The organism is Enterobacter adelaidei, assembly GCF_041937165.1.
Taxonomy (GTDB): Bacteria; Pseudomonadota; Gammaproteobacteria; order Enterobacterales; family Enterobacteriaceae; genus Enterobacter; species Enterobacter adelaidei.
The window spans coordinates 2,978,894-3,209,579 of record NZ_CP154353.1 but is presented as its reverse complement, the minus strand read 5'-3'; the positions used below and the strand labels follow the sequence as shown (position 1 = coordinate 3,209,579).

General features: G+C 53.7%; 202 protein-coding genes, 1 tRNA gene, 1 pseudogene and 1 riboswitch (2 of these 205 cut by a window edge). Of the genes and pseudogenes, 122 read left to right on the top strand and 82 right to left on the bottom strand.

What is annotated here, in order from left to right; all coding sequences use genetic code 11:
- The 10 genes from folC to hisP all read left to right on the top strand — a co-directional run.
- Positions 1 to 354: the final stretch of a bifunctional tetrahydrofolate synthase/dihydrofolate synthase gene (gene folC, locus AAHF05_RS15510; protein ID WP_028016214.1), read on the top strand. 915 nt of this gene lie to the left of the window's left edge; only the last 354 of its 1,269 coding nucleotides appear in the window; the start codon falls outside the window, past its left edge; it ends in the stop codon at positions 352 to 354.
- On the top strand, positions 344 to 1,042 hold the full coding sequence (dedD, locus tag AAHF05_RS15505; protein ID WP_374936355.1) for a cell division protein DedD: 699 nt from the start codon (positions 344 to 346) through the stop codon (positions 1,040 to 1,042). The genes folC and dedD overlap by 11 nt, the downstream gene beginning before the upstream one ends.
- A gap of 165 nt (positions 1,043 to 1,207) precedes the next feature.
- A complete protein-coding gene (cvpA, locus tag AAHF05_RS15500; RefSeq protein ID WP_000262116.1) occupies positions 1,208 to 1,696 on the top strand; it encodes a colicin V production protein in 489 nt (162 codons plus the stop codon).
- 33 nt (positions 1,697 to 1,729) lie between these two features.
- Positions 1,730 to 3,247: an amidophosphoribosyltransferase gene (purF, locus tag AAHF05_RS15495; protein ID WP_114977629.1), complete on the top strand. Its 1,518-nt coding sequence runs from the start codon at positions 1,730 to 1,732 to the stop codon at positions 3,245 to 3,247.
- An 89-nt stretch (positions 3,248 to 3,336) separates the two neighbouring features.
- Positions 3,337 to 3,906 (top strand): UbiX family flavin prenyltransferase, encoded by a 570-nt coding sequence (locus tag AAHF05_RS15490; RefSeq protein WP_115875906.1) that lies wholly within the window; start codon positions 3,337 to 3,339, stop codon positions 3,904 to 3,906.
- Positions 3,907 to 4,197: 291 nt separating this feature from the next.
- A complete protein-coding gene (argT, locus tag AAHF05_RS15485) occupies positions 4,198 to 4,980 on the top strand; it encodes a lysine/arginine/ornithine ABC transporter substrate-binding protein ArgT (protein WP_008502593.1) in 783 nt (260 codons plus the stop codon).
- Between the two features lie 226 nt (positions 4,981 to 5,206).
- A complete protein-coding gene (gene hisJ / locus AAHF05_RS15480) occupies positions 5,207 to 5,989 on the top strand; it encodes a histidine ABC transporter substrate-binding protein HisJ (protein ID WP_008502592.1) in 783 nt (260 codons plus the stop codon).
- An 88-nt stretch (positions 5,990 to 6,077) separates the two neighbouring features.
- Positions 6,078 to 6,764, top strand: a complete 687-nt coding sequence (locus tag AAHF05_RS15475; protein ID WP_129324696.1) for a histidine ABC transporter permease HisQ — start codon at positions 6,078 to 6,080, stop codon at positions 6,762 to 6,764.
- Positions 6,761 to 7,477 carry an ABC transporter permease gene (locus AAHF05_RS15470; RefSeq protein ID WP_008502590.1) on the top strand — a complete coding sequence of 239 codons (717 nt, stop codon included), beginning with the start codon at positions 6,761 to 6,763 and terminating at the stop codon, positions 7,475 to 7,477. The genes AAHF05_RS15475 and AAHF05_RS15470 overlap by 4 nt, the downstream gene beginning before the upstream one ends.
- Positions 7,478 to 7,485: 8 nt before the next feature.
- Positions 7,486 to 8,259: a histidine ABC transporter ATP-binding protein HisP gene (gene hisP / locus AAHF05_RS15465; protein ID WP_129324772.1), complete on the top strand. Its 774-nt coding sequence runs from the start codon at positions 7,486 to 7,488 to the stop codon at positions 8,257 to 8,259.
- Between the two features lie 36 nt (positions 8,260 to 8,295).
- Here the strand turns inward: hisP and AAHF05_RS15460 are convergent, their stop codons facing one another.
- Complete coding sequence (locus AAHF05_RS15460; RefSeq protein WP_129324695.1) at positions 8,296 to 8,805, bottom strand: GNAT family N-acetyltransferase; 510 nt, start codon at positions 8,803 to 8,805, stop codon at positions 8,296 to 8,298.
- 83 nt (positions 8,806 to 8,888) lie between these two features.
- Complete coding sequence (locus AAHF05_RS15455; protein WP_129324694.1) at positions 8,889 to 9,149, bottom strand: helix-turn-helix transcriptional regulator; 261 nt, start codon at positions 9,147 to 9,149, stop codon at positions 8,889 to 8,891.
- A gap of 122 nt (positions 9,150 to 9,271) precedes the next feature.
- On the opposite strand from AAHF05_RS15455, the gene AAHF05_RS15450 reads away from it, so the two are divergent.
- Together AAHF05_RS15450 and AAHF05_RS15445 are read left to right on the top strand one after the other, a co-directional pair.
- Positions 9,272 to 9,520 (top strand): helix-turn-helix transcriptional regulator, encoded by a 249-nt coding sequence (locus tag AAHF05_RS15450; protein WP_063943396.1) that lies wholly within the window; start codon positions 9,272 to 9,274, stop codon positions 9,518 to 9,520.
- 9 nt (positions 9,521 to 9,529) lie between these two features.
- A complete protein-coding gene (locus tag AAHF05_RS15445) occupies positions 9,530 to 11,059 on the top strand; it encodes a hypothetical protein (RefSeq protein WP_129324693.1) in 1,530 nt (509 codons plus the stop codon).
- A gap of 38 nt (positions 11,060 to 11,097) precedes the next feature.
- On the opposite strand, the gene AAHF05_RS15440 is transcribed toward AAHF05_RS15445, so the two are convergent.
- From AAHF05_RS15440 to yfcG, 3 genes are all read right to left on the bottom strand, one after another.
- On the bottom strand, positions 11,098 to 11,991 hold the full coding sequence (locus AAHF05_RS15440; RefSeq protein WP_129324692.1) for a TIGR01777 family oxidoreductase: 894 nt from the start codon (positions 11,989 to 11,991) through the stop codon (positions 11,098 to 11,100).
- Positions 11,992 to 12,004: 13 nt separating this feature from the next.
- Positions 12,005 to 12,373 (bottom strand): dihydroneopterin triphosphate 2'-epimerase, encoded by a 369-nt coding sequence (gene folX, locus AAHF05_RS15435; RefSeq protein ID WP_028016226.1) that lies wholly within the window; start codon positions 12,371 to 12,373, stop codon positions 12,005 to 12,007.
- Between the two features lie 67 nt (positions 12,374 to 12,440).
- A complete protein-coding gene (gene yfcG / locus AAHF05_RS15430; RefSeq protein ID WP_049005864.1) occupies positions 12,441 to 13,070 on the bottom strand; it encodes a GSH-dependent disulfide bond oxidoreductase in 630 nt (209 codons plus the stop codon).
- Between the two features lie 139 nt (positions 13,071 to 13,209).
- On the opposite strand from yfcG, the gene yfcF reads away from it, so the two are divergent.
- Genes yfcF through yfcD form a run of 3 tightly spaced genes read left to right on the top strand, consistent with a single transcriptional unit; the run spans position 13,210 to position 15,072 of the window.
- The gene (gene yfcF / locus AAHF05_RS15425) at positions 13,210 to 13,854 is read left to right on the top strand and encodes a glutathione transferase (protein WP_129324691.1); all 645 of its coding nucleotides are present in this window, start codon (positions 13,210 to 13,212) and stop codon (positions 13,852 to 13,854) included.
- Between the two features lie 56 nt (positions 13,855 to 13,910).
- Positions 13,911 to 14,462, top strand: coding sequence for a phosphodiesterase (gene yfcE, locus AAHF05_RS15420; RefSeq protein ID WP_129324690.1), 552 nt, complete (start codon positions 13,911 to 13,913; stop codon positions 14,460 to 14,462).
- A 55-nt stretch (positions 14,463 to 14,517) separates the two neighbouring features.
- Complete coding sequence (yfcD, locus tag AAHF05_RS15415; protein WP_028016230.1) at positions 14,518 to 15,072, top strand: NUDIX hydrolase YfcD; 555 nt, start codon at positions 14,518 to 14,520, stop codon at positions 15,070 to 15,072.
- Between the two features lie 3 nt (positions 15,073 to 15,075).
- On the opposite strand, the gene AAHF05_RS15410 is transcribed toward yfcD, so the two are convergent.
- Positions 15,076 to 16,095 (bottom strand): LacI family DNA-binding transcriptional regulator, encoded by a 1,020-nt coding sequence (locus AAHF05_RS15410; protein ID WP_028016231.1) that lies wholly within the window; start codon positions 16,093 to 16,095, stop codon positions 15,076 to 15,078.
- Positions 16,096 to 16,330: 235 nt separating this feature from the next.
- Here AAHF05_RS15410 and AAHF05_RS15405 point away from each other — a divergent pair, with 235 nt between their 5' ends.
- The 5 genes from AAHF05_RS15405 (at position 16,331) to AAHF05_RS15385 (ending at position 20,313) form a co-directional block, all read left to right on the top strand.
- Complete coding sequence (locus AAHF05_RS15405; protein ID WP_049005862.1) at positions 16,331 to 16,774, top strand: PTS sugar transporter subunit IIA; 444 nt, start codon at positions 16,331 to 16,333, stop codon at positions 16,772 to 16,774.
- Between the two features lie 80 nt (positions 16,775 to 16,854).
- Complete coding sequence (locus tag AAHF05_RS15400) at positions 16,855 to 17,133, top strand: PTS sugar transporter subunit IIB (protein ID WP_129324689.1); 279 nt, start codon at positions 16,855 to 16,857, stop codon at positions 17,131 to 17,133.
- A 15-nt stretch (positions 17,134 to 17,148) separates the two neighbouring features.
- Positions 17,149 to 18,540 (top strand): PTS ascorbate transporter subunit IIC, encoded by a 1,392-nt coding sequence (locus AAHF05_RS15395; RefSeq protein ID WP_028016233.1) that lies wholly within the window; start codon positions 17,149 to 17,151, stop codon positions 18,538 to 18,540.
- Positions 18,537 to 19,367 carry a transketolase gene (locus tag AAHF05_RS15390; protein ID WP_129324688.1) on the top strand — a complete coding sequence of 277 codons (831 nt, stop codon included), beginning with the start codon at positions 18,537 to 18,539 and terminating at the stop codon, positions 19,365 to 19,367. The genes AAHF05_RS15395 and AAHF05_RS15390 overlap by 4 nt, the downstream gene beginning before the upstream one ends.
- On the top strand, positions 19,360 to 20,313 hold the full coding sequence (locus AAHF05_RS15385) for a transketolase family protein (protein WP_049005858.1): 954 nt from the start codon (positions 19,360 to 19,362) through the stop codon (positions 20,311 to 20,313). The genes AAHF05_RS15390 and AAHF05_RS15385 overlap by 8 nt, the downstream gene beginning before the upstream one ends.
- A 44-nt stretch (positions 20,314 to 20,357) precedes the next feature.
- On the opposite strand, the gene pta is transcribed toward AAHF05_RS15385, so the two are convergent.
- Positions 20,358 to 22,499 carry a phosphate acetyltransferase gene (gene pta, locus AAHF05_RS15380; RefSeq protein ID WP_129324687.1) on the bottom strand — a complete coding sequence of 714 codons (2,142 nt, stop codon included), beginning with the start codon at positions 22,497 to 22,499 and terminating at the stop codon, positions 20,358 to 20,360.
- A 76-nt stretch (positions 22,500 to 22,575) separates the two neighbouring features.
- Complete coding sequence (ackA, locus tag AAHF05_RS15375; RefSeq protein WP_028016237.1) at positions 22,576 to 23,778, bottom strand: acetate kinase; 1,203 nt, start codon at positions 23,776 to 23,778, stop codon at positions 22,576 to 22,578.
- 337 nt (positions 23,779 to 24,115) lie between these two features.
- Between ackA and yfbV the strand changes: the two genes are divergently transcribed.
- The 4 genes from yfbV (at position 24,116) to AAHF05_RS15355 (ending at position 27,737) form a co-directional block, all read left to right on the top strand.
- On the top strand, positions 24,116 to 24,571 hold the full coding sequence (gene yfbV / locus AAHF05_RS15370; protein ID WP_028016238.1) for a terminus macrodomain insulation protein YfbV: 456 nt from the start codon (positions 24,116 to 24,118) through the stop codon (positions 24,569 to 24,571).
- Positions 24,572 to 24,662: 91 nt separating this feature from the next.
- Entirely contained in the window at positions 24,663 to 25,157 is a 495-nt protein-coding gene (locus tag AAHF05_RS15365) for a YfbU family protein (RefSeq protein ID WP_028016239.1), read from the top strand.
- An 11-nt stretch (positions 25,158 to 25,168) separates the two neighbouring features.
- Complete coding sequence (locus AAHF05_RS15360) at positions 25,169 to 25,828, top strand: sugar phosphatase (RefSeq protein WP_028016240.1); 660 nt, start codon at positions 25,169 to 25,171, stop codon at positions 25,826 to 25,828.
- A gap of 76 nt (positions 25,829 to 25,904) precedes the next feature.
- Positions 25,905 to 27,737, top strand: coding sequence for an SLC13 family permease (locus AAHF05_RS15355; protein WP_129324686.1), 1,833 nt, complete (start codon positions 25,905 to 25,907; stop codon positions 27,735 to 27,737).
- Between the two features lie 40 nt (positions 27,738 to 27,777).
- Here AAHF05_RS15355 and yfbR read toward each other — a convergent pair whose 3' ends face one another.
- Positions 27,778 to 28,377 (bottom strand): 5'-deoxynucleotidase, encoded by a 600-nt coding sequence (gene yfbR / locus AAHF05_RS15350; RefSeq protein WP_028016242.1) that lies wholly within the window; start codon positions 28,375 to 28,377, stop codon positions 27,778 to 27,780.
- Positions 28,378 to 28,471: 94 nt separating this feature from the next.
- Entirely contained in the window at positions 28,472 to 29,686 is a 1,215-nt protein-coding gene (gene alaA, locus AAHF05_RS15345; RefSeq protein ID WP_003861471.1) for an alanine transaminase AlaA, read from the bottom strand.
- Between the two features lie 936 nt (positions 29,687 to 30,622).
- On the opposite strand from alaA, the gene lrhA reads away from it, so the two are divergent.
- From lrhA to nuoN, 14 genes are all read left to right on the top strand, one after another.
- The gene (gene lrhA, locus AAHF05_RS15340; protein ID WP_028016244.1) at positions 30,623 to 31,561 is read left to right on the top strand and encodes a transcriptional regulator LrhA; all 939 of its coding nucleotides are present in this window, start codon (positions 30,623 to 30,625) and stop codon (positions 31,559 to 31,561) included.
- Between the two features lie 630 nt (positions 31,562 to 32,191).
- Positions 32,192 to 32,632 (top strand): NADH-quinone oxidoreductase subunit NuoA, encoded by a 441-nt coding sequence (nuoA, locus tag AAHF05_RS15335; protein ID WP_014171000.1) that lies wholly within the window; start codon positions 32,192 to 32,194, stop codon positions 32,630 to 32,632.
- 15 nt (positions 32,633 to 32,647) lie between these two features.
- A complete protein-coding gene (nuoB, locus tag AAHF05_RS15330) occupies positions 32,648 to 33,322 on the top strand; it encodes an NADH-quinone oxidoreductase subunit NuoB (protein WP_003861482.1) in 675 nt (224 codons plus the stop codon).
- Between the two features lie 89 nt (positions 33,323 to 33,411).
- Positions 33,412 to 35,214, top strand: a complete 1,803-nt coding sequence (gene nuoC, locus AAHF05_RS15325) for an NADH-quinone oxidoreductase subunit C/D (RefSeq protein ID WP_028016245.1) — start codon at positions 33,412 to 33,414, stop codon at positions 35,212 to 35,214.
- Between the two features lie 2 nt (positions 35,215 to 35,216).
- Positions 35,217 to 35,717 (top strand): NADH-quinone oxidoreductase subunit NuoE, encoded by a 501-nt coding sequence (gene nuoE, locus AAHF05_RS15320; protein WP_006176513.1) that lies wholly within the window; start codon positions 35,217 to 35,219, stop codon positions 35,715 to 35,717.
- Entirely contained in the window at positions 35,714 to 37,051 is a 1,338-nt protein-coding gene (gene nuoF, locus AAHF05_RS15315) for an NADH-quinone oxidoreductase subunit NuoF (RefSeq protein WP_023312536.1), read from the top strand. Before nuoE ends, nuoF begins: the two co-directional genes overlap by 4 nt.
- Before the next feature lie 54 nt (positions 37,052 to 37,105).
- Positions 37,106 to 39,829, top strand: coding sequence for an NADH-quinone oxidoreductase subunit NuoG (gene nuoG, locus AAHF05_RS15310; RefSeq protein WP_129324217.1), 2,724 nt, complete (start codon positions 37,106 to 37,108; stop codon positions 39,827 to 39,829).
- Positions 39,826 to 40,803 (top strand): NADH-quinone oxidoreductase subunit NuoH, encoded by a 978-nt coding sequence (gene nuoH / locus AAHF05_RS15305; protein ID WP_008500211.1) that lies wholly within the window; start codon positions 39,826 to 39,828, stop codon positions 40,801 to 40,803. Before nuoG ends, nuoH begins: the two co-directional genes overlap by 4 nt.
- 13 nt (positions 40,804 to 40,816) lie before the next feature.
- Entirely contained in the window at positions 40,817 to 41,359 is a 543-nt protein-coding gene (gene nuoI / locus AAHF05_RS15300; RefSeq protein ID WP_003861491.1) for an NADH-quinone oxidoreductase subunit NuoI, read from the top strand.
- Between the two features lie 10 nt (positions 41,360 to 41,369).
- Positions 41,370 to 41,924, top strand: coding sequence for an NADH-quinone oxidoreductase subunit J (nuoJ, locus tag AAHF05_RS15295; RefSeq protein ID WP_008500212.1), 555 nt, complete (start codon positions 41,370 to 41,372; stop codon positions 41,922 to 41,924).
- A complete protein-coding gene (nuoK, locus tag AAHF05_RS15290) occupies positions 41,921 to 42,223 on the top strand; it encodes an NADH-quinone oxidoreductase subunit NuoK (protein WP_003861496.1) in 303 nt (100 codons plus the stop codon). Before nuoJ ends, nuoK begins: the two co-directional genes overlap by 4 nt.
- Complete coding sequence (nuoL, locus tag AAHF05_RS15285) at positions 42,220 to 44,061, top strand: NADH-quinone oxidoreductase subunit L (RefSeq protein ID WP_028016247.1); 1,842 nt, start codon at positions 42,220 to 42,222, stop codon at positions 44,059 to 44,061. The genes nuoK and nuoL overlap by 4 nt, the downstream gene beginning before the upstream one ends.
- 76 nt (positions 44,062 to 44,137) lie before the next feature.
- Positions 44,138 to 45,667, top strand: coding sequence for an NADH-quinone oxidoreductase subunit M (nuoM, locus tag AAHF05_RS15280; RefSeq protein WP_028016248.1), 1,530 nt, complete (start codon positions 44,138 to 44,140; stop codon positions 45,665 to 45,667).
- 6 nt (positions 45,668 to 45,673) lie between these two features.
- Positions 45,674 to 47,131, top strand: coding sequence for an NADH-quinone oxidoreductase subunit NuoN (nuoN, locus tag AAHF05_RS15275; protein WP_108090828.1), 1,458 nt, complete (start codon positions 45,674 to 45,676; stop codon positions 47,129 to 47,131).
- 36 nt (positions 47,132 to 47,167) lie between these two features.
- On the opposite strand, the gene AAHF05_RS15270 is transcribed toward nuoN, so the two are convergent.
- Positions 47,168 to 48,172, bottom strand: a complete 1,005-nt coding sequence (locus tag AAHF05_RS15270) for a chemotaxis protein (RefSeq protein ID WP_129324218.1) — start codon at positions 48,170 to 48,172, stop codon at positions 47,168 to 47,170.
- Positions 48,173 to 48,236: 64 nt separating this feature from the next.
- Positions 48,237 to 49,154, bottom strand: a complete 918-nt coding sequence (gene rbn / locus AAHF05_RS15265) for a ribonuclease BN (RefSeq protein WP_129324219.1) — start codon at positions 49,152 to 49,154, stop codon at positions 48,237 to 48,239.
- Positions 49,155 to 49,225: 71 nt separating this feature from the next.
- Between rbn and AAHF05_RS15260 the strand changes: the two genes are divergently transcribed.
- The 10 genes from AAHF05_RS15260 (at position 49,226) to AAHF05_RS15215 (ending at position 59,103) form a co-directional block, all read left to right on the top strand.
- The gene (locus tag AAHF05_RS15260) at positions 49,226 to 49,687 is read left to right on the top strand and encodes a GNAT family N-acetyltransferase (RefSeq protein WP_028016252.1); all 462 of its coding nucleotides are present in this window, start codon (positions 49,226 to 49,228) and stop codon (positions 49,685 to 49,687) included.
- A 53-nt stretch (positions 49,688 to 49,740) separates the two neighbouring features.
- Positions 49,741 to 50,046, top strand: coding sequence for a stress response protein ElaB (gene elaB, locus AAHF05_RS15255; RefSeq protein ID WP_028016253.1), 306 nt, complete (start codon positions 49,741 to 49,743; stop codon positions 50,044 to 50,046).
- Between the two features lie 96 nt (positions 50,047 to 50,142).
- The gene (menF, locus tag AAHF05_RS15250) at positions 50,143 to 51,438 is read left to right on the top strand and encodes an isochorismate synthase MenF (RefSeq protein WP_129324220.1); all 1,296 of its coding nucleotides are present in this window, start codon (positions 50,143 to 50,145) and stop codon (positions 51,436 to 51,438) included.
- A gap of 88 nt (positions 51,439 to 51,526) precedes the next feature.
- The gene (menD, locus tag AAHF05_RS15245) at positions 51,527 to 53,197 is read left to right on the top strand and encodes a 2-succinyl-5-enolpyruvyl-6-hydroxy-3-cyclohexene-1-carboxylic-acid synthase (protein ID WP_374936354.1); all 1,671 of its coding nucleotides are present in this window, start codon (positions 51,527 to 51,529) and stop codon (positions 53,195 to 53,197) included.
- Complete coding sequence (gene menH, locus AAHF05_RS15240; protein ID WP_129324222.1) at positions 53,194 to 53,955, top strand: 2-succinyl-6-hydroxy-2,4-cyclohexadiene-1-carboxylate synthase; 762 nt, start codon at positions 53,194 to 53,196, stop codon at positions 53,953 to 53,955. The genes menD and menH overlap by 4 nt, the downstream gene beginning before the upstream one ends.
- Before the next feature lie 10 nt (positions 53,956 to 53,965).
- Entirely contained in the window at positions 53,966 to 54,823 is an 858-nt protein-coding gene (gene menB, locus AAHF05_RS15235; RefSeq protein WP_129324223.1) for a 1,4-dihydroxy-2-naphthoyl-CoA synthase, read from the top strand.
- Complete coding sequence (gene menC, locus AAHF05_RS15230; protein ID WP_332616225.1) at positions 54,823 to 55,788, top strand: o-succinylbenzoate synthase; 966 nt, start codon at positions 54,823 to 54,825, stop codon at positions 55,786 to 55,788. Before menB ends, menC begins: the two co-directional genes overlap by 1 nt.
- Positions 55,785 to 57,146: an o-succinylbenzoate--CoA ligase gene (menE, locus tag AAHF05_RS15225; protein ID WP_332616223.1), complete on the top strand. Its 1,362-nt coding sequence runs from the start codon at positions 55,785 to 55,787 to the stop codon at positions 57,144 to 57,146. The genes menC and menE overlap by 4 nt, the downstream gene beginning before the upstream one ends.
- A gap of 124 nt (positions 57,147 to 57,270) precedes the next feature.
- Positions 57,271 to 57,810: a YfaZ family outer membrane protein gene (locus AAHF05_RS15220; RefSeq protein ID WP_028016260.1), complete on the top strand. Its 540-nt coding sequence runs from the start codon at positions 57,271 to 57,273 to the stop codon at positions 57,808 to 57,810.
- A gap of 93 nt (positions 57,811 to 57,903) precedes the next feature.
- Positions 57,904 to 59,103, top strand: a complete 1,200-nt coding sequence (locus AAHF05_RS15215) for a nicotinamide mononucleotide deamidase-related protein YfaY (RefSeq protein ID WP_129324226.1) — start codon at positions 57,904 to 57,906, stop codon at positions 59,101 to 59,103.
- 33 nt (positions 59,104 to 59,136) lie between these two features.
- Here the strand turns inward: AAHF05_RS15215 and glpC are convergent, their stop codons facing one another.
- Genes glpC through glpA form a run of 3 tightly spaced genes read right to left on the bottom strand, consistent with a single transcriptional unit; the run spans position 59,137 to position 63,159 of the window.
- On the bottom strand, positions 59,137 to 60,327 hold the full coding sequence (gene glpC, locus AAHF05_RS15210) for an anaerobic glycerol-3-phosphate dehydrogenase subunit GlpC (RefSeq protein ID WP_129324227.1): 1,191 nt from the start codon (positions 60,325 to 60,327) through the stop codon (positions 59,137 to 59,139).
- Entirely contained in the window at positions 60,324 to 61,541 is a 1,218-nt protein-coding gene (glpB, locus tag AAHF05_RS15205; protein WP_129324228.1) for a glycerol-3-phosphate dehydrogenase subunit GlpB, read from the bottom strand. The genes glpC and glpB overlap by 4 nt, the downstream gene beginning before the upstream one ends.
- Positions 61,531 to 63,159, bottom strand: a complete 1,629-nt coding sequence (gene glpA, locus AAHF05_RS15200; protein ID WP_129324229.1) for an anaerobic glycerol-3-phosphate dehydrogenase subunit A — start codon at positions 63,157 to 63,159, stop codon at positions 61,531 to 61,533. The genes glpB and glpA overlap by 11 nt, the downstream gene beginning before the upstream one ends.
- 256 nt (positions 63,160 to 63,415) lie before the next feature.
- On the opposite strand from glpA, the gene glpT reads away from it, so the two are divergent.
- Positions 63,416 to 64,768 (top strand): glycerol-3-phosphate transporter, encoded by a 1,353-nt coding sequence (gene glpT, locus AAHF05_RS15195; protein ID WP_108090815.1) that lies wholly within the window; start codon positions 63,416 to 63,418, stop codon positions 64,766 to 64,768.
- Between the two features lie 11 nt (positions 64,769 to 64,779).
- On the top strand, positions 64,780 to 65,832 hold the full coding sequence (glpQ, locus tag AAHF05_RS15190) for a glycerophosphodiester phosphodiesterase (protein WP_129324230.1): 1,053 nt from the start codon (positions 64,780 to 64,782) through the stop codon (positions 65,830 to 65,832).
- A gap of 23 nt (positions 65,833 to 65,855) precedes the next feature.
- On the opposite strand, the gene yfaE is transcribed toward glpQ, so the two are convergent.
- The 4 genes from yfaE to ubiG all read right to left on the bottom strand — a co-directional run bounded on the left by yfaE (position 65,856) and on the right by ubiG (position 70,653).
- Entirely contained in the window at positions 65,856 to 66,110 is a 255-nt protein-coding gene (gene yfaE / locus AAHF05_RS15185) for a class I ribonucleotide reductase maintenance protein YfaE (protein WP_028016267.1), read from the bottom strand.
- A complete protein-coding gene (gene nrdB, locus AAHF05_RS15180) occupies positions 66,110 to 67,240 on the bottom strand; it encodes a class Ia ribonucleoside-diphosphate reductase subunit beta (RefSeq protein ID WP_028016268.1) in 1,131 nt (376 codons plus the stop codon). The genes yfaE and nrdB overlap by 1 nt, the downstream gene beginning before the upstream one ends.
- 51 nt (positions 67,241 to 67,291) lie before the next feature.
- Positions 67,292 to 69,577, bottom strand: a complete 2,286-nt coding sequence (gene nrdA / locus AAHF05_RS15175) for a class 1a ribonucleoside-diphosphate reductase subunit alpha (RefSeq protein WP_049006418.1) — start codon at positions 69,575 to 69,577, stop codon at positions 67,292 to 67,294.
- 347 nt (positions 69,578 to 69,924) lie between these two features.
- Positions 69,925 to 70,653, bottom strand: a complete 729-nt coding sequence (ubiG, locus tag AAHF05_RS15170) for a bifunctional 2-polyprenyl-6-hydroxyphenol methylase/3-demethylubiquinol 3-O-methyltransferase UbiG (RefSeq protein ID WP_028016270.1) — start codon at positions 70,651 to 70,653, stop codon at positions 69,925 to 69,927.
- Positions 70,654 to 70,799: 146 nt separating this feature from the next.
- Here ubiG and gyrA point away from each other — a divergent pair, with 146 nt between their 5' ends.
- Both gyrA and rcsC read left to right on the top strand, forming a co-directional pair.
- Positions 70,800 to 73,436, top strand: a complete 2,637-nt coding sequence (gyrA, locus tag AAHF05_RS15165) for a DNA topoisomerase (ATP-hydrolyzing) subunit A (RefSeq protein ID WP_049006420.1) — start codon at positions 70,800 to 70,802, stop codon at positions 73,434 to 73,436.
- 135 nt (positions 73,437 to 73,571) lie between these two features.
- Positions 73,572 to 76,418 (top strand): two-component system sensor histidine kinase RcsC, encoded by a 2,847-nt coding sequence (gene rcsC / locus AAHF05_RS15160; protein WP_129324232.1) that lies wholly within the window; start codon positions 73,572 to 73,574, stop codon positions 76,416 to 76,418.
- Between the two features lie 65 nt (positions 76,419 to 76,483).
- On the opposite strand, the gene rcsB is transcribed toward rcsC, so the two are convergent.
- Both rcsB and rcsD read right to left on the bottom strand, forming a co-directional pair.
- A complete protein-coding gene (gene rcsB / locus AAHF05_RS15155) occupies positions 76,484 to 77,134 on the bottom strand; it encodes a response regulator transcription factor RcsB (protein ID WP_003859405.1) in 651 nt (216 codons plus the stop codon).
- Between the two features lie 16 nt (positions 77,135 to 77,150).
- Entirely contained in the window at positions 77,151 to 79,823 is a 2,673-nt protein-coding gene (gene rcsD, locus AAHF05_RS15150; protein ID WP_028016273.1) for a phosphotransferase RcsD, read from the bottom strand.
- Between the two features lie 743 nt (positions 79,824 to 80,566).
- Between rcsD and AAHF05_RS15145 the strand changes: the two genes are divergently transcribed.
- The 7 genes from AAHF05_RS15145 to mqo all read left to right on the top strand — a co-directional run bounded on the left by AAHF05_RS15145 (position 80,567) and on the right by mqo (position 89,840).
- Positions 80,567 to 81,679 (top strand): porin OmpC, encoded by a 1,113-nt coding sequence (locus AAHF05_RS15145; RefSeq protein ID WP_028016274.1) that lies wholly within the window; start codon positions 80,567 to 80,569, stop codon positions 81,677 to 81,679.
- Between the two features lie 116 nt (positions 81,680 to 81,795).
- Positions 81,796 to 82,854: an FAD:protein FMN transferase ApbE gene (apbE, locus tag AAHF05_RS15140; RefSeq protein WP_028016275.1), complete on the top strand. Its 1,059-nt coding sequence runs from the start codon at positions 81,796 to 81,798 to the stop codon at positions 82,852 to 82,854.
- 72 nt (positions 82,855 to 82,926) lie between these two features.
- Positions 82,927 to 83,985 (top strand): bifunctional DNA-binding transcriptional regulator/O6-methylguanine-DNA methyltransferase Ada, encoded by a 1,059-nt coding sequence (ada, locus tag AAHF05_RS15135; protein ID WP_049006423.1) that lies wholly within the window; start codon positions 82,927 to 82,929, stop codon positions 83,983 to 83,985.
- Positions 83,985 to 84,635, top strand: a complete 651-nt coding sequence (gene alkB, locus AAHF05_RS15130; protein WP_028016277.1) for a DNA oxidative demethylase AlkB — start codon at positions 83,985 to 83,987, stop codon at positions 84,633 to 84,635. Before ada ends, alkB begins: the two co-directional genes overlap by 1 nt.
- Positions 84,636 to 84,710: 75 nt before the next feature.
- Positions 84,711 to 86,354: a multidrug ABC transporter permease/ATP-binding protein gene (locus tag AAHF05_RS15125; RefSeq protein WP_129324233.1), complete on the top strand. Its 1,644-nt coding sequence runs from the start codon at positions 84,711 to 84,713 to the stop codon at positions 86,352 to 86,354.
- A 144-nt stretch (positions 86,355 to 86,498) separates the two neighbouring features.
- Entirely contained in the window at positions 86,499 to 87,935 is a 1,437-nt protein-coding gene (gene mgtE, locus AAHF05_RS15120) for a magnesium transporter (RefSeq protein WP_028021368.1), read from the top strand.
- Between the two features lie 255 nt (positions 87,936 to 88,190).
- Positions 88,191 to 89,840, top strand: coding sequence for a malate dehydrogenase (quinone) (gene mqo, locus AAHF05_RS15115; RefSeq protein WP_028016280.1), 1,650 nt, complete (start codon positions 88,191 to 88,193; stop codon positions 89,838 to 89,840).
- A 35-nt stretch (positions 89,841 to 89,875) separates the two neighbouring features.
- On the opposite strand, the gene eco is transcribed toward mqo, so the two are convergent.
- Positions 89,876 to 90,379, bottom strand: coding sequence for a serine protease inhibitor ecotin (gene eco / locus AAHF05_RS15110; protein WP_129324234.1), 504 nt, complete (start codon positions 90,377 to 90,379; stop codon positions 89,876 to 89,878).
- Positions 90,380 to 90,587: 208 nt separating this feature from the next.
- On the opposite strand from eco, the gene AAHF05_RS15105 reads away from it, so the two are divergent.
- Together AAHF05_RS15105 and AAHF05_RS15100 are read left to right on the top strand one after the other, a co-directional pair.
- Positions 90,588 to 90,848: a DUF2534 family protein gene (locus AAHF05_RS15105; RefSeq protein ID WP_008500962.1), complete on the top strand. Its 261-nt coding sequence runs from the start codon at positions 90,588 to 90,590 to the stop codon at positions 90,846 to 90,848.
- Between the two features lie 123 nt (positions 90,849 to 90,971).
- A complete protein-coding gene (locus tag AAHF05_RS15100; RefSeq protein ID WP_129324235.1) occupies positions 90,972 to 92,159 on the top strand; it encodes an MFS transporter in 1,188 nt (395 codons plus the stop codon).
- Positions 92,160 to 92,195: 36 nt separating this feature from the next.
- On the opposite strand, the gene AAHF05_RS15095 is transcribed toward AAHF05_RS15100, so the two are convergent.
- The 3 genes from AAHF05_RS15095 to AAHF05_RS15085 all read right to left on the bottom strand — a co-directional run bounded on the left by AAHF05_RS15095 (position 92,196) and on the right by AAHF05_RS15085 (position 94,352).
- A tRNA-Pro gene (locus AAHF05_RS15095) sits at positions 92,196 to 92,272 on the bottom strand.
- Positions 92,273 to 92,344: 72 nt separating this feature from the next.
- Positions 92,345 to 94,105, bottom strand: coding sequence for an LPS biosynthesis-modulating metalloenzyme YejM (gene yejM / locus AAHF05_RS15090; RefSeq protein WP_028016283.1), 1,761 nt, complete (start codon positions 94,103 to 94,105; stop codon positions 92,345 to 92,347).
- Positions 94,106 to 94,124: 19 nt separating this feature from the next.
- On the bottom strand, positions 94,125 to 94,352 hold the full coding sequence (locus AAHF05_RS15085) for a YejL family protein (RefSeq protein WP_129324289.1): 228 nt from the start codon (positions 94,350 to 94,352) through the stop codon (positions 94,125 to 94,127).
- 134 nt (positions 94,353 to 94,486) lie between these two features.
- Here AAHF05_RS15085 and yejK point away from each other — a divergent pair, with 134 nt between their 5' ends.
- The gene (yejK, locus tag AAHF05_RS15080; protein WP_028016284.1) at positions 94,487 to 95,494 is read left to right on the top strand and encodes a nucleoid-associated protein YejK; all 1,008 of its coding nucleotides are present in this window, start codon (positions 94,487 to 94,489) and stop codon (positions 95,492 to 95,494) included.
- Positions 95,495 to 95,544: 50 nt separating this feature from the next.
- Here the strand turns inward: yejK and rplY are convergent, their stop codons facing one another.
- Together rplY and AAHF05_RS15070 are read right to left on the bottom strand one after the other, a co-directional pair.
- Complete coding sequence (gene rplY / locus AAHF05_RS15075) at positions 95,545 to 95,829, bottom strand: 50S ribosomal protein L25 (RefSeq protein ID WP_023312497.1); 285 nt, start codon at positions 95,827 to 95,829, stop codon at positions 95,545 to 95,547.
- Positions 95,830 to 95,954: 125 nt separating this feature from the next.
- The gene (locus AAHF05_RS15070; RefSeq protein WP_129324290.1) at positions 95,955 to 97,715 is read right to left on the bottom strand and encodes a DEAD/DEAH box helicase; all 1,761 of its coding nucleotides are present in this window, start codon (positions 97,713 to 97,715) and stop codon (positions 95,955 to 95,957) included.
- Positions 97,716 to 97,866: 151 nt separating this feature from the next.
- Here AAHF05_RS15070 and rsuA point away from each other — a divergent pair, with 151 nt between their 5' ends.
- From rsuA to AAHF05_RS15055, 3 genes are all read left to right on the top strand, one after another.
- Positions 97,867 to 98,574 carry a 16S rRNA pseudouridine(516) synthase RsuA gene (gene rsuA / locus AAHF05_RS15065; RefSeq protein ID WP_049008173.1) on the top strand — a complete coding sequence of 236 codons (708 nt, stop codon included), beginning with the start codon at positions 97,867 to 97,869 and terminating at the stop codon, positions 98,572 to 98,574.
- Positions 98,575 to 98,589: 15 nt separating this feature from the next.
- Positions 98,590 to 99,786, top strand: coding sequence for a Bcr/CflA family multidrug efflux MFS transporter (locus tag AAHF05_RS15060; RefSeq protein WP_129324291.1), 1,197 nt, complete (start codon positions 98,590 to 98,592; stop codon positions 99,784 to 99,786).
- A gap of 279 nt (positions 99,787 to 100,065) precedes the next feature.
- On the top strand, positions 100,066 to 100,410 hold the full coding sequence (locus AAHF05_RS15055) for a YejG family protein (RefSeq protein WP_114977689.1): 345 nt from the start codon (positions 100,066 to 100,068) through the stop codon (positions 100,408 to 100,410).
- Positions 100,411 to 100,413: 3 nt separating this feature from the next.
- On the opposite strand, the gene yejF is transcribed toward AAHF05_RS15055, so the two are convergent.
- From yejF to AAHF05_RS15010, 9 genes are all read right to left on the bottom strand, one after another.
- Complete coding sequence (gene yejF / locus AAHF05_RS15050) at positions 100,414 to 102,003, bottom strand: microcin C ABC transporter ATP-binding protein YejF (RefSeq protein ID WP_129324292.1); 1,590 nt, start codon at positions 102,001 to 102,003, stop codon at positions 100,414 to 100,416.
- A 1-nt stretch (position 102,004) separates the two neighbouring features.
- Entirely contained in the window at positions 102,005 to 103,030 is a 1,026-nt protein-coding gene (locus tag AAHF05_RS15045; protein ID WP_129324293.1) for an ABC transporter permease, read from the bottom strand.
- Positions 103,030 to 104,124 carry a microcin C ABC transporter permease YejB gene (locus tag AAHF05_RS15040; RefSeq protein ID WP_028016291.1) on the bottom strand — a complete coding sequence of 365 codons (1,095 nt, stop codon included), beginning with the start codon at positions 104,122 to 104,124 and terminating at the stop codon, positions 103,030 to 103,032. Before AAHF05_RS15040 ends, AAHF05_RS15045 begins: the two co-directional genes overlap by 1 nt.
- A gap of 9 nt (positions 104,125 to 104,133) precedes the next feature.
- Positions 104,134 to 105,939, bottom strand: coding sequence for an extracellular solute-binding protein (locus tag AAHF05_RS15035; protein WP_129324294.1), 1,806 nt, complete (start codon positions 105,937 to 105,939; stop codon positions 104,134 to 104,136).
- A 74-nt stretch (positions 105,940 to 106,013) separates the two neighbouring features.
- Positions 106,014 to 107,570, bottom strand: coding sequence for a cyclic di-GMP phosphodiesterase (locus AAHF05_RS15030; protein WP_108090807.1), 1,557 nt, complete (start codon positions 107,568 to 107,570; stop codon positions 106,014 to 106,016).
- Positions 107,571 to 107,697: 127 nt separating this feature from the next.
- A complete protein-coding gene (gene mepS, locus AAHF05_RS15025) occupies positions 107,698 to 108,267 on the bottom strand; it encodes a bifunctional murein DD-endopeptidase/murein LD-carboxypeptidase (protein ID WP_008500946.1) in 570 nt (189 codons plus the stop codon).
- A 415-nt stretch (positions 108,268 to 108,682) separates the two neighbouring features.
- Entirely contained in the window at positions 108,683 to 109,396 is a 714-nt protein-coding gene (locus AAHF05_RS15020) for a phosphatase PAP2 family protein (protein ID WP_129324295.1), read from the bottom strand.
- 33 nt (positions 109,397 to 109,429) lie between these two features.
- Positions 109,430 to 110,416 (bottom strand): GTP-binding protein, encoded by a 987-nt coding sequence (locus AAHF05_RS15015; protein ID WP_129324296.1) that lies wholly within the window; start codon positions 110,414 to 110,416, stop codon positions 109,430 to 109,432.
- Positions 110,417 to 110,539: 123 nt separating this feature from the next.
- Entirely contained in the window at positions 110,540 to 112,006 is a 1,467-nt protein-coding gene (locus AAHF05_RS15010) for a mannitol dehydrogenase family protein (RefSeq protein ID WP_206737109.1), read from the bottom strand.
- 205 nt (positions 112,007 to 112,211) lie between these two features.
- Here AAHF05_RS15010 and uxuA point away from each other — a divergent pair, with 205 nt between their 5' ends.
- Complete coding sequence (gene uxuA, locus AAHF05_RS15005; protein WP_129324298.1) at positions 112,212 to 113,402, top strand: mannonate dehydratase; 1,191 nt, start codon at positions 112,212 to 112,214, stop codon at positions 113,400 to 113,402.
- A gap of 34 nt (positions 113,403 to 113,436) precedes the next feature.
- Here uxuA and yeiP read toward each other — a convergent pair whose 3' ends face one another.
- Entirely contained in the window at positions 113,437 to 114,009 is a 573-nt protein-coding gene (gene yeiP / locus AAHF05_RS15000; RefSeq protein WP_008500940.1) for an elongation factor P-like protein YeiP, read from the bottom strand.
- A 164-nt stretch (positions 114,010 to 114,173) separates the two neighbouring features.
- Here yeiP and AAHF05_RS14995 point away from each other — a divergent pair, with 164 nt between their 5' ends.
- Positions 114,174 to 114,428 (top strand): YkgJ family cysteine cluster protein, encoded by a 255-nt coding sequence (locus AAHF05_RS14995; protein ID WP_032666680.1) that lies wholly within the window; start codon positions 114,174 to 114,176, stop codon positions 114,426 to 114,428.
- On the opposite strand, the gene setB is transcribed toward AAHF05_RS14995, so the two are convergent.
- Positions 114,425 to 115,606 carry a sugar efflux transporter SetB gene (gene setB, locus AAHF05_RS14990; RefSeq protein ID WP_129324299.1) on the bottom strand — a complete coding sequence of 394 codons (1,182 nt, stop codon included), beginning with the start codon at positions 115,604 to 115,606 and terminating at the stop codon, positions 114,425 to 114,427. The genes AAHF05_RS14995 and setB overlap by 4 nt on opposite strands.
- 361 nt (positions 115,607 to 115,967) lie before the next feature.
- On the opposite strand from setB, the gene fruB reads away from it, so the two are divergent.
- Genes fruB through fruA form a run of 3 tightly spaced genes read left to right on the top strand, consistent with a single transcriptional unit; the run spans position 115,968 to position 119,738 of the window.
- Positions 115,968 to 117,098: a fused PTS fructose transporter subunit IIA/HPr protein gene (fruB, locus tag AAHF05_RS14985; protein ID WP_374936353.1), complete on the top strand. Its 1,131-nt coding sequence runs from the start codon at positions 115,968 to 115,970 to the stop codon at positions 117,096 to 117,098.
- Positions 117,098 to 118,036 (top strand): 1-phosphofructokinase, encoded by a 939-nt coding sequence (fruK, locus tag AAHF05_RS14980; protein WP_014170919.1) that lies wholly within the window; start codon positions 117,098 to 117,100, stop codon positions 118,034 to 118,036. Before fruB ends, fruK begins: the two co-directional genes overlap by 1 nt.
- Before the next feature lie 16 nt (positions 118,037 to 118,052).
- The gene (gene fruA, locus AAHF05_RS14975) at positions 118,053 to 119,738 is read left to right on the top strand and encodes a PTS fructose transporter subunit IIBC (RefSeq protein WP_129324300.1); all 1,686 of its coding nucleotides are present in this window, start codon (positions 118,053 to 118,055) and stop codon (positions 119,736 to 119,738) included.
- 46 nt (positions 119,739 to 119,784) lie between these two features.
- Here the strand turns inward: fruA and nfo are convergent, their stop codons facing one another.
- Positions 119,785 to 120,642: a deoxyribonuclease IV gene (gene nfo / locus AAHF05_RS14970; RefSeq protein WP_028016301.1), complete on the bottom strand. Its 858-nt coding sequence runs from the start codon at positions 120,640 to 120,642 to the stop codon at positions 119,785 to 119,787.
- 64 nt (positions 120,643 to 120,706) lie between these two features.
- The gene (locus AAHF05_RS14965) at positions 120,707 to 121,753 is read right to left on the bottom strand and encodes a YeiH family protein (protein WP_108090801.1); all 1,047 of its coding nucleotides are present in this window, start codon (positions 121,751 to 121,753) and stop codon (positions 120,707 to 120,709) included.
- A 97-nt stretch (positions 121,754 to 121,850) separates the two neighbouring features.
- On the opposite strand from AAHF05_RS14965, the gene yieE reads away from it, so the two are divergent.
- The 3 genes from yieE (at position 121,851) to cirA (ending at position 126,558) form a co-directional block, all read left to right on the top strand.
- Positions 121,851 to 122,717, top strand: coding sequence for a DNA-binding transcriptional regulator YeiE (gene yieE, locus AAHF05_RS14960; RefSeq protein WP_129324301.1), 867 nt, complete (start codon positions 121,851 to 121,853; stop codon positions 122,715 to 122,717).
- Positions 122,718 to 122,893: 176 nt separating this feature from the next.
- Positions 122,894 to 124,363 (top strand): amino acid permease, encoded by a 1,470-nt coding sequence (locus AAHF05_RS14955; protein WP_028016304.1) that lies wholly within the window; start codon positions 122,894 to 122,896, stop codon positions 124,361 to 124,363.
- 224 nt (positions 124,364 to 124,587) lie between these two features.
- Positions 124,588 to 126,558 (top strand): catecholate siderophore receptor CirA, encoded by a 1,971-nt coding sequence (gene cirA / locus AAHF05_RS14950; protein WP_374936352.1) that lies wholly within the window; start codon positions 124,588 to 124,590, stop codon positions 126,556 to 126,558.
- A 111-nt stretch (positions 126,559 to 126,669) separates the two neighbouring features.
- Here the strand turns inward: cirA and fghA are convergent, their stop codons facing one another.
- The gene (fghA, locus tag AAHF05_RS14945) at positions 126,670 to 127,497 is read right to left on the bottom strand and encodes an S-formylglutathione hydrolase (protein ID WP_129324303.1); all 828 of its coding nucleotides are present in this window, start codon (positions 127,495 to 127,497) and stop codon (positions 126,670 to 126,672) included.
- Positions 127,498 to 127,635: 138 nt separating this feature from the next.
- Here fghA and AAHF05_RS14940 point away from each other — a divergent pair, with 138 nt between their 5' ends.
- The 7 genes from AAHF05_RS14940 to mglC all read left to right on the top strand — a co-directional run bounded on the left by AAHF05_RS14940 (position 127,636) and on the right by mglC (position 135,830).
- A complete protein-coding gene (locus tag AAHF05_RS14940) occupies positions 127,636 to 128,784 on the top strand; it encodes a YbfB/YjiJ family MFS transporter (protein ID WP_129324304.1) in 1,149 nt (382 codons plus the stop codon).
- 102 nt (positions 128,785 to 128,886) lie between these two features.
- The gene (folE, locus tag AAHF05_RS14935) at positions 128,887 to 129,555 is read left to right on the top strand and encodes a GTP cyclohydrolase I FolE (RefSeq protein ID WP_374936351.1); all 669 of its coding nucleotides are present in this window, start codon (positions 128,887 to 128,889) and stop codon (positions 129,553 to 129,555) included.
- A gap of 19 nt (positions 129,556 to 129,574) precedes the next feature.
- The gene (gene yeiB / locus AAHF05_RS14930) at positions 129,575 to 130,732 is read left to right on the top strand and encodes a DUF418 domain-containing protein YeiB (protein WP_129324305.1); all 1,158 of its coding nucleotides are present in this window, start codon (positions 129,575 to 129,577) and stop codon (positions 130,730 to 130,732) included.
- A 155-nt stretch (positions 130,733 to 130,887) separates the two neighbouring features.
- Positions 130,888 to 131,910: an HTH-type transcriptional regulator GalS gene (gene galS / locus AAHF05_RS14925; RefSeq protein WP_028016310.1), complete on the top strand. Its 1,023-nt coding sequence runs from the start codon at positions 130,888 to 130,890 to the stop codon at positions 131,908 to 131,910.
- A 295-nt stretch (positions 131,911 to 132,205) separates the two neighbouring features.
- Positions 132,206 to 133,204: a galactose/glucose ABC transporter substrate-binding protein MglB gene (gene mglB / locus AAHF05_RS14920; protein WP_024908164.1), complete on the top strand. Its 999-nt coding sequence runs from the start codon at positions 132,206 to 132,208 to the stop codon at positions 133,202 to 133,204.
- Positions 133,205 to 133,283: 79 nt separating this feature from the next.
- Positions 133,284 to 134,804: a galactose/methyl galactoside ABC transporter ATP-binding protein MglA gene (gene mglA / locus AAHF05_RS14915; protein ID WP_028016311.1), complete on the top strand. Its 1,521-nt coding sequence runs from the start codon at positions 133,284 to 133,286 to the stop codon at positions 134,802 to 134,804.
- A 15-nt stretch (positions 134,805 to 134,819) separates the two neighbouring features.
- The gene (mglC, locus tag AAHF05_RS14910) at positions 134,820 to 135,830 is read left to right on the top strand and encodes a galactose/methyl galactoside ABC transporter permease MglC (RefSeq protein WP_008500921.1); all 1,011 of its coding nucleotides are present in this window, start codon (positions 134,820 to 134,822) and stop codon (positions 135,828 to 135,830) included.
- Between the two features lie 49 nt (positions 135,831 to 135,879).
- Here mglC and AAHF05_RS14905 read toward each other — a convergent pair whose 3' ends face one another.
- From AAHF05_RS14905 to AAHF05_RS14885, 5 genes are all read right to left on the bottom strand, one after another.
- On the bottom strand, positions 135,880 to 137,268 hold the full coding sequence (locus AAHF05_RS14905) for a glutamine synthetase family protein (RefSeq protein ID WP_129324324.1): 1,389 nt from the start codon (positions 137,266 to 137,268) through the stop codon (positions 135,880 to 135,882).
- 121 nt (positions 137,269 to 137,389) lie between these two features.
- Positions 137,390 to 138,109 (bottom strand): outer membrane permeability protein SanA, encoded by a 720-nt coding sequence (gene sanA / locus AAHF05_RS14900; protein WP_014884561.1) that lies wholly within the window; start codon positions 138,107 to 138,109, stop codon positions 137,390 to 137,392.
- 127 nt (positions 138,110 to 138,236) lie between these two features.
- Positions 138,237 to 139,121 carry a cytidine deaminase gene (gene cdd / locus AAHF05_RS14895; RefSeq protein WP_108090794.1) on the bottom strand — a complete coding sequence of 295 codons (885 nt, stop codon included), beginning with the start codon at positions 139,119 to 139,121 and terminating at the stop codon, positions 138,237 to 138,239.
- 129 nt (positions 139,122 to 139,250) lie between these two features.
- Positions 139,251 to 139,946, bottom strand: a complete 696-nt coding sequence (locus tag AAHF05_RS14890) for a CidB/LrgB family autolysis modulator (RefSeq protein ID WP_028016314.1) — start codon at positions 139,944 to 139,946, stop codon at positions 139,251 to 139,253.
- Positions 139,943 to 140,338, bottom strand: coding sequence for a CidA/LrgA family protein (locus AAHF05_RS14885; RefSeq protein ID WP_049008205.1), 396 nt, complete (start codon positions 140,336 to 140,338; stop codon positions 139,943 to 139,945). The genes AAHF05_RS14890 and AAHF05_RS14885 overlap by 4 nt, the downstream gene beginning before the upstream one ends.
- A 167-nt stretch (positions 140,339 to 140,505) precedes the next feature.
- Between AAHF05_RS14885 and dusC the strand changes: the two genes are divergently transcribed.
- Both dusC and mdtQ read left to right on the top strand, forming a co-directional pair.
- Entirely contained in the window at positions 140,506 to 141,438 is a 933-nt protein-coding gene (gene dusC, locus AAHF05_RS14880; protein ID WP_129324306.1) for a tRNA dihydrouridine(16) synthase DusC, read from the top strand.
- A gap of 145 nt (positions 141,439 to 141,583) precedes the next feature.
- On the top strand, positions 141,584 to 143,002 hold the full coding sequence (gene mdtQ, locus AAHF05_RS14875) for a multidrug resistance outer membrane protein MdtQ (protein ID WP_129324307.1): 1,419 nt from the start codon (positions 141,584 to 141,586) through the stop codon (positions 143,000 to 143,002).
- Positions 143,003 to 143,011: 9 nt separating this feature from the next.
- Here mdtQ and AAHF05_RS14870 read toward each other — a convergent pair whose 3' ends face one another.
- The gene (locus AAHF05_RS14870; protein WP_028016318.1) at positions 143,012 to 143,584 is read right to left on the bottom strand and encodes a DedA family protein; all 573 of its coding nucleotides are present in this window, start codon (positions 143,582 to 143,584) and stop codon (positions 143,012 to 143,014) included.
- A gap of 157 nt (positions 143,585 to 143,741) precedes the next feature.
- Here AAHF05_RS14870 and AAHF05_RS14865 point away from each other — a divergent pair, with 157 nt between their 5' ends.
- Both AAHF05_RS14865 and pbpG read left to right on the top strand, forming a co-directional pair.
- Entirely contained in the window at positions 143,742 to 144,329 is a 588-nt protein-coding gene (locus AAHF05_RS14865) for a Yip1 family protein (RefSeq protein WP_008500904.1), read from the top strand.
- 166 nt (positions 144,330 to 144,495) lie between these two features.
- A complete protein-coding gene (pbpG, locus tag AAHF05_RS14860) occupies positions 144,496 to 145,416 on the top strand; it encodes a D-alanyl-D-alanine endopeptidase (protein ID WP_129324308.1) in 921 nt (306 codons plus the stop codon).
- Positions 145,417 to 145,457: 41 nt separating this feature from the next.
- On the opposite strand, the gene AAHF05_RS14855 is transcribed toward pbpG, so the two are convergent.
- Positions 145,458 to 146,012, bottom strand: a complete 555-nt coding sequence (locus AAHF05_RS14855; RefSeq protein ID WP_028016320.1) for a GNAT family N-acetyltransferase — start codon at positions 146,010 to 146,012, stop codon at positions 145,458 to 145,460.
- Positions 146,013 to 146,148: 136 nt separating this feature from the next.
- Entirely contained in the window at positions 146,149 to 147,873 is a 1,725-nt protein-coding gene (dld, locus tag AAHF05_RS14850) for a D-lactate dehydrogenase (RefSeq protein WP_049008210.1), read from the bottom strand.
- Positions 147,874 to 148,062: 189 nt separating this feature from the next.
- On the opposite strand from dld, the gene bglX reads away from it, so the two are divergent.
- The 5 genes from bglX (at position 148,063) to AAHF05_RS14825 (ending at position 154,258) form a co-directional block, all read left to right on the top strand.
- Positions 148,063 to 150,360 carry a beta-glucosidase BglX gene (gene bglX, locus AAHF05_RS14845; protein WP_049008322.1) on the top strand — a complete coding sequence of 766 codons (2,298 nt, stop codon included), beginning with the start codon at positions 148,063 to 148,065 and terminating at the stop codon, positions 150,358 to 150,360.
- 146 nt (positions 150,361 to 150,506) lie between these two features.
- On the top strand, positions 150,507 to 151,424 hold the full coding sequence (locus AAHF05_RS14840) for an ABC transporter substrate-binding protein (RefSeq protein WP_129324309.1): 918 nt from the start codon (positions 150,507 to 150,509) through the stop codon (positions 151,422 to 151,424).
- 12 nt (positions 151,425 to 151,436) lie between these two features.
- Positions 151,437 to 152,594 carry an ABC transporter permease gene (locus tag AAHF05_RS14835; RefSeq protein ID WP_129324310.1) on the top strand — a complete coding sequence of 386 codons (1,158 nt, stop codon included), beginning with the start codon at positions 151,437 to 151,439 and terminating at the stop codon, positions 152,592 to 152,594.
- The gene (locus AAHF05_RS14830; protein ID WP_129324311.1) at positions 152,587 to 153,537 is read left to right on the top strand and encodes an ABC transporter ATP-binding protein; all 951 of its coding nucleotides are present in this window, start codon (positions 152,587 to 152,589) and stop codon (positions 153,535 to 153,537) included. Before AAHF05_RS14835 ends, AAHF05_RS14830 begins: the two co-directional genes overlap by 8 nt.
- The gene (locus AAHF05_RS14825) at positions 153,521 to 154,258 is read left to right on the top strand and encodes an ABC transporter permease (protein ID WP_129324312.1); all 738 of its coding nucleotides are present in this window, start codon (positions 153,521 to 153,523) and stop codon (positions 154,256 to 154,258) included. Before AAHF05_RS14830 ends, AAHF05_RS14825 begins: the two co-directional genes overlap by 17 nt.
- On the opposite strand, the gene AAHF05_RS14820 is transcribed toward AAHF05_RS14825, so the two are convergent.
- Entirely contained in the window at positions 154,233 to 154,346 is a 114-nt protein-coding gene (locus AAHF05_RS14820) for a protein YohO (RefSeq protein ID WP_008500895.1), read from the bottom strand. The two genes, AAHF05_RS14825 and AAHF05_RS14820, sit on opposite strands and share 26 nt — an antisense overlap.
- Positions 154,347 to 154,415: 69 nt before the next feature.
- Complete coding sequence (gene mlrA, locus AAHF05_RS14815; RefSeq protein WP_108090788.1) at positions 154,416 to 155,156, bottom strand: HTH-type transcriptional regulator MlrA; 741 nt, start codon at positions 155,154 to 155,156, stop codon at positions 154,416 to 154,418.
- 217 nt (positions 155,157 to 155,373) lie between these two features.
- Between mlrA and AAHF05_RS14810 the strand changes: the two genes are divergently transcribed.
- The 3 genes from AAHF05_RS14810 to AAHF05_RS14800 are packed head-to-tail and all read left to right on the top strand — an operon-like array spanning position 155,374 to position 158,289.
- Positions 155,374 to 157,059: a sensor histidine kinase gene (locus AAHF05_RS14810; RefSeq protein WP_108090787.1), complete on the top strand. Its 1,686-nt coding sequence runs from the start codon at positions 155,374 to 155,376 to the stop codon at positions 157,057 to 157,059.
- Positions 157,053 to 157,772 (top strand): two-component system response regulator BtsR, encoded by a 720-nt coding sequence (btsR, locus tag AAHF05_RS14805; RefSeq protein ID WP_024908144.1) that lies wholly within the window; start codon positions 157,053 to 157,055, stop codon positions 157,770 to 157,772. Before AAHF05_RS14810 ends, btsR begins: the two co-directional genes overlap by 7 nt.
- A gap of 46 nt (positions 157,773 to 157,818) precedes the next feature.
- Positions 157,819 to 158,289, top strand: a complete 471-nt coding sequence (locus AAHF05_RS14800) for a DUF1456 family protein (RefSeq protein WP_028016328.1) — start codon at positions 157,819 to 157,821, stop codon at positions 158,287 to 158,289.
- A 31-nt stretch (positions 158,290 to 158,320) separates the two neighbouring features.
- Here the strand turns inward: AAHF05_RS14800 and metG are convergent, their stop codons facing one another.
- Positions 158,321 to 160,354 (bottom strand): methionine--tRNA ligase, encoded by a 2,034-nt coding sequence (metG, locus tag AAHF05_RS14795; RefSeq protein WP_129324313.1) that lies wholly within the window; start codon positions 160,352 to 160,354, stop codon positions 158,321 to 158,323.
- Positions 160,355 to 160,491: 137 nt separating this feature from the next.
- Here metG and apbC point away from each other — a divergent pair, with 137 nt between their 5' ends.
- On the top strand, positions 160,492 to 161,601 hold the full coding sequence (apbC, locus tag AAHF05_RS14790; RefSeq protein WP_129324314.1) for an iron-sulfur cluster carrier protein ApbC: 1,110 nt from the start codon (positions 160,492 to 160,494) through the stop codon (positions 161,599 to 161,601).
- Positions 161,602 to 161,694: 93 nt separating this feature from the next.
- On the opposite strand, the gene AAHF05_RS14785 is transcribed toward apbC, so the two are convergent.
- Both AAHF05_RS14785 and AAHF05_RS14780 read right to left on the bottom strand, forming a co-directional pair.
- Positions 161,695 to 162,174 carry a GNAT family N-acetyltransferase gene (locus AAHF05_RS14785; protein ID WP_129324315.1) on the bottom strand — a complete coding sequence of 160 codons (480 nt, stop codon included), beginning with the start codon at positions 162,172 to 162,174 and terminating at the stop codon, positions 161,695 to 161,697.
- Positions 162,125 to 162,457, bottom strand: coding sequence for an RcnB family protein (locus tag AAHF05_RS14780; RefSeq protein WP_128347454.1), 333 nt, complete (start codon positions 162,455 to 162,457; stop codon positions 162,125 to 162,127). The genes AAHF05_RS14785 and AAHF05_RS14780 overlap by 50 nt, the downstream gene beginning before the upstream one ends.
- Positions 162,458 to 162,929: 472 nt before the next feature.
- Between AAHF05_RS14780 and AAHF05_RS14775 the strand changes: the two genes are divergently transcribed.
- The 4 genes and pseudogenes from AAHF05_RS14775 (at position 162,930) to AAHF05_RS14760 (ending at position 167,331) form a co-directional block, all read left to right on the top strand.
- Positions 162,930 to 164,069, top strand: coding sequence for a polysaccharide export protein (locus tag AAHF05_RS14775; protein ID WP_129324316.1), 1,140 nt, complete (start codon positions 162,930 to 162,932; stop codon positions 164,067 to 164,069).
- On the top strand, positions 164,069 to 164,518 hold the full coding sequence (locus AAHF05_RS14770) for a protein tyrosine phosphatase (RefSeq protein WP_108090785.1): 450 nt from the start codon (positions 164,069 to 164,071) through the stop codon (positions 164,516 to 164,518). Before AAHF05_RS14775 ends, AAHF05_RS14770 begins: the two co-directional genes overlap by 1 nt.
- Positions 164,518 to 166,715 (top strand): annotated as a pseudogene (gene etk / locus AAHF05_RS14765) (tyrosine-protein kinase). The gene AAHF05_RS14770 and the pseudogene etk overlap by 1 nt, the downstream one beginning before the upstream one ends.
- 100 nt (positions 166,716 to 166,815) lie before the next feature.
- Positions 166,816 to 167,331, top strand: coding sequence for a protein disulfide oxidoreductase (locus AAHF05_RS14760; protein WP_129324317.1), 516 nt, complete (start codon positions 166,816 to 166,818; stop codon positions 167,329 to 167,331).
- 36 nt (positions 167,332 to 167,367) lie between these two features.
- On the opposite strand, the gene AAHF05_RS14755 is transcribed toward AAHF05_RS14760, so the two are convergent.
- From AAHF05_RS14755 to AAHF05_RS14745, 3 genes are all read right to left on the bottom strand, one after another.
- Positions 167,368 to 168,834 carry an aspartate aminotransferase family protein gene (locus tag AAHF05_RS14755; RefSeq protein ID WP_028016337.1) on the bottom strand — a complete coding sequence of 489 codons (1,467 nt, stop codon included), beginning with the start codon at positions 168,832 to 168,834 and terminating at the stop codon, positions 167,368 to 167,370.
- An 18-nt stretch (positions 168,835 to 168,852) separates the two neighbouring features.
- Entirely contained in the window at positions 168,853 to 170,229 is a 1,377-nt protein-coding gene (locus AAHF05_RS14750; RefSeq protein WP_028016338.1) for a diaminobutyrate--2-oxoglutarate transaminase, read from the bottom strand.
- Between the two features lie 336 nt (positions 170,230 to 170,565).
- Positions 170,566 to 171,570, bottom strand: a complete 1,005-nt coding sequence (locus AAHF05_RS14745) for a LacI family DNA-binding transcriptional regulator (RefSeq protein WP_129324318.1) — start codon at positions 171,568 to 171,570, stop codon at positions 170,566 to 170,568.
- Positions 171,571 to 171,808: 238 nt separating this feature from the next.
- Between AAHF05_RS14745 and AAHF05_RS14740 the strand changes: the two genes are divergently transcribed.
- Both AAHF05_RS14740 and AAHF05_RS14735 read left to right on the top strand, forming a co-directional pair.
- Complete coding sequence (locus AAHF05_RS14740) at positions 171,809 to 173,050, top strand: MFS transporter (protein WP_028016340.1); 1,242 nt, start codon at positions 171,809 to 171,811, stop codon at positions 173,048 to 173,050.
- A 16-nt stretch (positions 173,051 to 173,066) separates the two neighbouring features.
- Entirely contained in the window at positions 173,067 to 174,500 is a 1,434-nt protein-coding gene (locus AAHF05_RS14735) for a glycoside hydrolase family 32 protein (protein WP_129324319.1), read from the top strand.
- A 157-nt stretch (positions 174,501 to 174,657) separates the two neighbouring features.
- Here the strand turns inward: AAHF05_RS14735 and AAHF05_RS14730 are convergent, their stop codons facing one another.
- From AAHF05_RS14730 to AAHF05_RS14685, 10 genes are all read right to left on the bottom strand, one after another.
- Positions 174,658 to 175,155, bottom strand: a complete 498-nt coding sequence (locus AAHF05_RS14730; RefSeq protein ID WP_129324320.1) for a type VI secretion system tube protein TssD — start codon at positions 175,153 to 175,155, stop codon at positions 174,658 to 174,660.
- 2 nt (positions 175,156 to 175,157) lie between these two features.
- A complete protein-coding gene (locus AAHF05_RS14725; RefSeq protein ID WP_129324321.1) occupies positions 175,158 to 175,490 on the bottom strand; it encodes a putative T6SS immunity periplasmic lipoprotein in 333 nt (110 codons plus the stop codon).
- 226 nt (positions 175,491 to 175,716) lie between these two features.
- Positions 175,717 to 176,685: an IS5-like element IS903B family transposase gene (locus AAHF05_RS14720; RefSeq protein WP_165356696.1), complete on the bottom strand. Its 969-nt coding sequence runs from the start codon at positions 176,683 to 176,685 to the stop codon at positions 175,717 to 175,719.
- 17 nt (positions 176,686 to 176,702) lie between these two features.
- Positions 176,703 to 177,116 (bottom strand): type IV secretion protein Rhs, encoded by a 414-nt coding sequence (locus tag AAHF05_RS14715; protein ID WP_241697911.1) that lies wholly within the window; start codon positions 177,114 to 177,116, stop codon positions 176,703 to 176,705.
- Positions 177,117 to 177,669: 553 nt separating this feature from the next.
- Entirely contained in the window at positions 177,670 to 178,887 is a 1,218-nt protein-coding gene (locus AAHF05_RS14710) for an HNH endonuclease signature motif containing protein (RefSeq protein WP_129325486.1), read from the bottom strand.
- 68 nt (positions 178,888 to 178,955) lie between these two features.
- Positions 178,956 to 179,159 carry a hypothetical protein gene (locus AAHF05_RS14705; RefSeq protein ID WP_129325487.1) on the bottom strand — a complete coding sequence of 68 codons (204 nt, stop codon included), beginning with the start codon at positions 179,157 to 179,159 and terminating at the stop codon, positions 178,956 to 178,958.
- A gap of 141 nt (positions 179,160 to 179,300) precedes the next feature.
- The gene (locus AAHF05_RS14700) at positions 179,301 to 179,633 is read right to left on the bottom strand and encodes a hypothetical protein (protein ID WP_129325488.1); all 333 of its coding nucleotides are present in this window, start codon (positions 179,631 to 179,633) and stop codon (positions 179,301 to 179,303) included.
- 18 nt (positions 179,634 to 179,651) lie between these two features.
- Entirely contained in the window at positions 179,652 to 179,906 is a 255-nt protein-coding gene (locus tag AAHF05_RS14695) for a hypothetical protein (RefSeq protein ID WP_374936350.1), read from the bottom strand.
- A 10-nt stretch (positions 179,907 to 179,916) separates the two neighbouring features.
- Complete coding sequence (locus AAHF05_RS14690; protein ID WP_129325490.1) at positions 179,917 to 180,207, bottom strand: hypothetical protein; 291 nt, start codon at positions 180,205 to 180,207, stop codon at positions 179,917 to 179,919.
- 403 nt (positions 180,208 to 180,610) lie between these two features.
- On the bottom strand, positions 180,611 to 181,612 hold the full coding sequence (locus AAHF05_RS14685; RefSeq protein WP_129325491.1) for a YadA C-terminal domain-containing protein: 1,002 nt from the start codon (positions 181,610 to 181,612) through the stop codon (positions 180,611 to 180,613).
- A 792-nt stretch (positions 181,613 to 182,404) separates the two neighbouring features.
- A riboswitch (TPP riboswitch) is annotated at positions 182,405 to 182,501 on the top strand.
- A gap of 35 nt (positions 182,502 to 182,536) precedes the next feature.
- Here AAHF05_RS14685 and thiM point away from each other — a divergent pair.
- From thiM to AAHF05_RS14670, 3 genes are read left to right on the top strand one after another with little or no spacing between them, the layout of a single operon-like run.
- Positions 182,537 to 183,307, top strand: a complete 771-nt coding sequence (gene thiM, locus AAHF05_RS14680; protein ID WP_129325226.1) for a hydroxyethylthiazole kinase — start codon at positions 182,537 to 182,539, stop codon at positions 183,305 to 183,307.
- Positions 183,304 to 184,104: a bifunctional hydroxymethylpyrimidine kinase/phosphomethylpyrimidine kinase gene (gene thiD, locus AAHF05_RS14675; RefSeq protein ID WP_129325225.1), complete on the top strand. Its 801-nt coding sequence runs from the start codon at positions 183,304 to 183,306 to the stop codon at positions 184,102 to 184,104. The genes thiM and thiD overlap by 4 nt, the downstream gene beginning before the upstream one ends.
- 42 nt (positions 184,105 to 184,146) lie before the next feature.
- Positions 184,147 to 184,893: a GntR family transcriptional regulator gene (locus AAHF05_RS14670; RefSeq protein ID WP_028016344.1), complete on the top strand. Its 747-nt coding sequence runs from the start codon at positions 184,147 to 184,149 to the stop codon at positions 184,891 to 184,893.
- Here AAHF05_RS14670 and AAHF05_RS14665 read toward each other — a convergent pair.
- From AAHF05_RS14665 to AAHF05_RS14655, 3 genes are read right to left on the bottom strand one after another with little or no spacing between them, the layout of a single operon-like run.
- Positions 184,867 to 185,820, bottom strand: a complete 954-nt coding sequence (locus AAHF05_RS14665) for a PfkB family carbohydrate kinase (protein ID WP_129325224.1) — start codon at positions 185,818 to 185,820, stop codon at positions 184,867 to 184,869. The two genes, AAHF05_RS14670 and AAHF05_RS14665, sit on opposite strands and share 27 nt — an antisense overlap.
- Positions 185,817 to 186,821, bottom strand: coding sequence for an ADP-ribosylglycohydrolase family protein (locus tag AAHF05_RS14660; RefSeq protein WP_129325223.1), 1,005 nt, complete (start codon positions 186,819 to 186,821; stop codon positions 185,817 to 185,819). The genes AAHF05_RS14665 and AAHF05_RS14660 overlap by 4 nt, the downstream gene beginning before the upstream one ends.
- A complete protein-coding gene (locus tag AAHF05_RS14655; protein WP_129325222.1) occupies positions 186,818 to 188,095 on the bottom strand; it encodes a nucleoside permease in 1,278 nt (425 codons plus the stop codon). The genes AAHF05_RS14660 and AAHF05_RS14655 overlap by 4 nt, the downstream gene beginning before the upstream one ends.
- Before the next feature lie 249 nt (positions 188,096 to 188,344).
- On the opposite strand from AAHF05_RS14655, the gene fbaB reads away from it, so the two are divergent.
- Positions 188,345 to 189,397 (top strand): class I fructose-bisphosphate aldolase, encoded by a 1,053-nt coding sequence (gene fbaB, locus AAHF05_RS14650; protein WP_129325221.1) that lies wholly within the window; start codon positions 188,345 to 188,347, stop codon positions 189,395 to 189,397.
- Between the two features lie 68 nt (positions 189,398 to 189,465).
- On the opposite strand, the gene yegS is transcribed toward fbaB, so the two are convergent.
- From yegS to yegD, 10 genes are all read right to left on the bottom strand, one after another.
- Positions 189,466 to 190,365, bottom strand: coding sequence for a lipid kinase YegS (gene yegS, locus AAHF05_RS14645; RefSeq protein WP_129325220.1), 900 nt, complete (start codon positions 190,363 to 190,365; stop codon positions 189,466 to 189,468).
- A gap of 249 nt (positions 190,366 to 190,614) precedes the next feature.
- Entirely contained in the window at positions 190,615 to 191,976 is a 1,362-nt protein-coding gene (gene yegQ / locus AAHF05_RS14640; RefSeq protein ID WP_129325219.1) for a tRNA 5-hydroxyuridine modification protein YegQ, read from the bottom strand.
- Positions 191,977 to 192,131: 155 nt separating this feature from the next.
- Positions 192,132 to 192,464, bottom strand: coding sequence for a YegP family protein (locus AAHF05_RS14635; RefSeq protein WP_028016353.1), 333 nt, complete (start codon positions 192,462 to 192,464; stop codon positions 192,132 to 192,134).
- A 134-nt stretch (positions 192,465 to 192,598) separates the two neighbouring features.
- The gene (gene baeR / locus AAHF05_RS14630; RefSeq protein ID WP_129325218.1) at positions 192,599 to 193,321 is read right to left on the bottom strand and encodes a two-component system response regulator BaeR; all 723 of its coding nucleotides are present in this window, start codon (positions 193,319 to 193,321) and stop codon (positions 192,599 to 192,601) included.
- On the bottom strand, positions 193,318 to 194,721 hold the full coding sequence (gene baeS, locus AAHF05_RS14625; RefSeq protein WP_028016355.1) for a two-component system sensor histidine kinase BaeS: 1,404 nt from the start codon (positions 194,719 to 194,721) through the stop codon (positions 193,318 to 193,320). Before baeS ends, baeR begins: the two co-directional genes overlap by 4 nt.
- On the bottom strand, positions 194,718 to 196,133 hold the full coding sequence (locus AAHF05_RS14620; RefSeq protein ID WP_129325217.1) for an MFS transporter: 1,416 nt from the start codon (positions 196,131 to 196,133) through the stop codon (positions 194,718 to 194,720). The genes baeS and AAHF05_RS14620 overlap by 4 nt, the downstream gene beginning before the upstream one ends.
- On the bottom strand, positions 196,134 to 199,211 hold the full coding sequence (mdtC, locus tag AAHF05_RS14615; protein ID WP_108090774.1) for a multidrug efflux RND transporter permease subunit MdtC: 3,078 nt from the start codon (positions 199,209 to 199,211) through the stop codon (positions 196,134 to 196,136). It lies immediately after the preceding gene.
- A complete protein-coding gene (locus AAHF05_RS14610) occupies positions 199,212 to 202,334 on the bottom strand; it encodes an MdtB/MuxB family multidrug efflux RND transporter permease subunit (RefSeq protein WP_129325216.1) in 3,123 nt (1,040 codons plus the stop codon).
- Positions 202,334 to 203,536 carry an MdtA/MuxA family multidrug efflux RND transporter periplasmic adaptor subunit gene (locus AAHF05_RS14605; RefSeq protein ID WP_128347479.1) on the bottom strand — a complete coding sequence of 401 codons (1,203 nt, stop codon included), beginning with the start codon at positions 203,534 to 203,536 and terminating at the stop codon, positions 202,334 to 202,336. Before AAHF05_RS14605 ends, AAHF05_RS14610 begins: the two co-directional genes overlap by 1 nt.
- A 159-nt stretch (positions 203,537 to 203,695) precedes the next feature.
- A complete protein-coding gene (gene yegD, locus AAHF05_RS14600) occupies positions 203,696 to 205,048 on the bottom strand; it encodes a molecular chaperone (protein WP_129325215.1) in 1,353 nt (450 codons plus the stop codon).
- Positions 205,049 to 205,178: 130 nt separating this feature from the next.
- On the opposite strand from yegD, the gene alkA reads away from it, so the two are divergent.
- Complete coding sequence (gene alkA / locus AAHF05_RS14595) at positions 205,179 to 206,051, top strand: DNA-3-methyladenine glycosylase 2 (protein ID WP_257247413.1); 873 nt, start codon at positions 205,179 to 205,181, stop codon at positions 206,049 to 206,051.
- On the opposite strand, the gene AAHF05_RS14590 is transcribed toward alkA, so the two are convergent.
- The gene (locus AAHF05_RS14590) at positions 206,016 to 209,345 is read right to left on the bottom strand and encodes a diguanylate cyclase (protein ID WP_129325213.1); all 3,330 of its coding nucleotides are present in this window, start codon (positions 209,343 to 209,345) and stop codon (positions 206,016 to 206,018) included. The two genes, alkA and AAHF05_RS14590, sit on opposite strands and share 36 nt — an antisense overlap.
- A 343-nt stretch (positions 209,346 to 209,688) precedes the next feature.
- Between AAHF05_RS14590 and udk the strand changes: the two genes are divergently transcribed.
- The 3 genes from udk to asmA all read left to right on the top strand — a co-directional run bounded on the left by udk (position 209,689) and on the right by asmA (position 212,876).
- The gene (udk, locus tag AAHF05_RS14585) at positions 209,689 to 210,330 is read left to right on the top strand and encodes a uridine kinase (RefSeq protein ID WP_008500855.1); all 642 of its coding nucleotides are present in this window, start codon (positions 209,689 to 209,691) and stop codon (positions 210,328 to 210,330) included.
- Between the two features lie 91 nt (positions 210,331 to 210,421).
- A complete protein-coding gene (dcd, locus tag AAHF05_RS14580; RefSeq protein ID WP_028016363.1) occupies positions 210,422 to 211,003 on the top strand; it encodes a dCTP deaminase in 582 nt (193 codons plus the stop codon).
- Positions 211,004 to 211,025: 22 nt separating this feature from the next.
- Entirely contained in the window at positions 211,026 to 212,876 is a 1,851-nt protein-coding gene (gene asmA, locus AAHF05_RS14575) for an outer membrane assembly protein AsmA (protein ID WP_129325212.1), read from the top strand.
- Between the two features lie 42 nt (positions 212,877 to 212,918).
- On the opposite strand, the gene AAHF05_RS14570 is transcribed toward asmA, so the two are convergent.
- Positions 212,919 to 214,502, bottom strand: coding sequence for a TerC family protein (locus AAHF05_RS14570; protein ID WP_129325211.1), 1,584 nt, complete (start codon positions 214,500 to 214,502; stop codon positions 212,919 to 212,921).
- Positions 214,503 to 215,194: 692 nt separating this feature from the next.
- Between AAHF05_RS14570 and AAHF05_RS14565 the strand changes: the two genes are divergently transcribed.
- The 15 genes from AAHF05_RS14565 to cpsG all read left to right on the top strand — a co-directional run.
- Positions 215,195 to 216,334, top strand: coding sequence for a polysaccharide export protein (locus AAHF05_RS14565; RefSeq protein ID WP_028016366.1), 1,140 nt, complete (start codon positions 215,195 to 215,197; stop codon positions 216,332 to 216,334).
- Positions 216,335 to 216,340: 6 nt separating this feature from the next.
- Entirely contained in the window at positions 216,341 to 216,784 is a 444-nt protein-coding gene (gene wzb / locus AAHF05_RS14560) for a low molecular weight protein-tyrosine-phosphatase Wzb (protein WP_129325227.1), read from the top strand.
- A 2-nt stretch (positions 216,785 to 216,786) separates the two neighbouring features.
- Complete coding sequence (gene wzc, locus AAHF05_RS14555; RefSeq protein WP_374936348.1) at positions 216,787 to 218,949, top strand: tyrosine-protein kinase Wzc; 2,163 nt, start codon at positions 216,787 to 216,789, stop codon at positions 218,947 to 218,949.
- A 96-nt stretch (positions 218,950 to 219,045) separates the two neighbouring features.
- A complete protein-coding gene (gene wcaA, locus AAHF05_RS14550; protein ID WP_129325209.1) occupies positions 219,046 to 219,888 on the top strand; it encodes a colanic acid biosynthesis glycosyltransferase WcaA in 843 nt (280 codons plus the stop codon).
- Positions 219,888 to 220,379, top strand: coding sequence for a colanic acid biosynthesis acetyltransferase WcaB (gene wcaB, locus AAHF05_RS14545; RefSeq protein ID WP_023312402.1), 492 nt, complete (start codon positions 219,888 to 219,890; stop codon positions 220,377 to 220,379). The genes wcaA and wcaB overlap by 1 nt, the downstream gene beginning before the upstream one ends.
- Positions 220,376 to 221,593 carry a colanic acid biosynthesis glycosyltransferase WcaC gene (gene wcaC, locus AAHF05_RS14540; RefSeq protein ID WP_049008259.1) on the top strand — a complete coding sequence of 406 codons (1,218 nt, stop codon included), beginning with the start codon at positions 220,376 to 220,378 and terminating at the stop codon, positions 221,591 to 221,593. The genes wcaB and wcaC overlap by 4 nt, the downstream gene beginning before the upstream one ends.
- Positions 221,568 to 222,788, top strand: coding sequence for a colanic acid polymerase WcaD (wcaD, locus tag AAHF05_RS14535; protein ID WP_049008260.1), 1,221 nt, complete (start codon positions 221,568 to 221,570; stop codon positions 222,786 to 222,788). Before wcaC ends, wcaD begins: the two co-directional genes overlap by 26 nt.
- A 12-nt stretch (positions 222,789 to 222,800) precedes the next feature.
- Positions 222,801 to 223,547, top strand: a complete 747-nt coding sequence (gene wcaE, locus AAHF05_RS14530; RefSeq protein WP_049008261.1) for a colanic acid biosynthesis glycosyltransferase WcaE — start codon at positions 222,801 to 222,803, stop codon at positions 223,545 to 223,547.
- 16 nt (positions 223,548 to 223,563) lie between these two features.
- Positions 223,564 to 224,112 (top strand): colanic acid biosynthesis acetyltransferase WcaF, encoded by a 549-nt coding sequence (gene wcaF, locus AAHF05_RS14525; RefSeq protein WP_129325208.1) that lies wholly within the window; start codon positions 223,564 to 223,566, stop codon positions 224,110 to 224,112.
- Positions 224,113 to 224,135: 23 nt separating this feature from the next.
- Positions 224,136 to 225,257, top strand: a complete 1,122-nt coding sequence (gmd, locus tag AAHF05_RS14520; protein WP_028016374.1) for a GDP-mannose 4,6-dehydratase — start codon at positions 224,136 to 224,138, stop codon at positions 225,255 to 225,257.
- 2 nt (positions 225,258 to 225,259) lie between these two features.
- Positions 225,260 to 226,225 carry a GDP-L-fucose synthase gene (locus AAHF05_RS14515; RefSeq protein WP_049008269.1) on the top strand — a complete coding sequence of 322 codons (966 nt, stop codon included), beginning with the start codon at positions 225,260 to 225,262 and terminating at the stop codon, positions 226,223 to 226,225.
- Positions 226,226 to 226,227: 2 nt separating this feature from the next.
- The gene (locus AAHF05_RS14510; protein ID WP_075204611.1) at positions 226,228 to 226,707 is read left to right on the top strand and encodes a GDP-mannose mannosyl hydrolase; all 480 of its coding nucleotides are present in this window, start codon (positions 226,228 to 226,230) and stop codon (positions 226,705 to 226,707) included.
- Entirely contained in the window at positions 226,704 to 227,927 is a 1,224-nt protein-coding gene (wcaI, locus tag AAHF05_RS14505; protein ID WP_129325207.1) for a colanic acid biosynthesis fucosyltransferase WcaI, read from the top strand. Before AAHF05_RS14510 ends, wcaI begins: the two co-directional genes overlap by 4 nt.
- Before the next feature lie 3 nt (positions 227,928 to 227,930).
- Positions 227,931 to 229,367: a mannose-1-phosphate guanyltransferase gene (cpsB, locus tag AAHF05_RS14500; protein WP_049008272.1), complete on the top strand. Its 1,437-nt coding sequence runs from the start codon at positions 227,931 to 227,933 to the stop codon at positions 229,365 to 229,367.
- A 109-nt stretch (positions 229,368 to 229,476) separates the two neighbouring features.
- A protein-coding gene (gene cpsG, locus AAHF05_RS14495) for a colanic acid biosynthesis phosphomannomutase CpsG (RefSeq protein ID WP_129325206.1) crosses the window boundary here: on the top strand, positions 229,477 to 230,686 show its 5' portion. It continues 161 nt past the right edge of the window; the window shows 1,210 of its 1,371 coding nt (coding positions 1-1,210); it begins with the start codon at positions 229,477 to 229,479; its stop codon lies off the right edge, out of view.

The following is a 230,686-nucleotide window of genomic DNA, read 5'->3' as shown; positions in this document are numbered from 1 at the left end:
AACCCACATGCGGCGGCTTATCTTGCCGGACGTCTTAAATCGTTACCAAAAACCGGGCGCGTACTGGCAGTTATCGGTATGCTTCATGATAAAGATATCGGCGGGACGCTGGCCTGCATGGAGAGTGTGGTCGATAGCTGGTATTGTGCTCCTCTGGAGGGGCCGCGTGGTGCAACAGCCGAGCAACTGATGGAACATCTTGGCAAAGGCGCAATCTACAATAGCGTGGCCCAGGCCTGGCATGCCGCGATGGCGGATGCTAAACCAGAAGATACCGTGCTGGTGTGTGGCTCATTCCACACCGTAGCACATGTCATGGAAGTGATGGACGCGGGGAGAACCGGTGGCGAGTAAGTTTCAGAACCGTTTAACAGGAACCATTGTGCTGGTCGCGCTCGGGGTGATTATCCTCCCGGGTCTGCTCGACGGGCAGAAAAAGCATTATCAGGATGAGTTTGCCGCTATTCCGCTGGTCCCTAAACCAGGTGACCGCGATGAGCCGGATATGCTGCCTGCGGCGACGCAAGCACTTCCTGCTCAACCACCGGAAGGTGCGGCAGAAGAGGTTCGTGCGGGCGATGCTGCAGCACCGTCGCTCGACCCGTCCCGTCTGGCGGCAACAAGCAACAATGAGATCGACCCAGTGTCGGTAGAGCAGCCTAAACCTGTTGAAAAACCGAAGCCGGTCGACAAACCACAGCCGAAACCGCAGCGCGATAAGACAGCAGAACAGCTGGCCGCTGCTTCAGAGACAGCTCCGCCAGCGAAACCGGCTCAGCAAGAGGCCGCAGCCCCAACGGGCAAAGCTTACGTTGTGCAGCTTGGTGCGCTGAAAAATGCGGATAAAGTCAATGAGGTGGTGGGGAAACTGCGCAGTGCGGGGTATCGTGTTTACACTTCACCTTCCACGCCGGTGCAGGGTAAAATTACCCGTATCCTCGTGGGGCCAGAGGCGTCTAAAGACAAACTGAAAGGTTCGCTCGGCGAGCTGAAGCAGATCTCCGGTCTGAGTGGTGTAGTGATGAGCTACAGCGCTAACTAAGTACGACCTGCTCCTGAAAGAGAGAGGCGATAGGCCACGGCGTTGAACATTTTTTCAGCGCCTTTTTTATTTACGCGCGGGAAGGAAATCCCTACGCAAACGTTTTCTTTTTCTGTTAGAATTCGCCCCGAACTGGATGACAGGGCGTTAAATCGTGGGACACATATGGTCTGGATTGATTACGCCATCATTGCGGTGATTGGTTTTTCCTGTCTGGTTAGCCTGATCCGTGGCTTTGTTCGTGAAGCGTTATCGCTGGTGACATGGGGTTGTGCTTTCTTTGTTGCCAGTCATTACTACACTTACCTGTCTGTCTGGTTCACGGGCTTTGAAGATGAACTGGTCCGAAATGGAATCGCTATCGCGGTGCTGTTTATCGCGACGCTGATTGTCGGCGCTATCGTGAATTACGTGATAGGTCAGCTGGTCGAGAAAACCGGTCTGTCAGGAACGGACAGGGTGCTCGGGATCTGTTTCGGTGCATTACGAGGCGTACTGATTGTAGCCGCGATCTTGTTCTTCCTGGATACCTTCACCGGGTTCTCCAAAAGTGAAGACTGGCAGAAATCGCAGCTCATTCCAGAGTTCAGCTTCATCATCAGATGGTTCTTTGACTATCTGCAAAGCTCGTCGAGTTTTTTGCCCAGGGCATAAACCCTGAGATGTGGCTTAACGAGGAAAAGACGAATGTGCGGTATTGTCGGTATCGCCGGTTTCATGCCGGTAAACCAGTCGATTTATGACGCGTTAACGGTGCTTCAGCACCGTGGGCAGGATGCTGCGGGTATCATCACCATTGATGCAAACAACTGCTTCCGTTTACGTAAGGCGAATGGCCTGGTAAACGATGTGTTTGAAGCCCGCCATATGCAGCGTCTGCAAGGTAATATGGGGATCGGTCACGTTCGTTATCCTACTGCTGGCAGTTCCAGCGCCTCTGAGGCACAGCCTTTCTACGTCAACTCACCGTATGGCATTACCCTTGCCCATAACGGCAACCTGACCAACGCGCACGAGCTGCGTAAAAAGCTGTTCGAAGAGAAACGTCGCCACATTAACACTACCTCTGATTCTGAAATCCTGCTCAATGTGTTCGCCAGCGAGCTGGATAATTTCCGTCACTACCCGCTGGAAGCAGACAACATTTTTGCTGCTATTGCTGCCACAAACCGCCAGATCCGCGGCGCGTATGCCTGCGTGGCGATGATCATCGGTCATGGCATGGTGGCCTTCCGCGATCCAAACGGCATTCGTCCCCTGGTGCTCGGCAAGCGCGACCTTGGCGATGGTCGTACCGAATATATGGTTGCCTCTGAGAGCGTGGCGCTGGATACCCTGGGCTTCGAATTCCTGCGTGACGTAGCCCCGGGTGAAGCGGTCTACATTACTGAGAAGGGTCAGCTGTTTACCCGCCAGTGTGCAGATAACCCGGTCAGTAATCCGTGCCTGTTCGAATACGTGTACTTCGCGCGTCCGGACTCGTTCATCGACAAGATTTCTGTCTACAGCGCACGCGTAAACATGGGCACGAAGCTGGGTGAGAAAATTGCCCGCGAGTGGGATGACCTCGACATCGACGTCGTTATTCCTATCCCGGAAACCTCCTGCGATATCGCCCTGGAAATCGCCCGCATTCTGGATAAGCCGTACCGTCAGGGCTTTGTGAAGAACCGCTACGTTGGCCGCACCTTCATCATGCCGGGCCAGCAGTTGCGCCGTAAGTCCGTGCGTCGCAAGCTGAACGCCAACCGCGCGGAATTCCGCGACAAGAACGTTCTGCTGGTGGATGATTCCATCGTTCGCGGCACCACCTCTGAGCAGATTATCGAGATGGCGCGCGAAGCGGGTGCGAAGAAAGTCTACCTGGCCTCTGCTGCGCCGGAGATTCGCTTCCCGAACGTGTACGGCATCGATATGCCAACCGCCAACGAGCTGATCGCTCACGGCCGCGAAGTGGATGAAATTCGCCAGATCATCGGTGCCGACGGCCTGATTTTCCAGGATCTGAACGATCTCATCGACGCAGTGCGTGCTGAGAACCCAGAGATTCAGCAGTTCGAATGCTCCGTGTTCAACGGCGTCTACGTGACCAAAGATGTTGACCAGCAGTACCTCGACTATCTGGATTCGCTGCGCAACGACGATGCGAAAGCCGTCCAGTTGCAAAACGATCTCGAAAGTTTAGAGATGCACAACGAAGGTTGAGGTCTCTGCAAGTGAGGGCGTTTGCCCTCACTTGCAACTCCCCGCAAAATCCTGCACAGTCTGCCCTGAAATCAGTAAGGGCGAAAATCATGAAACGACTCATAGTTGGGCTCAGCGGTGCCAGTGGCGCGATTTACGGCGTACGTCTGTTACAGGTTCTGCGTAACGTGGCGGAAGTGGAAACCCATCTGGTGATGAGTCAGGCGGCGCGACAAACCCTCTCTCTGGAAACCGATCTCTCCCTGCGTGACGTTCAGGCGCTGGCAGATGTCGTTCACGATGCCCGCGATATCGCCGCCAGCATCTCCTCTGGCTCTTTTAAAACCGCCGGTATGGTTATCCTGCCCTGTTCGATTAAAACGCTCTCCGGCATTGTGAACAGCTATACCGACACGCTGGTGACGCGCGCGGCGGATGTGGTGTTGAAAGAACGCCGTCCTCTGGTGCTCTGCGTGCGGGAAACGCCGCTGCATCTGGGCCACCTGCGCTTAATGACGCAGGCTGCAGAGCTGGGTGCGGTGATCATGCCGCCGGTGCCGGCGTTTTATCATCGCCCAACGTCACTGGATGACGTGATTAATCAGACCGTGAACCGCGTGCTGGATCAGTTTGACATCGATCTGCCCGACGATCTCTTCACCCGCTGGCAGGGTGCCTGATTCTGTGCACAAACAAGGTGCATGAAAAGAGACATTGCCCTGTTTCAGGGCAATTATGCAACGGCGATCATATCCTCGACATTTAATTCGTTTTTTCCCTTTTTCTCTTTCCGGTTCGTTCGGCAGACCTGCTATCTTTCACCATTAAGGCAGTATCGCAACGTTTTATTAACATATTTAACGTCGAAGTTTTGACCAGACGGCAATGTGGCATAAGACCTGCAAGATGAAGCCTGCAATACAACACACAACACAATACATAATAAAATCACGGTACTTGAGGGTAAATGTATGAAGAAGACGGTTCTGGCTCTGTCTTTGCTCGTGGGGTTAAGTGCAGCAGCAGGTAGCTATGCAGCGCTTCCACAGACAGTTCGTATCGGTACAGACGCAACCTACGCGCCATTCTCTTCCAAAGATGCGAAAGGCGATTTCGTGGGGTTTGATATCGATCTGGGAAATGAGATGTGCAAACGCATAGCGGTGAAATGCACGTGGGTGGGCAGCGACTTTGACGCGTTAATCCCGTCGCTGAAAGCCAAGAAAATCGACGCCATTATCTCTTCTCTCTCCATCACCGAAAAACGTCAGCAGGAGATTGCCTTCTCTGACAAGCTTTACGCTGCGGATTCTCGTCTGATTGCGCCAAAAGGTTCCCCTATCAAGCCAACGATTGACTCGCTGAAAGGCAAGCATGTTGGTGTGCTTCAGGGGTCAACTCAGGAAGGTTATGCCAATGCAAACTGGCGTGAGAAGGGTGTAGACGTCGTCGCGTACCAGAACCAGGATTTGATTTACTCTGACCTGGCAGCAGGTCGTCTGGATGCCGCATTCCAGGATGAAGTCGCCGCGAGCGAAGGCTTCCTGAAGCAGCCTGCGGGCAAAGACTACGCGTTTGCTGGCCCGTCAGTGAAAGACAAAAAGTACTTTGGTGACGGCACCGGGATCGGCCTGCGTAAGGATGATACCGAGCTAAAAGCCGCCTTTGACAAAGCCTTTGCAGAGCTGCGTAAAGACGGTACTTACGACAAACTGGCGAAGAAATACTTCGACTTCAACGTATACGGTGAATAACACCTGACGGTAACGCACCAGAAAGGTGCGTTACGGGAGCGGTTGACCCAATGCAGTGCATTTGTTGCACTGTATTGGATCGCTTTGTGCATACTTACGCATTTATAATGCAAAAAATCCCAGCTGAAGGGCATTAATCTTTGCCTGTCAGAGGGGATTGATGGCACATTAACACCACCCCGTCGTCGTAAAAATCCCGTATGAAGACAGTTTGTTGAGGACAGATATGAAAAAACTCGTGTTATCACTATCTCTGGTACTGGCTTTTTCCAGCGCCACCGCGGCATTCGCAGCCATTCCGCAGAAAATTCGTATTGGTACCGATCCTACCTATGCGCCATTCGAGTCAAAGAATTCTAAGGGTGAACTGGTTGGTTTTGACATCGATCTGGCCAATGAGCTGTGCAAACGCATCAAAGCACAATGTACCTACGTTGAAAACCCACTGGACGCGTTGATCCCTTCTCTGAAAGCCAAAAAAATCGACGTGATTATGTCCTCACTCTCTATCACCGAAAAACGCCAGCAGGAGATTGCCTTTACTGACAAACTCTACGCGGCCGATTCCCGTCTGGTGGTGGCGAAATCGTCTGACATTCAACCAACGCTGGAGTCGCTGAAAGGCAAACGTGTGGGTGTGCTGCAGGGCACCACGCAGGAAACCTACGGTAACGAACACTGGGCACCGAAAGGGATTGAAATTGTCTCCTATCAGGGCCAGGAAAATATCTACGCTGACCTGACGGCAGGCCGTATTGATGCGGCATTCCAGGATGAAGTCGCGGCGAGCGAAGGCTTCCTGAAGACGCCGGTGGGTAAAGATTACAAGTTTGGCGGCCCGTCCATTAAGGACGTGAAGCTGTTTGGCGTGGGCACCGGTATGGGGCTGCGTAAAGAAGACAACGAATTACGTGAAGCGCTGAACAAAGCGTTTGCCGAAATGCGCGCTGACGGCACGTACGACAAGCTGGCGAAAAAGTACTTTGATTTTAATGTTTACGGCGGCTAATCGCCCCGTCAAATAACGTGCGGCCCCTCCCGCAGTGGGAGGGGAAAAGACACGGTTCCACCACTCACGATACGACAGGGCTCGCGGTATGCTGTACGGATTTTCTGGCGTTATTTTACATGGCGCGCTTGTCACCCTTGAGCTGGCTATCAGCTCCGTGGTGCTGGCGGTGCTGATAGGTCTGGCGGGTGCCGGTGCGAAGCTTTCAGCTAACAAACCGCTGGCGCTGATTTTTGAAGGCTATACCACGCTCATTCGCGGTGTTCCCGATCTGGTGCTGATGCTGCTTATCTTTTATGGTCTGCAGATTGCGCTGAACAGCGTGACTGACGCGATGGGTATGGAACAAATTGATATCGACCCGATGGTGGCCGGTATTATTACCCTCGGTTTTATCTACGGAGCCTACTTCACTGAAACTTTCCGCGGTGCTTACATGGCCGTGCCGAAAGGTCACATTGAGGCGGCAACCGCATTTGGTTTTACCTCCTCACAAACGTTTCGCCGAATCATGTTCCCGGCCATGATGCGCTACGCGCTTCCAGGTATCGGTAACAACTGGCAGGTTATCCTCAAAGCGACGGCGCTGGTCTCGTTGCTCGGTCTGGAAGACGTCGTGAAAGCGACTCAGCTGGCGGGCAAGAGCACCTGGGAGCCATTCTACTTTGCGGTGGTCTGCGGCGTAATCTATCTGATCTTTACCACTGTCTCCAATGGTGTGCTGCTTCTGCTCGAGCGTCGCTACTCCGTGGGTGTGAAGAGGGCTGACCTGTGATTGAGATTATTCAGGAATACTGGAAATCGCTGCTGTGGACAGATGGCTATCGCTTTACCGGCGTGGCGATTACGCTCTGGCTGCTGATCTCCTCCGTGGTGATGGGCGGCATTCTGGCGGTGTTTCTTGCCATTGGCCGCGTGTCGAACAATAAATTTATCCAGTTCCCGATCTGGCTGTTTACCTACGTATTTCGCGGTACGCCGCTGTACGTGCAGCTGCTGGTGTTCTATTCGGGGATGTATACGCTTGAGATCGTAAAAGGCACCGAGATGCTGAATGCGTTCTTCCGCAGCGGTCTGAACTGTACGGTGCTGGCGTTGACGCTCAATACCTGCGCCTATACCACCGAGATTTTCGCGGGGGCCATTCGTTCCGTGCCTTACGGGGAAATCGAGGCGGCGCGCGCGTACGGTTTCTCGTCAGTGAAACTTTACCGCTGCATTATTTTGCCGTCAGCGCTGCGTATCGCGCTCCCGGCATACAGTAACGAAGTGATTTTGATGCTGCACTCCACCGCGCTCGCCTTTACCGCGACGGTGCCGGATCTGCTTAAAATCGCGCGCGATATTAACTCCGCGACCTATCAGCCGTTTACCGCGTTTGGCATTGCGGCGGTGCTCTATTTAATTATCTCTTATGTTCTGATTAGCCTGTTCCGTAAGGCTGAAAAACGCTGGTTGCAGCATATAAAACCTTCTTCGACGCACTGAGAAAGATGATGGCTGAGAACAAATTAAACGTTATTGATTTGCACAAACGCTACGGCGAACATGAAGTGCTGAAAGGGGTGTCGCTGCAGGCGAATGCGGGCGACGTGATCAGTATTATCGGCTCATCCGGCTCGGGAAAAAGTACCTTCCTGCGCTGCATTAACTTCCTCGAAAAACCGAGTGAAGGCTCGATTGTGGTGAGCGGGCAGAATATTCATCTGGTCCGTGATAAAGACGGCCAGCTGAAGGTCGCGGATAAACACCAGCTGCGCCTCCTGCGTACGCGCCTGACGATGGTGTTCCAGCACTTTAACCTCTGGAGCCATATGACGGTGCTGGAGAACGTGATGGAAGCGCCGATTCAGGTGCTGGGCCTGAGCAAGCAGGAAGCCCGCGAGCGCGCGGTGAAATACCTGGCAAAAGTGGGTATCGACGAGCGCCAGCAGATGAAATACCCGGTGCATCTCTCCGGTGGTCAGCAGCAGCGTGTCTCCATCGCGCGCGCGCTGGCGATGGAACCCGAGGTATTGCTGTTCGACGAACCGACCTCCGCGCTGGACCCTGAACTCGTTGGCGAAGTGCTGCGCATCATGCAGAAACTGGCCGAAGAGGGGAAAACGATGGTGGTGGTAACGCACGAGATGGGCTTCGCCCGTAACGTCTCGAACCACGTGATTTTCCTGCATCAGGGGAAAATTGAAGAGCAGGGGCATCCGGACGAGGTACTGGCGAACCCGCAAAGCCCGCGTTTGCAGCAGTTCCTGAAGGGCTCACTGAAGTAGCTTTTACCTTTCGCTCTCTCCCACAGGGAGAGGGCATCAAACCGCACTGCACTCAAGTCGATACACCCAGTCGTCATAGCGCACGCCGTCAATTTCATACGCTTTTTCCAGCACCTGAGTACGCACAAATCCGGCTTTCTCTAATACCCGCACCGAGCCGCCGTTATCCGCCAGCACATACGCGTTAATCGCTCTCACGCCAGTCTGATTAAACGCGTAATTACACACCGCGCGCAGTGCCTCGCTGGCGATGCCTTGTCCCTGAGCAGCAGGCACGACGGTATAGCCGATATCGGCCTCTTCACGATTCTCAGGGCTGATTTGCAGGCCAATATCACCAAGCGGCGTATCATCATCCTGGAAGCGAATGACAAATACATGAGCAGCAGTGAGTCGTGCGGCAAACACGCGTCGGGTCTCTTTTTCCGGCGCGATGGCGGCCATATAGCGCATGATGCTGCGATCTTCTCGCAGTGAGCGGAAGAAGGCCCAGTCAGAGGGTTCGAAAGGGGTGAGGTGAAGCCGGGGTGTGGTGATGGTTGCCATTATTACGCCATTCCGATGAATCTGGCTTATTACCTTAACACCGGAATGGAACTGGCGAACAGATGGATTTTGGTAATTAGGGGTTAGCGCTTGGTTCTCATCAACTTCGAGCGATCAATATAGTTGCCATATTGATCGTAGTAGCGACTGGGCCAGATCGATGCTGCATCTCTTTCAAGTGCCTCTGCAATGATCATTTCGCCCTTAGGCCACGGGCGGGAGAGTGCGTTTGCTAGCGTAGAAGAACTCAACCCCGCCTGGCGTGAAAGAGCGGCCAATGAGAGCTTACGCTTGTGGAGCATGGCGATGATATCCGCTGGGTGTATGTCCTGATCTCTGTTCATACATTTTCCTTTATATATGATTTTGTTCAAATTGCAGACATGAATACTAAGTAATACTTAGTACAATTTCAATAACGGGATACCAGAATCATGACTCTACTTCCAGATTTTGAAGAGTCACCATGCTTCCCCATCGACTTAAAGCGGCTCGACTGAAAGCCGGACTATCACAGCAAAAACTTGGGATCCTCGCGGGGATTGATGAAGCGACGGCTAGCGCACGTATGAATCAGTATGAGAAGGGGATCCACACGCCTGACTTTGCGCTGGCATGCAAGTTGGCGGAAGTATTGAATATCCCGGCTTGTTATTTTTATACGGTTGAGGATGATTTGGCTGAATATATATTTAATTATTATAAATATAATTAGGTGCTTCTAATGGAAAAAAGAAGAGATGACTTTCTGAAACCTGTAATCAGGCTTTTAAAAGAGCGCTCCGGTTATAAATGCTCAAATCCGCAATGTCGTGTTGTGACTAATGGGGCTGGATTAAATATAGGAGTTGCTGCTCATATTCGTGCTGCTGCTCTTCTAGGACCAAGATATGATGCAACCATGACTCCTGAAGAAAGAAGATCGTATCATAATGGGATATGGTTATGTCAAACGTGTTCAAAAATGATTGATAATGACGTGAGCTTTTACACGATCGACCTTCTGAATGAATGGAAACGTTTGTCTGAAGAAGATGCAAGGAACGCTGTTGGTAAAAAAGTGCTTAGTGAGCAATGTGCAAGTGATATGCTGGCTATGGCGTTGAATGGCTATCCTAAAAGTTATATCTCACAGACAATTAAAAATGCTCATAACGCTTCTGAAAAATCTTTAGAAGGACTCGATCCAAGATTTAATGTAACGTCAAGTTTTGAGGATGGGTTAACAAAATTTTCCATACGCGCCAAAGAAAATGTGTCTTTAAAAGTAACTGTTAAAAACTTCAAAAATTATAAAAGGAAATATCAAGAGCTTTTAAGTAAGGGCGTTTCGTTTTCAATCGATATGAGCGATGTCAGTACCTCAGGTTCATCTTTGATTGAAACGATAACAAAAGATAGTAATGGGATGTTAACTCTATCGAGTCAAGATATTGATGTTGTGATGAGAATATCCTTGACTGATAGCATCAGCTTGGTTAGTGAAGCTTTAGTCGAAGTGCATGGAAAACTATTCCATGGATTGAAGGCATTCACTTTTTCTGGTGAATGTTTCTCGAATTTGTTAAATGTTAAAGCAATATTTCCTTGCAAGGGCAACAAAACAAAGTTTAATATGCATGTCGACTTTGAAAAATGGTCCGGGTTAAATGTTCTTAATCTTCCTTTCTTTAATAAAATTAAATCCATATATGACAGGGTTTGTGAAGGCTGGAATATTGAATTTAGTCTGGAGTTCAATGGTGACGAATTTATCTCTGGTTTATGCAATAACAAAGTTAATAATGAATATTATAAAAAGGTAGCCACTCTTTTGAGTTATACTGACAGAGCTAGGACTCTATCTCATTTGTTAAATATCTCTCTTGAGTTTTCTCCTCAAATAACATTTACTTCTGATGAGCATAGGCAACTACGGAAAGCTATCTCTCGGCTCAGGGAGGAAATCACACTTGATACCACAGGGTTTAATTCTCTTCCAAAGTTTACATTAATTGCATGTGAAGAAAATGTAAGTATGTTTAAGGATAAGGGGAGTGAAGTAAGTCATTTTGCGATGGAATCTGTTGAATCTGAGAAAATTTCCGTATTTAGTCGTGAAATAGAATTATATCCTGTCAGACAGGAGTTTTTAAACGTAAGTTATATCTTTAATAAAGATATAAATAATATAAAGCATGGGGACGAAGTAGAAGTCCAGCTAGTGGCCTGTGAAAACTTCTCATATATAGAAAAATATATATTACCAGAATGATACCCATGCGTTTGTGTTAGTAAACAAACGCATGATTTTTAACGCACCACATCCTCCAGCGCTTCTTCTAAGTCATACCAGCGGAACGCAAATCCTGCCGCTTCCAGCCGTTTTGGCAGCGCCCGTTGCCCACCTAATGCCAGCACCGATGCTTCACCCATTATCAGGCGAATTACCGTTGCAGGGACACGTAAAATCGCCGGGCGATGCAGGGCGTGCCCCAGCGCATGAGCAAACTGCTCATTACGCACCGGATACGGCGCAACCATGTTAAACGGCCCGCGCAGATCGTTATCCAGCAGCCAGAGAATGCCGTTCACCATATCGTCAATGTGGATCCACGCCATATACTGGCGGCCATTACCTATGGGGCCGCCGAGCCCGAGCCTGAAAGGGGGAAGCATCTTCGCCAGAATGCCGCCTTTCGGCGCAAGCACTACGCCTGTACGCAACAGGCAGACGCGGGTGCGATCGCTCTGCGCGGCACAGGCAATGCGTTCCCACTGGGCGCAGAGTTTGTGGGTAAACTCGTTATGGGGGGGCTCTTCCTCGGTCACTACCACTTCGCCGAGATCGCCGTAATAGCCCACTGCTGAGCCTGAAATCAACACCGAAGGCGGCGTGTGGCTATTGCGAATAAGCTCGACAAGCTTTTCGGTAATGTTCCACCGACTGCTGCAGAGCAACTGTTTTTGCTCTTCCGTCCAGCGTTTATCGGCGATGGGTTCGCCTGCCAGGTTGATGACGGCGTCAAATCCGTCCAGATTTTGCTGCTCGGCCAGGTTTTTCCAGATATCGATACCTGTCCCCAGCACCTGGCGCGCTTTCTCCGGGCTGCGCGTCACAACGGTAATGTCGTGATGCAGCGCCTGCAGGCGCACAACGAGATGATGACCAATCAATCCTGTACCGCCGGTCAGCAAAATCTTCATACAACCTCCAGGTTTACGCCTGGTGTTGCCAGCTTAACGTCATGGAGACGGAATCGGCATAACGCAGGGCGTGAAGTTTATCGATCTCTACTTCAGCATAAGTGACCCAGTGATGTTCGCGTGCGATGTCGAGCACATCCTGAGTTAATTTTTCCAGCAGAGAGAAGCGGTTATTTTCCACGTACTGGATGATGTTTTTGGTGATGGTGCGGTAGTTCAGCGCATCATTGATGTCTTCACTTGCCCGCGCTTTATCTGCCGGGTAGTGAATCACCACGTTAATGACAATATCCTGACGGTTGGCGATCTCTTCCTCTTTGATACCGATGAAGGTACGCAGGCGTAAATTTTTTATACGAATAATAGCGTCTGGCTGTGACATTGCAGGTCTTCTCCGTGTCAGTATTTCCGGCTCATAATACATGAGAGGCACCCAGCCTCATACAGGGTTAAATTTGCTGGATTTTTTGCATCGCGCGTTCGGTGGCCGGGCGGGTCCGAATACGCTCAAACCAGTTGTTCACCGCCGGGTAAGAGGCCAGGTCAATTCGGTGCTTTTCGAAGGTATTCACCCATGGCCAGCAGGCGATATCAGCAATACTGTAATGATCGCCCCCGAGCCACGGCGTTTTCTCGAGGCGACGATTCAGGACGCCATAGAGCCGTTGAGTTTCTACCTGGTAACGTTCTATCGCATAGGGAATGGGCTGCGGGGCATAAGCGGTAAAATGGTGATTTTGCCCCAGCATGGGACCCAGCCCACTCACCTGCCAGAACAGCCATTGCAAAGTATGGTGCCGTTCACGCAATTCACCGCTCAACAGTTTGCCGGTTTTCTCCGCCAGATAGAGTAAAATTTCGCCGGATTCAAACAGGCTCAATGGTCTGCCCCCATCCGCTGGCTGGTTATCTATGATGGCTGGGATTTTATTGTTTGGTGAGATAGCCAGAAAGAGAGGGCTAAATTGATCGCCTTTGCTGATATCCACGCGAATGATCCGGTAATCCAGTTCGGCCTCTTCAAGAAAGAGGGTGATCTTTTGGCCGTTTGGGGTAGGGGCATAATAAAGGTCGATCATTTTCAACTCTTCTCCATGTGAAGAATGGCGTCATGAAAATGAGTATAGGTGGTTGTTGTAAATCGTGAGTTTTCATCAAGTGACAGCAAGGCAAAGAGATTATATGTTGAGTAAAAACCGATCAGCCGATGAGGATGTTATGAACCAGCCTGTAATCACATTGTGGTCCGATGCGAATTTCTTTTCTCCCTATGTAATGAGCGTATACGTTGCGCTGGCTGAAAAGGGGCTCACTTTTACGCTGAAGACCGTTGATCTTGATGGTGGTGAACATCTCAAGCCGCAGTGGCAGGGCTACGATCTGACCCGACGTGTACCGGTGCTGGAAATAGAGGGATTTGCGCTGAGCGAATCGTCAGCGATTGATGAATATCTGGAAGATCGCTTCGCGCCACCAGAATGGGAACGTATCTACCCTCACGATCTGCAAAAGCGTGCCCGGGCGCGGCAGATTCAGGCGTGGCTGCGTAGCGATCTGGTACCGATTCGCGTGGAACGCTCGACGGACGTTGTGTTTGCCGGGGTGAAAAAACCAGCCCTGAGCGCAGAAGGCACAGAAAGCGCGCAAAAATTGATTGAAACCGCCACCTCACTGCTTGCGCATGGCAACCCGAACCTGTTCGGCGAGTGGTGCATTGCCGACGCCGATCTGGCGTTGATGTTAAACCGCTTAATCCTCAACGGTGATGAAGTGCCGCAACTGCTGGTGGATTATGCTGCGTTTCAATGGCAGCGAGCCTCTGTGCAGCGCTATGTGGCACTCTCCGCTAAGCGTGCGGGCTGATAACCCCTGGCGCTTCAGGTATGATAAGGGCAGTTTGTTTTCCTGAGGAGTGACTGATGAAACTAATGTTTGCGTCGGATATCCATGGATCGCTGCCCGCTACCGAGCGAGTTCTTTCCCTGTTTGCGCAAAGCGGTGCGCAGTGGCTGATCATTCTGGGCGATGTGCTCAATCACGGACCGCGTAATGCGCTACCGGAAGGCTATGCCCCGGCGCAAGTGGCGGAAAAGCTCAACCAGTATGCCTCGCGCATCATCGCCGTTCGCGGCAACTGCGACAGCGAAGTGGACCAGATGCTGCTGCATTTTCCTCTTACCGCGCCGTGGCAACAGGTACTGCTGGAAAAAAGTCGCCTTTTTCTGACGCATGGGCATCTTTTTAGCCCTGATAATCTCCCGGCACTGGCGGCTGGCGATGTCCTGGTTTACGGTCATACTCATATTCCGGTTGCTGAAAAGCGCGGTGAGATTTATCACTTTAACCCGGGGTCGGTCAGCATACCCAAAGGCGGATACCCTGCGAGCTATGGCATGCTCGATGGAAATACGTTAAGCGTTATCGCACTTAATGATCAGCAAGTTATTGCGCAGGTAGCGATTAATCCGTAAGTTACACCTCAACTGCAAACGCGCCGAAAGAGCGCTTAGACGAGAAGGTTTCCCGATGGTGGAGCAGAATCATTTGGCAAGTACAGAGTGGGTTGACATTGTCAGCGAAGAGAATGAAGTGATCGCGCAGGCCAGCCGCGAACAAATGCGTGCGGAGCGTCTGCGTCATCGTGCGACATATATCGTTGTTCACGACGGTATGGGTAAAATTCTGGTTCAGCGCCGCACGGACACCAAAGATTTTCTCCCGGGTATGCTGGATGCCACTGCAGGCGGTGTGGTCCAGGCTGATGAAGTGCTGCTGGATTCCGCGCGTCGTGAAGCGGAAGAAGAGTTAGGTATTGCGGGCGTACCGTTTGCCGAACATGGGCAGTTCTATTTTGAGGATGAAAACTGCCGCGTCTGGGGTGGGTTGTTTAGCTGCGTCTCTCACGGGCCGTTTGCCCTGCAGGAAGAAGAAGTCAGCGAAGTGAACTGGATGACGCCGGAAGAAATTACCGCGCGTTGCGACGAGTTCACTCCAGATTCATTAAAAGCGCTGGCACTGTGGATGAGCCGTAACGCGAATAACGAGTCGACCAAATCAGAGAAAGAGGAAGAGGCTGAGTAAGCCTTAGCAACTCTCTCGCAGACACAGACTGGACGCGATGGGCTTTTGATCGCGCCAGTCTCCGTCATTCAGACGTTCCAGAAGTGCTTTCCCGGCTTCAATCCCAATCTTACGATGCGGCACTGCCATCGTCGTTAGCGGCGGCTGACAGACGCGGCTCACATCGCTGTCGCCAAAGCCTACCACCGCCAGATCGTCTGGGACCTTGATTCGCCTGCGCTGACATTCATACAGCGCGCCACAGGCCAGTTCGTCTGAGACGCACACCAGCGCATCCAGTTCAGGCCATGCCAGCAGGAATTCCGGCAGTTGCGCGGCGCCGGTCGAGAAAACTGGCGGCATGGCAGCGTTAATGACCCGGTTCGGTGACATATGGTGGCGAAGCATCGCTTTGTACCAGCCCTGTAAATGCTGCTGGAAAATCCACTGTTCCTGGTTGGCGCACAGCAGACCGATATTTTGATAGCCGCGCTTAATGACCATTTCCGTCAGTTCGTACATGGCCGCTACGTTATCAATCCCGATATTCATATCAATCGGATCGGCACGCATGGCCCCCATTTCCATTACCGGAATGGAGGCATTTTTCAGCCAGTGGCGAACAGTGTCAGTGTGTTCAACACTGAGCAAAATGGCGGCGGCAATATTCGACGCCAGCAGTGTCTCCAGCAGCTTCTCTTCCTGTTCAAGACGATGCTGGGATTCTGCCAGCATGATCTGATAGCCGGCAGGCTGCAGCACCTGCTGTAGCCCGGCGAACATCTCTGAACAGCCGGCCTCGGAGAGATTAGGAACGACCATCGCAATCGTCCATGACGAGGCTGAGGCCAGCGCACTGGCCGCAAGATTGGGCATATAACCTAACTCTTGCACCGCGGCTTCAATTTTTTCTCGCAGTTTATCGGAAACCTGTTCGGGCGTGCGGAGTGCACGGGACACGGTCATCGTGCCCACACCGGCAAGCTGTGCGACATCGGCGAGTGTCACTTTACCGGTACTGCGCCGTTTTCGGGTTAGAGACATACACCTTCCTGCTGACCAGACGCGTTCTTATTTTCCTTCGTTTCACGTGACAGGCAGTATACGCCCTAAATCCCTTTTTTTGCTGTGATTTCACTCCATGATTACAATTTGATAGCGCTATCACATTTCTGAATGTTAGCGATTGGTAGCGCTATCTTTGTGATCTTGATCGCAGCCAAGTATTGATGTGTTGAATAAAGTTTGCTCATCTTTTGCAGTGTGACGGGAGTGAAAAGTGCTGAATAAATGGATATATGATACAACCATCACGCTTCAGGAAAGCGTTGAAAGCTGGCCACAGGCGCTGGAGATATGTGCAAAACCGTTGCTGGATCTGCAGGTGATCGCGCCGGAATACGTCACGGCGATCGTTGAACAACATCGTACATTAGGACCTTACTATGTGCTGGCACCAGGGCTGGCGATGCCGCATGCGCGGCCGGAGGAAGGAGCCAAAGGACTGGGGTTGTCTTTATTAAAACTAAAACAGGGCGTCTCTTTTGGTGCCGGTGAGTTTGACCCTGTCGATGTCATTATTATGCTCGCGGCGCCGGACAAACATAGCCATATCGAGATGATTTCTTCACTGGCTGAGCTATTTTCCAGCGATGAAGATATGGCTGAATTGCATCAGGCGAATACCCTGGAGGAAATTAAAACGATTATTGACCGCTTCTGATTTAATTCTTTAATCCGATTTTTCACAACATTACGCGCCGGCGTGATGGGGCGTGCTCTACTCAAAAAAAGGGGACAACAATGAAAATCATGGCTATTTGCGGTTCTGGCCTGGGCAGTAGTTTTATGGTCGAAATGAATATCAAAAAGGTGCTCAAAAAGCTGGAGATTGAGGCCGAGGTTGAACACTCCGATCTCTCCTCGGCCACACCGGGCGCGGCCGACCTGTTCGTGATGGCAAAAGACATTGCGGCCAGCGCCAGCGTGCCGGAAAGCCAGCTGGTGGTGATCAACAACATCATCGACATCAACGAACTTGAAGCGCAACTGCGTGCCTGGTTCGAAAGACAATTACCCTGATTAGGCGAGGTGGATATGTTTATCCTTGAAACGCTGAATTTCGTTGTTGATATATTAAAAGTCCCTTCTGTGCTGGTGGGGTTAATTGCGTTAATCGGTTTGGTTGCACAGAAAAAAGCGTTTTCGGACGTGGTGAAAGGGACAATTAAAACTATCCTGGGATTTATTGTGCTGGGTGGTGGTGCCACAGTACTGGTAGGGTCATTGAATCCTTTAGGCGGCATGTTTGAGCACGCTTTTACTATCCAGGGGATTATTCCAAACAATGAAGCGATTGTGTCGATTGCGCTTGAGAAATACGGTGCCGCGACCGCACTGATTATGGCCTTCGGGATGGTGGCGAATATTATCGTCGCTCGCTTTACCCGCCTGAAGTATATCTTCCTGACCGGGCATCACACCTTTTACATGGCGTGCATGATTGGTGTGATCCTGACGGTAGCGGGCTTTGAAGGCGTAGGGCTGGTCTTTACCGGCTCGCTGATCCTCGGTCTGGTAATGGCCTTCTTCCCGGCGATTGCGCAGCGTTATATGAAGCGTATCACCGGTAACGACGATATCGCCTTCGGTCACTTCGGCACGCTGGGCTATGTGCTGTCCGGCTGGATTGGCAGCAAGGTTGGCAAAGGCTCCCGCTCAACCGAAGAGATGAACCTGCCGAAGAACCTGAGCTTCCTTCGCGACAGTTCTATCTCCATCTCGCTGACCATGATGATTATTTATCTGATCATGGCGGTGAGTGCCGGGCGTGAATACGTTGAGGCCACCTTCAGCGGCGGTCAGAACTACCTGGTCTACGCCATCATCATGGCGATTACCTTCGCGGCGGGCGTGTTCATCATCCTGCAGGGTGTGCGCCTGATCCTGGCGGAAATCGTTCCGGCCTTTACCGGCTTCTCGGAAAAACTGGTGCCCAATGCGCGCCCGGCGTTGGACTGCCCGGTGGTCTATCCGTATGCACCAAACGCGGTGCTGATTGGCTTCCTGTTCAGCTTTCTGGGTGGGATTGTGGGGCTGATCATCTGCGGCCAGTTTAACTGGGTACTGATACTCCCGGGCGTGGTGCCGCACTTCTTCACCGGCGCAACGGCGGGCGTGTTCGGTAACGCCACCGGTGGACGTCGCGGGGCAATGATTGGCGCCTTTGCCAACGGGCTGCTGATCACCTTCCTGCCGGTACTGCTGTTACCGGTGCTGGGCGCAATTGGCTTTGCTAACACAACGTTCTCGGACGCAGATTTCGGCGCGGTTGGGATTGTGCTCGGCAACCTGGCGCGCTTCCTGTCGCCGCTTGCCATTACCGGGCTGGTTGTGGCGCTATTCGCGCTGCTGGTGGCGTACAACGTCTTCGCGAAAAACAAACCTGCAGGCGGTAACGCGCAGGAAAACACCGGAGCCAAATCATGAATGAGAAAGAGATAACCGAACTCGCGCGTCAGATCCGTCTTGAGACGCTGAAATCCCTGACGCAGCTGGGCTTTGGACACTACGGTGGCAGTATGTCGGTGGTTGAAACGCTGGCCGTGCTGTACGGCGCGGTGATGAAAATCGACCCGGCCGATCCGGACTGGCCAGAGCGTGACTACTTTGTCCTGTCGAAAGGTCATGCGGGCCCGGCGCTCTACAGCACGCTGGCGATCAAGGGTTACTTCCCGGTGGAAGAACTGAGCACGCTGAACCAGAACGGTACCCGACTGCCAAGCCATCCGGATCGCCTGAAAACTCGCGGCGTGGATGCCACCACGGGATCCTTGGGGCAAGGGATCTCCATTGCCGGGGGAATAGCGCTCTCGCACAAGCTGGCAGGGCGGCCAAACAGAGTCTTTTGCATCGTGGGTGACGGCGAGCTGAACGAAGGGCAGTGCTGGGAAGCTTTCCAGTTTATTGCGCACCATCGTCTGAATAACCTGACGATATTCGTGGACTGGAACAAGCAGCAGCTGGATGGCGAGCTGGACGATATTATCTGTGCGTTCGACCTGGAAGGAAAATTCCGCGCTTTTGGCTATGACGTGGTGACGGTCAAAGGAGACGATATTCCGGCGCTGCTGGAAGTGACCTCTCTGGTTCCGGCGAAAGATGCTCGCCCAAGAGTGGTGATCCTGGACAGCATTAAAGGGCAGGGGGTGCCGTATCTGGAGCAGCTCAGTAATTCGCACCATCTGCGATTGACCGCAGAGAGCAAAGCGGCCCTCGATGAGACTATCCGCCAACTGGAGGCTACACATGATTAAGGTTGCACCAGCAGGACAGAAAGATGCCATTGAGATGCGTAAAGTCTACGCGAGTTTTGTGGCTAAGCAGATTGAGGCGGGAAGTGAGATTATCGCCCTTGAAGCGGATCTGATGAGCTCTATGGCGATGGATAGCGTGGCGCGTGATTATCCGCAGCATGTGATTAACTGCGGCATCATGGAAGCGAACGTGATTGGTACGGCTGCAGGGTTGTCTCTCACCGGGCGTAAACCGTTTGTTCATACCTTTACCGCCTTCGCCAGCCGTCGCTGTTTTGATCAGCTGTTTATGTCCCTTGACTACCAGCGCAACAACGTGAAGGTGATAGCTTCAGATGCAGGCGTGACGGCCTGCCACAACGGCGGAACGCATATGTCGTTTGAAGACATGGGTATCGTTCGCGGTCTGGCGCACTCGGTGGTGCTGGAAGTCACCGACGCGGTAATGTTTGAAGACGTGTTGCGCCAGCTTATCGACCTCGAAGGCTTCTACTGGGTACGTACCATCCGTAAGCAAGCACCGAGCGTGTACGCGCCTGGCTCGACGTTTACCATCGGCAAAGGCAATGTGCTGCGCGAAGGCACCGATATTACCCTGATTGCCAATGGCATTATGGTGGCGGAAGCACTGGAAGCGGCGCGTCAGCTGGAGAAGGAGGGCGTCAGCGCGGCGGTCATCGACATGTTTACCCTGAAGCCTATCGACCGGATGCTGGTGAAAAACTACGCCGAGAAAACCGGGCGTATCGTCACCTGCGAAAACCACAGTATTCATAACGGGCTGGGTTCAGCCGTTGCGGAAGTGCTGGTAGAAACCTGCCCGGTACCGATGCGTCGGGTTGGCGTGAAGGAGCGTTATGGCCAGGTGGGGACACAGGATTTCCTGCAGAAGGAGTATGGCCTGACGGCACATGACATTGTGTCGGCGGCGCGCGAGCTGCTGTAAATAAAAAAGGCGACCAGAGGGTCGCCTTTTTGTTGCAGTAAAACTTACTGCTGCTGTGAAGACTGGATCGCGGTCAGCGCGATGGTGTAGACGATATCGTCTACCAGCGCACCACGGGACAGGTCGTTCACAGGTTTGCGCATACCCTGCAGCATTGGCCCGATGGAGATCAGGTCTGCAGAACGCTGTACCGCTTTGTAGGTGGTGTTACCGGTGTTCAGATCAGGGAAGATGAACACGGTCGCGCGACCTGCAACCGGTGAGTTCGGCGCTTTGGATTTCGCAACGTCAGCCATAACCGCAGCATCGTACTGCAGAGGGCCATCGATCATCAGGTCAGGACGTTTTTCCTGTGCCAGACGTGTTGCTTCACGGACTTTCTCTACATCGCTACCTGCACCAGAGGTACCGGTGGAGTAGGAAAGCATTGCTACACGTGGTTCGATGCCGAAGGCAATCGCGGAGTCAGCAGACTGGATAGCGATTTCAGCCAGTTGTTCTGCGGTTGGATCCGGGTTGATCGCGCAGTCACCGTAAACATAAACCTGTTCAGGCAGCAGCATGAAGAACACGGACGAAACCAGAGAGCTGCCTGGCGCTGTTTTGATCAGCTGCAATGGCGGGCGAATGGTATTCGCAGTGGTGTGAACTGCACCAGAAACCAGACCGTCAACTTCGTCCTGCTCCAGCATCAGCGTACCCAGCACCACGTTGTCTTCCAGCTGTTCACGCGCAACGGCTTCGGTCATGCCTTTGCTCTTACGCAGCTCAACCAGACGTGCAACATAGCTTTCGCGAACCACTTCCGGGTCAACGATTTCGATACCGGCACCCAGTTCAACGCCCTGAGAGGCCGCTACGCGGTTGATCTCGTCCGGGTTGCCCAGCAGCACACAGGTCGCGATGCCGCGTTCTGCACAGATAGCCGCCGCTTTAACGGTACGAGGTTCGTCGCCTTCTGGCAGAACAACGCGTTTGCCCGCTTTACGCGCCAGCTCGGTCAGCTGATAACGGAACGCAGGAGGAGACAGACGACGGCTGCGCTCGGAGGTCGCCGTCAGGGATTCGATCCAGTCTGCGTTGATGTAACCCGCAACGTATTCCTGAACTTTCTCGATACGCTCGTGGTCATCAACCGGTACTTCCAGGTTGAAGCTCTGCAGGCTCAGAGAGGTCTGCCAGGTGTTGGTGTTCACCATGAAGACTGGCAGGCCAGTGGCGAACGCGCGTTCGCACAGTTTGCTGACGCGCGGGTCCATCTCGTAGGCACCGGTCAGCAAGATAGCGCCGATTTCCACGCCGTTCATCGCGGCCAGGCACGCTGCAACCAGGACGTCAGGACGGTCTGCGGACGTTACCAGCAGGGAACCTGCGCGGAAGTGTTCCAGCATGTGCGGAATGCTACGCGCACAGAAGGTCACGGATTTCACGCGGCGGGTATTGATGTCGCCTTCGTTAACGATGGTGGCGTTCAGGTGACGCGCCATGTCGATTGCACGGGTGGCAATCAGATCGAAACTCCATGGTACCGCGCCAAGTACTGGCAGCGGGCTGGATTCCTGCAGTTTAGCCGGATCAACTTTGATGACTTTCGCTTTGGAGGAGTCGTCGAAGATCTCGGACAGATCAGGGCGAGTACGGCCCTGCTCATCAACTGGCGCATTCAGTTTGTTAACGATTACGCCAGTGATGTTGGTGTTTTTAGCGCCGCCGAAGCTGCTGCGAGTCAGTTCGATACGCTCGTTCAGCTGCTCAGGGGTATCAGTGCCCTGAGACATCACGAAAACGATCTCTGCGTTCAGGGTTTTCGCGATTTCGAAGTTCAGAGACTGGGCAAACTGGTGTTTGCGGGTCGGGACCAGACCTTCAACCAGCACCACTTCCGCGTCTTGCGTGTTAGCGTGGTAGTTGGCGATGATCTCTTCCATCAGCACGTCTTTCTGGTTGCTGGACAGCAGAGACTCAACGTGGTTCATCTTCAGCGGTTCAGCCGCTGGCAGATTGGAGTTCTTGCGAACGATGGTGGTGGTCTGGTCTGGCGCATCGCCACCGGCACGAGGCTGGGCGATTGGCTTAAAGACGCTCAGACGAACGCCTTTGCGTTCCATAGCACGGATAACGCCAAGGCTGACGCTGGTCAGGCCGACGCTGGTTCCGGTAGGGATCAGCATAATAGTACGGGACACGGTTTATCCTCTTTCGTTACCGCCGAAATTGGGCGGGTTACAAAACAGCACCGCCAGCTTAGCTGGCGGTGTGGAATCAGGCGGTAAGACGGTTTGCGTCTTGCGCGATGACCAGCTCTTCGTTAGTTGGGATAACGATAGCCGGGCGGGTGCCTTCTTTGTTGATGAAGCCAGACTTGCCGAAACGGGCAGCCAGGTTACGCTCGTGATCAACGTCGAAGCCCAGAACGCCCAGTTTGCCCAGGGACAGTTCACGCACCATTGCCGCGTTCTCACCGATACCACCGGTGAAGATAACCGCGTCCAGACGGCCTTCCATCAGCGCAGTGTAAGAGCCGATGTACTTCGCCAGACGGTGGCAGTAAACGTCCATTGCACGTTTAGCGTCTTCTTTTTCTGCGTAGTTGTCTTCAACATAACGGCAGTCGCTGGTCACTTCGGTCAGACCCAGCAGGCCAGACTCTTTGGTCAGCATCTTGTTGATCTGATCAACGCTCATGCCCAGAGTGTCGTGCAGGTGGAAGATAATCGCCGGGTCGATATCACCGGAACGTGTACCCATCACCAGACCTTCCAGTGGGGTCAGACCCATGGAGGTATCAACGCATTTACCGTTGCGGATAGCAGAAACAGAACCACCGTTGCCCAGGTGGCAAGTGATGATGTTCAGCTCTTCAACTGGCTTGTTCAGTACTTTTGCCGCTTCCTGAGTCACATAGAAGTGGCTGGTGCCGTGCGCGCCGTAGCGACGAACACCGTGCTCTTTGTACAGGCTGTATGGCAGGGCATAGAGGTAAGACTCTTCCGGCATGGTCTGATGGAACGCGGTGTCAAACACGGCCACGTTTTTATCTTTCAGATTCGGGAAGGATTTCAGCGCTTCAGCGATACCGATCAGATGCGCCGGGTTGTGCAGCGGTGCAAACGAGGCAGCATCTTTGATGCCCTGAATAACAGAGTCGTCGATCACGACGGAGCTGGTGTATTTTTCGCCGCCGTGGACGATACGGTGACCAATCGCAGTCAGCTGAGCAGACAGTTCTGGTTTTTGTGCCAGAATAGTGTTAACGATAAAGTTCAGCGCTTCACTGTGAGCGGCGCCTGCACCTAAAGCCGCTTCTTGTTTGCTGCCGTCCATCTTCCACTTGATACGTGCTTCAGGCAGATGGAAACATTCGGCCAAACCAGAGAGGTATTCGTCACCGTTGAGCGCATCGATGATGGCGAATTTCAGTGAGGAGCTACCGCAGTTCAGAACCAGTACTAACTTACTCGACATGGAAGTACCTATTATTGATACGTGGCTAAAAAAACGTCAGTGAGTCTAACAGCGTAACGCATGATGACTCAGACATTTATGATTAACATCATGCCAAACGAACATTCTGGCATGATGAAAGAAATACCTATGATTTTATGCCATTTTGAACATTTTTCAGACAATGGCATAATATGCGATAATTTGACGAGTTAATGATTCTCGTCTATGGCCCTATCAGGCTGGCACAGGATACCCGATACGGGGTAGGGATGACAAAATATTTTGAACGTTGTCATCGCCTGTTGTGGTTTTGCACGAAAATTTTAAATTTTATATGTGAAGTTGAGGTACAGCCATGTCGACACCAGAGAACCCGACCGTAAATTTCTTTAGTCTGTTTCGTCGGGGACAGCATTACGCAAAGACGTGGCCGATGGAAAAGCGTCTTGCACCCATGTTTATAGAGAATCGTACCATCCGCGCAACGCGCTATGCGATTCGATTTATGCCTCCCGTCGCTATCTTTACCCTGTGCTGGCAAATCGCGTTGGGCGGTCAGCTTGGTCCGGCGGTCGCGACGGCGCTTTTCGCGTTAAGTCTGCCAATGCAGGGGCTCTGGTGGTTAGGTAAACGCTCCATCACACCGCTTCCGCCTTCTATTTTACACTGGTTTTATGAAGTTCGCGGAAAACTGGAAGAGGCAGGCCAGGCGCTTGCCCCGGTCGAAGGCAAGCCGGATTACCAGGCGCTGGCCGACACGCTTAAGCGAGCTTTTAAGCAACTTGATAAAACATTCCTCGATGATTTGTGATTGATCATCGAAACGACTATTAAAAGAAGGCACAGTAACAATCAGTTACCGTGTCTTTTTTTTAAGTGCAATGCGCTACAGGAGTCGAAAGATGGAAATGACCCATGCTCAACGTCTGATTTTGTCTAACCAGTACAAGATGATGACTATGCTTGATCCCGATAACGCTGCGCGCTACAGCCGCCTGCAGACCATCGTCGAACGCGGTTTTGGTTTGCAAATGCGCGAACTGGATCGCGAGTTTGGTGAGCTGAAAGAAGAAACCTGCCGCATCGTGATCGACATTATGGAGATGTATCACGCCCTGCATGTGTCCTGGACGAATCTTAAAGATCAGCAGTCCATTGACGAGCGCCGTGTCACCTTCTTAGGCTTTGATGCTGCTACAGAAGCGCGTTATCTGAGCTATGTTCGCTTTATGGTGAATACCGAGGGGCGTTATACCCACTTTGATGCGGGCACTCACGGCTTCAACGCGCAGACCCCAATGTGGGATAAATACCAGCGCATGTTGAGCGCGTGGCACGGCTGTCCGCGCCAGTACCATTTAAGCAGCAACGAAATTCAACAAATCATTAATGCCTGACGGAGGTGCGTGTGCAGTGTAGAGGTTTTCTGTTTGATCTGGACGGTACGCTGGTGGATTCGCTGCCGGTTGTGGAGCGCTCCTGGTGCCATTGGGCTGACAGACATGGTATCGACCATCAGGAGGTGCTGAATTTTATCCATGGCAAACAGGCCATAACCTCGCTAAGGCACTTCCTGGCCGGACGCTCTGAGGACGACATTCAGGCGGAGTTCAAATACCTGGAACACATTGAAGCCACCGATACGGACGGCATCACTGCGTTACCAGGGGCACGCGAACTGCTTGAGCATCTGAACGAGGCACAGATCCCATGGGCGATTGTCACCTCCGGTTCCGTGCCGGTTGCTCACGCCCGACACAAGGCGGCAGGCCTGCCAACACCCGAAGTGTTTATCACGGCGGAGCGCGTTAAGCGCGGAAAACCTGAACCCGATGCTTTTTTACTGGGTGCTGAATTGCTGGGGCTCGCTCCGGCAGAGTGTGTAGTGGTCGAAGATGCAGCGGCAGGCGTCCTTGCCGGGTTAAACGCCGGTAGCCACGTTATCGCCGTCAACGTTCCGACGGGCTCCCCCCGGCTGAGTGAAGCGGACTTTGTACTTGATTCTTTGACGGCACTGGCTGTTTCAAAAGCACCCGACGGCGTTGTAACCGTCTCGCTGAAAATGTAATCCCATGATATAGCCCCACCTTGTTGGGGCTTTTTTATGGTAAAAAATTCTCATCTCCCACTGACAAGGACATGTTGTGAACGGTGAACTGATTTGGGTCCTTAGCCTGCTTTTAATCGCCATCATTCTTTTCGCCACGGGCAAGGTGCGTATGGATGCGGTCGCCTTGTTTATCATCGTTGCTTTTGTGCTGAGCGGTACGCTCACGCTGCCGGAAGCCTTCTCCGGGTTTAGCGATCCCAACGTCATTCTGATTGCCGCCCTGTTTATTATTGGCGATGGACTGGTGCGTACCGGCGTAGCGACCATCATGGGAGCATGGCTGGTGAAGGTGGCCGGTAGCAGTGAAACAAAGATGTTGATCTATCTGATGCTGACCGTCGCCGGGCTGGGGGCGTTTATGAGCTCAACGGGCGTGGTGGCGATTTTTATCCCGGTGGTGCTGAGTGTTTCCATGCGGATGCAGACCTCGCCGTCGCGCCTGATGATGCCTCTGAGTTTTGCGGGTTTGATCAGCGGTATGATGACGCTGGTGGCAACGCCGCCAAACCTGGTTGTTAACAGCGAGCTGATCCGGGAAGGATTCCAGGGGTTCAGTTTTTTCAGCGTCACCCCGCTTGGGCTGGTCATTCTTCTGTTGGGCGTGGTCTACATGCTGCTGACCCGTTTTGCTCTGAAAGGGGAAAAGCAGGATAAAACCAAAGAGGGCTGGAAGCGACGTACCTTCCGCGATCTGATCAAAGAGTACCGCCTCACAGGGCGTGCGCGCCGTCTGGCCATCCGCCCCGGTTCGCCGATGGTTGGGCAGCGGCTTGACGACCTGAGGCTGCGTGAACGTTATGGCGCGAATGTGATCGGTGTAGAGCGCTGGCGTCGTTTTCGTCGGGTTATCGTCAACGTTAACGGGGTTTCGGAATTTCGTGCGCGGGATGTCCTGCTGATTGATATGTCCACCGCAGATGTGGATCTACGTGAATTCTGCAGCGAGCAAATGCTGGAGCCGATGGTGCTGCGCGGAGAGTATTTCTCAGACCAGGCGCTCGATGTCGGCATGGCCGAAGTGTCGCTGATCCCGGAATCGGAACTACTGGGCAAAACCGTGCGCGAAATCGGCTTCCGAACCCGCTATGGTTTAAACGTGGTGGGATTGAAGCGTGATGGCGTCGCGATGGATGGGGCCGTCGTGGATGAGCCTATCCAGTTGGGGGATATTTTTCTGGTCGTCGGTAACTGGAAGCTCATCAGCCAGCTCGGGCAAAAAGGGCGTGATTTTGTGGTGCTCAACATGCCAGTTGAGGAGAGCGATGCCTCTCCGGCCCACAGTCAGGCTCCCCACGCCATTTTTTGTCTGGTACTCATGGTTGCGCTGATGCTGACCGATGAAATACCTAACCCTGTGGCGGCGATTATCGCCTGTTTACTGATGGGAAAATTCCGCTGTATTGACGCCGAAAGTGCGTATAAAGCGATTCACTGGCCGAGCATTATTCTCATCGTCGGGATGATGCCCTTCGCCCTGGCGCTGCAAAAAACCGGCGGGGTAGATCTGATCGTTAAAGGTTTGATGGACGTTGGCGGCGGGTATGGGCCGTACATGATGATGATCTGCCTGTTTATTATGTGCGCCACCATCGGTCTGTTTATCTCAAACACCGCGACGGCGGTATTGATGGCGCCGATTGCGCTGGCGATGGCGAAATCCATGGGCGTGTCGCCGTATCCCTTTGCGATGATGGTGGCGATGGCGGCATCAGCAGCGTTTATGACGCCAGTCTCTTCACCGGTCAATACCCTGGTACTGGGGCCGGGGAACTACCGATTCAGCGATTTTGTGAAACTGGGCGTGCCGTTCACCGTGCTGGTGATGCTGGTTTGCGTGGTATTGATACCGGTCCTGTTCCCGTTCTGAGAATTTTGCCGGGTAAGGCGAAGCCGCCACCCGGCAAAAGTTACAACGGCGAATCCTGGCTAATCTCGTCCAGCGATAAATGGAAGCTCGGTACAAACACCTGCATAAAATAATCCATCTCTTCACTGCGGCGGGATTCCAGCGTTTTCTCCAGACGCGTTTTCGCCAGTAAAAATTCGTTGTTTCCTGCAGAGAGTTCTTCCAGACACTTCAGGTAGGCGCATAGCGCGTCGGCCTGTTTGACCAGCGACTTTTCATCTTCCGTGTACTGATGCTCATCGATCAGTGGCTCAAAGATATCGCGTAACTCCTCAGGCACCATATCGATCAGCTTCTGCTGGGCAATTTTCTCGATGGCCTTATATTCCTGGGCAATCTGCGAGTTGAAATATTTCACTGGCGTAGGCAGATCGCCGGTCAGCACTTCTGACGCGTCATGGTACATCGCCAGCAGGGCAATGCGTTCCGCGTTGACCTGGCCGTTAAATTTGCGGTTCTTAATGGCGGCCAGCGCGTGAGCAACCATGGCAACCTGCAAACTGTGCTCCGATACATTCTCAGTGCGCACGTTGCGCATCAGCGGCCAGCGGTTGATGAGTTTCAGGCGGGAGAGGTGGGCAAAGAAATGACTCTGACTCATAAGGTACCTTTTGTCTTCACTGCGACAGACTTCATTGTGCGGGGAGGGGAGGGAAGATGCAAATCAGGCTACCGAGGTAGCCTGATTTTTAAGATTACTGATGATAGCCGGAAAGGAATCGCCCGAATCTGCTGATGGCCATTTCGAGATCGTCTTCGCGCGGCAGCGTCACGATACGCACGTGATCCGGCCACGGCCAGTTAAACGCCGTCCCCTGAACCAGCAGCACTTTTTCCTGCAGCAGGAAATCGAGCACCATTTTCTGGTCGTCATGAATATTGAAGCGCTTCGCGTCAATTTTCGGGAACATATAGAGCGCGCCATTCGGCTTCACGCAGGAGACGCCAGGGATGTCGTTGATCAGTTCCCATGCGCGGTTACGCTGTTCGTACAGACGACCGCCAGGGACAATAAACTCACTGATGCTCTGATAGCCACCGAGCGCCGTCTGGATCGCGTGCTGCGCCGGAACGTTGGCACATAAACGCATGGAGGCCAGCATCTCCAGCCCTTCAATATAGCCTTTGGCGTGTTTTTTCGGGCCGTTCAATACCATCCAGCCCTGACGGAAACCGGCCACTCGGTAGGTTTTAGACAGACCGTTAAAGGTCACGGTCAGCAAGTCTGGTGCCAGCGCGGCGATAGAGTGATGCTGCGCCGCGTCGTACAGGATCTTGTCGTAAATTTCGTCGGCAAAGATGATCAGGTTGTGCTGACGGGCGATCTCGACGATCTCCATCAGGAGTTCTTTGGAATAGACCGCACCCGTAGGGTTGTTCGGGTTAATAATCACGATGCCACGCGTACGAGGGGTGATTTTCGCGCGAATATCATCGAGATCCGGGAACCAGTCAGAAGACTCGTCGCACAGGTAGTGCACCGCTTTCCCACTGGACAAGGATACGGCTGCCGTCCAAAGCGGGTAGTCCGGCGCAGGTACCAGCATCTCGTCGCCGCTGTTCAGCAGCGCCTGCATCGCCTGCACGATCAGTTCAGAGACGCCGTTACCAATATAGATATCTTCAACGGTAACATCACGCATACCGCGAGCCTGATAGTGCTGCATGATAGCTTTACGCGCGGAGTAAAGTCCTTTTGAATCGCAATAGCCTTGTGCGGTGGGTAGGTTGCGGATCACATCAACCAGAATTTCATCCGGCGCTTCAAAACCAAATGGCGCAGGGTTACCAATGTTGAGTTTAAGAACCTTATTGCCTTCTTCTTCCAGGCGTTTTGCCTCTTTCAGAACCGGGCCACGGATGTCATAACAGACGTTATCTAGCTTGCTGGATTTTTCGATAGGGGACATGAACCTTAACCTTTTTGCTATTATTGCCACTCCCTGCCGTGGAAGTTAGCACGGAATAATGTACTCCCCCCTCGCTTCGTTTTGAAGGGTGTGCAGTAGAAGATTTTGTGAAGAGAGCAAAAGTCTGGTGAATCTATTTCGCTATAGATGTGCCTCTTTACTGTCTTAAAGTTATGCACACAGCACATGCTTAGGTTAATTGTACTGTTCATTTGGAAAAATGCTGTATATTGTGCTGGCGAAAATAACTGGCGAGCGGCACCGAGTGGGAAGTCACGCTGCGTGACTTTTCGTAAAACCTGAATGCTTGCTACATTTGACCGTAATAGCATGATGTGGCTAAAAGTTACTCATGTGAAATTAATGTTAAGCATTATTAATGAAAGACCTTAATCTAAATTAAAATTTATTTATTATTAACGAACAAAATGCAACTTTAGTTAATATTAATAAAATCAGTTTAGAAGGTTAACAACCCCTTTTAATCCGCAATATTGCAATAAGACTTATAAATAAAGTGGATTTGGGTTAAGATGTCTTTCAGGAAAGCAGGCAACAGATGCATATGTTTTGTTTATCTGGAACTGCTTATCTGAATTAATTGATTGTTATTGTTGGAGTTATCTCTGGCTGGAATGTGTCGAACATTTCCCGCTACGTTGACAGCGCTGCGATATAGATGGCAGAAAAGGTGTTGTACCTTTAATGTAATTTACATAACCCTGCGAACATCTAAATATCCTGAACGTTTAAGAGAATAAAAATAACGTCATGAAACGTGCTTTCTGACTGTTGATATAAAGCAGCACAATAACTATCTGTCAGGCAGTCTGCCGGGCCGGGATGCGAGGGAAAACCTTCAGAGGGAATTGCTTAACTGTTACACACAGCTTCAACCCGGGCAGCTCCGCACGAGCAACCTGAAAGTGAATAGATATGATAAATGCAAATCGTCCGATAATGAATCTCGACCTCGATCTGCTGAGAACGTTTGTTGCGGTCGCCGATCTCAACACTTTTGCAGCTGCTGCTGCCGCCGTTTGCCGAACCCAGTCCGCCGTTAGCCAGCAAATGCAGCGGCTGGAGCAGCTGGTTGGTAAAGAGCTTTTTGCCCGTCATGGGCGTAATAAGCTCTTAACGGAACACGGTATTCAGCTTCTGGGTTATGCCAGGAAAATTCTTCGCTTTAATGATGAAGCATGTATGTCATTAATGTTTAGCAACCTCCAGGGGGTGTTAACCTTAGGGGCATCTGATGAGTCAGCAGATACGATATTGCCGTTCCTTCTCAATCGAATTAGTTCGGTTTATCCGAAGCTTGCGCTGGATGTGAGCGTAAAACGCAATGCCTTTATGGTTGAGATGTTAGATGAGAAAAAGGTCGACCTGGTGGTCACCACGCATCGCCCCGGGCAGTTTGATTGCCTGACGTTGCGTACATCACCAACGCACTGGTATTGCGCAGCAGAATATGTGCTGCAAAAAGGGGAGCCTGTTCCACTGGTTTTACTGGATGACCCAAGTCCTTTCCGCGATATGGTGCTGACTGCGTTAAATGAAGCCAATATTCCGTGGCGTTTAGCGTATGTGGCTTCCACGTTGCCAGCGGTTCGCGCTGCTGTGAAAGCAGGGCTTGGCGTAACGGCACGCCCGGTAGAGATGATGAGCCCTGATCTGCGTGTGTTGGGTAAGTCTGATGGTCTTCCGGTGTTGCCCGATACGGAATATCTGCTTTGCCACAACTCGTCCACCCATAACGAGCTGGCGAAAGTGGTGTTCGAGGCAATGGAAAACTACCATAACCCGTGGCAGTTCGAACACGTTACCTCCGAAGGGGGGGATGATTCCCTGATCGTTGAAGGTGATTTTGAGTGATCAATAGCTCAAAATTCTGGTAACAAAATGTAAGTGTAAAAAAAAGCCGCTCATGCCATTTTCGCATGCAGTGGCTTTTTTTTGGCAATAATACCCGCTTATGGCGCATGGATTTTCAGGATACTCTCTATTTATCAATAGGCTAAATGCTTTTGCTTAAAACTTGTCCGTTTCCCGTTCTAACTTCATCCACATCTCTCTCATGTTAAAAAAACAGGAAATATGTTGCCGTTTTTCCGGTTGAATTAACAAAAGCGTGTCGCAGATCAAGAAAATACTCCTATTTGGGGGGAGGAATCGCTGGCAAATCCTGTCAAAATAGGAGGGTTATTTTTTTTACTTCCGAAACGGACACGATTCAACAACATACATTTGACGGAAAGTCATGCACCCACCAGGGTTAAAGGGCACCAAATGTTAATGAGAATCGCTCGATGTAATTTAATGTGAAGAAACCTTTGTTAAAGTTGACAATAGGTTATAGAAAGGAGTAAAAAACCCCATCATTTTGCTGTCTCCGTCTCATTTCTGACAGTTAGTGTAAGGTTATTTGTTCCTCCCCATGAATCGATGTGATGCCCATCTGCCAGCAAGAGCAGTGTCGTAGGTATCACTTTTGATGAGTAAGCAATGAGTATGTCAACATCCACAGAAGTCATCGCTCATCACTGGGCATTCGCAATCTTTCTTATTGTAGCCATTGGCCTGTGCTGCCTGATGTTAGTCGGCGGCTGGTTCCTGGGCGGTCGCGCCCGTGCAAGGCACAAAAACACACCTTTCGAATCAGGTATTGATTCAGTAGGTTCCGCTCGCTTACGCCTGTCTGCCAAGTTCTATCTGGTAGCCATGTTCTTCGTCATCTTTGACGTGGAAGCGCTTTACCTTTTCGCATGGTCAACGTCCATCCGCGAAAGTGGTTGGGTGGGCTTTGTCGAGGCCGCAATTTTCATTTTAGTGCTACTGGCCGGTCTGGTTTATCTGGTGCGCATTGGCGCGCTTGACTGGACGCCTGCGCGTTCACGTCGTGAACACATCAACCCGGAAAACAGTATCTCTAATCGTCAGCAGTAACAGCGAGGCAATAAGATGGATTATACGCTCACCCGCATAGATCCTAACGGTGAGAATGACCGTTACCCCCTGCAAAAACAGGAGATCGTAACCGACCCCCTGGAGCAAGAAGTCAATAAAAGCGTGTACATGGGCAAACTCGAGCATGCCATGCACGATATGGTCAACTGGGGTCGTAAGAACTCCATCTGGCCTTACAACTTTGGCCTTTCTTGCTGCTACGTTGAAATGGTGACGTCATTCACTGCGGTGCATGACGTTGCGCGTTTTGGGGCAGAGGTACTGCGTGCTTCCCCACGTCAGGCTGACCTGATGGTGGTAGCCGGTACGTGCTTTACCAAGATGGCACCTGTTATTCAGCGTCTTTATGACCAGATGCTGGAGCCAAAATGGGTTATCTCCATGGGCGCATGTGCAAACTCTGGCGGTATGTACGACATCTATTCCGTCGTGCAGGGCGTAGATAAATTTATCCCAGTGGATGTGTACATCCCGGGTTGTCCGCCACGCCCGGAAGCCTACATGCAGGCGCTGATGCTGCTGCAGGAGTCTATCGGTAAAGAACGTCGCCCACTGTCGTGGGTTGTTGGCGATCAGGGTGTGTATCGCGCGAACATGCAGTCTGAGCGCGAGCGTAAACGTGGTGAACGTATTGCCGTCACCAATCTGCGTACGCCTGACGAAATTTAATTTGCGCCTGTAGGCCTGGAGAACACCTTCGCATATCACTACTCAAATAGCGCGAAGCCAGGCTCAACAGTCACCACGGACCATTTGCAATGGTGAACAATATGACCGACTTAACCGCGCAAGAAGCCGCCTGGCAGACCCGGGATCATCTGGATGACCCAGTCATTGGCGAACTGCGCAACCGTTTTGGGCCGGATGCCTTTACTGTTCAGGCTACCCGCACCGGGGTACCCGTTGTTTGGGTGAAGCGTGAGCAATTACTGGAAGTTGTCGATTTCCTCAAGAAATTGCCAAAACCGTACGTCATGCTGTTTGACTTACACGGCATGGATGAACGTCTGCGTACCCACCGCCAGGGCCTCCCTGCTGCGGATTTTTCCGTTTTCTACCACCTGATCTCAATAGACCGTAATACGGATATCATGCTCAAGGTGGCATTGTCTGAAAACGACATGCATCTGCCGACGATCACCAAACTTTTCCCGAACGCCAACTGGTATGAACGTGAAACCTGGGAAATGTTCGGCATGACCTTCGACGGCCACCCGCACCTGACGCGCATCATGATGCCGCATACCTGGACCGGCCACCCGCTGCGTAAAGACTACCCGGCACGTGCCACCGAATTCGATCCGTTTGAGCTGACCAAAGCCAAGCAGGATCTGGAGATGGAAGCGCTGACCTTCAAGCCGGAAGACTGGGGCATGAAGCGCGGTACCGACAACGAGGACTTCATGTTCCTTAACCTCGGTCCGAACCACCCGTCTGCGCACGGTGCATTCCGTATTATTCTTCAGCTCGACGGCGAAGAGATTGTCGACTGCGTGCCTGACATCGGCTACCACCACCGTGGTGCTGAGAAGATGGGTGAGCGTCAGTCCTGGCACAGCTACATTCCGTATACCGACCGTATCGAATATCTCGGCGGCTGCGTAAACGAAATGCCATACGTGCTGGCCGTTGAGAAACTGGCGGGTATCGTTACGCCGGATCGCGTTAACGTGATCCGCGTTATGCTGTCCGAGCTGTTCCGTATCAACAGCCACCTGCTGTACATCTCTACGTTCATTCAGGACGTGGGTGCGATGACTCCGGTCTTCTTCGCCTTTACCGACCGTCAGAAAATCTACGATCTGGTTGAGGCAATTACCGGTTTCCGTATGCACCCTGCCTGGTTCCGTATTGGCGGTGTGGCACACGATCTGCCGCGCGGCTGGGACCGTCTGCTGCGCGAATTCCTCGACTGGATGCCAAAACGTCTGGCCTCTTACGAGAAAGCCGCACTGCGTAACACCATTCTGAAAGGCCGTTCCCAGGGCGTTGCTGCCTACGGTGCGAAAGAGGCGCTGGAGTGGGGTACGACAGGTGCAGGTCTGCGTGCGACCGGTATTGATTTCGACGTGCGTAAAGCCCGTCCTTACTCTGGCTATGAGAACTTCGACTTTGAAGTCCCGGTTGGCGGCGGCGTTTCCGACTGCTACACACGCGTGATGCTGAAAGTGGAAGAGTTGCGCCAGAGTCTGCGCATTCTTGAGCAGTGCCTCAACAACATGCCGGAAGGCCCGTTCAAAGCGGATCACCCGCTGACGACGCCGCCGCCGAAAGAGCGCACGCTGCAACATATCGAAACCCTGATCACCCACTTCCTGCAGGTTTCCTGGGGCCCGGTCATGCCGGCACAAGAATCCTTCCAGATGATTGAAGCGACCAAGGGTATTAACAGTTACTACCTGACCAGTGACGGCAGCACCATGAGCTACCGTACCCGCGTGCGTACGCCGAGTTTTGCGCATCTGCAGCAGATCCCGTCCGCCATCCGCGGCAGTCTGGTCTCCGACCTGATTGTGTATCTGGGTAGTATCGATTTTGTTATGTCAGATGTGGACCGCTAATTATGCACGAAAATCAACAACCACAGACCGAGGCTTTTGAGCTGAGTGAAGCAGAGCGTGCCGCCATTGAGCACGAGATGCACCACTACGAAGACCCGCGTGCGGCGTCCATTGAAGCGCTGAAAATCGTACAGAAACAGCGTGGTTGGGTGCCGGATGGGGCGATCTATGAGATCGCAAAAGTGCTGGGTATTCCGGCCAGTGACGTAGAGGGCGTAGCCACGTTCTACAGCCAGATCTTCCGTCAGCCGGTAGGCCGCCATGTGATCCGCTACTGTGACAGCGTCGTTTGTCACATTACCGGTTATCAGGGCATTCAGGCAGCAATTGAGAAGAAGCTCAATATCAAGCCGGGCCAGACCACGTTCGATGGTCGCTTTACTCTGCTGCCAACCTGCTGCCTGGGTAACTGCGACAAGGGGCCGACCATGATGATTGATGAGGACACTCACAGCCATCTGACGCCGGAAGCCATTCCTGACCTGCTGGAGCAGTACAAATGAAAACGGTAATTCGTACTGCTGAGACCCATCCGCTGACCTGGCGTCTGCGCGATGACAAACAGCCGGTATGGCTCGACGAATATCAGAGCAAAAACGGCTATGCCGGTGCGCGTAAAGCCCTGGGTGGCATGGCGCCGGACGATATCGTTAACGCGGTAAAAGATTCCGGCCTGAAGGGGCGCGGTGGTGCAGGTTTCTCCACGGGTCTGAAGTGGAGCCTGATGCCAAAAGACGAATCCATGAACATCCGTTACCTGCTGTGTAACGCCGATGAAATGGAGCCGGGCACCTATAAAGACCGCCTGCTGATGGAGCAACTGCCACACCTGCTGGTGGAAGGTATGTTGATCTCCGCGTTCGCGCTGAAAGCGTACCGTGGCTACATATTCCTGCGTGGTGAGTACATCGAAGCGGCAGAAAACCTGCGTCGCGCGATTGCCGAAGCCACCGAAGCGGGTCTGCTCGGTAAAAATATTCTGGGCACAGGTTTTGACTTCGAACTGTTCGTGCACACCGGTGCCGGGCGTTACATCTGCGGTGAAGAAACCGCGCTGATTAACTCCCTGGAAGGTCGTCGTGCGAACCCGCGTTCCAAGCCACCGTTCCCGGCAAGCTCCGGTGTATGGGGTAAACCGACCTGCGTAAACAACGTCGAAACCCTGTGTAACGTTCCGGCTATCCTCGCTAACGGCGTGGAGTGGTATCAGGGCATCTCCTCAAGCAAAGATGCGGGTACCAAGCTGATGGGCTTCTCCGGTCGCGTGAAAAACCCTGGCGTCTGGGAGCTGCCGTTCGGTACCACCGCGCGCGAAATTCTTGAAGACTACGCCGGCGGCATGCGCGATGGCCTGAAATTCAAAGCCTGGCAGCCGGGTGGGGCAGGGACAGACTTCCTGACCGAAGCCCACCTTGATCTGCCAATGGAATTCGAAAGCATTGGTAAAGCAGGCAGCCGCCTGGGTACGGCGCTGGCGATGGCCGTCGACCACGAGATCGGCATGGTGTCGCTGGTGCGTAACCTGGAAGAGTTCTTTGCCCGCGAGTCCTGCGGCTGGTGTACGCCATGCCGTGATGGTCTGCCGTGGAGCGTGAAGATCCTGCGTGCAATCGAACGTGGCGAAGGCCAGCCGGGTGATATTGAGACACTTGAGCAACTGTGTCGATTCTTAGGCCCAGGCAAAACCTTCTGTGCCCACGCACCGGGTGCCGTCGAGCCACTGCAAAGCGCGATTAAATATTTCCGCGACGAATTCGAAGCAGGCATCAAGCAGCCGTTCAGCAATACCCATGCCATTAATGGGATTCAGCCGAACCTGCTGAAAGCGCGCTGGTAAAGACAGAATTTTGATTAACGCTCGGTTTCGACCGAGCCAACTGGAAGCATGCTAATGGCTACGATTCATGTAGACGGCAAAGAATATGAGGTCAACGGGGCGGACAACCTGCTGGAAGCTTGTCTGTCGCTCGGCCTTGATATTCCGTACTTTTGCTGGCATCCGGCGCTGGGCAGCGTCGGTGCTTGCCGCCAGTGTGCGGTGAAGCAATATCAAAACGCGGAAGACACGCGTGGTCGCCTGGTGATGTCCTGTATGACGCCAGCCACCGAAGGCACCTTTATTTCGATTGATGACGAAGAAGCTAAACAGTTCCGCGAAAGCGTTGTGGAATGGTTGATGACCAACCACCCGCACGACTGTCCGGTCTGTGAAGAAGGCGGTAACTGCCACCTTCAGGATATGACCGTCATGACCGGTCACAGCTTCCGTCGCTATCGCTTTACCAAGCGTACCCACCGTAACCAGGACCTGGGGCCGTTCATCTCTCACGAAATGAACCGCTGCATCGCCTGCTACCGCTGCGTTCGTTACTACAAAGACTACGCAGACGGCCAGGATCTGGGCGTATATGGTGCGCATGACAACGTTTACTTCGGTCGTCCGGAAGACGGTACGCTTGAAAGCGAATTCTCCGGTAACCTAGTAGAAATCTGCCCGACCGGCGTATTCACCGATAAAACGCACTCCGAGCGCTACAACCGTAAATGGGACATGCAGTTTGCACCAAGCATCTGCCAGCAGTGTTCTCTCGGCTGTAACACCAGCCCGGGTGAACGCTACGGCGAACTGCGTCGTATCGAAAACCGTTATAACGGTACCGTTAACCACTACTTCCTGTGTGACCGCGGTCGTTTCGGCTATGGTTATGTGAACCTGAAAGACCGTCCGCGTCAGCCGGTTCAGCGCCGTGGCGACGACTTCATCACCCTGAATGCTGAACAGGCGATGCAGGGCGCGGCAGATATTCTGCGCCAGTCGAAGAAAGTGATCGGTATCGGCTCCCCGCGCGCTAGCATCGAAAGCAACTTCGCGCTGCGTGAACTGGTTGGGGCGGAAAACTTCTACACCGGTATCGCCCAGGGCGAGCAGGAACGTCTGCAACTGGTCCTGAAAGTGCTGCGCGAAGGCGGTATTCATACCCCTGCGCTGCGCGAAATCGAATCTTATGATGCAGTTCTGGTGCTGGGTGAAGATTTGACGCAGACCGGCGCTCGCGCGGCTCTGGCGGTTCGCCAGGCGGTTAAGGGGAAAGCACGTGAAATGGCAGCAGCACAGAAAGTGGCTGACTGGCAGATTGCTGCAATCCTGAACATCGGTCAGCGCGCGAAACATCCTCTGTTTGTGACCAACGTCGACAACACCCGTCTGGACGATATCGCGGCGTGGACCTACTGCGCCCCGGTTGAAGATCAGGCGCGTCTTGGCTTCGCGATTGCGCACGCGCTGGACAACAACTCTCCAGCCGTTGAACTGGATCGCGACCTGCAAAACAAGGTCGACGTGATTGTTCAGGCGCTGGCGGGTGCGAAGAAACCGCTGATTATTTCCGGTACTAACGCCGGAAGCGCGGAGATCATTCAGGCGGCAGCGAACGTTGCCAAAGCCCTGAAAGGCCGCGGTGCTGACGTTGGCGTGACCATGGTTGCCCGTGCGGTTAACAGCATTGGTCTGGGTATGATTGGCGGCGGCTCGCTGGAAGCTGCGTTGAGCGAACTGGAATCCGGTGCCGCTGACGCCGTTGTGGTGCTGGAAAACGACCTTCATCGCCATGCTTCTGCCGCTCGCGTTGACGCCGCGCTCTCCAAAGCGCCGCTGGTGATGGTGGTTGACCATCAGCGTACGGCGATTATGGATAAAGCGCACCTGGTGCTCTCTGCGGCAAGCTTCGCAGAAAGCGACGGTACCGTTATCAACAATGAAGGCCGCGCACAGCGTTTCTTCCAGGTTTACGACCCGGCGTACTACGACAGCAACACCGTTATGCTGGAAAGCTGGCGCTGGCTGCACTCCCTGCACAGCACCGTGCAGAGCCGTGAAGTGGACTGGACGCAGCTCGACCACGTTATCGACGCGGTTGTCGAAAAACTGCCTCAGCTGGCAGGCATTAAAGATGCTGCCCCTGAAGCGAGCTTCCGCATTCGTGGCCAGAAACTGGCGCGTGAACCGCATCGTTACAGTGGCCGTACCGCAATGCGCGCCAACATCAGCGTGCACGAACCGCGTCAGCCGCAGGATAAAGACACGATGTTCGCCTTCTCTATGGAAGGGAACAACCAGCCGTCTGCCCCGCGTTCACAGATCCCATTCGCATGGGCACCGGGCTGGAACTCCCCGCAGGCATGGAACAAGTTCCAGGCGGAAGTGGGCGGTTCTCTGCGTCACGGCGATCCGGGCGTGCGTCTGATCGAAGCCTCCGAAACCGGTCTGGATTTCTTCACGACCGTTCCGGCGAGCTTCCAGGCTCAGGAAGGGAACTGGCGTATCGCCCCGTACTACCATCTGTTTGGTAGCGACGAGCTGTCCCAGCGCTCTCCGGTATTCCAGCAACGTATGCCTCAGCCATACATCAAGCTCAACCCGGCGGATGCCGCGAAGCTTGGCGTTAATGCGGGCGCGAACATCGCCTTTAGCTACGACGGTCAGACAATCAGCCTGCCGCTGATTATCTCTGAAGGCCTGACAGCAGGGCAGGTGGGTCTGCCAATGGGTATGCCTGGCATCGCGCCGGTACTGGCGGGTGCGCGTCTTGATAATCTGCAGGAGGCAAAAGCATGAGTTGGTTAACGCCGGATCTTATCGACATCCTGCTGAGCATTCTGAAAGCGATTGTCATCCTGCTGGTGGTTGTCACCTGCGGCGCGTTCATGAGCTTTGGTGAACGTCGTCTGCTCGGTCTGTTCCAGAACCGTTACGGACCGAACCGCGTGGGCTGGGGTGGTTCACTCCAGCTGGTTGCGGACATGATCAAGATGTTCTTTAAAGAGGACTGGATCCCGCGCTTCTCCGACCGCGTGATCTTTACTCTGGCACCGATGATCGCCTTCACCTCGCTGCTGCTGGCGTTTGCCATCGTTCCTGTCAGCCCGACCTGGGTTGTGGCTGACCTGAACATCGGCATTCTGTTCTTCCTGATGATGGCAGGACTCGCGGTTTACGCGGTGCTGTTCGCAGGCTGGTCCAGTAACAACAAATACTCCCTGCTGGGTGCGATGCGTGCTTCCGCGCAGACGCTGAGCTACGAGGTGTTCCTGGGGCTCTCCCTGATGGGCGTGGTGGCGCAGGCCGGTTCATTTAACATGACCGACATCGTCAACAACCAGGCTGACATCTGGAACGTTATCCCGCAGTTCTTTGGTTTTATTACCTTTGCTATCGCGGGCGTGGCGGTGTGTCACCGTCACCCGTTTGACCAGCCAGAAGCCGAACAGGAACTGGCCGACGGTTACCACATTGAATATTCCGGTATGAAATTCGGTCTGTTCTTCGTGGGCGAGTACATCGGTATTGTCACCATTTCCGCGTTGATGGTAACGCTGTTCTTTGGTGGCTGGCATGGCCCGTTCTTACCGCCGTTCATCTGGTTCGCGCTGAAAACCGCGTTCTTCATGATGATGTTCATTTTGATTCGCGCAGCGTTACCTCGTCCGCGTTATGACCAGGTAATGTCCTTCGGCTGGAAAGTGTGCCTGCCGCTGACGCTCGTCAACTTGTTGGTAACGGCCGCTGTCATTCTCTGGCAGCAGCCATAAGGGGCTATAGACCATGACCTTAAAAGAATTACTGGTAGGCTTCGGTACCCAGGTACGCAGTATCTGGATGATCGGCCTGCACGCGTTTGCGAAACGCGAAACCCGGATGTACCCGGAAGAACCGGTATATCTGCCGCCGCGCTACCGTGGCCGTATCGTGCTGACGCGCGATCCGGACGGTTCCGAGCGCTGCGTTGCCTGTAACCTGTGTGCGGTAGCGTGTCCGGTCGGCTGTATCTCTCTGCAAAAAGCAGAGACGGTAGACGGCCGCTGGTATCCTGAGTTCTTCCGCATCAACTTCTCACGCTGCATCTTCTGCGGCCTGTGTGAAGAAGCGTGCCCAACCACGGCGATTCAGCTGACTCCAGACTTCGAGCTGGGTGAGTACAAGCGTCAGGACCTGGTGTACGAGAAAGAGGATCTGCTGATTTCCGGTCCGGGCAAATACCCGGAATATAACTTCTACCGGATGGCGGGTATGGCAATCGACGGCAAAGATAAGGGCGAAGCAGAGAACGAAGCTAAGCCTATCGACGTCAAGAGCCTGTTACCGTAAGGAGAGGGCAATGGAATTCGCTTTTTATATCTGTGGCCTTATCGCCATCCTGGCTACGCTGCGAGTGATCACGCACACCAACCCGGTGCATGCGCTGCTGTACTTAATCATTTCGCTGCTGGCCATTTCCGGGGTGTTCTTTGCATTGGGCGCGCACTTCGCCGGTGCGCTGGAAATCATCGTCTACGCTGGGGCCATCATGGTGCTGTTCGTGTTCGTGGTGATGATGCTGAACCTGGGCGGCTCTGAAATTGAGCAGGAACGTCAGTGGTTAAAACCGCAGGTGTGGATTGGCCCGGCAATTTTGTCGGCCATCATGCTGGTGGTGATTGTTTACGCCATTCTGGGCGTGAACGATCAGGGCATCGACGGCACGCCGATCGGCGCGAAAGAGGTCGGCATTACACTCTTTGGCCCATACGTTCTGGCGGTGGAACTGGCGTCGATGCTGCTGCTGGCTGGTCTGGTTGTTGCCTTCCACGTTGGCCGCGAAGAGCGTGCTGGTGAGGTGCTGAGCAACCGCACTGACGACCGCGCGAAAAGAAAAACGGAGGAGCGCGCATGATCCCCTTAACACATGGACTGATCCTCGCTGCGATTTTATTCGTTCTGGGTTTGACCGGTCTGGTTATCCGCCGCAATCTGCTGTTTATGCTGATCGGCCTGGAAATCATGATTAACGCCTCCGCGCTGGCCTTCGTGGTCGCCGGAAGCTACTGGGGCCAGACCGATGGTCAGGTGATGTACATTCTCGCCATCAGCCTCGCAGCTGCCGAAGCGAGTATTGGCCTGGCGCTGTTGCTGCAGCTCCATCGTCGCCGCCAGAACCTGAACATCGATTCAGTAAGTGAGTTGCGTGGATGAACATGCTTGCCTTAACCATTATTTTTCCGCTGATTGGCTTCGTGCTGCTGGCGTTTTCTCGCGGCCGCTGGTCTGAGAATCTGTCTGCGACCGTAGGCATTGGCTCTATCGGCCTGGCTGCGCTGGTGACGGCGTATGCGGGCATCGACTTCTTCAACAACGGACGTCAGCCTTTCAGCGTGCCGCTGTGGACCTGGATGTCGGTCGGTGATTTCAACATCGGTTTCAACCTGGTGTTGGATGGTCTCTCGCTGACCATGCTCTCCGTGGTGACCGGCGTGGGCTTCCTGATCCACATGTTCGCCTCCTGGTATATGCGCGGTGAAGAGGGTTACTCCCGCTTCTTCGCCTACACCAACCTGTTTATCGCCAGCATGGTGGTTTTGGTGCTGGCCGATAACCTGCTGCTGATGTATCTGGGCTGGGAAGGCGTGGGTCTGTGTTCTTACCTGCTGATCGGTTTCTACTATACCGATCCGAAGAATGGCGCAGCGGCGATGAAAGCGTTCATCGTGACCCGTGTGGGTGACGTGTTCCTCGCTTTCGCGCTGTTCATTCTTTACAACGAACTGGGCACGCTGAACTTCCGCGAAATGGTGGAACTGGCGCCGGCGCACTTCGCAGCAGGCAACAACATGCTGTGGTGGGCAACGCTGATGCTGCTGGGTGGTGCTGTGGGTAAATCCGCACAGCTGCCGTTGCAAACATGGCTGGCCGACGCGATGGCGGGTCCAACTCCTGTCTCCGCGCTGATCCACGCTGCGACCATGGTTACCGCCGGTGTTTACCTGATTGCGCGTACCCACGGCCTGTTCCTGATGACCCCGGAAATTCTGCATCTGGTGGGTATCGTTGGTGCGGTAACACTGGTGCTGGCAGGCTTTGCCGCGCTGGTGCAGACCGACATCAAACGCGTTCTCGCGTACTCCACCATGAGCCAGATTGGTTACATGTTCCTGGCGCTGGGCGTTCAGGCGTGGGACGCAGCCATTTTCCACCTGATGACACACGCGTTCTTTAAAGCGCTGCTGTTCCTGTCATCCGGCTCTGTGATTCTGGCCTGCCATCACGAGCAGAACATCTTCAAGATGGGCGGACTGCGTAAGTCCATCCCGCTGGTCTATGTCTGCTTCCTGGTGGGCGGCGCGGCGCTGGCGGCACTGCCGCTGATCACTGCGGGCTTCTTCAGTAAGGACGAAATCCTTGCGGGTGCCATGGCGAATGGTCATATCAATCTGATGGTTGCGGGTCTGGTCGGTGCATTCATGACCTCCCTGTATACCTTCCGTATGATTTTCATCGTATTCCACGGTAAAGAACAAATTCACGCTCACGCAGGGAAGGGGATTACCCACCATCTGCCGCTGATTGTGCTGCTGGTACTCTCCACCTTCGTTGGCGCGATGATTGTGCCACCGTTGCAGGGCGTACTGCCGGACACCACCGAGCTTGAGCACGGTCGTGTTCTGACGCTTGAAATCACCTCCGGTGTGGTCGCTATCGCGGGCATCCTGATTGCAGCATGGCTGTGGCTGGGTAAACGTACGCTGGTAACCTCTGTTGCCAACAGTGCGCCAGGCCGCCTGCTGGGCACCTGGTGGTACAACGCGTGGGGCTTCGACTGGCTGTACGACATGATTTTCGTCAAACCGTTCCTGGGTGTTGCGTGGCTGGTGAAACGCGATCCACTGAACAGCATGATGAATATCCCGGCGATCCTTTCCCGCTTTGCAGGTAAAGGCCTGCTGTTCAGCGAGAACGGTTACCTGCGCTGGTATGTGGCGTCCATGAGCATCGGTGCGGTTGTCGTACTGGCGCTGCTGATGGTGTTGCGTTGATCGTTAAGTGAATTTTATTCGAATTCGTTGAAAATCAGGCCCCTGCTGGGGGCCTTTAAAAGGAATGTAAATCGCCATGTTACTACCCTGGCTAATATTAATTCCCTTCATCGGCGGCTTCCTGTGCTGGCAGACTGAACGCTTTGGCGTGAAGATGCCGCGCTGGATCGCGCTGATCACCATGGGATTGACGCTCGCGCTTGGTCTGCAACTGTGGTTGCAGGGTGGCTACTCTCTGACCCAGTCTGCGGGTATTCCGCAGTGGCAGTCTGAGTTTATCCTGCCGTGGATCCCACGTTTCGGTATTACGATCCACCTGGCCATCGACGGTTTGTCGCTGCTGATGGTGGTGCTGACCGGTCTGCTCGGCGTTCTGGCGGTACTTTGCTCCTGGCGAGAAATCGAAAAATACCAGGGCTTTTTCCACCTGAACCTGATGTGGATCCTGGGCGGTGTTATCGGCGTGTTCCTTGCCATCGACATGTTCCTGTTCTTCTTCTTCTGGGAGATGATGCTGGTGCCGATGTACTTCCTGATCGCGCTGTGGGGCCACAAGGCGTCCGACGGTAAAACGCGTATCACGGCGGCAACCAAGTTCTTCATCTATACCCAGGCGAGTGGTCTGGTGATGTTGATTGCCATTCTGGCGCTGGTGTTTGTTCACCACGATGCGACCGGAGTCTGGACATTCAACTATGAAGACCTGCTGAAGACGCCTATGTCTCACGGCGTTGAATATCTGCTGATGCTGGGCTTCTTCATCGCATTCGCGGTGAAAATGCCGGTGGTTCCGCTGCACGGCTGGCTGCCAGACGCGCACTCCCAGGCACCAACGGCGGGTTCCGTTGACCTGGCGGGCATCTTGCTGAAAACCGCAGCCTACGGTCTGCTGCGTTTCGCGCTGCCGCTGTTCCCGAACGCGTCCGCTGAGTTCGCGCCAATTGCCATGTGGCTGGGTGTGATCGGTATCTTCTACGGTGCCTGGATGGCCTTCACGCAATACGACATTAAGCGTCTGATTGCTTACACCTCCGTTTCCCACATGGGCTTCGTACTGATTGCTATCTACACCGGCAGCCAGCTCGCGTACCAGGGTGCGGTGATCCAGATGATTGCGCACGGTCTGTCCGCAGCCGGCCTCTTCATCCTGTGTGGTCAGCTGTACGAACGTCTGCATACTCGCGATATGCGTATGATGGGCGGTCTGTGGAGCAAAATTAAATGGCTGCCAGCGCTGTCCATGTTCTTCGCGGTGGCTACTCTGGGTATGCCTGGCACCGGTAACTTCGTCGGCGAATTTATGATTCTGTTCGGCAGCTTCAAAGTGGTTCCGGTCATTACCGTGGTTTCGACTTTCGGTCTGGTGTTCGCTTCCGTTTACTCGCTGGCGATGCTGCACCGTGCCTACTTCGGTAAAGCGAAGAGCGAAATTGCTGCACAAGAACTGCCGGGGATGTCGCTGCGTGAGCTGTTCATCATCCTGCTGCTGGTCGTACTGCTGGTGCTGTTGGGCTTCTATCCGCAGCCGATTCTGGATACCTCGCACTCCGCGATGGGCAATATCCAGCAGTGGTTTGTTAATTCTGCTTCTACTACAAGGCCGTAATTCGCCATGACAATAACTCCACAACAACTGATCGCGCTGCTACCGCTGCTGATCGTCGGATTGACGGTGGTGGTTGTGATGCTCTCCATTGCGTGGCGACGCAATCACTTCCTGAATGCGACCCTGTCCGTTCTGGGTCTGAACGCTGCGTTGGTTTCCCTCTGGTTTGTTGGCCAGGCGGGCGCGATGGATGTCACCCCGCTGATGCGCGTTGACGGCTATGCCATGCTGTACACGGGTCTGGTTCTGCTGGCGAGCCTGGCAACCTGTACCTTTGCGTATCCGTGGCTTGAAGGCTACAACGACAACAAAGAAGAGTTTTACCTGCTGGTACTGATTGCCGCACTGGGTGGCATTCTGCTGGCGAATGCTAACCACCTGGCCGCGCTGTTCCTCGGTATTGAGCTGATCTCTCTGCCGCTGTTCGGTCTGATTGGTTATGCCTTCCGCCAGAAGCGCTCACTGGAAGCGAGTATCAAGTACACCATTCTGTCTGCTGCCGCGTCGTCCTTCCTGCTGTTCGGTATCGCGCTGGTGTATGCTCAGTCTGGTAACCTCTCCTTCGTGGCGCTCGGCAAGAGCCTCGGCGACGGCATGCTGCATGAGCCGCTGCTGCTGGCGGGTCTGGGCATGATGATTGTTGGCCTCGGCTTCAAACTCTCTCTGGTTCCGTTCCACCTGTGGACGCCAGACGTATACCAGGGTGCTCCGGCGCCGGTTTCTACCTTCCTGGCGACGGCGAGCAAAATCGCTATCTTCGGTGTGGTTATGCGTCTGTTCCTGTATGCCCCGGTGGGTGATAGCGAAGCAGTTCGCGTGGTGCTCGGCATTATCGCGTTCGTTTCCATCATCTTCGGTAACCTGATGGCGCTGAGCCAGACCAATATCAAACGTCTGCTGGGCTACTCGTCTATCTCCCATCTGGGCTACCTGCTGGTGGCGCTGATTGCGCTGCAAAGCGGTGAGATGTCGATGGAAACCGTGGGCGTGTATCTGGCCGGTTATCTGTTCAGCAGCCTCGGCGCGTTCGGCGTGGTGAGCCTGATGTCCAGCCCGTACCGTGGCCCGGATGCAGATTCCCTGTTCTCTTACCGTGGTCTGTTCTGGCACCGTCCGATTCTGTCCGCGGTGATGACCGTGATGATGCTCTCTCTGGCGGGTATCCCGATGACGCTGGGCTTTATCGGTAAGTTCTACGTGCTGGCCGTCGGTGTCCAGGCGCACCTGTGGTGGCTGACTGCGGGCGTGGTTATCGGCTCTGCAATCGGTCTGTATTACTACCTGCGTGTGGCGGTGAGTCTGTATCTGAGTGCACCTCAGCAGCTCAACCGTGATGCCCCAACCAACTGGCAGTACAGTGCCGGTGGTATTGTGGTGCTGATCTCCGCGCTGCTGGTGCTGATCTTTGGTATCTATCCGCAGCCGCTGATTGATATCGTGCAGCATGCGATGCCGCTGATGTAAAAACAAAAAACCCGCCTCGGCGGGTTTTTTTATGCTTTAAGCCAATTGCTTGCGACTAATTAACGGCCCATCAATCTTCTTCATCGAACGATCCAGAACTTCCTCAATCACCGAAGACAGCTCGTTCAGCTCAAATTTCGCCACATACCCGTCAGCTTTCACTTTACGAATATGATCTTCGTTGGCGTTACCAGAAAGCGACGAGTGGATCACCACCGGAATATCTTTCAGTACCGGGTCGGTTTTGATTTTGCGCGTCAGCGTAAAACCGTCCATCTCTGGCATTTCGAGGTCGGTCAGCACCAGGGCAATTTTATCAGTGATCGGGACCCCTTCCGCCTGCGCCTGAGCAGCGAGAACGCCAATTTTTTCCCACGCATCTTTACCGGTGATATTTAGCTGCGCCGGGATCTCCATCGCCTGCAAACCTTTTTCCAGCATGGAGCGCGCGACTTTGGAATCTTCCGCGACAATCGCGACAGCACCCGGCTTGATATGAAATTTTGTGGTTTGCAGATTAGTGGCGTGCAGATCGTGGTTAGCTGGGGTGATGTCATACAGAATCTGCTCAACATCAAGTACCATCGCCAGTTCGTTGGTATCAGTCTTCTCGTCCAGACAGGCGATACTGGTGATGTAACGTCCGCTGACGGCGGTTTCCGCCGCGTGTACCTGTTTCCAGTCGAGGCGCATGATGTTCTCAACGGATTCCACGGCAAACGCCTGCACGCTGCGGGCATATTCTGTGATCAGCAGGATGTTGAGCCCCGTTGTCGGTTTACAACCCGCTACGGCGGCCAGGTCGATCACCGGAATCACCTGATCGCGAATATTCACCATCCCCATCAGCGGTGATTTCATCCCGGCGGGTTTCGTGAACTCTGGCATCGGCACAATTTCACGCAGCTTGAAAACGTTAATGCCAAAAAGCTCTGATTTGTTTTCGTCCAGAGACGTGCCCAGCCGGAATAACAACAGTTCAAAACGGTTCGACAGGGTTAGATTCGCCCTGTCATCAATATCTTTCTGGAAATTATCCATTCTACCCTCGAGAGAAATGCTGACCTTTTAATCGTTATCGGCATCCTGAGGGAAAAATGAAGGACTAAACGCTGACTTGAGTGAAATCTTCTGCCAGCTCACATTTCGGGAACACTGCGCGGCACTCAGCCAGCAGACCTTCACATCCCCGAGCATCGTAGCGCGAGCTAACATGAGTAACGATCAGTTTCCCGACGCCTGCGTCACGGGCAAGCTGTGCCGCCTGACGGGTTGAGCTATGCCCACGGCTGTTGGCTTTCTCTTCCATGGCCGTTTCAAGCGTTGCTTCATGTACCATGACATCCACGCCCTGAGCCAGTTTCAATGCTGTCGGGCAGGGGGCGGTGTCGCCAAAAATCGCCAGTTTTTTGCCGGGCAGGGGTGCCGCGAGATAATCCTGACCATTGATAACGCTCCCATCCTCCAGCGTGACCGTCTCTCCCTGCTTCAGACGCTGGAACAGCGGCCCGGCCTTTACCCCCGCGGCGATTAACGCGGCGGCATCCAGTGCGCCGGGTTTGTCATGCGCTTCAATGCGGTAACCATAACACTCTACCGGATGGTTAAGAGGGTGAGCGGTGACGACATAATCCTCATCATCGAAAACCAGCCCCCCGGCGATCTCAACGATCTCCAGCGGATAATCAGTCCAGGACCCACTGAGGCGTAGCGTGGTTTCAACAAATTCCCGGATACCTGCAGGCCCGTAAATCGTCAGCGGATTAGCGTTCCCGGCCATTGAACGGCTGCACAGCAGGCCAGGCAGGCCAAACAGATGGTCACCATGCAGATGCGTGATAAAAATTTTATCCAGCTTGCCTGGGTGATAAGCGGTATGTAACAGCTGATGCTGTGTCCCTTCACCACAGTCAAACAGCCATAGCCCACCACGGGTTGGGTGTTTAAGATCCAGCAGAATCGCGGTCACATTTCGTGAGCGGGTTGGCACGCCAGCGGACGTACCCAGAAAAATCAGTTCCATAACGCAATCAGCCCTTTGCTGAACGGGGAGGGGTTTAGTATAACGTGATGAACCCCAGGAAGGAGACTGACATGATCCAGTGGCAAGATTTACACCATAGCGAGCTCACCGTTAATTCACTGTATGCGCTGCTCAAACTGCGCTGCGAAGTGTTTGTGGTAGAACAGACCTGCCCGTATCAGGACATCGACGGCGACGATCTCGTCGGCGAGAACCGGCATATCCTCGGCTGGCGGGATAACGAGCTGGTGGCGTATGCGAGGATTCTGAAAAGCGAAGACGATTTCGAGCCTGTGGTGATTGGCCGCGTCATCATTAGCGGTAAGGCGCGCGGTGAAAAACTGGGCTATCAGCTGATGGAAAAAACGCTGGAGGCATGCCAGAAACAGTGGCCGGACAAGGCGTTATACCTGGGCGCGCAGGCACACCTGCAATCTTTCTACGGTTATTTTGGCTTCACGCCGGTCACTGACGTATATGACGAAGACGGTATACCGCACATTGGCATGGCGCGGGAGGCTAAGCAGGCGTAATGGGTCGTCGTTGGCTATAGTTAGCGGACTGGTGTACTAACATGGAGAAAAATATGTCATTTCAATCCTGGGATACCCGTATCGATGACGACCTGACGTTATTGAGAGAAACGCTGGAAGAAGTATTACGTTCGTCGGGCGACCCTGCCGATCAGAAATATATTGAGCTGAAAGAACGTGCAGAACAGGCGCTAAATGACGTTAAAAACCGCGTCAGCCATGCGTCCGACACGTACTACTACCGTGCCAAAAAGGCGGTTTATCGTGCCGATGATTACGTTCACGAAAAACCGTGGAGAGGCATTGGTGTAGGCGCAGCTGTCGGGTTAGTGTTTGGGCTGCTTCTGGCTCGTCGTTAAGTTTATGTTTAACGCTTAACCACTCCCTATACGTGGGTACTGCTATTTCTAACCAGTACCCCGTATAATATGAGGTTTCAACAGGGAGAGGTTCGCGTGAATTCGATTTTCCTCGCGCTGGAGTACCTGCGTAGTCAACTTACGCAAGCGTTACCCGCAACACCCGGTCTACGTCATTTCGACGTCACTTTCCCGTTAAACGACGCTTTCGATCCGCTTGCCTGGCTTGGCGCGCAGCAGTGCTATCCCCAGTTTTACTGGCAACAGCGTAATGGTGATGAGGAACTGGCTGCTCTGGGGGCTGTCACCCAATTCTCCTCGCTGTCGTTAGCCTCGCAGTTTTTGCGTGAGCAGAATGCGGCAAATGATACCCGTATCTGCGGCCTGAATGCGTTTAACCCGGAGCTGGGCAGTCTCTTTTTACCTCGCCTGCTCTGGCGACGTTCCGCCGGAAATGCCTCGTTGCGCCTGCAACTGTGGAGCGATGATTCTCTTCAGAACGATGCCCGGACCGCGTTGGATTTCCTGCAGAAACTCCATGCCGCCAGGCCCATCCGCCCGCTGTCTGTTCAGATTGAGTGCGAAACCCATCATCCGCAAAAGCAGGAATGGCTGGCGCTAATCCGCAAGGCAACAGAGACTATCGCGCGCGGTGAATTTGAAAAGGTGGTCCTCGCCAGGGCAACCGATCTGCAGTTTAAACAGCGCGTTAACCCTGTCGCACTGATGGCCGCCAGCCGTGCCCTGAATTTAAATTGCTATCATTTCTGCATGGTTTTCGACGCCAGCAATGCGTTTCTTGGCTCAACGCCCGAGCGTCTCTGGCGGCGGCGGGGAAAATTGCTTCGTACCGAAGCGCTGGCGGGCACGGTCGCCAGTCATGCTGATGATATACAGGCCCGGCGTCTGGGTGAATGGTTGCTGAATGATGATAAAAACCAACGCGAAAATATGTTGGTCGTGGAGGACATCTGTCAGCGCCTTCAGCACTTTACCCGGACGCTTGACGTGTTGCCTGCTCAGGTTGTGCGCCTGCGCAAAGTGCAACATTTGCGCCGCTGTATCTGGACCGAACTGAAACAGGCCAGTGATGAGCAGTGTTTGCATATTCTGCAGCCTACGGCGGCCGTTGCCGGGCTGCCGCGTCAACCTGCGCGGGCGTTTATCGAGAATGTAGAACCCTTTAACCGCGAGTGGTACGCCGGGTCGACCGGGTATTTATCACCCGAACAAAGCGAGTTCTGCGTGGCGTTGCGCTCTGCACGTGTCCAGGATGAGTCCCTGCGTTTGTACGCGGGAGCTGGAATCGTCAGCGGGTCTGACCCGGAGCAGGAGTGGCAGGAGATAGAAAACAAAGCGGCAGGGTTGCGTTCTCTGCTCCTTAGGGATTAATACTGATTCGCGCATTCCCGATTCATATCAAAATTCCAAATTTTTCTATTATTTATACTGTGTCGTAATCTTGATTCCGGACAATCTCATGTCAGTAAGTTCTTTTAACCGACGCTGGGCGGCGGTGATCCTTGAAGCCCTGACGCGCCATGGCGTCAGGCACGTGTGTATTGCGCCGGGTTCACGCTCAACGCCGCTGACGCTGGCGGCCGCTGAAAACCGGGCTTTCATTCACCATACCCATTTCGATGAACGCGGTCTTGGCCATCTGGCACTGGGGCTGGCGAAGGTCAGCAAAGAGCCTGTAGCGGTGATTGTCACTTCCGGTACCGCCGTGGCGAACCTCTATCCGGCGCTGATTGAAGCCGGTTTAACCGGTGAAAAACTGATCCTGTTGACGGCTGACCGCCCGCCTGAGCTTATTGACTGCGGTGCCAATCAGGCTATTCGCCAGCAGGGACTCTTTTCCTCGCACCCTTCGCAGACAATCTCGTTGCCGCGTCCCACGCAGGATATCCCGGCAAGCTGGCTGGTTTCCACCGTCGATCACGCCATGGAGACATTGCGCAGTGGGGCGTTGCATATCAACTGCCCGTTTGCCGAACCGTTGTATGGCGAACTGGACAACACCGGCCTTGAGTGGCAGCACACCCTCGGTGACTGGTGGGAAAGTGAAAAACCGTGGCTGCGTGAGCAGACGCATCTTGAGAGCTCTAAACAGCGAGACTGGTTCTTCTGGCGGCAAAAACGCGGCGTAGTAATCGCCGGGCGCATGAGTGCCGCCGAAGGCAAGCTGGTCGCCGAGTGGGCGCAAACCCTGGGCTGGCCGCTGATAGGTGACGTGCTCTCTCAGACCGGTCAGCCGATGCCGTGCGCCGATCTCTGGCTGGGAAATGCGAAAGCCGTCACTGAGCTTTCGCAGGCGCAGATTGTTGTCCAGCTTGGTTCAAGCTTAACCGGTAAGCGATTACTGCAATGGCAGGCAACGTGCACCCCGGAAGAATACTGGCTGGTGGATCCGCTGGAAGGACGGCTCGACCCGGCGCACCATCGCGGGCGTCGTCTGGTCAGCAGTATCGACACCTGGCTTACGCTCCATCCGGCGGAAAAACGCAAACCCTGGGCTGTTGAAATACCGGAACTTTCGCGTCAGGCGTGGGAGCTCACCAAAGCGCATTGTGAAGCGTTTAGCGAGGCCGGACTGGCGCACCGTATTCGCCAGTACCTGCCTGAGCAGGGGCAACTGTTTGTCGGGAATAGCCTCGTTGTGCGCCTGATTGACGCGTTTTCGAAGCTGCCTGCGGGTTACCCGGTTTACAGCAACCGAGGCGCGAGCGGCATTGATGGTCTGATCTCAACGGCAGCAGGCGTGCAGCGCGCCAGCGCGAAATCGACGCTGGCAATCGTGGGCGATCTCTCTGCACTCTACGATCTCAACGCGCTGGCGCTGCTACGACAGGCGTCCGCCCCGTTTGTGCTGATTGTGGTCAACAACAACGGTGGGCAGATCTTCTCTCTCTTGCCAACGCCGCAGAGCGAGCGTGAGCGCTTTTACCTGATGCCGCAGAACGTCCAGTTTGAACACGCTGCGGCGATGTTCAGCCTGAAATACCATCGCCCGGAAAGCTGGGAACAGCTTGATATGGCGCTGAGCACCGCCTGGAAACAGCCGGGAGCAACGCTGATTGAGCTGGTGGTGAATGATGCTGACGGCGCGCAGATGCTGCAAAGCCTGCTGGCACAGGTGAGCCAGCTGTGATCCTCTCGGGTGTGCAACAGGCTGGAAAACCAGGTTATCCCTGGCTGGTCTTTTTGCACGGTTTCTCCGGGGATTGCCGTGAGTGGCAGGTGGTTGGCGAGAAACTCAGCAATTATCCCCGGCTGTACCTGGATCTACCGGGGCACGGTGGCTCCGGGAATATTGGCGTGTCCGGGTTCAACGAGATGAGCAATATGCTCACCCGAACCTTGCTTAGTTACAACATACTTAACTTCTGGCTTATCGGGTACTCCCTCGGCGGCCGCGTTGCGATGTTCCATGCCTGCCAGCAGCCACAGGGGCTGCAGGGGGTGATTGTGGAAGGTGGGCATCCGGGTCTGCAGGATGACGAAGAGCGCAACAGGCGGCGGGTATCTGATCGCCGCTGGGAACAGCGTTTTCGTACTGAACCGCTGGATAAAGTCTTTGCTGACTGGTATCAACAGCCCGTGTTCGCCTCCCTGACGGACACCCAGCGCGAAGCGCTGGTTACTTTGCGCAGTCAGAACAACGGCATGACGCTGGCGATGATGCTGGAGGCGACATCGCTGGCCGTGCAGCCTGATTTGCGTGCCGCGCTCAGCGCCCGCAATTTCCCATTTGAATATTTATATGGTGAACATGATGACAAGTTTACGGCCCTTGCCGCGGAACTGAACGCCGTTCGCCATGCAATTCCCAACGCCGGACACAACGCCCACCGGGAAAACCCGGGTGCAGTTGCTGCGTGTCTGGCTCAGATACTGCGTCTTCGATAAAGGACTCTCTATGATCTATCCTGATGAACACATGCTCTATGCTCCGGTTGAATGGCAAGACTGCTCCGAAGGTTATACCGACATCCGTTACCACAAATCCGCAGACGGCATTGCTAAAATCACCATCAATCGTCCACAGGTACGTAACGCCTTTCGTCCGCTGACCGTGAAAGAGATGATCCAGGCGCTGGCAGATGCGCGCTATGACGACAGCATCGGCGTGATTGTTCTGACCGGCGAAGGTGACAAAGCGTTTTGCTCCGGTGGCGATCAGAAAGTGCGCGGTGACTACGGCGGATACCAGGATGATGCGGGTACACACCACCTGAACGTGCTCGATTTCCAGCGTCAGATCCGTACCTGTCCAAAACCGGTCGTGGCGATGGTGGCAGGCTATTCCATCGGTGGCGGTCATGTGCTGCACATGATGTGCGATCTGACGATTGCCGCAGAGAACGCTATTTTCGGCCAGACTGGCCCGAAAGTGGGCTCTTTCGACGGCGGCTGGGGTGCCTCTTACATGGCGCGCATTGTCGGGCAGAAAAAAGCCCGCGAAATCTGGTTCCTGTGCCGTCAGTACAATGCTCAGGAAGCGCTGGATATGGGGCTGGTCAATACTGTTGTACCGATTGCCGATCTCGAAAAAGAGACCGTGCGCTGGTGTCGTGAAATGCTGCAAAACAGCCCGATGGCGCTGCGCTGCCTGAAAGCCGCGCTGAACGCCGACTGTGACGGTCAGGCGGGTCTGCAGGAACTGGCGGGCAACGCCACGATGCTGTTCTACATGACCGAAGAAGGTCAGGAAGGGCGCAACGCGTTTAACGAAAAACGCCAGCCAGACTTCAGCAAATACAAACGGAACCCGTAATGCGTCGCGCGCAGGTTTACCGCTGGCAGATACCGATGGACGCGGGTGTGGTACTGCGTGAACGGCGGTTAAAAACCCGTGACGGCTTCTTCGTTCATCTGCAGCAGGGTGAGCGGGAAGGCTGGGGGGAGGTTTCACCTCTGCCGGGCTTTAGCCTTGAGTCGCTGGATGACGCGCAGTCTGCATTACTGGCGTGGGCCGGAGAGTGGCGTGAGGGAGCGGATCCGGCGTTGCCGGACGTTCCTTCCGCGGCTTTTGGCATTAGCTGTGCGCTGGCGGAACTCGACGGTAGTTTGCCTGAAGAGGCTAATTACCGTGCGGCACCGCTCTGCACCGGCGATCCGGACGAACTGTTCGCCCTGCTTTCCGCCATGCCCGGTGAGAAAGTGGCGAAAATCAAAGTTGGCCTGTACGAAGCGGTGAGAGACGGAATGGTCGCTAACCTCCTGCTGGAGGCGATCCCGGATCTGCATCTGCGTCTGGATGCTAACCGCGCGTGGACGCCACTTAAGGCACAGCAATTCGCGAAGTACGTCAATCCGGCATACCGCAGTCGCATTGCCTTCCTGGAAGAACCGTGTAAAACCCGCGATGATTCGCGTGCGTTTGCCCGCGAAACGGGGATTGCCATTGCCTGGGATGAAAGCCTGCGCGAAGCGGATTTTGAATTTGTCGCCGAACCCGGCGTCAGCGCGGTAGTGATTAAACCAACGCTGACCGGCAGTCTGGCGAAAGTGCGCGAGCAGGTCGCAGCGGCACATGCGTTGGGGTTGACGGCGGTGATCAGCTCCTCCATCGAATCCAGCCTTGGGCTGACCCAACTGGCACGTATCGCTGCCTGGTTAACGCCAGACACGATCCCGGGTCTTGACACGCTAAACCTGATGCAGGCTCAGCTTATTCGCCAGTGGCCGGACAGTCCGCTGCCGTGCCTCGACGTTGAGGCGCTGGAGCCATTGCTATGAGTTTTACCGACTGGCCGTGGCGGCACTGGTGTGCGCAGGCTGCCGATAAGCCGGCGCTGAGGCTGAACGATGAGGTGCTTACCTGGGAACAGCTGTGTGCGCATGTCGACCACCTTGCGGCAGGATTTCAGCAGCAGGGCGTCGGAGAGGGCGACGGTGTGCTGCTGCTGGCCCATAATCATCCGCAAACCTTGACGGCATGGCTGGCACTGCTCCAGAGCGGGGCGCGCATTCTTCCCGTTAACCCGCAGTTGCCGCGTCATCTGCTGGATGTTCTGCTTCCGCAGATGACCCTGCGCTTTGCGCTGGTGCTGGACGGCATCTACGACGATCTTCCCGTCCTGAACATGTACGAGCATGCTGGCGAACACCGCGTTACGTGGCAACCGGCGCGGTTGGCCTCCATGACGCTGACCTCCGGCTCCAGCGGGTTGCCGAAAGCGGCGGTCCATACCTGCGAAGCCCATCTTGCCAGCGCGCTCGGTGTGCTGGCGCTGATGCCCTACGGTGATGAGGATGACTGGTTACTTTCGCTGCCGCTGTTTCATGTTTCCGGTCAGGGGATTTTATGGCGCTGGTTGCAGGCTGGGGCACGTTTAACCGTTCGCGAAAAGCAGCCGCTTGAGCAGGCACTGCAGGGCTGTACCCACGCTTCTCTGGTACCGACACAGCTCTGGCGTCTGCTTAACACTCAGCATCATATTGCGCTGAAAGCCGTTCTGCTCGGCGGAGCGGCAATACCTGTTGAACTGACAGAGGAAGCGCGAAAACAGGGCGTTCGCACCTTCTGTGGCTATGGCTTGACGGAGTTTGCTTCAACAGTCTGTGCGAAAGAGGCGGACGGCGAGCCGGATGTGGGCGGTGTACTGCCGGGCAGAGAAGTGCAGGTGGTTGACGGTGAAGTCTGGATCAAAGCGCAAAGTATGGCCTCAGGCTACTGGCGTGACGGGGTGTTGATCCCGCTGACGAATGAGCAGGGCTGGTTCGCGACCCGCGATCGCGGTGAATGGCATGATGACCGGCTGACAATTCTGGGGCGTATGGACAACCTCTTTTTTAGCGGCGGAGAAGGGATCCAGCCTGAAAGTCTTGAGCGGGTTATCGCCCGTCATCCGCAAATTAACCAGGTGTTTATCGTCCCGCTGGACGATGCCGAGTTTGGGCAGCGCCCGGTAGCCGTGGTGGAGTGTGAACCGGGAACGGATATCACCTGTTTACCTGACTGGGTCCGGGATAAACTGGCGCGTTTTCAGCAACCCGTCCGGTGGTTAGTGTTGCCGACTGAGCTCAAAAATGGCGGCATTAAGGTCTCCCGTCGCGCGCTGCAACAGTGGGTGAATGCATCGCTTAAGGGATAGTAGCCGTTTCAAATAGTTACAATCTACCGGCCTGCCGCACGCAGAGTGCTTGATCCCATGGAGACTGCGGTTAAAATCTCGCGGTTTTAGGACTTCTTTATAATAATTGTGCGGGATCACGACAATGAAAAAAGTGGCATTACTGGGCTTCGGCCTGATGGTTGTTTCTGCGGCGGCAAACGCCATTAGCATTAACGGCTCGGCGGGTCAGGATTATACCCACCTGGGCTTTGGCATGGGTACCGAAACGTCCGGTCTGGCAATGACCGGCGGCTGGACACATAACGATGACGACGGCGACGCGGCCAGCCTCGGCCTGGGCCTGAACATTCCTCTTGGTCCGTTCCTGGCCACTGTCGGCGGTAAAGGTATTTATACCAACCCGAACGACGGTGATGAAGGCTATGCGGCGGCAGTGGGCGGCGGTCTGCAGTGGAAAATTGGCGACAGCTTTGGCCTATTTGGTGAGTATTACTATTCCCCGGACTCGCTCTCCAGCGGCATTGAAAGCTATGAAGAAGCCAACGCCGGTGCGCGCTGGACCATCATGCGTCCAATTACCATCGAAGCAGGCTATCGCTACCTGAACCTGGCCGGTAAAGACGGTAACCGCGACAACGCGCTGGCCGACGGCCCGTACGTGGGCGTCAGCGCAGGTTTCTAATCACTCCGGCGCGGCATTCCGTCGCGCCAGTTTCTCTCTTCTCCATCCCGCGTTTGCGCTATAGTGTTTTGACCATTTAAGCGGGAGAACATAATGATTAACGTGGAGATGTTATCCACCGGCGACGAAGTGCTGCATGGACAGATTATCGACACCAATGCTGCCTGGCTTGCCGATCTTTTCTTTGAGCAAGGATTACCGTTAACGCGCCGCAACACGGTGGGCGACAATCTTGAGTCACTGGTCAATATCCTGCGCGAGCGCAGCGAACACTGTGACGTGCTGATCGTGAATGGCGGGCTTGGCCCCACCAGTGACGATCTCAGCGCACTGGCCGCCGCCACGGCAAAAGGGGAAGGGCTGGTGTTGCATGAGGCGTGGTTGGCACAGATGGAACGCTTTTTCTCCGAACGCGGCCGCGTCATGGCACCCAGCAACCGCAAACAAGCTGAAATTCCCGCCAGCGCTGAGTTGGTTGACAACCCGGTCGGTACCGCATGTGGATTTGCCATGCAGCTGAACCGCTGCCTGATGTTCTTCACGCCGGGCGTACCCTCAGAATTTAAAGTGATGGTCGAGCAGCAGATCCTGCCGCGCCTTCGCGATCGTTTTACCCTGCCTGAACCCCCGATTTGCCTGCGTCTGACCACTTTTGGCCGCTCGGAAAGCGACCTGGCCCAGAGTCTCGATCGCCTGCAACTGCCGCCAGACGTATCAATGGGGTATCGATCCTCTATGCCGATCATTGAACTCAAGCTGACGGGGCCTGCAGAGCAGAAAGCGGCGATGCTGGCACTCTGGCCTGAGGTGCAGCGTGTGGCGGGTGAAAGCCTGATCTTTGAAGGGACGGAAGGGTTGCCCGCGCAGATTGCGAAGCAGTTGCAGTCTCGTCAGCTGAGCGTGACCTTAAGCGAGCAGTTCACCGGCGGCCTGCTGGCGCTGCAGCTGTCGCGCGTCAATGCGCCGCTGTTGGCCAGCGAAGTGGTGCCGTTCCAGCAGGAGACGCTGGCGCAGACCGCCCGTTGGGCTTCTGAAAGAAGGGTAAAACATTTTGCCGGGCTGGCGCTGTTTGTCGGTGGGCTGGATGAGGAATACCTGAACTTTGCGCTGGCGACACCGGAAGGCACGTATGCCCTGAGGGTAAAAATGAGTATCACCCGTCACAGCCTGGCGATACGGCAGGACGTTTGCGCCATGATGGCGCTGAACATGCTGCGCCGCTGGCTGAATGGCAAAGAGGTTGCCAGCGAGCACGGCTGGATAAACGTTGTCGAGTCGCTGTTCGTTGAGTAAAACACTGACCGGGGCTTTTCGCCCCGGTCATCTTCAGCCCAGAGCCCTCGCCAGTAAGGTGATCGGATGTTCGCAGCGCTTGCTGGTGGACATCTCTATTTGCCACTTGCAGGTTTCGCAGTCGGTTACCACGATATCCGCGCCGCTTTCCTCAATCTGCCGGAACAGTGGGGCGCCAATCGCCTGTGACGTTTCGTAATTTTCACTTTTGAAGCCGTACGTTCCCGCAATACCGCAGCAGCGGGAATCCAGCACCGTCAGCTCCAGCCCAGGAATTAAGCGTAGCAATTCAAGCGTATAGAGCGACCAGCCCATTTTTTCCATGTGGCAGGGCGTGTGATACACCACTTTCAGCGGCAATTTCCCCAGCGGCAACGTCTGCCCGCTATCCAGTTTGCGCCACAGGAAGCGTGTTGCCAGTTCAATGTGCTCACGCAGCCCGGTGTTATCCACGTCCAGCAGATGCGGGTACTCATCGCGCAGGGTGAAGGTACAGGTAGACGAGGTGGCCAGCACCGGAATCCCCTTGTCGATGATGGCTTCACGCAGTGAGGTGACATTGCTTTTGGCCTGCTTGCGCGCTTTATCCGTAAATCCGTTGGCGATAAGTGGTACACCGCAGCATTTTTCCTTACTGAGTAACTGAACGCCCGTCCCCATCGCATTCAGCACTTTAAGCAGATCTTTACCCAACTGCGGGTAGTTGTAATTCACATAGCAGCCATGGAAGAACGCCACCTGTTCGGCATACTGCGCCTGTTGCGCCGCGACGGATTTATACCAGCGACGGAAGGTACCGTGAGAATATTTCGGCAGGCTGCGGTGATGGTCTATTTTAAGCGTCGCATCCAGCAGCTGGCGCACCGGTTTGAGCGCGGTCGCCGCATTCACCAGCGGGGCGAACGGCGTCGAGATGCTCCCCATCAAATCGGTGTGACTCAGAATAGCATCCCGCAATGAGGGCTTTTGCGTGCTATAGCGCGCCCGGGCGCGCTGGATAATGTCGCCAATGTTGACGTCCGACGGACAGGCAACTTCACAGCGTTTGCAGTTGATGCAGTACTTCAGCGCCTCATCATACAGCTTGCCGTCTTTCAGTCGCAGACGCTCACCGTCCGGCCCGGCCTGTTTCGGACCCGGATAGCGTGGATTTACGCCGCTGACCGGGCAGACGGTAGTACACACAGTGCATTTAATGCAGCTTTCAAAACGGGTATCGTTCATTGTTCAGCCTCCATGCGCTGGCTAATTTGCTCTGCCACATACAGCGCCGTCACGGCGCAGACCCCGCCACCGCAGCCCTGGGCGATAGGATCATATCCGCCAAGAAGCGAGCCGATAGCAAAGAGATTCCTGACTGACTTACCCGAAAGTTGCGGGTGCAGGTGGTTATCGACAATGACGCCGAACTGTTGCCAGGGTTGTGGCGTGAAGAAATCACTCTGATACCAGTCCGCGCGGGAGGCGCTTTGCCGGACATCCAGCCCCATTATGGCTTCGCGGATGCCGTCCCGACTGCTCAGCAGCCCGTTACTGAAGAAGCTGCCGCTTGCCAGCACCGTAAAGCGGGCGCGAAGCGGAATATCATCGTGGTTGCGCGTCCAGATTTCGCTCACTTCCCCGTCAGCCAGGGTGATTTTTTTCACCTCATCACCCGCCATCCAGACGCCACCCTGCGCAACAAATTTGCGCTGGAGCTGGGTATGCAGGCGAATACCGGGAACCGACGGGGGCAGCGTCGGCAGTAAACCGAGTGTGCAGGGTAGACGATCGGACAGCCAGCGCCAGAGTCGATTGTCGTTTAAGCCAAAGCATGCGGGCATAAACAGCGCATCGCACCCTTCTGCAAGCGGTTTGAGCGCCTCATAGAGCAGCGGCCATCTCTCTTCATTATCGAGAAAACGGGCAATATTCACCGCGCGAAACTCGCTCGGGTTATCGCGCAGGACATCAAGCTCAGGCAGCTCTATTTCTGCCGTTTCAGCGTTTATCCCCTGGCGACAAAGTGATGCCGCCGCGAGATGGGGCTGAAAATCCAGAAAACCGCTAATACCGACCACCCGCACACGTGCTGAGTTGAACGGCGCGACGGGCACCTCCTCCGGGCTGAGCCAGGCGGAGCGTAGGGTGCCGAGTGGTGTAACGCGCTGATGATTTTGCCTGGCGCTTCCCTGCAGACGTGCGCCGCAATCCGCCAGTAGCGCTTCGGTTTCCAGGGCAAAACGATCGATATGCTGCGCGCCAGTCAGATGATAAGGATGCTCTGGCGGAAGTTGTTCGCGGTACCTTTCGTCCACCAGATCCAGCGAGCCCGACGAGAAGTGCAGGGCGCTCTGGCCCCGGGTGATAATAGCGCAGCGTAGCCCCTGCTTCGTGAGTTTGATGCCACAGAGCAGACCCGCCAGCCCGCCGCCGACGATCGCGGTATCAAATTTCATCGTGTTGCTCCTTCTCCAGACCGCACAGCCCCTGGTAGACCCAGCGGGTAAATTCACTTTCACGCAGAGCATCGCCCCAGGCGACAGGCTGAATGCCTTTCCAGCGCTCGTTTAAAAAAGCACTGAGTTGATCGAGCGACTGGGTCGCGGTGGTGGTATGAAAGCGTTGCAATAACCCGGCGGCACGGCAGGCGCACAATTCACCCTGACACGTCCCCATTCCAACCCGGGTGCGGCGGCGGAGATCGAGCAGAGAATTGACGGTCAGATTTTCCACCGCATATTGTACTTCGCCCGCGGTTACGGCTTCGCACTCGCAGACCAGGCTGCGACTAAGCCGGCCTTCGCCCAGCCAGACCGGCGTCCTGTCACCATGACGATAGATAGCCGAACCGCGCAGGGGAGCGGGCAGGGAGATAATTTTTTGCAGCGTCTTCTCGGTAGACTGACGTGAGCCGGGCAGGGGCTGTTCTGCCGTTTTGCACGGCTCGGTGTTGCCCAGTTTGCGGCAGACGGCATCGGTTGCCCATTCGGCCATCAGACGATAGGTCATCAGTTTGCCACCGGTGATGGTGATAAACCCTTCCATGCCGTCGCGTTCAGCATGATCGAGCAGCACAATGCCCCGGCTGACGTTACGCCCGCTTGGGTCGTTATCGCTGGCAACTAACGGACGCACACCCGCGTAGGCGCGCAGGATCCGGGTCTGCGCCATCACCGGGACCAGTTTTTCCCCTTCACGCAGCAGAATATCCACTTCTTCAGCAGTGACGCGGTTGTAATCAATCTCGCTATAGTCCACGTGGGTTGAGGTGGTACCGATTAATGAAATGGTATCGCCCGGAACCAGAATATCGGCATCAGACGGTTTACGGCAGCGGTTAATCACATGGTTATTGATGCGATGGTCGAGGATCAGCAGCGAGCCTTTTGCCGGAAACATGCGAACGGACAAGTCGGCATACTCCGCAATCCGCTGCCCCCAGATCCCCGCTGCGTTGACGACCACGGAAGCATACAGTTCACTGTGTTCATTATATTGCGTATTAAAAAGCCGCACGCCACGGACGCGGTTACCTTCCCGGATAAGCCCGGTCACTTCATGCCCGGTCAGGATGTGCGCGCCATGTTCGCGGGCATCAAGCATATTGGCGGCCGTCAGGCGGAAGGGATCAACCGTGCCGTCTGGCACTTTTACCGCCCCTGTCAGGATCGGGTTGACGGAGGGCTCAATGCGCCGCGCCAGGGCCGGGTCAATGGCCTCGGCCTGAATCCCCGCCGCGCGACAGGCGGTAATGAAGGTAGCCTGAAAGGCGAGATCGTCTTCGGGAAGCGTGATAAACAAGCCGTCTGTAGGTTCAATGCAGTGGCGAGCAATCCGTCGCAGGATTTGGTTTTCGGCAATACATTCACGAGCCGATTCGCCATCGGTAACGGCGTAGCGGGCACCGCTGTGAAGCAGGCCATGATTGCGCCCGGTGGCGCCTGTCGCAATATCATGGCGCTCCAGAAGCGTGACGCTCAACCCCCTGAGTGCGCAATCACGTGCGATGCCGGCACCGGTCGCACCGCCGCCAATGATAATCACATCGCTGTAGCGTGGATCGTGAATTGTCATTGTCATCCCTCTGTGTTCGTTTTTTTACCATTTAGCCACATGAAAACTATGGTTTGTTTGATTTCGAACACAAACGAGCGAAATTCGAAAGTGAAACGTGATTTCATGCGCTTTTTTGCGCATTCTGTCATATTTCTGTAACAATCTGTGCGTTGATTCACAGTAACAATCACCGTGATTTCTTAACATCGCCGCCTCTCTGGAGTATGGGGCAGTAAAACCCCTGTAAATTCAATACATGGCCACGGAGGCTGTCATGCTCAGTATCTTCAAACCCGCGCCGCATCGTGCGCGTCTGCCTGAGGCAGAAATTGATCCGCTATACCGTCGTCTGCGTTGGCAAATTTTCCTGGGGATTTTCTTCGGGTACGCGGCGTACTACCTTGTGCGTAAAAACTTCGCCCTCGCCATGCCGTATCTGGTGGAGCAGGGCTTTTCGCGGGGGGATTTAGGGTTTGCGCTGTCGGGAATTTCGATTGCCTACGGTTTTTCCAAATTCATCATGGGTTCCGTGTCGGATCGCTCGAACCCGCGTGTGTTTCTGCCAGCCGGTCTGATCCTGGCGGCTGCGGTGATGTTGTTTATGGGCTTTGTGCCGTGGGCAACCTCCAGTATTGCCATCATGTTCGTGCTGCTGTTCCTCTGCGGCTGGTTCCAGGGAATGGGATGGCCACCATGCGGACGCACCATGGTGCACTGGTGGTCGCAGAAGGAACGTGGCGGCATCGTGTCGGTATGGAACTGTGCGCATAACGTGGGAGGCGGTATTCCACCGCTGCTGTTCCTGTTGGGGATGGCCTGGTTCAACGACTGGCACGCGGCGCTCTACATGCCTGCTTTTGGTGCTATCGTCGTGGCGATTATCGCTTTCGCGCTGATGCGCGACACGCCTCAGTCCTGCGGTTTGCCTCCGATCGAAGAGTACAAAAACGACTATCCGGATGATTACAGCAAGGAGCACGAAGAAGAGCTGACGGCAAAACAGATCTTCATGAAGTACGTCCTGCCGAACAAGCTGCTGTGGTACATCGCGGTGGCAAACGTGTTCGTTTACCTGCTGCGCTACGGCATCCTCGACTGGTCGCCAACCTACCTGAAAGAGGTGAAGCACTTCGCGCTGGATAAATCCTCCTGGGCCTACTTCCTGTACGAATATGCCGGGATCCCAGGCACGTTGCTTTGCGGCTGGATGTCGGACAAAGTGTTTAAAGGCAACCGTGGCGCGACGGGCGTGTTCTTTATGACTCTGGTGACCATCGCCACCGTGGTGTACTGGCTTAACCCGCCGGGCAATCCGGGTGTGGACATGGCCTGCATGATCGTCATCGGCTTCCTGATTTACGGTCCGGTAATGCTGATTGGTCTGCACGCCCTGGAGCTGGCGCCGAAAAAAGCGGCGGGCACGGCGGCAGGCTTTACCGGCCTGTTTGGCTACCTCGGCGGGTCGGTCGCGGCAAGCGCCATTGTGGGCTATACCGTTGACTTCTTCGGCTGGGACGGCGGCTTTATGGTGATGATTGGCGGTAGCGTGCTGGCGGTTCTGCTGCTGATTGTTGTGATGATCGGCGAAAAACGTCACCACGCTGAAGTGCTGGCGCGTCGTCAATAAGGAGCATTGCGATGAAATTAACTCAGTTAGCTACCAGTCTGCTGCTGGCAGGCCTGATGACAGGCTCCGCGCTGGCGGCAGATAAAATCGTTATTGCCCACCGCGGCGCAAGCGGCTATCTGCCGGAGCATACGCTCCCGGCAAAAGCGATGGCCTATGCGCAGGGCGCGGATTACCTGGAGCAGGATCTGGTGATGACGAAGGACGACCAGCTGGTCGTCCTGCATGACCACTATCTTGACCGCGTGACGGACGTGGCGGAGCGTTTCCCGGACCGCGCCCGCAAAGATGGCCGTTTCTACGCCATCGACTTCACGCTGGCGGAAATTCGCTCGCTGAAATTTACCGAAGGCTTTGAGCTCGAAAACGGCAAAAAGGTGCAGGTTTATCCGGGACGCTTCCCGATGGGCAAATCTGACTTCCGGATCCATACCTTCCAGGAAGAGATTGAGTTTGTTCAGGGGCTGAACCACTCAACCGGTAAAAATATCGGTATCTACCCGGAAATCAAAGCGCCGTGGTTCCACCACCAGGAAGGGAAAGACATTGCGGCCAAAACGCTGGACGTACTGAAGCAGTACGGATACACCAGCAAAAAGGACAAGGTGTATCTGCAGTGTTTTGACGCCGCTGAGTTGAAGCGCATCAAAACCGAGCTGGAGCCGAAGAGGGGGATGGATCTCAATCTGGTGCAGCTGATTGCCTATACCGACTGGAACGAAACCCAGGAGAAGCAGCCGGACGGGAAGTGGGTGAACTACAACTACGACTGGATGTTTAAGCCGGGGGCGATGAAGCAGATAGCGCAGTACGCCGATGGCATCGGGCCGGATTATCACATGCTGGTGGCGGAAGGCTCAACGCCGGGGCACGTGAAGTTGACGGCGATGGTGAAAGAGGCGCATGCCAGCAAGATGCAGGTCCATCCGTACACGGTGCGTGCAGACCAGTTGCCGCCGTATGCCACGGACGTGAATCAGCTCTACGACGTGCTGTATAACCAGGCGGGCGTGGACGGACTGTTTACGGATTTCCCGGATAAAGCAGTGACGTTCTTAAAATAGAAAAAGGGCCGTAAGGCCCTTTTTTACATCTCGATCTCGATATCGCCTTTTGCCCGGCAGCAGCAGGGCAAAATTTCCCCTTCACTGATAAAGGCCAGCGGCTCGGTCAGCCAGTCCACCTGGCCGGTCACCAGACGGCAGCGACAGGAGCCGCAATAGCCTTCACGACACTGATACTCAACCGCCACCTGGTTCGCCTCAAGCGCCACCAGCAGAGAAGGGTGCTCTTCCTGACACAGCACTTCGGTGCCAGAAAGACGTAGCGTTACGCGTGTCATCAGAGCTGGAAGTTGCTCAGGTCGTCAGTATCAACTTCGGAGTCAATCTGACCGACCAGGTAAGAACTCACTTCCACTTCCTGCGGCGCAACCTGCACGTTATCGGACACCAGCCAGGTGTTGATCCACGGGATGGGGTTGGAGCGCGTCTGGAACGGCAGGTCGAGACCGACAGCCTGCATACGGATGTTGGTGATGTACTCAACATACTGGCACAGAATGTCTTTGTTCAGGCCAATCATGGAGCCGTCGCGGAACAGGTAGTCTGCCCACTCTTTCTCCTGCTGGGCCGCCAGCACGAACAGGTCATAGCACTCCTGTTTGCACTCTTCGGCGATTTCCGCCATTTCCGGGTCGTCCACGCCGCTGCGCAGCAAGTTCAGCATGTGCTGGGTGCCGGTCAGGTGCAGGGCTTCGTCACGGGCGATAAGACGGATGATTTTGGCGTTACCTTCCATCAGCTTGCGTTCGGCAAAGGCGAAAGAGCAGGCAAAGCTCACGTAGAAGCGAATGGCTTCCAGCGCGTTGACGCTCATCAGGCACAGATACAGCTGTTTTTTCAGCGCACGCAGGTTCACGGTAACAGTTTTGCCGTTCACGTTATGGGTGCCTTCGCCCAGCAGATGCCAGTAACTGGTCATCTCGATCAGTTCGTCGTAGTAGTGAGCAATGCCTTCTGCGCGTTTCTGGATCTGCTCGTTAGTGACGATATCGTCAAACACCACCGCCGGATCGTTAACGATATTGCGAATGATATGGGTGTAAGAACGGGAGTGGATCGTCTCAGAGAACGCCCAGGTTTCCACCCAGGTTTCCAGTTCCGGAATGGAGATCAGCGGCAGCAGCGCCACGTTCGGGCTGCGGCCCTGAATGGAGTCCAGCAGTGTCTGGTACTTCAGGTTGCTGATGAAGATATGTTTTTCGTGATCCGGCAGCGACTGGTAATCAATACGGTCGCGGGAGACGTCAACCTCTTCCGGGCGCCAGAAGAAGGAGAGTTGCTTTTCAATCAGCTTTTCGAAGATGTCATATTTTTGCTGATCGTAGCGTGCCACGTTGACTGGCTGGCCGAAGAACATCGGCTCTTTGAGCTGGTCGTTTTTCGTCTGTGAAAAGGTGGTGTATGCCATGAATTGGAGTCCTGTCTTACGAAATAAAGGCGGGGAAATCCCCGCCCTTTATTAGATCTTACATGCGCCGCTTTCGCAGCCATCGTCCTGAATTGACGGTACAAGGTCGTCCTGCGCGTCTTCTGCACCATCTCGGGTGTTGTGATAGTACAGGGTTTTCACGCCAAATTTATAGGCAGTGAGCAGGTCTTTCAGCAGTTGCTGCATCGGTACCTTACCTGACGGGAAGCGCGTTGGGTCGTAGTTGGTGTTTGCAGAGATCGACTGGTCGATAAACTTCTGCATGATCCCAACCAGCTGCAGGTAGCCGTCGTTGTTTGGCATTTCCCACAGCAGCTCGTAGTTGTTACCCAGCGTCTCGTAATCCGGCACCACCTGGCGCAGAACACCGTCTTTCGACGCTTTAATGCTGACGTGGCCGCGAGGTGGCTCGATACCGTTGGTGGCGTTAGAGATCTGCGAAGAGGTCTCAGACGGCATCAGGGCAGAGAGCGTGGAGTTACGCAGGCCATAAGTCTTAATGGATTCGCGAAGGCCTTCCCAGTCCAGATGCAGCGGCTCGCTGACAATCGCGTCCAGATCTTTTTTGTAGGTATCGATCGGCATAATGCCTTTCGCGTAGGTGGTTTCGTTAAACCACGGGCACGCACCTTGCTCTTTCGCCAGCTCGTTGGACGCTTTCATCAGATAATACTGAATAGCTTCAAACGTCTGGTGGGTCAGGTTGTTGGCGCTGCCGTCAGAGTAACGCTTGCCGTTTTTCGCCAGCCAGTAGGCAAAGTTGATCACGCCAATGCCCAGGGTACGACGACCCATTGCACCACGTTTAGCGGCCGGGATTGGGTAATCCTGGTAGTCCAGCAGGGCATCCAGCGCACGAACCGCCAGCACGGCCAGCTCTTCCAGCTCGTTGAGGCTCTTAATCGCACCCAGGTTGAACGCAGACAGCGTACACAGCGCAATTTCACCGTTTTCGTCGTTAACATCGTCCAGCGGCTTGGTCGGCAGGGCGATTTCCAGGCACAGGTTAGACTGGCGCACTGGCGCAACAGCCGGATCAAACGGGCTGTGGGTGTTGCAGTGGTCAACGTTCTGGATGTAGATACGGCCGGTAGAGGCACGTTCCTGCATCATCAGAGAGAACAGGTCTACCGCTTTCACACGCTGTTTACGGATACTGTCGTCTTTTTCGTATTTGGTGTACAGACGTTCGAACTCATCCTGATCAGCGAAGAACGCGTCGTACAGGCCAGGGACGTCAGACGGGCTGAACAGGGTGATGTCTTCACCTTTCAGCAGACGGGTGTACATCAGTTTGTTGATCTGTACGCCATAGTCCATGTGACGCACGCGGTTGCCTTCCACGCCACGGTTGTTTTTCAGTACCAGCAGGCTTTCCACTTCCAGGTGCCACATCGGGTAGAACAGGGTCGCAGCACCGCCGCGTACGCCGCCCTGAGAGCAGGATTTAACCGCCGTCTGGAAGTGCTTATAGAACGGGATACAGCCGGTGTGGAATGCTTCACCGCCGCGAATTGGGCTGCCCAGAGCACGGATGCGACCGGCGTTGATACCGATACCAGCACGCTGGGAAACGTATTTCACAATGGCGCTGGAGGTGGCGTTGATAGAATCCAGGCTGTCACCACACTCGATCAGCACGCAGGAGCTGAACTGGCGGGTAGGGGTGCGCACGCCAGACATGATTGGCGTAGGCAGAGAAATTTTGAACGTGGATACCGCATCATAGAAACGCTTCACGTATTCCAGACGGGTTTCACGTGGGTAGTTAGAGAACAGGCAAGCGGCCACCAGAATATAGAGGAACTGGGCGCTTTCGTAGATCTCACCGGTCACACGGTTTTGAACCAGGTATTTGCCTTCGAGCTGCTTCACCGCCGCGTAGGAGAAGTTCATGTCGCGCCAGTGATCGATAAACCCGTTCATCTGCTCGAACTCTTCTTCCGTATAGTCTTCCAGCAGATGCGTGTCGTATTTGCCCAGCTCAACCATTTTCACTACGTGATCGTAAAGCGCAGGCGGCTCAAACTGGCCGTAGGCTTTTTTGCGCAGGTGGAAAATGGCCAGGCGTGCAGCCAGGTACTGATAATCCGGTGCTTCACGGGAGATCAGATCCGCCGCCGCTTTAATGATGGTTTCATGGATATCAGACGTTTTGATGCCGTCGTAGAACTGGATGTGAGATTTCAGTTCAACCTGGGAGATAGATACGTTGTTCAGTCCTTCTGCTGCCCAGTCGAGAACTCGATGGATTTTGTCCAGATTGATACGCTCGGTGGTACCGTCGCGCTTTGTCACCAGCAGACTCTGATTCATGTGGGTTTTACCTGTCCGTGAAATAAAAAATATCCCCCGTTTATCCACAGATCCGTCTTGTGACTAACTCTGTGGATAAATACTACATATAGGGGGTTTGCGATAAGAAAAACGCTATATGGTGAGTATTCTAGTATCGATTCTTTTCAGCACAAGGGTTGATTTTGACGTTAAATTGAGGTTGTGAAAGCGTAAAAAAGGCTAAGTCCTCGTACCGTAAGGCCTGGAAGACATGTCAATAATTAAGAAAAAAAATTCAAAATTTGATCGAGTGCTGATTTCTTCTACGGGCGGTCAGAATTGCGCAACATGATGTCGCGCAATCTTTATAAGAATAACAGATGACGTTAGTCGTTTTTGGCAGTTGTATGCAACATATAGTTAACATCCACGCCCGGTGCGAGTTTGAATTTATCGGTCAATGGATTGAAATGCAGACCGGTGATGTGTTGCTCTTTAAGCCACGTCTGGTCAACCCAGCTCAGTAACTCAGCAGGCTTAATGAATTTCTTCACGTCGTGTGTCCCTTTCGGCACCATGCGCAGCACATACTCTGCGCCGACGACGGCCATCAGCCAGGCTTTACCATTACGGTTGATGGTCGAGAAGAAGACTTGTCCACCGGGTTTCACCAGTTTTGCGCAGGCGTGCACCACGGACTGCGGATCGGGAACGTGCTCCAGCATCTCCATGCAGGTCACCACATCGTACTGATGCGCATGTTTGGCCGCGTGCTCTTCCACGGTTTCCTGCACGTATTCCACCTTTATGCCGGACTCCAGGGCATGGAGACGGGCAACCTGCAGCGGCTCAAAGCCCATGTCCAGACCCGTGACAGTCGCCCCTTCGCGCGCCATGCTCTCTGCCAGGATACCGCCACCGCAACCGACATCGAGCACTTTCTTACCGAACAGACCGCCGGAACGCTCCGCGATGTAGCCCAGACGCAGCGGGTTAATACGGTGCAGAGGTTTGAACTCACCCTCGAGATCCCACCAGCGGGACGCCACCGCTTCAAATTTGGCAATCTCTTCATGGTCAACGTTGTGAGACACCGGGGATTTTTCGGCATTCATGGGCGCTTTTACTCCTTATTTAGCAAGACGAATGAGTATATCAGGCAATCCCTGTGAATAAAGCGTATAGGTTTACCTCAATCACCTCGGCTGTGTTATAATTTGCGACCTTTGAATCCGGGATACAGTAGAGGGATAGCGGTTAGATGAGCGACCTTGCGAGAGAAATTACACCGGTTAACATCGAGGAAGAGCTGAAGAGCTCCTATCTGGACTATGCGATGTCGGTCATTGTTGGCCGTGCGCTGCCGGACGTCCGCGATGGCCTGAAGCCGGTACACCGTCGCGTACTATACGCCATGAACGTATTGGGCAATGACTGGAATAAAGCCTACAAAAAATCTGCCCGTGTCGTTGGTGACGTAATCGGTAAATACCATCCTCATGGTGATTCCGCGGTGTACGACACTATCGTCCGTATGGCGCAGCCATTCTCGCTGCGTTACATGCTGGTAGATGGTCAGGGTAACTTTGGTTCTATCGACGGCGACTCCGCCGCGGCAATGCGTTATACGGAAATCCGTCTGGCGAAGATTGCCCATGAGCTGATGGCCGACCTGGAAAAAGAGACGGTTGATTTCGTTGATAACTACGACGGCACGGAAAAAATTCCTGACGTTATGCCAACGAAAATCCCTAACCTGCTGGTGAACGGTTCGTCCGGTATCGCCGTCGGTATGGCAACCAACATTCCGCCACACAACATCACGGAAGTGATCAACGGTTGCCTGGCGTATATCGACGATGAAGACATCAGTATTGAAGGGCTGATGGAACACATCCCGGGCCCGGACTTCCCGACGGCGGCGATCATCAACGGTCGTCGTGGTATTGAAGAAGCGTACCGCACCGGTCGCGGCAAGATTTACATCCGTGCCCGCGCTGAAGTGGAAGCGGACGCCAAAACCGGCCGTGAAACGATCATTGTTCACGAGATCCCGTATCAGGTGAACAAAGCGCGTCTGATTGAAAAAATCGCCGAGCTGGTAAAAGAAAAACGTGTTGAAGGTATCAGCGCGCTGCGTGATGAGTCTGATAAAGACGGCATGCGCATCGTGATTGAAATCAAACGCGACGCGGTGGGTGAAGTTGTTCTGAACAACCTGTACTCCCAGACTCAGCTCCAGGTTTCCTTCGGTATCAACATGGTTGCACTGCACCATGGTCAGCCGAAGATCATGAACCTGAAAGAGATCCTGAGCGCGTTCGTGCGTCACCGCCGTGAAGTGGTGACTCGTCGTACCATCTTTGAACTGCGCAAAGCGCGCGACCGTGCGCACATCCTTGAAGCGCTGGCGGTTGCCCTGGCTAACATCGACCCGATCATCGAACTGATCCGTCGTGCGCCAACCCCGGCAGAAGCGAAAGCGGCACTGATTTCCCGTCCGTGGGATCTGGGTAACGTTGCAGCAATGCTGGAACGTGCGGGTGATGATGCTGCGCGTCCTGAGTGGCTGGAACCCGAGTTCGGCGTGCGTGACGGTCAATACTACCTGACTGAACAGCAGGCCCAGGCGATTCTGGATCTGCGTCTGCAGAAACTGACCGGCCTTGAGCATGAAAAACTGCTCGACGAATACAAAGAACTGCTGGAACAGATTGCTGAGCTGCTGCACATCCTGGGTAGCGCAGAACGTTTGATGGAAGTGATCCGTGAAGAGCTGGAGCTGGTCCGCGATCAGTTCGGCGATGAGCGTCGCACCGAAATCACCGCGAACACCGCGGACATCAACATCGAAGACCTGATCAACCAGGAAGACGTTGTTGTGACCCTGTCTCACCAGGGCTACGTGAAGTATCAGCCGTTAACCGACTACGAAGCACAGCGTCGTGGCGGTAAAGGTAAGTCTGCGGCACGTATTAAAGAAGAAGACTTTATTGACCGCCTGCTGGTAGCGAACACTCATGACACGATCCTCTGCTTCTCAAGTCGTGGTCGTCTGTACTGGATGAAGGTCTACCAGTTGCCGGAAGCGAGCCGTGGCGCGCGTGGTCGTCCAATCGTTAACCTGCTTCCGCTGGAAGCGAACGAACGTATTACCGCCATTCTGCCGGTACGCGAGTACGAAGAGGGTGTGAACGTCTTTATGGCGACCGCCAGCGGTACCGTGAAGAAAACCGCGCTCACCGAGTTCAGCCGCCCACGTTCTGCGGGTATCATCGCTGTGAACCTGAACGAAGGCGATGAGCTGATTGGCGTGGATCTGACCTCCGGTTCGGATGAAGTGATGCTGTTCTCTGCGGCCGGTAAAGTGGTGCGCTTTAAAGAGAACGCCGTCCGTGCAATGGGTCGTACCGCTACGGGCGTTCGTGGTATCAAGCTGGCTGGCGAAGACTCTGTGGTTTCCCTGATTATTCCGCGCGGTGAAGGGGCTATCCTGACCGTGACGCAGAATGGTTACGGTAAACGTACGGCGGAAGGGGAATACCCAACCAAGTCTCGCGGCACGCAGGGCGTTATCTCTATCAAAGTCACCGAGCGCAACGGTTCTGTTGTGGGCGCGGTTCAGGTAGATGATACCGACCAGATCATGATGATCACCGATGCCGGTACGCTGGTGCGTACGCGCGTTTCTGAGATCAGCGTGGTGGGTCGTAACACCCAGGGCGTGATCCTCATCCGTACTGCGGAAGATGAAAACGTTGTGGGCCTGCAGCGTGTTGCAGAGCCGGTGGATGACGAAGAGCTCGACTCTATCGACGGAAGCGCAGCAGAGGGCGACGATGAAATCGCGCCAGAAGCCGACACCGACGATGATGCAGCGGATGACGCTGACGAGTAATGTCTCCTGATGCAAATAGGGCCGGATTCCGGCCCTTTTCTTTTGCAGATGCAGACAAGTGAACGTTGCGACAAGGCGCGTTTACCGCTACCTTAAACCCATTCTTTTTGACCCCGACGGCGGAGCCTCGCCCCCTTGAAATACCTCGTCTCCTTTCGTACTACGCTGAAAGTTTCTCGCTATCTGTTTCGGGCGCTGGCGCTCTTGCTTTGGCTACTGGTGGCATTGTTCTCGGTGTTTTACATCGTTAACGCGCTGCATCAGAAAGAAGCGGAGATCCGCCAGGAGTTTAATTTAAGCTCCGACCAGGCCCAGCGCTACATTCAGCGAACGTCTGATGTAATGAAGGAGCTGAAGTACATTGCTGAAAATCGTCTGACGGCGGAGAACGGTATTCTTGCTCTTCGCGGTCGTAACGACAAAACCGAAGTCCCGGACTTCCAGCCGCTGTTCCCGGATTCCGATTGTTCCACCATGAGCAATACCTGGCGTGGATCGCTGGAGTCTCTTGCCTGGTTTATGCGCTACTGGCGCGACAATTTTTCTGCTGCTTATGATCTCAATCGCGTGTTCCTGATTGGCAGTGAAAATCTCTGCGTGGCGGATTTTGGCCTGCGCGATCTTCCCGTCGAGCGTGATGATGCGTTGAAAAGCCTGCACGAACGCATCGTGAAATACCGCAACGCACCGCAGGATGAACGCGGCAATAACATCTTCTGGATAAGCCAGGGCCCGCGCACGGGGGTGGGTTATTTCTACGCCCTGACGCCGGTGTATCTGGGCAATCGCCTGCAGGCGCTGCTGGGGATTGAACAAACCATTCGTATGGAAAACTTCTTCACCCCAGGCAGTCTGCCAATGGGGGTGACTATTCTTGATGAAAATGGACATCAGCTTATCTCCCTTGCCGGGCCGGACAACCGTTTAAACGTCGATCCGCACTGGATGCAGGAGCGATCGTGGTTTGGTTATACCTCGGGGTTCCGCGAACTGGTGCTGAAGAAGAGCCTGCCGCCTTCGTCGCTGAGTATCGTCTATTCGCTGCCGGTGGATATGGTGCTTGAGCGGATACGTATTCTTATCATGAATGCGATTCTGCTCAACCTGCTGGTGGGGGGCGCGCTGTTCACGCTGGCGCGCATGTATGAGCGGAAAATCTTTATTCCTGCCGAAAGCGACGCCCAGCGGCTGGAGGAACACGAGCAGTTTAACCGCAAGATTGTTGCCTCGGCGCCGGTGGGGATCTGTATTCTGCGTACCCAGGACGGGACCAACATCCTGAGTAACGAACTGGCACATAACTACCTGAACATGCTGACGCACGAAGACCGGCAGAGGCTGACGCAAATTATCTGCGGTCAGCAGGTTAACTTTGTCGACGTGCTGACCAGCACGCACACTAACCTGCAGATCAGCTTTGTGCATTCCCGCTATCGCAATGAAAACGTGGCGATTTGCGTGCTGGTGGATGTCTCTGCACGCGTGAAGATGGAAGAGTCGTTGCAGGAGATGGCGCAGGCGGCAGAGCAGGCCAGCCAGTCGAAATCCATGTTCCTTGCGACCGTCAGCCACGAGCTGCGTACGCCGTTGTACGGGATTATCGGTAACCTCGATCTGCTGCAGACGAAAGAGCTGCCGAAAGGCGTCGACCGGCTGGTGACGGCGATGAACAACTCCTCCAGCTTGCTGCTGAAAATCATCAGCGATATTCTCGACTTCTCCAAAATTGAGTCCGAGCAGCTGAAAATTGAGCCGCGTGAGTTCTCGCCGCGCGAAGTCATGAACCACATCAGCGCCAACTATCTTCCGCTGGTGGTGCGTAAACAGCTGGGGCTTTACTGTTTTATCGAACCGGATGTGCCGCTGACATTGCACGGCGATCCCATGCGCCTGCAGCAGGTCATCTCTAACCTGCTCAGCAATGCCATTAAATTCACCGATATCGGCTGTATTGTTTTACACGTTTGCCGGGCCGGTGATTACCTGAGTATCCGCGTGCGGGACACGGGAGTGGGTATTCCGGCGAAAGAAGTGGTTCGTCTGTTCGACCCGTTCTTCCAGGTCGGTACCGGCGTGCAGCGTAACTTCCAGGGCACCGGGCTGGGGCTGGCAATCTGTGAAAAGCTCGTGAGCATGATGGACGGCGATATCTCTGTTGATACTGAGCCCGGCATGGGTAGTCAGTTCACTATCCGTATTCCGCTCTATTCGGCTCAGTATCCGGCAAAAACGACGGTTGACGGCCTGAGCAATAAGCGCTGCTGGCTGGCGGTGCATAATGCTTCACTGAATGACTATCTCACTGCGCTGCTCACTCACAGCGGCGTGAGGGTGTCCCGCTATGAAGGTCAAACACCGGATGTGGACGATGTGTTGATTACCGACGATATGCCGGAACAGCCGTGGCAGGGAAGAGGGATGGTACTCTTCTGCCGTCGTCACATCGGCATCCCGGTTGAGCGTGCGCCGGGAGAATGGGTACATAGCGTAGCAACGCCGCATGAGCTGATGAGCCTGCTGGCACGCATCTACAAAGTGGAGCTGGAAGAGAGTGACGGCGCGGGTGGATTACCGTCACCGGAGTCTCTGGCGTCGGTGAATGACGATATGATGATTCTGGTGGTGGATGACCATCCGATTAACCGCCGCCTGCTGGCCGACCAGCTGGGTTCGCTTGGCTATCAGTGCAAAACGGCTAATGATGGCGTGGATGCGCTGAATGTACTGAGTAAAAATCATATTGATATCGTTCTCAGCGACGTCAACATGCCAAACATGGATGGCTATCGTCTGACGCAGCGCATCCGCCAGCTTGGCCTGACGTTACCGGTTGTGGGCGTGACGGCGAACGCGCTGGCGGAAGAGAAACAGCGCTGCCTTGAGTCAGGTATGGACAGCTGTTTATCAAAACCGGTGACGCTGGATGTGCTGAAGCAGACACTGTCTGTTTATGCGGATCGCGTGAGAAAAACGCGGATATAAAAAAAGGCCCGCAAGGGCCTTTACGTTTTCACCCTTCCCTGTGGGAGAGGGGCACACGTAGGGAATCAATCCTTATCCGTTGCGCTCAGCGTGACGGAGGAGAGATAGTTCAGCAGGGCAATATCGTTGTCCACACCCAGCTTCATCATCGCTGATTTCTTCTGGCTGCTGATGGTTTTTATACTGCGGTTCAGCTTCTTGGCAATTTCGGTCACCAGGAAACCTTCGGCGAACAGGCGCAGTACTTCGCTCTCTTTCGGCGACAGGCGTTTGTCACCGTAGCCACCTGCGCTGATTTTTTCCAGCAGGCGAGAGACGCTCTCAGGCGTGAATTTCTTGCCTTTCTGCAGCGCAGCGAGCGCTTTTGGCAGATCGGTTGGTGCGCCTTGTTTCAGCACAATGCCTTCGATATCCAGATCCAACACCGCGCTCAGGATCGCCGGGTTGTTGTTCATGGTCAGAACGATAATCGAGATATCGGGGAAGTGACGTTTAATATATTTGATGAGCGTGATCCCATCACCGTACTTGTCCCCAGGCATGGAGAGATCGGTAATGAGCACGTGTGCATCAAGCTTTGGGAGGTTATTGATCAGTGCTGTAGAGTCTTCAAATTCACCGACTACATTCACCCACTCGATCTGTTCAAGTGATTTGCGAATACCGAACAGTACAATCGGATGGTCATCGGCAATAATTACGTTCATATTGTTCATGTATAAGGCTACCTTGCTACAGCAAGCTTTTGACGTAGGCGTCAATGTCGCTGATGTATTTTTCAATGCCAGAGGCATCTTTCTCACGAATTAGATGTTCCAGCGTTTCACATAACTGCTTGCCGGGAACCAGATTAAGCATGGCAAACACCCCTTTAAGCCGGTGTGCTGTCTGTGCCAGCGCTGCAAAATCATTCGCAGCGGACTCAGTATACAACCGCTTAACATCATCTGGTACTGTATCAACAAAGAGCGAATAATATCCGCTGGCGTGAAGCTCGGCATTTTCATTGCTGCCTTGCGGGGATTCCGCTATCTCTTCCTGCGCCAGCTGTTCTTCTATTAGTTGTAGTACAGCTTCCTGCATCGCATTGCTTATATTAAAGTTGACGCGCAGCTGGCCAGGGCCGATTTTCCGCACGCCTGACTCATCATCGCTTAAAAGCAAGCCGGAGGCAGTAAGATTAGACGGATTATCAGTTAAAAACAGATCAAATTCTTGACTTGCCAGCCTTTCATCCGGCGTGATGCAGGCCGCGCCCCAGTTTTCTAACTGACGAACCACAATATTGCGGATCTCATTTGAGGTCACATCGACCATCACCACAACATCATCCAGCAGACGTTCTTCATCTTCTTCTTGTGGATTGGCGGCCATTTTAACGTGCAGAGAGTACCGGGTGCCGAGGGATTCACGGGCCTTGATATTCAGGTGACCACCAAGCTTACGCGCCAGTTGATCGCATAACCAGAAGGTCAGCGCATTGGCTTTGCCGTAATGATCGCTCTGCGTGTCATTAAGGAACGGGAAGTGCAGATTATCAATTTCGCTCGTTGTGACGCCTTCCCCGGTGTCCAGGATGCGGAACGTCAGACGATCTTCAGCAGACTCGTCTGTGCTCACCTCCAGGGTGATCTTGCCAATCTGCGTGGTGGTCACCGCATACTGAATAAGCATCAGCAGAATGCGGCGCAGTGCTTCGCGATCGCCATGACGTTCATCATTCGCGGATAAATGGTTATTGATTAGCAGTTGCAGTCCTTTGCGCTTAATCACGGGCAGGACTTCCGGAACCACTTCATCGATCAGATTCTGAATGGAGAAGAGGGTAGGTGTTCCTTTCCAGAAATCATTCTCCAGCATATTCGCCAGTTGGATCTCATCAACCATACGAACCAGTGAGTCGGCCTGGCTGGCAAGCTGGTGGCTTTCTGACGTATTTAACGCTGCCGCCTGGGTTGCCAGCGTTTTTAATGGCTGTTTGAAGGCATCACCAATATTCTGCATGAATGCCGCGCGCCCCTGCTGGTTTTTCTCATACAGTCTTTGCGCCTGCTTCAGCTTTTTATTCACCAGCACTTCTCTATCCTGATCGCGGATAATGAAAATTTGCGTGCGTGGGGCGATTTGACTGCGGAACTGACGGATCTCGTACAGTTCATTGTTGATGGTGGCCTGAATCACCCCCTGGTGCTGATCCGCCATGGTGGTGATGTTTTGCAGGTTAAGATGCGGCAGCAGATGGTCGGCAATTTTGTTGCTCATCACCGTACGATTCGCTTCCTGGTCGTGAACTAAGACCCCAAGCGGCAGCACGGAAACAATCTCTTCATTCAATGCACGTAACACGCGCAACTCATTAGTGGTGCCCGCCGGAACCGCAGAGGCGTCGCTTTGACGACCCGGCTGGAAACGAAACGTACTGTAGCCAAACAGAGCCAGCGCCAGCAGACCGATATTCAGCAGCAGAGGCAGCAGGATATTTTGCAGGGTGTCGAGCAACAGCGTGCCAAACGGCACCTGCCACACCAGACGCATACCGGTTGAGTTCAGCGAAGAGGCAATTTCAATTTTCGAGCCATTAAAAGAGATCGATACGCTCTCTGCGGCCTCTTTGTCAGACGCCGCACGCATATTCTGTGTGCTGCTGTCTGGCTCAAGGCGGAAGCTGTCGAGCGGCATATCCGGCGGGATTAAATCATTAATTGGCAAATCGAAGGCCACCACCGTCGCCAGATGCCCTGGCTGGTTGAACGTGGTGCGCAGGGTAAAATAGTGACCATTTTGCCAGGCCAGGCGACGCAGGGAAGAGAAGCTCTCACGTTCATCGAGAGCATTTGCCTGCTGCAACATCTCTGCCCGACGGGAATCGACGATGCTGCCCACGGTTGTCTCTTTAAACCCGGAAGAGAGATCTTTCAACGGCAGCGTCGAGATCAGGATCATGCTGTTGTCCTGACCATTCAGATAGTACATCGACCACGGCACGGTTTCGGCTCCCCAAAGGGTATCCAGATAGGTCGAAATGCGCTGCGTCATCTCCAGCGTCGCACTGTCGTGAGAGCCAAAGATAAGTGCCTCCGTTTTGCGCTGCGGTTTTTCGAGATAATAGACGTCCTGCTTAAGACGTGTCTCCTGCAGCCCATCCCCGGATGAGGTTGCGGGCGCAGCCGCAATATTGTCGTAAATCTGCCAGGTGGCGTAGCGCCAGGTATCAATGCGTTTGTGTACGGCATGGGTGATATCAACAACCTGATAGCTTTTGTCCTTTAGCCAGGCGTTCACCGCGCTCTGCACCATAACCCCCATGGTGACTAACAGCACAACGATCAAAAGAAGAAAGAAACGGGTGATGCTCCCGGGGAGGAGGGAGAATTTGCTCGGGGCGGTAGTTTCAGTCTGACTCATTGATATCTCTAACCTGTGATGGTCGTGCTCTGTCGCGATAGGGCAGTATAAAGGGTAATAACTGAATTTCCAGCGCCACTGGTCTGGAAGCGACGACTTTTTCCACAGGTAATATCAGAGATGGAAAGTGTCCTAAACATGTACACACTCACCGGGAATGTACAAATATAAAACAGTGCTATATGGCAAAAAGCACGAATTAACAAGAAATTGAGTTTTTCATCATTTTTTCCACGTCGGGGGATACGCGGCGAGAATTTAGTTAATAGTCGTTACAATTTCAGGGTGGTAGCACAGGAAAAGAAAATTTACGTAAAGAAAGGTAAAAAAAAACCGAATGCGAAGCATCCGGTTGAATTAGGGATAAACAGACATTCAAAACTGAATGACGGTAATAAATAAAGTTAATGATGATAGCAGGGGTTATTTTAGAGATTAGGCGCGATCTTGTTTTGTCATTCAGTGCTGTAACGAATTTTATTGTAAATCGTTGATATTTATGTGGTGATTTTTCTGTTTGATTATGCGTGCTAAATTTCTAAGCTATTTGTGCTTTGTAAAAGTTCCTTGATATTTACAAATTGAAACATGTTGATGCATAAATGAAACATCTTCAAAGTTTTAGTATCATATTCGCATTGGATTATTCTGTAATTTTGCGGAGAATGAAATTGCCGACTGGTTAATGAGGGTTAACCAGTAAGCAGTGGTAATTATAAGGCATATAACAGAGGGTTAATAAAATGAAAGTTAAAGTACTGTCCCTCCTGGTACCAGCACTGCTGGTAGCAGGCGCAGCAAATGCGGCCGAAATTTATAACAAAGATGGCAACAAATTAGATCTGTACGGTAAAGTCGATGGTCTGCACTATTTCTCTGACGACAAGGGTAACGACGGCGACAAGACCTATATGCGTCTTGGCTTCAAAGGCGAAACTCAGGTTAACGATCAGCTGACCGGTTACGGCCAGTGGGAATACCAGATCCAGGGCAACACCACTGAAGGTGACAACCAGTCCTGGACGCGTGTGGCGTTCGCGGGTCTGAAATTCGCTGAGGCGGGTTCTTTCGATTACGGTCGTAACTACGGCGTAATCTACGACGTAACCTCCTGGACTGACGTTCTGCCAGAATTTGGCGGCGATACCTACGGCGCAGACAACTTCCTGCAATCCCGTGCTAACGGCGTTGCAACCTACCGTAACCAGGACTTCTTTGGTCTGGTTGACGGCCTGAACTTTGCTCTGCAATATCAGGGCAAAAACGGCAGCGTAAGCGGTGAAAACACTAACGGTCGCAGCCTGCTGAACCAGAACGGCGACGGCTACGGTGCATCCGTGACCTATAACCTGGGCGAAGGCTTCAGCGTGGGCGGCGCAATGTCCTCCTCCAAACGTACCGCCGACCAGAATGCAGCTGGCGTATACGGTAAGGGCGATCACGCAGAAGTCTATTCTGGTGGCCTGAAATACGATGCCAACAACATCTATCTGGCAGCGCAGTACTCTCAGACCTACAACGCAACCCGTTTCGGTACCTCTAACGGCAGCAACCCAACTACCGCTTACGGCTTTGCCAACAAAGCGCAGAACTTTGAAGTGGTTGCTCAGTACCAGTTCGACTTCGGCCTGCGTCCTTCCGTGGCTTACCTCCAGTCTAAAGGTAAGGACATTGAAGTTTACGGCGATCAGGATCTGCTGAAATATGTTGATGTGGGTGCGACTTACTACTTCAACAAAAACATGTCTACCTATGTGGACTACAAAATCAACCTGCTGGATGACAACAACTTCACCAAACAGGCTGGTATCGGTACTGATGATATCGTAGCGCTGGGTCTGGTTTACCAGTTCTAATCGCTTCGCAATTTGACAAAGGGGCCTGATGGCCCCTTTTTAGTCTGTTTTTTTAGGATCTCACAACTTACCCGTTTTGGTGTACTCTTGCCGCCCTGGCATGAGGATAATAATGAATGGACATGACTTTTTTACGCGCCAGCTTTCTGGCTACTTTTTTTTTCCTGACCGCTTGTGACTCTTCCACGCCGCCGGTGGCGAAAGCCGATGCACCTGCGGCGACGGTGCTTGAAGGTAAAACGATGGGCACCTTCTGGCGCGTCAGCGTTATGAACCTTGATAAAACGCGCGCAGACGAACTCCGTGGCAAAATACAGTCTCAACTGGATGCCGACGATCAGCTACTTTCAACGTATAAAAATGACTCGGCGCTGATGCGCTTTAATCTCTCAAGCAGTACTTCCCTGTGGCCGGTTAGTGAAGCGATGGCCGATATCGTGACGGAGTCACTCCGCGTGGGCTACAAAACCGGCGGAGCGATGGACGTCACCGTTGGACCGCTGGTAAATCTCTGGGGGTTTGGCCCCAACAAGCAGCCGGTCACCACACCCGATCAGGCAGCCATTGATGATGCCCGTGCCAGAACCGGTCTACAGCATCTGACGGTGATCAATCAGTACGGTCAACAGTACCTGCAAAAAGATATCCCCGATCTGTTTGTCGACCTGTCAACGGTTGGGGAAGGCTATGCGGCAGATCACCTGGCAGCGCTGATGGCCCAGGAAGGGATTTCGCGTTATCTGGTGTCTGTGGGGGGCGCCTTAGTGAGCCGCGGCATGAACGCCAGTGATAAGCCCTGGCGGGTGGCCATCCAAAAGCCGACCGATCGGCAAAACGCCGTGCAGGCGATGGTGGATATCAACGGGCATGGCATCAGCACATCCGGAAGCTACCGTAACTATTACGAACTTGACGGTAAACGCATTTCGCATGTCATTGACCCACAGACCGGGCGCCCAATCACCCATAATCTGGTTTCGGTGACGGTCATTGCACCCACTGCGCTGGAAGCCGATGCCTGGGATACCGGGTTAATGGTACTCGGACCGGAGAAAGCCAAAGAGGTGGTTCGCCAGGAAGGGCTGGCGGTTTATATGATCATCAAAGAGGCTGACGGATTTAAAACCTGGCATTCGCCGCAGTTCAACAGCTTCCTGGTGAGCGAAAAAAATTAAAAAGCAAGGTTGCGGGTTTTTTATCAGTGGCACTCAGGCACGCTGTATGTATGCTTGTAAGAGGAGTTGATGATGAAAAACCCGACCTTTATTACCGATGAAGAGCGCTGGCAGGCCGTGCTGGCCCGCGATCCACGCGCTGACGAACAGTTTGTCTTTGCCGTGCAGACCACGGGGATCGTGTGTCGTCCGTCCTGTCGTGCCCGCCACGCGCTGCGTAAAAATGTCTGCTTTTATGCTGATGTCCACCATGCCATTCAGGCAGGGTTTCGCCCGTGCAAGCGCTGCATGCCGGACAAAGGCAATCCTCAGGAACAGAAACTGGCAAAAATAGAGCACGCCTGTCGCCTTCTGGAGCAGGATCCCACCCTGACACTGGAAAAGCTGGCTAACCAGGTTGCCATGAGTCCTTTCCATTTCCATCGTCTGTTTAAATCCGTGACGGGTATGACGCCAAAAGCCTGGCAGCAGGCGGCGCGGGGACAGCGACTGCGCACGGCGCTTGCGCAGGGAGACAACATTACCGACGCCGTGCTGGCGGCAGGATTTCCTGATAGCAGCAGTTATTATCGTAAAGCCAGCGATACGCTGGGTATGACGGCGAAACAGTATCGTAAAGGAGATGTGGCCGTGCGTTACGCCATTGACGACTGTTCGTTAGGACTCTGTCTGGTTGCTGAAAGCGAGCGGGGGATCTGCGCGATACTGCTGGGTGACAGCGATACAGAATTAACCGAAGAGCTTGCTACGCTGTTTCCAAAAGCAGAGCGCGTACCGTTGGAAGACGCTTTTGCGCTGCGGACCCACCAGGTGATCGCCAGTATTGATAACCGTGCAGTGCCGCTGTCACTGCCGCTGGATATACGTGGAACTGCTTTCCAGCAGCGCGTCTGGCAGGCCCTTCGCGACATTCCCTGCGGTGAAACGGCAAGTTATCAGCAGGTGGCAAAAGCAATTGGTAAACCCAATGCCGTACGTGCCGTTGCCGGAGCCTGCGCTGCAAACAAACTGGCGATTGTGATCCCCTGCCATCGCGTTGTTCGCAATGACGGTGCGCTATCGGGTTACCGATGGGGAACGGAACGAAAAGCGTTATTACTGAAACGTGAGGCGGAACACCAGGAGGGATGATGCTCGATCTTTTTGCGGATGCTGAACCCTGGCAGGAACCACTTGCTCCGGGCGCGGTGATCCTCCGCCGCTTTGCACTTTCACGTGCGGCGGCGCTGCTTGCCGGTATTGAAGAGGTAACGGCCGTTTCACCGTTTCGCCATATGGTGACGCCGGGAGGCTACACCATGTCGGTGGCAATGGCCAACTGCGGAGAACTCGGTTGGGCGACGAACGAACGGGGCTATTTGTATGCCCCTGTCGATCCCTTAACCGGTCAGCCGTGGCCTCCCATACCTGCTGTTTTTCAGTCTCTCTGCCACGAGGCCGCCGTGGCTGCGGATTATCCAGACTTCCGCCCGGATGCTTGTCTGATCAACCGCTACGCCGTGGGCGCGAAGCTCTCGCTGCATCAGGACAAGGATGAGCCTGACCTGCGCGCGCCTATCGTATCCGTCTCCCTGGGTCTGCCTGCGGTCTTCCAGTTCGGCGGGTTACGCCGCAACGACCCGCTCAAGCGCCTGATGCTAGAGCATGGCGATGTGGTGGTGTGGGGCAGGGAAGCGCGGCTGTTTTACCACGGCATTCAGCCTCTGAAACCCGGGGTTCACCCATTAACTGGCGAGTACCGATTTAACCTGACCTTTCGCCAGGCAGGAGAGAGTAAATAAAAATAAGAATTATTCTTGATGTAACCGCAGGGCAGTTTACACTGCTGGCTGATTTTTATTGTCCGGATTGCCTGCATGCAACTACTTCTTCTTGTCTGGCGTCAGTATCGCTGGCCCTTCATTGCAGTAATGGCGTTAAGCCTTGCCAGTGCCGCATTAGGTATTGGCCTGATCGCGTTTATTAACGTACGTTTGATTGAAATGGTCGACACGTCACTCTCCGTTTTACCGGAGTTTCTTGGCCTGTTGCTGTTGTTGATGGCGGTCACGCTCGGGTCACAGCTGGCGCTGACTGCGCTTGGGCACCATTTCGTTTTTCGTTTACGCAGTGAATTTATCAAGCGGATTCTGGACACCCAGGTCGAGCGTGTTGAACAACTCGGAAGTGCTTCTCTGCTGGCGGGACTGACCAGCGATGTGCGCGCCATCACTATTGCATTCGTCCGTTTACCGGAACTGGTCCAGGGGATCATTCTGACCTTTGGCTCTGCGGCCTATCTCGCCTGGCTCTCCAGCAAAATGCTGGCAGTGACTGCTCTATGGATAGTCATTACCATCTGGGGTGGTTTTGTTCTGGTGTCACGCGTCTATAAACACATGGCGGTGCTGCGCGAAACCGAAGATAAGCTCTATAACGATTACCAGACGGTGCTGGAAGGGCGTAAAGAGCTGACGTTGAACCGCGAACGTGCCGAGCATATCTTTAACCATCTCTACCTACCGGATGCGCGCGAATACCGACACCATATCATTCGCGCCGATACCTTCCACCTGAGCGCGGTGAACTGGTCAAACATTATGATGCTGGGTGCCATTGGCCTGGTATTCTGGATGGCGAACAGCCTGGGTTGGGCGGACACCAACGTGGCGGCAACCTACTCATTAACGTTACTGTTTTTACGCACACCGCTGCTCTCCGCTGTCGGCGCACTGCCTACCTTGCTGAGTGCGCAAGTTGCGTTTAATAAACTCAAAAAATTCGACCTTGCGCCGTTCAAAGCCGAATTTCCGTGCCCGCAGGCCTTCCCCAACTGGCAGACGCTGGAGCTTCGTAACGTTACGTTCCGCTATCGGGACAACGCCTTCTCCATAGGACCGGTCAACCTGACGATACATCGCGGTGAGCTGTTGTTCCTGATTGGGGGCAACGGTAGTGGTAAATCGACGCTGGCAATGTTGCTGACCGGGCTCTATCAGCCGCAATCGGGCGAGATTTTGTTGGACGGTAGGGCGTTGAACGCGGAGAAACCTGAGGATTACCGCCAGCTTTTCTCGGCGGTGTTCACCGATGTCTGGTTGTTTGAACAACTGCTTGGGCCTGAAGGGCAACAGGCCAATCCTGCGCTGGTGGAGAAATGGCTGACACAATTGCAGATGTCGCACAAGCTGGAGCTACAGGACGGAAAGATCCTCAACCTGAAACTCTCTAAAGGGCAGAAAAAACGCGTGGCGCTGCTGCTGGCGCTGGCGGAAGAGCGCGACATTATTCTGCTGGATGAGTGGGCAGCGGATCAGGATCCGCATTTCCGCCGCGAGTTTTATCAGGTTCTGCTGCCGCTGATGCGGGAGATGGGCAAAACCATTTTCGCCATCAGCCACGACGATCATTACTTCATTCATGCTGACCGTCTGCTGGAGATGCGCGACGGTCAACTGAGCGAGTTGACCGGTGAAGAGCGAGATGCGGCGTCGCGTGACGCGGTGGCGCGTACGGCATGATGCCGTTACCCTCTCCCCCACAGGGAGAGGGGATAAATCGCGGTCGAAATGCCGCTTTTTTCTCCATCCCGCCCTGTTGTTTATTCTTATTTACATATCCCCGCGCTATGCTTAATACCATCTTATTTCATGGATTTATGATTGATGTCGGTATTAACGAAAAACAGCGCCAGACAGCGTGACCAGGAACGCGCGCGACTGATCTGGCTTCTCACGACCGATAAAGCGGTCACTTCTGCGTTATTGGGTAAACTGACCCTGGCTGAGCAATATGATGTCGGCACCTTAGCCGACGATATTGCTGAGGTAGGTGCGCTGGTTGCCCACTTACCCCCGCCTGACCTGGCCGATACCCTTGAGGCGCTCCCTTCGGAGGAGCGCCATGCGTTGTGGCGTCTGGTGCAGGATCACGAGCGTGGCCAGGTGCTGCTTGAAGCCTCGGAAAACGTCTGGGATGACCTTATCGACGAGATGAGCGACCGGGATATTCTTGATGCGCTGAAAACGCTGGATATCGACGAACAGATTTACCTTGTTCAACATCTGCCGCGTAATCTGACCGGCCGCCTGCTGGCCTCTTTGCCAGCCGAAGAGCGGGCACGTGTGCGTCAGGTGATGCACTACGAGAAACACAGCGTTGGCGCGATCATGGAGTTTGGCGTTATCACGGTACGCCCGGACGTTACGCTTGGTACCGTCCAGCGATACCTGCGCCGCCTCGGCAGTATGCCGGATAACACCGATAAACTGTTTGTGACCTCGCGGGATAAAACGTTGCTCGGTGAGCTGGAGCTGAAAACGATCCTGCTCAATAGTACCCAACGGCGGGTGAGTGAGGTGATGGAGACCGAGCCGATGGTCTTCTCTCCGGAAGACGATGCTGAAAAAGCGGCGCGTACCTTCGAACGTGATGACCTTGTAAGTGCGGCGGTGGTCGATTCTGTCGGCAAGCTGATGGGACGCCTGACCATTGATGAGATCGTTGATGTGGTGTACGAAGAAACTGATAACGATTTACGTGCTCTCGGTGGGATCAGCGCGGAGGATGACGTCCATGCATCCGTTGGCAAGGCCGTCAAAACCCGCTGGGCGTGGCTTGCCATTAACCTGTGTACTGCGTTTATCGCTTCCCGCGTGATTGATGGTTTTGAACACACTATTTCTCAGTTAGTCGCGCTGGCATCGCTGATGCCGATTGTGGCCGGGATTGGCGGCAACACCGGAAACCAGACTATTACTATGATCGTCCGCGCGCTGGCGCTGGAGAACATTCAGCCTGGCAACTTTACCTTCCTGATCTTAAGAGAAATGGGTGTTGCGCTGATTAACGGCCTGGTATGGGGCGGCATTATGGGCGGTATTACCTGGTGGCTGTACGACGATATGGCGCTAGGAGGCGTGATGATGCTGGCGATGGTACTGAATCTGCTGGTGGCATCAATGATGGGCGTGATTATCCCTCTGACGATGACCAAACTGGGACGCGACCCTGCAGTGGGGTCGAGCGTGATGATCACTGCCATCACCGATACCGGTGGCTTCTTTATTTTTCTTGGGCTGGCGACGATTTTTCTTCTTTAATCAGATGCTTAATACGGGCGGGAAGCAGTACCATGATGATAATCCCGCCCAGTACACCCAATCCTTTCACTGCGTTTGCAAATTAATCGGTACCAGCAGCCAGCGTAATTCCCCACAAACAATCCATCATTAAATTTCACAATTACAATAATTTCGTAACCTTTAAACAATATTTAAAAGTTGTTACCGTGCCCCCGCAGCTTTTTTCACCTGCAATTTCCACGCATCAAGCACTTTTACACTAAGGCATAAATTATGAAAAAAATGACTGCCATGCTCTTTTCTCTGGCCGTGGGGCTTAACACCGTCTCAATGGCGGCGAAAGCTGACGCACCAAAAGAGCAGGAAACGGACGTCCTTTTAATTGGTGGCGGTATCATGAGCGCCACGCTGGGAACCTATCTGCAGGAACTGCAGCCAGACTGGTCAATGACCATGGTCGAACGCCTCGATGGCGTGGCGCAGGAGAGCTCGAACGGCTGGAACAACGCCGGTACGGGACATTCGGCACTCATGGAACTGAACTATACGCCGCAGAAAAAGGACGGTTCCATTAGTATCGAGAAGGCGGTAGAGATCAACGAAGCATTCCAGATTTCACGCCAGTTCTGGTCTCACCAGGTCAACAGTGGTGTGATGCATGACCCGCACTCCTTCATTAACACCGTGCCGCATATGAGCTTTGTGTGGGGCGAGCAGAACGTCAACTTCCTGCGCGCGCGTTACGCGGCTCTGCAGCAGAGCACGCTGTTCCGCGGTATGAAATACTCTGAGGACCACGCTCAGATCAAAGAGTGGGCCCCGCTGGTTATGGAAGGTCGTGACCCGAACCAGAAAGTAGCGGCAACCCGTACTGAGATTGGTACTGACGTTAACTACGGTGAAATAACCCGTCAGCTGGTGACGTCTCTGAAGAAAAAAGAGAACTTCAATCTGCAGCTCAGCACCGAAGTGCGTGGCTTTAAGCGCAACGCGGACAACAGCTGGAGCGTGACCGTTGCAGACCTGAAAAACAACGAAGCCGAGCACGTCATCAAGGCGAAGTTTGTCTTTATTGGAGCAGGTGGCGCGGCGCTGAAACTGCTGCAGGAATCCGGTATTCCGGAAGCTGACGATTATGCCGGTTTCCCGGTCGGCGGCCAGTTCCTGGTGTCCGAAAACCCGGAAGTGGTGAATCGCCATCTGGCTAAAGTGTACGGTCAGGCTTCTGTTGGTGCGCCGCCAATGTCTGTGCCGCACATCGACACCCGTATGCTTGACGGCAAACGCGTGGTGCTGTTTGGGCCGTTCGCGACCTTCTCAACTAAGTTCCTGAAAAACGGCTCTCTGTGGGATCTGCTCAGTGCAACCACCACCTCTAACGTTAAGCCAATGATGGATGTGGGACTGGATAACTTCGACCTGGTGAAATACCTGATTAGCCAGGTGATGCTCTCTGACGACGATCGTTTCGAAGCGCTGAAAGAGTACTACCCGGAGGCGAAGAAAGAAGACTGGCGTCTGTGGCAGGCGGGTCAGCGTGTGCAGATTATCAAGCGCGACCCGAAAGAGGGGGGTGTGCTGCGCCTGGGTACCGAAGTGGTAAGCGATAAGGATGGCACAATTGCTGCGCTGTTGGGTGCGTCACCTGGTGCATCTACCGCTGCGCCAATCATGCTGCACCTGATGGAAAAAGTGTTTAAAGATAAAGTATCCAGTCCTGAATGGCAGGCTAAGCTGAAAACCATTATTCCATCCTACGGTACAAAGCTGAACGGTAACGTGGAGGCTACGGAGCAGGAGCTGGAATACACCAGCCGTGTTCTGCAACTGCAATACGTTAAGCCGCAGGCTGCTGATACAGCGCCCAAAGCAGAGCTTAAACCTCAGTCGGAAAACAAACCGGTTGCGGATATCGCGCTGTAAATAAAAAAGCCGGGTATTGATTACCCGGCTTTTTTTCAACGTACTACCGCTTGTCCGATATTCTCATCAGCCTTCCAGACGCGATACTTCACTTCCACGTTTTCCGGCGTGTAGACCACGATCGGCAGCTTGCTGTTGTAGCGCAGCAGACTGTTGTCACCCAGATACGCCGTCACAAATTTCTTCTCTTTCTTGCCATCCGGGCAGGCCATCATGGTAGAGACCGGAGAGGTGACTTTATCGAAGACGTAATAGTCATAACCCCAGCCTTCTAGCGTTTTACTTTCCAGTTGACCGCCCAGACGATGCTGGTTGCAATCCACTTCCAGCGTTTTGCCAATTAACAGCTCCACTTTGAAATTTGCTTCATCCTGCTGAGCCGGTAACTGAATCACCTGACGCTTCATCCCTTTGTCCGCTTTCGGATACGGGGCAACTTTTTCCAGCGGCTGCTCTTTTGGGGTTTCGCTGGCAAAAGCGCTGGTGCTGACGCACGCGGCGGCGATCAGAGCGATGGCAAACTTAGGTGCGTTTTTCATTGTCATTCCTTTATGTCAAAACGATCCTGAACAGATTAGCATAGCGCTCATGAATGATTGGTTTGATTTACTTACATTTTCAATATTCTCAGTGTTATAAACTTAATTTTGGCATTTTTAATGGTTGTTTGTACTGGTGTGGAGTCTGGCGATAGTTCGTGTTATTTTAAACACCTTATAATGTTATTCATCTGTAAAGGGAAGAGAGATGGTTCGTGCAAAACTTAAAACACCTGAAGGCCGTAAGTTCCTCCTGGCGCTACTGGTTGTGTTTATGATTGCTGCCGCGTGCGTTGGGCGGGCAACCATTGTTGGCGTTATCGAACAGTACAACATTCCCCTCTCAGCCTGGACAACCAGTATGTATGTCCTGCAATCAGCGATGATCTTTGTCTACAGCCTGGTGTTCACCGTGCTGCTGGCTATCCCGCTGGGTATTTTCTTCCTGGGTGGACGCGAAAAGCACTAAGCCTTCATGAGCCAGCCTGCGGGTTGGCTTTTTATAGCCCCATTATTCCTCCTCAGGTTTTTTAATCCGCCATATCCTATTCTGTAAGCATTCAGGCAACTGTTTTTAAAGCAGGAGTCGCGCATGCTTTCCAGGTTTCCAGTACTCAGCCAGATCCCAAAAGGTGTCTGGGTTGTGGGAGGCGTCAGTATGCTGATGGATATCTCTTCAGAGAGTATTCACAGCCTGCTCCCTCTTTTTATGATGACCACGCTCGGGACCAGCGTGTTATTCATCGGTCTGATTGAAGGGCTGGCGGAGGCAACCGCTCTCTTTATTAAGGTCTTTTCGGGAGCGATAAGCGACTATCTTGGTCAGCGCAAAGGTCTGGCACTGTTGGGATATGGGCTGGGCGCGCTAAGCAAACCCCTTTTCGCTTTAGCCTCTTCCTCAGGTATGGTTTTAGGCGCACGTCTGATGGACCGAACGGGGAAGGGGATCCGGGGAGCACCGCGAGACGCACTGGTTGCAGACGTGACACCGCCGGAAATGCGCGGTGCGGCATATGGCCTGCGTCAGTCGATGGATACCACGGGGGCCTTTCTCGGACCATTACTGGCGGTGAGTTTGATGTTGTTACTGGACAATGATTTCCGAACCGTTTTCTGGATAGCGCTCATCCCCGGTCTGCTTTCAGTTGCACTGCTTTATTTTGGTCTGCAGGAACCGAAAAATCCTGTCGAGCACAAACGCACTAATCCCATCAAAAGAGCGAATCTGAAGCGTCTGGGGAAAGCGTGCTGGTGGGTGATTGGCCTTGGTGCGGTGTTTACTCTGGCCCGTTTCAGCGAGGCATTTCTTGTGCTTCGTGCGCAACAGTCGGGTGTTCCCCTGGCGTTTATTCCGCTGGTGATGGTGGTAATGAACGTTCTCTATTCACTCTCGGCCTATCCCTTTGGCAAACTTTCTGATGGCATGAGCCACACCCGACTGCTGCAGTGGGGGTTAATGGTATTGATTGGCGCAGATGTCGTTCTGGCGCTGAGTAGCCACTGGATAGGTATTATTCTCGGTGTCGCACTGTGGGGCGTTCATATGGGAATGACTCAGGGGTTGCTGGCGGCCATGGTTGCTAAAACCGCTCCGGCCGATCTGCGCGGTACGGCTTTTGGTATTTTTAGCCTGGTCAGCGGCGTGGGATTGTTAATTGCCAGCGTGAGCGCCGGAGCGATCTGGGAAGTGTTTGGCGCACAATACACGTTTTATGCCGGAGCGGTGATTTGTCTTGTTACGCTGGTGTATCTGCATAAAACACCGGGTGAGGAGCAATAAAAAAACCAGCCATCAGGCTGGTTTTTCAAGTGTATTTGGTCGGCACGAGAGGATTTGAACCTCCGACCCCCGACACCCCATGACGGTGCGCTACCAGGCTGCGCTACGTGCCGACGCATGAAAAGAATACTACTCGATTCCGTTTTGAATGCAAGGGAATCTGTCGCTAACTGGTTTATTATTAATCAGTTAGCGATGAAGCGCTTCTCATCCGTCAGGACCTGCAGCAGCAGGCTTAACTGCGGTTTCTGGTCTTTCAACCGCTCGCCCTGCAGGTTGTACGTCTGATAATTCCCGTTGCTGTTCAGCACCAGCGTCAGCTTAGGCGTGGTCACCACCAGGGTGTTATTCCCGGCAGCCGTAACCCAGTTATGGCGGCGCGTGGCACTGAAGAGATCTTGCCCCTGTGAATACTCGTTTGCTGGCGTGCTGACATGCAGCAGGCGTTGCATCAGGGTGGTCATCACATCTTTATGCTCGGTAAGCATAGTAATGCGCTGAGCCGGCGTGCCAGGCCAATGGATCACCAGCGGAACCTGAAGATTCGGTCGAGACCAACTCATTCCCTTCGTCTCGTCACCCAGCGGGACGCCATGGCCAGCGGTCACGATCACCACGGTATTATCCAGTTTGCCTGACTCACGCAGCGCCTCAAGCACTCGGCCTATCTGCGCATCCACATCGCCAGCCGCGCGGCTGTAGCGGCGTGCAAAGTCATTCTTATTGCTGTTAGCGAGCGTTGTGCCATTAAAGGCAACCCATGAGAACCAGCGGTTATCTTCCTGGGCGTATCGTTGCAGCCAGTTTATCCATTGGCTGGCGGTCTGCGCATCAGACTGATTTTGTGCCGCCGGCAGGGAGAAATCAGACAGCAACGCCTGGCGGTAAAGCGGGCTGTTAAAGCCATCAGAGGAGAACAGCCCTAACTGATACCCTTGCTGATTCAGCCCGGTGATCAGTGCCGCAGGCGTACGGGCAGACAGCACGCCGTCCATGTATCCGGCTGAGATGCCATAGAACAGCCCAAAGATACCCGCATCGGTAGAATTACCGGAGCTCATATGCTGGGTGAACGTGACGTTTTGACTCGCGAAATCGGCCAGCGCAGGCATCTGCTTCTCATAACGGGAATAGTTCAGGCCATCGACGGTAATCAGCAGGACGTTTTGCCCGCGGCCCATATCGCGATAGTGCAGATCGCTCAGAGGATACTGAACGCTGACTGCTTCCGGATTACCCTGTTCGACCAGACGGCGCTGGTACTCCTGCGCGTCAAGCAGACCGTGTTTTTCGAGGAAACGACGGGCGGTCATTGGATACGAGAGCGGCAGGTTAGCGCGCTGCATGGTAATAGGGCGATAGAAGTTTGCATCCGCCCAGATATACATAATATGCGAGCTGATAAATGAGACAAAAAAGAGCGCGGCGACGGGCTTGGCATAATGCCGCCGCCGGGTCAGGCTGCGAAGTTTTTGCCAGCTCCAGGTGGCAAACAGCATCTCAATCAACAGGATCACCGGGACGCTGATAAACATCAGCTGCCAGTCACGGGCCGTTTCATTCTGGTCGGGGTTAATCACCAGTTCCCAGACGATGGGATTGAGATGCAGGTGGAAGCGGGTGAACACTTCGCTGTCGATAAGCAGTAGTGTCATCCCCACCGTCGCAAGGATGGCGGACAAGAACCGCATCAGACGTTGCGACATGACGATAAACGTCAGAGGGAACAGGATCAGCAGATAGGTGGCGAAAACCAAAAAGCTAAAGTGACCTACAACGCTCATCCAGGAGTAGATACGCCCGGTTAGCGTTGTTGGCCAGTCTGCGACAAACAGATAACGACAGCCAATGACCGTCGCCAGCAGAATGTTGAACAGGGCAAACCAGTGCCCCCAGCTGACCATCTGGGAGACTTTTTCACGGTAGCGCTGACGATTCGTCACCATAAACTGTTGTTCGTATCCCTTAATGGGCCTGGTCGTTGCTGATGGATGACTGTAAAGCCTGGGCGAAAGATTTGGCGATCGCCTGACGCTGAGCCGGAGCAACGCTGGTATTAATCAGGTTGGTGACCATATTTCCCAAAACCATCAGGGAGAGATCGGTCGGCGTTTTATGTTTTTCCAGTACGTTAACCAGCTCACTGAGCAGCTGTTCAACGTGTTCATCACTGTAGCGGGAATGTTGTGGCATAAATCAAAATCAGTTTGTTGATGAAAGGGCAACATATTACCGTAGCAACAGCTTTTTTTCCCCTTTTTTATCTGTTGTTGCACACATGCCCTGGTGGTGGTTGAATACCGCCCGGTCTAAAAGGAGAGTTTATCATGAGTCTGGAAATCAACCAGATTGCCTTGCACCAGCTTATCAAGCGTGATGAGCAAACCCTTGAAGTGGTGCTGCGCGATTCGTTACTGGAACCCACGCCTACTGTTGTAGAGATGATGGCGGAGTTACACCGTGTCTACAGCGCTAAAAATAAAGCCTATGGCCTGTTCAGTGAAGAGAGCGAACTGGCTGATAGCCTGCGTCTGCAGCGTCAGGGCGAAGAAGATTTTCTGGCGTTTAGCCGCGCTGCGACCGGACGTCTGCGCGACGAGCTGGCGAAATATCCCTTCGCCGACGGCGGGATTGTGCTGTTCTGCCACTACCGCTATCTGGCCGTAGAGTATCTGCTGGTTACCGTATTGAATAACTTAAGCAGCATGCGCGTGAACGAACAGCTGGATATTAGCTCAACGCATTATCTGGATATTAACCATGCGGATATCGTGGCCCGTATTGATTTGACCGAGTGGGAAACCAACCCGGAGTCGACTCGCTACCTGACTTTCCTGAAGGGGCGCGTGGGCCGCAAAGTGGCGGATTTCTTTATGGACTTCCTCGGCGCCAGCGAAGGCCTGAACGCCAAAGCGCAGAACAAAGGGTTGCTCCAGGCGGTTGATGACTTCACGGCAGAAGCGCAGCTCGATAAATCTGAGCGGCAGAACGTGCGCCAGCAGGTCTATAGCTACTGCAACGAACAGCTGCAGGCGGGGGAAGAGATTGAGCTGGAGTCGCTGTCAAAAGAGCTGGCGGGCGTCAGCGAAGTCAGCTTCCAGGAGTTCACCGCGGATAAAGGCTATGAGCTTGAAGAGAGCTTCCCGGCGGATCGCAGTACGCTGCGTCAGTTAACCAAGTTTGCCGGCAGTGGCGGCGGGTTAACCATTAACTTTGATGCGATGTTGCTGGGAGAACGCATTTTCTGGGATCCTGCCACCGATACGCTGACCATTAAAGGAACGCCGCCGAACCTGCGCGATCAGCTTCAGCGCCGTACTTCTGGCGGTAAATAGCAGGCACAAAAAACCCCGCAGAAGCGGGGTTTTTCTCGACGAGTTTGCGATTACGCGCGAACGAAGTCGATGTGAGTCAGTTTTGGCTTGAACGCGTGACGCTGAACAGCCTGAACTTTCACTTTTTCTTCTTTACCGCCAACAACGATGGTCAGAACTTCGCTGTAGAATTCAGCTTTGGTCTGCAGGTTCCACAGTTTGTCGTGATCCAGTTCGATTGCAACTGGAGCAGCTTCGCCACCGTAAACGATAGCCGGGAACTTGTTAGCGTTACGCAGGCGGCGGCTCGCACCCTTACCCTGCACGTTACGTACTTCTGCTTCGATAGTAAACATTGATTTCTCTCTGTATTTAAAACCCTACTACAGGCGACCCAGCAGCAGGTGAGTGTTCTGCCTCACGGATGTGAAGCGGGCGGCATTTTATACTCAAATGCTCCTCACATCAATGAAAAGTCCCGTTAACCGCGCAATTCGTTGGCGCGACGAAAGCGACCTTCATAGTCAAAGACCTTCTCACGGACCTGCCAGAACTGACCTTTCTTGCGAGCAACAACAAAATCCGGATGGCGCAGTAACGCCTGCTGGTGCACGATATCGGCCACGGTTATCCAGCGCAGAGGAACACCTGGCGTACGGGTGTGCGGGCGAATAAAGAGTTGCTCGAAGGCCGTGCGTTGAGCGGGAGTTTGTACCCTGAAGCGCTCACTGACGTCCGCCCCGTCCTCATCGTAGTAGGTGATTTTTAGCCACTCGCCTTTTTCATCCGCACCGGGCTGTAGTGCCATGCCTGAGCAGCGGAGTACCAGCGCGTCTTTTAACTTCAGTGCCGCTTTTAACATGTCGTCCGGGTCGACCAGCACCGTGTCACATTCCCGGCAGCGGCGTGCGGCAATGTCATTTTCGGCGTTGCATTGTGGGCAGTTCTTGAAGCGGAAACGGAAATCGCACTGCTCGCGATGCCCTTCGTCATCTTCAAACCAGCCCTGACAGCGGCGGCCAAAATGCTCAATTAGCGTGCCGTCGGCGGTGGTTTTACCCCAGAAGGTGTTGGCAAAACCACAGGCAGGACAAAAAACCTGTACCGGCACGTTGTCGCTTTTTCCTTTTGGCGCGCCGACCTCAGGCGTATAGAGATCGTGCGGGTTACCGGCATAATCCAGAATCAGACAGTCGGTTTTACCCGGCGCCAGACGCAGGCCGCGGCCAACAATTTGCTGATACAGACTGACCGATTCGGTCGGGCGCAAAATAGCGATCAGGTCGACGTGCGGGGCGTCAAAGCCAGTGGTCAGTACCGACACGTTAACCAGATAGCGGAACTGCTGGGCTTTAAAGGCGTCAATCAGGCTGTCGCGCTCAGGGCCTGGGGTCTCGCCAGTGATTAATGCCGCGTCGCCTGGGGGCAGTAACCCGGTAATTTCCCGCGCGTGCTCAACGGTGGCGGCAAAGATCATCACCCCTTTACGTGTCGCGGCGAACTCCTCAATCTGGCTAATGATGTGCGGCGTAATGCGCTTTTGCTTTTTCAGCTCCTGGTTAAGATCCGCTTCGCTGAATAACCCGTTGCTCTGCGCCTGCAGGCGGCTGAAATCGTACTGCACCACCGGCATATCAAGCCGTTCAGGCGGCGTCAGGTAGCCATGTTTAATCATGTAGCGCAGCGGAAGCTCGTAGATGCAGTCGCTAAACAGGGCCTTGTCATCGCCGCGCACCATGCCGTGATAATGGTAACGGTAGATCCAGCCTTTCCCCAGACGAAACGGGGTCGCCGTCAGGCCCAGCAGGCGCAGGTGTGGGTTCACTTCTTTCAGGTGTGTCAGGATTTGCTGATACTGGCTGTCGTCGTTATCGCTGATGCGGTGACACTCGTCGACAATCAGCAGCGAAAATTCGCTGCGAAACAGATCCAGATTGCGGGCCACCGACTGCACGCTGCCAAAGACCACTTTACCGTGGCTCTCTTTACGCTTTAGCCCGGCGGCGAAAATGTCTGCTTTCAGCCCGAGTGCGCAATATTTGGCATGGTTTTGCGCGACGAGCTCTTTGACGTGCGCCAGCACCAGCACACGACCGCGGGCCAGACGTGCTAGTTCGGCGATGACCAGGCTCTTGCCTGCACCGGTTGGAAGCACAATAGCCGCAGGTTCACGATGTTTACGGAACCACGCGAGGGTGGCATCAACGGCTTCCTGCTGATAGGGACGAAGTGTAAAAGTCATGGGGTCTCGGTTTCATTATTCCGCACATAGTATGCCACGAAACTTTTTCCCTTGAGTGGCGCAACCAGACCATTATACTGAACCGTTCCAGACTGCTTCTTTTTCGGACGTACTGTTCGACTTCCAGCACCATTAAGGCTAAAAAGATTTCATGCGACTTGATAAGTTTATCGCTCAGCAACTCGGCGTAAGCCGCGCTATTGCCGGGCGTGAAATTCGCGCCAGCCGCGTTACCGTGGACGGCGACATTGTGAGAGACAGCGCTTTCAAACTGCAACCGGACCATCAGGTTGAGTATGACGGCAATCCGCTGGCCCAGCAGCATGGCCCGCGCTATTTCATGCTCAACAAGCCGGAAGGCTATGTCTGTTCAACGGACGATCCGGATCACCCGACAGTACTCTATTTCCTCGACGAACCGGTTGCGCACAAGCTGCATGCCGCTGGTCGCCTGGATATCGACACCACCGGACTGGTGCTGATGACTGACGACGGGCAGTGGTCGCACCGTATTACCTCTCCGCGCCATCATTGCGAGAAAACCTATCTGGTGACGCTGGAGTCTCCGGTAGCGGATGACACGGCAGAGCAATTCGCCAAAGGCGTTCAGCTGCATAATGAGAAAGATCTCACCAAACCCGCCGTCCTTGAGGTGATCACCCCGACCGAAGTTCGCCTGACCATCAGCGAAGGGCGATATCATCAGGTAAAACGGATGTTTGCTGCAGTGGGGAACCACGTTGTCGGCCTGCATCGTGAGCGGATTGGTGCGATTGAACTCGATCAGGATCTGGCGCCAGGCGAATACCGCCCGTTAACGGAAGAAGAGATCGCCAGCGTCGGTCTGCCTTCGCATTAATCTCAGGAGAACTCTGTGACCACCAGGCCACACTCGTCGTTCAAAATCGTCTTCATTCTTGGCCTGCTGGCCATGCTGATGCCGCTGTCTATTGATATGTATCTGCCTGCACTGCCGGTTATTGCCGCGCAGTTTGGCGTACCGGCAGGCAGCGCGCAGATGACGCTCAGCACCTATATACTCGGCTTTGCCCTCGGCCAGCTGTTTTATGGCCCGATGGCGGATAGCCTGGGACGCAAGCCTGTTATTCTGGGTGGGACGTTAGTCTTTGCGGCCGCGGCAGTTGCCTGTGCGCTGGCGCAAACCATCGATCATCTGATTATCATGCGCTTCTTCCACGGTCTGGCTGCGGCAGCGGCAAGCGTGGTGATTAACGCTCTGATGCGCGATATCTACCCGAAAGAAGAGTTCTCCCGCATGATGTCGTTCGTGATGCTGGTGACGACGATTGCGCCGCTGGTGGCTCCGATGGCGGGTGGTGCGGTGCTGGTGTGGTTTAGCTGGCATGCGATTTTCTGGATCCTGGCGCTGGCCGCGCTGCTGGCCTCCGCGATGATTTTCTTCTTTATTGATGAAACGCTTCCCGTCGAGCGTCGCCAGAAATTCCACATCCGCACCACAATAGGTAACTTCGCCTCACTGTTTCGCCACAAGCGTGTGCTGAGTTATATGCTGGCGAGCGGGTTCAGCTTCGCCGGGATGTTCTCCTTCCTGAGTGCCGGGCCGTTTGTTTATATCGAACTGAACCATGTTTCACCGCAGCACTTCGGCTATTACTTTGCGCTGAACATCGTCTTCCTGTTCATCATGACCATCATCAACAGCCGTTTTGTCCGGCGGGTGGGGGCATTGAACATGTTCCGCGCCGGGCTGTGGATCCAGTTTGTGATGGCGATCTGGCTGGTGGTGAGCGCGGTTCTGGGCGTGGGCTTCTGGGCGCTGGTGGTCGGCGTGGCGGCCTTTGTCGGCTGCGTGTCGATGGTATCGTCGAACGCGATGGCGGTGATCCTCGATGAATTCCCGCATATGGCGGGAACGGCATCGTCACTGGCAGGAACGTTCCGCTTTGGTATTGGGGCGATTGTCGGGGCGTTGCTTTCTATGGCGACCTTTACGACGGCCTGGCCAATGTTGTGGGCGATGGCTTTTTGCGCAACCAGCTCCATACTCTTCTATCTTTACGCAAGTCGACCGCGAAAAGCGGCTCACTAAAGCACAGAGAAGGCCCGACAGGGCCTTTTTTGTTGATGCATATCAACCAAACCCACGTTCACACACCCGGTGTTTGTTTCTTTTATGTAAAATCTATTTATGTAAAAAGTCACATCATTGTATTCAAAAAGGTTGAGTTAGATCGCAGAAACGGGTACATATAGCGCCGACGCAAGCCTGGATACCTATAAAAAAGCGCTGAATAGTGCAGGTTAGCGATGATGTGTTACTATAAATGTAAATAAATTGTGAAGTAAATTTTGCTTCCGGGGAACGAACGTGAATACATTACAACTCTCCATTGTCCATCGCTTGCCCCAGAGCTATCGCTGGTCAGCGGGTTTTGCAGGTTCGAAAGTTGAACCGATTCCGCAAAGTGCCGCGGGCTGCGATAATTGTCTGGTTGCGCTCAAACTGCTTAGCCCGAGCGACGAAGACGCATGGCCGGTTATGGAACGCTTAAGCCAGGCGTTGACGGATATCGAAGTAGACAGCTCCGTACTGGAGTGCGAAGGTGAGCCGTGCCTGTTTGTTAAAAGCCAGGATGAGTTTGCCGCGACCTGCCGTCTGAAAAATTTTGGCGTTGCTATTGCGGAGCCTTTCTCTGGCCAGTATCCATTCTGAGCGCTAGTCTGCTGAAAGCAGCTGGCGCGTGTAGCTCTGCGTTGGCGCAGTAAATACGCGCTGGCACTCCCCCTGTTCGACCACTTCTCCCTGTCTCAACACAATCACCTGATGGCATAGCGCCCGAACCACCTGTAAATCATGGCTGATAAAGATATAGGCCAGCCGGTGTTTTTCCTGTAACCCCTTGAGCAGTTTCAGGATCTGCGCCTGGACGGTTCTGTCCAGCGAAGACGTCGGTTCATCCAGAATAATCAGTTCCGGTTTCAGGATCAGCGCACGGGCAATAGCGATACGCTGACGCTGCCCGCCGGAGAATTCTGCCGGATAGCGGTGACGGGTATCGGGATCTAAGCCCACTTCGTTCATGACCCGCATGACCTCCTGTTCCCGTTGTTGGGCATTCAGGCTGGGCTGATGAACACGCAGACCCTCTTCAACGATCTGTAACACGCTGAGCCGTGGGTTAAGCGAGGAGTTGGGATCCTGAAATACCACCTGCATACGAGGGCGTACCGGAAGCATCTGGCGTCGGTTCCAGAGATGCAGTGGCATGTTGTCAAAGAGGATCTCGCCCTGAGAAGCGATTAAACGCAGCAGCGCCAGGCCGGTGGTGCTTTTACCCGAACCGGATTCACCTACCAGTCCCAGAGATTCCCCTGGACGCAGAGAGAAGCGGATATTTTTCAACACCGGATTTTGGTCGACGACGCGCCGCAGAATACCTTTGCGAATGGGAAACGAGACGGACAAATCGTCAACACGCAACAGCGGTACGCTGTCAGCTGGCAGCGGAACCGGGTCGCCAGAGGGTTCACTGTCGAGCAGGCGCTGGGTATACGGGTGTTGTGGCGCGTTTAACAGCGTGGACGCGACATTCTGCTCGACACATCGCCCGTTTTGCATCACCGCAACGCTGTCGGCCAACTTTTTCACAATACTCAGGTTGTGCGTGATAAACAGCAAACTCATGTTCAGCTCGTCACGTAACTCGCGCAGCAGCGTCAAAATTTGCGCCTGCACCGTCACGTCCAGCGCCGTTGTAGGTTCATCAGCAATTAACAGTTCGGGGTGCGTGAGCAGGGCCATGGCAATCATCATGCGCTGGCGCTCGCCGCCGGAGAGCTGGTGCGGAAAATCATTCAGCCGTTTGGCTGCATTGCGTATTCCGGTTCGTTCAAGGCAGTCCAGAATTTCCCCGCGTGCGGCTTCTTTGCGCATACCCCGGTGCAGTGACTGGACTTCATAGAGCTGTTTTTCCAGGCTATGAAGGGGGTTAAGAGAAACCATCGGTTCCTGGAAAATCATGGCAATCTTATTACCGCGGATTGCGCGCAAGGTATGTTCGTCAGCATGCAACAGCGAGTTACCGTGAAAAAGAATGTCGCCTTGCGGGTAACTCACGGGCGGAGAGGGCAGCAGACGCAGGATGGAGAGAGCTGAGACGCTCTTGCCTGAACCTGACTCACCCACCAGCGCCAGCGTTTCACCGCGCTGGATCTGGAGTGACAGGTCGGTGACGACGGTACGCATCTCACCCTGTGTTGAAAAAGCAATCGACAGGTTATCAATACTGAGAAGGGGCTGCGTCATTTTATACCGCCTTGTTAGGATCGAAGGCATCGCGCACGGCTTCGCCAATAAAAATCAGTAGCGAAAGCAGCACGGCCACAGACAGGAAGGCGGTAATACCCAGCCACGGTGCCTGCAGGTTGTTCTTACCTTGTAACAGAAGCTCGCCGAGCGACGGGGAACCCAGCGGTAGCCCGAAACCGAGAAAATCCAGTGAGGTGAGGGTGGTGATAGAGCTGCACAGAATAAACGGCAGGAAGGTAAGCGTTGCTACCACCGCGTTGGGCAGCATATGGCGGAAGATGATCCCGCGGTCGCTCACGCCCAGCGCCTGTGCAGCGCGAATATAGTCGAAGTTGCGGGTGCGCAGAAATTCCGCTCGCACGACACCCACCAGCGCCATCCAGCCGAACAAGACGGTGATGCCTAATAGCCACCAGAAGTTTGGCTGTACCACACTCGAAAGCAGGATGATCAGAAACAGCGTTGGCATGCCTGACCAGACTTCAATAACACGCTGGCCCCACAGGTCTATTTTTCCACCGTAATAGCCCTGAACCGCACCCGCCACGACCCCCATCACACTGGAAAAAAGCGTCAGCATAAGTCCAAAGAGGAGCGATATCCGTGTGCCATAAAGGATGCGCGCCAGGACATCGCCACCGTTGGCATCCGTTCCCAGCCAGTTTTGCGCGGAGGGTGGGGAAGGGAAGGGCGTTGTGGTGGCAAAGTTAATGCTGTTTGCGCCAAAACGCACCGGTGCCCAGATAGCCCAGCCATGTAGCTCAATTTGCTGGCGAAGCCACGGGTCCTGATACTCCGCAGGCGTTGCAAACGGGCCACCAAAATCGCTTTCACTGTAATTAGCGAGAACCGGTACATACCAGCGGTCGTTAAAATGCACCAGCAAAGGCTTGTCGTTGGCAATCAACTCAGAGCACATGCTTAAAATAAACAACACGGCAAAAATCCACAGTGACCAGTAGCCGCGGCGGTTGTGGCGAATACGGGCCCAGCGGGCCTGGTTTACGGGGCTTAAACGCGACATTAGCGGCCCTCAAAATCAATTCGGGGATCAACCAGCGTATAGCTGATATCACTGACGATATTCAGCAGCAGGCCAATCAGGGTGAAAATGTAGAGTGTGCCAAACATCACCGGATAATCGCGCGAGACGGTGGCTTCATAGCCCAGCAGGCCCAGACCGTTGAGTGAGAACATCACCTCGATCAGCAGTGAACCGGTAAAAAACATACTGATGAACGTGGCAGGAAATCCGGCAATGACCAGCAGCATGGCGTTGCGGAATACGTGCTTCCACATAATCTGCTTCTCGCTTACGCCCTTGGCGCGGGCCGTGACGACGTACTGTTTTCGAATTTCATCAAGAAAGGCGTTTTTGGTCAGCATGGTCAGAGCCGCAAACCCGCCAATAACCGTTGCCAGAACCGGTAGCGTGATATGCCAGAGATAGTCGGTGATTTTCTGGTACCACGGCAGGGTACTGAAATCAGCGGAGACTAACCCTCGCAGCGGAAAGATATCGAAATAACTCCCCCCGGCAAAAAAAACAATCAGCAGGACGGCAAACAGAAACGCCGGGATGGCATAACCGATGATGATGAACGTGCTACTCCAGATATCGAAACGGCTGCCGTTATAAACGGCTTTACGGATCCCGAGCGGAATCGAGACCAGGTAGATAATCAACGTTCCCCATAACCCCAGCGTAATGGACACTGGCAGGCTTTGCTTAATCAATGTTAAGACTGATGCACTGCGAAACAGGCTATCGCCGAAATCAAAGCGAATATAGTCCCAGAGCATTTTGAAATAGCGCTCGTGAATGGGTTTGTCAAAGCCATAGCGGTGGGTGATCTCGGCGATCACTTCAGGATCCAGTCCACGCCCACCACGATAATGACTTTCACTGATATTCCCTACGCCGGTTCGCGCATGGCTCGCGCCCATTCCTTCACCGCCGCCGCCTGGCATACCGCCGCTATTACCAAACTCGATAGCGGCAATAGCCTGATCAACCGGGCCGCCAGGCGCGATTTGCACGATAAAAAAGTTAATCGTGATGATGGCCCACAGGGTCGGGATGACCAACAGCAGACGGCGGATAAGATAGGCACCCATGATGATTCCTTAGCGTCGCTCAGCGGGGAGTCTGGCGGCTTTGTTGACGTCATACCACCAGGTATCAAAGCCCAGTGAATAGACAGGGCGTACGGCAGGCACGGAGAACTTGTCCCAGCGAGCAAGACGATCTTCGCCCATATACCACATCGGCAGCATGTAGTAGTTCCAGGTTAAGACCCTGTCGAGCGCCCGCCCGAGCGGCAGGAGCTTTTCTTTATCGCCTTGCGCCGCCACTATTTTTGCAATCAGTGCATCAATCGCCGGGCTTTTCACCCCCGGGGCATTATATGAGGAGTCGATGTAGCTGGAGGCCCATGAAATTTGCAGATCGGAGCTTGGCCACGGCTGTGCGGGCCACAAGCGCTGCATCATGTCGTAATCACGGCTGCGCATGCGATTGGTAATCTGCGCGTTATCAACCTGACGAATGTTCATGGTAACGCCCAGCCGCTCAAGGTTGTGCTTAAACGGCAGTACCCACTGATCGTTGCCCCCGGATGAAAGCAGCAGCTCAAAGCTGAGAGGCTTACCCGTTTTGGCATCAACACGCTTTTGATTCTTCAGGGGCCAGCCCGCGTCCTCCAGCAGCTTGCTGGCTTTCAGCAGGTTGGCGCGGTCGTAGCCGTCACCGTTCGACACGGGCGGCTGAAACACCGAGGTGAACACTTCCGCGGGTACTTCCGCTTTCAGCGGTGCCAGCAGGACCAGCTCGTCAGCTTTCGGGTAGTCGCGCGCGGCATATTCCGTGTTCTGAAAATAGCTGTTCGCACGGCTGTAGGCACCGTAAAAGAGCGCTTTGTTCATCCACTCAAAATCAAAGGCCAGGGAAATCGCTTCCCGTACCCGGCGGTCATTAAACACCGGACGCTGAATATTAAATGCCAGCCAGCGGGTGTCCTGGGCGGACTCATTTTTGTGCTCATCTTTAACGATGTAACCTTTCGCGAAATTTTTCCCGATATACCGCGTGGCCCAGTTTTTGGCGTTGCTCTCGACGCGCAGATCGAAGGCACCGGCTTTAAATGCTTCAAATGCCACGTTATCGTCGAGGTAGTAATCATAACGAAGGGTGTCGAAATTCCAGCGCCCGCGGTTAACTGGCAGGTTTGCGGCCCAGTAGTCTTTGACGCGGGAATAGACCACATATTGCCCCATGCGCCAGTCGGTAATGCGGTAAGGACCACCTGCCAGAGGGGGAGTAGAGAGCGGGTCGCTCAGTTTGTGATCTTTCCAGAACGATTGAGGCATCACCGGCAGCGAGAACAGGCTGAGCATATTCTCTTTGTTGGGTTCGCTCAGCTCGATGCGTACGGTGAGCGGCGCAATGGCTCTGACGGATGCGCCTTTGTACACGATGCGGAATTGGGGCACGCCTTCAGTCATAAATTTGTGAAAGGTGAACGCGACGTCACTGGCCTTAACCGGTGAACCATCGTGAAAACGTGCCCGAGGGTTTATCGAGATTTCAGCCCAGGCAAAGTTATCCGCGTAACGCACGTTATCGGCAATCAGTGGATAGTAGCTGCCGGGCTCATCATCAGACGTGACAAAAAGCGTATCGTAAAGTGATTCCGTTCGCGCGGCCGCCACGCCACGCAGGGCGTAGCGGTTGAAGTTGTCGAACGTTCCCGTGGCGGAAAGTGTTACCTTCCCACCTTTGGGGGCGGCTGGGTTGACGTAATCGAAATGTGTAAAATTGACCGCGTATTTCGGCTCGCCAATCACCGCGAAGGCGATATTTTCTTTGATGGCTTGCGCCTGGCTGGACAGGCTCGTGAATGCCAACATCAGCAACATAAAGCGCATAAGCATCTCGCGGCGGCTCCTTCTTTTACAAACCAGCTCAGTTAAGCTGAATAATAAGTGACGTCACGGGCAATGTGAAATTATTCACTGCCGGGCGAAACGTCAGGCCGCCAGTTGCGGAACTGATCCAGTGGCATCGGGCGGCTAATCCAGTAGCCCTGCAGGAAATTGACGCCATGCTCGCGTAGCCATGCAGCCTGTTCCGGGGTTTCCACCCCTTCGGCGACGGTCAACATATTCATTCGTCTTGCCAGCGTCAGGACTGCATCCAGCACCGGTGACGTCACGGTCTCCGTGCCTATCGCATTAACAAAACCACGATCAATCTTGAGATAGTCCATGGTGAAATGCTCAAGATAAATCAGCGCGCTGTGACCAGTACCAAAATCATCAATGGCTATCTCAAACCCTTCGTTATGCAGCCATTCGAAGAGGCTGTTGGCTTCCCGATGATTAAGCATGTCGCGCTCGGTAATTTCCAGCACGATCTGGAAGTAATCCGGCGGCAGTAACGCTTTGAAGGTGAGCATGTCTTCTTTGAAGCTTTCCGCATGCAAATGCCCAGGCGCAATGTTGATGCCGAGTTTTGCGCCCGGCGGTAGCACGGTCTGTAATACCGGCGCATCGTGAATGATGAGATCAAAAAGATGCAGCGTCAGCGGAACGATCAGCTTCTGTGCCTCTGCAAAATTGATAAAGGCGTCAGGCGGAATCTCACCCATGGTCGGGTGTTTCCAGCGCATCAACACCTCGACACCGCGCATTTTCAGCTCTTTTGCGTCCACCACAGGTTGATAGACCACATAGAATTGATCGCGCTTAATGGCGCTTAAAATCTCTTTACCCGGATTCAGCCGTATGCTGAGGATATAGTAATTGAGCGAGCCGGCCGCAATGCCGCACACCAGTCCGAAGAACAGAGCGTAAAGGATTTCATCGCTGGTCCAGGCGTCCGCATACAGTTTAATGGTCAGGGGGACGTTTTTCAGCGTAGCGATGCGGCTCGGTGCTTCATCTAAATCACGCGCTTTGACCAGCTTGCTGGACATCGTCGTTAGGGCATAATCGCCAATGATGATGGCGATGCCAGCGAACTCGTCCTGGCGGGCTGTGTAGAGCAGATAAGGTGTCAGATTGATATTCACCGAGGTGAACACACCGCCATCTTTAACTAACGGGTTACGATACCAGATGGCAATCGCGGGCTTGTTGGGCAACATCGGGGTGCCTGGAAGCAAGGCCATATCGATCTGCTTATTAATGTGCAGCTCGGGTATCAGCTCCTCCATCGGGACATTCATTGGACCTGTGGCGGATGAACAGAACGCAATTTTGTCCCTGACCAACAAAAAGGCGCGCACGTTGAGGCTAAATGCTGCGCGTGAAGTCAGTTCTGCATTGACGTCGTGGCAATTGTTCAGCGTGAGTGGCTGGAGGATGTCGATAGAGGTTTTTAACTCTGCGAAATAGCTCTCCATGTAGAGGTTGACATCGTTAATCAGGGTGTCGAATTTTACGTCCCGCTTGTGGTAGCTCCAGAAAAATTGCAATGAACCCAGGAGCAGGGCAGCGATCAGGCCTGTGATAATGCTGAGGATCAGTATCTTGCGATTACTGGAGAAGTAGCGGGTGAACATAGACGTTGTGGTTCCTGAATTGCCGCCGAATGTATTCAGTGTAACGGGCAAAAAAAAACACCGCCGAAGCAGTGCTTTTTTTCATCATATCGCCAGCCAAGGGATAACCAACGATACAATTTCCATATTAACTGCGGGTCAGTACTCGGCGCGCTTCGTTGTAGCGCTTTTTCCAGTACGGTTCGTTCATGCTGGAAATGGTCACACCGCTACTGGTGGAGGCATGTACAAACTGGTCATTACCAATATAGATGCCCACATGTCGACCTGTAGAACCGGCGCGGAACAGAACTAAGTCACCGGTGCGCAGTTTAGTACGTGAAATCGACTTGCCCATCTCCTGCTGTTCGTAAGTCGAACGCGGAAGATCTAACCCGAATTGCTCACGGAAAGTACGCTGTACAAAACCGGAACAATCAATACCTGTTTTCGTGCTGCCGCCAAGACGGTAACGCACGCCTTTCCAGTCAGCATACTGGTCCATAATGCGGGACTTCACGTCCAGATTACGTACCATATTTTCAAATTCATCCTGAGAGGCTTGCAGTGACGAGGAATCTTCCATTCCCACAACACGCGTCTCAGGATGCATATTCTTTGCGGTGTTCGATGTACTACATGCAGACAACAGTACCGCGACTGCTATCGCCGGGATCCCCCGTAAGATATATCTCAGAAACGGTTGAGATTTGACCATTTTGTTTATTTTCCCTTGAAGTCCTTAACGACAAATATCGTTATAAAAATGCCAAACGTGACGAGACTAATTATCTGTTCACATTGAGACAATTCTTTCTGCTCACATTTGTGGCACAGCGCACAAAATTATTAGCCAGTGAAATAATTATCTCTATGGGGCAAAACGAGTTCGAGATTAACCGATTGCCTGGGGTATTGCGAGTAAAAAAAGCCTTTTTTTTATAAGAAATTGTGATACAGAAAGTAAAAACATGGAAATGCTCAAAATACCGACAGATCCGCCACCTTATCGCGTAATTGATTCATTTTTATCATGAATGTGATGACAGGAATATGACAGTGAGAAAAGATCGCGGCAAGAGACCTGTCAGGGATCATGTCGATCCCTGATAGCTAACGTTAATTTAGGTTAGTTATTTGTTTAATTGTTGTTGCGTTTTTCCGGGAAGATAGCGATCAAACAGCGCTATTATCCCGTCACTCAACGGTGTCATCAAACACCACGGCAGAGCAATCAGAGCAACGGAGAGCGAACCGACGGCAATATCGGTGAACCAGTGGGCGCCAATCATTACGCGTGGAAAAGCAAAAACCACAAAAATAATCAGGGCTATTACAAAGGCTTTTTTGCCGAAATAACGAAGCATAACTGCGGAAAAAATAAGCAGCATCATGCCGTGGTCGCCAGGGAAACTGTCCTTCGAGGCATCTTTTGTTGGAATATGCAGCAACTCACTGACGCGATAAATATCGCTAAAGAAGAGCGTTGGGCTGGAGCGCTTAACCGGAATAATCGCGGTTGCCAGCTGGTTAATGACCACGGCAAACAGCAGCATCACCAGACCGATAATCATAATACGCCGACGCCCTGCTTTATCCTCTTTCAACCAGAAGGAGAGCATCAGGCAGCCCATTGCCAGCAACGAAAAACCGTCGAAGGCGCGGTTGTTGGTGATAGCTACCAGCCACAGAAAGGCATTGCTCTTCACCAGCTCCTGGTTGAAGAAGTGAAAGATTGCAGAATCCAGCGGGAACCAGAAACCATGATTCGCCGGGATATACCAGGAGAAAAAGAGCGCCAGACCGGCGACATTAAGCAGTAATATCAGGGGAAATCGAGTTGTCATAACGTTCAACAAAGAGTGAAAACAGGGGCAACGTTAGCCGCCCAAACTTAAACGAAGCTTCAACAGGCTGGACTGCAGGGCATTCCAGTCGGCGTTAACCGCACTAATTAACTCAATTCGGCTGTCCGGCGGGGCGACATTTTGCGTTTCAATAAAGAAATCTTCACCCTGACGATTGATCCGTACCAGTCCGTCTGGTGTGCGCATGATCCCTTTAACGCGATCGACCGGAGCAAGTCTGGCCCACTCAAGGATCCCGATGGTGTCAAAAACGGTATCTGCATCGAAGATCCATCCACAGGCCTGATATCCCTGACCATTATTCAGATTACGACGCCAGCGCTGGTGTTCCGGCAGGCTGAGGGCAGCCAGACCTTGTTTCACCGGGTGGCTATGGGCATGCTCTGCACTGGCCGGAAGTTCCGCTATGTTCAGACGAGGAAGGTCAAGCAGGGCGCTATCAATCCTCCCCTGAGTGGTCTGCACCCGTTGACGATTACCCCCGAAATGTTGCCACCACGCGTCCAGCGCGGCCTGGCTTTCAGCCGTGGCGCGATCTTCTTTATTAGCAACGATAATGTCTGCTGAGGCGAGTTGATCGCGGAAGTTCTCATTGGCCACCGCTTTATCATCCAGAAGCTGGCGAGGATCGAGCAGGCACAGGGTGGCACGCAGATCAATCCACGGCTCGTAAACCGGTGCGGTCAGTAAATCAAGGATCTGCTTCGGGTGACCCAGCCCAGTGGGTTCAATCAGCAGGCGATCGGGTTTTCCCTGACGTAGCAAGGTATTGAGTCCTACCTGCATTGGCAAGCCATTGACGCAGCACATGCATCCGCCGGGGATCTCTTTGATCATTGCGCCGCTGTCCGACAGTAATGCGCCGTCGATGCCCACTTCGCCAAATTCATTGACCAGAACGGCCCATTTCTCGGCCGGATCTTTGTTCGCCAGCAGGTGAAGAATTGACGTGGTTTTACCGCTGCCGAGAAAACCGGTGATGAGGTTGGTTTTGGTCACGTGCGCTCCAGAAGAGAATTGTGATGCTATAACAATTATCTCTTATCCTGGCGAAAAAAGGGCGCAATGAGAAGGGGAAGGGTGAACGGAGGTCACCTCCGTTCGTGTTAAGCGCAATAATCGTTAAAGATTTAACGTTTCAATAACAGCCTGACGTGCACCGTGGCGGGCAATGCGCTGATAAGCCTGGCTGACAGCTTCAACAAAAACGCTATTTTGGGCGAGATCGTGTCCAAAGACCTCGTTCAGCCCCAGCAGCGCGTTGACGCGATCGTCGTCGCTGCTGGCGTCAACAATCGCGCGGATTTTATCGCTGAGGGGATCGCGGACGTCAATTGTGTTTCCGTGTTCGTCAGTCCCGCTGACGTAGCGTATCCAGCCGGCCACGCCCAGAGCCAGCAGCGGCCACGGCGTTTTTCGCTCAAGATGGACGCGGATCCCGTCCAGCATTCGCTGAGGCAGCTTCTGGCTGCCGTCCATCGCGATTTGCCACGTGCGATGCTGAAGTGCCGGGTTGGCAAAGCGTTCAAGCAGGCTATCGGCGTATGCGGTGAGATCGACATCCCTGATGCGTAATGTGGGTGCCTGTTCATCCAGCATGAGCCGACGGGCGGCTTCGCGGAATGCTGTGTCCTCCATACATTCATTAATATGGGCGTAGCCCGCGAGATATCCCAGATACGCCAGAAAAGAGTGGCTGCCGTTGAGCATGCGTAGTTTCATCTGCTCCCAGGGCAGAACGTCCTGCACCATCTGGACGCCTGCCACTTCCCACGCCGGACGGCCGGCAACAAAATTATCTTCCACCACCCACTGAATAAACGGTTCGCAGCTGATGGCGCAGGGATCTTCAACGCCGAGCGTTTCGGTGATTTCTGCCAGTGAGGCCTCTGTTGCAGCAGGAACAATCCTGTCGACCATGGTTCCGGGAAAACTCACGTGGCTATCAATCCACGCAGCGAGTGCCGGAGAGCGTTTTTGCGCCATTCCCAGCACGGCATTTTTCACCACATGGCCGTTGTCAGGGATATTGTCGCAAGAAAGCACGGTAAAAGCAGGTAAGCCGCGCTCACGGCGACGATGGAGCGCTTCGACAAGGATCCCCGGGGCGGAATGCGGCTCAGATGGATTTTCCAGATCGTGGATAATCCGCGGGTTTTGCAGATCCAATTTACCGGTAGCGGGATCGATGCAATAACCATTCTCCGTGATGGTGAGCGACACAATCGCCACCTGAGGCTCACAAAATTTCTCAATAATAGCGGGCAGAGAGTCCAGCTTTGCGTTCAGGCATTCATGGACGGCGCCGACGATAATTGCCTCGTTTCCTTCTGCACCTTTCTCCAGAACGGTGAACAGGTGATCCTGCGCACGCAGCTGGCTCATCAGCACATCACCGCTAAAGAGGCTAATCTCACATATTCCCCAGTCGCCGCCTTTCTCATTCAGCACCCGATTTGTTAACAATGCCTGGTGCGCGCGGTGAAACGCGCCAAAGCCAAAATGGACGATGCGAGAGCGTAATTGCTGACGATCGTAGCGCGGTTGCTGAACATGGACAGGAAGGGCGGTGGAGGCAATTGTCTTCATGAAATACACACCTGATTAACCATTAATTAACAATGTCAGTGTAAAGTTATATGACAGCAAATAAAATTGGTGAGCCGTAAATATCCCTGTTCTGTGAGTTTGATCAATCAATGCGTGGCGGTATGTTGACCCTTAGCGGCAAACATGTATGGTAGTCGTCATTGCAGTAACGCATATTGGTATAACAACTTAAGAGGGTGAGGCAATGGAACAAACCTGGCGTTGGTACGGGCCGAACGATCCGGTTTCTCTTGATGATGTGCGTCAGGCTGGCGCAACGGGTGTCGTCACGGCGCTGCATCATATTCCTAACGGCCAGGTATGGCCGGTTGATGAAATTCAAAAGCGTCAGGCGCTGCTGGCAGAGAAGGGATTAACCTGGTCTGTGGTGGAAAGCATTCCGGTTCATGAAGATATCAAAACCCATTCAGGGGAGTACCAGACCTGGATTGCCAACTATCAGCAGAGTATTCGCAACCTGGCGGCATGCGGCATTGATACGGTGTGCTATAACTTCATGCCTATTCTGGACTGGACGCGCACTGACCTTGAATATCAGATGCCGGACGGTTCAAAAGCACTGCGTTTCGATCAAATTGCCTTTGCGGCATTTGAACTGCACATTCTGAAACGTCCTGGCGCCGAAGCGGATTACACCGCGGAAGAGCAGCAGCAGGCGCGCGCGTGGTTTAACGCCGCCAGTGACGCGGACATCGAAAAGCTGACCCGCAATATCATTGCTGGTCTGCCAGGTGCGGAAGAGGGCTATACGCTGGATCAGTTCCGTGCACGTCTGGCGGAATATGGCGACATTGATAAGCATCAGCTTCGTGAAAACATGGCGTACTTCCTGCGCGCGATTGTGCCCGTCGCAGAAGAAGCGGGCGTTCGCCTGGCGATACATCCGGACGATCCTCCGCGTCCTATTCTCGGCCTGCCGCGTATCGTCTCGACGATTGAAGATATGCAGTGGCTGAAAGAGACGGTAGACAGCATCTACAACGGCTTTACCATGTGTACCGGCTCCTACGGCGTGCGTGCGGATAACGATCTGGTGCGGATGATTGAAACCTTCGGCGATCGTATTCACTTTACTCACCTGCGCGCGACCTGTCGTGAAGAGAACCCAAAAACCTTCCACGAGGCAGCGCACCTTGGCGGTGATGTGAATATGGTCGCGGTGGTGGATGCCATCCTGGCGGAAGAAGTACGTCGTAAGCGGGTTGGCGATGTGCGTCCTATTCCATTCCGTCCGGATCACGGGCATCAGATGCTGGACGATCTGCGTAAGAAAACGAACCCAGGTTATTCGGCAATCGGTCGTCTGAAAGGGATGGCGGAAGTGCGCGGCATAGAGCTGGCGCTGAAGATGACGAAGTATCCTGACTTGCTGTAAAAGAAAAACCCGGCGGAAAGCCGGGTTTTTTGTGTTAGTCAGCACGACCCATATAGCGTTTTTCTTCAATATGGATGCGAATTTTCTCGCCTGCAGACAGGTATTCTGGCACCTGCACAACCAGTCCGGTTGTCAGGGTTGCTGGTTTGTTGCGGGCGCTTGCAGATGCGCCTTTGATACCTGGTGCCGTTTCAACGATTTCCAGATCGACGGTCTGAGGCAGTTCCAGCGCCAGCAGCACGCCATCCCAGGTCAGAACCTGCATGTCTGGCATACCGCCTTCGGGAATAAACAGCAGCTCTTCTTCAATCTGATCTTTGGTGAAGATATACGGGGTGTAATCTTCTTTATCCATGAACACGTATTCGTTGCCGTCGATATAGGAAAAATCGACATAGCGACGGGTCAGGGTCACGGTATCAACGATATCGTCACCTTTAAAACGTTCTTCAACTTTCAGACCGGTACGCACATCGGCGAAACGCATTTTGTACAGCGTCGCTGCACCACGGGCGCTAGGTGCCTGAATATCGATATCTTTCACAATCAGCAGTTTGCCGTTGTAATTCAGTACCATACCTTTCTTAATTTCGTTCGCTCTTGGCATTGCAGTAATCCTGTATACGGAAGGTAAAAAATATCGCGCCAAATTACTCGTGCGCGGCCTTTCAGGCAAGAGGAATTCGTGGCTTTTGCTATCAATACGCAAAAGGTGTTACTGTGCGCGCGATGCCCGGCTGCGCGGGCCTTCGTCAGCGAAAGAGAGCGTTTATGGATTGTCGTCCAGATTGCGGCGCGTGCTGTACCGCACCGTCCATTTCAAGCCCCATTCCAGGAATGCCAGAAGGCAAGCCTGCCAATACCCGCTGCGTTCAGCTCTCTGAAACTAACCTGTGTATGATCTTTGGTTCGCCCCTGCGCCCGAAGGTTTGCTCCGGACTTCAGCCAACAGCCGAAATGTGTGGCAGCACGCGAGCGCAGGCGATGACGTATCTGCTCGAGCTGGAATCGCTCACCGCGCCTTAAACGTCTTTGATCCTCGCAAGACAGCCAATCGTCAGCGTGCACATCACCAGCGCAATCCAGAACACCGTGTGATAGTTCCAGATTTCTGCGACGACCCCCGCCATTGAGCCTGCGATAATCCAGCCCACACGGGTGGTATTAGTATAAAGGGTCGTGGCCGAGCCCGCCTGACCCGGCATCAGATCCTGGAAATAGAGCATGCCAATCCCGGCCAGAATGCCGACATAGATAGCGTTCAGCAGCTGTAAAGCCAGTAACAACCCCGGCGTATGTACCGTCAGCATACCGATATAGAAAAGCAGACCGGCGACGGCGGCGATACTCATCAGAAAACGCTTGCCGAAGCGCTTTGCGTAATATCCTGCGATGAGCATCGTCGGGATCTCAAGCCCGGCTGCTGTTCCCATCATGATACCTGCCAGCTTCTCTGGTAGATGCAGTTCATCAATAATAAACAGCGGCATATTGATGATATACAGGCTGTTAGTGCCCCACATCAGGGTGCAGATAACAAACAGAAGCAGGGCATCGCGGCGGTTGCGGCGCGGGGCTTCCAGCGTCCCCGTCGCCACTTTGGGCTCTTTGCGCATCGACGGCAGAAAGAACCACACCAGCGCGCCACATACCACAAATGCGACAGCCGCACTCAGGTACATCGCCGTAAAACCAAACCCCATCGCCAGCGCGTAAGCCAGCGGGGGGCCGATCACCCATGCCAGCGACACCTGAGCACGCATTACCGAGCTGAACATCACCGCTTCACGCCCGGTATGGTCGGCGTGCTCGCGGGCAAGCGCGAACATCTGTGGGTTAGCCGTCGAACCAAAGCTGCTCAGAAATACCCCGATGAACAGCAAAACGAAATAGTTGCGGTTCCATGCAAACAGAACGCAGGCGAGCACCCCAAGCAGACAGCAAAAGACAATCAGGCTTTTACGATCGCCTTTTCTGTCGGATCGGCCCGCCAGAAACTGACTCACCAGAATGCCGATGATGGCGCTTCCGGTAAAAAAGAAGCCCACCATGGCCGGACGAGCGTGAACCTCATTGGTCAGAAATAAGCTCAGCGTCGGCGTCTGTAACGCACCGGCAATACCCGTAAAAAAGGCAACAATCAGGAACGCCGCTGAAGTCAAATCAAAGGGCTTTGGCGAGGTGGCCGCGGGGGTGTTATGCATGTTTTATAATTAACGAGTGACAGAGAGAGGCGGAGTTTACGCTGGCACTCATTAAATAAACAGAGGGTGCGGTCAATTACGCCACGAAAAATCAAAATGGCATTTCAACTTATAGAAGGTTTGGCTGACCTTAGCTGAAACTGACTTGCTGAACTTCAGCAATATTCAGCTGAACGAAGAAGAAATGTGCTGTATCTCTAAATTCTGAGATCAGAAATACGAGTTTACTTGCAAGGTATTACAGAAAGCGCAAAACTTTTTGAAACGTTTCAGCGCTATCTTGTTTAAGCAAACGGAGCAGGCTAGCGCATTTTTTCTCATTAAAGCTGAAACGATTCAATTTCAGCAGGAGTGGAGAACCATGTTCCAGTTATCTGTTCAGGATATCCACCCGGGCGCACAGGCCGGGGATAAAGAAGAGGCCATTCGCCAGGTTGCCGCTGCCCTTGTGCAGGCAGGTAACGTCGCGGACGGTTATGTAAATGGCATGTTGGCGCGTGAGCAGCAGACCTCAACCTTCCTCGGCAATGGCATTGCTATTCCGCACGGCACAACCGACACCCGCGACCAGGTGTTGAAAACCGGGGTGAAGGTTTATCAGTTCCCACAGGGCGTGCTCTGGGGTGACGGTCAGGTGGCGTATGTGGCCATCGGTATCGCGGCCAGCAGCGACGAACACTTAGGCCTGCTGCGTCAGCTGACCCACGTACTGAGCGATGATTCCGTTGCTGAACAGCTGAAGTCAGCAACGACTGCTGAAGAGCTGCGCGCCTTGCTGATGGGCGAAAAACAGAGTGAAGCGCTGAAACTGGATAATGAAACGCTGACGCTGGATGTAGTTGCCTCCGATCTGGTGACACTCCAGGCGCTGAATGCCGGTCGCCTGAAAGAAGCCGGTGCAGCAGATGCCACATTTGTGACGCGCGTAATCAATGATAAGCCGTTGAATCTCGGTCAAGGTATCTGGCTGAACGACAGTGCTGAAGGCAACCTGCGTAGCGCTGTCGCCGTGAGTCGTGCGGCAAATGCGTTTGACGTCGACGGCGAGCGTGCGGCCATGCTGCTGACCGTGGCGATGAACGATGAACAGCCGGTTTCCGTGCTGAAGCGCCTGGGCGATCTGCTGCTGAATAACAAAGCTGAAAAACTGCTGAACGCAGATGCGGCGACGGTGCTGGCTCTGCTGACCAGCGATGATGCGCTGACTGACGATGTTCTTAACGCTGAATTCGTGGTGCGTAACGAACACGGCCTGCATGCCCGTCCAGGTACCATGCTGGTAAATACCATTAAACAATTTGAAAGTGAGATCACCGTGGCCAACCTTGATGGCACAGGTAAACCGGCCAACGGCCGTAGTCTGATGAAAGTTGTCGCGCTGGGCGTGAAGAAAGGTCACCGTCTGCGTTTCACCGCACAGGGTGCGGATGCTGAACAGGCGCTGAAGGCGATTGGCGACGCCATCGCGGCAGGTCTGGGGGAGGGCGCATAATGAGCAGACGTGTTGCGACTATTACGCTGAACCCGGCTTATGACCTGGTGGGGTTTTGCCCGGAGATTGAGCGCGGCGAAGTAAACCTCGTGCGTACCACTGGCCTGCATGCTGCGGGTAAAGGGATTAACGTCGCGAAAGTGCTCAAGGACCTTGGTATTGATGTCACCGTGGGTGGATTCCTCGGTAAAGATAACCAGGATGGTTTCCAGCAGTTGTTCAGCGAGCTGGGCATTGCCAACCGTTTTCAGGTTGTTCAGGGCCGCACCCGTATCAACGTCAAGCTGACGGAGAAAGACGGCGAAGTGACCGACCTGAACTTCTCTGGTTTCGAAGTGACACCCTCAGACTGGGAGCGTTTTGTTAACGATTCTCTGACCTGGCTTGGTCAGTTCGACATGGTGTGCGTCAGCGGTAGCCTGCCGTCCGGCGTCAGTCCGGAAGCATTTACCGACTGGATGACGCGCCTGCGCAGCCAGTGTCCATGCATTATTTTTGACAGTAGCCGTGATGCACTGGTCGCGGGACTGAAAGCGTCACCGTGGCTGGTGAAGCCTAATCGCCGCGAACTGGAGATCTGGGCCGGTCGTAAGCTGCCAGAATTAAAAGATGTGATTGATGCTGCCCATGCGCTGCGCGAGCAGGGTATCGCCCACGTAGTTATCTCTCTTGGTGCAGAAGGAGCGTTGTGGGTTAACGCTTCTGGCGAATGGATCGCCAAACCGCCGTCGGTCGATGTTGTCAGCACCGTCGGTGCAGGGGATTCCATGGTTGGCGGCCTGATTTATGGTCTGCTGATGCGTGAATCCAGTGAACATACTTTACGTCTTGCCACCGCCGTTGCTGCCCTGGCCGTAAGCCAGAGCAATGTCGGTATTACCGATCGTACCCAGTTAGCCGCGATGATGGCGCGCGTTGACTTAAAACCTTTTAACTAACAGCAGGAGAGGAATAATGAAAACGCTGCTGATCATTGACTCCGGTCTCGGACAGGCTCGCGCCTATATGGCGAAGACCTTGCTGGGAGCGGCGGCGAACAAAGTACATCTCGAGATGATTGATAACCCGGGCGATGCCGAACTGGTCATTGTTCTGGGCGATAAAATCCCGGCTGACAGTGCGCTTAATGGCAAAAATGTCTGGCTGGGCGATATTAATCGTGCGGTGGCACACCCGGAACTGTTCCTGAGCGAAGCGAAAGGTCACGCGTCTGTTTACAGCGCCCCTGTTGCTGCGGCACCGGTTGCGGCTTCTGGACCAAAACGCATTGTTGCGGTGACGGCCTGTCCTACAGGGGTAGCTCATACCTTTATGGCGGCTGAAGCCATTGAAACCGAAGCGAAAAAACGCGGCTGGTGGGTAAAAGTTGAAACGCGCGGCTCCGTGGGCGCCGGCAATGCCATCACCCCAGAAGAAGTGGCTGAGGCCGATCTGGTGATTGTGGCGGCAGACATCGAAGTGGATCTGGCGAAATTTGCCGGTAAGCCGATGTACCGCACTTCGACAGGTCTGGCACTGAAAAAGACCGCTCAGGAGTTTGATAAAGCGCTGGTTGAAGCGAAGCCTTATCAGGCAACGGGCACCAGTCAAAGTGCGACTGAAGGTAAGAAAGAGTCAGCAGGCGCTTATCGCCACCTGCTGACCGGTGTTTCTTACATGCTGCCGATGGTGGTTGCGGGTGGTCTGTGTATCGCGCTGTCATTCGCGTTTGGTATCACCGCATTTAAAGAGCAGGGGACGCTGGCAGCTGCATTAATGCAGATTGGTGGGGGTTCTGCGTTCGCGCTGATGGTGCCTGTGCTGGCGGGCTTTATCGCCTTCTCCATTGCTGACCGTCCGGGTCTGACGCCAGGTCTTATCGGCGGTATGTTGGCGGTGAGCACGGGTTCTGGTTTTATCGGCGGCATCATCGCCGGTTTCCTGGCCGGTTACGTTGCGAAGCTGATCAGCTCGAAGCTAAAACTGCCGCAGAGTATGGAAGCGCTGAAACCGATTCTGATCATCCCGCTAATTTCCAGCCTGGTGGTCGGTCTGGCAATGATTTACCTCATCGGTAAACCTGTTGCGGGTATTCTGGCGGGTCTGACCCACTGGCTGCAAACCATGGGTACCGCGAACGCGGTTCTGCTGGGTGCAATCCTCGGTGGCATGATGTGTACCGACATGGGTGGCCCGGTGAACAAAGCGGCGTACGCCTTTGGTGTTGGCCTGTTGAGTACCCAGACCTACGCACCAATGGCTGCCATCATGGCGGCAGGTATGGTGCCGCCTCTGGCTCTCGGTCTGGCGACGATTGTTGCCCGCCGTAAGTTCGATAAAGCGCAGCAGGAAGGCGGAAAAGCGGCACTGGTCTTGGGTCTGTGCTTCATCACCGAAGGGGCGATTCCATTCGCGGCTCGTGACCCAATGCGTGTGCTGCCGTGCTGTATCGCGGGTGGTGCCGTGACAGGTGCAATCTCGATGGCGATTGGCGCAAAACTGATGGCTCCACACGGTGGTCTGTTTGTTCTGCTGATCCCAGGCGCTATAACCCCGGTTCTGGGGTACCTGATGGCGATTGTTGCCGGTACGCTGGTGGCGGGTCTGTCTTACGCCGTGCTGAAACGTCCGGAAGCGGAAGTGGTCGCGAAAGCAGCCTAAGTAGTAAACAACAAAAAAGCCGGGTGCAAATGCAACCCGGCTTTTTTTATGCCATTTGTTCAGCGGTCTGCTGCGCCTTCAACCAGGCAATCTCTTCTGCCCAGATATCGGGGTTGATGGTTTCAAGCACCATCGGAATGCCGTCGAAGCGGGCGTCCTGCATGATAAAGCGAAACGCATCATGACCAATATTGCCTTCGCCAAGGCTGTGGTGGCGGTCAACGCGGCTGCCAAAAGCGCTTTTCGCATCGTTTAAGTGCATTCCGCGCAGGTACTTAAAGCCAACTATGCGCTCGAACTCATCAAACGTGTTTTTCGTTGCCTCGGTTGTGCGCAGATCGTAGCCGGCCGCAAAGGCATGGCAGGTATCAATACACACGCCGACACGGTTTTTGTCCTCAACGCCGTCGATAATCGCCGCCAGATGTTCGAACTTAAAGCCGAGGTTGCTACCCTGACCGGCAGTGTTCTCAATCACCGCGGTGACACCTTTGGTTTTATCCAGCGTGATGTTAATGGATTCTGCAATGCGCGCCAGACAGGCATCTTCATCAATTTGCATCAGATGACTGCCTGGATGGAAGTTCAGCAGCGTCAGTCCAAGCTGTTCGCAGCGCTGGACTTCATCAAGAAACGCCTCGCGGGATTTTTCCAGTGCCTCTTCAACCGGATGGCCGAGGTTGATCAGGTAGCTGTCGTGGGGAAGGATTTGACCCGGCCCGTAATGATACTTCTCGCAGGCGGCTTTAAAATCATCAATCACGTCTGCAGTGAGCGGTGCAGCGCGCCACTGGCGCTGATTTTTGGTGAACAGGGCGAAAGCGGTCGCCTCGATTTCGGCGGCGCGAATGGCGGCATTCGCAAGGCCACCGGCAGCGCTAACGTGCGCTCCAACATATTTCATAAAGGGACTCCTGTTAACCCGAAATGCTTATGATAGCGGGTTAACAGGAGAAGGATGTAGTGGTTTATGCCATCAGGCTATGGACTACAAGGTTAATCGCACCCCCGCCGACTATCAGCCAGACAAAGAGTACCAGCGCCATCAGCAGCGGTTTTGCACCGGCCTTTTTCAGCGCGCTGACGTGAGTTGTCACACCCAACGCCGCCATCGCCATCGCCAACAGAACGGTATCCAGCGTCACTAACATATCCACTACCGCTTTGGGCAAGAGGTGGAAGGAGTTAAAAATTGCCACCACGATGAACAGGATCGCAAACCACGGAATGGTAATTTTACTTTTCTGATTACTGCCCGCTGGAGCCAGCTGTTTTACCCGTGCTGCCAGGAAAATCAGGAAGGGCGCCAGCATCATCACGCGCAGCATTTTGGCAATTACCGCCGCGTTTTCTGCATCCGGGCTAATGGCGTGACCCGCTGCCACCACCTGCGCGACTTCATGCACGGTCGAGCCGATATAGATGCCATAGGTTTCCGGGCTAAACCAGTGGGCCACCAGTGGATACATAGCCGGATAGAGGAAAATCGCCAGCGTACCGAAAATCACCACCGTTGCCACTGCAACTGTCACTTTACTGGATTCAGCTTTAGCGACAGGCTCTGTTGCCAGCACCGCTGCTGCACCACAAATACTGCTCCCTGCACCGATTAACCAGCTGGTTTGCTTATCCAGACCAAAGACTTTCTGACCAATAAAACAGGCCAGTAAAAAGGTGCTGGTCAGGGTCAGGACATCGATAGCAATCCCGCTGACGCCGACATCGGCGATCTGCGAAAAGGTAAGACGAAAACCGTAAAGAATAATCCCGAGGCGCAGCAGGTGCTGTTTGGCAAAAATCACGCCGCCATCGCAGGATTTCCAGATGCGTGGGTAAACGGTATTTCCCACGACCATGCCGAGCAATATCGCCAGTGTTAAGGCGCTAAAACCTGCTCCAGCGATGGCTGGAATACTGCCGCCCCATAACGCGATGCCGGTTACCACTGCGCTGAGCGCAAGACCCGGCACGAAGTGCCACAATGTACGATGATGCTGTAAGGTGAGTTCTGACATAACCTTCTCCTTTGTCTGGCTAAAGACTACGTCGCTCTGGTTTAAAAATAAAATTGATTATATACTTATAATTAATCTATATAAGTGGTAAGTAACCATGCACATTACATTGCGTCAGCTGGAAGTTTTCGCCGAAGTGCTGAAGAGCGGGTCGACGACGCAGGCCTCGCAGATGCTGGCTCTCTCTCAATCTGCGGTCAGCGCGGCATTGACCGATCTCGAAGGACAGCTAGGCGTTCAGCTTTTCGACAGGGTAGGGAAGCGCTTAGTCGTCAACGAACATGGTCGTCTGCTCTACCCGCGTGCTTTGGCACTGCTTGAACAGGCTACCGAAATCGAACAGCTGTTCCGTGAAGACAACGGTGCGATCCGCGTGTTTGCCAGTAGTACGATTGGGAACTACATCCTTCCGGAAGTGATTGCCCGATACCGCCGGGATTTTCCGACCCTGCCGCTGGAGATGAGTGTTGGTAATAGCCAGGACGTCATCAACGCAGTGATCGATTTTCGTGTGGATATCGGTCTTATCGAAGGACCCTGCCACAACGTCGATATCATTGCTGAACCCTGGCTGGAAGATGAACTGGTGGTGTTCGCTTCTCCGGCCTCGCCTTTGCTACAGGGCGAAGTCACGCTGGAAAGACTGGCACAGGCGCAGTGGATACTGCGTGAACAGGGCTCTGGCACGCGTGAAATTGTCGATTATCTGCTGCTTTCCCATCTGCCGCATTTCCAGTTAGGGATGGAGCTGGGGAACTCCGAGGCGATTAAACATGCAGTACGTCATGGTTTAGGTATTAGCTGCCTTTCCCGGCGGGTCATTGCCGAGCAGCTTGAGACGGGCTCGCTGGTCGAAGTCCCCGTTCCACTGCCGAAACTGGTGCGCACACTCTGGTGTATCCACCATCGGCAGAAGCATCTTTCCAACTCTTTGCAGCGTTTTCTGCGCTACTGCGAGATGTAATCGTCCCCTCACCGTGACCCTCTCCTCAATGGGGAGAGGGGAAAGACCCGATTTCTGCTTTGCTTATAATCCTGGCCGAGTCATGAAGCTCTCTTATAACTGCCTATTTCTGCCGGAAGGAACGCGGATCGTCTGCTACAATCGCGCCTCATTTATTAAATGGACAGCATTTTCACATGGTTTCAGAAATTAAAACCACAGAAGCGCCCACGCTACGTCGTGAACTGAAGGCGCGTCACCTGACGATGATCGCTATCGGCGGTTCCATCGGTACAGGTCTTTTCGTTGCGTCTGGCGCAACAATTTCGGCAGCAGGCCCGGGTGGGGCACTTTTCTCTTATATCCTGATTGGCCTGATGGTTTACTTCCTGATGACCAGTCTGGGCGAACTGGCCGCGTACATGCCGGTATCCGGTTCGTTTTCGACCTATGGTCAACAATACGTTGAAGAAGGCTTTGGCTTCGCGCTGGGCTGGAACTATTGGTACAACTGGGCCGTAACGATTGCCGTTGACCTGGTTGCTGCACAGCTGGTGATGAACTGGTGGTTCCCGGATACGCCGGGCTGGATCTGGAGTGCTCTGTTCCTGGCCGTCATCTTCCTGCTGAACTACATCTCTGTTCGTGGTTTTGGCGAAGCGGAATACTGGTTCTCTTTGATCAAAGTGGCAACCGTCATCATCTTTATCGTCGTCGGTGTGGCGATGATCGTTGGTATTTTCAAAGGCGCAGAACCGGCCGGGTGGAGTAACTGGACGATAGGCGATGCACCGTTTGCCGGTGGGTTCTCGGCCATGATCGGCGTGGCAATGATCGTCGGCTTCTCCTTCCAGGGTACTGAGTTGATTGGTATCGCTGCGGGTGAATCAGAGAACCCGGAGAAAAATATTCCGCGTGCAGTCCGTCAGGTTTTCTGGCGTATCCTGCTGTTCTATGTGTTCGCTATCCTGATTATCAGCCTGATCATTCCGTATACCGATCCGAGCCTGCTGCGTAATGATGTGAAAGACATCAGCGTCAGCCCGTTCACGCTGGTCTTCCAGCATGCCGGTCTGCTTTCTGCAGCGGCAGTGATGAATGCCGTAATCCTGACTGCAGTACTTTCAGCCGGTAACTCCGGTATGTACGCATCGACTCGTATGCTCTATACCCTGGCATGTGACGGTAAAGCCCCGCGTATTTTCTCAAAATTGTCCCGTGGCGGTGTTCCTCGTAACGCCCTGTATGCCACAACGGTGATTGCCGGTCTGTGCTTCCTGACCTCTATGTTTGGCAACCAGACGGTATATCTGTGGCTGCTTAACACCTCAGGGATGACGGGCTTTATCGCCTGGCTTGGGATTGCCATTAGCCACTACCGTTTCCGCCGTGGTTACGTCAAGCAGGGGCACGATATTAACGACCTGCCGTATCGCTCAGGGTTTTTCCCGCTGGGTCCCATTTTCGCCTTCATTCTGTGCCTGATTATTACCCTGGGACAGAACTATGAAGCGTTCCTGGCGGACACCATTGACTGGGGCGCCGTTACGGCAACCTACATTGGTATTCCGCTGTTCCTGGTAATCTGGTTTGGCTACAAACTGACGAAAGGAACACACTTCGTTCGCTACAGTGAAATGGAATTCCCGGAACGATTTAAAAAATAACCGCAAATCCTCTCTTTCAGCCCGCTCATTCGAGCGGGCTTTTTTATTCCCGCACGTTGAAACAAAGATATATTTCTTAACAATTTAATTGATAATAATTATCGTTTGCTTTATCGTTATCAAAAATAAGCGTGTCACCGACCCACCGCAGATGTGGGCGGCATGGAAGACGCTGTGAGCAATGATGATTTGATTTAGTTGTATTTACCTCATGGAGATATGGAATGTTTAGGTTGAATCCCTTCGTCAGGGGAGGACTTTGTGCGTCCGCAATGTCCCTGGCCCTGCCTGGTATCGCAGCGGAATCCGGCGACACAATGGTTGTCACAGCCTCCGCGACCGAGCAAAACCTGAAAGACGCACCGGCAAGCATCAGCGTGATTACCCAGGAAGATTTGCAGCGCAAACCCGTTCAGAATCTGAAAGATGTGTTACGGGATGTGCCGGGCGTTCAGCTCACGAGCGAAGGGGACAACCGTAAAGGGGTAAGTATTCGCGGACTGGACAGCAGCTACACGTTAATCCTGATCGACGGCAAGCGCGTCAACTCCCGCAACGCCGTATTCCGCCATAATGATTTCGATCTCAACTGGGTGCCGGTTGACGCCATCGAACGCATCGAGGTGGTGCGCGGACCGATGTCTTCTCTTTATGGCTCCGATGCGCTGGGCGGCGTGGTGAACATTATCACCAAAAAAATCGGGCAGAAATGGACGGGTACTCTGAGCGCCGATTCAACAATTCAGGAACATCGCGATCGTGGAGACACGTATAACGGCCAGTTCTATACCAGTGGCCCGCTGGTGGACGGCCTGCTGGGCCTGAAAGCCTACGGTAGCCTCGCGAAGCGTGAGAAAGACGGTCAGCAGAAATCCTCTACCACGGCGAGCGGTGAAACACCGCGCATTGAGGGCTTTACCAGCCGTGATGCCAATGTGGAATTCGCCTGGACACCGTCTGAAAATCACGATTTTACGGCAGGCTACGGTTTTGACCGTCAGGATCGTGACTCAGATTCCCTCGACAAAAACCGCCTTGAGCGTCAGAACTACTCCCTGAGCCACAATGGTCGTTGGGGGGTCGGCAGCAGCGAGCTGAAGGTTTACGGCGAGAAGGTGGATAACAAAAACCCGGTCAACAGCAATCCCATTACCTCAGAGAGCAACGCGGTGGACGGGAAATACGTGCTGCCGCTGGGCGAAATCAACCAGTTGCTGACCTTCGGCGGCGAGTGGCGTCACGATAAGCTGAAAGATCCGGTCAACCTGACGGGGGGCTCCAGCAGCAGTACGTCAGCAAGCCAGTATGCCCTGTTCCTTGAAGATGAGTGGCGTCTCTTTGAACCCCTGGCGCTGACCACCGGCATCCGTATGGACGACCATGACACCTACGATGACCACTGGAGCCCGCGTGCATACCTGGTCTACAACGCGACCGATACCGTAACGGTGAAAGGGGGCTGGGCTACCGCGTTTAAAGCGCCGTCGCTGCTGCAGCTCAGCCCGGATTGGGTCACCGGTTCGTGCCGCGGTGCCTGCGAGATTGTCGGTAATCCGGATCTGAAACCGGAAACCAGCGAGAGCTTCGAATTTGGTCTGTACTACAGTGGGGAAGAGGGCTGGTTAGAGGGCGTACAGGCTAGCGTCACCACCTTCCAGAATAATGTGGATGACCGCATCAGTATCAGCCGTACCGCCAATGTTAAACAGGCGCAGAGCTACCCTAACTACGTTGGTCTGAATGCGGACGGTGAGCCTATTTTCCGTTATTACAACGTCAACAAGGCGCGCATCCGTGGGGTGGAGACCGAGCTGAAATTCCCGCTGGCGGAAGACTGGAAAGTGACGCTGAACTACACCTATAACGATGGTCGTGACATCAGCAATGGCGGCAACAAACCGCTGTCCGATCTGCCGTTCCACACTGCCAACGGTACCGTTGACTGGAAAGCGACCCAGGACTGGTCGTTCTATGTTCAGGGTAACTACACCGGTGAGAAACGCGCGCTGACCAGCAGTGCACCAACGCCGGGTGGCTATGTCATCTGGAATACAGGTGCGGCATGGCAGGCCACGAAAAGCGTGAAGCTGCGCGCGGGTGTACAGAACTTGCTGGATAAAGACCTGAGCCGTGACGATTACAGCTACACGGAAGATGGCCGTCGCTACTTTGTCGGTGTGGATTATAAGTTCTGATCCAGCCAGGGTAAAAGCGAAACGGCAACGTAAGTTGCCGTTTTTAGTGTTTGTTCCCTCTCCCTGTGGGAGAGGGCCAGGGTGAGGGTATCAGAGCGCACGCAGCCGCACTTACCCAAACAAGTGCTCCGCATGGAAGCGGAGATGATCCTCAATAAAGGATGCGATGAAGTAATAACTATGGTCATATCCCGGCTGAATGCGTAGCGTCAGCGGCCAGTCCTTCTGGCGTGCGGCTTCTGCCAGTACCGCAGGCTGTAGCTGGCCGGCGAGGAACTGATCGGCATCACCCTGATCGATAAGCATTGGAATTGCGTCTTCGGTCTCGCTGGCCAGCATCAGTGCGCAGCTATCCCACGCCTGCCACTTTTTCGCATCATCACCCAGATAATTTGCGAAGGCTTTCTGGCCCCACGGCACCTGAGTCGGGTTCACAATTGGTGCGAATGCCGACACACTGACGTATTTCCCCGGGTTTTTCAGCGCCATTATCAGCGCCCCGTGTCCACCCATGGAATGTCCGCTGATGGCGCAACGGTTGCTTACGGCAAACTCAGCCTGAATCAGCGCGGGCAGCTCGTCACGAACGTAATCATACATGCGGTAATGGTTTGCCCAGGGGTGTTCAGTCGCGTTCAGATAGAATCCGGCACCTTTACCCAGGTCGTATCCTGCTTCGTCAGCCACATCATCCCCACGCGGGCTGGTATCAGGCATTACCAGCGCAATACCGAGCTCAGCTGCAATGCGTTGTGCACCTGCTTTAGTGGTGAAGTTTTCGTCGTTGCAGGTCAGGCCTGAAAGCCAGAACAAAACCGGCGGATTTTCCGTCGGCGGCAGGAAAATGCTGAACGTCATGGCACAGTTCAGGACGCTGGAGTCGTGCCGCCAGCGCTGCTGTCGACCTTCAAAACAACGGTGCTCTTCGAGCAGTTCCATGCAAGGCTCCTTAATGAGAATGCGTATTCATAAAAACCATAATACAGCCTTTTCATTGACCTGTGAGTAACTTTCACTTTCGCCAGACGACAAGATGCTGCATCATAAATTTACTTTTTTTTAACAATTGGAGCCGTCATGGCGCTGCGTATTGCGTTCAGTGGGTTTGTCGTTCTGGTGGTGGCGATGGGGATAGGGCGTTTTGCTTTTACACCTCAGGTACCATTGATGATTGCCGCCGGGCAGCTCACGCTAACCAGTGCGGGCCTGGTGGCGGCGATGAATTATCTGGGCTATCTGGTGGGCGCATGGGATGCAATGCGTGCGCATCGCTTCGTTGAAACACGCCTTTGGCTTGGTATCACCGGTGCGGTTGCGTTGACGCTGCTCTCCGCCGCGGCGGATAACGCCATCGTGCACGGACTGCTGCGCTTTGTGATTGGCTGCATGAGCGGCTGGTCTATGGTGCTGATTGCGGCATGGACAAACGAACGTCTGGGGCAGTTGGGCAAACCGGGCCTGAGTGCTGCCGTGTTTGCCGGGCCAGGCGCGGGCATTGCCCTGAGCGGGCTGCTCGCCGTCTATATCCAGGCGAAATCCCTTTCGGCTGGAGCGGCATGGCAAATCTACGGCGTGCTGGCTCTGGTGTTAGTTGCGCTGGTCGCGCGCTACCTGCCGCGATCCGGGCAGCTCCATCGACCCGGCACCGCGCCAGAGCCGCTGGTGCTGACGGCGGATTTAAAGCGCCTGGTCTGGAGCTATAGCCTGGCCGGATTTGGCTATATTCTTCCGGCAACCTTTTTATCGCAAATGGCGGCAGTGCGTTTTCCTGGCAGCCTGTTTGCCCAGTTTGTCTGGCCGATTTTTGGTATTGCTGCCGTGGTGGGCATTGCGCTTAGCATTCTTTTACGCCACGCCTCAACGGCTAACCGCAGGCTGGCTATTGTGCTGTGGTTGCAGGGCGCTGGTGTGCTGGCGGCCTGGCTGCTGCCGGGGATTGGCGGGTTGCTGACGGGAGGACTGCTGGTCGGCGGCGGCTTTTTGTGTGCCGTGCAGCTCTCTCTTTTATACGGTCGCGAGCTGGCACCAAACCACACGCGTTATATGGCCGGCCTGCTCACCACCGGGTATGCCATTGGCCAGTTGATTGGTCCGATGACCTCGGCGTTATCGACCTGGCTTACCCATCGGCTTGAGCCTGCGCTGGGGCTGGCGGGTATCGCGTTGTTTGTTGGTGGTGCTCTGGTCTGGAACCGTCACGCTGAAAGGCAACAGCAATTGCAATAATTATCGTCGTGAATACTGGATTATGTGCGCGGCCTCACGCACAATGAGCGCATACTTTTGCCACAACGAGGGCAAAAGACGCCACACCTGCAGGAGAACAAAATGTCATCACTCAGTAAAGAAGCTGCCCTGGTCCACGAAGCCCTGGTTGCGCGCGGTCTTGAAACGCCGCTGCGTCCACCCGTTCAGGAATTGGACAATGAAACCCGCAAGCGTCTGATTGCCGGTCATATGACCGAGATCATGGAGCTGCTGAATCTCGATCTGAGCGACGACAGCCTGATGGAGACGCCGCACCGCATCGCAAAAATGTACGTCGACGAAATTTTCTCAGGTCTGGATTACGCCAACTTCCCGAAAATCACCGTCATCGAAAATAAAATGAAAGTGGATGAGATGGTAACGGTACGTGACATCACGCTGACCAGCACCTGTGAACACCACTTCGTGACTATCGACGGTAAAGCAACCGTGGCGTATATCCCAAAAGATACGGTGATTGGTCTGTCGAAGATTAACCGCATCGTGCAATTCTTTGCTCAGCGTCCACAGGTACAGGAGCGTCTGACGCAGCAGATCCTGACCGCGCTGCAAACGCTGCTGAGCACCAATAACGTGGCTGTCTCTATCGACGCGGTTCACTACTGCGTGAAAGCGCGCGGCGTGCGTGATGCGACCAGTGCGACCACCACTACGTCGCTGGGTGGTCTGTTTAAATCGAGCCAGAACACCCGCCAGGAGTTCCTGCGCGCAGTGCGTCACCACAACTAAGTCTTACAGGGCAGGGACCATGGAGCGAAACGTCACGCTCGATTTTGTTCGCGGCGTCGCCATTCTCGGTATCCTGCTGCTTAATATCAGCGCCTTCGGTCTGCCGAAGGCGGCTTATCTCAATCCAGCCTGGTATGGCGACATCACGCGCAACGATGCCTGGACGTGGGCAATCCTCGATCTCTTTGCACAGGTTAAATTCCTCACCCTGTTTGCCCTGCTGTTTGGCGCTGGTCTGCAACTGCTTCTTAAACGCGGTACGCGCTGGATCCAGTCGCGCTTGACGCTGCTGGTTCTGCTCGGGTTTATCCACGGCCTGTTCTTCTGGGACGGCGATATTCTTCTTGCGTATGGGTTAGTCGGGCTCATTTGCTGGCGTCTGATTCGCGATGCGCACAGCGTAAAAAGCCTGTTTAACACCGGCGTGATGCTCTATGTCATGGGGCTTGGGGTACTTTTACTCCTGGGGATGATCTCTGGCGAAGCGACAAACCGTTCCTGGATCCCGGATGCCGCTAACCTCCAGTACGAGCAATACTGGAAGCTGAAAGGTGGCACGGAGGCGATAAGCAACCGTGCGGATATGTTGGGTGATAATCTGCTTGCGCTAGGGGCGCAATATGGCTGGCAACTGGCGGGTATGATGCTGATGGGCGCGTCACTGATGCGCACCGGCTGGCTGAAAGGCGAATTTAGCCTGCGCCACTATCGCCGCACGGGCACCGGGCTGGTCCTGCTCGGCGTGCTGATTAACCTCCCGGCGGTGATTGCGCAGTGGCACCTCCACTGGGATTACCGCTGGTGTGCGTTCCTCCTTCAGGTGCCGCGCGAACTGAGCGCACCGTTCCAGACCATCGGCTATGCGGCGCTGATCTATGGTTTCTGGCCGACGCTTTCCCGCCTGTGGATCGTCAGCGCCATCGCCTGCGTGGGCCGTATGGCATTGAGCAATTACATTCTGCAGACCCTGATATGCACCACGCTTTTCTATCGATTTGGCCTGTTTATGAAATTCGACCGCCTGGCGCTGCTGGCGTTTGTTATTCCGGTCTGGGTGGTTAACCTGGCGTTTTCTGTTATCTGGCTACGTTATTTCCGCCAGGGACCGCTGGAGTGGATGTGGCGTCAGTTAACCGCACTTGCGTCAGGGGTATCATTAAGAAATACATCCAGATAACGATCTGGATCACAATCATTAACAAAACGGATGTAAGCGTTTTCATCTGTGTGAGCTTCTTCACGTAGTCCCCTTTCTCTCGCTGCCAGAATAGCCACCTTGCTAAACACAGGGGGTGTCTGTGAGTTGCTGCAATCCTTTGAAGGATGGTGAATATGATCACCATTCGTGACGTCGCCCGCCAGGCGGGTGTTTCTGTGGCTACCGTCTCACGCGTGCTGAATAACAGCGCGCTGGTCAGCCCTGAAACCCGTGAAACCGTAATGAAAGCCGTGACTCAGCTCGGGTATCGGCCAAATGCCAATGCCCAGGCGCTTGCGACGCAGGTCAGCGACACCATCGGCGTGGTGGTAATGGATGTTTCGGATGCCTTTTTCGGCGCACTGGTGAAAGCGGTCGATATGGTCGCCCAGCAGCATCAGAAATATGTCCTGATCGGCAATAGCTACCATGAGGCGGAAAAAGAACGTCATGCCATTGAAGTGCTGATCCGCCAGCGCTGTAACGCCTTGATTGTCCATTCAAAAGCCTTGAGCGATGAAGAGCTAACCGGATTGATGGAGCAGATCCCGGGTATGGTGCTGATCAACCGCATCGTCCCCGGCTATGCCCACCGCTGCGTCGGGCTGGATAACGTCAGCGGCGCCATGATGGCCACGAAAATGCTCATCAACAACGGACATCAGCGGGTCGGTTATCTGGCCTCCAGCCATCATATTGAAGATGACGATCTGCGGCGCGAGGGGTGGCAGAACGCCCTGAAAGAGCACGGCATTACGCCATCCGAGAGCTGGGTGGGAACCGGCACGCCGGACATGCAGGGCGGTGAAGCGGCGATGGTGGAGCTACTGGGCCGTAATTTGCAGCTGTCTGCGGTGTTTGCCTATAACGACAGCATGGCGGCAGGCGCCCTGACGGCGCTGAAAGATAACGGCATTGCGGTGCCACAGCATTTATCACTCATTGGTTTTGATGATATTCCAATTGCCCGTTACACCGACCCGCAGCTGACAACGGTGCGCTACCCCATTGCCTCTATGGCGAAACTGGCGACTGAGCTGGCGTTACAAGGGGCGGCAGGGCTGCTGGATCAAGGGGCAACCCACTGTTTTATGCCGACTTTAGTTCGCCGTCATTCTGTCGCCGCTCGGCAAATTGTGGTTCCGATCACTAACTGATTACATGAGCTGATGTAACCGTTTTCAATCTGTGAGTAAATTCACAGTATCTTAACAAGGCGCTGACTATGATGTCAGCGTTTTAGGGGCTGAAACGCTATGTAACGGTGATTATTCACTTTCACTATAGCCAATGTGCCGCAAACAACGAATAAAACGCATTTCTGGAGCGTTACCGAACACGGAAGATAGAAATTTTATAAGTGAACTTCGGCGGTCAGTAACGTTTTATTAACACCCGCCTGCCGATCGTTATTCACAAGAACTACCCTGCATAAAAAAAACCGGAGATACCATGAATAAGAAGGTGTTGACCCTGTCTGCTGTAATGGCAAGCATGCTTTTTGGTGCAGCAGCGCACGCTGCGGATACCCGTATTGGTGTGACCATCTATAAATACGACGACAACTTCATGTCTGTTGTGCGTAAAGCGATCGAGAAAGATGCGAAAGCAGCGCCAGATGTTCAGCTGCTGATGAATGACTCCCAGAACGACCAGTCCAAACAGAACGACCAGATCGACGTTCTGCTGGCTAAAGGCGTGAAAGCGCTGGCAATCAACCTGGTTGACCCGGCTGCAGCAGGCACAGTTATCGAAAAAGCGCGCGGCCAGAATGTGCCAATCGTCTTCTTCAACAAAGAACCTTCCCGTAAAGCGCTGGACAGCTATGACAAAGCGTATTACGTCGGTACCGACTCCAAAGAGTCCGGCATTATTCAGGGCGATCTGATTGCTAAACACTGGGCAGCGAACCCGAACTGGGACCTGAACAAAGACGGTCAGATCCAGTTCGTTCTGCTGAAAGGCGAACCAGGCCATCCGGATGCTGAAGCCCGTACCACTTACGTTATTAAAGAGCTGAACGATAAAGGCCTGAAAACCCAGCAGCTGGCGTTAGATACCGCAATGTGGGATACCGCTCAGGCGAAAGATAAGATGGACGCGTGGCTGTCTGGCCCGAATGCTAACAAAATCGAAGTGGTTATCGCCAACAACGATGCGATGGCAATGGGTGCAGTAGAAGCGCTGAAAGCACACAACAAATCTTCCATTCCTGTATTCGGTGTGGATGCGCTGCCAGAAGCACTGGCACTGGTTAAATCGGGTGCAATGGCCGGTACCGTTCTGAACGATGCCAACAACCAGGCGAAAGCAACCTTCGATCTGGCGAAAAACCTGGCCGACGGTAAAGGCGCTGCTGATGGCACCAACTGGAAAATTGAAAACAAAATCGTTCGCGTACCTTACGTGGGCGTAGACCAGTCCAACCTGGCTGAGTTTATCGGTAAATAAGTAATTAGTACTGTCTTCACTGGGCGCAACTTGTTGCGCCCTTTTATAACGCGATATGCGAGGCCAACAAGGTATAATTATGGTCAGCACAACTACTCAGTCGTCCGGTGAATACTTGTTGGAAATGAACGGTATCAACAAGTCATTTCCCGGTGTTAAGGCACTCGATAATGTTAATTTAAAAGTTCGTCCTCACTCTATTCATGCTTTGATGGGAGAGAACGGTGCAGGTAAATCAACATTATTAAAATGTCTTTTTGGGATCTATCAAAAAGATTCTGGCAGTATTCTTTTTCAGGGGAAAGAGATCGATTTCCATTCAGCAAAAGAAGCACTGGAAAACGGTATCTCGATGGTTCACCAGGAATTAAACCTGGTGCTGCAGCGTTCAGTGATGGATAACATGTGGTTGGGTCGTTATCCAACCAAAGGTGTCTTTGTCGATCAGGACAAAATGTATCGCGACACCAAAGCGATTTTCGATGAGCTGGATATTGATATTGATCCGCGCGCCCGCGTAGGGACATTATCTGTATCTCAAATGCAGATGATCGAAATTGCCAAAGCGTTCTCCTATGATGCAAAAATCGTCATCATGGACGAACCGACATCGTCATTAACGGAAAAAGAGGTTAACCACCTTTTTACCATTATTCGTAAACTTAAAGATCGCGGCTGCGGCATTGTGTATATCTCCCACAAAATGGAAGAGATCTTCCAGCTCTGTGATGAGATTACCATCCTGCGTGACGGTCAGTGGATTGCCACTCAGCCTCTCGAAGGGCTGGACATGGACAAGATCATCGCCATGATGGTCGGTCGTTCCCTGAACCAGCGCTTCCCGGACAAAGAAAACAAGCCGGGTGAAGTGATCCTTGAGGTGCGTAACCTGACTTCACTGCGTCAGCCATCCATTCGCGATGTCTCCTTCGACTTGCATAAAGGCGAAATTCTCGGGATCGCAGGGCTGGTCGGAGCTAAACGTACCGATATCGTGGAAACCCTGTTTGGTATCCGTGAGAAAGCGGAAGGCACCATTACGCTCCATGGTAAGAAAATCAATAACCACAACGCCAACGAAGCCATTAATAATGGTTTTGCGCTGGTGACGGAAGAGCGTCGTTCTACCGGTATTTACGCTTATCTGGATATTAACTTTAACTCGTTAATTTCTAACATTCGCAACTATAAAAATAAAGTTGGTCTGCTGGATAATTCCCGCATGAAAAGCGATACCCAATGGGTAATTGACTCTATGCGTGTTAAAACACCTGGCCACCGTACACAAATTGGTTCGCTTTCGGGCGGCAACCAGCAGAAAGTGATTATCGGTCGTTGGTTATTAACCCAGCCAGAAATTCTGATGCTGGATGAACCGACCCGCGGTATTGACGTTGGTGCGAAATTCGAAATTTATCAACTGATTGCTGAACTGGCGAAAAAGAATAAAGGGATCATTATTATTTCTTCCGAAATGCCGGAATTGTTAGGGATCACAGACCGTATTCTGGTTATGAGCAATGGTCTCGTTGCCGGTATTGTTGACACCAAAACGACAACGCAAAACGAAATTTTGCGTTTAGCGTCTTTGCACCTTTAAGATCAGGGGCTCCTCATGAGTGCGTTAAATAAAAAAAGTTTTCTCACTTACCTGAAAGAAGGCGGTATTTACGTTGTTCTTTTAGTCCTGCTGGCTATCATCATTTTCCAGGACCCTACGTTCTTAAGTCTGCTGAACCTGAGTAACATTCTGACCCAGTCCTCCGTGCGTATTATCATCGCGTTAGGCGTGGCGGGGCTGATTGTGACCCAGGGTACTGACCTTTCCGCAGGCCGTCAGGTTGGCCTTGCGGCGGTTATTGCGGCCACCTTGTTGCAGTCGATGGAAAACGCCAACAAGGTGTTCCCGGAAATGGCAACCATGCCGATTTTCGTGGTGATCCTGATTGTCTGCGCTATTGGCGCGGTGATTGGCCTGATTAACGGCATCATTATCGCTTATCTGAACGTAACGCCATTCATCACCACGTTAGGCACGATGATCATCGTTTACGGTATCAACTCCCTGTACTACGACTTCGTCGGTGCATCTCCAATTTCTGGTTTCGACAGCGGCTTCTCGACCTTTACGCAAGGGTTTATCGCGCTGGGCAGCTTCCGCCTGTCGTATATCACCTTCTATGCGCTGATTGCGGTTGCCTTCGTCTGGATCCTGTGGAACAAAACCCGTTTCGGTAAGAACATCTTCGCAATCGGTGGTAACCCGGAAGCGGCGAAAGTCTCCGGCGTAAACGTTGCTCTGAACCTGCTCATCATTTATGCCCTGTCCGGTGTGTTCTACGCCTTCGGCGGGATGCTGGAAGCGGGCCGTATCGGCTCTGCAACCAACAACCTCGGTTTTATGTATGAGCTGGATGCGATCGCAGCCTGTGTGGTGGGCGGCGTCTCCTTCAGCGGCGGCGTGGGTACAGTGCTCGGCGTGGTGACCGGTGTGATTATCTTCACCGTGATCAACTACGGTCTGACCTACATCGGTGTGAACCCGTACTGGCAGTACATCATCAAAGGCGCCATCATTATCTTCGCGGTTGCGCTGGATTCCCTGAAGTACGCACGTAAAAAATAATGGCTTTTTGCGTCACCCGGCCCGCTCGTTGAGCGGGCTTTTTTATTCCTCACGCCAGATTCGACTCTTCTTTGGTCACGATGCTCTCAAACCAGTCGAGTTCAGCAAGCTTGCAGGCGATCCACTGTTCGGAAAAAGCCTCGCCCAGGCTGTTGGTGAGATACTGACAGTGGGCAAATGTCTCAATGGCTTCCTGCTGAAACAGCGGCAGAAGCGGGTCATCCTGCTGCGGTTCTGGTAAATCTTCTTCGTCGATGTTTTCCAGCCCGTACAGCATGCCGGTCAGGATGGTGGCTGCCACCAGATATGGATTCGCATCGGCCCCGGCCAGTCGGTACTCAATACGACAGTTGTTCTCATCCGAGCAGGGAATGCGCAGTGCAGCGGAGCGGGTGTTATAACCCCAGGAGTTAAATAAGGGTTCTGTCAGGTTTTTACGCAGGCGGCGAAACGCGTTGACGCCCGGAGCAATCACGGCGATGGAGGCAGGCATCAGTGCAAGCTGGCCCGCGATGCATAAACGCATCATGCTATTAAGCTCATTCCCTGGTGAGGCAAAGACGTTTTTGCCGTGGCTATCGTTCAGACTGAAGTGGAAATGCAGGCCGCTGCCGGACTGCTGACTGAACGGTTTTGCCATAAAACTGGCCTGCAGGCCATGCTGTTCAGCCACGTGTCGGGTCAGACGTCGTAGTGCCAGCACGTTATCACATACTTCAACGACACGATGGCAATGCTTCAGGTTTAACTCGAACTGGCCGGGTTCAGCTTCTGCCACGATCCCGGTCAGAGGGATGCGTTGAAGTTGAGCTAGCTGTTCCAGCTCGTCAAACAGCGCTGCGTGTGCTGTCGAGGTATCCATATGAAAGCAGCCCTGATTCTGTGGATCCAATGTTTCACGGCCCGTCAGGTAGAACTCAATTTCAGGGGCAATCACCGGGAATAGCCCGTGCTGGTGAAAACGGGCCAGGACATTTTGCAGTATCACCCGTGGTTCAAACGGGCAGGGCTGGCCGTTGCTGTCTTTCATCGTCAGCAGGATCTGCGCGTTGTGCTGTGGATCTTGCGCAGAAGGGCACAGGGAACCGGCGACGGGGACGCACAGCCGGTCTGGTTCATCATGAAGCGGGGCGGAAATTTTGCCTTTCTGGCCCATGGAATACACGGAGAGAGGAAAGTAGCAGCCTTTTTCCAGCGTCAGCATGCTCTCCACTGAGAGACGCTTGCCGCGCATAATGCCATTGATATCGTTCAGGTAAACATCAATATGTTTTGTCAGCGGATAACGCTCCAGATAATCCGTGACCTCCATCGGGATGCTGTGCTGCATCGCCTCAATTTTTTCATCCAGCCAGAGGCCTGAATTGAGCGCCGTCGGGAGAGATAAGCCCGGGAAGTTAAAATACGGACGGAGACTTTTCAGGAAAAACGCATTCATGATTGAGTTCATAGTCATTCTTCAATGAAGCCGTAGCGGCAGTGAACTCAGCTTAAAGGGGGCGGCATAAAGGGGAGATAAAAAGCGTCAGGCCCGGCGTAAAGAAAGTATAAAGGTGATGTTATTTTTTCTCTTTTTTCTGCATATCAAGCAGTTGTTCAGGCGTGACGGCCGGGTAACCCTGCGCATCTTCCGGCACTTCATGCATCGCCGGGATCGGCACCAGCGGGCCTAAAAAGCGCGGTTCACGTTTGAAAATGTACAGGTCTGCCAGCGCGCCAAAACGGGCACCAAACTCGCGTACGCGCACGCTCAGCATATCTTTTGGTGACGGTACCGCGTAGCACTGCGCCTGTATGCCCATATGCAGGGCGATAAACAGCGCGCGCTCGCAGTGGAAGCGCTGGGTGATGATGATGAAGTCGTTGGTGTCGAAGACTTTACGCGTGCGCACGATGGAGTCCAGGGTGCGGAACCCGGCGTAATCGAGCACGATATCCGCAGGGTCGACGCCAGCGGCAATCAAATCCTTACGCATCGTCACCGGTTCGTTATAGCTTTGCAGGGCGTTATCACCGCTTAACAGCAGGTAATTCACTTTGCCACTGTTGTAGGCGTTCAGTGCGCCCTGAATTCGGTAACGGTAGTACTGATTGATCACACCGGTGCGGTAATACTTGGCCGTACCGAGTACCACACCCACCTGACGGTAGGGCAGGTCCTGCAGGTCATCAAAGATATAGGGGGCGGTTTTCCAGCTCATCCAGCGATCGAGGCCCAGCACGATCAACAGCAGTATGCCGACCAGGACAGACAGGCTGTAAAAAACGCGCTTTAACATGCAGATGGCTCGTTCCGAAGATGAAATTTAACTCAGGCTACTTTACCCGCCTGGATAGCGCAAGAAACAGCGACTCAACTGAGGGGTTTTTCAGCAACGTGGCGGGCATTTCTGCCCGCCGGAAGGATTACGCGAGCAGTACGCGGTCGATTGTTGTGCAGTCCAGCGCTTTTAACGTGGCAGCGGTGGCATCCCACTGAATCAGTGGCGCATCGGCAATTTCTGCCAGAATGGCGCGCTGAATATCCGGATAGTCATAGCCGTTCAGGCTCAGCAGGTTGAGTGCGCCCTGCAGCGGTGGCAGTGTTGGGTTAAACGCGGCGTTTTCGGCATAGCTGCCGCTAAAGATACGACCATCCCGACACTGCAGTGCGACACCGCTAGGGGATTTGCTGTATGGCGTGTGACTTTTGTTGGCAGCGCGAATGGCAGCCTGGGCCAGGTCATCACCGGACAGGGCAAAACCGTGGTCCTGTTCGTCCATCAGCAGGGTTTTGATCTCAAGATCTTTCGGGCCAAAGGCATCAGGCAGGTAATCCCCCAGCGTATGCGGTGCGCGGCCAGGCAGGTTAATGCGCAGTTGCAGCCCGCTGTTCAGCTCATTCATAAACTGACGGCAGTGACCACACGGCGTGTAGTTAACGGTGATGGCGCTCAGCGCTTTTTCACCGCGCAGCCAGGCATGGCTGATGGCGCTCTGCTCAGCGTGAACAGTCTGTTGCATGGTGGCGCCCAGAAATTCCATATTTCCGCCGAAGTACCATGTCCCGCTGATGCCGCGTGCAATGGCCCCGACGTTGAAGTGGGAGAGGTCAGCACGTGCACAGGCGGCAGCCAGCGGCAGCAGAGCAAAAGCCAGCGCGTCTTCGTCCAGCCCCGTTGCCTGTTTCAGCATCGTGACCTGCTCCGCCGTCAGCAGGGCGGGGAAATGCTCATCCGCCAGAATCGGGGTCAGAGCGGTTTGCAAATTCTCGGCAAGCTGGGCGAAAGCAGCTTGAAAACGTGGATGCATTGCGTTTGCCTCATAAAGGTTAATGGATCGGTAGTTTACGGAGCCGATGGGGCTTTATATGTGATCCAGTTCTCAATATGTATGCAACTTATGAAATCAAAATAAAATTTGCGCGACGCATCGCAAATTTTAGCCCATTACCACCAGAATCAGCGGGAAAATGAATGGGGCCAGCAGGGAGGTGATGATCCCGCAGATGACCAGTGCCAGTGAGCTAAACGCCCCTTCCTGATAATCCAGTTCTGCACAGCGTGCTGTCCCCAGTGCGTGCGATGCTGTCCCCATTGCCAGGCCCCGCGCAGCTTTGGTATGAATGCGCATGCCATTGAGCAGAGTATGTCCAAACACAGCACCCAAAATACCAACGAAAATCACACACATGGCGCTGATGGCTGGAATCCCTCCAAGGCTACCGCCTACCGCCATCGCAATTGGCGTGGTGACGGATTTTGGCAGGATAGAGGCCGCAATTTGTGGAGACGCCCCCATCAACAGCGCTACCGACGTCCCGGTGATCATCGCCACCAGGCTGCCCACAAAACAGATGGTAATGATGGATTTCCAGCGGGCGCGGATCTGGTGAAGTTGCTCATATAAAGGGAAGGCGAGCGCCACAACGGCGGGTTGCAGCAAATCATTCAAAATTTTGCTGCCGGCAAAGTAGCGTTCGTAAGGAATGCCGGTGAGCAGCAGGAATGGAATAATTACCACCATGGCCACCAGCAGTGGATTCAACAGCGGCATTTTGAAACGTGCGGCAAGTTTGCGTGCGGCGAAGAACACCACCAGCGTTAACGGTAGCGACCACCAGATATTGGCTATCATTTTTTTGTTTTCTCCCCGACAACTTTACGTTCGCCATGCACCAGATGAGAGCTCCAGCTCACGACCAGGAAAACCACCAGCGTACTGACCGCACAGGAGACTACGATCGGGCCGAACTGGGCTTTAAGCAAATCAAAATACTGCATGACCCCGACGCCGATAGGCACGAAAAGCAGCGCCATATAGCGAATAAGGACGAAGCAGCCAGGGTTGACCCACTTAGCGGGTAGAATTTGCAACGCCAGTAAAACAAACAGGATTAGCATACCGATAATGCTACCGGGGATCGTGATGGGCAGCAGCGACGCGATGAAAATCCCGGCATAAAGGCAGGCATAAATCAGGACGAATGCACGCAGATATTGCCAGATAATGTTCAATGATTTGCTCATGAAGAAAGTCCTTGCTGAAACGCATTCATCATACAATTAAACCTGAAAATGTGCCATGGATCACATCATGAATTTTGAGCATACCAGACATTCCAGAATGGAACGTCGGGCTTTCCACATACATACAGAGCAGATACTATAGCGCGTCTTTTTTCACAGGTACTGATATGCGTGTTTTACTGGCCCCAATGGAAGGCGTGCTCGACTCTCTCGTGCGCGAGCTTCTGACCGAGGTGAACGACTACGATCTCTGCGTGACGGAGTTTCTGCGCGTGGTCGATATGTTGTTGCCAGTAAAATCCTTCTACCGACTTTGCCCCGAGCTGCACAACCAGAGCCGTACCTCCTCCGGCACGCTGGTACGTATTCAGCTGCTCGGCCAGTACCCCGAATGGCTGGCGGAAAACGCCGCCCGGGCGGTTGAGCTGGGCTCTTACGGGGTGGATCTCAACTGCGGCTGTCCGTCGAAGCTGGTGAACGGCAGCGGCGGTGGGGCGACACTGCTGAAAGATCCAGAACTCATTTATCGCGGTGCGAAGGCGATGCGTGAAGCTGTTCCTGCGCATTTGCCGGTGACGGTAAAGGTGCGTCTGGGCTGGGACAGCGACGCCAGGCAGTTTGAAATTGCCGATGCTGTACAGCAGGCCGGTGCCACGGAGCTGGTGGTGCATGGTCGCACCAAAGAAGATGGCTACAAAGCCGAGCGTATTAACTGGCAGGCGATCGGTGAGATCCGTAAAAGGCTGACTATTCCTGTTATCGCCAACGGTGAAATCTGGGATTACGAGAGCGCGCAGGCATGTCTGAAAGAGACAGGCTGCAATGCGGTGATGATCGGCCGCGGCGCGCTTAACGTACCTAACCTCAGCCGGGTGGTAAAATATAACGAACCGCGAATGCAGTGGGCAGACGTCGTCGCGCTGCTGCAAAAATACAGTCGTCTGGAAAAACAGGGTGACACCGGGCTATATCATGTCGCGCGAATTAAACAGTGGCTGAGTTATTTGCGCAAAGAATATAGCGAGGCGTTGGGGCTGTTTCAGGAGATCCGCACACTACAAACGTCTGGTGATATTGCGCGGGTTATTCAATCAAAATAATAAATATGAATATATAATTAATTCATTTAGTGAATATTTTTCCAATTATGTAAATGTTTAACAATGTCCCCATTGCCACGCATTCCTAAAAAAATAAACAGCATTAAGCGTAATTTTCGCCTTTATTTTTTGAGTGTGTGGCGTAATGAAACGTTCTCTTATTTTATCTCTGAGTCTCCCCCTTGCTTTTATTCTGGTGGCCTGCGCGCCGGAACATACCACGGTATCTCCCCTGAATACGCAATCAGTAACAGCGTCGATTAATACAACACTCCATCCTTCAGCATGGCCGAAAAATGAGTGGTGGAAAGACTATAACGATCCTGAGCTTAATTCGCTGATTGCCAAAGCGCTGAATGACGCCCCGGATATGCAAATTGCCCGCCAGCGCATTACGCTTGCCGAGGCTCAGGCAAAAGCCGCTATGGCTGCCGACGGTCCGCAAATTGATTTTTCAGCTGATGCAGAACGCCAGAAAATGTCTGCTGAAGGGCTTATGGGACCCTTTGCGATTACCGACCCGGCGGCAGGTACTACCGGGCCGTGGTACACCAACGGCACCTTTGGGCTGACCGCGGGCTGGGATCTCGATCTGTGGGGGAAAAATCGCGCGCAGGTTGAAGCCCGTATAGGCCGATTGAATGCGCAAAAAGTGGAGCTGGAGCAAACCCGACAACTGCTGGCCAGCAGCGTGGCCCGTCTCTACTGGGAGTGGCAAACTCAGGCCGCAGTGCAGGATGTCCTCGTCCAGATCAAACATGAACAGGACAATATTATTGGCGCAGACCTCGAATTGTATCAGCACGGGATCACCTCTTCCGTTGAAGGGGTTGAAACCGATATCAACGCCAGCAAAACCGAAGAACAGCTGGCGGAAGTCAACGGGAAGATGAAAGCCGTCGAGGCGCGTCTGGTCGCGCTGACGAATTCTTCCTCAGTAACGCTTACACGGCATGCGCTGCCAACGGTAGACGCTTCGTTACCGCCGACGCTGGGTTATGAACTGCTGGCACGCCGTCCGGATCTTCAGGAGGTGCACTGGTATATCGAAGCCTCCATGAGCGAGGTGGACGCCGCCAGAGCGGCTTTCTATCCTGAGGTGAACCTGATGGCGTTTTTACAGCAGGATGCGCTCCACCTGAGCGATCTGTTTCGTTCTTCAGCGCAGCAGATGGGGGTGACGGCAGGGCTGACACTGCCGATTTTCGACAGCGGTAGACTGAATGCGAACCTTGATATTGCCCAGGCGCAAAATAATCTCTCGGTCGCCAGTTACAACAAAGCGGTGGTGGAGGCGGTTAATCAGGTGGCACGTACAGCCAGTGAAGTCGAAACCCTGATGGCGAAAAATCGCCAACAGCTGCAGGTCGAAAATGATGCGGCGCGCGTTGTGGCCCTGGCGCAGGCACGTTTTAGTGCGGGTATTATCGCGGGTTCACGGGTCAGTGAAGCCAGAATACCGGCACTCAAAGAACAGCTCGCCGGGTTGATGCTGAAAGGTCAGTATATCGACGCCACGCTGCAGCTGACGTCGGCACTGGGTGGCGGCTATCATCATGGCTAAAAAGGGTCATCAATCCTCATCGCGAGTTTTCTCGCGATGCTTCAGCCACAGCCGTACTGCAATCACCGCGATAACCACCAGAATTAACCACGCCCAGTGCTTCAGGTGCTGGTCAAGGTTATGCAGCCATGGACCAATCACTTCGCCACCGACGTAACCGAGCGTCGTAAAGATAAGCGCCCAGGCAATCGCGCCAAGAATATTGAGCGGCAGGAAAATTTTCGGAGGCAGATGGCTGGCACCTATCAGTATTGGGCCGATAATTCGAAAGCCGTACATAAAGCGTGTGCCAATGACGAACAGATAGGGATGACGTTGAATGAGCCGCTGAGCGCGTCGAATTTTCTTCTGATGCTTTTTGAAACGCTTAAGTAGCCCTGGTCCAAAGCGCAGCCCCAGAAAGTAGAGCAGCTGGTCGCCAATCATCCCCCCCAGGGCGACGGCGGCGACGACCAGCGGGAATTTCAGTAACCCCTGATGCGCGGCGACGCCGCCGAGCAATGTGATGGTTTCGCCTTCTGCCACGCTGCCAGCAACCAGCGCGGCGTATCCATATTGTTCAATAAGATTGTTGATATCCATTACGTAAACGTCATCTCCCTCGGTATACCTCCGTTAATCATATACCCCATGAATCAACAGCGGGGAAATCAACGGAAATTTCCTGCTGTACATAAAATAATCTAAAGCCTGCATTATACTTAAAGTATCGCTGACGGACCGACAACAAGGGGGCTCTATGAACCATGTCTGGGGACTTTTCTCCCATCCCGATCGTGAAATGCACGTCATCAAAAGTGAGAATGAAACCGTCTCGCATCATTACACGCACCATGTGTTGCTGATGGCCGCGGTGCCGGTAATATGCGCCTTTATCGGAACAACTCAAATCGGCTGGAACTTCGGGGATGGCACCGTAGTTCAGCTTTCATGGTTTACCGGGCTTTATCTGGCCATCATCTTTTATGGCCTGATGCTGGCGGGTGTTGCCGTCATGGGGCGTGTCATTCACTGGATGGCGCGTAACTACCCGCAACGTCCATCGCTGGCGCACTGTATGGTCTTCGCCGGATATGTCGCGACCCCGCTGTTCTTAAGCGGTATTGTTGCGCTCTATCCACTGGTCTGGTTGTGCGCGCTGATCGGTACCATTGCCCTCTTTTACACCGGTTATTTGCTGTATCTGGGGGTTCCAACCTTCCTGAATATTAATAAAGAAGAGGGCCTGAGCTTCTCCAGTTCAACACTCGCTATCGGTGTGCTGGTGCTGGAGGCGTTACTGGCGCTGACGGTAATTCTTTGGGGTTATGGATACCGTCTCTTCTAAGTTCACTGCATTGCTGGCGTAAATGCCAGCAATGCAGCATCTGCTCACGATTATCCGCTGGCGACAAAGCGCGGTGACGGCTATGATGCCGAAGCCAGCCTGTGTTTACCGTTGACACAGGCGGTGTACGTCATTACGTGCGTGAATAATTATCAGAAGTCTCACCATGCTGAAATTCCGAGTCTCTTTACTTAGCCTGGCACTGTTGCTGGGGGCGTCCGCTACCGTGCCAGCCATCGCCAAAACGCCCGCGGTGACTGCTGCTGCCCAGCCGCAAATTGCCTCCGGCAGCGCAATGATTGTTGATCTCAACACCAATAAGGTCATTTACGCCAGCCATCCGGACCTGGTGCGCCCGATTGCCTCCATTACCAAATTAATGACCGCGATGGTGGTGCTTGATGCACATCTGCCGCTGGACGAAAAACTGAAAGTGGATATTAGCCACACGCCGGAGATGAAAGGGATTTATTCCCGCGTGCGACTGAACAGCGAAATCAGCCGTAAAAATATGCTGCTGCTGGCGCTGATGTCATCTGAAAACCGCGCTGCGGCGAGCCTCGCCCACCATTATCCGGGCGGCTACGACGCATTTATTCGTGCGATGAATGCGAAAGCCAAATCGCTGGGGATGAACAATACGCATTATGTTGAACCGACAGGTCTGTCGATTAACAACGTCTCCACCGCCCGCGATCTGACAAAACTGCTGATCGCCAGCAAACAGTACCCGCTGATTGGTCAGCTCAGTACCACCCGTGAAGAGACGGCGACGTTTGCGAACCCAGCCTATACGCTGCCGTTCCGTAATACTAACCATCTGGTTTACCGGGATAACTGGAATATCCAGTTAACGAAAACCGGTTTTACCAATGCGGCGGGACACTGTCTGGTCATGCGTACTGTTTTTAACGGCAAACCGGTAGCGCTGGTGGTGATGGATGCCTTCGGCAAATACACCCACTTCGCGGATGCAAGCCGACTGCGTACCTGGATTGAAACGGGGAAAGTGCAGCCTGTTCCGGCTGCGGCATTGACCTATAAAAAGCAGAAAGCTGAACAGATGGCGACCGCGCAAAACGACTGAGCCGCCTGTCAGCGCCGGGTGGCGGCTTCGCCTTACCCGGCTTACTCCGGCAGCGTCCAGTCTCCATCGTTGAGTGGACGCTGCATAATCACCGTATCCCGCCAGTCGCCTTTCTTATACCCCACGCTGCGCAACTGACCGACAATCTCAAAGCCGTGTTTTTTGTGCAGCCGTAACGAGCCGGGATTATTACTGCCATCCCCCACAACGGCAATCATCTGGCGCCATGGGCCTTGTTCGCAGCGCGCAATCAGCGCACTCATTAATGCGGAGCCAAAACCGCGTCCAGTGGTGCTGGCATCCACGTATATTGACTCTTCCAGAGTATAACGATAGGCGTGTCGCGGGCGGTAAGGCGTGGCATAGCAATAGCCCACAACGATGCCGCGATACAGTGCGATAAGCCACGGTAAACCGTTCTCTGCCACACCTTTCATACGTTGACGCATTTCGTCAATGGTGGGGGGAACTTCTTCAAATGACGCACGCCCGTGAAGTACATGCCAGGCATAGATGGCCGCGATGGCATGCACATCATCGGGAAGGGCATCACGCACTTCCAGTTCGGTTTCGGATAAAACATCAACAGCCGACATGATGTGCCTGCTCCTCGTTATAGAATGCCGGAGAAACGTTTCTCCGGCGTCAGACAGTTACTCTATTACGATTAAGGAGCGCTTAACAATCTCTCAAATTTGGCTGTAGGAATTAATCAGAAGCTTGCGTAATCTGCTATTCCGTGTCAGCACTCTCTTTCCAGTATTTCTTCCGCGTTGTTTTACCGATACCGGGATTCATGCTGTTTGTAGGGTCATTCTCGCGATAAAACTGCTTAAGTGCGTCAGGGGCTTTATAAAGATGACCGACGTTGTGTTCCGCAGGATATTGTGCGCCACGTTCACGTAACAGGGCGAGCATCTGCTCCTTCAGTTCGTGCGCATCAACCCCTTTTTTAACGATGTAATCCTGATGGAAGACGTAGCACATAAAGTGGCCATAATAGAGCTTGTGTACCAGCTTGCTGTCAATCTCTGGCGGCAGATGTTCAAACCACTCGGTATCGTTGCGTCTTAGGGCGATATCCAGCGCCAGAATATCTTCTACCTCTTCTGAATGTACCGCCTGATAACGGATGGCGGCACCCGCAGCGGCAAAACGGTGCAGGAAGGCTTTGCTGCCTTCTTCAGGAGTACAGGCAAAGAAATCCCCGTCAGCAGTTTTGAAGAATTCGGTCAGCCAGGTCTGCGCTTCGGTAATCCCGTCACCGGCCATTTTCAGAAGCAAATGGTGTTCATATTTGTCGCGCCAGGTTTTCATCCGCTCCGGTAAATGCGCCGGGAAGACGTTGCCTAACTTCTGCATAAAGCGGTCAGTGAAGTGAGGTTTAAACAGCGACACTTTCTCCAGCATCGCGTCGGTGCGGCCCTTCATAGTGAAGAAAAACGGCATTTTGTCGGTGCCGAGCTTGTCGATCATCAGGAAGGTGTCTTTGCCGTAGCGCTCGGCAATGTCGTAAATATCCCGATGCATATATTCGCCCGCCACGGGCAGGTGCGTGAATTCGCCCAGAATATGGCGGCGGATCTCGGTCAGCACCTCAGGCTGATTAGTACCGATGTAAAATACCTGCTGTTTTTTCTCTGCCGGGAACGTATCAAGGCGTACCGCAAAAACCGCCAGCTTGCCCGCGCAGCCAGAAGATTCAAACAGGCGATCCGGATCGGCGTTGTAACGGGCTGGCGTATCGGCTTCGATATCCCGCACGCGGGTAACATAATCGTGATCGTGCGCATGGCGGCCATCGTGCTGAACGTCTTCATCTTTAACGCGATCGTCGTCAAGTTTGCTGAGGATTTGTTCCGGCGTAACGCCCAGATCAATCCCCAGATGGTTAACCAGCGTCAGTTTGCCGTTTTCGTCAATACGGGCAAAAAGCGACATTTCGGTATAAGCGGGGCCACGCTGCACCAGCGAACCGCCGGAGTTGTTGCAGATCCCACCTACCACCGAGGCGCCAATGCAGGAGGAACCGATTACCGAGTGCGGCTCACGACCCAGCGGCTTAAGTGCCTTTTCCAGAGAGTAGAGCGTTGTACCAGGGAAGGCGAGCACCTGCTCACCTTTATCCAGAAGGTGTAATTTGTCGAGGCGCAGGGTGCTGATGATGACAATGTCACGATCGTAATCGTTGCCGTTCGGCGTTGAGCCTTCGGTCAGGCCGGTGTTTGCTGCCTGCATTAATATAATCTTGTCTGCGGCGACGCAGGCGCTCAGCACGCGCCATAGCTCCAGCAGCGTGCCGGGGAAAACCACCGCCAGCGCCTCGCCCTGACCGGAGCGAAACCCCTTACGGTAGCGGGCGGTTTTGGCCGGGTCGGTAAGCAGGTGAGAGGAGCCAACCAGGCGCGACAGTTCGTTGATAAACGTCGTGTTATTGTGAGTTTGAACAGAAGACATCTTCCACTCCTTGTGGTGGGGCAAATTTCTCGCAATAAAGCATAGCGCGATTAACTGTTAAGCGGTCGAGTATTCACGAGAAAAATCAGAGAATAACCCTGCAACGTTCAGAGGGTTTGTGGCACACTGCGCCTTTCGCACGGTTTGGCCGAGATCTTCCGGCGGTTATTGATGAGAGAGTATAACAACATGAAATGGCTATGTTCTGTAGGTGTTGCCGTCAGCCTGGCGCTGCAACCCGCGCTGGCAGAGGATTTGTTTGGCAATCATCCGCTTACGCCTGAAGCCCGGGACGCGTTTGTGACGGAATTGCTCAAGAAAATGACGGTCGATGAGAAAATCGGCCAGTTGCGTCTTATCAGCGTCGGCCCGGATAACCCGAAAGAGGCCATCCGTGAAATGATTAAGGATAGTCAGGTCGGGGCGATTTTTAACACCGTTACCCGCCAGGACATCCGTAAAATGCAGGATCAGGTGATGGAACTCAGTCGCCTGAAAATACCGCTGTTCTTCGCCTATGACGTGCTGCACGGTCAGCGCACCGTCTTCCCCATCAGCCTTGGTTTAGCCTCCTCCTTTAACCTCGACGCGGTGAAAACCGTGGGGCGAGTTTCCGCGTATGAAGCGGCAGATGATGGCCTGAACATGACCTGGGCACCGATGGTCGACGTCTCCCGCGATCCGCGCTGGGGCCGTGCGTCCGAAGGCTTTGGTGAAGATACTTATTTAACCGCCACGATGGGCAAAACCATGGTGGAAGCGATGCAGGGCAAAAGCCCGGCAGACCGTTACTCTGTCATGACCAGCGTGAAGCACTTCGCCGCTTACGGTGCAGTGGAGGGCGGCAAAGAGTACAACACCGTTGACATGAGCCCGCAGCGCCTGTTCAACGACTATATGCCGCCGTACAAGGCAGGTCTGGACGCGGGCAGCGGCGCGGTGATGGTGGCGCTCAACTCGCTGAACGGCACGCCTGCGACGTCTGATTCCTGGCTGCTGAAAGACGTACTGCGCGACCAGTGGGGCTTTAAGGGCATCACCGTTTCTGACCACGGCGCCATTAAAGAACTGATCAAACACGGTACCGCATCCGATCCGGAAGATGCCGTGCGCGTGGCGCTCAAGTCCGGCATTAACATGAGCATGAGCGACGAGTACTACAGCAAATACCTGCCGGGGCTGGTGAAGAGCGGCAAGGTAACGATGGCGGAGCTGGACGATGCCACGCGTCACGTGCTGAACGTGAAATACGACATGGGGCTGTTTAACGATCCGTACAGTCACCTGGGGCCGAAAGACTCTGACCCGGTAGATACCAACGCCGAAAGCCGTCTGCATCGTAAAGAAGCGCGTGAAGTTGCGCGTGAAAGCCTGGTACTACTGAAGAACCGCCTCGACACGCTGCCGCTGAAAAAATCTGGCACCATTGCCGTGGTCGGTCCGCTGGCCGACAGCAAGCGCGACGTGATGGGGAGTTGGTCCGCGGCGGGCGTCGCTGACCAGTCCGTGACCGTGCTGACGGGTATTAAGAACGCTGTCGGTGAAAACGCCAGTGTGGTCTATGCCAAAGGGGCTAACGTCACTAACGATAAAGACATCGTGACGTTCCTCAACCAGTATGAGGAAGCGGTGAAGGTTGACCCGCGCACGCCGAAAGAGATGATCGACGAAGCGGTTAAAACGGCAAAACAGTCTGATGTCGTTGTGGCGGTTGTGGGAGAAGCGCAGGGGATGGCGCATGAAGCTTCCAGCCGTACCGATATCACCATTCCGCAAAGCCAGCGCGATTTGATCGCTGCCCTGAAAGCGACGGGCAAGCCGCTGGTGCTGGTGCTGATGAACGGTCGTCCGCTGGCGCTGGTGAAAGAAGACCAGCAGGCTGACGCGATTCTGGAAACCTGGTTCGCCGGTACCGAAGGCGGTAACGCGATAGCCGACGTACTGTTTGGCGATTACAACCCGTCAGGCAAATTGCCAATGTCCTTCCCGCGCTCCGTTGGTCAGATCCCGGTCTACTACAGCCACCTGAACACCGGTCGTCCGTACAACGCCGACAAACCGAACAAGTACACGTCTCGTTACTTCGACGAAGCTAATGGCCCGCTGTACCCGTTTGGTTATGGCCTGAGCTACACCACCTTCAAGGTATCTGACGTGAAAATGTCGTCCCCGAGCCTGAAGCGTGACGGTAAAGTGACAGCCAGCGTTGAGGTGACAAACACCGGTAAGCGCGAAGGGGCTACGGTGATCCAGATGTACGTTCAGGATGTGACTGCCTCCATGAGTCGTCCGGTGAAGCAGCTGCGTGGCTTTGAAAAGGTCAACCTGAAACCGGGTGAAACCAAAACCATCAGCTTCCCAATTGACGTGGACGCGCTGAAGTTCTGGAATCAGCAGATGAAATACGATGCTGAGCCTGGCAAATTCAACGTGTTTATCGGTGTGGATTCTGCCCGGGTGAATAAAGGCGAGTTCGAACTGCTGTAACCTTTCCTTCCTTTGCATCCCCCGTTCGCGGGGGATGCGTCTTATCTTATGCTAAAAAGGCATTTTGACGGTTAATCACGCCGTTTTAAGCTACGCTTTTCTCTCAAGCCTCTGAAAAAGGCAGCAAAAAATATGAGGATAGCGGAATGACGATTGCAAAGGGGATGTTGGGAGCTGCGGTGTTGCTGGCGGCAATAAGTCTGCCCTTACAGGCGGCGGAGCCGGTAAAAGTGGGCTCAAAGATAGATACCGAAGGCGCGCTGCTCGGCAATATCATTTTGCAGGTGCTCGAAAGCCACGGCGTCAAAACCGTCAATAAAGTCCAGCTGGGTACTACGCCCGTCGTGCGCGGCGCGATTACTTCCGGCGAGCTGGATATCTACCCGGAATACACCGGTAACGGCGCATTCTTCTTCAAAGATGAAAACGATCCGGCCTGGAAAAACGCCAAAGCCGGATATGACAAAGTCAAAAAGCTCGATGCTGAACAGAACAAGCTGGTCTGGCTGACCCCGGCTCCGGCCAACAACACCTGGACTATCGCCGTGCGTAAAGACGTGGCGGAGAAAGGGAAGCTGACTACCCTGGCCGATCTCAGCCGCTACCTGAAAGAGAAGGGCGATTTTAAGCTTGCCGCATCGGCAGAGTTTATCGAGCGTCCTGATGCGCTGCCTGCGTTCGAAAAAGCCTATGACTTCAAGCTTGACCAGGCGCAACTGCTCTCTCTGGCAGGCGGCGATACGGCGGTGACCATCAAAGCCGCAGCACAGCAAACTTCGGGTGTTAACGCGGCAATGGCCTACGGTACCGACGGCCCGGTCGCGGCACTTGGCCTGCAAACCCTGACCGATCCAAAAGGCGTACAGCCGATTTATGCCCCGACGCCGGTGGTACGTGAGGCAGTGCTGAAAGCCTATCCGGAGATTGCCGACTGGCTCAAACCTGTTTTCGAAAAACTGGATGAAAAAACGCTGCAACAGCTGAATGCCAGCATTGCCGTCGAGGGGCTGGATGCCAAAAAAGTGGCCGCCGACTTCCTGAAGCAACAAGGGCTTGTGAAGTAACGGGAAAAAGCTGTGCCAATAAAATGTCATAACCGCGTCCTGCTGCTGTTGGCCTGTGTGACCATCGCAGCGGTCGCGTTACCGTTTGTGAATGTCGCCCCTAATCGCCTGATGTCGGGGGAGGGGCGTTCTCTCTGGGAAGTCTGGTCGTTTACACCGTGGTTGCTGGCGGTGGCACCGGGGGCGTGGGTTGCGCTATCGCTCTGGCAAGGTCGTACAGCACAATGGTTGACGTTGCTGCTCTCTGAAGGGCTTTTTATCACCCTTTTCTGGGGAGCCGGGCTTGCGGCAACGCATATGGCATCGGCGGAAAGTCCGCTGGCAAGAACGACGGTGGGAAGCGGCCTGTGGCTGTGGCTGGCGCTGTGCCTGCTCGCCTGCAGCGATGCCATACGTCGCCTCATCTCTGCGTCCGTCTGGCGTTGGGTGCTCAATGCGCAGATATGGGTTATTCCATTGTTCCTGCTGTTTAGCGGCGAGCTGAATAATCTCTCGCTGTTAAAAGAGTATGCCAACCGTCAGGAGGTATTTGATGATGCCCTGGCGCAACATCTGACCATTCTCTTCGGCACGCTCTTCCCGGCCCTTCTGCTCGGGATCCCGCTGGGCATGTGGTGCTATCGCCATCCTTCACGTCAGGGGGGCGTTTTTGCCGTGCTGAACGTAATCCAGACGATCCCTTCCGTTGCGCTGTTTGGTCTGCTGATTGCCCCTCTGGCCGGGCTGGTGAAGTCATTTCCTGTGTTGGGAACAATAGGGATCGCCGGTACGGGATTAACCCCCGCGCTGATCGCGCTGGTGTTGTATGCACTGTTGCCGCTGGTGCGTGGGGTGGTTGCGGGCTTGAGCCAGGTCGCCCCGGATGTGCTGGAAAGCGCCCATGCGATGGGGATGAGCACGCGACAATGTTTCTGGCAGATCCAGCTTCCTCTGGCACTGCCCCTGCTGCTGCGCAGCCTGCGGGTGGTGGCAGTACAAACCGTCGGCATGGCGGTGATTGCGGCGCTGATTGGGGCGGGCGGTTTTGGCGCGCTGGTATTTCAGGGGCTGCTGAGTAGTGCCCTCGATCTGGTGTTATTAGGCGTGGTTCCCACGATTGCGCTGGCGGTTGTCGTCGATGCGCTGTTTGCCTTATGGCTCGCGCTGCTCAGGAGAAGAGCCAATGATTGAATTTCATGATGTCAGTAAAACTTTTGCGGGGCGTCCGGCGGCAAGCCACCTGAACCTGAACTTTGCCGAGGGCGCATTTTCCGTTCTCATTGGTACATCAGGTTCGGGGAAATCCACCACCCTGAAGATGATCAATCGTCTGGTTGAGCATGATAGCGGTTTGATCCGCTTTGCCGGCGAGGAGATCCGCAGCCTGCCGGTGCTGGAATTGCGTCGCCGGATGGGCTACGCCATTCAGTCGATAGGCCTGTTTCCGCACTGGACGGTGGCGCAGAACATTGCCACCGTGCTGCAGCTGGAGAAGTGGTCGCGGGCTAAAATCGCTGACAGGGTGGATGAACTGATGTCCCTGCTGGGACTAGAGCCCGCCCTGCGTGACCGCTATCCGCACCAGCTTTCCGGGGGACAGCAGCAGAGGGTCGGGGTGGCGCGCGCGCTGGCGGCCAACCCACAGGTATTGTTGATGGATGAACCCTTCGGTGCGCTTGATCCGGTCACGCGCGGGGCGCTGCAGGCGGAAATGACCCGCATTCACCGCATTCTCGGACGCACGATCGTTCTCGTGACGCACGATATTGATGAAGCCCTGCGTCTGGCCGACCATCTGGTGCTGATGGATCACGGCGAGGTGGTTCAGCAGGGGACCCCGCTCGAACTGTTAAGCCATCCAAAAAGTGATTTTGTGCGTGAGTTTTTTGGCCGCAGCGAGCTGGGCGTCAGGCTGCTTTCCCTTCGGACGGTCAACGACTACATGCGTCGGGAGGATGCACCGGTGAGCGGTGAACCGTTGCAGGAGCAGATGAGCCTGCGGGATGCGCTCTCCGCGTTTGTCGCGGGCCAGTGTGAGGTGCTACCTGTTGCGGACGCCCGCGGTGCGCCGAGTGGTACCTTGCATTTTCGCGATCTGCTGGCCGGGGAGGTGGTGCGTGAAGACACTGCGTGATCCGCTTTTCTGGCTGGTAGCGATCTTTGTCGCCTTACTGTTTCTGATGCCGCACAGCGCGGCGCTGTTCAGTACCCTTTTCCCCGAGCTGCCGCGACCGGTCTATCAGCAGGAGAGCTTTATTAACCTCGCCCTGGCGCATCTCTGGCTGGTGGTCCTCTCAAGCGCTATCGCTGTTGTGCTGGGGGTGGGGGCGGGTATTGTGGTGACACGGCCAGCGGGCCGGGAATTTCGTCCGCTGGTCGAAACGATAGCGGCAATCGGCCAGACGTTTCCACCGGTGGCGGTGCTGGCGATAGCGGTGCCGGTCATGGGCTTTGGTCAGCAACCGGCTATTATTGCGCTGATTTTATATGGCGTACTGCCCATTCTACAGGGCACGCTGGCGGGTATTGCGGCGGTACCTGCGTCTGTATTGAGCGTGGCTGAGGGGATGGGGATGAGCCGCGGGCAGCGGTTACGTAAGGTTGAATTACCTTTAGCGGCACCGGTAATTATTGCCGGGATCCGTACGTCGGTCATTATCAACATCGGAACGGCGACGATTGCTTCGACGGTCGGAGCCAATACGCTGGGAACGCCGATCATAATCGGCTTAAGCGGGTTTAATACGGCGTATATTGTGCAGGGGGCGGTGCTGGTCGCGCTGGCGGCGATCGTCGTCGATCGCGTTTTTGAGCGGCTGGCGCTGTACTTCAGCCGACACCGCCGCGAACAATAAACGAGTATCCTGCCAGCATCACGCCGCCGATACCGCTTACGGCCATCAGGACAAAAAGGGTAATAATGGCCAGTTTGGTTGCCTTCATCATCTGCTCCTGTTGTTAACGGAACAATTATACGGTGAAGCGCAGCTGTTAATGAACCATTAAATGCCGTTACTGTTCATCCGGGCCAAGTGAGTAAACCGGGTAACCATGTTCACGCCATTCCGTCAGCAGCTGTTGCTGCGAGGCGGATGGCACTTCGCCACACCAGACCAGCAGAGTCTGACCATCGAAAAATTCGGGCCGCAGCTGTGCCAGCGAATGCGCAAGGACATCCACGCGCCAGCCCTTTTGCGTTGCAATCCAGGCTTCCAGCCACAGGCGGGTGGTATCGTGCACGTTCCATCCGACCACCAGCGCATCTTTCCCGGCCTTGCTCTTCGCGGAGGCAAGACAGACGGCAATGTAGTTGATAAGCACACCATCGAGCATACTGAGCAGCGCCTGCAGGGTGGACTGTTGGCACTGCAGACGACGGCGAAGCGGTATGAAAAGATGCGTGATCAGCGTTTGTGCCGGATAATCGCGCCCTTGCTCTTTTATCCATGCGCGCAGGCGCTGCAGGTTGCCTGCCTGCAGAAGTCTTAGCAGGGTTTCCTGTTGTTCGCGCCAGAGGTGCTGTGTGTCAGGATCGTCCTGGCAAAGCAGAGACTTTACTTTGCCAACCTGCACACCGTTGTCGATCCAGCTTTTAATCTCACGGATCCGGTCGATATCGGCATCGTTGAAAAGGCGATGTCCGCCATCCGTTCTTTGCGGTTTCAGTAATCCATACCGCCGTTGCCACGCCCGTAGGGTAACGGGATTGATATCACAAAGGAGTGCTACTTCACCTATTGTGTAAAGCGCCATATTCGCCCCCTGGCTCACGCTTCCCCAGAATAAATGTAGACCCACTTTGCCGAACCAGGAAGGATTGATTGATTTTTGAACAAAAAATGCGAAGCATGCGCAATGTTCGGAAAAAGATGTGATTGCGAACACGATTTCGCGCTTTTTTGGGGTGCTTCAAAGAAAGTTCCCCCTTATCAGTGTATGTTACGCGTTTTTAGCGTGTGCGGTTTTGAGTATGTACGAGTTTAATCTGGTGCTGCTGTTGCTTCAGCAGATGTGCGTGTTCCTTGTCATCGCCTGGCTGATGAGCAAAACGCGCCTGTTTATTCCGCTGATGCAAGTCACCGTCCGTCTGCCGCACAAATTTCTCTGCTACGTCGTATTTTCCATATTCTGCATTATGGGGACCTGGTTTGGTCTTCATATCGAAGACTCTATTGCCAATACGCGCGCTATCGGCGCGGTGATGGGCGGACTGTTGGGCGGTCCCGTCGTCGGGGGTCTTGTCGGTTTAACGGGGGGCCTGCATCGCTATTCCATGGGCGGGATGACGGCACTCAGTTGCATGATTTCCACGATCGTAGAAGGGCTGCTCGGTGGCCTGGTGCATAGCTATCTGATCAAACGTGGCCGTCCGGATAAAGTCTTCAGCCCACTGACCGCAGGTGCGATTACCTTTGTCGCCGAAATGGCGCAGATGGCGATCATTTTGCTGATTGCCCGCCCGTTTGAGGATGCGCTGCACCTGGTCAGCAGCATTGCCGCCCCGATGATGGTGACCAACACCGTGGGGGCGGCGCTGTTTATGCGTATTTTGCTCGATAAACGTGCCATGTTTGAGAAGTACACCTCGGCGTTTTCCGCAACCGCGCTGAAGGTTGCCGCTTCGACGGAAGGGATCCTGCGCCAGGGCTTTAACGAAGAAAACAGCATGAAGGTTGCGCTGGTTCTCTATAAAGAGCTGGATATCGGTGCCGTGGCGATAACAGACCGTGAGCGGCTGCTGGCCTTTACCGGTACCGGGGACGATCACCATTTGCCTGGTAAACCCATCTCCTCAGCCTATACGCTGCGCGCCATTGAAACTGGCGAAGTGGTTTATGCCGACGGTAACGAAGTGCCTTATCGCTGTTCGCTGCATCCGCAGTGCAAACTGGGTTCTACGCTGGTCATTCCGTTGCGCGGAGAAAACCAGAGAGTGATGGGTACCATCAAACTGTATGAAGCGAAAAATCGCCTGTTCAGTTCCATCAACCGCACGCTGGGGGAGGGGATCGCCCAATTGCTTTCCGCACAGATCCTGGCCGGGCAGTATGAGCGCCAGAAGGCGTTGCTGACCCAGTCAGAGATAAAACTCCTGCATGCTCAGGTGAACCCGCACTTCCTGTTTAATGCTCTCAATACGCTCAAAGCGGTCATTCGGCGCGACAGCGATCAGGCCGCGCAGCTGGTGCAGTTTCTGTCGACCTTTTTCCGTAAGAACCTGAAGCGTCCTTCTGAGATCGTGACCCTGGCCGATGAGATTGAGCACGTTAATGCTTATCTACAGATTGAGCAGGCACGTTTCCAGTCGCGCCTGCAGGTGTCGCTCTCCGTCCCGGATGAGCTGTCCCATCAACATCTTCCTGCTTTTACCCTGCAGCCTATTGTAGAAAATGCCATCAAACACGGTACCTCACAGCTTCTGGGTATCGGGGAGGTCACTATTTCCGCCAGCCGTTTTAATCATCATCTGGTGCTCGATATCGAAGATAACGCCGGGCTTTACCAGCCTTCCGCTACAGGGGGTTTAGGGATGAGTCTGGTAGATAAACGTCTGCGTGCACATTTTGGCGATGACTGCGGCATCACCGTCGCCTGTGAGCCCGATCGATTTACCCGAATTACCGTACGACTGCCGCTGGAGGAAAACGCATGTTAAGAGTGCTGATTGTGGATGACGAGCCGCTGGCACGGGAAAACCTGCGCGTTCTGCTGCAGGAGCAGCCTGATATTGAGATTGTGGGTGAGTGTGCGAACGCCATTGAGGCTATCGGTGCTGTCCACAAACTGCGCCCGGACGTACTGTTCCTCGACATTCAGATGCCCCGAATCAGCGGGCTGGAGATGGTCGGGATGCTCGATCCGGAGCATCGTCCCTACATCGTGTTTTTAACCGCATTCGACGAATATGCCGTTAAAGCCTTTGAGGAACATGCGTTTGATTATTTACTCAAGCCAATTGAAGAGAAGCGGCTGGAAAAGACCCTGACCCGATTACGCCAGGAGCGTACCGTTCAGGATGTCACGCTGTTGCCCGAGAACCAGCAGCCGCTGAAGTTTATCCCCTGCACCGGACACAGCCGGATTTATCTTTTGCAGATGGATGATGTGGCATTTGTCAGCAGCCGCCTGAGCGGCGTATTTGTCACCAGTGCGGAAGGAAATGAAGGGTTTACCGAGTTGACCTTGCGGACGCTGGAGAGCCGCACGCCGCTCATTCGCTGCCATCGCCAGTATCTGGTCAATATGGCGCACCTGAAAGAGATCCGCCTGGAAGACAACGGTCAGGCAGAGCTGGTGCTGCGCGCCGGGCAAACGGTGCCGGTTAGCCGTCGCTACCTGAAGAGTTTGAAAGAGGCGATTGGCCTGTAAAGCTGGTACACTGCGCGCCATTGCATCATCGACATTCGAAGGCTCTATGCTCAGTAACGATATTCTCCGTAGCTTGCGCTACACCCTGAAAGCGAATAATAACGACATGGTGCGCATTCTTGCGCTCTCCGACATGGAGTCCACGTCGGCCGGTTTCGATACCTGGATGACCAAAGAAGACGAAGAGGGCTTTGTCCGCTGCCCGGACATTATTCTGTCTGGCTTCCTGAACGGCCTGATCTATGACAAGCGCGGTAAAGATGAGTCTGCGCCAGAGCTGGCGCTGGAGCGTCGCGTAAACAACAATACGGTGCTGAAAAAGCTGCGTATTGCGTTTTCACTGAAGACTGACGATATCCTGGCGATCATGACCGAGCAGAAATTCCGCGTCTCGATGCCAGAGATCACCGCCATGATGCGTGCCCCGGACCATAAGAACTATCGCGAGTGCGGAGACCAGTTTATGCGCTATTTCTTGCGCGGGCTGACGAATCGCATACACAGCGCGAAGCCATAAAAAAAGCCGGAGATTATCTCCGGCTTTTTTGTTATTTCACCTGCTGACCAGGCTTCGCGCCTTCGTCAGGACTTAACAGGAAGATATCTTTCCCGCCAGGGCCTGCGGCCATCACCATGCCTTCAGAAATACCAAAGCGCATTTTGCGTGGTGCCAGGTTAGCCACCATGACCGTCTGGCGGCCAATCAGCACCTGTGGGTCTGGATACGCAGAACGAATACCCGAGAAGACATTACGTTTCTCGCCGCCCAGATCCAGCGTCAGACGCAGCAGTTTATCGGAGCCATCCACAAACTCCGCGTTTTCAATCAGCGCCACGCGCAGGTCAACTTTCGCGAAATCATCAAAGGTGATGGTGTCCTGAATCGGATCGTCAGCCAGCGGGCCGGTAACCGGCGCAGCAGCGGCTTTCACCTCTTCTTTCGAAGCTTCAACCAGCGCTTCAACCTGCTTCATCTCGATGCGGTTGTACAGCGCTTTAAAGGTGTTCACCTTGTGGCCGAGCAGCGGCTGAGCAATCGCATCCCAGGTCAGTTCAGTGTTCAGGAACGCTTCTGCACGTGTAGCAAGCTGTGGCAGAACCGGCTTCAGGTACGTCATCAGTACGCGGAACAGGTTGATCCCCATGGAGCAGATAGCCTGCAGATCGGCATCACGGCCTTCCTGTTTCGCCACAACCCACGGAGCCTGCTCGTCCACATAGCGGTTAGCCAGGTCTGCCAGTGCCATAATTTCACGCACGGCCTTACCGAACTCACGCGCTTCCCACGCTTCGCCAATGGTGGCTGCGGCATCGGTAAAGGTTTTGTACAGGGCTGGGTCAGCCAGTTCGGCTGCCATCACGCCGTCAAAACGCTTCGCGATAAAGCCCGCGTTACGGGATGCCAGGTTCACCACTTTGTTGACGATGTCGGCGTTCACGCGCTGCACGAAATCTTCCAGGTTCAGGTCGATATCGTCGATGCGGGAAGAGAGCTTCGCGGTGTAGTAGTAGCGCAGGCTGTCCGCATCGAAGTGGTTCAGCCAGGTGCTGGCTTTGATGAACGTCCCGCGGGACTTGGACATCTTCGCGCCGTTTACCGTCACGTAGCCGTGTACGAACAGGTTGGTTGGCTTGCGGAAGTTGCTGCCTTCCAGCATCGCCGGCCAGAACAGGCTGTGGAAGTAAACGATGTCTTTACCGATGAAGTGATACAACTCGGCTGTGGAATCTTTCTTCCAGTATTCGTCGAAGCTGACGGTGTCGCCACGTTTGTCGCACAGGTTCTTGAAGGAGCCCATGTAGCCGATTGGCGCATCCAGCCAGACGTAGAAATATTTACCCGGTGCATTCGGAATTTCGAAACCAAAGTACGGTGCATCGCGGGAGATATCCCACTGCTGCAGACCGGACTCGAACCACTCCTGCATCTTGTTCGCTACCTGCTCCTGCAGCGCGCCGCTGCGGGTCCATGCCTGCAGCATTTCACTGAAGGATGGCAGGTCGAAGAAGAAGTGCTCGGAGTCACGCATCACAGGCGTTGCGCCGGACACCACGGATTTCGGCTCGATAAGCTCGGTCGGGCTGTAGGTCGCGCCGCACACTTCGCAGTTATCGCCGTACTGGTCCGGGGATTTACATTTTGGACAGGTGCCTTTGACGAAACGGTCCGGCAGGAACATGCCTTTTTCCGGATCGTACAGCTGGGAGATGGTGCGGTTTTTGATAAAACCGTTCTCTTTCAGACGCGTGTAGATCAGCTCCGACAGCTCACGGTTTTCGTCGCTGTGCGTGGAGTGATAGTTGTCGTAGCTGATGTCAAAGCCAGCAAAATCAGTCTGATGCTCCTGACTCATTTCGGCAATCATCTGCTCCGGGGAAATCCCCAGTTGCTGAGCTTTCAGCATGATCGGCGTGCCGTGGGCATCGTCCGCACAGATGAAATTAACCTCGTGGCCGCGCATTCGCTGGTAACGGACCCAGACATCAGCCTGGATATGCTCCAGCATGTGGCCGAGGTGGATTGAGCCGTTGGCGTACGGCAGTGCGCACGTTACCAGAATTTTCTTCGCGACTTGAGTCATAGTAGGCATTACTTCTTTTAACTGTGAAAAGGGTTTTTGATATTACCAAAAGGGGCATTATTAAGTAAGCACAAACCACGGCCTTTCAGGTAAACTTGTTCATCTAAGGTCTTATTCACAAGAACAAAGGAGTCGGGATGAGTTCTCAATCCCAGGCCAAATCACCGGAAGCCTTACGAGCAATGGTCGCCGGGACGCTGGCTAACTTTCAGCATCCAACCCTGAAACATAATCTTACGACGCTGAAAGTGTTGCACCACGTCGCCTGGCTGGACGATACCCTGCACATTGAGTTGCAGATGCCGTTCGTCTGGAGCAGCGCATTTGACGCGTTGAAAGAGCAAACCAGCTCTGAACTGCTGCGCATTACCGGTGCAAAAGCGATTGACTGGAAGCTGACCCACAGCATCGCTACCCTGAAGCGGGTGAAAAACCAGCCGGGCGTGAACGGTGTGAAAAATATCATTGCCGTAAGTTCAGGCAAAGGCGGGGTAGGTAAATCCTCCACCGCGGTTAACCTGGCGCTGGCGCTGGCGGCAGAAGGGGCAAAGGTCGGTATTCTGGATGCCGATATCTACGGGCCTTCTATTCCAAACATGCTGGGGGCGGAAAACCAGCGTCCAACCTCGCCGGATGGCACTCACATGGCCCCCATCATGGCTCATGGCCTGGCCACCAACTCCATTGGGTATCTGGTCACCGATGATAACGCCATGGTCTGGCGTGGCCCGATGGCCAGCAAAGCGCTGATGCAGATGCTGCAGGAGACGATGTGGCCGGATCTGGATTATCTGGTGCTGGATATGCCGCCGGGTACCGGTGATATTCAGCTCACGCTGGCGCAGAATATTCCGGTTACGGGAGCGGTTGTGGTGACCACGCCGCAAGATATCGCGCTGATTGACGCCAAAAAAGGCATCGTGATGTTCGAGAAAGTGGAAGTGCCGGTGCTTGGTATTGTTGAAAACATGAGCATGCACATCTGCAGCAACTGCGGTCACCACGAACCAATCTTTGGTACGGGTGGGGCAGAAAAACTGGCCGCGAAATATCACACCCAACTGCTTGGCCAGATGCCGCTGCATATTACTCTTCGTGAGGATCTCGACAGCGGAAAACCGACGGTCGTCAGCCGTCCGGACAGCGAATTTGCTGAGATGTATCGCCAGCTGGCGGGGCGCGTTGCAGCGCAGCTCTACTGGCAGGGTGAAGTGATACCGGGTGATATCGCGTTCCGCGCGGTGTAAGTTCCCAGCTCCGAATTGCCGGGTGGCGGCTTCGCCTTACCCGGCCTACGGAATACGGTTTTGTAGGTCAGGTAAGCGTAGCGCCACCTGACTTTACCCAAGCCGGTAATGCATCAGATAGTACTCTCCGTCCGGAGAAATTCCCTTCGACTCAATGTGCCAGCCGTGTCGCTGGTAAAACGCAACAGCCCGCGAATTCTTCTTCAGACACTTAAGCGAACCTGTGCTGGTAAACGTTTTCTGCACCTGCCCCAGGAGCAAGTGTCCGACTCCAAGGCTCTGATACTGCGGGTCAACAAACAGGTTGTGCAGGAAATTATCGTTCGTCCAGACTGAAGCAAAACCCAGGCGATGACCGTTCTGAACGGCGACCCAAATTACTTCGTCACGGGTTGCTGCATCAAAGTCTTCAAGCTGCCACTGTGAATTGTCCAACCACGGCCAGGCTTCACGCCGGGCGTGGAGGTAGAGCGTGCGCAGGAAAGGGCGATCGCTCTCCTGCCACGGGCGAATCAGGATCGAATCAGCGGTGATAGAAGATATCTCCGTTATAGGCTTTGTAGATTTTGCCATCAGTATCACCGATCAGGACGTAATTCTCGCCCATATAGGTCCAGTGTGTACCGGCATCCGGTGCCGGGAGGTTACGCAACTGGTACTGTTTGATGGTGTACTCGGGCGTTTGATACTGCGCAGGTGCGGTGTCGCCAATTTTGAACTTCGTGAAATCAGCGATGAACTCTTGTTCTTCATAAGCTTTGATGCCGCCAGACGCTGACGCTGTTTGCGGGGCTGCTGAAGCCGCACTCGCAAGAGACATTATTACACCCAGAAGTAGCCATGTACGCTTAGCCATTTTTTCTCCAGTTATATCGTTACTGATACTCTCAGCCTGCTGTAGTGATGACGATGTGGCAGACAGCCTATTTTAAGTATCCCAGCAGACCCTGTTAGAAAAAAAATGTAACAAAAGTGGACGATTTTGTGTAGATCAAATGGTTAATACCATTTTGCTTATGAATGATATTTCCTAAGAGTAATTCAGTGCAGAAATGTGTTTTTTAATTAATTCTGAAAGTATAAATTTACTCTAAGTTTGTGATCTGAAAGACATGCGTTTTTTTTAAAGGCAAATTAAACTTATAAAAGCGGAACGGTTTAATTTTTAATTCAACCTCCTTCCGTTTATTAAGTTAATCCAGCGCATCATTAGATGATGTGTTTTTTTTATTTAACTGCATGAAAAACAGAGCGTTGATGGGTTCAGTAATTCTTTCTGAATTTTCTGTTATACGTTTGTTGTGCTCATGAATCATAAATTAATTTTAATGAAAAACACAACTACACTATTTGTAATATTCTTAGCGATAAGTCAGTTGACTGGCTGTGTATTTTCTCCCGGGCAAGCATTAAGCTCATCAGGGAAAAATATCATCACGACGGGTGATGAATATAATAATGTTGATAAGCGTGTGGATCTTTATCCACTTACCCCTTCCCTGATTGAAAAATTGCGTCCCGCCGTCGTGAAATCTCAGCCAAATCCTAAGCTGGATGAGCAGCTCAGAAACTGGGAATACCGCATTGGAGCAGGTGATGTTTTAACCGTTACCGTTTGGGATCACCCTGAACTGACAACACCGGCTGGGCAATATCGAAGTGCCAGTGATGCCGGTAACTGGGTGAACGCGGATGGTACCCTCTTTTATCCCTATGTCGGAAAAGTCACTGTGGCGGGAAAAACGGTCTCTGAAGTGAGGGAGGAGATCGCCACACGACTGGAGAGCGTTATCGAAAGCCCGCAGGTGGATGTCAGCGTGGCGGCCTTCCGCTCGCAAAAAGCTTATGTCACTGGCGAAGTCGCCAAATCTGGCCAGCAGGCTATCACCAATATTCCAATGACGGTTATGGATGCCGTCAACGCGGCGGGTGGGCTTTCTGCTGACGCTGACTGGCGCAATGTGGTTCTCACTCACGAGGGGAAAGATTCGCACCTCTCTCTGTACGCGCTGATGCAGCGCGGCGACCTGACGCAAAATAAGCTGCTCTACCCGGGCGATATTCTTTTTGTTCCACGCAATGACGCACTGAAAGTCTTTGTGATGGGGGAAGTGATTAAGCAGAGCACGCTGAAGATGGACAGGAGTGGGATGACCCTTGCCGAAGCGCTGAGCAATGCGGGCGGGTTGAACCAGGACATGGCCGATGCGACGGGTATTTTTGTCATTCGCTCCATTGCTAAAGGCAACAATGCGGGAAAAATCGCCAACATTTATCAGCTTAATGCGCAGGATGCCTCTGCGATGGTGTTGGGCACCGAATTCCAGCTTGAACCCTACGACATTGTTTATGTCACCACGGCTCCGCTGTCGCGCTGGAATCGCGTCATTACTCAGCTCGTGCCGACCATCAGCGGTGTTCATGATCTGACCGAAACGGTCCGTTACATCAGATCGTGGCCGCAATAATGTTCGATTCCATCTTAGTGGTTTGCACCGGCAATATTTGTCGCTCACCGATTGGAGAGCAGTTGTTACGCCAGTTGCTACCGGGAAAACAGATCACCTCGGCAGGCATATTTGGGCTGGAAGGAAGCCCGGCGGATATCCACGCTCAGGACGTGGCCGGGCGACATGGGCTCTCGCTCGGTGAACATCGCGCGCGCAAATTAACTCCGCAGATCATGCGGGAATCGGATCTTATTCTGGTTATGGAACCTGCTCATCTTCGCTTTATCTCTGCCATGGCCCCGGAAATTCGCGGCAAATCTCTGCTCTTTGGGCAATGGCTGGAGCCGCAGGACATCCCCGATCCCTATCGTAAAAGCCGTGAAGCATTCGACTATGTTTTCGGACTGCTGGGCAAAGCCAGCCAGGAATGGGCTCATCGATTGAGTCAACAAGGAATGAAGCGTTAATGTCGTCTTACACAACAGGCAGTTACGGTGCCACAACACCGGAAAATCATGAAATTGATCTCATTCGTCTACTCGGCGAAATGATCGATCATCGTGCAGTCATTTTATCGATGACTGTCATTTTTACCTTGCTGGCAGGCCTGTATGCTTTTTTGGCCACGCCCGTATACCGCGCGGATGCCTTAATTCAGGTGGAAGGAAAGCAGGATAATAGCCTGCTCAAAAATTTAAGACAGTTTGGTAATGAGATGTCTCCCGATGTGGAACCAGAAATACTCCTGCTTAAATCACGCATGATCCTGGGCGCTACCGTTGATGAATTAGGTTTAACGCAGCACGTGACGTGGCGTACTTTCCCTGTCGTAGGGCAGTTGTGGGTGCAGTTGCAGGGCCGTAAGCCAGCGACGATCGCCCTTGGTTGGTTACAACTGCCACTTGTTGATGGAAAACCACGATCCCTTGTGCTCACGGTGCTGGAAAAAGGCGCATACCGGCTGGAAGGCGACAATTTTTATGCTGAGGGTAGGGAGGGAAAACCTTTTGAAAAAGAGGGGATTTCCCTGCTGGTGGCGAAACTGAATGCCCCAACGGGCACGCAATTCACGCTACAAACCTGTTCCCGTCTGGAGGCAATCAATGCGCTGAGCAACCAATTTAGCGTAGTTGAATCGGCAAAACAGAGTGGAGTAATGACGCTCACCCTGACCGGCAGCGATCCTGATCGTATTGCCCATGTGCTCAACCGTATTGCCAACAATTACCTGCAGCAAAATATTGCCCGTCAGGAAGCGCAGGATTCGCGAAGTCTTGCGTTTTTACAGCAGCAGTTACCTAAAATCAGAATCGAGCTCGAGCAGGCCGAAGAGCGGCTGAATCAGTATCGCAAACAGCGTGACTCGGTCGATCTTTCGCTGGAAGCGAAATCGGTTCTTGAACAGATTGTTAATATCGAAAACCAGCTTAACGAGTTGACGTTTCGTGAGGCGGAGATTTCTCAACTCTTCAAGAAAGATCACCCGAATTACCGCGCATTGCATGAAAAACGCCAGACGCTGGTACAGGAGAAAGTTCGCCTGAATCAGCGTGTCTCAGCCATGCCTTCGACTCAACAGGACATTTTGCGCCTCAGTCGGGATGTGGAGTCAGGTCGGACAATCTACCTGCAGCTACTCACACGTCAGCAAGAGTTGAACATCTCACGTTCCAGCGCCATCGGTAACGTGCGAATTATCGACAGCGCGGTGACGCAACCTGATCCTGTTAAACCGCGAAAGCCGCTGATTATTGTTTTTGGTGCCCTGCTGGGGTTGATATTCTCAATGGGGCTGGTGCTGGTTCGCATTGCGCTCAGACGTGGTCTCAACACCGCCGAGCAGCTTGAAGGGCTGGGAGTTCAGGTGATGGCTACCTTGCCGCGTTCGATGTGGCTGTGGAAAAAAACGCACCTGCACAGGAAAAGAGTATTTGGCTCGCGCTGGAGTCACAAGATTACCGATGTGCCTTTCCTGCCTGTTGACCGGCCAGCAGATATTTTTGTTGAGGCTGTGCGGGGGTTGCGTACCAGCTTGCATTTCACGCTGCAGGATGCCGCTAACCGGATCGTCATGATTTCTGGCCCGACGCAGGACTGCGGAAAAACGCTGGTCAGCACCTCACTGGCAGCGATTGAGGCACAGGCCGGGCTCAGGGTGTTATTCATTGACGCGGATATGCGTGAGGGATATGTCCATAACGTATTCGGTTTAAAAAACCACACCGGACTTTCCGGGGTGCTTGACGGAAAATGTGCGTGTCAGGAGGCGATTCAGCGCTATGAAAAAGGCAATATTGATGTGCTGACCTGTGGGCCGGTTCCATCGCAACCTTCAGAACTGCTGATGAGCGATCGCTTCAGAGTGTTAATGACGTGGGCAGATGAACATTATGACCTTGTGATCCTTGATACCCCGCCGGTGCTGGCTGTTACCGATGCCGCAGTGGCAGTCAGGGTGGCTGCAACTTCATTGCTGGTTGCTCGCTTTGGCAAGACCAGCCTGAAAGAGATGGAGAACTGCATCAAGCGCCTGCAACAAATGGGGCGTGCATAAAAGGGACCGTGCTGAACGACGTGGTGAAGTCAGCTGCTCTGTATTACCACTCAGGCTATGGTCAATACGAATATGGCCATAGCACGACACGGCAACCGCGCAAGGATTAAAGTTTTACCAGCGTGGCAAAGCGGTACACTCGCGACACTTCTTTACAGCGAAACGACGCATAGCTCGCTAAGATGACCTTCGTTAACTCTCGAGGTCATAATGGAAAACCGCAAATTCAGCAAACTGCGCCGCTGGGCGCGGGAAGGGATCATACTCGTTCTGCTGGCGCTGGCCGTGATGTGGGGTGTGGATCAGTACCGCAAGCCGACATTACCTGCCACGTTTAGTGCAACTCCGATGCAGGGGATTGATGGCACGATGCACGACATTGCGGCGCTCAGTCAGGACCGGCCGCTACTGATTTACGTCTGGGCCACCTGGTGCAGCATCTGCCGTTATACCACGCCTGCAGTCAATAAGCTGGCAGAAGAGGGTGGCAATGTGGTGAGTATTGCCATGCGTTCCGGTGATGACGCAAAGCTTGCGCGCTGGGTTGAAAAGAAACAGCTGAAAATGCCGGTGATAAATGATGAAAACGGTGCGCTGTCGCAGGCATGGCAGGTGAGCGTAACGCCGACGCTGGTCATTGTGTCGAAGGGGGACGTTGTCAGCACGACTACGGGGTGGACGAGTTACTGGGGATTAAAAGCCAGAATGTGGTGGGCAGGGGTATAAAAATAACCCCTCTTCTTGCGGAAGAGGGGTTTTGTATTACTTCGCCAGAACTTCCTGAGCGGTGCGCTCAACCAGAGACAGCAGGATTTTAATATCTTCCAGCGTCACGGTTGGGTTCAACAGCGTCAGCTTCAGGCAAGTGACACCGTTATGCTCAGTCACGCCGACGTTTGCACGGCCGGATTCCAGCAGCGCATCACCAATTTTCTGGTTCAGCAGGGCGATACCCGCTTCATCGGTCTGCACCTGTCCGCGGAAGCGGAACAGTACGCTTGCCAGCTGCGGTTGCATAACCAGTTCCAGAGCAGGCTGCTCTTGCACATAAGCCGCAACCTGCTGTGCCAGCGTCACGCCGTGATCGATGATCGCTGCGTATTGCTCCTGACCCAGCGCTTCCAGGCTCATCCACAGCTTCAGCGCGTCGAAACGGCGCGTGGTCTGCAGCGATTTGGACACCAGGTTAGGCACGCCTGCTTCTTCGTCGAACTCAGAGTTCAGGTAAGCCGCCTGATAGCGCATCAGTTCATAGTGGCGTGCTTCTTTCAGCAGGAAAGCACCGCAGCTGATGGTCTGGAAGAACTGCTTGTGGAAGTCCAGAGTAACGGAATCCACCAGTTCAATGCCGTCCAGGTAGTGACGATACTGCTCAGACATCAGCAGCGCGCCGCCCCATGCCGCATCAACGTGTACCCAGATATTCTGCTTCGCCGCCAGCTCAGCAATAGCACGCAGAGGGTCAATAGCACCGGCATCGGTGGTCCCTGCTGTCGCGACAATCGCCAGGATCTGTTCGCCATTCGCGTTGCACTGTTCGATTTTCGCCGCCAGATCGGTCAGATCCATGCGCGAGAATTCGTCCGTTTTCACCTGCACCACGGACTGGTAGCCCAGACCCATCAGCGCCATGTTTTTCTGCACGGAGAAGTGCGCGTTTTCTGAGCACAGTACGCGGATCTTACGCAGATCGCCCGTCAGGCCGTCCTGCTGAACGGAGTGGCCCTGACGCGCAAAGAACGCATCACGAGCCAGCATCAGACCCATCAGGTTGCTCTGGGTGCCACCGCTGGTGAAGACACCTGCGTCGCCAGCCTGATAACCCACGCGGGTACGCAGCCATTCGATCAGTTTGATCTCAATGATGGTTGCGGACGGGCTTTGATCCCAGGAGTCCATACTCTGGTTAGTGGCGTTGATCAGCACTTCTGCCGCCTGGCTTACGACCAGGCTTGGGCAGTGCAGGTGCGCCACACACTGTGGGTGATGAACGGACAAACTGTCTTTCAGGAAGAACTCCACGGCGCGTTCAATTGCCGCTTCGTTGCCCAGCCCTTTCGGGTTGAAATCCAGCTTAATACGGTCGCGCAGTTCCGCGACCGTTTTGCCCTGGTACATCTCAGGCTGTTTCAGCCACTGCATCACGGCCTGAGTGCTTTGTTCAATCGCCTGCTGGTAAGCTTCAATGCTCTGTGCAGAGGAGAACAAAATTGGGTTTGAATCTGACATCGTGTTCAACTACTCCGGTTACGCCGGGCGAACGCCCGCAGCAAGCAGTGCCTGCTCGAATTTATCCAGGAAGATTTTCAGCTCTTCATCGCTGATCAGCAAGGAAGGCAGCAGACGCAGAACGATACCGTTGCGACCACCACGCTCCAGAATCAGACCGGCTTCGAAGCACTTCTTCTGAATCAGGGCAGACAGCTCGCCATCACCCGGGAAGCAACCCATGTGGTCAGCAGCTTCGTTTGGCTTAACGATCTCGATACCGATCATCATGCCCAGACCGCGAACGTGGCCGATTACCGGATAGCGCTTCGCCATCTCTTTCAGCTGGCCTTTCAGCCATTCGCCCTGTGCAGCTACTTTGCCTGCGATGTTCTGATCTTTCAGGATTTTCAGCGTGGTCAGACCGGTTGCCATCGCCAGCTGGTTGCCGCGGAAGGTACCGGTGTGGTGACCTGGAGCCCATGCATCGAACTGCTTTTTGATACCGAGCACAGCCAGTGGCAGACCGCCACCTACAGCTTTAGACATCACGATGATGTCTGGCTCGATGCCAGCGTGTTCGAAGGCGAAGAATTTACCGGTACGCGCAAAGCCAGCCTGAACTTCGTCGAGGATCAGCAGAATGCCGTGTTCCTGAGTCACTTTGCGGATACGCTGCAGCCACTCAACTGGAGCCGGGTTCACACCGCCTTCACCTTGAACGGCTTCCAGAATGACGGCTGCAGGTTTGCGCACGCCACTTTCCACGTCGTTAATCAGGTTTTCGAAGTAGTAGGTCAGCGCTTTCACGCCTGCTTCACCACCGATACCCAGCGGGCAACGGTATTCGTGCGGGTAAGGCATGAACTGTACTTCTGGCATCATACCGTCAACCGCTTCTTTCGGAGACAGGTTGCCGGTCACGGACAGTGCGCCGTGGGTCATACCGTGGTAACCACCAGAGAAGCTGATGATACCGCTACGGCCGGTGACTTTTTTCGCCAGTTTCAGCGCCGCTTCCACGGCGTCAGCACCGGATGGACCGGTGAACTGCAGGCAGTACTCTTTGCCCTGACCTGGCAGCAGAGAGAGCAGGTATTCTGAAAACGCGTCTTTTAGAGGCGTAGTCAGATCCAGGGTATGTAACGGCAAGCCGCTGGTAATGACATTTTGGATGCTTTTCAGCACATCAGGATGGTTATGGCCAAGCGCAAGGGTCCCTGCGCCTGCTAAACAGTCAAGGTATTCTTTATTATCTGCATCGGTGATCCACACGCCTTCTGCTTTAGTGATGGCTAAAGGCAGTTTGCGCGGATAACTCCTGACGTTAGATTCAAACTCGGCCTGACGGGCCAGATAGGTTTCGTTGCTTTTGTGGGCATCTACGGTGTCAATACGGACTTTATCCGTCATCATATCACTCCTACAACCGCCGCTTCGTTATGAGCCACGATTGAATAAAAAGTTAAAAAACAGATGGGGGCCTGAAAAAAACGCCGCCAATATAGAGCCTTTTGCCACGGGGCTCAATGGTTAATTTGTTTACTGTTTTGTGACATGGGGCACAGGGGAGGGAATATCCCTCTTTTCTGAAAGAAAATTGCACTTTATAACAAAGTAAAACAGCCGGTTATGGGCAGTCGGCCTGGAGTGTAAAAGCAGAAAAAAGAGTGTGACAAATCGTGCCATTCGCTGACATAAAAGAAGGTATACGACCTCCTTGCCACCATGATATGCAAAAATTCCTGGTCTCTATAGATGCGCAACGGAATCGCGCATTAAAAATGGACTTTCAACACGCGTTGTTTCCCGATGGTTTTCACCGTTAATAATATGCAGGGCACTCAGACGTCCAATTTCATAATGTGGCAGTTGAACCGTTGAAAGAGGGGGGAGAAAGAGTTCTCCAATGCCCACCATATTGTCATAACCGATAACCGCAATATCTTGTGGGATGCGAAGCCCTTGAGCCAGTAGCGTCTGGTACACCATCAATGCGATACGATCGTTGCCGCAGATAACGGAGTCGAATCGGGGAATGCCGTTCTGAATGTGCGCCAGCAAAACTGACGGAATGTCACGATAGTGCTCGTCCCCGAACGCCATATAGCTATGTTCCAGACTGTTCGGGTCGAGCCCAGCTTCATAGCATGCACGTTCCAGCCCCTGACGGCGTCGGGTTGTGGCCAGATGGTCCACGGGTAAATGCAGGCACAGGGGCTGTCGATAACCCTCGGCGAGTAACGCATGCACGGCAGTGTACTGTCCCTGTTCATCATCAGGGATGTAGCTGGCAACTTTTTCATTGATACTTTCGCAGTTAGCCAGCACGCAGGGAAGGGTGAGGAGTTTGGCCGGGAGAGGAACCTGACGTAAACCCATGGTGGTGTAGATAATCCCGTCAGGCCGATGAGAGAGGAGAAGGTCGACAATGGCATCCGGGTTATCATCGGTAAACATATTCATCACGAAGCTGTTCCAGCCGTGCATCCGGGCCGTCTCTTCAATGGACAGCGTAATCTCTACCGAGAAAGGTGTCGTCACCGTATCGAGTGCTAGTACGCCTATGGTTTTAGGCGAGGCATGCGCACCGCGTATTTTCTTGGCGGACAGGTCAGGCACGTAGCTGGTCTGCTCGATAGCCAACTGAACGCGCGCCAGCGTTTCCGGTTTAAGGCGCTCCGGGGTGTTAAGCGCGCGGGAAACCGTCATCAGCGATACGTTAGCCAGCTTTGCGACGTCCTTCAGGGAAGCCATTTTCTTACTCCGTTAGTGCTCTGTGTGAGAGGGTATACAACTAAGTCGCTGATGTAAAAGGAAGGCTGATGCCCAGGCCTGGTCATGCTTACCTCAGTGATGAATATTTGATCGCGATCTCATTCTTTTAATGTTAACGTTAACTTTCGTGATTAACATCTTAAATCTTAGCCAAACAGCATGAGAAAGAAATGATGTTAACGTTACCATTGAGTCATTACTCCAACATGAGAATGTCATGATGAAAACGCATCACTCTCACAGCTACCCTTTACTGAGCGCATTACTGTTTTTCTTTTTTGTCACCTGGTCATCTTCAGGCTCGTTGCTCTCCATCTGGCTTCATCAGGAAGTGGGCTTAAAAGCGGGGGATACCGGCGTTATCTATGCCGTGCTTTCCGTCTCTGCACTTTTTGCTCAAATCTGCTATGGATTCATTCAGGACAAACTCGGTCTGCGTAAAAACCTGCTCTGGTTTCTGACTTGTCTGCTCATTCTTTCTGGTCCAGCTTTTTTGCTATTTGGTTATCTGCTGCAGGTTAACGTTTTACTCGGCAGCATTTTCGGCGGGATTTATATCGGCCTGACGTTTAACGGCGGAATAGGGGTACTGGAGTCCTATACCGAGCGCGTGGCCCGCCAGAGCCAGTTTGAGTTCGGCAAGGCGAGGATGTGGGGATCGCTTGGCTGGGCGGCGGCAACTTTTTTTGCGGGGCTCCTGTTTAACATTAACCCGAAGCTGAACTTCGCGGTGGCGAGCTGCGCCGGGCTGGTGTTTTTTGTGTTGCTGGCTCGTCTCAGGGTCTCTTCCGCCCCGCACGCCATGCAGGAGGCGGTGTCCGGCGGTAAGGTCACGCTGGAAGACGCCTTGCGGCTGCTGACGCTGCCGCGCTTCTGGGCGCTGGTGTTTTTCGTTATCGGCACCTGTATTTATGGCGTTTACGACCAGCAGTTCCCGGTCTATTTCTCCTCCCAGTTCCCGACGTTGCAGGAAGGGAACGCCATGTACGGCTATCTCAACTCCTTCCAGGTGTTCCTTGAGGCGGCTGGTATGTTTTGTGCCCCGTGGCTGGTGAATCGCCTTGGCGCGAAGAATGGTCTGATTTTCGCGGGAATGGTGATGGCGATGCGTATGGTGGCATCGGGTCTGGTTGAGGGGCCGGTATTGATCTCCATTACCAAGCTATTACACGCTGTTGAGCTGCCCGTTTTGTTGGTCTCAATCTTTAAATACAACAGTTTGCATTTTGATAAGCGCCTCTCTTCCACCCTCTATCTGGTGGGCTTTGCCTGTACAAGCTCGGTGATTGCCTCGGTCTTGTCGCCGCTGGCAGGCTACAGCTATGAGAAGTACGGCTTTGCCCAGTCCTATCTCATCATGGGGCTACTGGTATTCAGCACCACGTTTATCTCCATCTTCCTGTTGCGCTCGGGTAAGTCCTCTTCTGACCCGCTCATGCCGCAACCTTCCACCATCTGATCGAAAGAGTAGACAAATGACGTATTCCATTACGAAAGCAGAACAGGAACTGCAGTCCAGACGCGAAGGGCTTAACCTGCGCTGGTATCCCCGTTACCACCTCGCCGCGCGTGCCGGCTGGATGAACGACCCGAATGGTCTGGTCTGGTTTGACGGCTGGTATCACGCTTTTTATCAGCATCATCCGTACTCGACCCAATGGGGTCCGATGCACTGGGGCCATGCGCGCAGCCAGGATTTAGTTCACTGGGAGCACCTCCCGGTTGCGCTGGCGCCGGAAGGACCAGACGACAAGGACGGCTGCTTTTCGGGTTCAGCGGTGGTGGATGGCGGTACGCTGGCGCTGATCTACACTGGCCACAAATTCCATGGCGATCCAGGGGATGAGGGCAATCTGTATCAGGTTCAGTGCCTGGCAACCAGCCGTGACGGCATCCGGTTTGAGCGGCACGGGACCGTCATTGACACGCCGCCTGGCCTGCATCATTTCCGCGATCCGAAAGTATGGCGGGAAGGGGAGTGGTGGTACATGGTCGTTGGCGCACGAGAGGGGGATACGGGACAGGTGCGTGCGTACCGTTCTGCCGATCTGCGAGAGTGGCAGGATATGGGCGTGCTCGCGGTGGCTGAAAAAGAGATGGGTTATATGTGGGAATGCCCGGACTTCTTCACGCTCAACGGCAAACGCGTGCTGATGTTCTCTCCTCAGGGACTGGCCGCAGACGGATTTAAAAATCGCAATCTTTTCCAGAGCGGCTATCTGGTGGGCGAATGGCAGCCCGGTCAGCCCTTTTTGCGTGAAGGTGATTTTGCGGAGATGGATTACGGGCATGATTTCTATGCGCCGCAAAGTTTCCTGACGCCGGATGGCCGACGCATCGTTATCGGCTGGCTGGACATGTGGGAATCCCCGCTACCGGAACAGAAGGATGGCTGGGCAGGCATGCTCTCTTTACCGCGCGAGCTGACGCTGAGTGCGGATAATCATCTGCAAATGCGGCCGGCCAAAGAAGTTGAAACCCTGCGCGGGGCGTGGTTCCCCTGGCCGATAACTACGCTTAATAATCAGCAGATGACGCTGGTGGAACACTGCGACGCGATGGAGGTTATTCTGCAGTGGGATTGCGCTAACAGCAGCGCGGAGCAATACGGCATTCGTCTTGGCGACGGGTTACGCCTCTATGTTGATGTGCAGATGCAGCGTCTGGTGCTGGAGCGACACTATCCACAGTATGGACTGTGCGGTACCCGAAGTGTCGCGCTTAACCTGAACGATTCGCTCAGTCTGCGCCTGTTCTTTGACTGCTCTTCCGTGGAAGTGTTTGTTAACGAGGGCGAGGCTTGCCTCAGCAGCCGTATATATCCTGATGCAGACTGCCGTGAGCTGGCGTTGTTTGCCTGGACGGGGGGAGCATCGCTTATACATGGCGGGGCGTGGCAATTAGATTAACACCGGCGACGTCAGGGTAGGGGCTTACAGCGGTCCTGGCGTCCATATTCTGTAATACCTGCAATTAAAAAAGGCGATCGACGTCGCCTTTTGTATCTATTTAATTTTCTCAGCGCAGTCTGTTCCCGTGACAGAAGATGAAGAGAAGGGTACCTGGCTATTGAGTGTCTTTCTGTTTTGCTGGTTTCATCCATGCATCATCATACTTAATATTACCTCTGACATAATTCCATTCAATACCACGGAATCTAAGCCCTACAACTTCATGCATGTTAGGTGTAGAACTACCTGGATAATAAACATGAGTAAAATCGACAGAAGAAACAACAACACTTTCTAAGGTGATGTTATAAATTTCTTCCTCTACTCCTGCCTCAATAATTTCATAATATTTAAGCACGGCTTTTTGAAATCTCTTTTGTTCACATACCGCAATAGCAAAGAAAGGACTTACTTTATCAAGTTGTTTATGAATAACAACAGGGCTATGTTGTCTACATCCGGTCATACTTCCTGTGTTACTATCAACAGGTTGCCTCACACCATAGCTACTATTCATCACCTCTATAGCACCTTCTCGACCAAGTGCCATACAGTTACCTACAACTTGCATTCCATTTTCATCATACAAAAATAAATAAGCTGGTAGTGACATAATTAGCGATTCCCATCATTGTCAATAAAAAATTGGTATGAATAACTTTTTCCATTGAGGCTATAAGAAATATTATATTTATAGCCGTTCTTTAGATTAACGATGAAACATGTATTTGGATATGATAAAGAAATATTATCATCTGATTTAATTACCGTGTATTTCTTTTTAGGCCAGTAATAAATGCTATAACGTTCTAAAACGTCAGTTTTATTTACAGTGAAGCAAATAGTATCACCTTGAATAAACACGCTACGATGTTCAGCTACCGGAACACCTCCGCCAGGGCAACCGGAAAGGAGGAATGCTATTGGAAAGATTAGTAATTTCTTCATCCGGGGAATCCTTTCAATACTGCTTTATATTTTCTTATTAATTCATGATTAGACATATTAGGATTATAATCTCTATATTCAGCTAAGTATGTTGTGTCTCTATTAAATCCATAAGTTACGAGTAACCAATAATCACTAGCTATAGATGCTTGCTGTTCTAGTCCGTAATGGGCTTTGTTGAATAAATCAGATTTCGGGTAAGTCTCCCCCGTAGCGGGTTGTGTTTTCAGGCAATACGCACGCTTTCAGGCATACCTGCTTTCGTCATTTTGTTCAGCGCTCGTACCAGGGCCATAGCCTCCGCAACCTGACCATCGTAGTCACGCAGCATCAGTGAACCCCCGAACAGCTGTTTTACCCGGTACATTGCCGTTTCCGCTATCGAGCGACGGTTGTAATCTGTTGTCCATTTCCACCGCGCATTACTCCCGGTCATTCGCTGATTAGCCACTGCACGGTTACGGTCTGCATATTCACCGGGCCAGTAACCCGCACCTTTTCGGGGAGGGATAAGCGCGCTGATTTTCTTACGCCGCAGTTCATCGTGACATAGCCGGGTATCGTAAGCGCCATCGGCGGCGGCTGACCTGATTTTCCGGTGGGTTTGCCGGATTAACCCGGGGAAGGCCTCTGAGTCCGTAACGTTGTTCAGCGACAGGTCAGCGCAGATGATTTCATGTGTTTTACTGTCAACGGCGAGATGCAGCTTACGCCAGATACGGCGGCGTTCCTGGCCATGCTTTTTGACTTTCCACTCGCCTTCACCGAAGACCTTCAGCCCGGTGGAATCAATTACCAGGTGTGCGATTTCACCCCGGGTGGGCGTTTTGAAACTGACATTAACCGACTTTGCCCGCCTGCTGACACAGCTGTAATCCGGGCAGCGTAGCGGAACGTTCATCAGAGAAAAAATGGAATCAATAAAGCCCTGCGCAGCGCGCAGGGTCAGCCTGAATACGCGTTTAATGACCAGCACAGTCGTGATGGCAAGGTCAGAATAGCGCTGAGGTCTGCCTCGTGAAGAAGGTGTTGCTGACTCATACCAGGCCTGAATAGCTTCATCATCCAGCCAGAAAGTTATGGAGCCACGGTTGATGAGGGCTTTATTGTAGGTGGGCCAGTTGGTGATTTTGAACTTTTGCTTTGCCACGGAACGGTCTGCGTTGTCGGGAAGATGCGTGATCTGATCCTTCAACTCAGCAAAAGTTCGATTTATTCAACAAAGCCTCCGTAATGAAGAAAATCAGCTTTATCTAAGCTGTAATCATAATGAGCGAAACGAGAGAATAGCCCTCTGGTTCTTACAAACATTCCCTTTTGCGCTTGCCATGCGTGAACCATTTCATGCATGAATCTATGTTTCTTTTGTATATCACGCTCTAATGAAAAATCTGGTGAATAGGTTCCTTCTCTAAACCAAAGTTCACCGTTAGGCGTCATGGCAACGTCTACAGGTTGTAAATTGAAGGGAAGGTAGCTTTCACGATGTACCCAGATTTTATAATAGATAAGGCTGCCGCCGAACAGCGTTTTAGCAAGAGCTATCTCACCTAACGTTAGTTGCCTTACTCCCCCAGGATGTATAGCCGTTCCTGATGTTGGGATTATACTTTCATCAACTGGCATTCAATATCCCTCAAATCCTTGCTGGTATTGATCGTGAATCATACTCCTGAAAGGAACTAGCAAGGAAAGAGGATTTTACAGGAAAGCTTTTAAAATCAAAGTGGTTTAAGCTAAACTTCATTGGCTGTTAGTAATGCTACAGTTTTTCAGGTTAATCCAATGTAAACCCATCTGTGTGTTTCTATGTGTTGCCGTAATTTACTGTTTTAAAATTAATTTTCTCATGCGTGTTAAAAACGCAGCAATGCATACGGGGAGCAGGTTACAGGTACTACCTGAGCGAACTGCGACAACGAAAAATGAAAACATAAGAGCCGGGTTAGCTTAGGTAATGAGTTATACAATAGTGATAACCTATGATTATATATTTAATCAACATATAATAATTTTTCTATTTCCTTAATCCTAGAGTCATAAAATATATTTTTAAATGGCTCAATTTCAAGTTTAAACCTACCTGGCTTTTATATCGCTTCATTCCTTCCAATTAAAACAAATCTATAACCATTGTTTAATGACTTAATGTATGGCTGATTTGCTTTCTCTTTCTTACTCAATCTATACATAGATTTTTCGTTTTCAATTTATCTTTGTTAATGGGTATCTTTCCTTGTCTCACTGGAGCACCTTCTAAGTGTTTCTTGTAGAAACAATCTTGCATAAAATTCACAGTCATAGAATCAGCATCTATAACCATAATTCCAGCATCAAAAAGACGATGCAAACCAACACTCAACATAATCCCATTATCTACACAGTTATCATAGTGATCGCTATGTGTTTGGATGTGGCAAGCTTCAACAGCTATAGAGTCACCTGTGATAGCACAGCAATGGTTATAGTTGGAACTAACAGCATTACGAAAAATGGCCTGATCAGACGAATCACGCCCTATAGAGCTGATCTCTACCTTCTCACCACGAACAGGAACAGAAGAAGCTTCTAACACCCTCTCAGGCTTCATAGGAGGCTCTACAGGCGCTTCTAATGCATAAGCTGGTATAGCAAGGTTAAGAAGAGCAAAATTAGCGGTATGAGCCTCTAGAAACAATCTAGCTTCTTCTTCATTGTGTGAAAGTCTCCAGGCTTCTCCTATGTTCATAGAACGAATAGCAAGTTGATATGCTTCTTTATTGAAAAAAGTTTGAGAGGGTAGAACTTCCTTATTTTTTACTGGTTTTTTCTTTTCAACAATCAATGATTGTTTCTTGTCTGCTTCTGTTTTCAATGAATCAATATCATAGAACGCTTTACGATAATTACCATTATGTCTAGTGAGAAGCTCTTTAGCTTTTGCTAATCTACTTTCAAAAGAGCCTTTACGTATATTGGCGGCTAAACGATGCACATCATCAAAAGCGCAAGGAGTAGCATTATCTAAATTGATGGTTTGTGTAGTCGCTTTACGAATTGCAAATTCAGCTTTTTTATTATTTTCATTAATAATAGCCTGTTTATACCGTTTGCATTTTGTATAATGAGATTTTAAATTTTTATTAGTGATTATTCCTTTGCAACCAATACATTTAGTTGTATCACGTTCTCTGATCTTTTCTTGAATTAGTTTTGCTTCAATTACTTTAGGGTTTTTCTTGCAATGATTTTCATGAGTGTTTTTTATGCGGTTTAAAACAGGAATATTGCACCAGCAGCAAGGGCTAAGAGAGCTATCAAGGTGTGATGTTACACAATCAGATGATAAATGAATATCTAACTCATTGGATGGAATGGACTTAAGACATTTTGAACATACAACAGATTTAATAGCCACGATAAAGCCCCTCTAATCTTCTGCATGAGGATTATTGTAATAGTATTACTTGCTGTCAGTCAAAAAGTTTAGTTTTTGTTCCTCAGTTTTTCACATTCTAAATCTAGCTCAAGATCTTCAATGCGATGCAAAGCATTAACTAATTCTTCTTCTGTAGCTTCCAGCTTTTCGACAACGTAACTCCTACACATTTCAAGGTGCTTGATCTGTTTATCCTTTCCTAACCCAATCAAGTAAATTAAAATAGTAATTGAACATACAAACCAAATCATTTTAATCTCCCCTAATAAGTGTAATTGAAAAAAACGCCCATCTGTTAAAGGGCGGCTTTAGCAATACACTAAAGACTTATTGATAAGAGTTCTTTATTAAAATAAATTATATGCCACTTACTTTTATGAGTGTTCCCTAAATTATTTTGAAATCTGTGAGTTTACTACTATATCATCTTCAACCACTAACGTAAGTGTGTAACCTTGTTTATGCCATTTACCATTATTAGGCTTCCATCCTTTAGAGAGAAGAAATTCAGAAGCACTAGAAATAGACATATTCATCACATGGTCTGCTTGAGTTGTCGGGGTAGAAGTTTTTGGTTTATGCTCTTTTGAAGAGCTACATTTTCCATTTGCTTCATCTACTTGTGTACATCCAGATTTAGATAACTCTTGTCTATGATGCTGGCTGATAGCGGAAGCGTTAAAAGCAGCAACAGAAAGCAGAACAACTAATAAAACTTTTCTCATGATAGACACCTATGATTATTAATCGTCGTGGTGATGTTTCTTGCTATTCTTAGCCCAAACACCAGTACCCGCAGCAGCATCACGAGTGTTAGCATAAGCAGCATTGTAAGAAGCATTGTTAATAGCTTCTTTGTGCTGAGATTCTGCAAGATAACAAGTGTCTTTACTAATGCCTTGCGCCTCACATTTAGCCATACGCTGAGCAGGAGAAGAACAAGCAGCTAAGAAAGTAGTAACACCAGCAACTAGTGCAACACTTAAAAATTTATTCATTACCATCACCTTAAATTAGAACGCTATCAACAGAAATTAATTTAAATGCACCTATAGAATTTAAAGCTATTTCTTCACACTCACTTGCTTTTATATTGAAATTACCCTCTTTAATTCTCCGCTTCACTACATCCCTGGTTTTATTGAAATCTTCTTTATTGTTAGATGCTTTCATTATCCCTAATGCAGCACACACCGAAGAAGGGGAAGAATCACTGTAAGTAGTGGCTTTTGGTACACGACTAGAAGTACATCCAGTGATAACACTAACAATAGCCAATAAATAAACATACATTTTCACTATTGTGAATTCCTGTTTAATGTGATTAAAGATAAAATCTAATCATCACCTCAGAATATGCAGCTAAAATTGTTCCACATAAACCCAATCCAGATACCTACAACAATCAAAATCAAATACAATGCAGCAGAAAGAAAAACATATTTTGCCATAATCGCTATCATCAGTATAATCACAGAGAACCAGTGAGCTAAAATTCATGGGGATGAGTTTGTAGGGGCAACGGTGGTTAACTGGCTTAATTTTAAAATACTCCCACTGCTTTAGCCGTTGTCATAACAACCACAAAGTAAGCCAACCATCCTAAAATATCCTATTTTACATAGGAAGATTTTTTCATATCGAACATTTGTCTAATAAATTTTTAATCAAAACCTTCATTAGAAGAGCTGGAATTAAATGCTTACCATCCGTAAGATACGCCAGCACCCACAGTAGCACCGCCATAAGAACCAGCACCAACAGAGGCTTTAGTTACTACACGCTCTGTTACACGAGCAGAGAAGCCTACAGCTATAGCACCTTGTGAATCGTATTCACCCACACCAGCCCCGATAGCGAAAGTTTGAGAATCTGTAACCTGTGGAATGTTAGACATAGCAGCAACAGAAGCCACGCCAACAGCAGCGCGTTTACGGTTGTTATCTACGTCATTTTTCAGATTCTGGAAGTTGTTATTATTTTCATTTTCTAACGCTGTAATACGTTCTTCATGATTAGAAAGTTGTGAGCTATGGCGCCGAATAGTGGTTTCTTGGGCTTGTTGGCGTGACTGAACATTATCAACAGCAACAGTATTACCAGCTACTTGTTTGCTATTGCTATCTACTTTAGCTTGTGTAGCTGTATCTACTTGCACTTTGGTAACGGTTGTTGTTACTCCATCTTTACCATCAACGCCATCTTTCCCGTTAGCACCTACAGCACCAGTGGCGCCCGTGTCGCCTTTATCCCCTTTAGCGCCTGTAGCCCCGTCTTTACCGTTAACACCGTCTTTACCATCAACGCCGTTAGTTGGCTTAGGTGCATTCTCAAGTGTTGTAATTCTTTGACCTAAAGCGCTATCAGCACCAGAACGGGCGTTACTTTCATCTACAATAGAATCTGTAAGCTGTTTATTGACGCTATCAAGCTTGCTATTAACAGAGCTAATATCGTTAGCATTTTGCATAATCAAACCTTGTTGGTTATTGTTTGTTAAATGCTCTTGCTGTATTTGGTTTGTATTATCTACAGTGGTACGGGTAACAGCATCCAGATCGTAGCTTGCACCATCGTTACCACGAATTTCTAACCCGGAGTTAGGTGAAGTAACAGTATATTGTGCAGCCTTAGCAGGAATGACAGCAGCGAACATAGAACCCAACACAATTACAGCCAGAGTAGTCCTAACGGTAGTTTTCATTTAAAAGCTCTTATCACAAAAGTAAACTCGGTTATTTCGCTATCCTGGCGGGAAGATATAACACCCTGTTATATCGAGATAATTTCATACGACTTATAGCGATTTTTGTTTAATCACTTATTTCGTAACGTGTAGTAACTATCTTGTAATACATAAATTTGAATATTGATCTGGATCACTAAAAGCACTGAAAGCTAAAATGCTATTTCGAAAGTTATTTTAAATAAAACCAATAAATACATGTGGATACGATATTTATCATTTAATCCAACACATGCCAGACCCCCATAAATACATTAATTATATTTATGTTTTTTGGCCGTAAAATGTATAAATTAAGTTCATTCAGTAAGGTTAATTAATATATTTGTGAAAGCTCCTTCTTTTCGAATTAACAGGAGCTTTTGAATGAAGGGTGTTTTGTCGTGGAGAAAAATATTTTTAATCGAGAATAAAACAGGGTTTTGATTGCTATCAATCAGTGATTGAATTGTTGTAAAAAATGATGTTTTTATTTCTCTTAATTAGAAAATTAGATTGATAGGATTACAAAAAAGATTCTAAAGGCAGGTGCATCAACGAGTGACTGAGTGCAAAGCGATAGTAATGATAGAGGGAAAGGGGTAAAGGAACGGTTATGCGAGATACTAACAATAAGAATTTTATTGATTTCATGTGAGAGACAAATTGGGGTACAAGGTGAGGTACAGCGTGAAGAAAGGATAAACGTAAGTGCAAGCTTGCATCGCCAGGCTACATCCCCTAAGCTGGTAATTAATAAAGAAATGTAATCTACATGACTCGGGGTGCCCTTCTTTGTGAAGGCTGAGAAATACCCGTATTACCTGATCTGGATAATGCCAGCGTAGGGAAGTCAGATGCCTTCCCGGTCATCGCTTCTTCACGCAAGGCAGGAGCGAACCCATGCAGCCTGACCTGCTCGATTTACACGTTTTACATCAGTTCCGAACCCGTTCCCCGCTTACGCATTGTATGACTAACGACGTCGTTCAGACCTTTACTGCCAACGTTCTGCTGGCGCTTGGCGCCTCTCCGGCGATGGTGATTGAGGCCGAAGAAGCTGAGCAGTTTGCCGCGATCGCCGATGCATTGCTGATAAACGTTGGCACGCTGACCTTACCGCGAGCGCAGGCGATGCGTCGGGCGATTGAGAGTGCGGTAGCTGCAGGTAAACCCTGGACGCTGGACCCGGTTGCTGTAGGCGCTCTAACGTTTCGCACCCGTTTTTGTCATCAAATCCTCGCCCTGAAACCCGCCGCCATTCGCGGCAATGCTTCTGAAATCCTTGCCCTTGCAGGGATGAGCGCCGGTGGTCGCGGCGTCGATACGACTGACACCACAGCCAGCGCGTTACCTGCTGCACAGGCGCTGGCTCGCCAGACCAATGCCATTGTGGTGGTCACCGGCGAGGTGGATTACATCACTGATGGACAACGAACCCGAACGGTTACCGGCGGCGATCCGCTAATGACGCGCGTCGTGGGAACCGGGTGCGCACTCTCTGCCGTTGTGGCGGCGAGTTGCTCACTGCCGGGCGACAGGCTGGATAACGTCTCCGCCGCGTGCGGATTTATGAAGCGAGCCGGAACGGCAGCCATTGCGCAGTCTCGTGGCCCGGGCAGTTTTGCCAGCTCGTTCCTGGATGCGCTCTACACCTTGGAGGAACTGGCATGAAACGTATTAACGCTCTGACCATTGCCGGCACCGATCCCAGCGGCGGCGCGGGTATCCAGGCCGACCTGAAAACCTTCTCGGCTCTTGGCGCGTACGGATGCTCGGTCATTACCGCACTGGTGGCGCAAAACACGCTCGGCGTGCAGTCGGTTTACCGTATTGAACCGGATTTTGTTGCCGCGCAGCTGGATTCCGTATTCAGCGACGTGCGAATTGATACCACCAAGATCGGTATGCTGGCAGAGACAGATATTGTTGAAGCGGTGGCTGAGCGACTTAAACGTTATCAGGTACAAAACGTGGTGCTGGATACCGTGATGCTGGCAAAAAGCGGCGATCCATTGCTCTCCGCCTCCGCTGTTGAAACGCTACGTAAAAAGCTGCTGCCGCAAGTGGCTCTCATCACGCCCAATCTGCCGGAGGCCGCTGCACTGTTGGGGGCAACACACGCGCAAAATGAACGGGAAATGAAAGAGCAGGGGAATGCGCTGCTGGCGATGGGCTGCGGGGCCGTGCTGATGAAAGGTGGTCATCTTGACGATGCCGAAAGCCCGGACTGGCTCTTCACCCGAGACGGCGAGCGGCGGTTCACGGCGCCACGCGTACACACTAAAAACACCCACGGCACTGGCTGTACGCTCTCTGCCGCGCTGGCGGCGCTACGTCCACGGCATGATAACTGGGCCGATACGGTGAGCGAAGCGAAAACCTGGCTCTCAGCCGCGCTGGCAAAAGCTGATACTCTGGAGGTGGGTCACGGTAATGGGCCGGTACACCATTTTCATGCCTGGTGGTAAGCCGTATACTGGCAGGATACACCACGCCTGAGAAAAACAGAGATGGAACAAGCGCATACCCGGTTAATCGATCAACTAAATGAACGGATCGCCGCGCCCGACAATACGCCGCTGTATCTGAAATTTGCCGAAACGGTAAAAAATGCGGTGCGCAGCGGGGTGCTGGAGCACGGCAATATTCTGCCCGGCGAGCGCGATCTGAGTCAGTTAACCGGTGTGTCGCGCATTACGGTGCGCAAAGCGATGCAGGCTCTGGAGTCCGAAGGGGTGGTGACGCGTGCCCGGGGTTACGGGACGCAAATTAACAACATCTTTGAATATTCGCTTAAAGAAGCGCGCGGTTTCTCTCAGCAGGTGGTACTACGCGGTAAAAAGCCCAATACGCTTTGGGTGAATAAACGCGTGGTGAAGTGTCCGGAAGAGGTCGCCAGCCAGCTGTCGGTGGAGCCGGAGAGCGAGGTCTTTCTCCTTAAGCGTATTCGCTATGTCGACGATGATGCGGTGTCGATTGAGGAGTCGTGGGTTCCGGTGGGGCTGATTCACGATCCGGATGCCATTGGTATCTCGCTGTATGACTATTTTCGCAGCCAGAACATCTTCCCGCAGCGTACCCGTTCACGGGTAAGCGCCCGTATGCCGGACAGCGAATTTCAGGCGCATATAAAGATGGATGACAAAATTCCGGTGCTGGTGATCAAGCAGGTTGCACTTGACCAGCAGCACCGGCCGATTGAGTACAGCATCAGCTACTGTCGCAGCGACCTATACGTCTTTGTGTGCGAGGAGTAATTCCTCGAGAGTAGGGGCACAATCACCGCCACGGTGGCTGACAACCCAGGCGGCTACCGCATTACCCAGCAGGACAGAGTCTGCAAGACTCCACCCTGCAGCCAGCCCGGCAAGCGTTCCGCCAGCATGACTGTCACCCGCCCCGATTGTGTCGACCACGGTGGCGGGAAACGCCGGAACAGAACCTGAGGCGTCACCGTCATGCCAGGTCGCACCGTCTTTGTCGTGGCGAATAATTAGCGCCGAGCCAAAACGCTGCTGCCACTGTGCCCCTAAGCGTGCAGGCGCAATATCAAATCGTTCAGCAGCAATCTGTGCCTCCTGGCGATTAAGCGAGACGATCGGTTTACACGCCATAATTCGCGCCATTAGTGCGTCAGGAATATCGGCGATGCGTGGGCCAAAATCAATAAAGGTGGCGATCGCCTGTAACCCTTCCAGCCAGGACGTCAGGAGCTCGCCGCACGGCGATGCCAGCTGATAACCGGAGAGATATACCAGACTCGCTGGCGGCACGTGAAGTGCTTCCAGCCAGCGCTGTTGCCACTGGTTCTCCACACCGCTAAACGACATAAAAGTGCGTTCACCATCCGGCTCTACCAGCGCCAGACACCAGCCGTTATCGCCGGTTTCGGCCTCGACGGCGCTGTGCAAATTCTGCTTCGCCATGGCGTTACGGATAATATCCGCCCAAACGCCATGGCCGACGGGCAGGGCGTTTTGCGCCGTAATGCCGAGCCGTTTAAGGGCGATGGCAATGTTCAACGCACAGCCGCCGATATTGACGCCCTGCTGTTTAAGCTCGATATCACATCCGCGCCAGGGCAGGGCGTAGGCATCGGCGATAACGTCAATGACCGCTGCGCCCAGCACCGTCACCGGTCGTGTCGCGTGCAGTGTTTTAAGGCGTTGGGCAAAAGAATTCATACGCCCTCCCTTTGCTCCCGGTAGTGCAGCAGTTTCTCGCAATAGTGACCAAAATCAAGCTGGTTCACAGCGTCGAGTTCCTCTTTCAGCTGCGGATCAATAGCCTGCACCCCGTGCAGTGCGCCGCATATGGCCGTCGCCATCGCGCCAATGGTGTCCGTATCACCGCCCAGGTTGGCACATAAAATGGCACAGCGGTTCGGGTCGGTTCCTGCCAGTTCAACCATCGCAATGGCCGCCGGAACGGACTCGATGGTGCTGGTTCCAGCCCCGACGAGCTGATACACCTGCTCGCTGGCCGATTCTGTGCCATTGGCTTCACGCACGGTTTTAAGCGCCAGCTCAATACGTGCTGCCAGAGACGCGCTGAAGGTGGTGGTTTTCACCTCCTGCGCATAGCGGGCGATACCCGGCAGGGCATCGATGATGTTCTGCCAGCGTTCGCCGTCGATGGCGCGAGAAACCGCCCAGGCAATCACCACCGCGCCGGCAATCGCGAGATCCGATTTATGGGTCGGACTGGAAGCCAGCGCCACCTGTTCAACAAAGTGTTCCAGACGCGTGGCCGGGAGCAGGCAGCCCAGCGGGGAGGCGCGCATCGCCGCCCCGTTAGTCACGCCGTTGTTTTCCAGTTCGCTAACCGGTTTTCCGTCGCGAATCGCGTTAAGCGCGATTTTGGAGGTCGGGCCGAGCACGTTTTTATTAAACGCGTCGAAATCGAGCGCCCAGTGCAGAATATGTTTGCCGATAACGTCTGCGCTAATCTCCCCATCGCATTCGATAATCGCATCCGCCAGACATAGTGCCATGGAGGTGTCATCGGTGAACTCGGCCTGTTTGAAATAGCAGGCCGCATTATTCTCTGCCGGGCCGGGTAAAAAGCGGTCGATCCAGCCAAAGTGCGCTTTGACACGCTTTCTCGGCCACAGCTCCGACGGCATCCCCATTGCATCCCCTAACGCCTGCCCGTAAAGGGCACCGAGAACACGTTCTTGTTTCATTTCACTTCCCCTTGTGTCAGCGCGGCATCGCCATCAACCACCTCAATTGCGGTGATCTCTTTATCCGATTCGCGGAAAAACAGCATAAACAGCACGGCGATCGCGGCAATCATGATCCCTCCGAATGCCCACATTCCGGCCCAGTTGAAGGTCAGCCCGTTCACCGGCTCTTTGTATGCGAACATTTTTTCCATCATCACGCCGCCCAGACGGTAACCCAGCAGGCTACCAAAGCCCTGGCAACACAGCGTAATCAGGCCTTGTGCGGCGGTGCGCATATGCACCGGCGCTTTTTTATCCACGTAGATATAGGCGGTCACATAATAGAAGTCGTAGCTCACGCCGTGCAGCAGAATGCCGAGGAACAGCAGGGCGTAAGTGAAGTACTGTTCTGCACCGCCGTAAACAAAGAACCCGTAGCGGATAGCGGCGGTGATTAGGCCCAGCAGTAAGACCTTCTTAATACCAAAGCGTTTGGTGAAGAACGGCAGCGCCAGCATAAAGAAGATTTCGGAGAACTGGCCCAGCGTCATCCAGCCGGTGGCGTTTTTCATCCCCACTTCGGTGAGATAGCCGTTAGCGAAGATGTAGTAGAAGGCCAGCGGCATGGCGAACAGGAACGAGCAGAAGAAGAACACGAGGAAGTTTTTATCGCGCAGCAGGATCAGCGCATCCAGCCCCAGCATCACTTTGAAATCCAGCTTGCCGGTACTTTTCGGCGGCGTGTTCGGCAGGAACAGAGCAAATACGCCGAGCAGGGCGGAGCTGGCTGCGGTCATCAACAGCGGAATATTGGTATCGGAAATATCGCTAAAGCCCAGCATCTGCGGCAGGAAGCCGCACGCCAGCCCGGAGGCAATCCAGCCAATCGTCCCCATCACGCGGATACGTGGGAAATCGGCCTCGACGTCGTCCACGTTGGCGAAGGCAATACTGTTAGTCAACGCGATAGTGGGCATATAGGTCAGAGAGTAAACCAGCAGCAGCGGGAAGAAGGTGCTGAACTGGGTTTGCTGTGCGGCGAAGTACATCAGAATGGCACCGGCAAACATCAGCACCGCCAGCACTTTCTGCGCGGCAAAGAAGCGGTCTGTTAGCGAGCCGACCAGAATAGGTGAGAGAATGGCGGCAATCGCTGTACAGGCGTAAGACCAGCCAATTTCTCCTGCGGTAAAACCGCTTTTGCTCAGCCACAGCCACAGCGGCACAAACCACGCGCCCCAGATAAACCATTCAACAAACATCATGAACGACAGTTGGACTTTCGTTTTCATTTTTTAATCCTGCATGTCAGAGAGGGTACGCCTTTAACATACCATTCAATAATACCTTTTAAATACCTTTGTGGCGAATGTTTGATCGGTGTAACAGTTTTGTTGTACACGAAACGAGCCAGCAGATTGCGCTGAAAAAAATGCAAAAGCTGGAAAATCTGTTAAGTCGGTACCAGGCTTAGTCTGCCCGCAAATATGTGGGAATGGATTACATTCACCGACATGACGTCGGACTTACGGGAGTATCACATGACTGATATTGCACAGTTGCTTGGCAAAGACGCCGACAGCCTTTTACAGCATCGTTGTATGACCATTCCAGCCGACCAGCTCTATCTGCCTGGTCACGACTACGTTGACCGCGTAATGGTTGATAACAACCGTCCGCCTGCGGTCCTGAGAAATATGCAGACGCTCTACAACACCGGGAGACTCGGCGGCACCGGGTATCTCTCTATCCTGCCGGTAGATCAGGGGGTTGAACATTCGGCCGGTGCATCTTTTGCGGCTAACCCGCTCTATTTCGATCCGAAGAACATTGTTGAGCTGGCGATTGAAGCGGGCTGTAACTGTGTGGCGTCGACCTATGGCGTGCTGGCATCCGTTTCACGTCGCTATGCCCACCTTATTCCATTCCTCGTGAAGCTGAACCACAACGAAACCCTCAGCTACCCGACAGAATATGACCAGACCCTCTACGCCAGCGTAGAGCAGGCGTTCAATATGGGCGCGGTAGCCGTCGGGGCGACCATCTACTTCGGTTCCGAGCAGTCGCGCCGTCAGATTGAAGAGATCTCTGCGGCATTTGAGCGCGCGCACGAGCTGGGGTTGGTGACGGTGCTGTGGGCGTACCTGCGTAACTCGGCGTTCAAAAAAGACGGCGTGGACTATCACGTGTCCGCTGACCTGACCGGCCAGGCGAACCACCTGGCGGCGACCATCGGCGCAGATATCGTGAAGCAGAAAATGGCCGAGAATAACGGCGGGTACAAAGCGGTAAACTTTGGTTACACCGATGACCGTGTCTATAGCAAGCTGACCAGCGATAACCCTATAGACCTGGTGCGCTACCAGCTGGCGAACTGCTATATGGGACGCGCGGGGCTTATCAACTCCGGTGGTGCTGCGGGCGGTGATACCGACCTGTCCGGCGCGGTGCGTACGGCGGTGATTAACAAACGCGCGGGCGGCATGGGGCTGATCCTGGGCCGTAAGGCGTTTAAGAAATCAATGGCCGACGGCGTGAAGCTGATCAATGCCGTTCAGGATGTGTATCTGGACAGCAAAGTGACGATTGCCTGACGCCTCCATCTCCCTCTCCCGGTGGGAGAGGGTTGGGGTGAGGGCATCATCGTGCACTGTGTAAAACATCAGCGCAAAAGCGCACAATCCGGCGGCAATCTGCATTGTAGCGCGCCGGGCAAAACTTCTATGCGGAAATGCTTCCCGCTCAATGGCTCTCCGTCCAGATTAAACGTCATTCCGTGCGGAGCATCCACTTCAAACCATGCTGATTTCCCGTCAATAATATTCGGGCTCTCTTCCGGGCGGGTCAATGTGGTAAACAGTGCGGGCAGCAGTCCATCACCTGTGAAAATACGCAACTGCAGCTGACCGTCATTAATCAGCGCTTCCGGGCAAAGCTGCTGCCCACCGCCTGCCTGACGGCCATTACCGATACCAATCACCAGCGCGTCACCTTGCCACTGAAAATCTTCACCGCGAATTTCACAGCGGTCTGGCTTTAGGGTGTCCATTCGCATCAGTCCATGGATCAGGTATGAAACACCACCCAGCGCCGCCTTCAGTTTTTCCGGCGTTTCGCTGGTAATGCGCGTACCAAATCCGCCGGTCGCCATATTGATAAAGCAGGTTTTGTCATTCACCTGGGCAATATCCACGGCGGTGGCCTTGCCAAGGATTGCCAGCTGGAGTGCTTTCTCTAAATCTTCCGGGATCCCGACGCTGGTAGCAAAATCATTGGCGGTGCCGAGCGGCAAAATCCCCATCACCGGGCGGTTGGCCTGGTTTAAATCAATCAGGGCAGACGCGATCTCATTGATGGTGCCATCACCGCCGCCGGAAATAATGGTTTTGACACCCAGGCCGAGCGCTTCATTGATATAACGTGCCGCGTCGCCTTTTTCCCATGTCACTCGCACGTGGATACGCGCACCGTCTTCACGCAAAACCTGAATTGCCTGACGCAACAGATCGTTGCCTGCACTTTTGCCATTGAGAATCAATAAACTGTCTGGATAGGTTGCCATCCGCGCTGCTCCCTTTTTTAGCGTTAGTAAGAGTGTATAGCAGGGAGGAAAAAAGCGCGTAAGAACAGGATGAAAGGGAAAAAATAAGCCCGCGTAAGGGAGATTACGCAGGCTAAGGAGGTGGTTCCTGGTACAGCTAGCATTTATGGGTTATGTTTTTCAGCGCTGAGGATAATACCCGTATTGAACGAAGCGGTATGTGATCCGATTCTAAGAATTATCCCAGCGTGAAAAAATTCCCCTGATTAACTATTTGCTGTGTGGGTTTCGGGTGCTTTCGCCATCGAAATTACGCATCAGCAGTGCGAACTTCAGCTCCACCTCTTCCGGAACCGGCAGCCAGACGGTATGACCGTCACCCGGTGCAACTTCAATCGCTTCACCTTTGCCGTTTTCCAGGTGTTCCAGCGTGAAGTTCATGTTGCCTTGCGGGGTCATCAGCTCCAGGCTGTCGCCTTTGGTGAACTTGTTTTTCACCGCCACAGCCGCCAGCGCGCCTTTGCGCTCGCCGGTGAAGTCACCGACAAACTGCTGACGCTCGGAAATGGAGTAGCCGTGCTCGTAGTTCTGGTAGTCGTCGTGGGTGTGACGGCGCAGGAAGCCTTCGGTATACCCGCGGTGCGCCAGACCTTCCAGGGTTTCCAGCAGGCTGGTATCGAACGGTTTACCGGCTGCCGCATCGTCGATCGCCTTGCGATAGACCTGGGCGGTACGCGCGCAGTAGTAATAGGATTTGGTGCGGCCCTCAATTTTCAGTGAGTGCACGCCCATCTGGGTCAGACGCTCGACGTGGGCGATGGCGCGCAGATCTTTCGAGTTCATGATGTAAGTGCCGTGCTCGTCTTCAAAAGCGGTCATGTACTCGCCCGGACGTTTGGCTTCTTCAATCATAAACACGCTGTCGGTTGGCGCGCCGATGCCCAGCGTAGGCTCAACGTTGGTCACCGGAATCGGCTCATGCTTATGAACGATGTTGCCGATGTCATCTTCTTTACCTTCCTGGACGTTATACTCCCAGCGGCAGGCGTTGGTGCAGGTGCCCTGGTTCGGGTCGCGCTTGTTGATATAACCGGAGAGCAGGCAGCGGCCGGAGTAGGCCATGCACAGCGCGCCGTGAACGAAGATTTCGATTTCCATATCCGGCACCTGGGTGCGGATCTCTTCGATCTCTTCCAGCGAAAGCTCGCGGGACAGAATAACGCGGGTCAGTCCCATCTGTTTCCAGAACTTCACCGTCGCCCAGTTAACGGCGTTAGCCTGTACGGAGAGGTGAATATCCATCTCCGGAAAGTTTTCCCGAACCAGCATGATTAAACCCGGGTCCGACATGATCAGCGCGTCCGGCCCCATATCCACCACCGGCTTCAGGTCACGGATGAACGTTTTCAGCTTGGCGTTGTGCGGCGCGATGTTCACCACCACGTAGAATTTTTTACCCAGAGCATGCGCTTCGTTGATGCCAAGCTGGAGGTTCTCGTGGTTGAATTCGTTGTTGCGCACGCGCAGCGAGTAGCGAGGCTGGCCCGCGTAGACAGCATCGGCACCATAAGCGAAAGCGTAACGCATATTTTGCAGCGTTCCCGCCGGGGAAAGGAGTTCCGGTTTAAACATGTTTGTTCTCGTTCTGATGACAGGTCAGATCCGCGTGCACCCGGTGCAGCGGTAAGGGGAGATCCCCCACTTTAAGGGCGGGCATTGTAGCGCTGCGGGACGGGGAGGTAAAGCGCCGGGGCGTTACGCCACTAACCCGGCGAGTATAAACTGTGTCAGGTGTTGTCTTTTACGGTCTGGCTCGGACCATTAGTTTTCACTGATGCAATGCCCTTATCCCGCGATTGCTCAGATGCGTACATTTGGCTGGTGCCAATTACCTGATGATTGCCCGCTTTGAGGTTGAAATAAAATTTGCCGTTAGAGGCTGTTTTCTTCTCATAACGTTCCTCCAGCGGGCTGTTTGAGCGCACGGAGGCAATACCGTTCTCAGCGGCACTTTTGGTGGTGTACAGCTCACTGGTAAGAATGGTTTCTGCGTTCCCTGCTTTAAGAACAAACCTGAACTGACCATCACTGCTCTTGCTTAATTCGAACCAACCAGACATAAGAACTCCTTGATCGAAAGTGAATTTATCAGTGCCGATGATAAATAAACGCATCGGTAAAGAGAGTATGGTGGATTATCGTGTGGATTCCAGAAATGAAAAAACCGCCGGTGGCGGGTCTGATAGCGAAAATGTCACGCAATCCTGCACGCATCCGCTTCCCAGCGATACCCCACGCCATACACCGCGCGAATAAATGACTGCTCGGCATCCAGCGCTTCCAGCTTACGGCGCAGGTTCTTGATATGGCTGTCGATGGTGCGGTCGGTCACCACCCGGTAATCGTCATACAGGCGGTTCAGCAACTGTTCGCGGGAGAAGACTTTCCCCGGTTCGTGGGAGAGGGTTTTCAGCAGGCGGAACTCAGCAGGGGTCAGGTCCAGCATCTTGTTACGCCAGCTCGCCTGAAAACGGCTTTCATCCACAATCAGCGGACTTTCTGCGTCCAGCACCTGCAGTTCACGATGAGGCTTGCAGCGGCGCAGAATGGTTTTCACGCGGGCGACGACTTCACGTGGGCTGTAGGGTTTACAGATGTAATCATCTGCACCGATTTCGAGGCCCAGCAGGCGGTCAATCTCTTCAATTTTGGCAGTGACCATGACGATGGGCACGTCGGAGAAGCGACGAATTTCCCGGCACAGGGTCAGGCCATCGGTACCGGGGAGCATCAGATCCAGCAGGATCAGGTCCGGCGGCGTCTGGCGCACGTACGGCAGCACCTGGTCGCCACGATTAATCAGCGACGGGGCATAGCTTGCCGCGCGTAAATAGTCGATCAGTAACTGCCCAAGTTTCGGCTCATCTTCCACAATCAAAATGCGTGGCGTGTTTTCGTCAATCGGTAACTCGGTCATGCTTCTCTCGATAAATCCCGTTCCAGAGGTAACTCTACTGTAATGCTAACCCCGCCAAAAGGCGAATGGGCGGCGCGGATCGTGCCATTATGCGCCTCAACGATGTTAACGCAAATCGCCAGTCCCAGACCGGAACCGCCACTGGCACGGTTGCGCGAGCCTTCGGTACGGTAGAAACGCTCAAACAGTTTTTCCAGCTGTGCGTCCTGCACGCCGGGGGTGGAATCGGCAAAGGTCAGGGCAAAGTTCCCGTTTTCCTGTTTGCCGGAGATATGCAGCCCGCCACCGCTGTCGGTGTAGCGCAGGCTGTTTTCCAACAGGTTGTTGAAAAGCTGCATCAGCCGGTCTTTGTCGCCAAACACCACCGCGCTGTCTGGCAAAGAGAGATCAATTTTCAGATTGCGGCTGGCAAAACGTTCCCGGAAAGCGCCGGTGGTGACTTCCAGGACGCTAATCACGTCGACGGGCGCTTTCTGGTAGGCCAGCGCCCCTTCGTCGGACATAGAGAGCTGGTGGAGGTCATCCACCAGTTTGGTGAGCGTGCCCACTTCGGCCTGTAATGAGGCCACCGATTCAGGCGTGAACTGGCGTACACCATCCTGAATGGCCTCCAGCTCTCCGCGCAGCACCGCCAGAGGGGTGCGCAGCTCGTGCGAAATGTCGGCCATAAAATCGCGGCGCATCTGCTGGTTTTTCTCCAGGGTACTGGCGAGCTGGTTAAAGTCCTGAGCCAGCTTACCCAGTTCATCCTGGCTGCGGGTATCGACGCGGGTCGTGAAATCCCCAGCGGCCAGCTTGTGCGTGCCCTCCACCAGCCGTTTCACCGGGGCGAGCAGACCGCGCGCCAGCGGGAAGGTGGCAAGCGCGGCGAGCAGGGTGGAGAGGGCGACAATCAGCCAGCTTGTCCGACGCTGCTGACGGTCAAAGTTAATATCGGTATTACGCGTCAGGCGCTCCACCGGCGAGGCGATAACCCAGCCGACGGTAGCGTTATTCACTTTGATCGCACGACGGGTGCCGTCCGGCGGAATCGGCGCGCGCGGGCCAACCAGCGGGCGCATATCCTGATCGATCACCCAGAACTGCGTGCGCCAGCCGTGCGGAGGCATGCCTGGCCCAGGGCGATCGTCACCGGTGTCATGCTCAAGCGAGCGCAAGATCTGGAAAATAAAGCGGTCGTTATTGCGCAGAAAACGCCAGTTGCCGTGCTGGGCGTACTGTTCACTCAGCGCATCGCTTAAGCCCTGTAAACGCTGTTCATTGCCATGCTTGATGTAATCAATAAAACCGCGCTCAAAGCTGATCCGCACGGCCCAGTGCATGGTGATCAGCAGGACAATACAGGTGGCAAATATTGCGACAAAGAGCTTACCGGTAATGCCCGGTCGCCAGAATTTCATGATTCACTCCTTTTACTGCGCCGGATAACGACATTCTTGCTGGTATCATCAGGCACTCTGGCGAAGATGAAAGCGGGCAGGGCGATGATGACCGCCATGCTGAGATAGGTGTATAAAAAGACCTGATGCGCGACCGGGGTATCAACGCTGAGATGGTGTTGTCCGTACATACCGAGCAGTAAACCCGCTACGGTGACGCCCACGCTCATCGACAGTTGCATAACCATCGACAGCAGGCTGTTGCCGCTGCTCGCCAGATCGTCCGGCAGGTCCTTCAGCGTCAGCGTGTTCATCGACGAGAAGCGCATGGAGTTAATGATCCCCTGGCAGAACAGCACCAGCGGCAGAACGTAGTACCAGCCCATCAGCGCCACGGCCATAAACAGCAGGCTGACCAGCGCCAGACCCAGCGTGGCGGTTACCAGCACGTGACGGTAGCCAAAGCGGTTCACTACCTGTACCACGATTCGCTTCATTCCCATGCTGCCGAGCACCATCGGGATCATCATCAGGCCCGCGTGGAACGGCGAAAATCCCATTCCGATTTGCAGGAAAACGGGTGTCATAAACGGCAGCATGCCGCTGCCGACTCGCCCGGCGAAGCTGCCGAACAGGCCAAGGCGATAGGTCGGGTTTTTAAACAAGTTCAGGCTGAACAGCGCTTTATCGTTACCTCTGGCGTGCCACAGGTACCACAGTATGGCGGTAACGCCGAGCGCGATCAGGAGCCCGAGTGTCAGGGGCGAAATCCCAAGACCTTTTTGTCCGTCGAGTGCCAGCGTCAGCGTTGCCATTCCTCCCGCCAGCAGGATAAAACCAAAGAAATCAAAGCGTCGGGTTTGCATGGTGTAGTTAGGCATCAGCATCAGCGTGGCAATGGCACCGATGATGCCAACAGGAAGGTTGATTAAGAATATCCAGTGCCAGGACGCGTATTCCACCAGCATACCGCCCAGCGCCGGGCCCAGCAGCGGCCCCACCTGACCGGGAAGGGTTACAAAGGTCATTGCCGCCATGTATTGCTCACGTGGAACAATTTTCATAACTGTTAACCTTCCGACGGGGACCATCATCGCACCGCCAACGCCCTGCAACACCCGCGCCATGATTAGCTGGTCGAGGGTGTTGGCCTGAGCGCAAAACAGCGAACCCGTGGTAAACAAGACGATCGCGGTAAAGAAGATATTCCGCACGCCGACTTTGTCCGCCAGCCAGCCGCTGGCCGGCAGCATCACCGCAACCGTCAGTACGTAGGAGACAATCACCATATGCATATGCAGCGGACTCTCTCCCAGACTTTTCGCCATCGAGGGGAGGGCGGTATTGACGATGGTCGTGTCCAGCGACTGCATAAAGAAGCCGAAGGCGACAATCCATAATTGCCAGCGAACGTTAGCGGGGAGGTCGGTCATTTATTCGGTCACCGTAGTTCTGTTTTTCCGCGAAAAACGCAGTCGCAGACGGTCAAAGAACAGATAGACCACCGGCGTGGTGTACAGCGTCAGCAGCTGGCTCATGACCAGACCGCCGACAATGGTGATCCCCAGCGGCTGGCGAAGCTCTGAGCCGTCTCCGCCCGAGATAACCAGCGGCAGCGCGCCAAACAGCGCCGCCAGGGTGGTCATCATGATCGGACGAAAACGCAGCAGACAGGCCTGGAATATCGCCTCTTCTGGCGACAGGTTGCCGTTACGCTGAGCATCCAGCGCGAAGTCCACCATCATGATCGCATTTTTCTTCACAATGCCGATCAATAACATGATCCCGATTAAGGCGATTAAGCTGAATGGCGCACCAAACAACTCCAGCGCAAGCAATGCCCCGACACCCGCCGACGGCAGCGTCGAGAGGATCGTCAGCGGATGGACGTAACTCTCATACAGTACGCCAAGCACAATATAGACCGTGGCAATGGCGGCCAGGATCAAAATCACCTGCGAGTTCATTGTGTCCTGGAATACCTGCGCCGTTCCGGCAAAGCTACCGCGTACGGTAGACGGCACGCCAAGCTGTGTCATCGCGCGGTTGATCGCATCACTGGCCTCGGAAAGTGATGAACCGGCTGGCAGGTTAAAGGAGATGGTCGATGCTGCCGACAACCCCTGATGGTTCACCGACAGCGGCGCGTTGGCAGGCCGCCAGCTGGCAAAGTATGAGAGCGGTATCGCCTTGCCGTCGTTATTGATTACAAACATTTTATCCAGGGCACTAATGTCCTGGGTGTAACGCGGATCAACTTCCATCACCACTTTATACTGATTCATCGGCTGATAGATGGTGGAGATCTCGCGCTGACCGAAGGCATTGTTCAGCAGGCTGTTGGCGGCTTCAACATTAATGCCCAGACGTGACATGGTCTCGCGGTCGTAGGTCAGGGCCATCTCTGCACCGTTGTCCTGCTGATCGGAATTCACGTCCGCCAGCTCCGGCAGGGCGGCCAGCGCCTTGCGGATCTTCGGCTCCCACTCGCGCAGGGCCGCTAAATCATCAGAGAGCAGCGTGTACTGATAGCTGGCATTCGCCTGACGCCCGCCAACGCGGATATCCTGAACGGCCATCAAAAACAGATTGGCACCGGGCTCTTTGGCGAGTTTCACCCTAAGACGGTCAATCACCTGCTGGGCGGTTTCGTTGCGCTCTCCGCGCGGTTTCAGAGTAATAAACATCATTCCGCTGTTGACGCGCGATCCACCGGTAAAGCCGGTGACGTTATCCACCGCTTTGTCTTCACGAATGATCTTCATAAAGTCCTGCAGCTTGCCGCGCATCGCCTGGAACGAAATGCTCTGGTCAGCCTGAATACCGCCCATCAACACCCCGGTATCCTGTTCCGGGAAGAAGGTTTTCGGGATGGTGATGTACATCCAGACGTTGAGCACAATGGTACCGATGAGCACCAGGCCGACCAGGCGGGTATGGTTCAGCACCCATTTCAGTGATTTGCCGTAGCGCTCCTGTATGGCCATCAGGATGCGACCAAAGCCTTTACGGCGCGGCTGCGAGTGCGGTTGGCTGCGTTTTAACATCCAGCCGCACATCATTGGCGTGAGCGTAAGGGAGATGATCAGCGAAATACCGATAGCGACGGAGAGGGTGACGGCAAACTCCCGCAGTAACCGGCCCGGCAGCCCGCCCATCAGCAACAGCGGCAGGAATACCGCCACCAGTGACAGGCTCATGGAGAGCACCGTAAAGCCCACCTCGCGCGTTCCCTGAAGCGCCGCCTGTAGCGGTTTGACACCAGCTTCCAGATGGCGGGATATATTTTCCAGCACCACGATGGCGTCATCGACCACAAATCCCGTTGCGATGGTCAAGGCCATCAGCGACAGGTTGTTGAGGCTAAAGCCACACAGATACATGGCGGCAAAGGTACCAATCAGCGACACCGGTACGGCGACTGCCGGGATCAGCGTCGCGCGGCCGGATCGCAGGAACAGGAAGACCACCAGGATCACCAGCGCGACGGAGATAACCAGCGTTTGCTCCACCTCTTCAAGCGAGGCGCGAATGGTTGGGGAGCGATCCTGGGCAATCTGCAAATCGATCTCAGCCGGGATCGTCTCCTGCAACACCGGAAGACGCGCGCGGATGCTGTTCACCGTCTCAATAATGTTGGCTTCCGGCAGCTTGCGGATCATCAGCAAAATCGCCGGTTTGGCGTTGGTCATCCCGGCGTTACGCACGTCCTGCACCGAGTCCGTGACGCTGGCCACGTCGCTTAAACGTACCGCTGCACCGTTGTTATAGTGGACGATCAGCGGCTGATATTCGGCGGCAGTTTTTAGCTCGTCGTTCGTCTGGATCTGCCAGCGATGGCTGTTGTTCTCGACGGCACCCTGCGGTTTACGGACGTTGGCAGTGCTGATGGCGGAGCGCACGTCATCCAGCGACACGCCCTGATTGAACAACGCCTGCGGGTTCAAGCCCACGCGCACGGCGGGCAGGGAGCTCCCGCCGACGCTCACGTCACCGACGCCGTTAATTTGTGAGATTGTCTGCGCCAGCTGGGTAGACGCAAAGTCGTAAAGCTGCCCCTGCGAGTAGGTATCCGAGGTCAGCGTCAGGATCATGATCGGCGCATCGGACGGGTTAGCCTTGCGGTACGTCGGGCGGCTCGGCATTCCGCTCGGGAGCAGGCTTTGCGCGGCGTTAATGGCGGCCTGCACGTCGCGTGCCGCACCGTTAATATCCCGATCGAAGCTGAACTCCAGAATGATACGCGTGCTGCCCAGCGAGCTGCTGGAGGTCATCTCATTAATTCCGGCAATCCGCCCGAGTGAACGTTCCAGCGGTGTGGCGACTGACGAGGCCATCGTTTCCGGCGATGCGCCAGGCAGCGAGGCGCTAACCATGATCACCGGAAAATCTACCTGCGGCAGGGGAGCCACCGGCAGCAGCCGGAAGCCCAGTACGCCGCAAAGGGTGATGGCGAGCGAGATTAAAATCGTCGCCACCGGGCGATAAATGAAGAGAGCGAAAAACTTCACTTATGCCTCCTCTTCACGTTTCGGGAAGCGGCTTTTGGTCCACAGCGCCAGGCGGTCGAACAGCAGGTAGATCACCGGCGTGGTGAAGAGGGTCAGCACCTGGCTCACCAGCAGACCGCCGACCATGCCGATCCCCAGAGGACGACGCAGCTCCGCGCCGACGCCGGTACTGAGCATCAGCGGCAGCGCGCCCAGCAGGGCGGCCAGGGTGGTCATCAGGATCGGACGAAAACGCAGCAGGCAGGCCTGGAAAATCGCATCGCGCGGGTTCATCCCCTGCTCGCGCTCGGCAGCAAGAGCAAAGTCGATCATCATAATGGCGTTTTTCTTCACGATCCCGATAAGCAGGATGATGCCGATAATCGCAATCACATCCAGCTCGCTACCCGCCAGCATCAATGCCAGCAGTGCCCCGACACCTGCCGTCGGCAGGGTAGAGAGGATGGTGATCGGATGGATAAAGCTTTCATACAGCACGCCGAGCACGATATACATTGCGACCACCGCCGCGACAATCAGCCAGATGGTGTTGCCGAGCGCCGCCTGAAACGCCAGCGTACTGCCCTGGAACTGGGTCTGAATATCGGACGGGAAGCTCAGCGTTTTCTCTGCGGCCAGAATCGCTTCCACGGCTTCGCCAAGAGAATAGTTATCCGGTACGTTGAAAGAAATGGTGGTGGACGGGAACTGGTCCAGATGGTTAATTGACAGCGGGGTATAGCGCTCTTCCACGGTCGAGATGGCGCTTAATGGCACAATCCCCCCGTCTTTGCTGGTCAGGCGTACCGAGTCCAGTCCCGCCAGGCCAGGCGTGTGCTCGGTGTTGTGCTCCAGCACCACGCGATACTGATTCGCCTGAGTGTAAATCGTGGAGATCAGTCGCTGCCCAAAGGCGTTATACAGCGCGTTATCGACGTCTGCCATCGTGATGCCCAGACGGCTGGCAGTGTCACGATTCACATTCACATACGCTGCCAGACCTTTGTCCTGCCAGTCGCTGCTGACGTCAGAGAGCTGCGGCAGGGTTTTTAGCTTATCCACCAGCTGCGGTACCCAGGTGCTGAGGGCATCAAGCGTGGTGGCCTGCAGCGTGAACTGGTACTGGGTGCGGCTGACCTGGGTATCAATGGTCAAATCCTGAATCGGCTGCAGATACAGTTCCACGCCAGGCACGCGCGCCACGGAATCTTGCAAACGTTCAATCACCGCGTTTACGCGATCGTCGCGCTGACTCAATGGTTTAAGGTTGATTTGCAGACGTGCGCTGTTCAGAGAGGGGTTAGTGCCATCCACGCCGACATAGGCGGTCAGGCTCTCCACCGCCGGATCTTTCATGATGATCTCAGATACCTGCTGCTGCCGCTGGGCCATGTTAGCGAAGGAGACCGACTGCGGTGCCTGAAGCGTGCCCTGAATAATGCCGTTGTCCTGAATCGGGAAAAAGCCCTTCGGGATCACGATCCACAGTAAGACGCTGAGCGCCAGCGTACCGAGCGCCACGCCGAGCGTTGCCCACGGATGGTTGAGCACTTTCGCCAGCAGACGTCCGTACGCCGCGATAATACGTTCAAACATGCGTTCGGAGGCGCGGGAGAAACGGTTTTGCTTGCGCAGGGACTCATGGCTTAGCATGCGGGCGCACATCATCGGGGTCAGCGTCAGCGAGACGACCGCAGAAATCAATATGGCGACCGCCAGGGTCACGGCAAACTCGCGGAACAGACGGCCGACGATATCGCCCATAAACAGCAGCGGGATCAGCACCGCAATCAGCGAGAAGGTCAACGAGATAATGGTAAAGCCGATCTCACCCGCACCTTTTAGCGCGGCCGCCAGCGGTTTTTCCCCTTTCTCGATATAGCGCGAGATGTTCTCGATGACCACGATGGCATCATCCACCACGAACCCGGTGGCGATGGTGAGCGCCATCAGCGTCAGGTTATTGATTGAGAAATCGAGGAACACCATCACCGCAAACGTCCCCACCAGCGAGAGCGGGACGGCGACGGCGGGAATGATGGTTGCCGGAACGTTGCGCAGGAACAGATAGATAATCATCACCACCAGCGCAATCGCCAGCATCAGCTCGAACTGGGTGTCGGTGACCGACGCGCGAATATTCGTGGTACGGTCGGAAAGCACTTTTACGCTGACCGATTTCGGCAGGCTTTCAATCAGCTGTGGCAGCATGGTGCGAATGCTGTCTGCGGTTTCGATGATGTTTGCGCCCGGCTGACGCTGGACGTTCATCACGATCGCCTGCTGTTTGTTGGCCCAGGCACCCAGCCAGCTGTTTTCCGCTCCTTGTTCGACGGTCGCCACATCGCCAAGACGCACCGGCGCACCGTTCTGGTAGGCGATAATCAGCTGACGGTATTCATCGGCGGACTGCATCTGGTCGTTCGCGGAGAGCGTAACGGCACGGGTTGGTCCGTCCAGCGAGCCCTTCGCCGAGTTGACGTTAGCATTGCTGATGGCGCTGCGAATGGTTTCGCTGGCCAACCCCAGAGCGGCAATCGCCTGGGCGTTGAGCTTCACGCGTACCGCCGGGCGTTGCCCGCCCGCCAGCGTGACGAGGCCAACGCCGGAAACCTGAGAAATCTTCTGCGCCACGCGGGTTTCGACCATATCTTCCACCTGCGTCATTGGCATGGCGGAGGAGGTCACGGCCAGCGTCATGATCGGCGGATCCGCCGGGTTCACTTTGCTGTAGACCGGTGGATTAGGCAGGTCTGACGGCAGCAGGTTGGTGGCCGCGTTGATGGCGGCCTGTACCTCCTGCTCGGCGACATCCAGTGACAGCGTCAGCTGGAACTGGAGCGTCACGACGGATGCGCCACCGGAACTCTGGGAGGACATCTGCTTCAGGCCAGACATTTGACCGAACTGACGCTCCAGCGGCGCGGTAATGGCTGACGTCACCACGTCCGGGCTGGCGCCAGGATAAAGCGTTACCACCTGAATGGTGGGGTAATCCACTTCCGGGAGCGCCGAAACGGGCAGGAAGCGATAGCCGATAATCCCGGCCAGCAGAATTGCCACCATCAGCAGCGTGGTTGCGACAGGACGTAAAATGAACAGGCGTGACGGCCCACCTGTCGAGTCTGGAGGCATGACCTGCATCAGGCTTTCTCCCCCTGTTTTGCAGGCTCAACCACTTCCACTTTCGCCCCTTCGGTCAGACGGTCAATGCCGTCGGTGACCACACGGTCGCCCGCGGAAAGTCCGGCGCTGATGACCACCATCTGGCTGTCCTGAATCCCGGTTTTCACCAGATGTTTACTGACTTTATTGTCGCTGTTCAGTACCCAGACAAAGTTCCCTTCATTACCCATCTGCAGTGCCGCCGATGGGATCACCACAGCGTTTTCTTCGGTCGCAACCAGCATCCGCGCATTGACGAACTGGTTCGGGAAGAGGGCGTCGTCCTGGTTGTTAAACCGTGCTTTGAGCTTGATGGTGCCGGTGGTGGTGTCGATCTGGTTGTCCAGGCTGAGCAGGGAACCTTCGCTGAGTTTCTGCTTGTTGGTGCGGTCCCAGGCTTCCACCACCAGGCCTTTACCGGCTTTTTGCGCCTGCACCACGGTCGCAATGTCGCTTTCCGGCAGGGTAAAGACTAAATCAATCGGGTGGGTTTGGGTGATCACTACGATGCCCGTGGTGTCGCCACTTGAGATTTGGTTACCGATATCGACCTGCTTCAGGCCCACGCGCCCGTCAATCGGCGCGGTGATGCGGCTCCAGTCCAGCTGCAGCTGTGCACTGGCGACGGCAGCTTCATCGGCTTTAATGGTGCCCTGCGTTTCGCTGACCAGCGACTGCTGGGTATCCAGCTCCTGCCGCGATACCAGGTTGGTTTTGACCAGCTGCTGGTAACGCGCTAAATCGCGCCGGGCATTGGCGAGCGTGGCGTTGTCCTTTGCGAGCTGTCCCTGCGCCTGGGCCAGCGCCACCTTGAACTGGCTCGGGTCGATTTCCGCCAACAGATCGCCCGCTTTGACCTGCTGACCTTCCTGGAAGTGAATGGCCATCAGCTGGCCGTCGACGCGGCTGCGTACTGTTACGGTGTTAGCGGCAGTAATAGTCCCAAGACCTGTAAGATAGCGCGGAACGGCTTTATTCAGTGCCGTAGCTGCCTGTACAGGTGCCAGCGCACCGCCGCGCATACCGTGACGCCCTCCACCCGTCGGGCGCTGTGGCTGGCTGGTGGCACCCGCGGGGGCTGCGGAGTTTGCGGATTGACTGTGCCAGTACCAGGCGGCGGCAAGGACCACCACAATGATGCCAGCGGCGATTGCCCAGCGGGATTTATTACGGCCTTTCATCGTTATACGTTCTCATCCTGAATACTTCGGGGAATGATACTAGTTTAGTCAGGTAACACAGCGGAAAAATGGAGGAAATATGGAAGACTGTCAGGAATGGTCTGAGTATGGTGCTCTTTTTAGCCGGGTGGAGCGGATACGCCACCCGGCACAATGAGACTAGCTAAACATCACCTGCGCCCAGCGCGCCAGACCGGCGGTAACGGAACCAAAGTCATCGCCACCCGCAATCGGAATGCCCGGCAGCTGTTCCGCCAGCGCTTTTTTGATCAGCGGTGAACGCGCGCTCCCCCCGGTCAGATAGATAACGTCCGGCTTATCTTTGCCGTTTTCCAGCGCCAGCTGCACCTGCTCCAGAATACGCTGCAGCGGCTGAGCGAGCGCGGCCTCCAGCCCGTCCTGAGAAATCGCAGTGGCCAGATCGTCGCTGATAAACGGCAAGGAGACCGCATGCTCAGCGCGGTCGGAAAGGGCGATTTTGCTCTCTTCTGCGGTACGTACCACGCGATAGCTAAGACGCTGACGCCACACATTATACAGCAGGGCGACTTTTTCGGCGTCCTGCGCGTCGCGTACCAGGTCGTTCAGGAAACGGCCATTTGCAGTGCTGTAAAAATCACTCTGCGCCGGGACGTCGTTAATCGCGATAGCGTTCCACCATGGCAGGATTGGCAGAGCGATACCTTTTTCAGTTTGTCCGCCCATGCCGAGCAGTGGCATCAGGCTCTTGAACGCCAGGGCAATATCGAGATCGTTACCGCCGATACGGCAGCCACTGTGCCCCAGCAAGCTGTTTTCGCGGTCGCGACGGTTATGCCATTGTGGCCCCATCAGCAGCAGCGAGCAGTCCGTCGTACCGCCGCCGATATCCACGACTAATACGCGTTTCTCTTCCGTCAGTGTGGCTTCAAAATCCAGTCCCGCCGCAACGGGCTCATACTGGAACACCACGTCACGGAAGCCTGCACGGTGCGCCGCACGTTCAAGGATACCCTGCGCCTGCTGGTTAGCGTCATCTCCCCCCAGACCCTGGAAGTTGATCGGACGGCCAATCACCGCCTGGGTGATCGCTTCCGACACCTGGGTTTGCGCCTGATTGCGAATGTGCAGCATCATGGCGCAGACCAGATCTTCAAACATCGCCACCTGCTGTGGCTTCAGACCGCTGGCACCCAGGAAGGATTTTGGTGATTTAACGAAGTAAACCTCTTCGGGATCTTCGATGTAGTGCCCGAGCGAAGAGAGGCCGAACTGCACGCTGGAAGGCGTAACGTCGATATCTTCCTCGCGGTTAAAACTGACCGCGCGGCGCAGCAATGCCTGAGTCTCCGCCGCGGTGGCCGGAACCTGATGATGGCGGAACAGCCATTCGCTGACCGCTTCGCGGGTAGGTGCGCAGAGCATTGAGGGCAGCAGCGTACTCTCTTTTTCCATTTTCAGGAGCTGTGGCTGTCCGTCCTGCATAATTGCAACCGAGCAGTTTGCCGTACCGTAGTCAAATCCAATAAACACGAATAATCCCCATGCCAGTGAGAAGGGGCGAGACTTTAACGAAATGTCTGCATCGCGACAACAGGAATATGAAAGCAAGGCGAAACAAGGTCTTTCGGTTTATGCTGAGGGGAACAAAAAAGGAGCGACAATGTATACCCTGACCTGGCAACCCCCTTACGACTGGCAATGGATGTTTGGCTTTCTTGGCGCGCGTGCGGTAGAGGGCGTTGAGACCGTCACTGAACACTATTACGAGCGCAGTTTCGCCTGTGAGGGGCACCAGGGGATCTTTCGCGTCACACCGGATAACCTGGCCCACACGCTACAGGTGACGCTGAGCCCCGGGTTAATCCCGGTTGCGCAAACCTGTCTTGAACGTATTGGGCGTCTGTTCGATCTGGCCTGCGATCCGCATGAAATTCACAAGACGCTTGGCGATCTCGGCGTTGCACGGCCAGGCTTGCGTTTGCCGGGGGCGATGGACGCGTACGAGCAGGGCGTGCGGGCGATTCTCGGGCAGCTGGTGAGCGTGGCGATGGCGGCGAAACTGACGTCGCGCGTGGTGGCGCTGTGCGGCGAACCGGTAAACGATTCGCCAGGCTATGTCTGCTTCCCCACACCACAAGCGCTGGCCGCAACGGACCCGCTGGCGCTGAAAGCGCTCGGGATGCCGGTCAAACGCGCTGAGTCGTTGATTCATCTGGCGCAATCGGTCATTGAAGGCACGTTTCCGCTGACGCCACCTGAGGACGTTGAGGCAGGCATGAAGGCGTTACAGCAGCGGCCTGGAATAGGGCGCTGGACGGCAAACTATCTGGCTCTGCGCGGCTGGCAGGCGAAGGATGTTTTTCTGCCGGATGATTACCTGATTAAGCAACGCTTTGCCGGGATGACGCCAGCGCAAATTCGTCGCTATGCTCAGCGCTGGCAGCCCTGGCGCTCTTACGCGCTGCTGCACATCTGGTATACCGACGGCTGGGCGCCGTCAGTTGATAGCGAAATAACTGGTATTGAGAAGTAGATCCAGCGGCTGTGGCTCGGCAATCGTGTCACCATAAATAAAATCGAGCCCGATGCCAGAGAGTGTATCCATCATGATCGGCTGATTACAGGGACCCGCGATGGTTTTCATCCCCAGGCGCTGGGCATGGCCCTGGATGATAGTCACCATCATTTCATCCATCAGGTTGCCATAAACATTGGTTACCACTTCCGCATCCAGCATTAGATAGTCGGCCATATTCGCGCTCAGGTGGGTAAAGACGTTCATGTCACGCCCCACCTGACTGAAGATCACGCGACAACCCGCCTGACGAAGCTTTTGCAGCCCCCGTTGCAGGTTTTCATCCGGGTTGCACACCACATCGGCAGGGATGATCAGATGCAGAAGACGGCCCGGCAGTGGGTTTTTATCCAGCAGGTCGAGAAGTTCATCGACCAGCGTCACGCTGGCCAAACCGGCTTCAGAAAGCGGCAGTGCAACGCCCATACCTTTACTGGCAACCTGTGCGGCAGAGGTACGGAAAAACTCACTAAAGATCCGTCTGTCGAGAGCGTGCAACAGCTCAGGCTCCGCCAGGCCAGATCGGAAGGCGTGTTCTTCCTGTACTTCGCCCTGACTGGTCCACAGGCGTAACGAAATGAGCCAGAAGTTACAGCTTTCCGGTATGCGTGGCGAGGCGACACTGCGGGCTATCATCATCAGATGATTGTCTTTAATCATGTGCCACTGTTCATCCAGTGACATCATGCTGCGTGCGCTGTGGTCCCGCTCCTGCTGAGGTTCGTAAACCGTGACGATGCCGCGCCCACTGTTTTTCGAGGCATAACAGGCGATATCAGCCTGTGACATGATCTCCGATGCCTGATGATTATTTTCATCAATCAACGTGATACCTGCGCTGGCACCAATTCTGTGCAGGCGTCCTTCCCACATAAAGTGATAGCCATTGATGGTATGGATCAGGCGGCTGGCGATATAACGTGCGCTCTCTATGTTGCAGTCCGGCAACAGCAACCCGAATTCGTCCCCGCCCAGACGCGCCAGCACATCGCTCGAGCGAAGCATGGTCAACATTAATGAAGAGAGCTCCCTGAGCAGGGCATCACCTGCGGCATGGCCTGCCGTATCGTTGACCGCTTTGAAACGATCAAGATCGATAAAGACCAGAGCATGACGCTGGCGCGTTTCGCGAACGGTCTGCAAGAGCCGTTTGAGATGATTTTCAAAGCTAACCCGGTTTGCCAGGTGGGTCAGGGCATCGTGGGAAGCGCTGTAACTCAACTGACGCAGCATTTTGCGCGATTCAGTCACATCCTGAATCACGATAACCGAGCCAATGTTTTGTCCGTCCAGTGTGCTGAGCGGCGTAATGCTGTAATGAATATCAAAATTACCGCCGGTGCGGCAGTTCAGGATCACGTCCTGATCGATATCGGAACGGGACATATCACCGCTATGAATGTTCTCCATCAGCGGCCCTTTTTCACCAAAGGTAATATGCAGCACCCGCAGGATGGGCTGACCGATAGCTTCGGTCTGCAGCCAGCCGCTCATTTTCTCGGCAACCGGGTTCATGAAGGTGACATTCATGTTGATATCGGTACACAGCACCGCTTCGCCGATGGAGTCGAGGGTAATGTGCAGACGCTCTTTTTCCTGGAACAGGGCCTCGTTGAGTTGCTTAACTTCGGTCATGTCCATGTTGATACCGAGCAGGCGTTCAACTTCGCCCTGCTTATTCAGCACCCGGTTCGCCAGGGAGCGGATATGGCGCACGCCTTCCTTCACGCGGATGCGGAATTCAAGCTTAAACGGCAGACGGGAAATCAGAGAGTCCCGCAGCACTTTTTCTGCATGTGCGCGATCTTCAGGCAGCATCGCTTCATGCCAGAGTTGCCAGGTGGGCTTGATGTGCGGCGGTATTTCATACAGCTCGAACATTCGCTTATCCCAGCTGATAATGTCTGGCTCCAGATCCCACTCCCAGATGCCGATCCCCCCCGCTTCGTTGGCAAGCGTAATACGCTCCATCAGACGTTTGTTGACCCACTCGGTCTGTTTCAGGTCGTTAATATCTTCGATCTGCGCGATAAAATAGAGGGGTGAACCGTCGGCATGGCGCACGACAGAGACGGCCAGGAGCGCCCAGACGACCTCGCCATTGCGCGTGTAGTAGCGCTTCTCGAGGGTGTAGGTATTAATATCTCCGTTGACCAGCTGCTCCAGTTGTTCCAGGTCGGTATGCAAATCTTCCGGCCAGGTTAACTGCTGGAAGGTGAGCGACTGGAGTTCCGTCTGGCTGTAACCGAGAAAGTTGCACAGTGCCTTGTTGACCTGAAGCCATTTGCCTTCGACGCTGACCAGCGCCATACCGATAGCGGAATACTCCATCGCGTTACGAAAACGCTCCTCGCTTTCGGTAATGTGCTTGCGTTCTGCACGGAAAGCATACATCACCATGGTCATCACGTTAGCAGGCAGGAGCAGCATCAGGAACGGTAGCCACGGTGCATTCCACATGGCGTTAGTGTGCTGAGTGGTCAACGCCAGAGGGTTACGGGCGATCATCAGGGAAACCACCATAACGGTGACCAGAAACACCATGAACGCTTCCATTCGCGGCAGGCGCACGGCACTCCACATAAGCAGAACGATAACGCAGGTAAAGGGCCACGGCAGCCAGCTGATAGCTGCCCAACTGAGGACTAACGTCACCGCCATGGTGGTCAGCGTTTCAAGCAGCAATCTCGGATCACGATGGCGCAGCAGATAATGCGGTTTAAACAGCAATCCTAACGGCACCAGCGCCAGCGCACCGATGGCTTCAGACAAGACCCAGACGAGGAAATTACGCAGTGGTTCTGGAGTAGGGATCAGAAAATAGACCAGGACACCGCCCACCAGTGGTGGCACCAGCGCACTGCCAATGGCCAGACGGATCCAGTCATTCAGATTTTGCAGCGGGTTGTACCACGGGAGCAATTTGCGCAATAGCAACGCGCCAATCACAGCTTCAATCACGTTGATTGAGGGGTAGATGAAGCTTGTTGCCCCCCACGAAAACAACATCCATGAAGCCAGAATATTGCCAAACGAACAGGCCAGAGCAATCCCCGGCCACATTTTTCCTGCATGGCGGTAAAACGCCACCATCATGGTGGCGGTGGGAAACCAGAGCGGCGCCAGCAGAGTACCGAAGCGAGTTAGCTCAAGCGAAAATAAGGTAAAGATAAAGGTGACCAGGCCCAGACAGACAAGTCGTAATAAAGGATGTGGGGTGGTAACCAAAACCCGCTGGTATTGTTTATTCATTACCGCTTTATCCAGAGACGCCATGCCGCCAGGAAAGAAGTCCGGACGAGTGAATTTGATAATTTGGTTTATGCTAGTACAAACAATTTACAATTCATATGGTGACTGCTCATAATTTGACATCATAGACTTATTAAATAGTTACTCTTAAAAAAATCCATGTTAATTGCTGAAAAAGTGTTCATTTAAATTTAACTAAAGGAAGAATGCGTCACTTTTCAGGCTGTCTCGCAGAACCTGTGCTTTCGACTGGTATCACGCTCCCGAAATCCCTATAATTGCCGCGTTTGACGCTCCGGCGTCGTCCTTCCTTAACATCCAGGTTAATCAGGTCGCTAAATTTATGACTGATAAGTCTCATCAGTGCGTCATTATAGGCATCGCCGGCGCATCGGCTTCAGGTAAAAGTCTAATTGCCAGTACGCTTTATCGCGAACTGCGTGAACAAGTAGGTGATGAGCACATCGGCGTCATTCCCGAAGACAGCTATTACAAAGATCAATCCCATCTGTCGATGGAAGAGCGCGTAAAAACCAACTATGACCACCCAAATGCAATGGATCACAGTTTACTGTTCCAGCATCTGGAAGCGCTTAAGAGCGGCCAGGCGATTGAACTGCCGGTTTACAGTTATGTAGAACATACCCGCACTCAGGAAACTATCCGCATCGAGCCGAAGAAGGTCATCATCCTGGAAGGCATTCTGCTTCTCACTGATGCCCGTCTGCGTGAGTCCATGAACTTCTCGATTTTCGTTGATACCCCGCTGGATATCTGCCTGATGCGCCGCATCAAACGTGATGTTAATGAACGCGGTCGCTCAATGGACTCCGTCATGGCGCAATACCAGAAAACGGTCCGCCCAATGTTCCTGCAATTTATTGAACCGTCCAAGCAATACGCCGATATCATCGTGCCGCGTGGGGGCAAAAACCGCATAGCTATTGATATCTTAAAAGCGAAAATCAGCCAGTTTTTTGAATAAGCCGCGTGAATTGTGTACCGTTCAGAGATAACTTGGTTTTACCCTGAGTGTTTACCGCCTCAGGGTACGATGCATGAAAGGAGAAAGTGCCATGCGTCTTTGTGATCGCGATATTGAAGCCTGGCTGGATGAAGGCCGTTTGTCTATTACCCCACGTCCACCGGTGGAGCGTATCAATGGTGTGACCGTTGATGTGCGGTTGGGGAATAAATTCCGTACCTTTAGTGGCCACACCGCGCCGTTCATCGACCTCAGCGGGCCGAAGGATGAAGTCAGCGCCGCGCTCGATCGCGTGATGAGTGACGAAATCGTCATTGACGAAGGCGAAGCCTTTTATTTGCACCCAGGTGAACTGGCGCTGGCGGTGACGTATGAATCCGTGACGCTGCCAGCGGACCTGGTTGGCTGGCTGGATGGTCGCTCATCACTGGCGCGTCTGGGGTTGATGGTTCACGTAACCGCGCACCGTATTGATCCCGGCTGGTCTGGCCGTATCGTACTGGAGTTCTTCAATGCCGGTAAACTGCCTCTGGCTCTACGCCCTGGAATGATGATCGGCGCGTTAAGCTTTGAACCTCTGTCAGGTCCTGCCGATCGTCCTTATAACCGCCGTCAGGACGCAAAATATCGCGACCAGCAGGGCGCGGTTGCCAGCCGTATTGATAAAGACTGATCGTTAGTCCATCGAGGATGCCATGAGAAGAGTTCTGACAACGCTGATGATTTTGCTGGTGGTGCTGGTTGCTGGCCTTTCGGCGTTGGTTTTGCTGGTTAACCCGAACGATTTCCGCACTTATATGGTGCGGCAGGTCGAGGCACGCAGTGGTTATCAACTGAAGCTTGACGGGCCGCTGCGCTGGCACGTCTGGCCACAGCTCAGCATTCTCTCTGGTCGCATGTCATTAACGGCGCCGGGGGCTTCTTTGCCACTGGTCTCAGCGGATAACATGCGTCTCGATGTGGCACTCATCCCGCTGTTCTCTCACCAGCTGCAGGTTAATCAGGTGATGCTGAAAGGCGCGGTGATTCAGCTTACTCCGCAAACCGAAGCCGTTCGTGACGCGAATGCGCCGGTTGCACCGCGAGAAAACACCCTGCCCGATGAACCGTCTGATACGGGCTGGTCCTTTGATATTGGTAAACTGAAAGTTGCTGATAGCGTGTTAGTTTTCCAGCATGAGGATGAGGAGCAGGTTACCGTACGAAATATCAACCTGCAGATGGAACAGGATGCGCATCATCTGGCAACGGTTGAATTTAGCGGACGGGTGAACCGCGATCAGCGCGATCTGACCCTGTCGCTGAATGCCAACGTGAATGCATCGGATTATCCGCATCAGCTTACCGCCGACATTCAGCAACTGAACTGGCAACTGACGGGAGCCGATCTGCCCTCTCAGGGGATAACCGGTCAGGGAACGTTGCAGGCCGTGTGGCGCGAAGAACAAAAACAGCTGGAACTGGACAACCTCAACCTGCAGGCGAATGACAGTAGCCTGAAAGGGCAGGCGAGCGTTTCTCTCGAGGAAAAACCTAAGTGGGTGTTGAATCTGCAGTTTGACAAGCTTAACCTGGAAAACCTGCTGCCTCCTCTGCCTGCAAGCGCAACGGACAGCGATGCCGCGCAAACGGGGCAAAGCCAGACACCGGTCTCACGCCCGGTTATCTCGTCGAATCTTGAACAGCCTGACTATAACGCCCTGCGCGGATTCACGGCAGATATTCTGCTGAAAGCCAATAGCCTGCGCTGGCGCGGTATTGATTTTACCGACGTGAGCAGCCAGATGTTCAACCATAACGGTTTGCTGGTGATCTCCGAGCTGAGCGGCAAGATGGGGGCAGGGCACCTCTCCCTGCCCGGCACGCTGGATGTCCGTAAAGATGTTGCCAGCGTCGAATTCCAGCCGCGTCTCGATAACATTGAGATTGGTACCATCCTGAAAGCCTTCAACTACCCGATATCTCTGACCGGGCAGTTGACGCTGGCGGGTGACTTCTCCGGTACAAAAATTGATGCCGATGCTTTCCGTCGCGAGTGGCAGGGACAGGCGCATGTTGATCTGAAAAACTCCCGAATGGAAGGCCTTAACTTCCAGCAGGTGGTGCAGCAGGCGGTTGAACGCAGCAGTGATGTGAAAGCCCAGGAAAACTACGATAGCGCCACGCGCCTCGACAGCTTCACCACCGACCTGACGCTGGATAACGGACTGCTTACTCTGGACAGCATGGAAGGAACCTCTTCCATGCTATCACTGACGGGAGACGGTTCACTGGATCTGGTGAAAGAGACGGCGGACACCCGTTTTAATGTCAGGGTACTTTCTGGCTGGCAGGGTGAAAGTAAGCTGATTGACTTCCTGAAAGAGACGCCGGTCCCGCTTAGCGTATACGGGAAATGGCAGGCGCTGAATTACAGCCTTCAGGTGGATCAGATCCTGCGTAAGCATCTGCAGGATGAAGCCAAACGTCGGCTTAACAGCTGGGCGGATCGCAATAAAGATTCACAGACAGGCAAGGATGTAAAAAAGCTGCTGGATAAGCTTTGATGTCTGTTGTGCCGGGTATGGCGCTGCCGCCACCCGGCTTTTTTACACCTCAAAATCCAGCTCTTCCTCATCCCGCAGCGGAATGATCTGAACCTTCTGCACGCGATGGTTTTCAATCTGTAGCGTTTTAAGCAGATAGTCCCCCACCTGAACCTCTTCCCCCGGCTGCGGGATTCGCTGCAAATACTCCATCAGCAGACCGGCGATGGTGTGATATTCACGTTTTTCATCCAGCGGTAGCGGTACATATTGTACCAGGTCCTCAAGCGGCATATGGCCGTTGGCCGTCCAGGAACCGTCAGCATTTTTCTGGATGTCATGGCGGGCATCAATCTCATCCACCTCGTTGGGTAAGTTACCGGCGATGGTTTCCATCACGTCGCTGAGCGTGACCAGTCCTTCAACCGAACCAAACTCATCGACTACAAAAGCGAAGTGCGTGCGCGCATTACGGAATTGCTCAAGAGCAGAGAGCAGGTGCAGCCCCTCCGGGAAAACCAGTGGCTGACGCACCAGGGCGCGCAGGTTTAACGCTTCACCGTGTAGCTGCTGTTGCAGCAGGTCGATGACATGCACCACACCCAGTAACTCCTCCTCTTCCTCACCGCCAGTCACAACTACGCGGGTATGCTGATTTTTATCCAGCAAAGCGCGAATGTGTTCTTCCGGTGCTGTCAGGTCGATATGCTCAATGTCATGACGTGAAGTCATGATGCTGCTGACCGAACGCTGATTCAGATTGAGCACCCGCTCAATCATGAGCCGCTCCTGCGGATTGAAGATCTGCCCGTCGTTATGATCGGCCAGCATCGCAGAAGATTCGGCATCTAATTCCGCGTCCTCTTTTTGCCCGCTGAGCAGGCGCATCACGGTATCAGCGGTCCGCTGGCGCAGGCTCTGGTTTGCCGACAAAAAGCGACGACGGTTGAATATGGCGAGCTGGTTCAGGGATTCAATCATCACCGAGAAGCCGATCGCGGCGTACAGGTAGCCTTTTGGAATATGGAAGCCAAAACCGTCAGCGACCAGGCTAAAGCCAATCATCAGCAGGAAGCTCAGGCAGAGGATAACGATGGTCGGGTGGCTGTTTACAAACCGCGTTAACGCTTTGCTCGCCATGACCATCAGCGTGATGGCAATAATCACCGCAGCCATCATGACGGCAAGATGGTCGACCATCCCGACGGCAGTGATCACCGAGTCCAGAGAGAAGACCGCATCCAGTACCACAATCTGTGCCACTACCGGCCAGAATTTAGCTCCCCGTCGCTGTGTGGGATTTTCGCTGTCTTTCCCTTCGAGCCGTTCATTCAGTTCTACCGTCGCTTTGAACAGCAGGAACAGCCCGCCGAAGAGCATAATCAGGTCGCGGGCGCTAAAGCTGAGAGTGTAAAGGGTAATCAGCGGCTTAGTTAGCGTGACTAGCCAGGAAATCGACGCCAGCAGCAGCAGTCGCATCGCCATCGCCAGCAGTAAGCCCGTTACGCGCGCGCGGTCGCGCTGGGAAGGGGGGAGCTTTTCAGCGAGGATGGCGATAAAGACCAGATTATCAATACCGAGGACTAATTCGATGACGACCAGCGTAACCAGCCCGGCCCAGATTGATGGATCGGCAATCCATTCCATAGTAATAGCAATACCTTCTGTTATATGACTAATGTCACACTTCGATCATGGATAAAGCTGAAAGAAATTGCAATGCCGGGCTGCGATTTCTCTTAATACGCAGTGCTAAACAGAATGTCTCAGAATGAAACTGTAAATAAGGTAAATACGTAGGTTTAATTACAGAATGGAATTTTAGGATATATCGCAGCCAATGGTTTTTATTTTTATATTGTCAATATAAAGAAAATCCTAAAAGGTGAAAACTTTGCTCTTAATATTAATCTTAAAAACAGATATTGAGAGAGATGTCTCCTTGCCTGCTATTAGGTTAGCTGCAACAATTCTCCCGGCACCAAATGTTAAACCTCAGTGTTGCTATTATTGTTCTGGTCTTCAGACAGGGTTATTCATTTTCCGTCGGATGCTTCAGACGGTTGATATATTTCCAGAAGGCCATTCCCAAGAGGGCGTCTATCCATAATGCATTGTTTAGTCAGTGGATTGGTAACTGAAAGCCAAGGGCGGTAGCGTGCCTGCAGGCGTGTGAATCACCCCCGGCCATTCTGTCAAGAGCCAATGGATGAATAAGCTTTTTTTAGGACTGATGCCAGTTATATTTTTATTTGATTAACTGCATGCTGAAAGCTAATACAACTCGAGCTTATTTAAACTGAACGGGATAATTACTCTGCAAAAGTGATAAATAATCAATGATGAAATCCAAAATGAAATTGATGCCATTATTGGTATCTGCACTCTTGATGAGTGGTTGTACGGTCTTTCCCGGCAGCAATATGTCCACGATGGGCAAGGACGTGATTAAACAACAAGATGCCGATTTTGATCTCGACAAAATGGTGAATGTTTATCCGCTCACGCCGCGTCTGGTGGAACAATTGCGTCCACGTCCAAATGTTGCCCAGCCGAATATGTCTCTGGACCAGGAGATCGCCGCTTACCAGTACCGCGTGGGGCCGGGTGACGTTATCAACGTGACCGTCTGGGACCACCCTGAACTGACCACCCCTGCGGGTCAGTACCGTAGCTCAAGCGACACCGGGAACTGGGTGCAATCTGACGGCACCATGTTCTATCCCTATATCGGCAAAGTGCATGTTGCCGGAAAAACGCTTGCCGAGATCCGTAGTGATATTACCGGCCGCTTAGCGCAGTACATCGCTGACCCGCAGGTGGACGTTAATATCGCCGCATTCCGCTCGCAAAAGGCCTATATCTCCGGCCAGGTGAACAAATCAGGTCAGCAGGCCATCACCAACGTTCCACTGACTGTGCTGGACGCCATTAACTCTGCGGGTGGCTTAACCGATGGTGCCGACTGGCGCAACGTGGTGCTGACCCACAACGGTAAAGAGCAGCGTATTTCTCTGCAGGCGCTGATGCAAAACGGCGATCTGACCCAGAACCGACTGCTCTATCCGGGCGACATTCTTTACGTGCCACGCAATGACGATCTGAAAGTCTTCGTGATGGGGGAGGTGAAGAAACAGAGCACCCTCAAAATGGACTTCAGCGGTATGACCCTGACCGAAGCGCTGGGCAATGCGGAAGGTATCGATCTGACCTCGTCTAACGCCAGCGGCATCTTTGTGATCCGTCCACTGAAAGGTGAGGGCAGTGCGAAAGGCAAGATTGCCAACATTTACCAGTTGGATATGTCCGATGCGACTTCTCTGGTAATGGCCACGGAGTTCCGTCTCCAGCCATACGATGTGGTGTACGTCACCACCGCGCCGGTTGCCCGCTGGAACCGCCTGATCAACCAGTTGCTGCCAACCATCAGTGGCGTTCGCTACATGACGGATACGGCGCGCGACATTCATACCTGGTAATCCATGATGTTTAACAAAATTCTGGTGGTATGCGTGGGGAACATTTGCCGTTCCCCTACGGCTGAACGGTTGTTGAAACAGTACCAGCCCGAATTGACCGTTGATTCGGCAGGGCTGGGGGCGCTGGTCGGCAAAGGTGCTGATGAGCGCGCCACGAGCGTGGCGCGGGATCATCACCTCTCTCTCGATGGGCATGTTGCCCGCCAGGTCACTAGCCGGATGTGCCGGGAGTATGACCTGATCCTGACGATGGAAAAACGCCATATACATGCGCTGTGCGATATCGCGCCGGAGATGCGCGGCAAGGTGATGCTGTTTGGTCACTGGGACAATGAACGCGAAATCCCCGATCCGTATCGCAAAAGCCATGAGGCCTTCGAGGCGGTTTACACCTTACTTGACCAGTCTGCCCAACAGTGGGCGCAGGCACTGAAAGCTCAGCAGGGATAACAATGACAGAAAAAACAAGACTTTCTGCCGCCCCGACTTCGGGCAGTGATGAAATTGATATTGGGCGCCTGGTCGGCACGGTTGTAGAGGCAAAGTGGTGGGTGCTTGGGATCACCGTCGTCTTTGCCGCGGCCGCCGTCGTCTACACGCTGTTCGCCACCCCTATCTACAGCGCCGATGCGCTGGTGCAGATCGAGCAGAACACCGGCAACTCGCTGGTGCAGGATATCGGCTCTGCACTGGCGAACAAACCGCCGGCGTCCGACGCTGAAATTCAGCTGATCCAGTCACGTCTGGTGCTGGGTAAAACGGTTCACGACCTCGGGCTCGATATCTCCGTCACCAAAAATACCTTCCCGGTATTTGGTGCCGGTTGGGATCGGCTGATGGGCAGAAACAACGACACGGTGAAGGTCACAGACTTCGTGCTGCCGAAAGGGGCAGCCGATCAGACCTTTACCCTGACGGTGCTCGGCCCGAAACAGTATCAGTTGACCAGCGACGCGGGCTTTAGCGCGCGCGGCGAAGTGGGACAGATGCTGACCAAAGAGGGCGTCAGCATGATGGTCAGCGCGATTAACGCCCACGAAGGGGGGGAATTCACCGTCACCAAATTCTCCACGCTGGGGATGATCAACAATCTGCAAAACAACCTGACCGTCACTGAAAACGGTAAGGACACCGGCGTGCTGAGCATGACCTTTACCGGTGAAGATAAAGATCAGATTCGCAATATTCTGAACAGTATCACCCGCAACTATCTTGAGCAGAACGTTGAGCGTAAGTCGGCGGAAGCGGCGAAAAGCCTGGCCTTCCTCGCGAAACAGCTCCCGGAAGTGCGCGCCCATCTGGATGAGGCCGAGAACAAGCTGAACGCCTATCGTCAGGATAAAGACTCTGTCGACCTGCCGCTGGAAGCAAAGTCAGTTCTTGATTCAATGGTCAACATTGATGCTCAGCTCAACGAGTTGACCTTCAAAGAGGCGGAGATTTCCAAGCTCTATACCAAACGTCACCCGGCCTACCGCACGCTGCTTGAGAAACGCCGCACGCTGGAAGAGGAAAAGGCAAAGCTCAACGGTCGCGTGACCGCGATGCCGAAAACGCAGCAGGAGATCGTGCGTCTGACCCGCGACGTGGAATCGGGCCAGCAGGTTTACATGCAACTGCTGAACAAACAGCAGGAGCTGAAAATCACCGAAGCCAGTACCGTCGGGGACGTCCGTATTGTTGACCCGGCCATTACTCAGCCTGGTGTGTTGAAGCCGAAGAAAGCGCTGATTATTCTCGGCAGCATTATTCTCGGTCTGATGCTCTCCATCGTTGGCGTGCTGCTGCGTTCGCTGTTCAACCGCGGTATCGAAAGCCCGCAGGTGCTGGAAGAGAACGGTATCAACGTCTACGCCAGCATCCCGCTGTCTGAATGGCAAAAGTCCCGTGACAGCGTCAAAACCATCAAAGGCGTTAAGCGTTACAAACAGAGCCAGCTGCTGGCGGTGGGTAACCCGACTGACCTCGCCATCGAAGCGATCCGCAGCCTGCGTACCAGCCTGCACTTTGCCATGATGCAGGCTAAAAACAACGTCCTGATGTTAACCGGCGTCAGCCCTTCAATCGGTAAGACCTTCGTCTGCGCCAACCTGGCGGCGGTGGTCAGCCAGACCAACAAGCGTGTGCTGCTGATCGACTGCGATATGCGCAAAGGCTATACCCACGAACTGCTGGGCACCAACAACGTTAACGGTCTGTCGGAAATCCTGCTGGGTAAAGGTGAGATCGGCCAGAGTGCGAAACCGACAACGATCCCGAAATTCGACCTGATCCCACGTGGACAGATTCCGCCGAACCCATCTGAACTGCTGATGAGCGAGCGTTTTGCCGAGCTGGTGGAGTGGGCAAGTAAGCATTACGACCTGGTGCTAATCGATACTCCGCCAATTCTGGCCGTGACCGATGCCGCCGTGGTTGGCCGTCTTGCCGGTACTACGTTGATGGTCGCGCGCTATGCGGTGAACACCATTAAAGAAGTGGAAACCAGCCTGAGCCGCTTCGAGCAGAACGGGATTGAGGTCAAAGGGGTGATCCTGAACTCCATCTTCCGTCGCGCGAGTGGGTATCAGGATTACGGTTACTACGAGTACGAATACAAATCTGACAGCAAATAAAAATCCCCCTCACCCTGACCCTCTCCTCTGAGGGGAGAGCCGCTTTTCTCCCTCTCCCTCCGGGAGATGGGCGGGGTGAGGGATAAGGGGAAGACCATGACCACACAACGCCCTTTAGTTTCAATCTATATGCCGACATGGAATCGTCAGCAGCTGGCGATCCGTGCAATCAAATCTGTACTGCGACAGGATTACGATAACTGGGAGCTGATCATCGTTGACGACTATTCCTCCTCTTTCGAGCAATTGCAGACATTTGTGGCCGACCTCAACGACCCGCGCGTGATGTATACGCATAACGAGATTAATTCCGGCGCGTGTGCAGTACGCAATCAGGCGATCATGCAGGCCAAAGGGCAATACCTGACCGGAATTGATGACGATGACGAATGGACGCCGAACCGTCTGTCGACATTCCTGTCACACAAGGAACAGTTGGTCACGCATGCTTTCCTGTATGCCAACGATTATGTCTGTCAGGGCGAAGTCTACTCGCAGCCTGCCAGCCTGCCGTTGTACCCGAAATCACCGTACTCCCGCCGCCTGTTCTACAAGCGCAACATTATTGGTAACCAGGTCTTTACCTGGGCGTGGCGCTTTAAAGAGTGCCTGTTTGATACCGAACTCAAGGCCGCGCAGGATTACGACATCTTCCTTCGGATGGTGGTGGAATACGGTGAGCCGTGGAAAGTGGAAGAGGCCACGCAGATCCTGCATATCAACCACGGGGAGATGCAAATCACCTCCTCGCCGAAGAAATTCTCGGGCTACTTCCATTTTTACCGCAAGCACAAGGACAAGTTTGACCGTGCCAGCCGGAAGTATCAGCTCTTTACCCTCTATCAGATCCGCAACAAGCGCATGAACTGGCGCACGTTGCTGACATTGCTGTCCGTGCGTAACGGCAAGCGTCTGGCTGACGGGCTTCGGGGGAAATAATGTTTCTGGAAGATTGCCGCGCAAACAGCTGGAGCCTGCGCCCGTGCTGCATGGTCCTGGCCTACCGCATCGCGCACTTTTGCTCGGTGTGGCGTAAGAAAAATGTGCTGAACAATATCTGGGCTGCACCGGTGCTGGTGCTGTACCGCATCATCACTGAATGCTTTTTTGGTTATGAGATTCAGGCCGCAGCCACCATTGGCCGCCGCTTTACCATCCACCACGGCTATGCGGTGGTGATCAACAAGTTCGTGGTCGCCGGGGATGATTTCACTATTCGTCATGCGGTCACCATCGGTAACCGTGGTCCAGACAGTCTGGCGTGCCCGGTTATCGGCAATAACGTTGAGCTGGGCGCGAACGTGGTGATCATTGGCGATATTACGATTGGTAATAACGTCACCATTGGCGCTGGCAGCGTGGTGCTGGACAGCATTCCGGATAACGCGCTGGTGGTGGGAGAAAAAGCCCGCGTGAAGGTGATTAAATGAATATTCTGCAATTTAACGTACGCCTCGCAGAAGGCGGGGCGGCCGGCGTGGCGCTGGATCTGCATCAGCGTGCGCTGCAAAAAGGGTTACAGTCCCGTTTTGTCTATGGCTATGGCAAAGGGGGTAAGAAAAGCGTTAGCCACGATCGCTATCCGCAGGTGTTGAAACAGACCCCACGATTGACGTCGATCGCCAACATTGCGCTGTTCCGCCTGTTTAACCGCGATCTGTTTGGCAACCTGAATAACCTCTACCGCACCGTGACGCGAACCACCGGTCCGGTGGTGCTGCATTTTCATGTGTTGCACAGCTACTGGCTCAACCTGGAAGAGGTGGTCGCGTTTTGTGAGAACGTGCAGGCACATAAACCGGACACCCGCTTTGTCTGGACGCTGCACGATCACTGGAGCGTGACCGGCCGCTGTGCGTTTACCGACGGTTGCGAAGGCTGGAAAAATAACTGCCGGAAATGCCCGACATTAAGTAACTACCCACCGGTGAAAGTGGATCGTGCTCATCAACTGGTGGAGGGTAAGCGCCAGCTGTTCCGCGACATGCTTTCGCTGGGGTGCACGTTTATCTCCCCAAGCCAGCATGTGGCGGATGCGTTCAACAGCCTTTACGGGGCAGGGCGCTGCAAGATTATCAACAACGGCATCGACGTGGCGACGGAAGCCATTCTTGCCGAGCTGACTCCGGTGGCCGAAACCACGGGCAAACCGAAAATCGCTATCGTTGCGCATGACCTGCGTTATGACGGTAAAACCAATCAGCAGCTGGTGCGCGACATGATGGCGCTGGGCGACAACATCGAGCTGCATACCTTCGGCAAGTTTTCCCCGTTCGAAGGGACAAACGTGGTCAATCACGGGTTTGAAACCGACAAACGCAAACTGATGAGTGCACTGAACGAAATGGATGCCTTGGTGTTCAGCTCCCGCGTGGATAACTACCCCCTGATCCTTTGCGAAGCACTCTCTATCGGCGTGCCGGTGATTGCCACCCACAGCGACGCTGCGCGCGAAGTGCTGGAAAAATCGGGCGGTAAAACGTTCGCTGAAAACGAGGTGCTGCCGCTGGTGCAACTGCCGAAAGCCGATATCGCGCAGGCCGTATTTGGTACTGACCTGGAATCGTTCCGCAAGCGCAGCCGCAAGGCCTACAGTGGACAACAGATGCTGGAGGAGTATGTCTCGTTCTATCAGAATCTGTAGTTATCTCCTGCTGCCGCTGATCTACCTGCTGGTTAACGTTAAGATTGCCCAGCTTGGCGAAAGCTTCCCGATAACTATCGTCACTTTCTTGCCTGTCCTGCTTCTGCTGTATGTCGATAAAATCAACCTTAAGAAGCTGATGATTGCCCTGGGGATGGGGACGGGCCTGACGCTATTTAACTACATCTTTGGTCAGTCACTGGATGCCAGTAAATACGTCACCTCGACCATGCTGTTTGTTTATATTGTCATTATTATCGGAATGGTCTGGAGTATTCGGTTTAAAATCATTTCTCCACACAATTATCGGAAAATCCTTAGGTTATTTTATATTGCCGTTGCGTTAATTGTTATGCTTGCCGCACTGGAAATGGCACAAATTATTCTCACAGGTGGTAGTAGCCTGATGGAGATAATTTCGAAGTATCTCATTTACAGTAACAGCTATGTATTGAACTTCATCAAGTTTGGCGGGAAGCGTACTACGGCCCTCTATTTTGAACCGGCGTTTTTCGCTCTGGCGTTAATCTCAATTTGGCTCAGCATCAAACAGTTTGGTATCAAAACGCCTAAGACCGATGCTATGATTCTTGCAGGAATTGTTCTGTCAGGATCGTTCTCGGGGGTAATGACATTTATCCTGTTTTACCTGCTGGAGTGGGCGTTCCAGTACCTGAACAAAGAGGCAATTAAGAAAAAACTGCCGCTGGCAATTATCTCCCTGACGGTATTCATGGTCGGCGTGATATTTGCTTTCCCGTACATCTCAGAACGTCTGGGTGATTTGGGAACGGAAGGGTCTTCATCTTATTATCGCATCATTGGTCCGCTGGTGATGGTGGGTTATTCCTTAACCCATATTGATGGTGTAGTAAGATTTGGCTCACTTTACGAATATGTTGCATCATTCGGAATCTTTAACGGTGCGGATGTCGGTAAAACCATAGACAATGGTCTGTATCTGTTAATTATTTATTTTTCGTGGTTTGCCGTACTGTTGACAATTTGGTATCTGTTTAAAGTTTTCAAAATGATGATTAACGCGTTTGGTGATAACCAGAACTTTCGCGTGCAGCTTTATCTGTTTACACCAGTGTCGCTGTTTTTTACCGGTTCAATATTTAGCCCAGAATATGCTTTCTTAATTGTTTGTCCGTTTATTCTGCGTAAAGCGCTTAATATTACGAATTCATGACGAGGTGGTCTTATGTTTCTAAGCGTCATTACTGTCGCTTTTCGTAATTACGAAGGGGTGGTAAAAACCTGGCGCTCGCTGCGCAATCTGGCGCGCGATCCGAGCCTTACCTTTGAGTGGATCGTGGTTGATGGCGGGTCGAACGATGGCACGGCGGAGTTTCTGGAAAAACTCAACGGTGAGTTTAACTTACGCTACATCAGTGAGAAAGATAAAGGCATCTACGATGCGATGAATAAAGGCATTGAGATGGCGAAGGGCCGCTATGCGATCTTCCTGAATTCGGGTGATGTGTTCCACGATGACGTGGCGATGTTTGCCCGACAGCTGGCTCGCCAGAAAGAAGAGGCCATGTTTATTGGCGATGCGCTGCTCGATTTCGGGGATGGACATAAAGTTTGCCGCAGTGCGAAGCCGGGCTGGTATATTTACCACAGTTTACCCGCCAGTCATCAGGCCATTTTCTTTCCGGTAAAAGGTCTGAAAAAACAGCCGTACGACTTGCAATATAAAGTGTCATCCGATTATGCGCTGGCAGCCAGTTTATATAAGTCTGGCTACCCGTTCCGTCGAATTAAGGGGCTGGTGTCCGAATTTTCCATGGGCGGTGTATCCACTTCGAACAACCTGGAGTTGTGCCAGGATGCAAAAAACGTACAGCGAAAAATATTGCGCGTGCCGGCCTTCTGGGCAGAACTGTCTTATTTATTACGTCTGAAAACCACAGGTAAAACCAAAGCCTTATATAACAAAGCCTGAAATATAAGGAAACGCAATGCAGGATCTTAAAGGATTCACCGTGCCGAAAGGTTTTCGCGGGGGTAACGGTATTAAGGTGCAGTTGTGGTGGGCCGTTCAGGCAACGTTATTTGCCTGGTCGCCGCAAATACTCTACCGCTGGCGAGCATTCTTATTGCGGCTGTTTGGCGCAAAAATCGGAAAAAACGTAGTTATTCGCCCGTCGGTAAAAATTACCTATCCCTGGAAATTAACGCTTGGGGATTACGCATGGGTAGGGGATGACGCAGTGTTATATACCCTTGGCGAAATTACGATTGGCGCAAATTCGGTGGTTTCACAGAAGTGTTATCTGTGTACCGGCAGCCACGACTTTATGAGTCAGCATTTTGATATTATCGCGTCACCTATTGCGATCGGTGAAAAATGCTGGCTGGCGACAGATGTTTTTGTTGCACCGGGTGTTTCTGTTGGCGATGGCACGGTAGTGGGTGCCCGCAGCAGCGTTTTTAAATCGCTACCGGCAAATAAAGTTTGCCGTGGCAACCCCGCAGTGGTGATACGCGAACGCGTTGAAACTGATTAAATTCATAAGTAGAGGAATAAAACATGTCTAAAGTCGCTCTCATCACCGGCGTTACCGGACAGGATGGTTCTTACCTGGCAGAGTTACTGCTGGAAAAAGGGTATGAAGTGCACGGTATTAAACGTCGTGCGTCGTCTTTCAACACTGAACGTGTGGATCATATTTATCAGGATCCACACGCGGCGAACCCTAAATTCCACCTGCACTACGGCGACCTGACCGATACCTCCAACCTGACCCGTATTCTGCAGGAAGTGCAGCCGGATGAAGTGTACAACCTGGGCGCGATGAGCCACGTGGCGGTTTCCTTCGAATCCCCGGAATACACCGCTGACGTTGATGCCATGGGCACGCTGCGTCTGCTGGAAGCGATCCGCTTCCTCGGCCTTGAGAAGAAAACCCGCTTCTACCAGGCATCCACCTCCGAACTGTATGGCCTGGTGCAGGAAATTCCGCAGAAAGAGACCACGCCGTTCTACCCGCGTTCTCCGTATGCAGTAGCAAAACTCTACGCCTACTGGATCACCGTGAACTACCGTGAATCCTACGGCATGTATGCCTGTAACGGCATCCTGTTCAACCACGAATCTCCACGCCGCGGCGAAACCTTCGTGACCCGCAAAATCACCCGCGCTATCGCGAACATCGCGCAGGGTCTGGAATCGTGCCTGCACCTCGGCAACATGGACTCCCTGCGTGACTGGGGCCATGCCAAAGACTACGTGAAAATGCAGTGGATGATGCTGCAGCAGGACAAACCAGAAGACTTCGTCATTGCGACCGGCGTGCAGTATTCCGTCCGTCAGTTCGTTGAAATGGCTGCGGCACAGCTGGGCATCAAACTGCGCTTTGAAGGCACCGGCGTGGATGAGAAGGGCATTGTGGTTTCCGTCACTGGCCACGACGCACCGGGCGTGAAGCCAGGCGACGTGATTGTTCAGGTTGACCCGCGTTACTTCCGTCCTGCTGAAGTGGAAACCCTGCTCGGCGACCCAACCAAAGCGCACGAGACCCTGGGCTGGAAACCCGAGACCACTCTGCAGGAGATGGTTTCCGAGATGGTAGCCAAAGATCTTGAAGCAGCGAAAAAACACTCCCTGCTCAAGTCTCATGGCTACGAGGTTGCCATCGCGCTGGAGTCCTGAGAATGACAAAACAACGTATTTTTGTCGCCGGTCATCGCGGAATGGTGGGTTCCGCGATTGAACGCCTGCTGGAGCAGCGCGGTGACGTTGAAGTGGTTGTCCGCACGCGTGACGAGCTAAACCTGCTCGATAGCCGTGCGGTACAGGACTTCTTTGCAAATGAACGCATTGACCAGGTGTATCTGGCGGCGGCGAAGGTGGGCGGCATTGTCGCCAACAACACCTACCCGGCGGATTTCATCTACGAGAACATGATGATTGAGAGCAACATCATTCACGCGGCGCACCTGCACAACGTGAATAAGCTGCTGTTCCTCGGCTCATCCTGTATCTACCCGAAAATGGCAAAGCAGCCCATCGCCGAAAGCGAACTGCTGCAGGGAACGCTGGAAGCGACCAACGAACCTTACGCCATCGCCAAGATTGCCGGGATCAAGCTGTGCGAGTCTTACAACCGTCAGTATAACCGAGACTATCGCTCGGTGATGCCGACCAACCTGTACGGGCCGCACGACAACTTCCACCCGAGCAACTCGCACGTGATCCCGGCGCTGCTGCGTCGTTTTCACGAGGCGACCGCCGAGAACGCGCCGGATGTGGTGGTGTGGGGTAGCGGCACGCCAATGCGTGAATTCCTGCACGTGGACGACATGGCGGCCGCCAGCATTCACGTGATGGAGCTGGATCGCGAAGTGTGGCAGGAGAACACCGAGCCAATGCTGTCGCACATCAACGTCGGTACCGGCATTGACTGCACCATCCGTGAGCTGGCACAAACCATCGCGCAGGTGGTGGGTTACAAAGGCCGCGTGGTGTTTGACGCCACCAAACCGGACGGCACGCCGCGCAAACTGCTGGACGTGACCCGTCTGCATCAGTTGGGCTGGTATCACGAGGTGTCACTGGAGCAGGGACTGGCCAGTACCTACCAGTGGTTCCTGGAAAACCAGCACCGCTTCCGGGGGTAATGATGTTTTTAAGTCAGGAAGATTTTGCCACGATCGTTCGTTCCACTCCGCTCATCTCAATAGATTTGATTGTGGAGAACGAACGCGGCGAGTTCTTGCTGGGGAAACGAACCAACCGTCCTGCACAGGGCTTCTGGTTCGTGCCCGGCGGGCGCGTGCAGAAGGATGAGACGCTGAGCGATGCGTTTGAGCGTCTCACTCTGGCGGAACTGGGCCTTAAGCTGCCGATGGCGGCGGGCCAGTTTTACGGGGTCTGGCAGCACTTCTATGACGATAACTTTTCGGGCACCGGGTTCAGCACGCACTACATCGTGCTGGGGTTCCGCCTGAAGGTGCATGAGGCAGACCTGCGTCTGCCTGATGCTCAGCATGACGACTACCGCTGGCAGACGTCAGATGCGTTGCTCGCGAGCGACAACGTCCACGACAACAGTCGGGCGTATTTCCTTGCGGATCGTCAGGCCGGAGTGCCGGGCTTATGAAAATTTTGGTGTATGGAATCAACTACTCGCCGGAATTAACCGGTATCGGGAAATACACCGGCGAGATGGTCGAGTGGATGGCGAGCCAGGGACATGACGTGCGGGTCATTACCGCGCCGCCGTACTACCCGGAATGGAAAGTGGGTGAGCGCTACTCAAGCTGGCGCTACCGGCGCGAAGAGGGCGCGGCGACCGTCTGGCGCTGCCCGCTGTATGTGCCTAAGCAGCCGTCAACGCTGAAACGCTTGATTCACCTTGGCAGCTTCGCCCTGAGCAGTTTCTTCCCGCTGATGGCGCAACGTCGCTGGAAGCCGGATCGCATCATCGGTGTGGTGCCGACGCTGTTTTGCACGCCAGGCATGCGCCTGCTGGGCAAACTCTCCGGCGCGCGCACCTTGCTGCATATTCAGGATTATGAAGTGGACGCCATGCTTGGCCTGGGGATGGCAGGCAAAAGTAAAGGCGGCAAAGTGGCGAAACTCGCCAGCGCGTTTGAGCGTAGCGGTCTGCATAACGTGGATTATGTCTCGACCATCTCGCGCTCAATGATGAACAAAGCGCATGAGAAGGGCGTTCCGGCTCAGAAGGTGATCTTCTTCCCCAACTGGTCCGAAGTGGCGCGTTTTCGCGACGTAACTGAAAGTGACGCTCAGGCGCTACGCGCCCAGCTCGGTTTGCCTGATGATCAAAAAATCATTCTTTATTCAGGCAACATCGGTGAAAAGCAGGGGCTGGAGAGCGTGATTGAAGCGGCCCAGTTGCTCAGCAAGAAGCCGTGGATGTTTGTGATTGTCGGGCAGGGCGGTGGAAAGGCGCGGCTGGAAAAAATGGCAAGCGAACGCGGCCTGACCAACGTGAAATTTTTCCCGCTTCAGTCCTACGAAGCTCTGCCTGCATTGCTGAAGATGGGAGATTGCCATCTGGTTGTGCAGAAGCGCGGCGCGGCGGATGCGGTGCTGCCGTCCAAACTGACCAACATTCTGGCAGTGGGTGGTAACGCGGTGATTACGGCAGAAGCCGAAACAGAATTAGGCCAGCTGTGTGACAGCTATCCGGGGATTGCCGTGTGCGTGGAGCCGGAATCGGTCCCGGCGCTGGTTACCGGCATTGAACAGGCACTTGCCATGCCAAAAGTGAACACGGTGGCACGTGAATATGCCGAACGCACGCTCGAAAAAGAGAACGTGTTGAGCCAATTTATTGCAGATATACGGGGATAAATCATGAGTCAAACCACTTTGTATCCGGTTGTGATGGCTGGTGGCTCTGGTAGCCGGTTGTGGCCGCTGTCCCGCGTGCTCTATCCAAAACAGTTCCTCTGCCTGAAAGGGGATCTCACCATGCTGCAGACCACGGTGAACCGTCTGCATGGCGTGGAGTGTGAAAGCCCGGTGGTGATTTGTAACGAACAGCACCGTTTTATCGTGGCTGAGCAATTGCGCCAGCTGAATAAACTCACCGAAAACATCATTCTGGAGCCGGCCGGTCGTAACACCGCGCCTGCTATCGCCCTGGCAGCACTGGCAGCAAAACGCAGCAGTCCGAACTGTGACCCGCTGATGCTGGTTCTGGCGGCAGACCACGTTATTCAGCAGGAAGAGGCGTTTCGCAATGCAGTGCGTGCGGCCATTCCTTATGCCGAAAGCGGCAAACTGGTGACGTTCGGCATCGTGCCGGATCTCCCGGAAACTGGCTATGGCTACATTCGCCGTGGCAGCGTGACGCCTGGTGAAGGCGACAGCGTGGCGTTTGACGTGGCGCAGTTTGTTGAAAAACCGAATCTGGAAACCGCGCAGGCCTATGTCGCCAGCGGTGAATACTACTGGAACAGCGGGATGTTCCTGTTCCGCGCCGGACGCTATCTGGAAGAACTGGAAAAATATCGCCCGGATATTCTGAACGCCTGCGAAAAAGCGATGGCAGTGGTGGACCCGGATCTCGACTTTATCCGCGTGGATGAAGAGGCTTTCCTCGCCTGCCCGGAAGAGTCTATTGACTATGCGGTGATGGAACGCACGGCTGATGCCGTCGTGGTACCGATGGATGCGGGCTGGAGCGATGTTGGCTCCTGGTCATCGCTTTGGGAGATCAGCGCCCACACCCCGGAGGGAAATGTCCACCATGGTGATGTAATCAGCCATAAGACGGAAAACAGCTACGTTTACGCTGAATCCGGGCTGGTTACCACGGTGGGCGTGAAAGATCTGGTGGTGGTGCAGACGAAAGACGCGGTGTTGATTGCCGACCGTAACGCGGTGCAGGACGTTAAAAAAGTGGTGGAGAAAATTAAGGCCGATGGTCGTCATGAACACCACATTCACCGCGAAGTGTACCGTCCGTGGGGGAAATATGACTCCATCGACGCGGGCGATCGTTATCAGGTGAAACGCATCACCGTGAAACCGGGTGAGGGACTGTCCGTTCAGATGCACCATCACCGCGCCGAGCACTGGGTGGTGGTGGCAGGTACCGCGAAAGTCACCATTGACGGTGAAGTCAAACTGCTGGGTGAAAACGAGTCCATTTATATTCCGCTGGGGGCGACGCATTGTCTGGAGAACCCGGGGAAAATTCCTCTCGACTTAATTGAGGTACGCTCCGGCTCGTATCTGGAAGAGGACGATATCGTGCGCTTCCAGGACCGCTACGGGCGCGTGTAACACCGTCTTTAACGCCGGATGGCGCTTCGCTTATCCGGCCTACGAATGAATAAAAACAATTTTGCCTGTAAATCGGGCGGGCTGACTGTTGCCTGAAAAAGGGGTCATCATGGAAAAGTTAACTTGTTTTAAAGCCTACGATATTCGCGGCAAGCTGGGCGAAGAGCTGAATGAAGACATCGCGTGGCGCATTGGTCGCGCGTACGGCGAATATTTAAAACCGCAGACCATCGTGTTGGGCGGTGACGTGCGTCTGACCAGTGAGTCCCTGAAGCTGGCCCTGGCGAAAGGGCTGCAGGATGCGGGCGTGGACGTGCTGGATATCGGTCTCTCCGGGACCGAAGAGATTTACTTTGCCACCTTCCACCTGGGCGTGGACGGCGGTATCGAAGTAACGGCCAGCCATAACCCGATGGACTACAACGGCATGAAGCTGGTGCGCAAGGGCGCGCGCCCAATCAGCGGCGACACCGGCCTTCGCGACGTGCAGCGTCTGGCGGAAGCTAACGATTTCCCGCCGGTGAACGACGCGAAGCGCGGCAGCTACAAAAAAATCAATCTGCAAAAAGAGTACATCGACCACCTGCTGGGCTACATCAACGTGGCAAACCTGAAGCCGCTGAAGCTGGTGATTAACTCCGGTAACGGCGCGGCCGGTCCGGTTGTCGATGCCCTGGAAGCCCGCTTTAAGGCGCTGAACGTGCCGGTGACCTTCGTCAAAGTGCACAACACCCCGGACGGCAACTTCCCGAACGGTATTCCTAACCCGCTGCTGCCGGAGTGCCGCGACGACACCCGCAACGCGGTGATTGAGCACGGCGCGGACATGGGCATCGCCTTTGACGGCGATTTCGACCGCTGCTTCCTGTTCGACGAGAAAGGGCAGTTCATCGAGGGCTACTACATTGTCGGCCTGCTGGCGGAAGCGTTCCTTGAGAAAAATCCGGGGGCGAAAATCATTCACGACCCGCGTCTCTCCTGGAATACCGTCGATGTGGTGTCCGCGGCAGGCGGCACGCCGGTGATGTCCAAAACCGGCCACGCCTTCATCAAAGAGCGCATGCGCGAAGAAGACGCCATCTACGGCGGCGAGATGAGCGCCCACCACTACTTCCGTGATTTTGCCTACTGCGACAGCGGGATGATCCCATGGCTGCTGGTCACCGAGCTGCTGTGCCTGAAGGGACAGACGCTGGGCGAGCTGGTGCGTGACCGTATGGCGGCGTTCCCGGCGAGCGGGGAGATTAACAGCAAGCTGGCGGAGCCAGCCGAGGCCATTGCCCGCGTGGAGCACCACTTTGCCCTGCACGCGCTGGAAA

Excerpts from the sequence above, each read along its gene's own strand:
- cvpA (WP_000262116.1), top strand. The coding sequence starts at position 1,208 with ATGGTCTGGATTGATTACGCCATCATTGCGGTGATTGGTTTTTCCTGT.
- purF (WP_114977629.1), top strand. The coding sequence starts at position 1,730 with ATGTGCGGTATTGTCGGTATCGCCGGTTTCATGCCGGTAAACCAGTCG.
- AAHF05_RS15490 (WP_115875906.1), top strand. The coding sequence starts at position 3,337 with ATGAAACGACTCATAGTTGGGCTCAGCGGTGCCAGTGGCGCGATTTAC.
- argT (WP_008502593.1), top strand. The coding sequence starts at position 4,198 with ATGAAGAAGACGGTTCTGGCTCTGTCTTTGCTCGTGGGGTTAAGTGCA.
- hisJ (WP_008502592.1), top strand. The coding sequence starts at position 5,207 with ATGAAAAAACTCGTGTTATCACTATCTCTGGTACTGGCTTTTTCCAGC.
- AAHF05_RS15475 (WP_129324696.1), top strand. The coding sequence starts at position 6,078 with ATGCTGTACGGATTTTCTGGCGTTATTTTACATGGCGCGCTTGTCACC.
- hisP (WP_129324772.1), top strand. The coding sequence starts at position 7,486 with ATGGCTGAGAACAAATTAAACGTTATTGATTTGCACAAACGCTACGGC.
- AAHF05_RS15460 (WP_129324695.1), bottom strand. The coding sequence starts at position 8,805 with ATGGCAACCATCACCACACCCCGGCTTCACCTCACCCCTTTCGAACCC.
- AAHF05_RS15455 (WP_129324694.1), bottom strand. The coding sequence starts at position 9,149 with ATGAACAGAGATCAGGACATACACCCAGCGGATATCATCGCCATGCTC.
- AAHF05_RS15450 (WP_063943396.1), top strand. The coding sequence starts at position 9,272 with ATGCTTCCCCATCGACTTAAAGCGGCTCGACTGAAAGCCGGACTATCA.
- AAHF05_RS15445 (WP_129324693.1), top strand. The coding sequence starts at position 9,530 with ATGGAAAAAAGAAGAGATGACTTTCTGAAACCTGTAATCAGGCTTTTA.
- AAHF05_RS15440 (WP_129324692.1), bottom strand. The coding sequence starts at position 11,991 with ATGAAGATTTTGCTGACCGGCGGTACAGGATTGATTGGTCATCATCTC.
- folX (WP_028016226.1), bottom strand. The coding sequence starts at position 12,373 with ATGTCACAGCCAGACGCTATTATTCGTATAAAAAATTTACGCCTGCGT.
- yfcG (WP_049005864.1), bottom strand. The coding sequence starts at position 13,070 with ATGATCGACCTTTATTATGCCCCTACCCCAAACGGCCAAAAGATCACC.
- yfcF (WP_129324691.1), top strand. The coding sequence starts at position 13,210 with ATGAACCAGCCTGTAATCACATTGTGGTCCGATGCGAATTTCTTTTCT.
- yfcE (WP_129324690.1), top strand. The coding sequence starts at position 13,911 with ATGAAACTAATGTTTGCGTCGGATATCCATGGATCGCTGCCCGCTACC.
- yfcD (WP_028016230.1), top strand. The coding sequence starts at position 14,518 with ATGGTGGAGCAGAATCATTTGGCAAGTACAGAGTGGGTTGACATTGTC.
- AAHF05_RS15410 (WP_028016231.1), bottom strand. The coding sequence starts at position 16,095 with ATGTCTCTAACCCGAAAACGGCGCAGTACCGGTAAAGTGACACTCGCC.
- AAHF05_RS15400 (WP_129324689.1), top strand. The coding sequence starts at position 16,855 with ATGAAAATCATGGCTATTTGCGGTTCTGGCCTGGGCAGTAGTTTTATG.
- AAHF05_RS15395 (WP_028016233.1), top strand. The coding sequence starts at position 17,149 with ATGTTTATCCTTGAAACGCTGAATTTCGTTGTTGATATATTAAAAGTC.
- AAHF05_RS15390 (WP_129324688.1), top strand. The coding sequence starts at position 18,537 with ATGAATGAGAAAGAGATAACCGAACTCGCGCGTCAGATCCGTCTTGAG.
- AAHF05_RS15385 (WP_049005858.1), top strand. The coding sequence starts at position 19,360 with ATGATTAAGGTTGCACCAGCAGGACAGAAAGATGCCATTGAGATGCGT.
- ackA (WP_028016237.1), bottom strand. The coding sequence starts at position 23,778 with ATGTCGAGTAAGTTAGTACTGGTTCTGAACTGCGGTAGCTCCTCACTG.
- yfbV (WP_028016238.1), top strand. The coding sequence starts at position 24,116 with ATGTCGACACCAGAGAACCCGACCGTAAATTTCTTTAGTCTGTTTCGT.
- AAHF05_RS15365 (WP_028016239.1), top strand. The coding sequence starts at position 24,663 with ATGGAAATGACCCATGCTCAACGTCTGATTTTGTCTAACCAGTACAAG.
- yfbR (WP_028016242.1), bottom strand. The coding sequence starts at position 28,377 with ATGAGTCAGAGTCATTTCTTTGCCCACCTCTCCCGCCTGAAACTCATC.
- alaA (WP_003861471.1), bottom strand. The coding sequence starts at position 29,686 with ATGTCCCCTATCGAAAAATCCAGCAAGCTAGATAACGTCTGTTATGAC.
- lrhA (WP_028016244.1), top strand. The coding sequence starts at position 30,623 with ATGATAAATGCAAATCGTCCGATAATGAATCTCGACCTCGATCTGCTG.
- nuoA (WP_014171000.1), top strand. The coding sequence starts at position 32,192 with ATGAGTATGTCAACATCCACAGAAGTCATCGCTCATCACTGGGCATTC.
- nuoB (WP_003861482.1), top strand. The coding sequence starts at position 32,648 with ATGGATTATACGCTCACCCGCATAGATCCTAACGGTGAGAATGACCGT.
- nuoC (WP_028016245.1), top strand. The coding sequence starts at position 33,412 with ATGGTGAACAATATGACCGACTTAACCGCGCAAGAAGCCGCCTGGCAG.
- nuoE (WP_006176513.1), top strand. The coding sequence starts at position 35,217 with ATGCACGAAAATCAACAACCACAGACCGAGGCTTTTGAGCTGAGTGAA.
- nuoF (WP_023312536.1), top strand. The coding sequence starts at position 35,714 with ATGAAAACGGTAATTCGTACTGCTGAGACCCATCCGCTGACCTGGCGT.
- nuoG (WP_129324217.1), top strand. The coding sequence starts at position 37,106 with ATGGCTACGATTCATGTAGACGGCAAAGAATATGAGGTCAACGGGGCG.
- nuoH (WP_008500211.1), top strand. The coding sequence starts at position 39,826 with ATGAGTTGGTTAACGCCGGATCTTATCGACATCCTGCTGAGCATTCTG.
- nuoI (WP_003861491.1), top strand. The coding sequence starts at position 40,817 with ATGACCTTAAAAGAATTACTGGTAGGCTTCGGTACCCAGGTACGCAGT.
- nuoJ (WP_008500212.1), top strand. The coding sequence starts at position 41,370 with ATGGAATTCGCTTTTTATATCTGTGGCCTTATCGCCATCCTGGCTACG.
- nuoK (WP_003861496.1), top strand. The coding sequence starts at position 41,921 with ATGATCCCCTTAACACATGGACTGATCCTCGCTGCGATTTTATTCGTT.
- nuoL (WP_028016247.1), top strand. The coding sequence starts at position 42,220 with ATGAACATGCTTGCCTTAACCATTATTTTTCCGCTGATTGGCTTCGTG.
- nuoM (WP_028016248.1), top strand. The coding sequence starts at position 44,138 with ATGTTACTACCCTGGCTAATATTAATTCCCTTCATCGGCGGCTTCCTG.
- nuoN (WP_108090828.1), top strand. The coding sequence starts at position 45,674 with ATGACAATAACTCCACAACAACTGATCGCGCTGCTACCGCTGCTGATC.
- AAHF05_RS15270 (WP_129324218.1), bottom strand. The coding sequence starts at position 48,172 with ATGGATAATTTCCAGAAAGATATTGATGACAGGGCGAATCTAACCCTG.
- rbn (WP_129324219.1), bottom strand. The coding sequence starts at position 49,154 with ATGGAACTGATTTTTCTGGGTACGTCCGCTGGCGTGCCAACCCGCTCA.
- AAHF05_RS15260 (WP_028016252.1), top strand. The coding sequence starts at position 49,226 with ATGATCCAGTGGCAAGATTTACACCATAGCGAGCTCACCGTTAATTCA.
- elaB (WP_028016253.1), top strand. The coding sequence starts at position 49,741 with ATGTCATTTCAATCCTGGGATACCCGTATCGATGACGACCTGACGTTA.
- menD (WP_374936354.1), top strand. The coding sequence starts at position 51,527 with ATGTCAGTAAGTTCTTTTAACCGACGCTGGGCGGCGGTGATCCTTGAA.
- menB (WP_129324223.1), top strand. The coding sequence starts at position 53,966 with ATGATCTATCCTGATGAACACATGCTCTATGCTCCGGTTGAATGGCAA.
- menC (WP_332616225.1), top strand. The coding sequence starts at position 54,823 with ATGCGTCGCGCGCAGGTTTACCGCTGGCAGATACCGATGGACGCGGGT.
- menE (WP_332616223.1), top strand. The coding sequence starts at position 55,785 with ATGAGTTTTACCGACTGGCCGTGGCGGCACTGGTGTGCGCAGGCTGCC.
- AAHF05_RS15220 (WP_028016260.1), top strand. The coding sequence starts at position 57,271 with ATGAAAAAAGTGGCATTACTGGGCTTCGGCCTGATGGTTGTTTCTGCG.
- AAHF05_RS15215 (WP_129324226.1), top strand. The coding sequence starts at position 57,904 with ATGATTAACGTGGAGATGTTATCCACCGGCGACGAAGTGCTGCATGGA.
- glpC (WP_129324227.1), bottom strand. The coding sequence starts at position 60,327 with ATGAACGATACCCGTTTTGAAAGCTGCATTAAATGCACTGTGTGTACT.
- glpB (WP_129324228.1), bottom strand. The coding sequence starts at position 61,541 with ATGAAATTTGATACCGCGATCGTCGGCGGCGGGCTGGCGGGTCTGCTC.
- glpA (WP_129324229.1), bottom strand. The coding sequence starts at position 63,159 with ATGACAATTCACGATCCACGCTACAGCGATGTGATTATCATTGGCGGC.
- glpT (WP_108090815.1), top strand. The coding sequence starts at position 63,416 with ATGCTCAGTATCTTCAAACCCGCGCCGCATCGTGCGCGTCTGCCTGAG.
- glpQ (WP_129324230.1), top strand. The coding sequence starts at position 64,780 with ATGAAATTAACTCAGTTAGCTACCAGTCTGCTGCTGGCAGGCCTGATG.
- yfaE (WP_028016267.1), bottom strand. The coding sequence starts at position 66,110 with ATGACACGCGTAACGCTACGTCTTTCTGGCACCGAAGTGCTGTGTCAG.
- nrdB (WP_028016268.1), bottom strand. The coding sequence starts at position 67,240 with ATGGCATACACCACCTTTTCACAGACGAAAAACGACCAGCTCAAAGAG.
- nrdA (WP_049006418.1), bottom strand. The coding sequence starts at position 69,577 with ATGAATCAGAGTCTGCTGGTGACAAAGCGCGACGGTACCACCGAGCGT.
- ubiG (WP_028016270.1), bottom strand. The coding sequence starts at position 70,653 with ATGAATGCCGAAAAATCCCCGGTGTCTCACAACGTTGACCATGAAGAG.
- gyrA (WP_049006420.1), top strand. The coding sequence starts at position 70,800 with ATGAGCGACCTTGCGAGAGAAATTACACCGGTTAACATCGAGGAAGAG.
- rcsB (WP_003859405.1), bottom strand. The coding sequence starts at position 77,134 with ATGAACAATATGAACGTAATTATTGCCGATGACCATCCGATTGTACTG.
- rcsD (WP_028016273.1), bottom strand. The coding sequence starts at position 79,823 with ATGAGTCAGACTGAAACTACCGCCCCGAGCAAATTCTCCCTCCTCCCC.
- AAHF05_RS15145 (WP_028016274.1), top strand. The coding sequence starts at position 80,567 with ATGAAAGTTAAAGTACTGTCCCTCCTGGTACCAGCACTGCTGGTAGCA.
- apbE (WP_028016275.1), top strand. The coding sequence starts at position 81,796 with ATGGACATGACTTTTTTACGCGCCAGCTTTCTGGCTACTTTTTTTTTC.
- ada (WP_049006423.1), top strand. The coding sequence starts at position 82,927 with ATGAAAAACCCGACCTTTATTACCGATGAAGAGCGCTGGCAGGCCGTG.
- alkB (WP_028016277.1), top strand. The coding sequence starts at position 83,985 with ATGCTCGATCTTTTTGCGGATGCTGAACCCTGGCAGGAACCACTTGCT.
- AAHF05_RS15125 (WP_129324233.1), top strand. The coding sequence starts at position 84,711 with ATGCAACTACTTCTTCTTGTCTGGCGTCAGTATCGCTGGCCCTTCATT.
- mgtE (WP_028021368.1), top strand. The coding sequence starts at position 86,499 with ATGTCGGTATTAACGAAAAACAGCGCCAGACAGCGTGACCAGGAACGC.
- mqo (WP_028016280.1), top strand. The coding sequence starts at position 88,191 with ATGAAAAAAATGACTGCCATGCTCTTTTCTCTGGCCGTGGGGCTTAAC.
- eco (WP_129324234.1), bottom strand. The coding sequence starts at position 90,379 with ATGAAAAACGCACCTAAGTTTGCCATCGCTCTGATCGCCGCCGCGTGC.
- AAHF05_RS15105 (WP_008500962.1), top strand. The coding sequence starts at position 90,588 with ATGGTTCGTGCAAAACTTAAAACACCTGAAGGCCGTAAGTTCCTCCTG.
- AAHF05_RS15100 (WP_129324235.1), top strand. The coding sequence starts at position 90,972 with ATGCTTTCCAGGTTTCCAGTACTCAGCCAGATCCCAAAAGGTGTCTGG.
- yejM (WP_028016283.1), bottom strand. The coding sequence starts at position 94,105 with ATGGTGACGAATCGTCAGCGCTACCGTGAAAAAGTCTCCCAGATGGTC.
- AAHF05_RS15085 (WP_129324289.1), bottom strand. The coding sequence starts at position 94,352 with ATGCCACAACATTCCCGCTACAGTGATGAACACGTTGAACAGCTGCTC.
- yejK (WP_028016284.1), top strand. The coding sequence starts at position 94,487 with ATGAGTCTGGAAATCAACCAGATTGCCTTGCACCAGCTTATCAAGCGT.
- rplY (WP_023312497.1), bottom strand. The coding sequence starts at position 95,829 with ATGTTTACTATCGAAGCAGAAGTACGTAACGTGCAGGGTAAGGGTGCG.
- AAHF05_RS15070 (WP_129324290.1), bottom strand. The coding sequence starts at position 97,715 with ATGACTTTTACACTTCGTCCCTATCAGCAGGAAGCCGTTGATGCCACC.
- rsuA (WP_049008173.1), top strand. The coding sequence starts at position 97,867 with ATGCGACTTGATAAGTTTATCGCTCAGCAACTCGGCGTAAGCCGCGCT.
- yejF (WP_129324292.1), bottom strand. The coding sequence starts at position 102,003 with ATGACGCAGCCCCTTCTCAGTATTGATAACCTGTCGATTGCTTTTTCA.
- AAHF05_RS15045 (WP_129324293.1), bottom strand. The coding sequence starts at position 103,030 with ATGTCGCGTTTAAGCCCCGTAAACCAGGCCCGCTGGGCCCGTATTCGC.
- AAHF05_RS15040 (WP_028016291.1), bottom strand. The coding sequence starts at position 104,124 with ATGGGTGCCTATCTTATCCGCCGTCTGCTGTTGGTCATCCCGACCCTG.
- AAHF05_RS15035 (WP_129324294.1), bottom strand. The coding sequence starts at position 105,939 with ATGCTTATGCGCTTTATGTTGCTGATGTTGGCATTCACGAGCCTGTCC.
- AAHF05_RS15030 (WP_108090807.1), bottom strand. The coding sequence starts at position 107,570 with ATGTTCACCCGCTACTTCTCCAGTAATCGCAAGATACTGATCCTCAGC.
- mepS (WP_008500946.1), bottom strand. The coding sequence starts at position 108,267 with ATGGTCAAATCTCAACCGTTTCTGAGATATATCTTACGGGGGATCCCG.
- AAHF05_RS15020 (WP_129324295.1), bottom strand. The coding sequence starts at position 109,396 with ATGACAACTCGATTTCCCCTGATATTACTGCTTAATGTCGCCGGTCTG.
- AAHF05_RS15010 (WP_206737109.1), bottom strand. The coding sequence starts at position 112,006 with ATGAAGACAATTGCCTCCACCGCCCTTCCTGTCCATGTTCAGCAACCG.
- uxuA (WP_129324298.1), top strand. The coding sequence starts at position 112,212 with ATGGAACAAACCTGGCGTTGGTACGGGCCGAACGATCCGGTTTCTCTT.
- yeiP (WP_008500940.1), bottom strand. The coding sequence starts at position 114,009 with ATGCCAAGAGCGAACGAAATTAAGAAAGGTATGGTACTGAATTACAAC.
- AAHF05_RS14995 (WP_032666680.1), top strand. The coding sequence starts at position 114,174 with ATGGATTGTCGTCCAGATTGCGGCGCGTGCTGTACCGCACCGTCCATT.
- setB (WP_129324299.1), bottom strand. The coding sequence starts at position 115,606 with ATGCATAACACCCCCGCGGCCACCTCGCCAAAGCCCTTTGATTTGACT.
- fruB (WP_374936353.1), top strand. The coding sequence starts at position 115,968 with ATGTTCCAGTTATCTGTTCAGGATATCCACCCGGGCGCACAGGCCGGG.
- fruK (WP_014170919.1), top strand. The coding sequence starts at position 117,098 with ATGAGCAGACGTGTTGCGACTATTACGCTGAACCCGGCTTATGACCTG.
- fruA (WP_129324300.1), top strand. The coding sequence starts at position 118,053 with ATGAAAACGCTGCTGATCATTGACTCCGGTCTCGGACAGGCTCGCGCC.
- nfo (WP_028016301.1), bottom strand. The coding sequence starts at position 120,642 with ATGAAATATGTTGGAGCGCACGTTAGCGCTGCCGGTGGCCTTGCGAAT.
- AAHF05_RS14965 (WP_108090801.1), bottom strand. The coding sequence starts at position 121,753 with ATGTCAGAACTCACCTTACAGCATCATCGTACATTGTGGCACTTCGTG.
- yieE (WP_129324301.1), top strand. The coding sequence starts at position 121,851 with ATGCACATTACATTGCGTCAGCTGGAAGTTTTCGCCGAAGTGCTGAAG.
- AAHF05_RS14955 (WP_028016304.1), top strand. The coding sequence starts at position 122,894 with ATGGTTTCAGAAATTAAAACCACAGAAGCGCCCACGCTACGTCGTGAA.
- cirA (WP_374936352.1), top strand. The coding sequence starts at position 124,588 with ATGTTTAGGTTGAATCCCTTCGTCAGGGGAGGACTTTGTGCGTCCGCA.
- fghA (WP_129324303.1), bottom strand. The coding sequence starts at position 127,497 with ATGGAACTGCTCGAAGAGCACCGTTGTTTTGAAGGTCGACAGCAGCGC.
- AAHF05_RS14940 (WP_129324304.1), top strand. The coding sequence starts at position 127,636 with ATGGCGCTGCGTATTGCGTTCAGTGGGTTTGTCGTTCTGGTGGTGGCG.
- folE (WP_374936351.1), top strand. The coding sequence starts at position 128,887 with ATGTCATCACTCAGTAAAGAAGCTGCCCTGGTCCACGAAGCCCTGGTT.
- yeiB (WP_129324305.1), top strand. The coding sequence starts at position 129,575 with ATGGAGCGAAACGTCACGCTCGATTTTGTTCGCGGCGTCGCCATTCTC.
- galS (WP_028016310.1), top strand. The coding sequence starts at position 130,888 with ATGATCACCATTCGTGACGTCGCCCGCCAGGCGGGTGTTTCTGTGGCT.
- mglB (WP_024908164.1), top strand. The coding sequence starts at position 132,206 with ATGAATAAGAAGGTGTTGACCCTGTCTGCTGTAATGGCAAGCATGCTT.
- mglA (WP_028016311.1), top strand. The coding sequence starts at position 133,284 with ATGGTCAGCACAACTACTCAGTCGTCCGGTGAATACTTGTTGGAAATG.
- mglC (WP_008500921.1), top strand. The coding sequence starts at position 134,820 with ATGAGTGCGTTAAATAAAAAAAGTTTTCTCACTTACCTGAAAGAAGGC.
- AAHF05_RS14905 (WP_129324324.1), bottom strand. The coding sequence starts at position 137,268 with ATGAATGCGTTTTTCCTGAAAAGTCTCCGTCCGTATTTTAACTTCCCG.
- sanA (WP_014884561.1), bottom strand. The coding sequence starts at position 138,109 with ATGTTAAAGCGCGTTTTTTACAGCCTGTCTGTCCTGGTCGGCATACTG.
- cdd (WP_108090794.1), bottom strand. The coding sequence starts at position 139,121 with ATGCATCCACGTTTTCAAGCTGCTTTCGCCCAGCTTGCCGAGAATTTG.
- AAHF05_RS14890 (WP_028016314.1), bottom strand. The coding sequence starts at position 139,946 with ATGATAGCCAATATCTGGTGGTCGCTACCGTTAACGCTGGTGGTGTTC.
- AAHF05_RS14885 (WP_049008205.1), bottom strand. The coding sequence starts at position 140,338 with ATGAGCAAATCATTGAACATTATCTGGCAATATCTGCGTGCATTCGTC.
- dusC (WP_129324306.1), top strand. The coding sequence starts at position 140,506 with ATGCGTGTTTTACTGGCCCCAATGGAAGGCGTGCTCGACTCTCTCGTG.
- mdtQ (WP_129324307.1), top strand. The coding sequence starts at position 141,584 with ATGAAACGTTCTCTTATTTTATCTCTGAGTCTCCCCCTTGCTTTTATT.
- AAHF05_RS14870 (WP_028016318.1), bottom strand. The coding sequence starts at position 143,584 with ATGGATATCAACAATCTTATTGAACAATATGGATACGCCGCGCTGGTT.
- AAHF05_RS14865 (WP_008500904.1), top strand. The coding sequence starts at position 143,742 with ATGAACCATGTCTGGGGACTTTTCTCCCATCCCGATCGTGAAATGCAC.
- pbpG (WP_129324308.1), top strand. The coding sequence starts at position 144,496 with ATGCTGAAATTCCGAGTCTCTTTACTTAGCCTGGCACTGTTGCTGGGG.
- AAHF05_RS14855 (WP_028016320.1), bottom strand. The coding sequence starts at position 146,012 with ATGTCGGCTGTTGATGTTTTATCCGAAACCGAACTGGAAGTGCGTGAT.
- dld (WP_049008210.1), bottom strand. The coding sequence starts at position 147,873 with ATGTCTTCTGTTCAAACTCACAATAACACGACGTTTATCAACGAACTG.
- bglX (WP_049008322.1), top strand. The coding sequence starts at position 148,063 with ATGAAATGGCTATGTTCTGTAGGTGTTGCCGTCAGCCTGGCGCTGCAA.
- AAHF05_RS14840 (WP_129324309.1), top strand. The coding sequence starts at position 150,507 with ATGACGATTGCAAAGGGGATGTTGGGAGCTGCGGTGTTGCTGGCGGCA.
- AAHF05_RS14830 (WP_129324311.1), top strand. The coding sequence starts at position 152,587 with ATGATTGAATTTCATGATGTCAGTAAAACTTTTGCGGGGCGTCCGGCG.
- AAHF05_RS14820 (WP_008500895.1), bottom strand. The coding sequence starts at position 154,346 with ATGAAGGCAACCAAACTGGCCATTATTACCCTTTTTGTCCTGATGGCC.
- mlrA (WP_108090788.1), bottom strand. The coding sequence starts at position 155,156 with ATGGCGCTTTACACAATAGGTGAAGTAGCACTCCTTTGTGATATCAAT.
- AAHF05_RS14810 (WP_108090787.1), top strand. The coding sequence starts at position 155,374 with ATGTACGAGTTTAATCTGGTGCTGCTGTTGCTTCAGCAGATGTGCGTG.
- btsR (WP_024908144.1), top strand. The coding sequence starts at position 157,053 with ATGTTAAGAGTGCTGATTGTGGATGACGAGCCGCTGGCACGGGAAAAC.
- AAHF05_RS14800 (WP_028016328.1), top strand. The coding sequence starts at position 157,819 with ATGCTCAGTAACGATATTCTCCGTAGCTTGCGCTACACCCTGAAAGCG.
- metG (WP_129324313.1), bottom strand. The coding sequence starts at position 160,354 with ATGACTCAAGTCGCGAAGAAAATTCTGGTAACGTGCGCACTGCCGTAC.
- apbC (WP_129324314.1), top strand. The coding sequence starts at position 160,492 with ATGAGTTCTCAATCCCAGGCCAAATCACCGGAAGCCTTACGAGCAATG.
- AAHF05_RS14785 (WP_129324315.1), bottom strand. The coding sequence starts at position 162,174 with ATGGCAAAATCTACAAAGCCTATAACGGAGATATCTTCTATCACCGCT.
- AAHF05_RS14780 (WP_128347454.1), bottom strand. The coding sequence starts at position 162,457 with ATGGCTAAGCGTACATGGCTACTTCTGGGTGTAATAATGTCTCTTGCG.
- AAHF05_RS14775 (WP_129324316.1), top strand. The coding sequence starts at position 162,930 with ATGAAAAACACAACTACACTATTTGTAATATTCTTAGCGATAAGTCAG.
- AAHF05_RS14770 (WP_108090785.1), top strand. The coding sequence starts at position 164,069 with ATGTTCGATTCCATCTTAGTGGTTTGCACCGGCAATATTTGTCGCTCA.
- AAHF05_RS14760 (WP_129324317.1), top strand. The coding sequence starts at position 166,816 with ATGGAAAACCGCAAATTCAGCAAACTGCGCCGCTGGGCGCGGGAAGGG.
- AAHF05_RS14755 (WP_028016337.1), bottom strand. The coding sequence starts at position 168,834 with ATGTCAGATTCAAACCCAATTTTGTTCTCCTCTGCACAGAGCATTGAA.
- AAHF05_RS14750 (WP_028016338.1), bottom strand. The coding sequence starts at position 170,229 with ATGATGACGGATAAAGTCCGTATTGACACCGTAGATGCCCACAAAAGC.
- AAHF05_RS14745 (WP_129324318.1), bottom strand. The coding sequence starts at position 171,570 with ATGGCTTCCCTGAAGGACGTCGCAAAGCTGGCTAACGTATCGCTGATG.
- AAHF05_RS14740 (WP_028016340.1), top strand. The coding sequence starts at position 171,809 with ATGATGAAAACGCATCACTCTCACAGCTACCCTTTACTGAGCGCATTA.
- AAHF05_RS14735 (WP_129324319.1), top strand. The coding sequence starts at position 173,067 with ATGACGTATTCCATTACGAAAGCAGAACAGGAACTGCAGTCCAGACGC.
- AAHF05_RS14730 (WP_129324320.1), bottom strand. The coding sequence starts at position 175,155 with ATGTCACTACCAGCTTATTTATTTTTGTATGATGAAAATGGAATGCAA.
- AAHF05_RS14725 (WP_129324321.1), bottom strand. The coding sequence starts at position 175,490 with ATGAAGAAATTACTAATCTTTCCAATAGCATTCCTCCTTTCCGGTTGC.
- AAHF05_RS14715 (WP_241697911.1), bottom strand. The coding sequence starts at position 177,116 with ATGCCAGTTGATGAAAGTATAATCCCAACATCAGGAACGGCTATACAT.
- AAHF05_RS14705 (WP_129325487.1), bottom strand. The coding sequence starts at position 179,159 with ATGATTTGGTTTGTATGTTCAATTACTATTTTAATTTACTTGATTGGG.
- AAHF05_RS14700 (WP_129325488.1), bottom strand. The coding sequence starts at position 179,633 with ATGAGAAAAGTTTTATTAGTTGTTCTGCTTTCTGTTGCTGCTTTTAAC.
- AAHF05_RS14695 (WP_374936350.1), bottom strand. The coding sequence starts at position 179,906 with ATGAATAAATTTTTAAGTGTTGCACTAGTTGCTGGTGTTACTACTTTC.
- AAHF05_RS14685 (WP_129325491.1), bottom strand. The coding sequence starts at position 181,612 with ATGAAAACTACCGTTAGGACTACTCTGGCTGTAATTGTGTTGGGTTCT.
- thiM (WP_129325226.1), top strand. The coding sequence starts at position 182,537 with ATGCAGCCTGACCTGCTCGATTTACACGTTTTACATCAGTTCCGAACC.
- thiD (WP_129325225.1), top strand. The coding sequence starts at position 183,304 with ATGAAACGTATTAACGCTCTGACCATTGCCGGCACCGATCCCAGCGGC.
- AAHF05_RS14670 (WP_028016344.1), top strand. The coding sequence starts at position 184,147 with ATGGAACAAGCGCATACCCGGTTAATCGATCAACTAAATGAACGGATC.
- AAHF05_RS14665 (WP_129325224.1), bottom strand. The coding sequence starts at position 185,820 with ATGAATTCTTTTGCCCAACGCCTTAAAACACTGCACGCGACACGACCG.
- AAHF05_RS14660 (WP_129325223.1), bottom strand. The coding sequence starts at position 186,821 with ATGAAACAAGAACGTGTTCTCGGTGCCCTTTACGGGCAGGCGTTAGGG.
- AAHF05_RS14655 (WP_129325222.1), bottom strand. The coding sequence starts at position 188,095 with ATGAAAACGAAAGTCCAACTGTCGTTCATGATGTTTGTTGAATGGTTT.
- fbaB (WP_129325221.1), top strand. The coding sequence starts at position 188,345 with ATGACTGATATTGCACAGTTGCTTGGCAAAGACGCCGACAGCCTTTTA.
- yegS (WP_129325220.1), bottom strand. The coding sequence starts at position 190,365 with ATGGCAACCTATCCAGACAGTTTATTGATTCTCAATGGCAAAAGTGCA.
- yegQ (WP_129325219.1), bottom strand. The coding sequence starts at position 191,976 with ATGTTTAAACCGGAACTCCTTTCCCCGGCGGGAACGCTGCAAAATATG.
- AAHF05_RS14635 (WP_028016353.1), bottom strand. The coding sequence starts at position 192,464 with ATGTCTGGTTGGTTCGAATTAAGCAAGAGCAGTGATGGTCAGTTCAGG.
- baeR (WP_129325218.1), bottom strand. The coding sequence starts at position 193,321 with ATGACCGAGTTACCGATTGACGAAAACACGCCACGCATTTTGATTGTG.
- baeS (WP_028016355.1), bottom strand. The coding sequence starts at position 194,721 with ATGAAATTCTGGCGACCGGGCATTACCGGTAAGCTCTTTGTCGCAATA.
- AAHF05_RS14620 (WP_129325217.1), bottom strand. The coding sequence starts at position 196,133 with ATGACCGACCTCCCCGCTAACGTTCGCTGGCAATTATGGATTGTCGCC.
- AAHF05_RS14610 (WP_129325216.1), bottom strand. The coding sequence starts at position 202,334 with ATGCAGGTCATGCCTCCAGACTCGACAGGTGGGCCGTCACGCCTGTTC.
- AAHF05_RS14605 (WP_128347479.1), bottom strand. The coding sequence starts at position 203,536 with ATGAAAGGCCGTAATAAATCCCGCTGGGCAATCGCCGCTGGCATCATT.
- alkA (WP_257247413.1), top strand. The coding sequence starts at position 205,179 with ATGTATACCCTGACCTGGCAACCCCCTTACGACTGGCAATGGATGTTT.
- AAHF05_RS14590 (WP_129325213.1), bottom strand. The coding sequence starts at position 209,345 with ATGAATAAACAATACCAGCGGGTTTTGGTTACCACCCCACATCCTTTA.
- udk (WP_008500855.1), top strand. The coding sequence starts at position 209,689 with ATGACTGATAAGTCTCATCAGTGCGTCATTATAGGCATCGCCGGCGCA.
- dcd (WP_028016363.1), top strand. The coding sequence starts at position 210,422 with ATGCGTCTTTGTGATCGCGATATTGAAGCCTGGCTGGATGAAGGCCGT.
- asmA (WP_129325212.1), top strand. The coding sequence starts at position 211,026 with ATGAGAAGAGTTCTGACAACGCTGATGATTTTGCTGGTGGTGCTGGTT.
- AAHF05_RS14570 (WP_129325211.1), bottom strand. The coding sequence starts at position 214,502 with ATGGAATGGATTGCCGATCCATCAATCTGGGCCGGGCTGGTTACGCTG.
- AAHF05_RS14565 (WP_028016366.1), top strand. The coding sequence starts at position 215,195 with ATGATGAAATCCAAAATGAAATTGATGCCATTATTGGTATCTGCACTC.
- wzb (WP_129325227.1), top strand. The coding sequence starts at position 216,341 with ATGTTTAACAAAATTCTGGTGGTATGCGTGGGGAACATTTGCCGTTCC.
- wzc (WP_374936348.1), top strand. The coding sequence starts at position 216,787 with ATGACAGAAAAAACAAGACTTTCTGCCGCCCCGACTTCGGGCAGTGAT.
- wcaA (WP_129325209.1), top strand. The coding sequence starts at position 219,046 with ATGACCACACAACGCCCTTTAGTTTCAATCTATATGCCGACATGGAAT.
- wcaB (WP_023312402.1), top strand. The coding sequence starts at position 219,888 with ATGTTTCTGGAAGATTGCCGCGCAAACAGCTGGAGCCTGCGCCCGTGC.
- wcaC (WP_049008259.1), top strand. The coding sequence starts at position 220,376 with ATGAATATTCTGCAATTTAACGTACGCCTCGCAGAAGGCGGGGCGGCC.
- wcaD (WP_049008260.1), top strand. The coding sequence starts at position 221,568 with ATGTCTCGTTCTATCAGAATCTGTAGTTATCTCCTGCTGCCGCTGATC.
- wcaE (WP_049008261.1), top strand. The coding sequence starts at position 222,801 with ATGTTTCTAAGCGTCATTACTGTCGCTTTTCGTAATTACGAAGGGGTG.
- wcaF (WP_129325208.1), top strand. The coding sequence starts at position 223,564 with ATGCAGGATCTTAAAGGATTCACCGTGCCGAAAGGTTTTCGCGGGGGT.
- gmd (WP_028016374.1), top strand. The coding sequence starts at position 224,136 with ATGTCTAAAGTCGCTCTCATCACCGGCGTTACCGGACAGGATGGTTCT.
- AAHF05_RS14515 (WP_049008269.1), top strand. The coding sequence starts at position 225,260 with ATGACAAAACAACGTATTTTTGTCGCCGGTCATCGCGGAATGGTGGGT.
- AAHF05_RS14510 (WP_075204611.1), top strand. The coding sequence starts at position 226,228 with ATGTTTTTAAGTCAGGAAGATTTTGCCACGATCGTTCGTTCCACTCCG.
- wcaI (WP_129325207.1), top strand. The coding sequence starts at position 226,704 with ATGAAAATTTTGGTGTATGGAATCAACTACTCGCCGGAATTAACCGGT.
- cpsB (WP_049008272.1), top strand. The coding sequence starts at position 227,931 with ATGAGTCAAACCACTTTGTATCCGGTTGTGATGGCTGGTGGCTCTGGT.